The sequence below is a fragment of the Curtobacterium sp. UNCCL20 genome, assembly GCF_900101675.1.
GTDB lineage: Bacteria > Actinomycetota > Actinomycetes > Actinomycetales > Microbacteriaceae > Curtobacterium.
This window is the reverse complement of record NZ_FNKG01000001.1, coordinates 399,632-623,555: the sequence shown is the minus strand read 5'-3', so window position 1 is coordinate 623,555 and position 223,924 is coordinate 399,632. Positions and strand designations below refer to the sequence as shown.

The following is a 223,924-nucleotide window of genomic DNA, read 5'->3' as shown; positions in this document are numbered from 1 at the left end:
TGGGTCGCGCGGGCGGCGGTCGGGTCCGCACCGGTGGCGCGGGTCGGGGTCGCGCCGGTGGCGCGGGTCGGGGTCGCGCCGGTGGCGCTGCTCGCGTGCGTCGCGGTCATGCTGCTGCCAGCCCGTCGAGGACGACTGCGAGGCCGTCGCGGAGCAGCGCGTCGTCGATCGCGAGCGGCGGCAGGAACCGCAGCACGTTGCCGTACGTGCCGGCGGTGAGCGCGATGACGCCGTGCTCGTACGCGTACCGGACGACCCGACCGGTGAGCCCGGGGTCCGGGTCGCCGGTCTCGGGGTCGACCAGCTCGATCGCGATCATCGCGCCGCGCCCCCGCACGTCGCCGATGCGCGGGTCCGAGGTCTGGGCGGCGCGGAGCGTCCCGAGCAGGATCGTGCCGATCTCCTCCGCACGCTCGACGAGCCCGTCGTGCTCGAAGGCGTCGATCGCGGCGAGGGCGGCGGCGCACGCGACGGGGTTGCCGCCGTAGGTGCCGCCGAGGCCGCCGACGTGGGCGGTGTCCATGATCTCGGCACGACCGGTCACCGCCGACAGCGGGAGTCCTCCGGCCATGCCCTTCGCGGTGGTGACGACGTCGGGGACGATGCCCTCGTGCTCACTGGCGAACATCGCCCCCGTGCGCGCGAAGCCGGTCTGCACCTCGTCGGCGATGAACACGACGTCGTTGGCGGTGGTCCACTCGGACAGTGCGGCGAGGAACCCGGGGGCCGGCACGACGAAGCCGCCCTCGCCCTGGATCGGTTCGACGAGGACCGCGGCGGTGTTCTCCGCGCCGACCTGCTTCTCGATCTGGCTGATCGCACGCTTCGCCGCCTCAGGCCCGGACAGGCCGTCGCGGTACGGGTAGGACATCGGGACGCGGTACACCTCGGGCGCGAAGGGACCGAAGCCGTTCTTGTACGGCTGGTTCTTCGCGGTGAGCGCCATCGTGAGGTTGGTCCGGCCGTGGTAGGCGTGGTCGAACACCACGATCGCCTGGCGCCCGGTGTGCTTCCGCGCGATCTTCACGGCGTTCTCGACGGCCTCCGCGCCGGAGTTGAACAGGGCGGTCCGCTTCTCGTGGTCGCCGGGGGTCAGGCGGTTGAGGGCTTCCGCGACGTCGACGTAGCCGTCGTACGCGGCGATCGTGAAGCAGGTGTGGGTGAACGCGGCCACCTGCTCGGTCACGGCCGCGACGACCCCGGGGTGGGCGTTGCCGACGGACGTCACCGCGATGCCGGAGCCGAGGTCCACGAACGAGTTGCCGTCCGCGTCGACGACCACGCCGCCCCCGGCCGCCACGACGGCGATCGGGACGGCGACACCGACACCGGCTGCGACCGCGGCGGACTTCCGCTCGAACAGCGCTCGGGAGCGTGGACCCGGCACCTCGGTGACGAGCCGCCGTTCCTGGGGCAGCGAGGGGCCGCCCGCGGCGGCGCTGATCGGAGGTGCAGCGGTGGAGGACATGCGGCGATGGTAGGAGCGTCAGACCGTGCACCCCACTGTCCGCCGTGTACACCGGGAAGGACTGCGATCGACTCTGCGGATAGGCTCCGTCCATGCCCGCGACGCTGCGCACCCTGCTGCACCGAGCCGACCTGCACCTCCGGCTGCTGACCGGGTCCGAGTCGGACGCCCTCGACGCCCCGCTGTCCTGGCTGCACAGCTCCGACCTCGCCGACCCGACGCCGTTCCTGGCCGACGGGCAGGGGCTCCTGACGACGGGCACCCAGTTCGGCGCCGACGACGACGGCGACGCGTCCGCCCGGTCCTTCGCCTCCGCGTACGTCGCGCGCCTCCGGGACCGGGGCGTCGTCGCGCTCGGGTTCGGCACCGAGGTCGTCCGTGCCACCCCCGAAGCACTCGTCACCGCGTGCGCCGACCAGGGGCTCCCGCTGTTCGAGGTGCCGTACGAGACGTCCTTCATCGCCGTCGCCCAGGCGAACGCCGACGCCGTCGCCCGTGACGCCAACGCCCGCAACGCATGGGCCCTCGCCGCCCAGCGCGCCATCTCCCTCGCCGCGATGCGGCCGGACGGACTCGGGGCGACCATCGCCGAGCTGTCCCGACAGCTCGACGGCTGGGTCGGGCTGTTCGACGTGTCCGGCCGTCTCGACCGCGGCCACCCCGCAGAGGGCGTCCCCGACGACGACCTCGAGCTGCTCCGCACCGAGTCGCTCCGCCTGCTCCGGGCCGGGCAGCGCGCCAGCCTGCCCGTCACGACGCAGCACCGCACCGGCTTCACGCTGCAGACGCTCGGGAGCGGCGGTCACCTGAGCGGCGTGCTCGCCATCGCGAACGGCGGCGCCCTCGACCGCGCCGGCCGTGAGGTCGTGACGTCCGTGATCGCCCTCGCCGGACTCGCCCTGCAGCAGAACCGTGAGCTCGCCCGCGCCCGGGGGCTGCTGCGCACCGGGCTCCTCACGATGCTGTCCGTCGGCGATCCCGGCGTCGTCGACACCACCTCGCGCGAGGTCTGGGGGCCCCTCCCCGCGGAGCCGGTGCGGATCGCGGCGCTCGACGTCCCCGACCACGACGTCGACACGGTGGTGGACCTGCTCGAGCTGTGGGTGCAGGACCGCCCCGGACACCTCTTCTTCGCCGTCGACGACGCCCTCTTCCTCTGCGTCAGCGCCGATGACACCACCGTGGTCGAGGAGCTCGTCGGGCGCTTCGACCTCCGCGCCGGGCTCTCCGACGGCGCCTCCTACCGGTACTTCGGGCGTGCCAGGACGGAAGCCGTGCAGGCGCTCGACCGCCGACGCGAGGGACGGCCGGGGATCACCGAGTTCGGTGACCTCGCCCGCGAGGGGGTGCTCGCCCACCTCGCCCACGTCGACGTCGACGCCGGCGCGGTCGCACGGGCGTTCCTCGCTCCCCTGCTGGACCACGACCGCACCGCGGGCACCGAGCTCACCCGCACGGTCCGGGCCTGGCTCGAGCAGAACTGCGAGTACGACCGCACCGCCCAGGCCCTCGGCATCCACCGGCACACCGCCCGGGCACGGGTCGAGCACGCGGGTCGACTGCTCGACCGGGACCTGTCCGTGTTCGCCACCCGCGCCGACCTCTGGGCGGCGTTCGTCGTCGAGGGCGGGCCCGCAGCCGCCGAGGGCGGGCCATCCGGGCCGGGCCGCCCGGCAGCCGCCGAATAGGGTTGCCGCGTGCCCACCACTCCCCCTCGTCGACGGCTCAGCCCGGCGGAGCGCGAGGCCCAGATCGTGGCAGCCGCCGAGACGGTGGCCCGTGCCGAGGGCCTCGCCGCGGTGACGATGCGCGGCGTCGCCGCCGCCGTCGGTGTGGCACCCTCGCTCGTCGCGCACTACCGGCCGGCGATGGAGGACCTCGTCGGCGAGACCTTCCGGACGGTTGCGGGGGACGAGGTCGCCGAGGTCCGCGCACTCGTCGACGCCGAACCCGATCCGGTCGCCCGCCTCCGGACCCTCCTCGCCTGCATCGCCGACCCGCACCGGGACGACGTCGCGTCGCTGTGGGCGGACGCCTGGAGCATCGGGCGGACGAACCCCGCGCTGGCGCAGGCTGCCCGCGAGGTCATGGACGACTGGCAGGCACTCGCGACCGGCGTGGTCCGGGACGGCGTCCGCACCGGCTCGATGCACACCGACGACTCCGACGAGGTGGGTCGGCTCCTGTTCGCCCTGGTCGACGCGACGAACGGCTACGCCCTCGTCGACTACCTCGACCGGCCGACGCGCGAGGGACTCGTCCGGACGACGATCGCCCACGCCGTCGGCCTGGAACCGTCAGCGCTCGCCTGAGATCGTCCCGCTCGTCGCCCGGCGGAGCGCCACCCACTGCAGCAGCATGATCGTCTTGCCGTCGGCGATCCGACCGTCGTCGACCATCGCCAGCGCCTCGTCGAGCCCGACCTCGAGCACCTCGATGTCCTCCCCCTCGTCCTCGATCCCGCCGCCGGCGTCGACCCGGTCGGCCGGCGACCAGGACCCGACGTAGCAGTGCACGCGCTCGGTGACGGAGCCCGGGCTCATGAAGGGGTCGTACACGTGGACGAGGTCGCCCAGCCGGATGCCGAGCTCCTCGGCCGCCTCGCGCCGCACGGCCGTCTCCGGGTCGTCCTCGTCGAGCAGTCCCGCGGCCACCTCGACGAGCATCCCGTCCGGGTGCCCGTTGACGTAGGCGGGCCAGCGGAACTGCCGGGTGAGGAGGACGATGCCGCGCTCCTCGTCGTACGGGAGGACCGCCGCTCCGTTGCCGCGGTCGTACGTCTCGCGCTGCTGACGGTCCCAGCGGCCATCGCGGCGTCGGACGTCGAGCGTGGTCCGACGGAGGACGTGCCAGCCGTCCGAGACGACCTCGACGTCCCGGACGACCACGTCCGGGTTCCGGTCGAGCCCCCGGCCGACGGCGTCGAGGCCGGTCCGACCACGACCGTCCGGGACGGTGGTGCCTGGTCGTCGGTCCGGAGTTCCGTCATCGCTCATGTACCGATTGTCTCGGTTGATCCCATGACCACGACGGACGACCTCCGACGATCTCGACCGACGCGCCCCCGGGCGGTGACGGTCTCGGTGGCGCTCTGGGCGCTGTGGCTCGTCGTCGGCGTCGCATCCACCGTGGTGGTCTTCGCGCTGGGCTGGGGACTCCCGGGGTTCGGCGGGGTCGTGGCCCTGGTGGTGTCCCTCGTCGTCTGGTCCGCGGTCGTCTGGGCGGTGCTGCGGGTCCTCCGCGGATCGTCGACCGCCCGGTGGGTGCTGGTCGCCGTCGCAGCGTTCCGAGCGGCCCTGAGCATCTCGAGCGGTGGGATCTCCCTCGTGCTGTTGGCGGTGTCGGTCGCCGCCGCGGTCCTGCTGTTCCTGCCGGGCGTCCGCCCGTGGTTCCGCCGACGTGAGCCGGTGGTGCCGGACGCACACGCGCGCTGACGGCCGCGCGACGGCCCCCGGACCGGGGACGGGCACCGGGGTCCCCCTTTGTGGGGACCGAGCCGATCCGTCGGAGCCGAACCGTGCCTCCAGGCCTGTGAAACGGCGAAAGCCCCCGGATCTCTCCGGGGGCTTCCACTGTTTCTGCCTGGTGCGCGAGGGGGGACTTGAACCCCCACGCCGTTTCCAGCACACGGACCTGAACCGTGCGCGTCTACCAATTCCGCCACTCGCGCCAGCCCAAGAACACTACCATGCACAGAAGGTGCCAGACGCCAACCACTACCATGCAGAGGTCGACGACCGAGAACACTGGAGACCCATGGGCCTGTTGGACAGCTTCGAGCGAGGGCTGGAGCGCGCCGTGAACGGCGCGTTCGCGAAGACCTTCCGCTCCGGCGTGCAGCCCGTCGAGATCTCGAGCGCGCTCCGCCGAGAACTCGACACGAAGGCCGCGGTCGTCTCGCGCGAGCGGATCCTCGTGCCGAACGAGTTCACCGTGCGCCTCGCCCCGCCGGACTTCACCCGCATGAACGACGTCGGTCGACCGCTCATCGACGAGCTGTCGCAGATGGTCCAGCAGCACGCGGTCGCGCAGAACTACTCGTTCTCCGGTCCGGTGACGATCCGGCTGCAGCAGGACGGCACGCTCTCGACGGGCATCCTGCAGATCGACTCCACGACGGTGCAGCGCGACGTCGCGTGGGTGGCGGTCCTCGACATCGGCTCGCAGCGGCACAAGCTCACGCGTGGTCGCACGGTGATCGGCCGGGGGACGGACGCGGACATCACCGTCGCGGACACCGGCACGAGCCGCAAGCACGTCGAGGTGATCTGGGACGGCAAGCACGCCCAGGCCAACGACCTCGGGTCCACGAACGGCTCGAAACTGAACGGTGAGCGCTTCCAGCAGGCCATCGTGGAGCCGGATTCCACGATCGAGATCGGTCGTACCCGTATGGTGTTCCGGGTGATCCCCGAGAACGACGGAGGTACCAGGTGACCACAGGGCTGACCCTGCTCGTCCTGCGCTTCGCGTTCCTCGCGGTGCTCTGGCTGTTCGTGTTCGTGATCGTCTTCGCCCTGCGGAGCGATCTGTTCGGCCAGCGCGTGCGCACCATCCCGACCGATCCGAAGGCTGGCACGTCCGGTCCGACGACACCGGCGGTGCCGACCGCAGCGGCGCCGGCTCCGGCGTCCGGCGGCGGCTTCACGGACCTCATCAGCCAGCCCGGAGGCTCGCAGCAGTCCGCCACGCCGGTCGCGACCCGCCTCGTGATCACCGAGGGATCGCGCGAGGGCATGGAGATGCCGCTCGGCGGCGGGCCGATCACGATCGGCCGGTCCAGCGAGTCCAACGTCGTCATCCGCGACGACTACACCTCGACCAACCACGCCCGCCTCGACCTCCGCGCCGACGGCTGGCTCCTCACCGACCTCGAGTCCACGAACGGCACCTTCGTCAACGGTCAGAAGGTGACCGCCCCCGTGGTCATCGCCGAGGCGACGCCGATCACGATCGGGACGACGACGTTCGAGCTGCGGCGGTAACCCGGGATGACCGCTCGCACGCTGAGCGCCGCTGTGTCCCACGTGGGGCGCATCCGCGCGAACAACCAGGACTCCGGCTACGCCGGGGCGCACCTGTTCGCGGTGGCGGACGGCATGGGCGGGCACGCCGGCGGTGACGTCGCGTCCGCGATCGCGATCCGACGTATCAGGGAGGTCGACCGCGAGTTCCCCTCGGCCCACGACGCCGAGTTCGCCCTGCAGTCGGCACTCATCGCCGCGAACCAGCTCATCACCGAGACGGTCTTCGAGCACCAGGAACTGACGGGCATGGGCACCACGGTGTCCGCGATGATCCGCGTCGGCGACCAGATCGCCATCGCCCACATCGGTGACTCGCGCATCTACCGGCACCGTGACGGCGAGCTGCAGCAGATCACGTCGGACCACACCTTCGTGCAGCGCCTGGTCGACAGCGGCCGGATCACCCCCGAAGAAGCCGCGGTCCATCCGCGTCGGTCCGTCCTCATGCGTGTGCTCGGCGACGTCGACGCCGCGCCCGAGGTCGACACGGCGATCATGGACATCCAGCCGGGCGACCGCTGGCTGCTCTGCTCCGACGGCCTGTCGTCGTACCTGGCCGAGGAGCGCATCCGGCACGCCCTCGCGTCGAACATGGACGCGAACCAGGTCACGCAGCGCCTCGTCAAGGAGACGCTCGACCACGGCGCGCCGGACAACGTGACCGTCGTGGTGATGGACGTCACCGACGCCGAGCACGATGACGACGACGACGCGGCGACCACCGTCGGCTCTGCCGCTGCACCGCTGACCTTCGAGGCATCGACCGGTCGGAAGCCGATCCGCCTCCCCACGATCCTGCTGCACCCGCTCAAGGTCACGACGGCGCCCGAGGACTCGCACTTCGAGCCCGAGTCCGACCAGTTCTTCGCCGAGCTCATCGCCGAGGACCGACGTCGCCGGATCCGCCGCCGCATCTCGTGGACCATCGCCCTCGTCGTCGCGGTCGCCGTGCTCGTCGGTGCCGTGTTCCTCGGCTGGCGGATCATCCAGGACCACTACTACGTCGGCACCGACCGCGGCACCGTCGCCATCTACAAGGGCGTGCAGCAGTCCATCGGACCGATCGCGCTGTCGGACGTGTACGAGGACACCGACATCACGACGTCCTCGCTGCCCGACTACACGCGGGAGAACGTCCGCTCCACGATCAACGCCCAGTCGCTCGACGACGCGCGTGACATCGTCGACCGACTGCGGAAGGCCGCCGAGACGGGGCAGGACCAGGCCGGCACGGGCGGTGACGGCGGATCCTCGTCGTCGCCCACACCGACGCCGAGCGGGTCGTCGACGCCGTCCTCGTCCCCCGGGGCGAAGCGATGACGAACGCGAACGCCCAGTCCTTCACGCAGGCGATCACGATCAAGCTGCGTGAACCCGCCCGTGCCCGGAACCTCGAGCTCGTGCTGCTCGTCATCGCGTGCGGCATCTGCGCCGGAGCGATGATCCTCGTGCAGCTCGGCACCAAGGGCCGGGTGTTCGACACCTCGGTGCTCTGGACGGGTGCCGGGATCCTCGGACTGGCGCTGATCATGCACGTGGTGCTGCGGATCGTCGCGAAGAACGCCGACCCGTTCATCCTGCCGGTGGCCCTGGTCCTCAACGGGATCGGCATCGCCGAGATCTACCGGATCGACATCCACAACGACCTCACCGGCTGGTCGGCCATCGGCGTGAAGCAGATCGTCTGGACGATGCTCGCGATGGTCCTGGCGATCATCACCGTCTCCGTCGTGCGGAACCACCGGTTCCTGCAGCGGTACCGCTACATCTTCATGTTCCTGACGATCGCCCTGCTCCTCCTGCCGATGCTCCCCGGCATCGGTGAGAACGTCGGTGGCGCGCGGGTCTGGATCAAGATCGGCCCGTTCTCGTTCCAGCCGGGCGAGCTCGCGAAGATCACGATGGCGCTGTTCTTCGCCGGCTACCTGGTCACCGCCCGCGACTCACTGTCGATCGTCGGCCGGAAGTTCCTCGGCATGACGTTCCCGCGGGCACGCGACCTCGGCCCGATCCTCGTGATGTGGGGCGCGGCGATGGCCGTCCTCGTCTTCCAGCGTGACCTCGGTACCGCGCTGCTCTACTTCGGGCTCTTCCTCGTGATGCTCTACGTGGCAACCGGCCGGATCAGCTGGGTCGTCATCGGCCTCGGGCTGTTCGTCGGCGGCGCGCTCATCGCGCAGTCGGCCCTCGTCTACGTGCACGGGCGGTTCGAGCAGTGGCTCGACCCGTTCAACCAGGAGATCTTCCAGCGGCAGACCCAGGGCAGCTACCAGCTCGTGCAGGGCCTCTTCGGCTTCGCGAACGGTGGCATCACGGGCACCGGCCTCGGCCAGGGGCGCCCGTACATCACCCCGGTCGCCAACGCGGACTACATCATCGCGTCGCTCGGCGAGGAGCTCGGCCTCATCGGCGTCTTCGCGATCCTGGCGCTCTTCATCGTCCTGGCGTCCCGTGGCATGCGCGTGGCGTTCATGGCGCAGGACGACTTCGGCAAGCTGCTCGGCGTGGGCTTCGGCTTCATCATCGCGCTGCAGGTGTTCGTCGTCGTCGGCGGCATCACCCGGGTCATCCCGGTGACCGGTCTCACGACACCGTTCATGGCCGCAGGTGGTTCGTCGCTCATCGCCAACTGGATCATCGCGGCGATGCTGCTGCGGCTGACCGACTCGATCCCCGCCGAACAGCGCGTCCAGCAGGGCGCGATCCCCGCTGCCCGCGGCAAGGCCGGACGGAACACCACCGGACGCGGGCTGTCCGCGCGCGGCACGGCTGCGTCCGGCACTGCCTCGTCCGGTGCGACCAGGAAGGAGCACAGCCGGTGAACCGACAGCTCCGCGGTGTCTCGACCGTCATCGTGCTCATGTTCGTCGCACTCTTCGTGTCGACGACCTCGATCCAGTTCTTCTCGGCGGACTCGCTCCGCGCCGACTCCCGCAACTCGCGGACGATCCTCGCCAGCTACTCGACGAAGCGCGGTGCCATCCTCGTGAACGGCAGCCCGATCGCCGAGTCGACCCCGGTGGACGACCAGTACCAGTACCAGCGCAAGTACACCCAGGGCGACCTGTACTCGGCCGTCACCGGGTACTTCACGATCGGGCAGGGCAACTCGGGCATCGAGGGCGCCGAGAACACCGTGCTCTCCGGCAACTCGGACGCCTCGTTCTTCCAGAACCTCAACGCGATCCTCACCGGACAGGACGTCCAGGGCGACAACGTCAACCTGACGATCGACCCCGACGTGCAGAAGGCCGCGTACGACGCGCTCGGGGACAACACCGGCGCCGTCGTGGCCATCCAGCCGAAGACCGGCAAGATCCTCGCGATGGTGTCGAAGCAGAGCTACGACCCGAACTCGCTCACCTCGCACGACACCCAGAACGTCATCGACCAGTACAAGGCGCTCGAGAACAGCGCCGCGAAGCCCCTGCAGAACCGTGCCATCGGCGGCGACCTGTACACGCCGGGATCGGTGTTCAAGCTCGTCGTCGCCTCAGCCGCACTCGAGGGCGGCAAGTACACCCTCGACTCCGAGTTCCCGAACCCGTCGCGGCTGCAGCTGCCGGGGACGAGCACCTACATCAACAACGCCGAGGGTGGCTCCTGCGGTGGCGGCGACACGGTGAAGCTCCGGACCGCGATCCAGCACTCGTGCAACATCCCCTTCGCCGAGCTCGGGCAGAAGCTCGGGTACGACGCGATCAAGAGCATGGCCGACAAGTACGGCTTCGGTGACGCGATCGAGGTCCCGATGCGGGCGACGGCCAGCCAGTACCCCGCGGTCGACTCGACGGCGCAGCTCATGCTCAGCTCCTTCGGGCAGGCGAGCGTCCGTGTCTCCCCACTGCAGATCGCCATGGTCTCGGCCGGCATCGCGAACGGCGGCAAGGTCATGCAGCCCTCGCTCGTCGACTCGATCACCACGAGCGACCTGAAGACCGTCGAGTCCTTCGCGCCGAAGCAGTACAGCAACCCGCTGTCCGCGTCCGAATCCGCCGACCTGACCGAGGCCATGCAGAGCGTCGTCAGCTCCGGGACCGGCACCAATGCCAAGATCGACGGTGTCGACGTCGCCGGCAAGACGGGCACGGCCGAGGGCGGCACGGGCGACCCCTACACACTCTGGTTCACGGGATTCGCCCCGGCGAAGGACCCCGAGGTGGCCGTCGCGGTCGTCGTCGGGAACGGCGGCGGGCTCGGGCAGTCCGGAGTCGGCAACACGGTCGCGGCCCCGGTCGCGAAGAAAGTCATGGAGGCGGTGCTGAACAAATGAGACCCACCAGCGGACTCACCTTCGGTGGGCGGTACCAACTCTCGTCCCGGGTCGCCATCGGCGGCATGGGAGAGGTGTGGCAGGCCACCGACCTCGTCATCGGGCGGACCGTCGCACTCAAGATCCTCAAGGACGAGTACCTCGGTGATCCCGGCTTCCTCGAGCGCTTCCGCGCCGAGGCCCGGCACGCGGCACTCGTGAACCACGAGGGCATCGCCAACGTCTTCGACTACGGCGAGGAGGACGGCAGCGCCTACCTCGTCATGGAACTCGTTCCGGGCGAGGCGCTCTCGACCATGATCGAGCGGGAGCACACGCTGCCGGTCGACAAGGTCCTCGACATCGTCGCGCAGACCGCCAACGCCCTGCAGGCCGCGCACGCCGTGGGCCTCGTGCACCGCGACATCAAGCCCGGCAACCTGCTCATCACGCCGGACGGCCGCGTCAAGATCACCGACTTCGGCATCGCCCGGATCGCCGACCAGGTCCCGCTCACCGCGACCGGCCAGGTCATGGGCACCGTGCAGTACCTCTCGCCGGAGCAGGCGAGCGGGCACCCGGCGTCCCCGTCGACGGACATCTACTCGCTCGGCATCGTCGCGTACGAGTGCCTGGCGGGGCGTCGTCCCTTCACGGGCGAGTCGCAGGTCGCGATCGCGATGGCGCACATCAACGAGCAGCCCCCGGCGCTCCCGGGCGACATCCCGGAGCCCGTCGCCGCCCTGGTGATGTCCTGCATCGCGAAGAAGCCCGCCGACCGTCCCGCCACCGCGGCGAACCTGGCCCGTGCGGCACAGGCACTCCGTCGTGGTGACGTCGCAGCCGCGACCGTCGCCGTGCCCGCGATCGGCGGCGCCGGCACCGTGGCGTTCAACCCGCCGCAGGGCCAGGGGAACGACGCGGCGACCGCACTCCTCGGTACCCAGGCCGGTGCCGTCGCCGGGGGCCCCGGCACCCCGGGCTCGCCGGTGACCGGCGAGGACGACGAGCCCAAGAAGAAGCGCGCCTGGATCTGGTGGCTCGTCGGGATCATCGCCCTGCTCGTCATCGGCGGCGTGATCGCGGCGTTCGCCATCAACGGCAACAACGCGCCCGAGCCGTCGTCCTCGCGGTCCTCCACCCCGAAGCAGACCCAGACGCAGTCGCAGACGCCGAGCGCGGCCCCCACGCAGACCAGGGTCCTCGTGAACGCGTCCGACTACGTCGGTCTGTCGGTCACCGACGCCCAGGCGAAGCTGCAGCAGGCGCACCTGACCTCGCGTGTCGAGGACGGCGACCCCGCACCGAGCGCCGACAAGGCGAACACCGTGCAGTCGATCAGCCCGACGGGCAGCCTCGCCGAGGGATCCCTCGTCGTCATCCAGCAGTACACGGCGCAGCCCACGGTGAACCAGCCGAACTCGGCTTCGCCCGGGGCGGTCTCCGCCGACGGCCGGGTCACCTTCAGCTGGGCCGCGGCCACCTGCCCGACCGGGTACACCGTGGCGTCGTACGCGTACACGATCACCGGCGGCAAGGACGGCTCGAGCCAGACATCGGGAACGCTCGACGCCGATCACCGCTCGGTCGACGTCCAGATCGACGCGATCGGCAAGTCTGCCTCGCTGAGCTACACCGTCACGTGCGGCAACCTGCCCGCGTCGGCCGCGTCCGAGGCGGCGGCGAGCGACACGTGGCAGGCGACGGACGAGCCGACGGTCGACCCGACGGACGGCACCAACCCCAGTCAGGGTCCGCAGGACGGCAACTGACTGACCCTCGGACGGGGGCTCGCGACACCGTTGCGTAACGGTTCGGTCGGGGCCCCCGTCGCCAGCGTCTCACCAGGAACGGCTGCCGTACACTGGCCCGGACGGACATTCGGAGGAGTACGTGCCAGAAGGTGTGACCGCGGGGATCACCCTCCTCGCCAACCGCTACGAGATCGGTGAAGTCATCGGTCGGGGCGGCATGGCCACTGTGCATCTGGGCAACGACACGCGCCTCGGACGCAAGGTGGCGGTGAAGCTGCTGAAGCCGAGCCTCGCCAACGACCCCGCCTTCCGCACCCGTTTCCGGCAGGAAGCGCAGGCCGCGGCGCGCATGGCGCACCCGACGATCGTCCGCGTCTACGACGCCGGCGAAGAGACGGTCACCGAGACCTCGGGCGCCGAGGTGCAGGTGCCCTTCATCGTCATGGAGTACGTCGAGGGACGGCCGGTCTCCGACATCATCAGCGACGGGCCGGTGGCGCCGGACGAAGCCGTCCGCATCACCGAGGGCATCCTCACGGCGCTCGAGTACTCCCACCGTGCCGGCGTCGTCCACCGCGACATCAAGCCCGCCAACGTCATGGTCACGCACTCCGGCCAGGTCAAGGTCATGGACTTCGGCATCGCCCGGGCCATCACCGACACCTCGGCGACGGTCGCGCAGACCACCTCGATCCTCGGCACCGCGTCCTACTTCTCCCCGGAGCAGGCGCGTGGTGAGACCGTGGACGCCCGCACCGACGTCTACTCCACCGGCGTCGTGCTGTTCGAGCTCCTCACCGGTCGGGCGCCGTTCATCGGGGACTCCCCGGTCGCGGTGGCCTACCAGCACGTCAGTGAGCAGCCGGTCGCCCCGTCGACCCTCTCACCCGGGGTCTCGCCCGCGCTCGACGCCGTCACCCTGCACGCCCTGGTGAAGGACCGCACGCGTCGCTACCAGAACGCCGCCGAGTTCCGCACAGAGCTCCAGCAGGCCGCCGCGGGACACGTGCCCGCGTCGACCCGCAAGCTGCAGCAGCACGCCGCGCACGACGCCTCGACCGTCCTGTTCGGGGTCAACCCGCGCACGACGTCGAACCCGGCGGTCGCCTTCCGCGAGCTCGACGACGACACCGCCGAGCACCGTCCGCAGCGCACCCAGAACCGTCCGCCGGTCGCGTGGATCTGGGTCGGCATCCTCCTCACCGCCGCGGTCATCGTCGCGGTCGTGTTCTTCGTCGCCAACCTGCAGCCCGGCAAGCCGCCGGTGTCGTCGTCGGTCAGCGTCCCGAACGTCGCGGGTGCGACCTACGACTCGGCCGAGTCGGCGTTGCAGAAGCGCGACCTCGTTCCGGTCAAGGTGGAGGAGAACTCCGACGACGTCGACAAGGGCACGGTCATCAGGACGGAGCCGGGTGCCGGCACGAACGTGGGGCGCAGCCAGAACATCCGTGTGATCGTCTCGCTCGGTCCGCAGCAGATCGCCATCCCCGACCTCGCCAGCCAGTCGCAGGACGCAGCCGAGAAGGCGCTCAAGGCCGCCGGCTTCGCGATCGGGGCCATCAACTCCGACTACTCACCGGACGTGCCCGAGGGCACCGTGATGAGCAGCGACCCGGCCGCGGCCACCCAGCACACCAAGGGCACCGTGGTGAACCTGACCGTGTCGAACGGCAAGGTCCAGCTGCCGAACGTCACCCAGCAGCCGTTCTCGACGGCCAACACGACGCTCGCCGGTCTCGGCCTCAAGGTCACGCCCGCGCCGTCCTACTCGTGCACCGGCGGGATCGTCACGCAGCAGAGTGCACCCGAGGGCGACGTGCCCCAGGGCAGCACCATCACGCTGACGTACTGCGCGGGCTCGGACCAGCCGTCGCAGCCGCCGGCCTCCAGCGGCGGAGACGGCAACCCGGGCGGCGGCGGCGACGGCGGCGACGGCGGGAACGACGGCCAGTAGCGGTCGCTGAACCGGCCGCGTCCGGAACTGGGCGGATCGCCGAGGGCGAGTGGCACCTCCAGTCCGTCCTGCGGCGGTCTGTCGGCCTGTCGGGCGCCGTGCGTGCCTGGAGGCGCGGATCACCACCGTCGCGCCGCTCCCGGCGCGCGGATGGTGCGTCAGGCGCGGTGCGCCGCGATGAGCGGGTTCAGACCGGTCGCTCGCTCGGCCGCACCCTGGAGCCCGGTGGTCTCGAGCCAGTTGCCGACCATGCGGTAGCCACCCTCGGTGAGGACGGACTCCGGGTGGAACTGCACGCCGTAGACGGGGTGCTCGCGGTGCTGGACGCCCATGATCACGCCACCGCCCGTCCGCGCCGTGACGGTGAGCTCGTCGGGGACGGTGCCGTCCACGATCGCGAGGGAGTGGTAGCGCGTCGCCGTGAAGGGGTGCGGAACCCCGGTGAAGAGCGCGCTGTCGTCGTGGTCCACCTGCGAGGTCTTGCCGTGCATGAGCTCGTCCGCGTGGGTCACGGTCGCGCCCAGCGCCTCGGCGATCGCCTGGTGCCCGAGGCAGACACCGAGCAGCGGCTTGTCGGCGGCGATGGCCGCGTGGACCGTCGCGATCGACACACCCGCGTCCGCCGGCGTGCCGGGTCCGGGTGACAGCAGCACGCCGTCGTACTCGGCGATGCGGTCTGCGATCTCGGACTCCGGGAAGGCGTCGTTCCGCACGACGTCGGTCTCGGCGCCGAGCTGCTGGACGTAGCCGTTCAGCGTGTAGACGAAGCTGTCGTAGTTGTCGACGACGAGGATCTTGGTCATGTCGGTCCACCGTACTCGTGCGGGATGTGTGGGGGTGTCTGAGAGTCTTCCCACACACGTGGTCACGGTAGGATACCGGCCATGGCCAAGGACAAGGACCGCACCAAGCCCGCCCGGAGGACCCGAGCCGACTCGGTCGACACCGCGGGGGACCAGCCGAACCCCGTCTGGTTCAAGCCGGTCATGTTCGGCTTCATGCTCATCGGGCTCGCCTGGGTGATCGTCTTCTACATCTCGAACACGACCCTGCCGGTTCCGTCGCTCGGGTCGTGGAACATCCTGATCGGCTTCGGCATCATGTTCGTCGGCTTCCTCATGACCACCCGCTGGCGCTAGTCCACCGGTCAGCTGCTCCTCGACGCCCGTCGCACCTCCTGGTGCGGCGGGCGTCGTCGTTTTCCTCAGTTGTCCACAAGGGAAGTGGCGGGCACGAGTCGTCTGCGGCTGTTTCCTGCCTGTTGTCCACAGTTGTCCACACTCTCCACACACTCATCCACACCCGTGTCCGGGACTTATCCACAGCTTCGTCCACAGTGGGGATAATCACACGCGTGTAACTCACCGTTTTGTCCACACCTGTGGATAACTCGCTCGTGCACGCGTGGAAAAGCACAACGCGGTTCCCGACGCGGTGAACGACGAACGCCCCATCACGTGTGCGACGGGGCGTTCGAGGAACTGGTGCTGTGACTCAGAGGCCGTAGACGGTGAGTCCCCCGATGTGGACGAAGGCGGCGAAGATCCCCGCGACGAGGACTACGGCCTCAGCGACGAGCAGCCCGATCTGGAGCCCCCGCTGCCGGACGTTGCGCGTCTTCGAGAACACGAACCCGGTGATGAACCCGAGGACGATGCCACCGACGTGCGCCTGCCAGGAGATGTTCGTTCCCGGCAGGAACCCGACGACGAGGTTGAGGCCCATGATCACGAGGAGCTGCACGGCGTTGTAGCCGAGGCTCCGCTGGATCACGAAGAACGCCGCGAACAGACCGAAGATCGCACCCGAGGCGCCGACCACCTGCGTGCCCGGGCTCAACCACGACACCGCGAGGTCACCGCCCAGACCGGCCAGGAAGTAGAGCGCGACGAACCGCCACGTCCCGAGGATGTTCTCGAGCATCCGTCCGAAGATCCACACCGCCCACATGTTGAACAGGATGTGGAGGAACGACGAGTGCACGAACAACCCGGTGACGAGTCGCCACGGTTGGGTGCCGACGAGTGGGGTGTAGTAGCTCAGCCAGAGGTTGACGTAGCCGCCGGTGACCTGGTTGAGCAACCACAGCACGACCGAGATGCCGACGATGACGACCGTCGCCTTCTGGTCGAGCATGGCGAACCTCCGCCGGGCGACCGTGAAGCCACTCGGCCCGGTCGCCCGACGGTTCGCCTGGAACTGTGCACGCTGCTCACGCACGCACTCCGGGCAGTGCACCCCGACGGCCGCCGGCGTCTGGCACTCCGGGCAGATGGTCCGCCCGCACCGCTGGCAGAGCACGAAGCTCTGCCGATCGGGATGCCGGTAGCAGGTGTTGGTCGAGGTGTACGCCGGATCGCTCACGTGGTGGCTCAGACGTCCTCGACGTCGATGCTCTGGATGACGACGTCCTCGAGCGGCTTGTCACGGCCGTCGGTCGCCACGCCCTCGATCGCGTCGACCACGGCACGGGACTCGTCGTCCGCGACCTCGCCGAAGATGGTGTGCTTGCCCTGCAGCCACGGCGTCGCCACCGTGGTGATGAAGAACTGCGAGCCGTTGGTGCCGCGACCGCCCTGGATGCCGGCGTTCGCCATCGCGAAGATGTACGGGTTCTGGAAGGTGAGCTCCGGGTGGATCTCGTCGTCGAAGCGGTAGCCCGGACCACCGATGCCCTGGCCGAGCGGGTCGCCGCCCTGGATCATGAAGTCCTTGATGATGCGGTGGAAGACGACACCGTCGTAGAGCTTGTCCGTCGAGACCTTGCCGGTGCCGGGGTGGGTCCACTCCTGCTTGCCGGTCGCGAGGTCGACGAAGTTCTTGACGGTCTTGGGAGCGTGGTTGCCGAACAGGTTGACGCGGATGTCGCCCTTGTTCGTGTGGATCGTTGCGACAGCGGTGTGCAGAGACATGTTCCGATTCTCGCATGTACTGCTGACGGTCAGACCGTTCCCACAGCTGCGGTTCCGTGACCTGTCAGGTAGTCCGGTGGCAGGATGGGTGGCACGCCGTTCCGATGGAGGTACCAGATGACGACGATCGAGATCCCGCGAAAGCGCCGGAAGCAGATCAAGAAGCTCAAGGGCCAGACCGCCTCGCTCCTCGGAGAGCAGCGCAAGGTCCTCGAGCACGCGAACTCGATCCTTGCGGAGGCGCGGTCCCACGCCGCAGACGCCGCACGCAAGGACATCGCACCGCGCGTGCAGAACGCGATCGACAACGGCATCCGGCCGGCTGTCGCCACGGGCGTGCACGCCGCGACGAGTGCAGCCCAGAACGCCTCGCACCGTTTCCAGTCCGAGGTCGTCCCCGGACTGGTCGCCACGGCGGGTTCGGTCCTGAGCGTGGGCGACCTCGCGAAGGACCCGCGCGTCAAGAAGATCGTGAAGAACGCCCAGAAGAAGGGCAAGAAGGCGAAGAAGGCTGCGGAGAAGTACGTTCCGCACCAGAAGAAGGGCATCGGTTTCGGCGGTGTCGCGCTCATCGTGGTCGGCGTCGTCGCCGTCGCGGGTGCCGCGTACGCCGCGTACCAGACGCTCCGCGCCGACGACGACCTCTGGGTCGCCGACGACGCCGACACGGCGGAGAAGCCCTCCGCCTGACCTCCCGGTTCGTACGAAGGGCCCCGGCATCCCGCCGGGGCCCTTCGTCGTCCCGCTCACGTCCGCCGAGATCGCAGGAAGGAGCTCACACAACGCCAGGTTCCGCCACCTTCCGCGATCTCGCGGCCGACGGCGGTGGCGGTGGCGGTGGCGACCAGCCACGTTGCGGCCGGGAGGCGCGGGGCGGGCCCGATACGCGCCTCCCGGCCGGAATAGAATGTACGGCCGGTACGGAAGGTACGGCCGGAGCGGAATGTACTTCGGCACATCGCATCGCGGAGCGGCGCGCCGAAGGCGCAGACAAGCACGACGGAACGATCCGGTGAGGCGAGGAACGAGCCGAACAAGGGCGACCCGAGTGGCGCGTCGACCCGCGACGAACGCGCCGCAGGGGCGGCGGCGCGGGTGGAACAGAACGAGCCCCTGGGAAAGCGACGAAGTCGCTGACCAGCAGGAGCTGTGAGTGGAGCCTAGGAGAATCGAACTCCTGACATCCTGCTTGCAAAGCAGGCGCTCTACCAACTGAGCTAAGGCCCCGAGACACCCATCGTACGGGTGCCAGCGGAGGATGGTGGGGCTACAAGGACTTGAACCTTGGACCTCTTCGTTATCAGCGAAGCGCTCTAACCGCCTGAGCTATAGCCCCTCAGACCGGATGAAAGCCTACCGTACCGATGCCGCAGAGCGAAATCGAGCGGTCGGCCGCATCCGGCCGGGTGTGTCAGTTGTTCGTGAACCCGACGAGCAGGCCGCCGGTGATCCGCACACTGAGGTTGTAGAGGACGCTCACGATCGCGCCGAGCACGGTGCCGACGACCACGTTGAGGATGCCCACGACGATGGAGAACCCGAGCACCTGGCCCAGCGAGAACTGGTCCATGATCGAGTAGTTGTTCTGCCCGGTGACGTCCTTCAGCAGGGAGTCGATCTCACCGAACACCCCCGTCTGGTTGAGGATGACCCACACCAGCGCGGTGGCGACGACGATCACGATGGACCCGGCCAGGGCGATGAGGAAGCTGAGCTTCACCATCGACCAGAAGTCGACGTACACGAGACGCAGTCGCACCTGGCGGGTGCCGACGGGTCGCTTCGCCTTCTTCTGGAGCTTCTCGGCGACACTACTCATTGCTTGGCTGGTCCTCTCCGGCCTCGTCTTCGACAGGCTCGGTGTCGGCGGGGTCGGCGGGTTCCGGGGCCGCTTCGTCAGGGCTGACCGTCTCCACCGGGCCCGCGGGCTCGATCTCGGCGTCGTCCTGGTCGTCCAGGTTCCGCTCTGTGTTCCGGGCCACCGCGATGATCCGGTCGTTCTCCGCGAACCTCGCGAAGACCACACCCATCGTGTCACGGCCCTTGGCGGGCACCTCGGACACGGCAGACCTTACCACCTTGCCCGATTGCAGCACGACGAGCACCTCGTCGTCCTCACCCACGATGAGAGCACCCACAAGATCGCCTCGGTCGGCAGCCAGCTTGGCCACCTTGATGCCGAGACCACCACGGCCCTGCACGCGGTACTGGTCGACGGAGGTCCGCTTCGCGTAGCCGCCCTCGGTCATGACCCACACGTAGCCGTCGTCCGACACGACCCGGGCTGCGAGCAGCGAGTCGTCGTCGCGGAAGGACATGCCCTTCACGCCGGAGGTCGAGCGGCCCATGGGACGGAGGGTGTCGTTCGTCGCGGTGAAGCGCAGCGACATGCCGTGCTTCGACACGAGGAGCAGGTCGTCGTGCTCGTCGACGAGGAGCGCCTGCACGAGGGTGTCGCCATCGCGCAGGTTGATCGCGATGATGCCACCGGTGCGGTTCGTGTCGTACTCGGTCAGCGCCGTCTTCTTGACGAGTCCGTGCGCGGTGGCGAGCACGAGGTACTGCGCCGCCTCGTAGTCACGGATGTCGAGTACCTGCTGGATCTGCTCGTCCGGCTGCATCGCGAGGAGGTTGGCGACGTGCTGGCCCTTGGCGTCACGGCCGCCCTCCTGCAGTTCGTACGCCTTGGCGCGGTAGACCCGGCCCTGGTCGGTGAGGAACAGCAGCCAGTGGTGCGTCGTCGTGACGAAGAAGTGCTCGACGATGTCGTCGGCGCGCAGCTGCGCACCCTTCACGCCTCGGCCACCGCGGTGCTGCGACCGGTAGTTGTCGCTGCGGGTCCGCTTGACGTAGCCACCGCGGGTGATGGTGACGACCATCTCCTCTTCGGGGATGAGGTCCTCGATCGACATGTCGCCGTCGAAGCCGAGCAGGATCTCGCTGCGGCGATCGTCGCCGAAGCGGTCGACGATCTCCTCGAGCTCGTCGCCGATGATCGTGCGCTGGCGGGTCTCCGACCCCAGGATGTCCTGGAAGTCGGCGATCTTCCGCTCGAGCTCGTCTGCTTCGTCGTGGATCTTCTGCCGCTCGAGGGCGGCGAGGCGGCGGAGCTGGAGCTCGAGGATCGCGCGGGCCTGGATCTCGTCGACGGACAGCAGGTCCATCAGGCCGGTACGGGCCTCTTCCACGTCGGGCGACCGGCGGATGAGGGCGATGACCTCGTCGAGGGCGTCGAGGGCGGCGAGGTAGCCGCGCAGGATGTGCGCACGCTTCTCGGCCTCGCGCAGCCGGTACTGGGTGCGGCGGACGATGACGTCGATCTGGTGGTCCACCCACGCCGAGATGAAGCCGTCGAGCGCGAGGGTGCGCGGGACGCCGTCGACGATCGCGAGCATGTTCGCACCGAAGTTCTCCTGCAGCTGCGTGTGCTTGTACAGGTTGTTCAGCACGACCTTGGCGACCGCGTCGCGCTTCAGCACGATGACGAGGCGCTGACCGGTACGACCGGAGGTCTCGTCACGGATGTCCGCGATGCCGGAGAGCTTGCCGTCCTTGACACCCTCGGCGATGCGGATCGCCAGGTTGTCCGGGTTGACCTGGTACGGCAGCTCCGTGACGACCAGGCACGTGCGGCCCTGGATCTCCTCGACGTTGACGACCGCGCGCATGGTGATCGAGCCACGGCCGGTGCGGTACGCGTCCTGGATGCCCTTGGTACCGAGGATCTGCGCGCCGGTCGGGAAGTCCGGGCCCTTGATCCGCTGCATGAGCGCCCCGAGGAGCTCCTCACGCGTGGCATCGGGGTGCTCGAGCGCCCACTTCGCGCCGGCGGCGACCTCGCGCAGGTTGTGCGGCGGGATGTTCGTGGCCATGCCGACCGCGATGCCCACCGAACCGTTGACGAGCAGGTTCGGGAAGCGCGCCGGCAGGATCGCCGGTTCCTGGGTGCGACCGTCGTAGTTGTCCTGGAAGTCGACGGTGTCCTCGTCGATGTCCCGGACCATCTCCATGGCGAGCGGCGCCATCTTGGTCTCGGTGTACCGCGGAGCAGCGGCACCGTCGTTGCCCGGCGAGCCGAAGTTGCCCTGGCCGAGCGCGAGCGGGTAGCGCAGGGACCACGGCTGCACGAGACGGACGAGCGCGTCGTAGATCGCGCTGTCACCGTGCGGGTGGAACTGTCCCATCACGTCGCCGACGACGCGCGAGCACTTCGAGAACGCGCGGTCCGGGCGGTAGCCGCCGTCGAACATGGCGTAGATCACGCGGCGGTGCACCGGCTTCAGTCCGTCGCGGACCTCCGGCAGTGCACGACCGACGATGACCGACATCGCGTAGTCGAGGTACGACCGCTGCATCTCGAGCTGCAGGTCGACCTGGGAGATGCGGTCACCGGAGACGACGATGTCCCCGCTGTCGCCGTGGACGATCTCCGGCTGCTCGTCGGCGCCGTTCTCGTTGTCGTCAGCCATGTGGCTTGGTCACCTTTCTGGTGGCCCTCCGGGCGTCGGCCTGGAGGCACTGGTTCCGTTCGTCGCGCCGGGCGCGACGACAGGTGGTCGGGCCTGGTCGACGCGGCTCGCACCGCGCCTCCAGGCCGAGATCAGATGTCCAAGAACCGGACGTCCTTGGCGTTCTGCTGGATGAACTGGCGACGGGACTCGACGTCCTCGCCCATCAGCGTCGCGAAGACACTGTCGACCGCAGCCGCGTCCTCGAGCGTGACCTGCAGGAGCGTCCGGGTGTCCGGGTTCATCGTGGTGTCCCACAGCTCCTTGTAGTCCATCTCGCCGAGGCCCTTGTAGCGCTGGATCCCGTTGTCCTTCGGGATGCGCTTGCCGGCGGCGAGACCCGCGGCCATCAGGGCATCGCGCTCGCGGTCGCTGAACACGTACTCGTGTGCCGAGTTCGACCACTTGAGGCGGTACAGCGGCGGCTGCGCGAGGTACACGTAGCCGCGCTCGATGAGCGGCCGCATGTAGCGGAACAGCAGCGTGAGCAGCAGCGTCGTGATGTGCTGGCCGTCGACGTCGGCATCGGCCATCAGCACGATCTTGTGGTACCGGGCCTTGTCCGGGTCGAAGTCCTCACCGATGCCGGCACCGAAGGCCGTGATCATCGACTGGATCTCCTGGTTGGCCAGGGCACGGTCGAGGCGGGCCTTCTCGACGTTCAGGATCTTGCCGCGCAGCGGCAGGATCGCCTGCGTCATCGGGTTCCGACCCTGCACGGCGGAACCGCCGGCGGAGTCACCCTCGACCATGAAGATCTCGGAGACGGTCGGGTCCTTCGACTGGCAGTCCTTCAGCTTGCCCGGCATCCCGCCGGACTCGAGGAGACCCTTGCGACGGGTGGTCTCGCGCGCCTTGCGGGCGGCGAGCCGGGCCTGCGACGCCTGGATCGCCTTGCGGACGACGTCGCGCGCCTGGGTCGGGTTGCTCTCGAACCAGTGCGTGAGCTCGGTGCCGACGACGCGCTGCACGAACCCCTTCGCCTCGGTGTTGCCGAGCTTCGTCTTCGTCTGGCCCTCGAACTGCGGTTCGCCGAGCTTCACGGAGATGACGGCCGTCAGCCCTTCGCGGATGTCGTCGCCCGTGAGGTTGTCGTCCTTCTCCTTGATGATCTTCGCCTCGCGCGCGTACTTGTTCACCAGGTACGTCAGCGCGGCGCGGAAGCCCTCTTCGTGGGTGCCGCCCTCGTGCGTGTTGATCGTGTTCGCGAAGGTGTGGACGCTCTCCTGGTAGGAGGTGTTCCACTGCATCGCGACCTCGAGCGCGATCTTGCGCTCCGGGTCCTCGGCCTCGAAGCCGATGACGTCCGGGTGCACCAGGTCGGCCTTCTTCTGCGCGTTGAGGTACTCGACGTAGTCGGCGAGCCCGCGCTCGTAGAGGAAGGAGTCCTGACGGGCTTCTTCGCCCTCGTCCGGGGTGCGCTCGTCCTGCAGCGTGATCCGGAGGCCCTTGTTGAGGAAGGCCATCTGCTGGAACCGCGTGCGGAGGGTCTCGTAGTCGAAGACGACGGTCTCGAAGATCTCGGCGTTCGGCCAGAACGTGATCGTGGTGCCGTGCTCGTCGGACTCCTCGTCCTTGGAGAGCGGTGCGACCGGGACGCCGTCGGTGTAGCTCTGGCGCCAGACGTGGCCCTGCTGCCGGACCTCGACGTCGAGCTCGGAGCTCAGCGCGTTCACGACGGAGGAACCCACGCCGTGCAGCCCGCCGGACACCGCGTAGGCGCCGCCGCCGAACTTGCCGCCGGCGTGCAGCACGGTCAGGACGACCTGCACGGTCGAGACGCCTTCGGCGGCGTGGATCCCGACGGGGATGCCACGGCCGTTGTCGACCACGCGGACGCCGCCGTCTTCGCGGATGGTGACGTTGATGGTGTCGCAGTAGCCCGCGAGCGCCTCGTCGACGGAGTTGTCGACGATCTCCTGCACGAGGTGGTGCAGACCGCGCGGCCCCGTCGACCCGATGTACATGCCCGGGCGCTTCCGGACGGCTTCGAGTCCTTCGAGTACCTGGATCTGGTCTGCGCCGTACGCTGGTTCGGTCTGCGGGGTCTGCTCGCCGGACGAGTCCTGTCGGTCGTCGTCAGATCCGGATGTCATTCGAGGGTGCTCCTGCCTGCGCGCGGAACACCCGCGCACTGCACCCCCCAGTCTACCTCAGGACCCCCTGGTCCGAGGGCTGGAATCGGCCCTCCAGCGGGCGAATTTGGCACCAGAGGATGATTTCGTCTGGTCAACCGTAGGTGTCGCGAGGACCGCGCCCCTGGACCGTCCTGGGACCGCGTTTCCAGGTGGGGGCGTCGGGGCCCGAAACCCGGATCGACTCGACGCCCGCCTGGGGGTGCCGCTCGGCGATGGTCGTGGTGATGGTGCTCCGCATGAGTCGCAGCTGCGTCGCCCACGCCGTCGAGTCGCACCGGATGACGAGCGTGCCGTCGTCGATCGTCATCGGCGTCGAGTGCTTCGCGAGCTCCTCACCGACGACCGCGGGCCAGTCGACGAACAGTTCGGACCGGGCCAGCGGCTCCGCCCACCCGAGCTCCTGCGTCAGGGAACCGACGATGTCGCCGAGGCCCCGGGGCTCACGACCGCGGCCGTACGGCACGGTGTCGACGTCGAGTCCGCTCAGTCGTCGGCGGCGTGCGTCGACCCCGCGTTTCGACGGATCGCCGAACACGGCGCGGAGGTGCCGGTAGACCCGTGAGGGCTCGGTGGGCTTCCAGGGCTTCGGCATCAGGCGCCGGCTTCCGTCACCGGGGTGCTCGGGTCCGGTTCCGGACTGGAGGCACGGGTCGCCTCCGGCACGATCGTCCCGGCTTCGATCCGCACGGTGTGCGCGGCCAGCTGCGGGGGCACGTCACCGAACACCGCGGCGGTGATGAGCACCTGCTCGTAGTCGGCGACCGCTCCGGCGAGGCGCTCCCGACGCGATTCGTCGAGTTCGGCGAACACGTCGTCGAGGATGATGATCGGGTCCCCGAGGTTCGACTCCGCACGGAGGATCGACGCACTCGCCAGCTGGACGGCCAGCGCGAACGACCACGATTCCCCGTGACTGGCGTACCCGCGGGCAGGTAACCCGTTCAGCTGGAACAGGACGTCGTCGCGGTGGGGACCGACGAGGGTCAACCCGCGGTCGAGTTCGTCACGGCGGCGGCGCTCGAGTGCGGCTCGGAATGCGTCCGCTGCTGCTGCAACCGTAACCGGCTCATCCGGTGTCCCGAGGACGGGATCCGTCGCCGCCGCGTCCTCCGGATCGCCGCCCCGGACGCTCAGCACACCGGCGATGGACGCCTCGTGCCGCTCGCCGGCGACGGTCGCGTAGGCCTCGGCCACGAACGGTGCGAGCCGTCGGGTGAGGTGGTCGCGAGCGGCGATGATCTCGGCGCCGAACGAGACGAGGCGGTCGTCCCAGACGTCGAGCGTCGCGAGCGAGCCGGCCTTCGCGCCGGTCGCCCGGGCGGACTTCAGCAGGGTGTTCCGCTGCCGGAGCGTCCGGTCGTAGTCGGCGAGGACCCCCTGCATCCGTGGGGCGATCTGTCCGAGCAGTTCGTCGAGCATGCGACGACGCCCGGCCGGTTCGCCGCGGACGAGCGCGAGGTCCTCGGGAGCGAACAGCACGCTCGTGCAGTAGCGCGGGAGCTCGCGGGGCTTGATGGCCGACCGGTTCACCTGCGCCCGGTTCGACCCCGTGCGGTTGATCTGCACCTCGGCGAGGATGCTGCGGTCCTCGTGCGCGAGCCTCGCCCGGACGATCGCCGCGTCGCAGCCCTGGCGCACGAGGGCGGCATCGGTCGGCACCCGGTGGGAGCCGAGGGTCGACAGGTAGCCGATGGCCTCGACGAGGTTGGTCTTGCCCTGCCCGTTCCGCCCGACGAACAGGTTCGGCCCGCGTGCGAGGTCGACGTCCGCCTCCCGGTAGTTCCGGAAGTCGGTGAGCTGGAGATGGTCGACGTGCACGCGGGCCGATACGGGTCGAGGTGGTTACCTCGGCAGGACTACGCCTTCTTGACGGCGTGACCGCCGAACTGGTTGCGGAGGGCTGCGACGGCCTTCATCGTCGGGGACGCACTGCCCTGACGCGAGACGAAGCGGGCGAAGATCGACGCCGACAGCGCGGGCATCGGCACCGCGAGCTCGATGCCTTCCTCGAGCGTCCAGCGGCCCTCGCCGGAGTCCTCGACGTAGCCCTCGAGCGCGTCGAGCTTCGGGTCCTCGTTGAGGGCGAGCACCATCAGGTCGAGCAGCCACGAGCGCACGACCGTGCCGCGCTGCCACCCGGCGAAGACGGCGGGGACGTCGTGGATGATGTCCTTCGCCTCGAGGAGCTCGTAGCCCTCGCCGTACGCCTGCATGATCGCGTACTCGATGCCGTTGTGGACCATCTTCGCGTAGTGGCCGGCACCGATCGGGCCGGCGTGCGAGAAGCCCTCTTCACGCGGGCCCTCGGGGCGGAGCGCGTCGAAGACCGGCATCGCGAACTCGACGTCCTTGACGTCACCGCCCACCATGAGGCCGTAGCCGTTGTCCTTGCCCCAGACGCCGCCGGAGACGCCGGCGTCCATGTAGCGGATGCCCTTCGCGCCGAGCTGCTCGGCGTGCACGGTGTCGTCGAGCCACTTCGAGTTGCCGCCGTCGATGACGAGGTCGCCCTCGGCGAGGACGGTGGCGAGCTCGGTGATCACGTCGTCGGTGATCTTGCCGTGCGGGACCATGACCCACACGAGCTTCTGGCCCTCGGGCAGCGCGGCCGCGAGGTCGGCGAGGCTGGCGACGTCGGACACGGCGGGGTTGGCGTCGTACCCGGTGACCTCGATGCCTGCGTTGCGGAGACGGGCACGCATGTTGTTGCCCATGCGACCGAGGCCGACAAGACCGATGTGCATGATTTCCTCTTCTGTTCGTCGTCGCGCTGATGCAGGGATGGCGCGTCAGCGCAGTGTTCGGCTGTTGCGCTTACCGCAGCAGGAGATTGGGCTGCAGCAGGTACCGGTATCCGTCCGTGGCCGGGGCCTCTTGCGAGGTCTGACCGGTGATGAGCACCGGTCCCGGCTTGTTGGGGTTCTCCGTCTTGGTGAAGGAGATGCGGACGAATTCGGAGTGCACCGCATTCAACCCGTCCAGGAGGAAGGCGGGCTTCAGCGAGACCACCGTTTCCTCACCGGTCAGCAACGCACTGATCGACTCTGACGCCTGCGCTTGTTCGGAACCGATCGCCTCGAGCGTGAGCCCGTCGACCGTGAAGGAGAACCGGAGCGCTGCTTCGCGCTCCAGGACGAGGGAGACCCGTCGGACCGCTTCGACGAGTTCCGCGGTGTTGATCACCGCGTGGTCCTCGACGGTCTCGGGGAAGAGCCGGCGGACCGGCGGGTAGTTGCCCTTGATGAGCAGCGACGTGACGGTCTTGTCGTCGGCGTGGAACGCGATGAGCTCACGCTCGGACGACCCGCTGATCGACACCGAGACGGTGGACGCCGAGCCGAACGTGCGACCGACTTCCTGCAGGGTGCGTGCCGGGACGAGGGCGTGCAGCGGAGCGGACTCGGTGTCGCCGGTGCGGCCGGAGTCCCACTGGATCGTCCGGACCGCCACGCGGTAGCGGTCGGTCGCGATGAGCGACACGTCGTGGTCGCCGACCTCGAGCTGCACACCGGTGATGACCGGGGTGACGTCGTCGCGACTGGCGGCGACGGCGACCTGCGAGACGGCTTCGGAGAAGGCGTCGCCGGGGATGACACCGGTCTGCGCACCGATCTCCGGGAGGGTGGGGTACTCCTCGACCGGCATCGACAGCAGGGTGAAGTGCGCCGAACCGCAGCTGACCGAGATCTTCGACTCTTCGGTCGTGAAGGTGACCGGGGCGTTCGGCAGGCGGCTCGCGATGTCGTTCAGCAGCCGGCCCGAGACCAGGACGGTGCCCGGGTCGTCGATCTGCGCGGTGATCGACGTCTGCGCCGACACCTCGTAGTCGAACGACGAGAGCGTCAGACGATCGCCCTCGGCGTGGATGAGGACGCCCGAGAGGATCGGGAGGGTCGTGCGCTGTGGGAGGAGCTTCACCGCGAAGGAGACGGCTTCGGAGAAGACGTCCCGGTTGACCTCGAACTTCACAGCTGGAACCCCTGTCGATCGGTTGGCTTGTCCGGCCGCCCCATTGTGGCACAGCGCAGCGGAGGCCGGATTTCTTGTCATCCCGCCGTCCACAAGGTTGGCCCCCTGAGATCCATCGTTAACCAGGAGTAATGGTGTTAACGCCTGTGCACACTGTGGATAACCCTGTTAACACCGCTCGGCGACTGGGAACTACAACCGTGTGACTTGTTGGCGGTGTGTGAGCGGCCTCTGGATGAATGAATCTCATCTATCCACTTCCATCCCCAGTCTCCACAGGGACCCCTCCAGCTGTGAACAACCGGGCGGCGTGTCCTCCACAGTTATCCACAGGCTTTCCACACTGTGAGAAGTCCGGCGCATGGAACCGTCTCAGATGGTGGATGCGCGCGGAAGTGGGCCGATCCGACCGTCGTCAGTCGTGCCTCCAGGCCGGATCGGCCGACCACGTCGTGACGCGACGCGTCGCGGTCCATCGGCGCGGTGCGTCCGCAATCAGCGGTAGCGGCGGTCCTGCTTGATGCGGCTCGTGAGCTCGGTGACCTGGTTGTAGATCGACCGACGCTCCTTCATGAGCTCGGTGATCTTCTTGTTCGCGTACATCACGGTGGTGTGGTCGCGGTTGCCGAAGAGCTGGCCGATCTTCGGCAGCGACAGGCTCGTCAGTTCGCGGCACAGGTACATGGCGATCTGCCGTGCGGTCGCGATCGCCTGCGACCGGGAGGACCCGTAGAGGTCGTCGACCGAGAGCTTGAAGTACTCCGCGGTGTGGTTGATGATGTCCGTCGGCGCGACCACGTTGTCGTCGTCGAGGGTGATCAGGTCCTTGAGGACGGTCTGCACCAGGGCCATGTCCACGGCCGTCCGGTTGAGGCTCGCGAACGCGGTGACACGGATGAGCGTCCCCTCGAGCTCGCGGATGTTGCTCGACACCTTCGAGGCCATGAACTCGAGGATGTCGTCGGGCACCTGCAGGTGGTCGGACTGCGCCTTCTTGCGGAGGATCGCGATGCGCGTCTCGAGCTCGGGCGCCTGCACGTCGGTGATGAGGCCCCACTCGAAGCGCGACCGCATCCGGTCCTCGAACCCGGTCAGGTGCTTCGGCGCGACGTCGGACGTGATCACGACCTGCTTGTTGTGGTCGTGCAGCGTGTTGAACGTGTGGAAGAAGGCCTCTTGCGTGGAGTCCTTGCCCTGCAGGAACTGGATGTCGTCGATCAGCAGGATGTCGATGTCGCGGTAGCGCTGCTGGAACTGGTTCGAGCGGTTGTTCGCGATCGAGTTGATGAAGTCGTTGGTGAACTCCTCGCTCGAGACGTACCGGACCCGGATGCCCGGGTAGAGACTCTCGGCGTAGTGGCCGATCGCGTGCAGGAGGTGCGTCTTGCCGAGCCCGGAGTCGCCGTAGATGAAGAGCGGGTTGTAGGCCTTGGCCGGCGCCTCGGCGACCGCGACCGCTGCGGCGTGCGCGAAGCGGTTCGACGAGCCGATGACGAAGTTGTCGAAGTTGTACTTCGGGTTCAGCCGGGACTCGGGCCGACCGCTGGTGCCCGGGGAGTCGATCTGGCTCGGGACGAACGGGGCCTCGATGTACTGGCGGGGCGCCGCGCTCTGCTCGACCGGCTGCTGCACCGGCTCCGCGTACTCGGGCACGTGCGGCTGCACCGTCGGGTCGACCCGGGGCTCCGAGGCCATGTCCGGGTTCACCGTGATGGCGAAGTTCGCGACCGTGTCGTCACCGATGCGGGAGACGGCCTCGGTGATGGGGATGCGGATGCGCTGTTCGAGCATGCCGCGGGTGAGGTCGTTGGGGACCTCGAGATAGAGGGTGCCGGCGAGCACGCCCTTCGGTTCGACGAGGTGCAGGAAGCCCTGGAGCTGCGGCGTGACGCGGTCGTCGTCGGAGAGGAGCCCGAGGACGGATGACCAGAGGTCCTCGACGGGGTCGGCCGGCATCGTCATGTCGCGCTCGTCTCCTGGTCTCGTTCGTGTTCGTCGCCGCGGGGTCGTCCGCGTCCGTCGCTGCTGTCCCGTCCGGCTCGCCGTGTTCGGCGACCGCCCCTGGACAGCGTTCGACCCCCGGATCGTGCCGGCGGATCGTCAGTGCTCGGGTGGCTCCTTCGACGGCCCGAACCCGTGTCGTCCCGCGTGGTGGTCCACAGGGTTGTCCACAGTCTTGTCCACGACCGCCGCGTGGTCCAGTTCGGGGTGACTCCCCCGTGTTGCCGGGCCGCAGGCGGATCGATCACCCCACTGTAAAGGACCGCGGCGCGTCACACCGAACGCACGTTTTCCCCAGTGTGGATAATGATCGTGCGCGGGCACCCCGGAGCGGTGTCCGGGCGCCGCGTTTGACCTGCCCGCTGCTGTCACGTACCGTTAACCAGTTGACTGCGGCCATTCGGTCGCGCCCATCTGGTCGCTCGGCACCGAGCGACGACACATACGTGACGGCCCGCGCTGAGCTCCTCGCCCAGTGCAGCCGTGTGGAGATCATCATGAGCAAGCGCACCTTCCAGCCGAACAACCGTCGCCGCGCCAAGAAGCACGGCTTCCGTGCCCGCATGCGTACCCGCGCCGGCCGCGCCATCCTCGCCGCGCGTCGTTCCAAGGGCCGCACCGAGCTCAGCGCCTGATCGGGCTCCTCGCCTGATCTCGTCTCCCGGTCCCGATCGTGTTGGCCCGCGCCAACCGGATCGTCCGTGGTGACGACTACCGGTCTGTCGTGCGTCGTGGTCGCAGGAGCGCCACGGCGCACGCCGTCGTATCGGTGGTCCGTCGCACCACGGGCGATCCGTCGATTGACGCCGGGCCGACGCGTTTCGGTTTCATCGTCGCGAAGACGGTGGGCAACGCCGTGACGCGCAACCTGGTCAGGCGTCGCCTCAAGGCGATCGCGCACGGTGTGCTCGCGGACATCCCCCTCGGCTACGACGTGGTGGTCCGCGCACTGCCAGCCGCTGCGCAGGCCGGATGGCCTACCCTGCTCGAAGACGTCTCGCGCTCCTGCGCGCGTGGTGTGGAGAAGGCAGCATGAACCGCAGCATGTGGACCCGGTCGGGCGTGAACCGCTTGGCGTGGGTCGTCGCGTTGCTCCCGCGCAACGCGTGTGTCGTCGTGCTCCGCGCGTACCGCGCGGTGATCTCACCGCTCTACGGCAACGTGTGCCGCTACCACCCCTCGTGCTCCCGGTACGCGCTCGAAGCGATCCAGCAGTACGGCGTCGTCCGCGGGTCCGCGATGGGCGCCTGGCGGATCGCACGGTGCAACCCCTGGGCAGCCGGGGGCATCGACGACGTCCCTGATCGGCGCCGCCCCTACGTCGTCAACCGGTTCGGGTTCGTGCTCGCGCCGACTCCGCAGCAGCAGCCGCAGACCGCGGTCGGGACGCCCTTCCCGGCCCTGCTCCCCCAGCGCACTCGAAAGGCGTGACCGTCCCAATGGACATCATCGGTACGATCCTCTGGCCGCTCAAATGGGTGGTCTCGGCCATCCTCGTCGGCTTCCACTGGATCTTCGAGAACCTCGGCATGGACCCCAGCGCGGGCATCACCTGGGTCCTCTCCATCATCTTCCTGACGTTCGTGGTCCGCGCCGCGCTCATCCCGATCTTCGTGCGCCAGATCAAGTCGCAGCGCCGCATGCTCGAGGTGGCGCCGCAGCTGAAGAAGATCCAGGACAAGTACAAGGGCAAGAAGGACCAGTTCTCGCGTGAGGCCATGAGCCGCGAGACGATGGCGCTCTACAAGGAGACCGGGACGAACCCGCTGAGCTCCTGCCTGCCGCTGCTCATCCAGATGCCGATCTTCTTCTCGCTGTACTCGGTGCTGCACGAGGCACAGATCAACAAGTCGGGCATCGGCCTGCTCACGAACGACCTCGCGGCCTCCTTCGGCAACGCGTCGCTCTTCGGTGCTCCCCTGCACGAGACGTTCACAAACGCCTCTGGCTGGGAAGTCCGTGCCATCGCCGGCTTCATGATCGTCGTGATGACGGCGTCGCAGTTCATCACCCAGCTGCAGCTCGTCGCGAAGAACATGTCCCCGGAGACCAAGGCGTCGCCGATGTACCGCCAGCAGAAGATGATGCTGTACATCCTCCCGCTGGTCTTCGTCATCTCGGGTCTGTCGTTCCCGCTCGGCGTCATGTTCTACTGGCTCGCCTCGAACATCTGGACGATGGCGCAGCAGTACTTCGTCATCCGCAGCATGCCGACGCCCGGCTCCGAGGCCGCGCTCGCTCGTGAAGCCCGTCTCGCCAAGAAGGCCCAGCGTCGCGGTGCAGCGACCCCGGTCCTCGCCGAGGCAGGTGCCGGTGCCGGTGCCGCCGAGATCGAGGCCGTGCGGGTCACCACGCAGCGCCAGCAGCCGGTGGGCAAGAACCGCTCCAAGAAGAACGGGAAGAAGTAAGTGACCGAGCAGGACACCGCGGACGTCGTGGAGACGCCCGTCGAGACGCCGTCCGAGGCCGTCGCCGACGAGGTTGTTGACGACGAGACCCGTGACGAAGCGGACATCGCCGCCGACTACATCGAGGAACTGCTCGACATCTGCGACCTCGACGGTGACATCGAGATCGAAGAGCGCGCCGGTCGCGTCTACCTGTCGGTGACCGACGAAGGCGATGCACTGCGCGTGCTCTCCAAGCCGGACACGGTGTCGGCGCTGCAGGAGCTCACCCGCATCGCCGTCCAGGCGGAGACCGGGGAGTTCAGCCGGCTGATCCTCGACGTCGGTGGCTCGCGTGACGCCCGCGCGACGGAGCTGCAGCGGCTCGTCGACACGGCGGTCGAGCGCATCGAGGCCGGCTCGACGTCGGCAGCGCTCCCCCCGATGTCCTCGTACGAGCGCAAGCTCGTGCACGATCTGGTCGCCGAGAAGGGCTTCCACTCGGAGTCCGAGGGTGAGGGGCGAGACCGTCACACGGTCGTCACCCGATGACGGAGACCGTTCCGCCCGTCCTCGAGACGGAACCAGCGGCTGCGGCGACGCTGTTCGGGGATCGGATCGACCTCGCGCGGTCGTTCACGAACGAGCTCGCTCGACGCGGTGAGGAACTGGGCCTGATCGGCCCCCTGGAGCTTCCTCGCCTCTGGACGCGACACATCCTCAATTCTGCGGTGCTCGCTCCACTCCTGGAGGAACGGGGCCGGGTTGCCGACGTCGGGTCCGGTGCCGGCCTCCCCGGCCTCGTGCTCGCCATCGCTCGGCCCGACGTGCACCTCACGTTGATCGAGCCGATGGAACGCCGCGTGGACTGGCTCACGTCCGAGGCGAGCCGGCTCGGCCTCGACAACGTCGCCGTCGTCCGCGCTCGCGCCGAGGACGTCGCTGACGAGATCGTGGTGGACCAGGTGACGGCGCGAGCCGTCAGTGCCCTGTCGAAGCTCATCCCCCTGACCGTGCCGTTGGTCCGCTCGGGCGGCCAGCTCATCCTCATGAAGGGTGCGCGGGTCGAGGACGAGATGGAGAAGGCCCGAAAGGTCATCCTCCGGAAGCGCCTGACCGATGTCGAGGTGCTCGAGCTCGGAGTCGGTGTGGTCGACGAGACCACGCGGGTCTTCCGGGCTACAGTTGACTGACGCTGCGGCTCGGGCCGGTTCCTCCGGCCGCCAGTGGCTCCGCGTTCCACGTGAAACACCGAACCGGGGAAGAGGCACTCGTTGAGTTCATCGACCGATTACGACGCGTCGACACCGCTCGCTCGTGAGATCGCTGATCTGAACCGGCGCCGCCGTGCGATCGCGACGCAGCAGTTCCCGTTGCCGGCGAAGACACGCGTCTTCACGGTGTCGAACCAGAAGGGCGGCGTGGGCAAGACCACCACGACCGTCAACCTCGCCGCTGCCCTGGCGCACGGCGGGGCACGCGTCCTCGTGATCGACCTCGACCCGCAGGGGAACGCTTCCACCGCGCTCGGCGTGAACCACCAGGCCGAGGTGGCGAGCATCTACGACGTCATCGTCGACGAGGCGCCGATCGCCGACACCGTGCAGCGCTCTCCCGAGTCCGACACGCTCTGGTGCGTGCCCGCGACCATCCACCTGGCTGGTGCCGAGATCGAGCTCGTGTCGCTCGTCGCACGCGAGCAGCGGCTCCGCACGGCACTCGATGAGTACCTCGCGTCGCTCGACGAGCCGTACCACTACGTGTTCATCGACTGCCCGCCGTCCCTGGGGCTCCTGACGATCAACGCGTTCGTCGCGGCGCAGGAGGTCCTGATCCCGATCCAGTGCGAGTACTACGCGCTCGAGGGGCTCAGCCAGCTGCTCCGGAACATCGAGCTCATCGAACGGCACCTCAACCCGAAGCTCCGCGTGTCGACCATCCTGCTCACGATGTACGACAGCCGGACCAACCTCTCGAACCAGGTCGCCGCGGACGTGCGCGAACACTTCGGAGGACAGGTACTCGAGGCCGTGATCCCCCGCTCGGTGCGCGTCAGTGAAGCGCCGAGCTACGGCCAGAGCGTGGTCGCGTACGACGTCAACTCCACCGGGTCGCTCTCCTACCTCGAAGCGGCCGCAGAGATCGCAGCACGAGGAGCACAGCACTGATGGCACCGAAGCGAACTGGACTCGGCCGAGGCATCGGCGCGCTCATCCCGACTGCCACGGACCAGCAGGAACGTCCCGTCGACGTCTTCTTCCCCGTTGGCTCGCCGTCCTCGGCTCCGACCGCGGAGGACCTCGTGGCAGTCCCGGGTGCACGCCTGGCGAACCTCAACCCGCTCGACGTCGTCCCGAACGCGCAGCAGCCGCGCAAGGAGTTCCGTGAGGAGGAGCTCCAGGAGCTCGTGCACTCCATCCGGGAGATCGGTGTCCTGCAGCCCATCGTCGTGCGGCCGATCGCCGGTGCCGAGGGAACAGCGCCGCAGTACGAGCTCATCATGGGCGAGCGTCGTCTCCGGGCCACGAAGGAACTCGGGCTCAGCACGATCCCCGCGATCGTCAAGGACACCCCCGACGACGCGATGCTCCGAGACGCACTGCTCGAGAACCTGCACCGCGCGCAGCTCAACCCGCTCGAAGAAGCGTCGGCCTACCAGCAGCTGCTCGCCGACTTCGGGATCACGCAGGAGCAGCTCGCGCAGCGCATCGGCCGTTCGAGGCCCCAGATCACGAACACGATCCGACTCCTGCGCCTCCCCTCCCCCGTGCAACGCCGCGTCGCAGCGGGCGTCTTGTCCGCCGGTCACGCGCGAGCGATCCTGGCGGCTCCGGACGCCGAAGCGATGGAGTACCTCGCCGAGAAGATCGTGAACGAGGACCTCTCGGTGCGTGCGGCTGAGGCGATCGCTCAGCAGCTCGCGGCCAAGACTCCCGTGAAGCCGAAGGCCGAGCCGTCCAAGCGTCAGGCGCACTTCAACGACCTCGCCGAGCGGCTCGGCGACCGGCTCAACACCAGGGTGAAGATCGCGGTGGGAGCCCGGAAGAGTTCGGTGACGATCGACTTCGCGAACGGGGACGACCTCAACCGGATCCTTCGCGAACTCGGCGTGCAGGACGTGGCCGGCTGATCGAAGCCTCGGTGTTGGATTCCCGCGCCACAAAGCGGCCCTGGGCGGGCGACTGAGGCGTCCCTGAGTCCTCCGCCCAGCTCCGGGTCTCCTCGGAGATCTCCGGCCCGGAGAACGGCTCGTGCGGCCTGACACCCACACCGCGTGCGGCGATCCGTCGTCCGCGGTGGGCGAACGCGGATGCCCGGACGTTCCACGTGGAACATGCAACCCTGGGGCGATGACCAACTCCTCCCCTCCCCCGGAGCCACTCTGGCGAGATGTCGTCGGCGAGCAGCTCCGGAAACGGCGTCGACACCGTGGTGACACGCTCCAGCAGGTTGCCCGGCGGGCAGGCGTCTCGCCGCAGTATTTGTCGGAGATGGAGCGCGGTCGGAAAGAGCCGTCGTCCGAGATGCTCGCCGCCGTGGCCGGTGCGCTCGACCTATCGCTGCTGGACCTGACCCTCGGTGCTGCACGACGCCTCGGCGAGATGTGCTCTGGAGCCGATGCGCCGAAGAACGTGCAGAGCGCGTTCATGCTCGCGGCCTGAGGTCGCTCGCCCCCATGTCACCGTCGCCGACGCAGGACGTCGTCGACGAGCCCGTACTCCTTGGCCTGGGGCGCCGTGAACACACGGTCGTGGTCGGTGTCCGATCGGAGTCGGTGCACGCTCTGCCCGGTGTGCTCCGCGAGGATCTCCTCCATGTCCGAGCGGATCCGCACCATCTCGTCCGCCTGCAGGATCAGTTCGGGGATGGCGCCCTGGCCCTGCGCGGCTGGCTGGTGCAGGACGACCCGTGCGTGCGGGAGTGCCCTGCGCTTACCCGGTGCACCTGCCGCCAGCAACATGGCGCCGACGCCGACTGCCTGACCGACGCAGGTCGTGGTGATCTCCGGTCGGATGTACTGCATCGTGTCGTAGATCGCGAGCATGGCACTCGGGTCGCCCCCATCACAGTTGATCGTGACGTGGATGTCCCCATCGGGGTTGTCCGACTCGAGGAACAGCAACTGGGCAATGAGGACGTTCGCGACGCCGGCGTCGACGGGGGTACCGAGCGAGATGATCCGCTCGGTGAGGAGATGTGAGTAGACGTCCATCACCCGCTCCCCGCGGGAGTCGCGGGCGATGACGTTCGGGATCGTGTAGGTGCTCATCGCGTGGTCGCCAGCCCGGGAGCGCTGACCGCAGCGAATCCGACTGAGCCGATCCGCGGTGGTTCCGGTCGGATGACCGCGAAGTCCGCCACGATCGCGTCGATGAACCCGTAGTCGACTGCGGCTTCGGCCGAGTACCAGTGGTCGTGCAGGGAGTCCTCGAAGATCCGCGTGACCGGTTGGCCGGTGTCATCGGCGATCAGCTGCAGGACGGTGTCGCGGGTATCGCGCAGGTGGTCCGCCTGGAGGGCGATGTCGACCGTGCTGCCGCCGATTCCGGCGGACCCCTGGTGCATGAGGATCCGCGCGTGAGGCAGAGCGCGGCGCTTCCCCGGGGTCCCCGCGGAGAGGAGGAACTGTCCGGCGCTGCATGCGATGCCCAGCGCCAAGGTGCTCACGTCGTTGGGGATCGTCCGCATCAGGTCTCGGATGGCGAGCATGGCGGGAACGGAGCCGCCCGGCGAGTGGATCCAGAGTGCGATGTCAGTCTCAGAGTCGGTGGCTGCGAGCTGGACGAACTGGGACATCAGGACTGCTCCGTTGTCGTCGTCCAGTGCGCCCTCGAGGACGAGCACGCGTCGCTCGAGGAGACCCTGGCGGTGCGACGCATCGAATGCGGGGGATGAGTTCGTTTCGGTCATTGCACCAGGATCGGCGCAGCGCGGGGTCGCGTTCGGGTTCTCTGCTGAGAGCGGTGCTGCTCAGGGCAGCGAATCGATGTTCCACGTAGGACATCGGCTGACGTTCAGCCCGCTGTGCCGTGCGTCTGCGAACCGCTCCGCACGACGTGGAGCTTTCGCAGCCCGACGGCGGCGAACAGCGGCTTCATCAGGGAGTGTTCGCCCAGGCGGTAGTCGTCGGTAGCGATCACCCGCGGCGCGAGATCGGGACGTTGCCGTCCGAGGTACATCCGCGCCTTCTCCGCATGCAGACCGTTCGAAGCGAAGGCGATGGAGTCGGCGCCGTCGACCAGGGGGAGGACGTTCCGAACGTTCTCCCACGTGGACGTGCTCGCTTCGTCGAGGAGCACGGGACCATTCCACTGCAACGGTCCCACGATGACGTCCCGAAGGTGCTGCGCTTCCGACACCGGCCCATGGACCGCTCCCCCACTGCAGACGATGGAGACGCTGCATCCCGTCGATACGAGGCGTCGTGCGGTTCGAACGGCGATCGTTGCACGCCATCGGTTCACCCGGTTCGCAGTCCTGCCACCGTTGCGGAACCCGAGCACGACGACCGCAGCGCGTCCGCCGGCCACCGGCGAGGGGAGTTCTCGGGCGCGGATCGCAGCCCGAGCATGCACAACCTCACCCCAGGCGACGATGACCGCCACACTTGCCGCGGCGACCGCCAGCAGCGATGTTCCACGTGGAACACCCCGGCGCATCGGGTCAGGCCCGGTGATCGCGGATCGCCTGCTCGGCGAGTTCGGCGTACGTCCAACCGAGGTCGAACCCAGATGCCGACAGTGCCTGGGGAACCAGGGAGGTCTCGGTGAGCCCCGGGAGGACGTTCGCTTCGAGGAACCAGGGTGTCCCGGCGGCGTCGATGATGAGGTCGACGCGGGAGATGTGGCGCAGGCCGAGCGCAGCGTGCGCGGCCACAGCGGCGTCAGAGGCTGCTGCAGCGAACTCCTCCGACAGGCGAGCTGGCGTGTAGAAGGTCGTCTCCCCCGCGTTGTACCGTGCCTCGAACCCGTAGATGCCGTTGCGCGGCACGATCTCGACTGCGGACAGCGCGACGGGGCCATCGCCGGTGTCGATGATCCCAACGGCCACCTCGGTGCCGCGGATGAGCTGCTCGACGACGACGTCGTCACAGTACGTGTACGCCGTCACCATGGCGCGCGGGAGGTCGTTGACGTCGTCCACCAACGTGACTCCCTGTGCACTCCCACCCCGGGCGGGCTTCACAGCGAGCGGAACCGGGTGTTCTCCTGCGATACTCTCGAGCACGCCGACGGCGCCGAGCTCTCGGAACACGTCGTGGGACAGGGTGACGGAACGGGGAGTGCGCACACCGCTCCGTGCAACCAGCGACGATGCCGTGGGCTTGTCCCATGCCAGCCGGGCTGACGTGGAACGTGAGCCGACGAACGGGATGTCCAGCGCCTCCAGGATGCCCCGCAGGGCCCCGTCCTCTCCTGATGCGCCGTGCAGTGCCGGCCACACGACGTCTGGGCGGGTCTCCCGCAGGGTGGGGAGGAGCGACGCGTCAGCGTCGCGGAGGTCGACCTGCCAGCCGTAGCCGGTCAGGGAGTCAGCGACACGACGACCGGAACGGAGGGACACGTCGCGTTCGTGCGAGATACCCCCGGCGACGACGACGACGTGACGGCGAGTGAGCTCGGCCATCTGGAGACCTCCGGTACTGCGGTGAAACGAGGGAAATCGGTGAGGAAAGTCCTGGTCAGGAGATGTTCGGCGGCGGCGCGCTGACCGAGGACGTCGGTCGGACGACGGTGCTCGGACGTGTCGTCGGACCGAAGGTCTCGATGAGTTCGAGCTCGTCGTTCACGACGTTGGCGAGCCGCTTCACGCCGACGCGGATCTGCTCCGGCGTCGGGTAGCAGAACGACAGGCGGATGTGGCCGCCACCGCGACCGTCAGCGTAGAAGGCCGTACCCGGCGTGTACGCGACGAGCTCCTTCACGGCGCGCGGGAGCATCCCCTTGGAGTCGAGGGACTCGGGCAGGGTCAGCCACACGAAGAAGCCACCGTTGGGCTTCGTCCACGAGAGGTCCGGCAGGAACTCCCCCAGGGCGGACAGCATCGCGTCGCGACGCTCGGCGTAGATCCCGCGGAAGGTGTCGACCTGGCCCTTCCAATCGGCCGCGTCGAGGTAGGCGTTGACGACGTACTGCCCGAACGAGTTCGGTGCGAGGACCGCGGACTCGTTCGCCAGCACGAGCTTCTCGCGGATGGCGTGCGGGGCGAGCGCCCAACCGACACGGAAGCCCGGCGCGAGGGTCTTCGAGAAGGAGCCGAGGTAGACCACGCCCTCTTCGTCGATGGAACGGATCGCCTGCGGTGCCGGCTCGTCGAACCAGAGGAGTCCGTACGGGTTGTCCTCGAGCACGAGGATGTTGTTCGAGCGGCAGATGTCGAGGATCTCGATGCGCCGCTCGCGGCTCATGGTGACGCCTGCAGGGTTGTGGAAGTTCGGGATCGTGTACAGGAACTTGATGCGCTTCCCCTGCGTCCGCAGGTTCGCGATCGCCTCACGCAGCGCCTCGGGGACGAGACCGTTCTCGTCCGTCGTCACGTGCACCGTCTCGGCCTGGTACGACCGGAACACACCGATCGCGCCCACGTAGGACGGGGACTCGGCGAGGACGACGTCGCCCGGGTCGATGAACAGCCGCGTGACGAGGTCGAGCGCGTGCTGGGAGCCCGTGGTGACGACGACGTCCTCAGCGCTGGCACGGATGCCCTCGAGGCTCATGACGTCGACGATGTGCTCGCGCAGGGAGCGCAGACCCTGCCCACCGCCGTACTGCAGGGCCATCGCGGCGTCCTCGGCCATCACACGGTCGAGGGAGCCGGTCACGAGCTCGCGGGGCAGGGCGGAGACGAACGGCATGCCGCCGGCGAGCGAGACCACCTCGGGGCGCGACGCGACGGCGAACAGGGCTCGGACCTCGGAGGCGCTCAGCCCGGCGGTGCGCTGGGCGTAGGAGTCGTACCAGGGGTCGAGGCTGTTGCCGTTCGTCATCAGTGCTCCGTTTCAGTGGGACATTCCCGCCACACTACGACATCGACACCGGGAACCCGGGGTCCGCGACGGGGCCGATCGGGCGCCGGTGGCCTGCACCGTCGCCCGGGGATGCAGAACGGCCCCGCTCCCTGACGGGAGCGGAGCCGTTCGGAGGGGTGACTACGCCAGGAACTCGGCGAGGTCGGCCTCGAGTGCGGGCTTCGGCTTGGCGCCGATGACGGTCTTGACGACCTCGCCGCCCTTGAAGACCTTCATAGCCGGGATCGACGTGATCTGGTAGTTCATGGCCGACTGCGGGTTGTCGTCGACGTTGAGCTTCACGATCTCGATCTTGCCGGCGTGCTCCTCGGCGATCTGGTCGAGGATCGGCGAGACGGCGCGACACGGGCCGCACCACTCGGCCCAGAAGTCGACGAGGATCGTCTTGTCGGACTTCAGGACCTCGTCCGAGAAGGTGGCGTCGGTGACTGCCTTGGCGTTGGACATGTTTGCTCCTTCGAGAAGTCGTTCAGTGGGTAGAACGGCCGGGCCGTCGTGGTATTCCCGCCGGGTCAGGCCCGTGCTTCGATGACGTCGACCATCGCCGGCTCCGTCGGGGAGACGCCGTCGGCGTCCTCCGTCAGGGCGTCGTCGAGCTCGGCGAGGTACTTCTCGGCGTCGAGCGCGGCGATCGTGCCCGAGCCGGCAGCGGTGATCGCCTGACGGTAGGTCGGGTCGATGACGTCACCCGCGGCGAAGACGCCCGGCAGGTTGGTCTTCGACGAGCGACCCTGCACGGCGATGGTGCCCTCGGGTGCGATGTCGATCTGGCCGTGGATGAGGTGCGTGCGCGGGTCGTTGCCGATCGCGATGAACAGTCCGTCCAGTGCGAGCTCGCTCTCGGTGCCGTCGACCGTGTCGCGCAGGGTCACACCCGTGACCGCGGAGTCACCCGTGATGCCGGTGACCTCCTTGTTCCACGCGAACTCGATCTTCGGGTCGTTCATCGCACGGTCCTGCATGATCTTCGACGCACGCAAGCTGTCCTTGCGGTGGATGACCGTCACCTTGTCGGCGAAACGGGTGAGGAACGTGGCCTCTTCCATGGCGGAGTCGCCGCCGCCGACGACGGCGATGTTCTTCTGGCGGAAGAAGAAGCCGTCGCAGGTCGCGCACCAGCTGACGCCGTGGCCGGACAGGCGCTCCTCGTCTGCGAGACCGAGGTGCCGGTAGGCCGAGCCGGTGGCGTAGATGACCGCGAGGGCCTCGTACGTCTCGCCGGAGCCCACGGTGACCTTCTTCACGTCGCCGGTGAGGTCGACGGAGACGGCGTCGTCGTACAGGACCTCGGCGCCGAACTTCTCGGCCTGCTCCTGCATCTTGATCATGAGGTCCGGGCCCTGGATCCCCTCGGGGAAGCCCGGGAAGTTCTCGACCTCGGTCGTCTTCGTGAGCTCGCCGCCCGTCTCGACGCTGGACGCGACGATGAGCGGCTTGAGCTCCGCCCGCGCGGCGTAGATGCCGGCGGTGAACCCGGCCGGGCCGGAACCGATGATGATGAGCTGGCGCATGCCTTCTGCCCTTCCGTAGATCGCTGACCGGGTCAACACATGGTAGCGGCGTGGCATTCCACGCCGACGGGGAAGCGCTCAGCGGCCGGCGCGCAGCCGACCGCCCGACCGCCCGACCGCTCAGCGACCGAGGCGCGACCGCAGGATCGCGACGGCGTTCTGGATCTCGCCGTTCTTCGCGACCACGAGCGCCCCGAAGTACACCACCACCATGACCGCCCCCGTGAGGGCGAGGGTGATGAGAGCTCCGGTGACGTCGGCCATCGCGAACCCGTCGGCCGAGAACGCCCCGAAGAAGTTCGCGACGAGCAGGCCGGCGACGCCGGCGATGAGCGCGGCGATGATGAACTGCACATGCGAGCGCGTGACGATCGGTCCCTCGATGCCGCCGAGACGCTTCCGCACCAGCACGAGCGCCACAATCGTCTGCGCGGACCCGGCGATCGTCGTGCAGATCGCGATGCCGACACCGATGACCGAGCCGGGCAGCATCGCCACGGAGAGCGCGCCGATGACGAACAGCCCGGACTGGACGAGCTGCATGAGGAACGGCGTGCGGTGGTCGTGCATCGCCCAGAACACCCGCTGGATGATGAAGAGCATGCTGAACAGCACGAGGCCCGGCATGTAGGCGACGAGCACGAGCGCCATCGCCTGGGTGTGGCCGAACTCGTTCTCCCAGATCCGGGCGAACGGCATCGCGGTGACGATGAGCGCCACGGTCGCGAACACCGTGAACAGCCCGACGATCCGCAGCGAGAGCGACAGGTTCCGCCGGACGGCGCCGAGGTCGCCCCGTTCCGCGTCGTGGCTCATCCGGGTGAAGTACGCGGTCGCGATGGACACCGTGATGATCGAGTGCGGCAGCATGAACAGCAGCCAGGTGGTGCTCAGCGTCGCGTTCCCGGCGCCGGTCGCGAGGGAGGCCACGCGGGCCTGCACGACACCGGCGAGCTGGGTGACGAGGATCATCGCGAAGAGCCAGCCGGCGGCCGTCCCGGTGGACTTCAGGCCGACGCCGCGCCACCGGAAGTCCGGGCGGAAGCGCAGCCCCGCGCGTCGCCAGAAGAGCGGCAGGAAGGCGGCCTGCGCGAACACACCGACCGAGGCGCTCCCCGCCAGGACGGCGATCTTCAGCGGCGTCCAGTCATCGGTGGAGGCGTTCACGGCGCGACCGCCGAACATCGCGATGAAGACGATGAGGCCGGCGATCGCGATGACGTTGTTGAGGAGCGGGGCCCAGGTGAACGGACCGAAGACCTGCTTGGCGTTGAGCACCTCGCCGAGCAGCGAGTACATCGCGTAGAAGAGGATCTGCGGCAGGCACCAGAACGCGAACGCGACGGCGAGGTCGGTCGTGGCGGCGCTGAAGCCCTTGCCGCCGTCGCCGGCGCTCTGGCTGTAGACGCGGACCAGCACGGGTGCGAGCAGCGTCGCGACGACCGTGATGACGAGGAACGCGGACCCGCCGAGCGTCACGATCTTGTTGACGTACGCGGTGCCGCCGTCGGTGTGTTGCTGCATCGAGCGGACGATCTGCGGGATCAGCACCGCCGAGAGCAGGCCGCCCGCGATGAGGGCGTAGATGTTGTTCGGCAGCTGGTTCGAGATCGCGAAGGCGTTCGCCGCGTCGGAACCGGTGTTGCCGATCGCGAAGGCGAGCACGAAGGTCTTCGCGAACCCGAGGATGCGGGAGACCATCGTCCCCGCCGCGAGCATCGCGCTCGCCCGGCCGAGACTGCGCTCGGCGACGGGCTCCGCGTCGACGGCCGGCTGGGGCTGGGTGGCGCTGATGGTCGGCTCCTCGGGGTTCGCGGACGGTTCGTCGCGCGGTGCGGTGTCGGCCTGGAGGAGCGGTGCTCGTCCGTCGGGCGCGCTCGCGGCAGTGAGGGGGGCACCGCCGACCACCGGCTGGACCTCCAGGAGTCGGTTCGGGTCGTCGTCGTCCTCGTCGTCGAGCTCGCCGTTCCGGCGACGGATCCGCTTGCGGATGCTGCGGAAGATGCCGAAGCCGAAGATCCCGAAGAGCGCGACGGCGGCGGCCGCGGTGATCACGGTCTCCCACTGGGCCTGGACGTTGAGCTCGACGGTCGCCGGACTCGCGATCTTGATGCCCGTCGGGCTCGTGAGCGACATGGTCAGGTTGACCTTGCCGTTCGCCACGGACTGCACGGGGACGGTCGTCCGGGTGGAGGACTCCGGCTGGATCTTCACCTCGATGTCGTTCCGCACGACGCGCAGTGCGGAGTTCGACGGCTGCACCGCCAGGCGGACGGTGACCGGGTACTTGGAGCTGTTCCGGATGGAGATCGGCAGCGACGACCGGTCGCCGAGGAGCGTCAGGCTGCTCGAGTCGACGATGCCGACCTCGGAGACGGCCTTCGCCCACGAGGCGACACGGGCGTTCACCGCGGTGGCGAATCCGTCCGGGTCGGCGCGCCACGAGTTCGACGACAGCGCGAGCAGGTTGAGCCGTGCCGGGGCGGTGAGGTCGGTGGGGGTGTCGAGCGCCGAGGCGAACGCCGAGAGGTCCTGTTCGCCGCGCACGAGGCGCTCGAGCTGGTCGGTGCGGGTGTCCCCGTTCGTCCCGGCGGTCAGGGTCAGGGAGCCCGGGGTCGCAGCGGACGCGGTGGACAGGTCCGCCGGGGCGACCCACGCGGTGCTCTCGATGGCGTCGAGGGTCTGGCTGAGGCGGTCGGAGTTCGTCGGCCACTCGCGGTCGAGGGTCAGCAGGACCGGTCCCTCGGCGGTGTTCGCCCGGGCCGAGGTGGCGAGCGTCGCCGTGAGCTCGGAGATCGCCGTGTTCCACGCCTGCTGGGTGGTGGCCGTCGCCGCCGTCCGGAGGAGCGCGGACATCGACTGGTCGGACACCAGCACGTGCTGCGACCCGATCTGCTCCGACGCGGCGATCGTGGTGTCGGCGCCGGCCGAGGTGTTGCCGCTCGACAGGATCGTCGTCTTCGTGCCGGCCTTCGCCAGCGCCGGCAGGTCCGCCGCGGTGACCGTGCCGTCGGCCGGCCACGCGATGCCGTCCATCGAGTACGGGAAGTCGAGCAGCGTCTGCGTCGTCGGCAGCACGGACGGTGTCTGGTCGTCCGGGTTGCCCGGGTCCGACCCGTCGGTCTGGTCGCCCGAGCCGTCGCCGGTGGCGCCGCGGTCCGCTGCGGCCTCGTCGGACGGGGTCGCCGTGGCGGTCGCGTCCGCCGCCGGGGTCGAGGCGTCCGAGGTCGGGGTGGGCGTCGGCGTCGACGCGCCGGGGAAGTGGTCGGGGTCGACGGCCTGGTCGAGGGAGATCGGCGACAGGATGCCGTTCGCGCCGGACTGCCGGAGCCCGGTGACGTCCGCGTCCGCGTAGGGCAGGGCGAAGGTCTCGTTGCGGAGCGACTCGAGCCGGCTCAGCCAGGCGGTCGCCGATGACGGGGCGTCGGCACCGAGGATCCGGATCGACGCGATGATGCGCGGGTCGACCGCGACGGCGACGTTGTGGTCCTCGGCTGCCAGCAGCTGCTGGGTCAGGGTTCCGTCCACCGCGGTCGAGGCTGCGAGCACCCCGGCACCGAGGATGCCGTCGCCGGTGCGCGGTACGGTGATCGGCATCGCGACCGAGACGCTCACCGGCGTCTGGTCGGAGGAGTCCGGGTACCAGGTGATCGCGGACCGGGCGACGGCGTACGTGTCGCCGGCGGTGTACTCGGCTGCGATGCGTCGGGCACCGAAGGACGAGTACCCGCCGAGCGCCACGTTGCCGGAGACGATCTTCACCGAGTCGAGCGTGACCGAGCGGTGCGCGGGGACCGCCGGGACGTCCACAGAGTCCATCGGAGCGCCGAGGTAACCGGTCGTGCTGGTGTCGGCGAGCCAGTCGGACAGGACGTCGCGCGTGCTCACCGACCGGAAGATCTCGAGGTCTGCCGTGCCCGCGGGAACGTCCGAGTCGGTGTCGTTCGTGATCGTCAGCGCGAGCTCGAGGTCCTCGTCGCGACGGACGACACCGCGGTTCGCCGGGGCGATCGAGATCGTCGTCTTGCCCTGCTCGGCGGCCGCGGGGTGCGCGGTGCGTGAGGTGGTCGTGGACACCGTCGTCGCGTGCGCACCGTCGGCCTGGGCGGGCGCGACGACGAGGCCGAGGGCGACGAGAGCCGTCGCGGCGGCGGCGAGCGTGGTGCGGAAGATCTGCATACAGGAGGGCCACGGGGTCGGTTCGGGCCGTCACGAGTGTATGAGGCATGACCATGGACGCACCCGTGCGCGCGCACGTTGTGGAGAACTCGGGGGCGCGATCTGGGAGGATGAGGACCGTCATGCAGTCCGTTGCCCAGGCCGTCGAACGACTCGACGCACTCGCCGCCACCGAGCCCGTCGCCCTCCTCGCTCGGGCCTTCGCCGACGCCGGACACGAACTGGCGCTCGTCGGCGGTCCGGTCCGCGACGCCTTCCTCGGTCGCGCGGTGACCGATCTGGACTTCACCACGGACGCCCGCCCGGACGACATCCTGCGGATCGTGGAGCCGATCGCGAGCGCCACCTGGGACGTCGGCCGCCAGTTCGGCACCATCGCAGCCCGGGTCGGCGGTGAGCAGGTCGAGATCACCACCTACCGCAGCGACGTCTACGACGGCGAGACCCGCAAGCCCGAGGTCGCGTTCGGCGACACGATCGAGGACGACCTCCTCCGGCGCGACTTCACCGTCAACGCGATGGCGCTCCGGCTGCCCGCGCGGGAACTGGTGGACGTGCACGGCGGGGTCGAGGACCTCCTCGCCCAGCGGCTGCACACGCCGCAGGCCGCGCAGGTCTCCTTCCGCGACGACCCCCTCCGGATGATGCGCGCCGCTCGGTTCACGGCGCAGCTCGGCTTCACGGTGTCCGACGAGGTGCGCCAGGCGATGGCCGAGCTCGTCGACTCGATCGAGATCGTCTCCGCCGAACGCGTCCGCGACGAGCTCGTGAAGCTGCTGAACACGAGCGACCCGGTGCCGGGGCTCCGGCTCCTGGTCGACACCGGCCTCGCCGAGCGGTTCCTCCCCGAGCTGCCGGCGATGTGCCTCGAGATCGACGAGCACCACCACCACAAGGACGTGTACGAGCACTCCCTGACGGTCCTGACGCAGGCGATCGGCTACGAGGCCGAACGGCACCCCGGTGACGCCCCGGACACCGTGCTCCGACTGGCGGCGCTCCTGCACGACATCGGCAAGCCGGCGACCCGCAAGCTCGAGCCGGGCGGTGCGGTGAGCTTCCACCACCACGACCTGGTCGGTTCGAAGCTCGCGAAGAAGCGGCTCCGCGCGCTGCGGTTCGACAACGACACGATCGCGGCGGTGAGCCGTCTCATCGAGCTGCACCTCCGCTTCTTCGGGTACACCGACGGCGCCTGGACCGACTCGGCAGTGCGCCGCTACGTGCGGGACGCCGGCGACCAGCTCGAACGCCTGCACGAACTCACCCGCTCCGACGTCACCACGCGGAACCGGCGGAAGGCCGACCGGCTGGCCTTCGCGTACGACGACCTCGAGGACCGCATCCGCGTCCTGTCCGAGCAGGAGAAGCTCGACTCGATCCGTCCCGACCTGTCCGGCGACGACATCATGCGGATCCTCGACATCCCACCGGGCCGGGCCGTGGGTGAGGCGTACCGCTTCCTGCTCGAGGTGCGGATGGACGAAGGTCCCCTCGGCGAGGACGATGCCGAGGCGCTCCTGCGCGACTGGTGGGCCGCCCGCGACGCGACCGCCTGACGGGCGTGACCGGTTCTCCACAGCCGGTGGCGCGCCTCCAAGCCGTCCGCTAGGCTTGCAGGGTTGTCCGCACGCGTCTGCGTGGCGGGACACATGCATCAACCCTCCTGCCCCGGGAACTGCCCGGGGCCGCTGAGACCAGAGGAGGTGGGTTCCGCATGCACCAGTACGAACTGATGGCGATCCTCGACCCCGAGATCGATGAGCGCACCGTCGCTCCCAGCCTGGACAAGTTCCTGGCGGTCATCCGCAACGACGGTGGCACCGTCGACAACGTGGACGTCTGGGGCCGTCGCCGGCTTGCCTACGAGATCGCGAAGAAGTCCGAGGGCATCTACGCCGTCGTCGACTTCACGTCCTCCCCCGAGGCCGCCAAGGAGCTGGACCGTCAGCTCGGCCTCTCCGAGGCCGTGCTCCGCACGAAGGTCCTCCGCGCTGAGGAGGCGATCGCTCAGGTCGCCGCCCAGAAGCAGCGCGACGAGGCCCGCGCGGCCCGCAAGGCCGCCAACGCGACCGCGACCGCAACCGCGACCGCGAGCGCCGAGTAACCCGTGGCCGGCGAAACCGTCATCACGGTGGTGGGCAACCTCACCGCGGACCCGGAGCTGCGCTACACGCAGAACGGGCTCGCCGTGGCGAACTTCACCATCGCGTCCACTCCTCGCACGTTCGACCGTCAGGCGAACGAGTGGAAGGACGGCGACGCGCTGTTCCTCCGTGCGAGCGTGTGGCGCGAGTTCGCCGAGCACGTGGCGGGCTCACTGACGAAGGGCTCGCGCGTCATCGCGCAGGGTCGCCTCCGTCAGCGCTCCTACCAGGACCGTGAGGGCCAGCAGCGCACGAGCATCGAGCTCGAGGTCGACGAGATCGGCCCCTCGCTCCGCTACGCGACCGCGCAGGTCACCCGTGCTGCGGGTGGTGCCGGTGGTGGTCGTGGCCAGGTCGGTGGTGGCGCTGGCAACAGCGGCGCCGGCGGCAACGGCGGCGGCAACTGGGCCGGCAACAACAACGGCGGCGGTCAGTCGGACGCGCCCTGGTCCCCGCAGGGTGGCCAGCAGGGCGGCAACGCACAGTCGAACGACGTGTGGAGCACCCCGGGTGGCACGTACGACGACGAGACCCCGTTCTGATCCTCCGCGGTTCAACGGACACAACTTCTTCTTCTTAAGGACAAACAATGGCTGGAAAGAGCACCGGCGACCGCCGGAAGCCTCGCGGTAAGGGCGGCAAGAACGCCGCTCCCGCGAAGTCGATCAAGGTCGGCGTCATCGACTACAAGGACGTTGCGACCCTTCGCAAGTTCATCTCGGAGCGTGGAAAGATCCGCGCCCGTCGCATCACCGGCGTCTCCGTCCAGGAGCAGCGCCTCATTGCCCGTGCCGTGAAGAACGCCCGTGAGATGGCGCTCCTCCCCTACGCCGGCTCCGGCCGCTGATCGGAGGTCGACACATGTCGAAGCTCATCCTCACCCACGAGGTCTCCGGCCTCGGTTCCGCCGGTGACGTCGTCGACGTCAAGAACGGCTACGCCCGCAACTACCTCATCCCCCAGGGCTTCGCTGTCGCGTGGTCCAAGGGCGGCGAGAAGCAGGTCGAGTCGATCCGTGCGGCCCGTGCCGCTCGCGAGCTCGCCACCATCGAAGAGGCCCAGGACCTCAAGATGAAGCTCGAGAACGCGACCATCAAGCTGACCGTCAAGGCCGGCAAGGACGGTCGTCTGTTCGGCTCCGTCCGCCCGGGCGACGTCGCTGACGCCGTCCAGGCGCAGGGCGTCGGCTCGCTCGACAAGCGCAAGGTCGAGGTCCCCGCGACCATCAAGACCGTCGGTGACCACGAGGCCACCGTGCGTCTGCGCGAGGACATCACCGCAGTGATCTCGCTCCAGGTCGTCGCCGCCAAGTAAGGCAGCTGCGTTCCGCTCACGACGGGCGGGTCTCCTCCGGGAGGCCCGCCCGTCGTCGCGTTCTGCAGGTGTCCGGCACATCTCCCGGCCTGGAGGCGCGTGGTGCGCTGGGCTGAGTGGTTACGTTCCAGAAGGGGTCGCCGCTTGCTGGGAGCCGCTTGGGAAAGTTGTCCTCAGGTTCGCGTTTGTCAACTCTTTTTACACAGGGGAAACGTGTCAAATCGGAACCTTCAAGGCGTACTTGAACCCCACTTCTCCACACATGGTGTGAAACAGGAAACCCCAGGTCAAGCGGTCGAAAGTGTGTTCCCCATGCGACTTGTCCACACCCCCATCCACAGTTGTCCACACAGCATCCCGGCGTGTTCCGCAGACTCTCCACAGAGTTATCCACAGGGCCGTTTGCTGGGGATAACTCTGTCCCCGTACCTTGGCCCAGCGACTCGGCGATGTCGGTCGCCAGGGGTAGAACTACCGGAGCGGGCTCGTCCCGCGCCCGTTCCAACGCAAGGAGTCCGTGTGTCGATCGCGCACCTCGATCCGTCCCCCCGCGACATGGGCGAGCGCGGTGGGATGGAACGCACCCCGCCGCACGACCTCCTCGCCGAGCAGTCCACGATCGGCGGCATGCTGCTGTCGAAGGACGCCGTCGCGGACGTGATCGAGACCGCTCGCGGCGTGGACTTCTACATCCCCAAGCACGAGGTCATCTTCGACGCGATCCTCTCGCTGTACTCGCACGGTGAGCCGACCGACGTCATCGCCGTCACCGACGAGCTCACCAAGACCGGCCTCCTCTCCCGTGCCGGTGGCGCCGAGTACCTGCACAGCGTGACGAGCATGGTGCCGACCGCAGCGAACGCCGGCTACTACGCCGCGATCGTCGCCGAGAAGGCCGTGCTCCGCCGCCTCGTCGACGCCGGTACCCGCATCGTGCAGATGGGCTACGCGTCCGAGGGTGAGGTCACCGACCTCGTCAACAGTGCCCAGGCCGAGGTCTACAACGTCGCCGGGGGTGTGCAGACCGAGGACTACGTCCCCCTGACCGACGCCATCTCCGCCGCGCTTGACGAGATCGAGGCCGCGAAGGGCCGCGACGGGCAGATGACCGGTGTGCCGACCGGGTTCGCGCAGCTCGACGGACTCACCAACGGCTTCCACCCCGGGCAGCTCATCATCATCGCCGCCCGGCCCGCACTCGGGAAGTCGACGCTCGCGCTCGACCTCTGCCGCGCCGCCGCCGTCAAGCACAACCAGACCGCCGCGTTCTTCTCACTCGAGATGGGTCGCGCCGAGATCGCCATGCGACTGCTCTCCGCCGAGTCCAGCGTGCCGCTGCAGAACATGCGCAAGGGCACCGTCGACTCCCGCGACTGGACGACGATCGCGCAGACCCGCGGGCGCATCAACGACGCCCCGTTCTTCATCGACGACTCCCCCAACATGACCCTCGTCGAGATCCGGGCGAAGTGCCGCCGCCTCAAGCAGCAGCACAACCTCCGCATGGTCGTCATCGACTACCTGCAGCTGATGACCTCGGGCAAGAAGGTCGAGAGTCGCCAGCAAGAGGTCTCCGAGTTCTCGCGTGCGCTCAAGCTCATGGCGAAGGAACTGCAGGTCCCCGTCGTGGCGCTGTCGCAGCTGAACCGTGGCCCCGAGCAGCGGGCCGACAAGAAGCCGATGATCTCCGACCTGCGTGAGTCCGGCTCGATCGAGCAGGACGCCGACATGGTCATCCTGCTGCACCGAGAGTCGGCGTACGAGAAGGACAACCCGCGGCAGGGTGAGGCGGACCTCATCGTGGCGAAGCACCGAAACGGACCGACGGACACCATCACGGTGGCGTTCCACGGGATGTTCTCGAGGTTCGTGGACATGCCGCAGTAGCGGTCTTTTGTCGTCCGCCAGCTAACTTGTCCGACTGCCACTTAACGTGTCTGAAATACGGACGTGGACACGATGTTTGGCAGTACGGACGGGCTACCTCGACGGCGGGTCAGCAAGACCTTCGTTCGCCGCTCGGAGTTCGTGTGCCTGCGTGCAGTGCCAAAGGTCTCGGACGACCAAGGTGCGACAGAGGTACGCCTCAGACCAGGGCGACTCGAGTCGGGCGCCTGCGATCGGGGTGACGTCGACGTCGGGGGTCGCGGCTAGTTTGTCCGCACTGCTAGTCAGCCCTGAGGGAGAACCAGATGACGCTCTACTACTTTGACTCGCACGGTCGCTGGATCGCCTTCCGGACGAGCGAGTCCGACATTCATTTGTGGAGCCCTGAAGCAGAGTGGCTCGGCTGGCTGGCGTGGGACAACGACGACGTCTGCGGAGTCGCGGCGATGAACTACCTCGGCACGCTCGTTGGAGACCGACTTCTGAAGAGGACGACTCCACCGTCGTACTACACCCCTTACACCCCCTACACGCCGTACACGCCGTACACGCCCTACTCGCCTTACTCAAAGGCGGAAATGAGCATCCCGTCTGGGTATACGGACGTTGATCTCGGCTGACTCGCCCCCGAGGTCCCCTACCGGCCGCGCTTCGCGTTCGGGAGTGCGAGGGGCCAACAACCAGGTGCCGGCGCAGAGCGGAAAGGTGCCGAGTGCGGTGTTCAAGATCACCTCGAGCACGTCAGATTCGGTCGGTGCGGCAAGCGGCACCGACGGCCGGGCCTTCGCTCACGTTAGGAGAGGTTCAAGCCGTCACGAGGCCAGTGCTCCCGGGGGTAATGATGCGGCGCTCACCGTGCTGACGATATCTCCCGGTGTGGGTAGCTTCGCTTGTCCCGTAGCTGACCTGCCACCGCCGGATCGCCCGGCGACGTGTCCTGATCAGTGCGGACGCACGCGCCTATCGGAAGACGTGACCCGTGTGAAGGATGTAGCGAAACTCGACCAAATAGGGGTCGGAGCGGACGCAGATTTCGGAACTGAGTTTCGCTACGAGACAGGCGGTTCTGAACGGCAGCTCACTGTGGGCAGCTTCGCTCCGTGTCGTCGGAATCGCTTCCTTCGGTGTCGGGACGTCGCGGGTGCGCGAGACGGCCCGCGTGACTTGGGGTTCGGGTGCATACTGGTGGTGTCTTCGGACCCGGTAGTGGGGCTTGCCGGACCCAACCTCGACAGTTGTCGACAACAGTCCCTATCTCAGCTGGGCGCGCTTCTGCGCGCCTGAGGTAGGGAGTGTCATGACAGCACCAATCGGTTCCGGACCGGTCGTCGTCGGCGTCCTGCCCGGCCTCGCTCCGGGGGTCATCGAGGTTGCGTCGTCTATAGCGCGGCGCTTCGGTACGACGCTGGTGTGCGTCAGCGTGGATGCATCGCTCTTCGATGCCGGTACGCGCTCGGACGGGTCGGTGATGGTGGAACCGATCGACCCTGACACCGCTGACACGACACCGCAGGGCTTGTCGGACAGTGACAAGGCGGCAGTACGTGCTGCCGCAACGACCTACGGCGTCGACGTCACGTTCGTCCCGGGTGTCGGGGATCCGAGCCGGGCACTGTCGCAGGTGGCCGAAGACCGCGACGCGGCGATGCTGGTCGTCGGGGCCAGGACGGGAGCGGGTCGAATCGCGGAGTTCTTCACGGGGTCGGTCGCGGTACGGCTGACCCATCAACAGCACCGTCCGGTGCTCGTGGTGCCGGTTGATCCGGTCGGGTTCGACGCCCCATTGCCCTGGGCCACCCCGTGACCGGCCAGCTTGTTCTGCTCCGCCACGGGCAGAGCACCGCAAACGCTGCCGGCACCTTCACCGGGTTGCGGGACGTCGCGCTGACCGAACGAGGTGTCGCCGAAGCGACCCGGGCAGGGTCGCTGCTGCTCCGCGCCGGCTTCAGTCCGGACCTCGTGCTCACGTCGACGCTCGAGCGGGCGTTCCACACGGCGGAGCTCGTCACCGACGTCGTCGGACGTGATGCGCCGATCGAGTCGACGTGGCGGTTGAACGAGCGGAACTACGGCGCCCTCACCGGCATGTCCAAGCAGAATGCGCAAGCGGCGTTGGGGGCGGAGCAGTTCTTCGCTGTTCGCCGGACCCGCACGGGTCGGCCGCCACGCATGTCGATCCGCGCGTGGCTGGCGCTCCGGCGGACGCCGGCGCTTCGTGGACTGCCGTGGGCGGCAGTTCGTCGAACCGAAACACTCTCCGACGTCATCCGCCGGGTCCAACCCGTCCTGTCGGACCGCATCACCCCGGCACTCCGCGACGGGCAGACAGTGCTCGTCGTCGCGCACGGCAACTCGCTGCGGGCACTGTGTGCCTGCATGGACGGCCTGACTGACGGTGAGCTCGCGGACCTGAACCTCCCCACGGGCGAACCCCTGATCTACCGGTTCGACGGCGACGGTGGGTTCTGTCCGCGGGGTGGGGAGTACCTGCATCCGGCAGCACGAGCAGCAGCGGCAGCGGTCGCTGCGGAAGGTGGAACATGACCTCCCGAACGGACACGGACCTGCCCGATGGGCAGCTCCCGCCAGACCCGGACATTGACGCCAATGACCCGGAACGTATCGCCCGGCCAGTGCATCTGCGGTGGCGGTACCTCGGTGTCGTCGCACTCGGCGGCGCCATCGGTACCGCCGCACGCGACGGACTCAGCACCGCGTTCCCCGCTCAGCACGGAGTGTCCTGGGCGATCTTCTGGATCAACATCGCCGGCGCGCTCCTCCTCGGTGTGCTGCTGGAACACCTCGCGCATCGCGGACCTGACGAGGGTCGCCGCCGGACACTGCGCCTGCTTCTGGGAACCGGTGTCCTCGGCGGGTTCACCACCTACAGCACCCTCGCGACCAGCACCGCGGTGTTGTTCCTCACCGGCCGCGGGTTGGCCGGCACCGGGTACGGGCTCCTGACGGTCCTCGCCGGCGCGATCGCCACCGGTAGCGGCCTCGCGATCGCGGGCTTGGTCCGACCGAACGGAGCCACATCATGAGCGCCCTGGCCTTCCTCAGCGTCGCTGTCGCTGGCGGTGTCGGCGCGGCCGCACGGTTCTTCGTGGATGGTGCGATCAACCGGGGTCGGCAGTTCCGGCTCCCGGTCGGGACGCTGACGATCAACATCACCGGCTCGTTCCTGCTGGGCTTGATCACCGGCGCCGCCGGTCACCTCGGCGCTACCCCCGTCGCGGTGCTCGGAACAGGGCTCATGGGTGGCTACACCACGTTCAGCACCGCCAGCTTCGAGACCGTCCGCCTCGCACGCACCGGCCGCACCACCGCGGCTGCCGTGAACGGGCTCGGGATGCTCGTCGTCTCCGTCGCCGCAGCCGCCGGGGGCGTCACCCTCGGCACCCTCACTTGACCATCCGACTGGGAGAAGAACAGCTCATGCACTTCGACATCACGATCGAGATCCCCCGCGGCAGCGGCAACAAGTACGAGGTCGACCACACCACCGAACGGATCCGCCTGGACCGGGCGGTGTTCACCAGCATGGTGTTCCCGCAGGACTACGGCTCGATCGACGACACTCTCGGCGATGACGGCGACCCCCTCGACGCGCTCGTGCTGCTGCCCCGGCCCACGTTCCCCGGCGTCGTCATCGACGTCCGCCCGGTCGGGATGCTCCGCATGGTCGACGAGAACGGCGGCGATGACAAGATCCTCACCGTCCCCGCCGGAGACGTCCGCTTCGACCACGTCCAGGACATCACCGACGTCGCCGAGCCGGTCCTGGCGGAGATCGAGCACTTCTTCGCCCACTACAAGGAGATCGAGCACGGCAAGCACGTCACCACCAACGGGTGGGCGAACCGTGTCGACGCCGAAGCCATCATCCGCTCCGCACAGGAACGGTTCACCCCGCACCCCTGACCGGCACCCGCGCACCCGCGCACCATCCAGTGCGCGCCCTGAACCGCCGTGGGGAGGCAACTGGCGCCCAGTGATCGCCAGGAGGTCGTCCCTCCGCCTCCCCGCGGCCCACACCCGCACGACCAACCCGAAAGGCGACAACCGCCATGAACGACTACATCAGCAACGTCCACCACACCATTCACCATCAGGGCGAGTACGTGACCCACACCAGCCGCCCCGTCACCATCAGCAGTCTGCACGGCTCCCGGATCCTCGACTCCCGCGGCTACCCAACGATCCAGGTGCGTCTCGAGCTCGAGGACGGCACCGTCGTCACCGGTGACGCCCCCGCAGGCGCATCCACTGGCGCGCATGAGGCCGTCGAGCTCCGCGACGGCGGCAGCAGCTACGGCGGCCGCGACGTGAGCCAGGCACTGCACCTCATCACGACGGACGTCGCACCGATGATCACCGGCCAGTCGTGGACCTCGATCGGGCAAGTCGACGCCGCCCTCGCCGCCCTCGACGGCACCCCGAATTACCGCCGGCTCGGCGCGAACAGTGTCGTCGCGACCTCGATCGCGATGGCACGCGCTCTCGCCGCCGCAGCGGAGCTGCCGCTCTGGCGGTGGATCGCAGACGTCACCGGCAGCACGCCCCGCCTGCCCGTCCCGCACTTCAACGTGCTCAACGGCGGAGCACACGCAGCGAACGCGCTCGACTTCCAGGAGTTCATGATCGCCCCGGTGAACGCCGAGACCATGACCGACGCGGTTCGGATCGGGTCGGACGTCTACCACGCACTGGCGGCACTGGTCCGGGAACGGTTCGGCAGTCTCGGTCTCGGTGACGAAGGCGGCTTCGCCCCATCGATCGCCGCGCCCGAGGAGGCCCTCGACCTCCTCGTCGCCGCGATCAGTGCCGCTGGCTACGAGCCCGGAGTCGACACCGTCGCGATCGCACTCGACCCGGCGGCGAACGAGTTCGCGCTCGGTGACGGTAGCTACCGGGTCGTGGACCGCCGGCTCGACCGCGCAGGCATGGTTGACTACTACCGCGGCCTCATCAGCCGGTATCCGATCCGGAGCATCGAAGACGGCTTCTCCGAAGATGACCACGGCGGCTGGAAGGCGATGTCGTTCGCGCTCGGCGACAAGCTTCAGATCGTCGGCGATGATCTCTACGTCACCGATCCGCAGCGCATCCGCGACGGCGGCAAGGACGGGCTCTCGAACGCGGCGCTCATCAAGCCGAACCAGATCGGCACCGTCTCCCAGACCCTCGACGCGATCGGCGTCGCACGCTCGCTCGGGATGCGGAGCATGGTGTCGCACCGGTCCGGGGAGACCAGCGACACGTTCATCGCGGACCTCGTCGTCGGCACCGGAACCGGACAGATCAAGTCCGGCGCATCCGCCCGCGGAGAACGCGTCGCGAAGTACAACCGGCTCACCGAGATCGCGGAGAACAATCCGGAGCTGTCCTACGGGCTGCGCTGACCCCGACCGGCCACCTCGTGGGCGACGCGCAGGAAAGCAGAACCAGCTGGCTGGGGCTCTCCCGACCAGATCGCCCGCAACGGCCGGGCAAGTGGCGGCCCAGAGAGCGGGACCCGCACCAGCGTCCCATCGTTGATGTCGGCGGCGACCGTGCGAAGGCTCATCACCGCCGGTGCAATTCCAGCCTGCGCGTTCGCCCGGATGATGCTCGTGGTCTCCAGCACCGCGGCCGGAACCGACATGTCCAAACCAGCTGCCCTGAGCCATGCGGCGAGGGTCGCGCGAGTCCCGGAACCTTCTTCTCGCAGGAGCAGAGCCGTCGCCGCCAGGACCTCCGCAGTGATCCCGGTCGACCGAGCCCAGGGATGGTCCGGCGCAACGACGACCGCGAGCTCATCGTCCGCGATCACCTGCGCGGACACACCGGCCGCCGTCACCGGGGTTTCCGTGAACCCGAGGTTCGCGCCACCCGACTGCACGAGGTCCGTCACCGATGCGGAGTTGCCCGCGATAAGACGCACCTCTACGTCTGGTTCACGGCGTCGGAATTCGAGCAGCCAGCCCGGCAGCAGCAGCTCCGCGATCGTCTGTGACGCTGCGACGACGAGCGAACCCGTGGGAGCCCGCAGCGCAGCCACTCCTGCCTCGAGGTGGCGAGACGCGTCGAGGACCGGTCCGGCCAGCCCGACGACCAGACGACCGGTCTCGGTCAGCACCGACCCCGTGGTCAAGCGGTGCACTAACAAGTGACCGACCATGCGCTCGGCGACCCGGATCCGAGCAGACACCGCCTGTTGCGTGACGCCGAGCGCTCCAGCGGCAGCGGAGAGGGAGCCGGTCTCGGCGACGCGCGCGAGCACGTCGAGTGTGTCGAGGTCGAGCGTTCGGTCCGTGAGTCGCCGTAGTGCCACAACCAACGATTGTGCCCCGCCAAGAGGTTCCCGGTACTGCCAGAGGCAGGATTCGCGCAGGCTTGGCCCATGACAACGCTCCGCACCGATCCTGCACCCGCGAACGGTAGCCAGCTGCCCCAACGGCCGCAGACGGCGTTGTTCCGCGATCTGGAGCGGCCAGGCCTGATCGTGTCGAACCTCACACCGAACTGGTTCGCGTCGATCATGGGCACGGGGATCGTCGCCGTCGCAGCTGCGTCACTGCCGCTGCAGTTCCCCGGTCTGCGCATCGCGGCGACGCTCGTGTGGGCGATCGCCGCGGTGCTCCTCGTCGCCCTCACGGTCGCGACGGTGCTGCACTGGATCCGCTACCGGAGCACCGCAGCCGGGCACCACCTCAACCCGGTGATCTCGCACTTCTACGGCGCACCACCGATGGCGTTCCTCACCGTCGGCGCCGGGACGCTCCTGCTCGGCAAGGACTGGGTCGGCCTGCCCGCCGCCGTAACCATCGACTGGGTCCTGTGGACCATCGGCACCATCGGCGGACTGCTCACGGCAGTCCTGGTGCCGTACCTGGCGTTCACCCGCCACGAGAACAAGCCCGACTCCGCGTTCGGCGGTTGGCTGATGCCCATCGTCCCGCCGATGGTGTCCGCCTCCACCGGCGCCCTGCTGCTGCCGTACGCTCCCGCCGGACAGGCGCGGGAGACGCTGCTGTGGTCGTGCTACGGCTTCTTCGGGCTCAGTCTCGTGACGTCGCTGGTCGTGATCACGCTGATCTGGAACCGTCTCGCGCAACACAAGGTCGGGGCCGCCGGCATGGTGCCGACCCTGTGGATCGTGCTCGGACCCGTCGGACAGTCGATCACGGCGGTGAACCTCCTCGCCTCGAACGCACCCACCGTCGTCGATGCCTCCACCGCTCAAGCGCTCCTGGTAGTGGCGTTGGTGTACGGGTTCGCGATGCTCGGCTTCGCGCTGCTGTGGACCGTCATCGCCCTCGCCGTCACCGTCCGGACCGCCCGCGAACACCTGCCGTTCAGCCTGACCTGGTGGTCGTTCACGTTCCCCGTCGGCACCTGCGTCACCGGACTCAACGGGCTCGCCCTGCACTCAGGCCTGACCGTCGTTGCCGTCCTCGCCGTCATCTACTACGCCGGCCTCGTCGCCGCATGGATCACCGTCGCGATCCGCACCTTCCAGGGCTCCGTCATTCGTGGCACCCTGTTGGCACCGCCACACCCGGCATGAGCACCCCCGAGAAACTCGCTGACGTTCGATCGCTGAACGGTCTCGCGGAGACGTGGCGGACCGCGCCCAACGGCAGCCGACGGTTCGTCCCGAGCTTCGACCCACGATCCGGCGGCAGATCCAGCCGTGTCCTGGTCCTGATGCAGTCGCCCGGCCCCCAGACCATCGCCGCAGCGCACGCAGCTATCTGCAGCGAGGACAACCCGGGCCCGACCGCGGCCGCGTTCCGAGCAGCCCGAATCGAGTCCGGACTCGCACGCGGCGAGTACGTCCGCTGGAACCTCATCCCATGGGAACTGCCCGACCGCGTGCGACTCGCGGACATCGACGAGGGGCGGCATGCCCTCGCCACACTGCTCGCGGCCCTCCCCGCTCTCACCGCGATCGTCACGTACGGGGCCGTCGCCCTCGACGGCGTCATGCGACACCTCACCCTGGACGAGCAGCCCCGACTCCTTCCGGTCATCGCAGCACCACATCCGTCTCCCGCCAACGGCCGCCACCGCTCGGAACAACACTTCCGTTCCGTGCAAGCACTCCGGCTCGCCGCGCGAGCGCAACAGACGTAACGAATACGAAGGTATATGTGACAAGTTCAGAGCAGGGACCCGAGGTCGGAGCCGAGGGAGGGGTAGGTGGCGGTGGCGGATCTGAGTTGCCGTGTCGTGAGCCCGAGTTTGATGGCGAGGCCGAAAGTGTTGATCAGTTCCGAGTAGCCGGGGCCGAGGAGGTGTGCGCCGAGGATTTGGTCGGTGCGGGTGTCGATAATGACCTTGGCCGCGGCAGTGGTTTCGGCCGCCCGGTAGGTGGAGTACCAGCCGCTGGTGTCGGTGAAGCGGATGGCGATGTCGTGGCTCGGGGCCGCTTCTTCTTCGAGGAGGCCGACGCGGTTGAGTTCCGGGATGGTGAATATGGTCGTGGGGACCCCGATGTAGTCAGGTGCCGTGGTGGTGCCCTTGAGCATGTTCGACGCGGCGACTTTCCCTTCGAACACGGCCACCGGGGTCAGGGGGCGCCCGGCCGTGTCGGCGGCGTCTCCGGCGGCGTACACGGCGGTGTTGGTGGTGCTTTGCAGGTGGCCAGCTACCGTGACCCCACGCGGACCGCTGGCGATGCCGGCAGCGTCCAGGCGCAGGCTCTCGACATTCGGGACGCGGCCGGCGCCGTGGACGACGAGGTCCGCATGGATGCGCTTTGCTATGCCGTCACTGTCGACGCCGATCTGCAGTCCGGTGGAAGTGGCGTCCACCGTGGAGACGCGGGTATCGCGCAGGATGCGGATGCCCGCCTGCTCGCTCCGTGACACCAGCAGCCCCACCAAGTCGGGATCGAATTCGCGCAGCGGCCGAGGACCGTGGTCGACGATCGTGCACTGCGCACCAGCTCGGGCGGCGATGTGGGCGAACTCAAACGAGATGAACCCGCCGCCAATGAACACGATCCGCTTGGGCAGTTCCTCCAGATCGAGGAACTGGGTGCTGTCGATCAGGTGCTCCGCCCCGGGGAACGTCAACGGCTTTGGTGTGGCGCCGGAGGCGATGAGGAACCTTTCCGCCTGATGGGTCGTGCCGTCGATGCTCAGGGTGTTCGGACCGGTGAACTCAGCGTGGCCGTGGAAGGTGGTGGCGCCGTTGCCGGTGAGCTCGTCTTCCATGCCCTTCGGTACCCCATCCGTGAAGCCGCGTTTTCTCTGCATCAAGGCTGCCCAGTCGACACTGAGGCCGTTTTCCTGAATACCGGTGCCGTTCATCAGTCGGGCGGCATCGATGACTTCCGCTCCGCGGCGGAGGATCTTCTTCGGGTCGCATCCGCGAAGAGCGCACGTGCCCCCGTAGGGCAGAGCATCGACGATGCCGACCCGCCACCCTTGTGCCGCGCACTTGTTAGCTGCGGACGTGCCGGCCATTCCGGCGCCGATGACCAGCAGGTCGAACACGTCGCTCATCGGGTGCCTGCTTCGATGTCCGCGATCGCATCCCGGAGTTGCTCTGTCGTCGGGGACCCGGCAAGGCCTTCGGGCGTCAGATACACCCGGCACGACAGGCCAGGAGGAGCGTCTGGTGCAGGGAACAGTGCTGCCCCGTCAGCCAGAAGAGTAGGAGACCCGCGGAAGTCGACCGATTCCGCTTCCTCCTGCGTTTCGATGCGGTGCCGCTTTACCGTGACCTCGGGTCGTTCCGCGGTGATCGCGGCGAGGCGCTCCGCGACCGTTCCCCAATTCGGGCATCCATCGAAATACTGCAACGTGATCTCCATACGCCGACCGTAAACGTTGCAGCGAGGTACAAGGTCAAGTGGTGTGATGGAAGCATGCGCATCGGAGACCTCGCTGCCGCCACCGGCGTCAGCACGCAAACCATCCGCTTCTACGAACGCGAGGGGCTGCTTCCGGTGCCGAGTCGAGGGAGCAACGGATACCGGGTCTACACGGATGAGGTCACTACACGGGTCGGGTTCATCCGTGCCGCTCAAGCAGCTGGGCTAACACTGTCTGACATCGCCGGCGTTCTCGCCCTCCGACAGGAAGGGCAGGCACCGTGCTCGCACGTGCTTTCGCTTCTCACCAGCAAGCTTGGAGCGGTCAGAGCCCGCCAACAGGAACTCGCTCGTCTCGAAACGGAACTCGTCGCCATGATCACAACGAGTTCGACCTTAGATCCGACCACATGCACGGAGCGCAGCGTCTGCGACATCATCCCGCAGTAACGTCATCTGCAACCGTGGAGAGACTCAGCGTCGAAGGCCTCAATGCCAATGGGAACCGGCCAAGTCACAACTGCAAGAGGGCTGGACTGCTGGCGACGGCGACGATGATCAGTGCACCGATCGTTACGGCGGTGACCGCTTGCAGCGGAACTGCGGCGGGGCGAGATCGGGGTTCCTCCGGTGCCTGGAAGGCCGTTGACACCCAGCGGAGTGCGTAGAACAGCGATGCGACTGAGACGGCTGCGGCGATGACCACCAGCCACGGCATCCCGCCCTGCCAGGTGGCCGTGAACACGGCGAGCTTGCCGACGAAGACGGCGGTTGGTGGTGTCCCGACAAGGCTCAGCAGGCCGACCAGGATGACACTGGTGATGACGGGATGTTCCCGTGCCGCTCCGCGCCAGGAGGGAATTGTCCTGCGGTCTGGGAGCGCGGCGATCGCGGCGAAGAGGGCCAGGTTGGTCACGGCGTAGAACACCAGGTACATGAGCAGGGCGGCGCGCGCCGACGGTTCGACACTGATCACAGCGACGGGCATCAGTAGGAACCCAACCTGGCCAACCGTGGACCAGCCGAGCAGCCGCGGGGCGCTGCGTTGCCAGAATGCCGCGAGGGTGCCGAGGATCATGCTTGCGGCGGCGAGCACACCGACCAGCAGCGACGCGTTCACGGTGCTCGGTATGACGTCGACGAGGCGCGCCAAGGCGATCAGAGCCCCGATCTTGGGGACGGTGGTGATGAACGCGGCGATGCCGAGCCCGGCGCCCTCTGCTGCATCCGGAACCCAGAAATGTCCGGGGACCGCTCCGGCTTTGAACAGCAGGCCGGCGAGGACACCGATGAATCCGAGCGCGATCGCCGTCACCGGCACGTGTGGCAGCGCCTGTTGAAGCTCGGGGTAGGTGCTGCCGCCGGCGACACCGACGAGGACGGCGATGCCGAAGAGCATCACGACGCCGAAGATCGCGCCCAGCAGGTACGTCTTCATTGTCGCCTCAGCCGCCCTCGGGGATCGGGACAGTCCGATCAACGCGTAGAGCGGCACGGTCGCTAGGAGGAACCCGGTGGCGACGATGAGCAGGTCGTTGGCGCCGGCGAGGACGACCGTGCCGAGTGCCGCCAGGAGCAGCAGCGACGCGGTCTCGCTCTCCCGAGCGGAACCTCGGGACTCCTGACGTCCGATGAGCATCACGACCGCGGTCGCCAACGGTACGAGGATCCTGATCGTCGTTGTCGCGTTGTCGAGTGCGTAGCTGTCACTGAAGACGGTCGATGGCCCCGTGCTCAGAGCAGCGGTGACGGCGCTGCCGCACGCCACGATGATCGCGAACCAGGTTACGAGCGCCTGCCGGCGTCGGGGCAGGAAGCTGCCACTGAGGAGCGCGACGATGGCGCCGCCCATCAGGATGATCTCCGGCAGGAGCGCGCCGTAGTCCATGTTCAAGCGGGACCTCCGACCAGCGCGGCGAGCTGTCGGGCGGCGGGAGCGATGAGCTGCAGCAACGGTCCGGGTATCACGCCGACCGCCAGGGAGAGCAGCAGGAGCGCCCCGACCGTCACGGTCTCCCGAGCGGTGACGTCGGTGAAACCATCGGCGAGGCGTTCCGTGGGTCCGGTGAGCAGCTTCTGCACGGTGCGGAGGAACAGCGCTGCGGTGATGAGGATCCCCGGCAGCGCGATCGCGGCGATCGCTGTCGCACCGATGCTGCCGGCGAAGATCTGGAACTCAGCGATGAATCCGCTGAAGCCGGGGATCCCGAGCGACGCGAACGCGGCGGCGGCGAACAGTCCGGAGAACCGTGGGGCCGGCTTCGCGAGGCCGCTGTAGTCGCTGATCTCGTAGCTGCCCCGCCGGTCGTGGAGGACACCCGCGAGGAGGAACAGTGCACCGGTGATGAGCCCGTGCGACACCATCTGCACGGTCGCGCCGGTGATCGCCAACTGCTGCGCCTGCGCAGAGGATGACCCGGTCAGACCCGCGGCCCCGACGGCGAGCACGACATAGCCCATGTGGTTCACCGAGGTGTACGCGATCAACCGCTTCACGTTCGTCTGTGCGAGCGCGACGAGCGCTCCGTACAGCACGGACACGAGGCCGACAATGACAATCACCCAAGACCAGGACCGCCACGCGTCCGGGAGCATCGGCATCGCGATGCGGAGGAACCCGTACGTGCCCATCTTCAGCAGGACGCTCGCGAGGACGACAGAGCCAATCGCGGGCGCGTCGGTATGTGCTGGTGGCAGCCAGGAGTGGAACGGGACTGTGGGGGTCTTGACGGCGAAACCCACGACGAGCGCGGCGAGAACGGCGCCGGCGGCCAGGGGTGTGCCGGTGAAGCCGTTCCGGGTGAGCTCGACCATGTCGAACGTGTGCGGTGAGGAGCCGAGGTAGAGGCCGATGAAGCCGAGCAGCAGCGCCAGGGATCCGAGGAACGTGTAGAGGAAGAACCGCAGCGCGGACCGCTGATGGTCGCCATGTCCCCACCCGGCGATCACGAAGTACATACCGACAATCGACAGGTCGAAGAACACGAAGAACACCAGCAGGTCCTGCGCGGCGAACACCCCAAGACACGTGGTCTGAAGGAACAGGAAGAGTGCAGCCTGCGGGCGTGGCCGGTCGGTGTCCCGCATGGCCCAGACCGCGCAGACGAGGAACACGACGTCGGTCAGGAGCAGCAACGGCGCGGAGAAACCGTCAACGCCGAGGTGGTAGCTGGTGCCGACGCTCGGCATCCACTCCATTCGCTCGTCCCAGCGCAGCCCCGACGCGTTGGGTCCGGGGATGGACACGAGGATCCCGAGGGCGAGCTCCACGATGCTCGTCATCAGCCACACCCACGCGGCTGCCCGTCCGGACATTGCTCGCGTCAGGGCGAGGACCGCCGCGACGACAACGGGAAGGAACACGATCAGACTGAGCACGATCACCTCACGACCAAGAGCAGGACAGCTGCGGCAGCGACGGTCACGGTCGCGCCGATGTAGTAGTGGTGCACCTGGCCGGTCTGCGGTCGCCGAGCCAGTCGGCCGAGGACCGCGATGGCGGAACCGATCCACCCCGTCACGGCGGCGGGGCCACGCTCATCAAGAGCGCGCACGGCTCGGGCGGTCTGCTCGAGCGCAGGTCCCGACCGATCAACGGCCGCGCCGTAGCGGTCGTCGAGACGCGCGAGGACGGCGGCGAGTCGCAGTGTCGGCGTGGCGATGACTGCAACGGCTGTCCGCTCCAGCCCGAACCAGTGCATCCCAATTCGGACTGTGGGGGTGCGCCACAGGGTCAACAGGACCACGACCACCGCGATTGCCGCAGACGCCGCGAGCTCCGGCCACGACACCGCCGTCCCGGAAAGCGGAGCGATCATCGGATGCAGCAGCGGTGTGCCGAGAAGCGCAAGTCCGGCTGCCGCGACAGCGAGTACCACCATCGGGACGACCGCGAGGCGTGGCACCCGCCGGGTGCCGTGTTCCTCGTCGTCCCAGGACGCTTCCGGGGTTCCGGCACGCCGCCACAGCAGCGCGATGATCCGGGCGGAGTAGGCCGCTGCCAGTGCCGCTCCGGCCAGGCCCGCCGCGTACAACCAGGGTTGTTCCTCCAGCGCTGCGGCGAGGACGACGTCCTTGGCGTACCAGAGCGACAGCGGCGGCAGGCCGGCCAGCGACAGCGCACCGACCGTGGCGAGGACGCCGACCGCGGGCCAGCGGGCGGCGATGCCGCGGAGACCGGTGAACTGTTTCGTCCCGGTAGCCGTCAGCCATGCGCCCGCGGTGAGGAACAGCAGTGCTTTGGTGGCAGCGTGTGCGACGAGCTGCGCGGTGCCGCCGCTGAACGAGCCGACGCCAGCGGCGAGGACGACGAATCCCAGCTGGGATGCCGTCGACGCGGCGAGCACCTGCTTCAGGTCCCGCTGCGACAGTGCGATGACGCCGAGGACGATCGCGGTCGTGACGCCCACCCACGCCGCCGTCGGACCTGCCCAGCCGGTCACGTTCAGGAGCGGTTCGACGCGGAGGAGCAGGTACCCGCCCATGGCGACCATCGCTGCGGAGTGCAGCAGCGCACTCACCGCGCTCGGGCCCTCCATGGCGCGGGAGATCCAGAAGGAGAACGGCAGCTGCGCCGCCTTCCCGAAGCCGGCAGCGAGCAATCCTGCGGCAGCAACGTGCACCCAGGGGCCCGGCAGCGACTGCAGTGCGGTGAGTGACCAGGCGCCGCCGCCGGCGACGACTGCGCCCGCGGCAAGGTAGATGCCGAGGTCCCCGGCGCGGGTGACGGTGAACGCGGTGAATCCACCGGCGACGCGGTTCCGGTCCTGCCAGTGGAATCCGATGAGCGCGTAGGAGGTGGCGCCCATCACCTCCCATGCGGCGAGGAGCAATGGCAGGCCGGTTGCGGTCACGGTAACGACGACGGCGGCGAGGAAGAGCAGCATTAGCCCGTGGAACCGCGCCGCCGGTCGGGTCCGGTCCGCAGTCGCGAACACGAGGACGAGGAATCCGATCCATGCCACGGTCGGCAGGACGACCGCGGCCAGCGCGTCGACGCGGAGATCCGAGCCGAAGGCCCCAAGCATCGTCGGCACTCCGCCGGTCACTTCCGCACCCGTGATGGCCGCGATGGTCGCTGCAATCGCCATGACCGCTGCCGTGGCGAGGCTGACGGGAACGGCGATCCGTTCGGCGAAGCGTCCAGCAGTCGCCAGTGCTGCCCCGACGAGGGCGGGCAGGATGATGGCGGTGATCAGCGCGGCGCTCACTGGCTGAGGTCCGTCGCGGAGTCGGTCATGTCGGAGTTCCGGGAACGGTGCAGGATCGTGGCGACGGCGAAACCCATCGCCATCTCGATCGTCATCGCCGCGATGATCACCAGCAGTAGCACCTGCCCGTCGACGGTCGGTGCGAGGTACCACCAGAACGCGGCGGCGGCGAGGATGACGGCGTTGATCATCACCTCGATGCCCATCATCACCATCACCACCACCTGCTGCGAGATCGCGCCGTACAGTCCGATGGCGAACAGCGCAGCAACGACGAGCAGAACGAGTTGCAGCGTCATCGTCCGACACCTCCCGGCTCCGGGTCAGCGGGGGCATTCTGGAGGTCGTCCCCGAGCCGGTCGTACCGGCCACGCGGGTTCGCCAGGACGAGGGCGGCGATGATCGTGGCGAACAGGATCGGGCTGATCGTCAGCATCACCAGCATCTTCGAGCCCATGATCGCCTCGCCAAGGGCACGGGTGGTGTCCGCCGCCGCGGTCCCGGCACGGGCTGGCCACGGGATGAGGAGCGCCGCTGCGGCGAGGCCGACGAACACGGCGGCCGCGATCACTGCCGCGGGGCGTTTGCTGTGGGTCATGTCCATCGGCATCAACGCCGGATTCATGCCCATATAGGAGACCATGAACACCGCCATCACGGCCATCTCCATCACCATCATCAGGATCGTGATGACCCCGATGAAGTCCAGGTGCAGCATCAGCACGGCGACACCGACGGCGATGAACGACACCGCCAGCGCGTACGTCGCTCGAGCCATCGAGTTCACCCGGAACACTGCGGCCGCGGCGAGCACCGCGACGACCGCAGCGACCCAGAACATGATCGTCGCCATCACGGTCATCCCTTTCCCATCACGGTCAGCACCGACGTGACCAGCAGCTGCAGCAGGACCAACGGCAACACAAGGACCCAGCCCAGCTCCGCGAGCCGCTGCGGCCGGATCGCGGGCATCGCACGTCCGAGCAGCAGGAACACGGCGAGCAGCGCACACGTCTTCACCAGCACCCACAGCGCCGACGGAAGCAACGGACCGGCCCCGCCGCCGAGGAACATCGGCACGGCGAACGCGGCGCCCGCGACGAGCAGACACCATCTGCCGGCGAGAACGAGCAGCCGGTCGACGCCGGAGAGTTCCCCGACGACACCACCGGCGATGTCTGTACCGGCGGGAAGAGCGAACGGACCCCACGCGGAGAACGCAGTCACCGAGGCGCAGTAGACGATGAACGCCACCGGCATCGTCAGGGCGAACCAGATCGGTTGCTGCGCCGTGACTACGTCCGTCAGCCGGAGACTTTGCGCACCGATGGCGGGGGCGGTCAGGGCGAACATCAGCGGGATCTCGTACGCCAGAGCCTGCGCCAGGAACCGATACCCGCCGATCAGCGGGTGCACGCTGTTGCCGCCCCACCCGAGCAGCCACCACAAGGCCCACAGGGACACGTCGACGGCGTTGAACCACACCACACCAACTGGGATGTCCAGCGGTACGAGTGCGCCGACGGGGACGGCGAGGGCGGCGAGGAACGCAGCGACAATCAGCCCCGACCCACCGATCCGCCACAGGAGGGAGTCCGCACCAAGCACGGATCGACGTTGCTGACGGAGGAGCCGGCCGGTTTCCCGGAACGGCGAGAGGACCGCAGCCTGCAACGGTGTCCCGCGGTCCCGTGCGGCCAGGACGGCGTTGCTGCTGGCTGTCGCTATGGCGAGGACGAGGACGACGCCGGGCAGGATGAGCGCCCAGACGGCGTTTCCGACATCAACCATGCTGGTGCCGTTTCGTCGTGCCGGCCTGATCGGTGGTGTCCGTGCGACGGCTGGGGTGCACGCTGAGCGCGGCGACGACCAGGCGGGCGCTGCCAATGTCGCGTCCTTTGACCAGGGCCGGGATCTCATCTACCGACGTGACCGGCTCCGGCTCGAAGTAACGTCCGTTGAGCGCGGCGTCTGCGCGCTCGAGGCGAGCGAGGAGGACCGTGCGGACGTCAACGTCAGGTCTAACCTGGAGACCGCGCAGAGACCAGCGGAGCAGCACGGATCGCTCGATCCGGCGGATCAGCGGCCGAATGCGCTCCCGCGCCTGCTTGAGACGGCCGGTCACGGCAAGATCCCGCACGCGGAGCGTCCTGGCTGCAGCGGTACCCCATCCGGCGAGAGTGAGCACCTGGGCGGCCTGGTCGAGCGCGAAGACCGCCCCGTTCTGTGATTCCGCCCGCCCGTGATCGTCGACGTCGACGTCGACGATCGAAGCAGAGGCGTCGGTGATGGTGTCGCCGGCGAGCGTCACGTCCAGGACGACGCCAGCTGCCCACACCGGCAGGATCGGACCGAGTCGCCGGTGCAGCACGTCCATCTCCAGCCCGTCCCGGTCATCCGCACCGTCGGCGAGTGGGTAGCCGCCCGGACCGCTCATCGACATGTGATCCATCGACATGTGGTCGTGACCGCCCATGGTCATGTTGTGGTCCTGCATCAACTCATCGGCGTCGCCGGCGTCGTCGGTGTTCCCCGAGTGCTCATGGTTCGGGTGTTCGTCTTCCTCGGAGTCCCGGCCATCGGTGTGGCCGATCGCGTCCTCGCGGGCCGAGGAGCGCTGTACACGTCGGTCCGCGAGTGCTTCCTGCGAAGTCGTGAAAACCGTGCCGATCTCCTCGAGGCTGGTGAGCATTGCCCGGTGCTTCGGGTAGGGCATCTGGTCCCACACACGGTCGATGACGGCATGCAGCTCTGGTCCGGGTGTTCCGCACACGAGCAAGACGTCGCTCTCGGCCGGGTGGACGGCAAGGACGTGCCCGGCAGCCGCAATCGCTGCTTCCACTCCCATTCGAACCGCGCTGTTCCCGGGGACCTCGACGAGGAGCACATGCATGAGAATTCGGTTCTGACCGGTGGTCACACCCATCGGAACGCGCCCTCCCGCCAGGCCCAGACGACACCTGCCAGGAGCACCCCGAGGAAGACGAACATTTCGATGACCGCTTCTGCACCCATCTGCGCGACGACCACAGCCCACGGGTACATGAACAGCATCTCCACGTCGAACGCGAGGAACACCAACGTCATCGGGTACCAGCGGGTGTGGAAGCGCGAGAGCGCATGTTCCTGAAGATCCCACCCGGACCCGAACGGCAGCACGTCCTTACGGACCGGAGCGACCGCCGTCGCTCGAGACAGCAGCACCAGACCGGCGATGCCGAGGAGCGCGATGCCGAGCACGATGCCGATGGTGATGTACCCAGACATTCGATCCCCTTTCCAGCTTTGCATACCCCGGAGGGGTACTTCGGGCGAGTGTAGGCGGGCGGCGGCCCGGTGTCCGCCGGTCAGCTGGGCTAGAACCTGCGCAGCCGCAGGCTGTTGCTGACAACGAACACGGAGGACAGTGCCATCGCGGCGCCGGCGATCATCGGGTTCAGCAGGCCGACCATCGCGAGCGGGATGGCGGCGACGTTGTAGGCGAAGGCCCAAAACAGGTTCACCTTGATCGTGCCGAGGGTGCGGCGGGCGAGCGCGATCGCGTCCGCGGCGGCGCTCAGGTCGGCGCGGATGAGGGTGATGTCGGCGGCTTCCATGGCCGCGTCGGTGCCGCTGCCCATCGCGATCCCGAGGTCCGCGGCGGCGAGAGCGGCGGCGTCGTTGACGCCGTCGCCGATCATCGCCACGGACCGGCCCTGCTCCTGCAGCCGGATGACGGTCCGGTACTTGTCTTCGGGTCGCACCTCAGCTTCGACGTCGTCGATGCCAACCTGGGCTGCGACCGTCCGAGCGACGTCTTCGGCGTCACCGGTGAGCATGATCGTGCGCAGCCCCATGTCGTGCAGGCGTCGGATCGCGTCCGGGCTGGTCGGCGCGATGGTATCCGCGACGCTGATGACGCCGCGGGCTGCGCCGTCCCACGCAACAACGACCGCGGTCGCGCCGCCACGTTCCGCAGTCCGGACCGCGTCCGTGACCGCCTCCGGGATGGTGACGGCCCACTGGTTGGTCAACCAGGCGGGACGGCCAACCAGCACGAGGGTGCCGTCGACGACGGCTTGGACGCCAAGCCCGGCGGTGGACTGGAACGTGTCCACGGTCGGATGGTCGGTGGCAGCGGCGGTGATGGCGCGGGCGATCGGGTGTTCTGATCCTGCTTCCGCGGCGGCGGCGAGGGCGAGCACCCGGGTGTCGGTTTCCCCGCCGACGGCGGTGACCCGGTGGACGCTCATCCTGCCGGTGGTGACGGTCCCGGTCTTGTCGAGTACGACGGTGTCGATCCGGCGGGTGGCCTCGAGGACCTGGGGTCCGCGGATGAGGATCCCGAGCTGGGAGCCCCGTCCGGTGCCCACGAGCAGCGCGGTCGGAGTTGCCAGCCCCAGGGCGCAGGGGCAGGCGATCACCAGGGTCGCAACAGCGGCGGTGAACGCGGCTTGCACGTCGCCGGTGAGTAGCAGCCACCCGATGAGAGTCAGCACCGCCAGGCCCATGACGATCGGGACGAACACGGCGGAGACCTGGTCGGCGAGGCGCTGCACCTCGGCCTTGCCGGTCTGCGCGGACACGACAAGCCGGCCGATGCGGGCAAGCTCCGTGTCCTGGCCGACGCGGGTGGCTTCGACGATGAGTCGGCCGCCAACGTTCACGGTCGCGCCGGTGACGGTGTCGCCGGGTCCAACCTCGACGGGGACCGCTTCACCGGTCATCACGCTGGTGTCGATCGCGCTCGTGCCATCGACGATGGTCCCGTCGGTGGCGATGCGTCCACCGGGACGGACCACGAACCGGTCCCCAACCTGCAGTGCCGCGGTCGGCACCTCGGTCTCGACACCGTCCCGGAGCACCCGGGCCGTCGGTGCGCCCAACGCCAGGAGTGCTTGCAGAGCGGCGCCGGAGCGGTCCTTTGCGCGGGCCTCGAAGTACCGGCCTGCGAGAAGGAACACCGTCACCGCGGCAGCGACTTCGAAGTACGGCTCCGGAGCCGCGCCCGGGTGCGGGAACCAGGAGAACGCCATCCGCATCCCGAGGTGCCCGGCGCCGCCGAACACGAGCGCCCACACGGACCACACGGTCGCGGCGGCGACGCCGACGCTGACGAGGGTGTCCATCGTCGCGGCCCCGTGCCGGGCGTTGATCGCGGCGGCACGGTGGAACGGCCACGCACCCCACCCGGCGACCGGCAGCGCCAACACCAGGACGGCCCACTGCCACCCCGGGAACTGCAACACCGGGATCATCGACAGCGCCACCACCGGCACGGCGAGCACCGTGGACACGATCAGGCGCCGCCGCAGCGGCGCGAGCTCGTCGGTGTCCCCACCAGCCGGTTCGGGCAGGTGCGCGCCGTACCCGGCAGTTTCAACGGTGCGGATCGCGTCATCGACGGCGAGGTCCGCAGGCAACGTGACGGAGGCGCTTTCCGTGGCGTAGTTCACGCTCGCGGTCACGCCGGGCAGCTTGTTCAGCTTCCGCTCGATGCGGTTCGCGCACGACGCGCACGTCATGCCCTCGATCGTCAGCTCAACCGGCGGTGTGCTGGTCGTTGTCATGATGCGACCAACGTGTAGCCGGCCTCCTCCACAGCGGCGGAGACTTCCTCCTGCGGCAGGTCGCGGGTGCTGGTCACCCGGGCGGTGGAGACACCGCCGACATTGAGGTCGATCGTCACGTCCATGACGCCCGGCACGGCGGCGAGCTCCTCGTTGACGCTCATCACGCAGTGCCCGCACGTCATGCCCGTGATGCCGTACGTGTTCGTCAGCTGCTCGCTCATCGTGGTGATCCCTTCGTCGTTCACGTTCATCAGGTACCCTAGGGGGGTACTGTAGCGAGTGTAACGCCGGTCGGGCGGATGTGTTCCCAATCCGCCGAACCGGCACCCGGAAAGAGGACGTGATGGCGAGTAGAACTGATCGGCGCGAAGAGGCGCGGCGGAAAGCCGCTGACCGCAGAGCGGAACAGCAGCGCAGTCGCACCCGCCGGTGGTGGCTGCTGGGCGCCGCCGTGGTCGTCGTCCTCGCCGCGGTCACCACGATCACGGTCACCGCCCTGACCCGTGGCGACGACACGGCACCGACAGCGTCCGGGGTGACGGCGGCCCCGCCGTGGCTGGCCCCCGCGGATGCGGCGGCGCGGGCAAAGGCTGCCGGGCTCGAGGTGGCCGGGATGGAAGGCGCGGCGCTGCACACCCATCAGCACCTGTCCGTGTCGGTGGACGGGAAGCCGGTGGCGGTGCCGGCGAACATCGGCGTCGACGTGCAGCAGGGCGGCATGTCCGCACTGCACACCCACGACACCTCCGGCATCGTGCACGTCGAATCCGCGAAGGTGCAGCCATTCACCCTCGGACAGCTCTTCACCGAGTGGAACGTCGCCCTCCGCGACGGGCAGGTCGGCGGGTACGTCGACGGGAAGAACGACCGGCAAGTCGCAGTGTTCGTCGACGGTGAGCGGACGTCGACACCGTTGCCAAAACTGCGACTCGAGGATCAGCAGGACATCGCGATCGTCATCACCCGCGGGTCCGGCACCCCGATCGCGCCGGCCCCGTTCGATTGGTCCACGGCGTCATGAGCGCCGCTACCGTAAACGGTGAACCCCGAGGAGCGTCCATGACCGACACCACCGCGCCCGCAGCAGAGCACCACCACGGGTACATCACCGCGAAGGACGACTACCTCAAACGGTTGCGTCGCATCGAGGGGCAGGCCCGCGGCCTGCAGCGGATGGTCGATGAGGAGCAGTACTGCATCGACATCCTCACCCAGGTGTCCGCGATGACGAAGGCGCTGCAATCCGTCGCGCTCGGCCTGCTGGATGACCACCTCGCGCACTGCGTCACCGACGCCGTCGCCGAAGGCGGCAACGCGGCCGCGGTGAAGCTTAAGGAAGCCTCCGACGCGATCGCCCGCCTCGTGCGCGCCTAACCAGCTCCCCGCCCACCAGACGGGGCGGTTGTCCTCTCAGCGCTCGTCCTGCACCATAGAACCCGCACCCCGACCAGCCATCAGTACGGATCCGCATGCTCACCACCGCGAACACCACGCGCCGCCGCCTGCTGCTGCAGGCCACGGCGGTGCTGGCGTTGCTGCTGCTGGTCGGGTTCACGGTCCTGATGCACAGCATGCTCGGCCACGCGACCACCGGCGAGCACGCCATGACCGCCACGTCGAGCATGACGGCCGAACACGCCCACAGCGACGCAGCCGGACACGATGGCCACGCTGCCGCGCCGGCTGGCGCGGTGATGAGCGTACTCAGTGACGCCGGCTGCGATGGCGGCCTGTGCGCGCTCATGTGCTCCCTGATGGGAATGGCCTGCGCGCTGACGATCGCCCTGTTCGCGTGGGCGCTGCTGCGCGCCCGGAACGACGGAGTCCTCTACATCCTCGCACGCCTCCTCGCCCTCGGGGAGCGTGTCGCACGACGCGTCGCGGCACCCAAGCCGCCATCACTGACGGCGCTGCAGATCATCCGTATCTGATCCATCCCCGGCGGGAGCGCTCCCTTCGGAAGCTCCCGCCTGCCCAGAACACGGGCAGGTATTCGCCTGCCCGGAACACCTGACGCATTCACGGGAACGGATCCATGAACACCACCATCACGCGCACCCTCGCGGCCGCCGCCGCCCTCACCATCGGCCTCACCCTCGCCGGCTGCTCCACCAACAACGCCGGCTCCTCGGACAACTCCTCCTCGTCGTCCTCGTCGGCGGCGTCGGCGCACAACGACCAAGACGTCATGTTCGCGCAGCAGATGCTGCCGCACCACAAGCAGGCCGTCGAGATGAGCGACATGCTCCTCGCCAAGGGCTCCGACGTGGACGCTGACGTCGTCACTCTCGCCAAGCAGATCAAGGCGGAACAGGGCCCGGAGATCACGTCGTTGACCAGCTGGCTAAAGCAGTGGGATGAGCCCACCGAGGCCTCCGGCATGTCGGGGATGGACCACTCCTCGATGTCGGGGATGATGTCCGACTCCGACATGGACGCCCTCGACAGCGCCTCCCCGGCGGACGCCGGGAAACTGTTCCTGCAGCAGATGGTCGAGCACCACACCAGCGCCGTCGACATGGCGGGGACCGAAGTCGACAAGGGCAAGAACACCGACGCGGTCGCGATGGCGAAGTCGATCGTGTCGAGCCAGACCGAGCAGATCAACCAGATGAAGGACATGCTCGCGTCGATGTGACCCCGGCCGCGGGTCACGGCGGTGTCCCCCCTCCCTGCCGCGACCCGCGACCGGCCTTCTCCCTCTCCCGCTCGAGCACCCCGCCGAGCGGCCCCGACTCTTCTTACGGGATCACCCCGTCCGCCGTCTTTCTTGGAGCCTGCCTGTGCCCCAGCAGTACCCCCACACCCCCACTGCAACGCCGCTGACGCGCCGCGAAGCCCTCGCCGCCGAGCGCGCCATGCCCGCCCCGCGGCCGCCCCGCGGCCGCCACAACCCCACTATTGTGAGTCAGCCGCCGCTGCCCGCCGTGACGGTGGCCGCACCCGCACCCGCTCCGACGCGGACGCTCCGATCCCGGGCGTTGGCGGCGATCCCGCTGACCGGTGCTGCTGCGGCGATGGCGCTGTTCACCGCCGCGGCGCTTCCCGCGCAAGCATCCACCGGCCCCGCCGTCGCCGTGCCCGGCGGCACCCCCGCCGCCGCTGGGCAGAGCTTCACTGCGACCGGGCTGACGGTGATCGTCGACCGGGACGGCTACACCGTCACCAAGCCCGCCGTGAAGCCGGTGATCACCAAGACGACCACCAGCACCACGAACAGCTCCACGGCAGCGGCGAGCAGCACGGCTGCGGTCGCGCCCACCGGGACGATCGTGAACACCGGCGCCGGCGATATCCGCTGGCCTATCGCCGGCAGCATCCGGGTCAGCTCCCCGTTCGGCCCCCGCCTCGCCCCGTGCGGGGCGTGCTCGTCGATCCACCAGGGCGCCGACATCCCCCCCGGCGCCGGCACCCCAATCGGCGCCGTCGCCGCTGGCACCGTCCGGATCTCGGGCACCCACTCGGAGTACGGCCAGTACGTCATCATCGACCACCAAATCGACGGGCAGACCATCTCCACCCTCTACGCGCACATGATCTTCGGCTCCTCACCGCTGCACGCCGGGCAGAGCGTCGCCGTGGGGCAGCTCGTCGGCCTCGTCGGCAACACCGGCGCCAGCACCGGCGCGCACCTGCACCTGCAGGTCATGCTCGGCGGCACCACCCCGATCGACCCCATCGGCTGGCTCACCACCAACGCCGGACGCACCCTGTGAGCGGTGCCCACCGAGCCCGCTCCGCGGCGACAATGTAATCGCGCGCCGGCGATCGCCTCCGGGCCGGCGGTTGGCGAAGAGCGATCACCACAAACGCCGCAGCGAAACCGGCGATATAAACGGAGGGCTCGGTGTCGTCGTTTTCGCGGCGGGCTATCGCTTGCGTCCTGCAGTGAGGTGGAGGCACGGCAGGTTGCACGTCGCCCTTCATCGGTCCAAGCCGATATGATCGGCGTATGGCGATTACTTGTCGGATGGTGGCTCCCGGGTCTCGGCCGCCGCTTGCTGAGTCGAACCGATGATCGGCACGATTGCGGCGGCGGTGGGGCTCTTTGCTGCCACCAACATCGATGACGTCGTGGTCCTGACGGTCCTGTTCCTCGCATCGACGCGTGGAACGTTGCCGGGGTGGAAGGTCGTCGTCGGTCAGTACGCCGGCTTCATTGCCCTCGTCGCGATCAGTGTCCTCGCTGCCGCGGGACTCACCATCGTTCCGGACAAGTGGGTGGGACTGCTGGGGCTCATCCCCCTGGGTATTGGTCTGGTGGGGTTGATCCGTGCTCTGCGACGACGCGGTGATGACGACGACGACGACTCGGCGGTGCGCGCGGGTGGGGTCCTCGGGGTCGCGGGGATCACCATCGCCAACGGCGCCGACAACATCTCCCTCTACACGCCGGTGTTCCGGACGACCCCGATCCCGGACACCGTGGTCACGATTGCGGTGTTCCTCGTGCTCGTCGCGGTGTGGTGCCTCGTGGCTCGCTTCGTGGGGACGAACAAGACCGTCACGGAAGCCCTCGAGAAGATCGAGCACTGGCTCGTGCCCGCCGTGTTCACGGGCCTGGGCCTCTACATCCTGATCGAGTCCGGTGTGATCATGCGCCTCATCGACGTGCTCTCGTGAGAGCGGGTATCCGAGTGGTCGTGGTGCTGCTGATCGCCGGGGCCGCGCTCACCATCGACCAGCTCACGAAAGCGTGGGCACTGTCCGACCTCGGCCCGTCGCGCACAATTGAGCTGGCTCCGGGTGCGACCCTCCAGCTCGTGTTCAACCCCGGCGTCGCTTTCAGCCTCGGCAACGAGATGGGGCCGCCGCTCGCACTCGGCATCATCGCCCTGACGTTGTGCCTGGCAACGTGGGCAGTCGTGCGCGCCGTGCGCGGCGCCGACATGCTCGCCACTGGGCTGATGAGCGTCGCCGTCGGCGGGGCCGCAGGCAACCTCTGGGACCGCATCACCCGCGCCGAGTCCGGACCGCTCACTGGCGAAGTCGTCGACTTCATCAACATCGACTGGTTCGCCATCTTCAACGTCGCCGACATCTTCGCCACCCTGGGGATCGCCGGATTCGCGATCCGCTTCCTGATGCCGGGCAGGCACAAGGACGAGCCCGCGCCCACGGAGCGATCAGCGTGACCGGGAACCCCTTCGCGGAAGCGATCCTCAGCGGACAGCTCCTGATCGCCGTGCCGGTCGCACTCCTGGCCGGGCTGGTGTCCTTCCTCTCACCATGCGTCCTCCCACTCGTCCCCGGGTACCTCGGCTTCATCGGCGGTGTCGCAGAACAACGCCGCCGCAGCACGCTCACCCTGGGCGTGCTCCTGTTCATCCTCGGCTTCACCGTCATCTTCGTCGCCTACGCCGCCGCATTCGGCGCCGCCGGCTTCTGGCTGATCCGCTGGCGCGACCTGCTCACGCAGATCCTCGGCGGCTTCGTCATCATCATGGGACTCGTGTTCATCGGCCGCTTCGGGATCCTGCAGCGCACCCTCAAACCACGATGGAAACCGGCCACCGGCATCGCCGGCGCACCCCTGCTCGGGATCGTGTTCGGGCTCGGATGGACCCCCTGCCTTGGCCCGACCCTCACCGCGATCAATTTGCTGAGCCTGCAAGCCGCGAGCACCTGGAACGGCGTCCTGCTCGGCGTCGCCTACTGCCTCGGACTCGGCATCCCCTTCCTCCTCCTCGCCCTCGGTACCACCTGGGCCACCACCGCGATCAGCCGCGTCAAACGGCACCTACGGACCGTTAACCTGATCGGTGGTGGCACGCTGATCCTCATCGGTGTCCTCATGGTCACCGGACTGTGGTCATCGCTGATGTACACGGTCGGCGCACACATCGGCCAGTACGTCACGCTCCTCTAACGCCCACGTGCAGCCCGCTACAACGCATGGTCGTCGGTGGCATCCCCATGAGCACGATCGAGCAAGCACCGACCAGAACCGGTAGCCCACCTTGAACGCACGAACCGCGCTACGCCGATATCATCGGCATATGCCGATCGTAGAAGCGCGGGGCGATCTTGCCGCGGTATCGCTGTTCCACTCTCTCGCAGACCCGACCCGTCTGCGCATCCTGCGCCGACTCCGCCAAGGGGAAGCTCGCGTAAGCGACCTCGTCGCGGAGCTCCGTCTTGCTCAATCGACCCTCTCCGAGCACGTCGCATGCCTGCGCGACTGCGCGCTCGTGGAGGGGCGGGCGCAGGGCCGGCAAGTGTTCTACAGCCTCTCCCGTCCCGAGTTGATGGACCTCCTCGAGTCCGCGGAGGCACTGCTGCAGGCCACCGGCTACCAAGTCGATCTCTGCGGCACCTACGGCTCGGACGCGAGGGCTAGCGAATGAGCACGCTCACCGAAACCGAAGCGGAGCAGCTCACCCGACGAGGGCTCCGCCTCGCGCAGTTCACCGTCGCATACAACGTCCTCGAAGGAATCGTTGCCATCACCGCGGGGATCGCCGCGGGGCTCGTGTCCGTCATCGGGTTCGGTATCGACTCCGGAATCGAATCAATCGTCGCCGTGCTGGTGGGCATCCGCCTCGCCGCCAGGCTCCGTCACGGCGAAGCGGATGAGACCAAGGAGCGACGCACGTTGAAGTTCGTCGCCGTGACGTTCTTCCTCCTCGCCGCCTACGTCGTGATCGATGGCATCCGCAGCCTGATCACCCACGAAGCCCCCGAGACCTCCCCGGTCAGCGTCGTGCTTCTCATCCTCTCGATCATCGTCATGCCAGTCCTCGCCGCACTCAAGACCCGAGTCGGAAAGAAGCTCGGCGACCCGCTCATCCTCGCCGACGCGGCAGAAACCCGCATCTGCGTCCTCCTCAGCGTCTCGACCCTCATCGGACTCATCCTCTACACCCTCACCGGCGCAGCCTGGCTCGACCCCGTCGCAGGATTCGTCATCGCCCTCTTCGCCATCCACGAAGGACGCGAAGCATGGGAAGGCGAACTCGTGGAACACGAGGATGACGATGACGACTAGAACGAACATCGCCGAGCGACGCGGAGCGCAGTGCCCGACGTTTCAGATACAGATCCGCTAACGAGACAGTCAGACCCATTACTCTGCGCCGGTCCAATCGACCGGAGCCGGCGCGGTCGGAGCGGCACTGATGGTGGTCACAACGATCGCGATGTCATCGTGGCACTGCAGTCGGAGCTTCAAGAGCGGACAACGTGCGCCGACCGTTTACAAACCCTCCAACTCGGCTTGCTCTGGCCCGTTGACGTACCCGCCTGCTGGCGGTCTTTGAGCGTGGCGCCCCATTTCGGTGAAGAGTTGCCCGAGTTCAAAGGGCTCCACCTCTGATCGATGCTCGACCGGAACGGCTTGATTGCCTACTTCGTCGGTGCGGTGATGAGGCCGGCGAGGGTGTCGAGGGCCCCAGAGACGAGGGAGAAGTACGCCCACGTGCCGCGCTTCTCACGGTGCAGGATCCCGGCGTCGACGAGGACCTTGAGGTGGTGCGACACGGTCGGCTGGGACAGGCCGAGCGGTTCCTGCAGGTCACAGACGCACGCCTCGGCGCCGTCGTGCGCGGCGACCATCGAGATGAGCCGGAGCCGTGCCGGGTCGGCGATCGCTTTGAGTGACTTCGCGAGGACCTCCGCGGATGCCTGGTCCATCGCCTCGGTCGTGACGGGTGAGCAGCACGCGGTGACGTCCTGAATGGGGAGCAGCTCGATCGTCATGGGCTCATCCTCCCACGGACTTCGACACGCGTCTATATTTGCGTTCGTCGATATCGACGTGCTTCGATGTACGCGCCGGCTCTCGGCGCCCGCTCGATCCGTGAAGGACCAGCCTGATGACTCACCTCCTTGCCGTCGGTGGCAGTGACGCCGGCATCGCTGCGGCGCTCCGCGCCCGTGAACTCGACCCGTCGACGGATGTGACGGTGGTGCTCGCGGACGAGTTCCCGAACTTCTCCATCTGCGGCATCCCGTACTGGGTCTCCGGCGACGTCGCCACGGAAGCGTCCCTCGCGCACCGCACCCGCGCCGACCTCGAAGCCGCCGGCATGACCGTCCGCTCCTCCACCTGGGCTTCCGCGGTCGACGTCGACCGCCGCCGCCTCGCCGTCACCGGCCCCGCCGGGGACGAGGAGATTGCCTACGACGAGCTGCTGATCGGCACCGGCGCCGAGCCGGTCCGCCCGGCAGGGGTCCCGTTCGGGGAACCGGGCATCCACCTGCTGCACTCGATGACCGATGCCGAGCAGGTCGTCGCTGCCCTCGAGCTGCTGCCGGCGGGGAGCCGGGTCGCGGTGGTCGGCGCCGGCTACATCGGCCTGGAGATGACCGAAGGGCTCGTCGCCCGTGGCTTCGACACGACCCTGATCCAGCGCGGCCCGGAAGTCCTCTCCACCCTTGACCCGGAACTCGGTTCCCTCGTCACCGCGGAAGTCCGCCGCCACGGCGCAACCGTCCTGACCGGGTCGACCGTCACCGGCATTACCCCGGCAGGCGGCAGCCAGTGGCGCGTCGCCACCACCTCGACGTCCGGTGACGCGGAGGGCACGTTCGCGCTCGTCGTGGTCTGTGTCGGCGTCCGCCCGGTGACGGACCTCGCCGTCGCCGCCGGGGCACGCCTCGGTCAGACTGGCGCGATCGTCGTCGACGCCAGCATGCGGACCGGGGTGCCGCACGTGTGGGCTGCCGGTGATTGCGTCGTGACGCACCATCGCCTCCTCGGCACAACCTGGTTGCCGCTCGGGACGACGGCGCACAAGCAGGGTCGTGTCGCCGGGGAGAACATGCTCGGCGGCAGCAAGGTCTTCGCAGGTTCGGTGGGGACGCAGGTGGTGAAGGTGTTCGACCTCGTCGCTGCCCGCACCGGCCTCCGCCAGCACGAGACCGGCCCACTGGAGGTGTCGCCGTTGACGCGGCTGACGGTGGCGGATGACCACAAGCGGTACTACCCAGGCGCAGTCCCGCTGACGATCAGCGTCACCGGCGACCAGGCCACCGGCCGGCTCCTCGGTGCGCAGATCGTCGGGCAGCGCACGGCGGAGATCAGCAAGCGCATCGACACGTTCGCCACCGCCCTCCACGCGGAGCTCACCGTGGATGACGTGATCGACCTCGACCTCAGCTACACGCCGCCGCTCGGCTCCCCGTGGGACGCCGTGCAGGTCGCCGCGCAGGGCTGGGAGCGCGCCGCCGCCGCGAACCAGGCTGCAGTGAATCAGGCCGGAGTGACCGGCTGATGGTGATGGCTGTGGTGGCTGCGGCGATCTTCGTCGCGACGCTCGTGGTGGTGATCTGGCAGCCCAAGGGCTTCCCGATCGGGTACACCGCCCTCATCGGCGCCGTCATCGCCCTCGCCACCACCGTCGTCGGCCTCGGAGATGTCCCGACAGTGGTCGGGATCGTCTGGAACGCGACGCTGACGTTCGTCGCGGTGGTGCTGATCTCGTTGATCCTCGACGAGGCCGGGTTCTTCGAGTGGGCGGCCCTTCACGTTGCCCGCTGGGGCCGCGGTAACGGACGGCTGCTGTTCGTGCTGATCGTGGGCCTCGGCGCCGTCATCGCGGCGGTGTTCGCCAACGACGGTGCCGCGCTGATCCTCACCCCGATCGTCGTCGGGATGCTCCGGGCCCTGAAGATGCCGCAGAAGGCGGCGCTCGGGTTCATCCTCGCCACCGGGTTCATCGCGGACACCGGCAGCTTGCCGCTGGTGGTGTCGAACCTGGTCAACATCGTCTCCGCCGACTACTTCCACCTCGGCTTCGCCGAGCACGCCGCCGTCATGATCCCCGTCGGCATCGTCTCCGTCTTGGCCTCCCTCGGCATGCTGCTGCTCTACTTCGGTAGGAGCATCCCGAAGCGGTACGACGTCCTCGCCCTCACCAGCCCCGCCGCGGCTGTGAAGGATCGGGCGACGTTCCGTGCAGGCTGGGTCGTCCTCGCGCTGCTGCTCGTCGGCTACTTCGCCGCCGACCCGCTCGGTGTGCCCCTCGCGGCCGTCGCTGGCGTCGGGGCGGTCGTGATCGTCGCCGTGGCGGCCCGGCAGCCCGCGTTCCTCTTCGCCCGCGCCCAGGCCGCACCGGTCCTGGTCACCACCGGCGGCACCGCCACCGTCCGTGACGCCGGTGGCGGTGCAGGGGCGCCGTTGGGGCGGGTGATTCCGGTGTGGAAGACGATCCGGGAGGCGCCGTGGCAGATCGTGCTGTTCTCCATCGGCATGTACCTCGTCGTCTACGGCCTGCAGAACCAGGGCCTCACCGATCAACTCGCGACGCTGTTCGACGTGTTCGGTGACCACGGGGTCCTCGTCACGGCGCTCGGCGTCGGGTTCACCATCGCGATCCTCGCGTCCCTGATGAACAACATGCCCACCGTCCTCATCGCCGCCCTCGCCATCGGCGGTGCCGGCGCGACCGGGCTGACGCACGAGGTGATGGTCTATGCCAACGTCATCGGCTCCGACCTCGGTCCGAAGATCACCCCCATCGGTTCCCTCGCGACGCTGCTGTGGTTGCACGTGCTGGAGAAGAAGGGCATCCACATCGGGTGGGGGCAGTACTTCCGCACCGGCATCGTCCTCACCATCCCCGTCCTCGCCATCACCCTCGCCGCCCTCGCCGGCTGGCTCACCCTCATCCACTGAACCCGGAAAGACACACACCCATGAGTGACAAGCCCACGATCTTGTTCGTCTGCGTCCACAACGCCGGACGCTCCCAGATGGCCGCCGGCTACGCCCAGGCCCTCGGCGGCGACCGCGTCGAGGTCCTCTCCGCCGGCTCCGAGCCGAAGGACCAGATCAACCCGATTGCGATTCAGGCGATGGCCGAAGACGGCATCGACATCGCCGGCAACCAGCCGAAGATCCTCACCACCGACGCCGTCCGCGACTCCGACGCCGTCATCACGATGGGCTGCGGCGACGCATGCCCGATCTTCCCCGGCAAGCGGTACGAGGACTGGGAACTCACCGACCCCGCCGGCCGCGGCATCGAGGACGTCCGCCCCATCCGCGACGACATCAAGCACCGCGTCCAGACGCTCCTGGCCGAGCTGCTCCCAGCCGAAGCAACCGCGTAACGACCAGGAAGCCGCAGACCATGACGCTCACCCTCACCGTCCCACCACGCACCACCGCGGACCGCCTCACCGGACTCCCCGTCGCCGTCATCGGCGCCGGCCCCGTTGGACTCGCCGCAGCCGCGCACCTCCTCGAGCAGGGTCTCGAGGTCGTCGTCTACGAAGCCGGGCCCACCGCCGGGACCAGCGTTCGCGCGTGGGGGCACACGCGCCTGTTCTCTCCGTGGCAGTACGTCATCGACCCTGCCGCACAGCGCCTCCTGGGAGCCACCGGCTGGGAAGCACCGCGGGCATCATCGCTGCCCACCGGCCAGGACCTTGTCGACACGTACCTGGCACCCCTGGCAGCGACCCCGCAGCTCGCACCGGTGATCCAGTACGGCAGCCGCGTGGAGGCGGTGTCACGGCAGGGCATGGACCGCACCCGCTCCACCGGCCGCGCAGACACCCCGTTCCTGCTCCGCACGCGCACCGGCGACACCACCAACACCGTCACCGCACGAGCCGTCATCGACACCTCCGGCACCCACACCTCCCCGAACCCGCTCACCTCCGCAGGGCTCGAGCCCACCGGCATGCTGGGGACCCGGATCACCTCCGCGCTGCCGGACGTGCTGGGCGCCGACCGCGCACGGTTCGCCGGAAAGCGGGTCCTCGTCGTCGGCGCCGGGCACTCCGCCGCGAACACCCTCATCAAGCTCGCCGCCCTCGCGAAGGACGCACCCGGCACCGACGTGCTTTGGGCGATCCGCAACCCGGGTACAGCACGCCTCGGCACGGATGCCGCCGACGGGCTCGCCGCCCGCGGTCAGCTCGGCTCCACCGTCCACGGCCTCGTGGAATCCGGTCAGGTGCAGCAGATCGCCTCGTACGAGATCGACGACGTCCGACCCGACGGCGACCAGGTCACCGTCACCGGCCGTCGCGCCGGAGAGCCCTTCGCGGTGACCGTCGACGTCATCGTGAACGCGACCGGGTTCCGGCCCGACCTCGACATGCTCCGCGAGATCCGCCTCGGCCTCGACGACATCGTCGAAGCACCCCGAGCCCTCGCACCGCTCATCGACCCGAACCTGCACTCCTGCGGCTCCGTCCCGCCGCACGGCGTCGCCGAGCTCGCCCATCCGGAACCGAACTTCTTCATCGCCGGGATGAAGTCCTACGGCCGAGCACCCACCTTCCTGCTCCTCACCGGCTACGAGCAGGTCCGCTCCATCGCCGCTGAGCTGGCCGGCGACCACCAGGCCGCCCGCGACGTGCAGCTCATCCTCCCCGAGACCGGCGTCTGCTCCACCGACATCGGCGGGACCTCCTGCTGCACCACCCCAGCCGCTACCGCCACGCCTGCCGCTGAGGATGCGGCCTGCTGCGCTACGCCCGAGCCGACCGCAGACAGCACCTCGTGCTGCACCAACTGACTGGACTCGCACCCGTGATCACGAAGCCGACCGTCCTGTTCATCTGCAAGCACAACGCCGGACGCTCCCAGCTCGGTGCCGCCCTCCTCGAAATCGCAGCCCCCGACCGGTACACGGCCATCTCCGCCGGCATCACCCCGGCCGACGAGGTGAACCCCTCGATCGCCGCGACCGTGGGCGAGCTCGTCCTCGACATCACGGGACGCGTGCCCCGGCGAGTGACGGCCGACCTGCTCGAACAGGCGGACATCGTCGTCCTCATGAAGCCCGACCTCGAACTCCCCGCAGAACCGCGCGGCACGGTCCTCGAGTGGTCGTTCCCCGACCCCACCTCCTGGTCACCAGAAGACGTGCGGCCGATGCGGGACGCCGTCGCGGTACGCATCGAGCGAGAGCTCCTGCAGCCGTAGCGACCAGCCCTCCCCAATAGGGAGCGAAAGTCAGAAGCATGACTCAGGGCGAAGCTGCCTACTGTTGTACATCGCGAAGCCCATGCATCGTGCTGTGGCTGGAGGGGGATGTCATGCCAAAGGATCCAGAACGGCAGCCGTTCGAGGATGCGAGGGCGCAGGTGCGCTGGATGATAGAGCAGCAGAACCGGCAGCCCAGGGTCTTCATGGCAGTCAAAGATCGGGATCTGATCACGCTGATGGATCGGTTCGCGGGACCGCTCGAGTTCCACTCGATGTTGGTCGCCGGGCAGCTGATGGCCGAGGTGAGCCGTCGCCAGCTGTGGGACGCGGTCCTGGAGCGACGGACCGCGATGCTGTTTCGTATGCACCCCGCTGAGGATGTTTCTGCACTGCGGGACAAGGCTCGGGAGTCGCTCGATCACTTCCGGAACGAGCACTTCCCGATCGATCCCGACATTTTCGGGGAGGACGGGTCAGACGCGGAGCGGGGCTGGAACGGGTACATCCAGTTCTGATCTCGACATTCGTGAGGTCCTGCCGCCCCCTCCAGCGCACGGCCTCAGGGCCCAGTGAGGTGCACGTGCCGCGTGCACGGGTGAGGGGTAAGTCGGAAGAGTTGAGGAGCACTTCGGCGCGGAAGCTAAATCAGGCGCCGCGTCTCGAGTAGTTCCAGCAAAGGCTGCACGTGTCGGCCCGCAGTAAGCCACTCGACGGGTGTAGCCGGCTCTCCTTCGATCTGCGTGTACGAGTGCGGCGTCGTCATGAACCCGAGGATCGACGTCGGGTGCATGTCGTCATCGAAGGCTCCGACCAGCGACGACATGTAGTGCAGCGATGGCTGGTCCGGGTCGTCGGTGAACTGCCATGCGGGAAACAGAAGCTCGTCATCGCACACGAACGCGAACAGGTCGCCGAACGCGAGGTCGGTGAGGACCCGTCCCGTTCCGACGTCCAGCCAGTCGGCCGCTTCCTCCAGGGTGAGGGAGGCGCTCATTGAGCGCTGCCAAGAGCGGCGTGCGGCTGCGTCGAGCTCTCCTCGCGCGACGGCAGCCTTCGCGGCTTCGTACCGCTCCCGTGTACCGAACGCGGACTCGATGAGGGCGTCTTCCTCGTCGGGTGTGAGATCTCGGCCGGTTCGAGGACGCGGCGGATTGTGGCGCGGCCCAAAATCTCGACCGCCAGCGTGAACACCGATCAGTCGCGTAAAGGCGCCGTCTTGCCGCGGCCGGTCAAGAACGCGGTCCCGGGTGACCAGGACAGCGTCGTCCGCATCCGCGAAGTCCATGGTGGCGGTGCTGCGGACGCTGTCGGGCAGGTCTTCACCCGTCAGGGCGGCGAGAGCAACACGTGCGCGTGCGCGTGCGATCTGTACCCGTGACGTCATCGGGCACTCCCCTCTTGTTCGACTTCTTGGTCCCCCGCAGGACGCCGCCTGTAGGGGTGGGTAGGTGGAGGGCGATTGCGAGACGCGAGATGGCGGACCCGTGTGCATCCGAGTGGTTCCTACGGCCAACTCGCGGCTTCGAGATGGTCGAGGACGACCTGGACATCGCCGCCGATGCTCAACCGCTCGACGGGCGTGAAGGACTCATCGGTCCCCTCTATCTCGAGGTCCGCGTTGTACATGAAGCCGAGGATCGTGGACGGGTGCTTTTGCTCGCCCCACGCCGGCGTGAGTCGAGCGAGGCCGGGAAGGACAGGCATCGCTGGGTCATCGGTGAACTGCCACGCCGGGTACCGCAACTGACCGTGGCAGACGAAGGCGGTCACTTCTCCCGCGGCGAGGAGCGCATGCAGTTCCGCGTCGCTGATGCTCAACCACTCTGCGGCTTCCTCCCCGGTCAGCGAAGCGACGAGCCCCTCGAGTTCCGTGCGGCGTTCGATCTCGTCGAGCTCGCCACGGGCGACTTCCGCGTTCGACTCCGCGTACTCCTCGCGCGTGCAACTCCCGGAACGGATGAGGAACTCCTCCTCCTCGGGTGTCGCTTGGCGTCCGCGCGGACCGCGCTGCGGCTCGTCGACCCGACCGTAGTCGCGGCCATGAGCGATGACGCCGACAAGCCTGCCGAAGGCCAAATCAAGATCGTTCATAGTCCCCGTACCCTCGGATCTGTCGATTCGCCTCGTAGACGAGGGAGAATAGAGGAGTCCGGCGGGCTAAGAGCCGGCCCGGCGAGACGACGGGACGCGGGAGCTACGATGGCTTGGAGGCACGACTGGCAAGGGTCGTCATTGACCCTTCGACACACGACCTGGAAACCGTGTGCAGTGCCCACCGAGGTCGAGAGTTCCACTTCCGATCCGAGCGAGTTTCGCGTCGGATCATTCCACGCGCCCGTGGGCCGTGCAAGCGCCGTTCCGACGTTCGTTGATCTCATCGGAACAGACACATGACCGAACCACTCTCCCCCCGCCGCTCGCGCCGTCCCCAGAAGGTTGCAACTGACCCGGTCCGTGCTGAGGAGGTGCTGGCTGAGCTTCGGGAGTCCGAGCTGGAAATCCGACGAATCGAGCAGCAACGTCGACGGCTCGTGGTCGAGGCAAGCAACCTGGGATTGACGACGACGAAGATCGGCGAAGCAGCAGGAGCCAGCCAGACGGCGGTGTCGCGTTGGGTACGTGAAGCTCGGGAACAAGTGGAGTCCGATCGATAGCTTCTGAGCACCGTAGCCTAGTCTCAATAACTAGGCTACGGTGCTCGGCATGAGTCTCAGTGATCTGTCTCTGGCGACGACGAGCGACGGGGGCCTCGACCGTCCCAATCAGCCGTTGCAGGTGCGACTCCCCAGCGTTCCTCCTGCATGGGCTGGAGCCCTCGGTATCGCGCTCCTTCGCGACAGTGAACGGTTGGCTCATCGCGGCCGGACACGCGTCGGTGAGTGGGATGTCGATCCCATGGCGGTTCTGAACGCCTGGGCGGCGAATCTCCGGCACACGCCGAATCGCGTCGGGGCCCTGATCGAGGGGCTGCGAGTGAGGGTTCATCGGCCGTGGTCGACGTACCGCTTGAAGCCGGCGCGGCCGGCGTCCGGCGTTGTTGCCGGGTACTCGACGGACGGGCGCACGGTCCGCAGTGTGCAAGTGGCTGACCTGACGGCGAAGCTGCTCTCGACCGCTCATCCGATGCGGGAGTTCTCTCGTCGGTTGACGCAGGAACATAAGCCGGTCGCCGTTTGGACGCACACGACCGGTTCGCTCGTTGGGGCGGAGTCGCATCTGGAGCGCGACTTCATCACTCTCGCCGACTTCCACCCGGCGGTGCGCTACATCGGTGGTCAGCCGTTCACGTTGGCGTTCGAGCGAGGAGCGCCGTGCAAGCTCCACACACCGGACCTAGTCCTTCTCGGGGACGGGCTGCCGCCGCTGGTCGTCGACGTGAAGAACCCGGAACAGGCGGCAAAACGGAAGTGGCAGGCTCGCGCGGCGCTCATCCGGGACGTCCTCGCCGAAGCAGGTATGGGGTACGAGGTCTGGACGGGGATGCCGCGACTGATGCAGGCGAATCTCGAGAACTTTACCGAAGCGCGGGTCCCGGGACCGTCCTACTGCCGCTGGGCGCCAATCGCGGCTGAGTTGTGCTCGCGCCCCATGCCCGTAGTCGAACTTGTGGCACGCATTGCCGCGCGAGGTTACGAGCCCGGGTTCGCGATGATGCTGATCCGCAGGATGCTGTGGCGTCGCGACCTTCGCACCGACATGCGGTTGCCGTTCCGGCCGACCTCGATCGTGTGGACGGTGAACCCGTGACGAAGGACTCGGAGTGGGTCGCGAAGCTGCGGGTGGGTATGCCGGTGGTGCTCGACGGCGAACAGGTTTACGTGCAGTCATGGGCTGACGGGTGGGTGCAATTCGTCGACGCTGCGAACCGGCCCGTGACTCCCCGGCCGCTACGCGCGGTCGTCAAAGCGATTGCAAGTCCGGAGAACCCGCCGCCGGCGTCGATGCTGCTGCATGACCTCGATGACCGGCTGAGCGACCACGCGATCGGCAAGCTCAACGATCACCGCGCGCTGATTCGCTACATCGACACCGGCATTGCGCCCTGGCAAGGGGACGACGACCAGCCCTCCCGAGACGTTGACCCGGAGGTCATCCATAACGAGCGCAAACGCATCGCCGCGATCGCGAGACGCATCGCGGAGCACGACGAGATTCCCTACGAGACGGCGCGCAAGCGCGTCAGCCGCGCCATCAAGCGAGAAGGGGCCGGCCCCACAGCGACTGTCGACGGTCGCTACACCCGGGAACGTCGTACGAACCGCTACGCCGACATCCCCGTCCTCGTGGAGGAGTTCCTACTCAACCGCGTGTTCGACCCGGCTCTGCACACGCAGACGCAGTACCTCGAGTTCCGCCTTTGGCTTCTCGGCACGGCTCCCGACATCACGAAGCCGCCGTCGGAGCGGACGTTCTACCGTCTCGTCGATCGCGTGCACAAGCGGATGCCGCATCTGAGGACCAAGTCAAAGACGAAGCACGGCACCGAACAAGCACCCAAGCAGTCCTTCGCCCCGCGCCATCTGGAGCGACCCGGTTCGCTCTGGCAGATCGACGCCACCACCTCGAACGTCATGCTCTGGGATCCGAAGGACCGAAGCGGAAAGACCCGTACCTACCGGGTCACGCTGGTGAAGATCATCGACTCGGCCACCCGGATGATCGTCGGACGCTCCATCAGCGAGCACTCCTCTGGCGTCGGTGTCGTCCTTGCCCTCGCCGACGCGTTCGCGTCGATGGTCGACGACCGTGAGACGGTGACTGTCGATGGACGCGTCTATCCGCGACCCTTCGTCGGGATGCCGCGCGCCCTGACACGTTGGCCCATCCCGCCTCGCCGTCTGATCACTGACAACGGCAAGGATTTCCTCTCCAACTTCCACGTCAACCAGCTGGCGCGCCTGGGCTGCGAGGTTGAGTTCGCTCGTGTCCGCGACCCGCGCGCCAAGGCCTTCATCGAGCGCAGCTTTCTGAGCTACAAGACCGAGTTCGAGGAACTCTGCGCCGGCTACGTCGGCGGCTCGATCGACGAACGCGGCCTCAACACCGAGGCGCTACTCACCTGGGACCAGCTCTGGGAACGCGACCAGCAGTGGACGGACTTCTACAACTTCCGCGAGCACCGAGGCCTCCGCGCTGAGCTCGGACGACGCCTCAGTCCCTACCAGCGATGGGCGGAACTCGTCGGCGAGACCGGGTACGTCGAGATGCCCAAGTGGGAAAACGAGTGGATCCGTTTCCTTCCGACCTTCCGCGCGAAGCTCCGCAAATACGGCATCACCCGCCGCTACGAGCTCTTCAACGCGCCCATCATCGAGACATTACTGCGCACCCCGGGTGCTTCCCGAGACGGCTACTGGACGTTCCACTACAACCCGTCCGACCTGCGCCAGGTGTACTGCTTCGACCCGGACGGAACTGCGTGGGAAGTGCCCTGGGTACTCCGCACCGAAGACACGCCCCAGTTCTCGGACCACTCCCTCACCGTCCTCGGCGGACAGGTCGGCGACCTGACACTCCGGCGGACGGAGTACCAGGACCGGATGCTGCAGCTGCTCGTTCAGTGGCGCACTGATGACGAGTTGATTCGCAGAAGCCGGTCGGAGCTATCCCGGACCGACGAGATGAACGCGGTCGCCTACGAGCGGCTGCGAGCGCTTGATTCCGGCACCGTGATCCCGAGCGACATGGACTACGACCTCGAGACGATCATCGACGAGGCCGACGGCGACATCGACGAAGATCTCGATGAACTCGACGACCTGTTTGGACGATTCGCATGACGCTCATTCATCAGGACGTCCTCCCGACGTCGGTCAGGCGGCTATTTGGCGAGGACCCCGATCCGGAGCAGAGCTGGGGGATGATGGCCGAGCAAGACCGTTCCTTCGTTCTCGGTGTTGCCGGCGCAGATGTTCCCGATCCTGGACAGTTGCAGGTCGGTGCGGGGCTTGACGAGCGACGGCGTTACCGGGCCGCGCTCGAAGATTGGCATCACTCCTGGCCGTACCTTCGTACCCGCCATACTGCGGGAGCCGAGATGCAGTACCGCACCGTCCGAAGCCCGCAGCCTCGCCGCACTGCCGATCTGATCCCGATCACCCTCGTCACCGGTCCTCCAGGGACCGGGAAGACGAAGCTCCTTCGTCGTATCGCGGCAGAGACGATGTGCCAAGCGGCCTGGGATGCCCGCATCGGCATCAGCGCGCCGCTTCTCGACGGCGGCCTGTTCACCGCACCCCGTAGAGACGTCGTCGTAGTGGATCTGCCGAAGAAACAAGCAGAGCAGCAACTCTTCGCGCTCCTCTGCCAACAGGTCGGAGCACCGTTCGACAAAGACGCCCGCGCCGCGTTCGGCCGAGCCGTGGAGCGGCACCGCATTCGGTGGGTCTTCGTCGACGAGATTCAGTTCATCAACTTCGACGGTCAGACCGGCAAGTACGTCCACGACGGTTTTAAGTCCCTGCAGAACATGGGCGTCAGAGTCGTGCTGGCTGGTCATGACATGCGGCAGCAGCTCGCGGCGCAGCGCAGCGGCGCCCGGGAGGCAGCACGGGTGCAGTCCGAAGCGCGCTGGATGCTCATCGAGTTGGAGCCGTACCGGCGCAGCACCAAAACCGACATAGCCGAGTGGAGGAAGTTGCTGCAACGCATCGAGCAGCGAATCCGGCTTAGGGGTCACAAGCCGGGAGAAGCGGTGCTCAGCGAGGAGTTCGAGGAGTACCTGTGGGTCGCGACGCTCGGGTACATGAGTCACGTGTCGACGCTGGTGTCAGGCGCCGCGAACGTTGCGGCGGCGACTGCTGATCAGCGCATCACCCGGAAGATTCTCGACATGGTCGCTGTGGAAAAGCGGGCCCAGGACGGCCGTGCACAGCGCCTACAGCTGTGGGACGCCGGCCGGTTCTCCTTCCGCCAGAGTTGGCGTTGAGGTGAGGGCGTCGTACCCGGGGCCGGACGCGTTGAACCGTGTCCACACGGTCCCGTTCGGGTTCCGGACGACCGTCGTGCCCGGCGAGTACCTGCCGAGCTTGCTACTGCGGATTGCTGCATACGTCGGCGAGCCCCCGGTCGCGATCAGCCGTTGGTGCGGTCTTGGCACGCTTCGGTGGGAAGACCGGCGGCGGCTCGACATGATTCTCCCGGGCGACGTCGCACGCTCCATCGGAATCGCCATCGGCTGCAGCACCAACGAGCTCATCGACGGGATGATGCGGTCGTTCATAAATGACGCGCTCGCACCGGGCGTCGACGGTCTCCCAGCGCATGCGAAGAACTGGACCAGAGGATCCGGGACCCGATACTGCCCACAGTGCCTCGCCGCCCGGCCAGCTGTCTTCCTCGCGCATTGGCGCTTGTGGTGGTCATTCCTTTGCGAGACGCACCTTGTGCCGCTGCACGACACCTGCCCTGCCTGCGGGCAGGGGATTCCAGACCCCGCGCTCATGGAGGCACATCCTGTCGACCCTTCAAGCTGCCGCGCACGCCTCAACGACGGCAGTCGGTGCGGTCATGACTTGCGGGCCACCTGGCACGAAGCACCGTTCGACAACTCTGCTCCCGTCGTCCGGGCACAAGTCGCGATTTCAGCCGCTTGGAAACGCGACCGAGAGACGCTGGACGTCTTCATCCCAGACGTGCAGCACCTCTTCCTCACGTTGCGCGGCGTCGGCATCGCACTCCTCGCCGCGGACGACATCGCCCTCATCGCCGAGCTCGCCGAGCTCGACCCGTCACAGCTGCACGGTCTCTTCGACGAGACCGCACGAGTCGGAACGGCGCCTCCGAAGAACGCGTTGGCGATGGGGGCGCTGATGGCAGCTGCGTTCACGCTCATGTTCGCCCCGGAGGAAAAGGTCCGGCACCTCATCCGCCGGCTCACGTTCGCGCGGCCATCCGAGCAGGGGCAGACCGAACGCGGCCCCGGCAGCGCCGCGACCCTCCTCGGCTACTGGCCGGGCGTCGGACCGCGCTTTCGAGGCCGTGTCCTCCGAGCCATCGATCAGGACCTCCCCGCGATGCAACGCCTCGTGACCGGTAGCGCGGTGCGAGCAGAGTTCGACGAACCAGCCGTCGCCGCCTACGTCGACTTCCTCATGCCACGCGACTCCCTACGCAATCCAGAGTGGACCGCGGACCACATCCCACCATTGCTCTGGACGAACTGGGCGGTACCGCTGAGCGTGGCAGGCGGCACCGACCCCGAAACCCTCCAACGATCACTCGCCTTAGGACTTACCGCTGCTCTCACCGGCACCCACCGAGACGCACCCGAACCGGAGGTGATCGCCGGCATCGGAAGAAGACTCCGACCAACCATGCTCGGCGCACCCGCGCAGACCACCGCGATCCTGCGCCAACTCGGCGAGCTCGCCCGCTACCTCGCAGCGTCCACACCGCACATCAACTACGCAACCCGGCGCCAACACCTGCCGTGGTGGCAACTCCTCGACCAGACGCACTGGGACATGATCTGCGCCAGCGTCAGCACCTTCACCGGCGGACCCCGACGGCTCCTCAACGTACGCCGATACCTCTACCTCCGAGCCACAGCACAACCCATCAGCGCCCTCCCCGCTCCTTGGGCGGTCGTCGCGAACGGACGAGATGCCGCGGAATACACCGAATTCCAGATCCGCATGACCGCACAACTCCAACTCGCCCTCGACGCATACCTAGAGGCCTGGCTCGCGGTCACGATCGACGCCGTGAACGCATACGACCGAGGCAAAGGCACATGCCCCGCCGCTGTCTGGGAACCCCCGCGCTGAGCCGGTCGAGAGGCGATGCACCTCGGCCCCGAGATCGACGACCTCGACGTGCCGGCACTCCACGAACTCGTCGGCTCCGGCGTCACGACTGTCAGAGCCCTCGCCGCAGCAGTGCACCGCACTCCGCAGCACGTCCGCTGGGCCCTCCGAAGGCACCCGGTCCCGTCCGATCAGCCGGTCTCCCCTATCGACTGGAGCTCGCATCTACGCGAGGTCTCGTGGCGGCCGTACCTCCCGGTCAAGTGGCTGACACAGCGGGTTGAGAACGACGTCGAGCAAGAGGTGACCGTGCTCGTGCCATTCGGATGGCACGGCGCTCGTGTACGCAGCGGAGTGCGCGGCAACCAGTACGTCGACTGGCAGTAACCACGCGGCACCCGTGGCGGACGTCAATCGATCACCAAGGAGAACAACGATGGCAAGACGTACCGTTCAGCAGCGGGCCGCACGCATCCTGCAACGCTCGGACCCAGACCGTTGGAAGTACAGCGCCGCGCTCCGCGAGATTCAACGTGAGGAAGAAGAAGACCCCGGGTACGCGTGGCGCATGGTCCGCGCGGAGATGCGGGAGCGAGTTCAGCAGCGAGACGAACAAGGCTGATCACGGGCGAGCAGGGACGTTTGCGCAAGGCACGTTCATCAGGCATGTGCAGTCGACGGCGCGCTCTCGCTTTGTGCCCCGCTCGGGGTTCTCCTCTTCGCGTTCTCCCGTAGATATGGTTCACAAGTGACCCCTGCCCTCTGGATCCAACTCGGATCAGTGCTGCTCGCAGTTTGTTCCGTCGCAGCCGCCTGGTACACGATCCGCAATTCGGCTCAGAGGGAGGCGGCCCGAGATGCCAGGGCATGGGAAGAGCGTCGGCGGGTCCTCGTGGGGCAGGTCATTGGGCGGCTCGAGCGGATCACCCGGACTCAAGTTCGTCCAGTCTTCGCGCGACTGTGGGTCAACTATCAGCTGGAGTTCTCGCTCGCCGTGCCCCAGATGGCGCTGCTCGTCAATGCCGATGAGGAGATACTACTTCGTTGGTTCTCCGCGAGAGTTGGGCGCATGAAGGGTGCGCCGTCAGATGCAGCGGCCGCAACAATCGCCATCGAAACCACCGGGGCTCTCGCGGATTGGTCACGCGGCAAAAAGACACTGCAGTGGTTTGCGGAGGATCTTTCGCAGCCGGTCCAGCGACAGCGGTGGTCGCACCTGCGTCCAGTCCGACCGACCCTCGAAGCTGGAGCGACCATCCTCCTCACTGCAGCTGTGGCTGGGGGTACGTTAGGGGTCCTCGTCCGGGCTGAGCGCGCCGTCGGAGGACTGCGAGCGCGCGGCTCTCTTCGTGCGCCAAGCGACAGGTGATCGCATGACGGCGATATCGCTTGGCCATGGCTAGGCGACGATCAGCGACAGCCCGCCAGGCACGCTCTACGCATGGGTTCGAGATTGAGCACACAACGGCTCGATTAGCGGGCTGACTCATGAGGCGCTGTCGGTCGAGTCTGCAAGTATCGATCATCATCTCAACCGAAGGAGCAGGCGCCTGTGAGCGAGCAACCCGAACTGATCCGTGACGCGGAGATCCAAGATCCGACGCAGGACCGCCTCGGGCACGTTGAGCTCACCGCCGGCCTGCTCACACTCATTGCCCAAACTGGGACGCCAGCGAACATTGCACTCTTCGGCTCCTGGGGATCGGGCAAGAGTGGCATCGGCCGCCTTCTGCGTGCCGAAATCGAAAACGGCTACTCAAAGAAGATGCGATTCGCGCGTTTCGACGCATTCAAATATGCGCAAAATCCGCTTCGTCGCAACTTCATCTCCGTCATCGCGAGCGAGATCGGGAGCAACGATCGCGCGTACGGGCCGGATCTCTACCGAAGTACAACATCCTCGAACGTGACATTCCCCGCGCTTCAGTTGCTCCGCCTGGTCGGCGTACTAATTGCCGTTGTGCTTGCGATTCTCCTCGCGGTCTCGCTTATCGTCGCCTTCTGGGCATGGTTGTCTAACGAGCCCGTGTGGCCACAGCTGGTACGTGCGGCATCGCTAGCCGTTCCGAGCTCACTCGTTCCCGCCGGTGTCATCACCGCGATCGTTGGCTTAGCGAGCAAGGCTTTCACTTCGACCCACACTAGCGAACGCGCTGAGAGTGATGAGGAGTTCGAGGCATTATTCAGTGCTCTTGTTGGTGAGGTCTGGCCGAAGCGCAAGCTCGTCATATTTGTTGACGAACTTGATCGATGCACTCCCTCGGACGTCGTCGAGACGCTCGATACAATCCGCACCTTCTTTGGCGTACCTGGGTGCGTCTTCATCGTCGCAGCCGATCAGCAGGTCCTGGAGCAGGCGATGACCGGAAAGCTACGACAAGCAACGCCGCTAGATGACATCAATCCTTACTACAGTGCGGGAAGCTCCTACCTCGACAAGGTTTTCCAATATCAGATCGCTGTACCGCCGCTCCAGACGAAGAGCATCACACGTTACGCCGCGGAACTCATCGAGGAGCGGGAGGGTCTATGGCAGCGCGTCAACGCCCGCGCTGTCGCCTCGATCCTTGTGCCGGCGCACGTTCGGAGCCCTCGTCGAGTGAAGCACCTGCTCAATTCATTCGTCCTGGCATTCCGGCTTGCGGAAGCACGTGCCGCCGCGGGGCAGCTCGACTTAGACGTTGCAGCGAACGCCGAGGCTCTCGCCCGCGTGGTGTGTCTTCAGGTTGAATTTCCACTGTTTGCGCGTGACATGGTCGCGGATCCCGATCTCCCATCGCACGTACTAGGGGTTCGTTCAAAAAAAGAGGAGTACTGGACCGATCGCCCTGGCGTGTCCGAGCTGGTCAGGAAGATCGCGACGTCCTACGCGATGAACGAGCGCGCCGCCGCGGCCGTTGTAGCAGCCGAGGACGATCAGTCGGACGAGGTTGAACAGGTCGAGAAGTCCCATACGGATCAACTCCTCGGTTACCTGGAGCGAACCAACAACGTTCAGGGGCCCTACCGCGATTTGCTCTTCCTCGAGAGCTCTGGGGCAAGAACGACGCTGCCGACGGCTTCAGCCATGGAACTTGAAACTGCGGCACAGAATGGCTCCCTGATGGCGGTTCGACGTGTGCTCGCTACCTTCAACGAGGATCAGAAGGTCCAGGGTCTCGACTTCCTCGCCGCAGGGATCCGAGACGCGGTCGGGGTTGAGGTGCCGAACTTCGCGCGCGCGATCCTCGCATCGGCCGAGTTCACCGAACTCACGCCGGACCGGGCAGAAGCAGTCCTGCTGGAGGTTGAGCCCATTCTCGTCAGAGACGACGCAGTCATCGATGCAGAGACAACGACCGGCGCTTGGCGTCTTGCGGCAACTGCTGCGTCAGAACGCGGACGAATGGTTGCAAAACGAATCGTGGAACAAGACTTCGTCCACGCGTCGGACGAGCAGGCAGTAAGCGCCCTTAAGCACTATGCGCTTCTCGACGAGGAGTCCCAATTGGTCGCTTCTCTGATTTCTGACCGTATTCTTGACGGCAACGTCCGGATGTTCCTCGATCAGTTCCTTGAAATCGAAGAGGCGCAGCGTGTCATGATGCTGCGAACGACCGAGGAAGACCTTGCCCAAGCAATCGTCGCGGCGATCCAGGCGCATTCATCGTGGAGGAAGGCATCCGAGCCGCCTGCGCCGCCGGCTGGTGCGAGAAGGTCGCCGACGGTTGAAGAGACAGAGATCGGTCCGGAGCCGTTTGATCCAGCTGCAAGTCTTGAAGCCCTGTCAGCCTTCGGCCAGAAGCTCGACGACTCTGAAACGGCGATGCGGGAGCAACTCGTTTCAGTACTTGTTCGTATCGACGAGCAGGAGGCCCGAAATACGGTTGAGATCCTCCTCGATGGGCTGAAAGCCATCCAAAACCCGCTCGCTGCGCGCGTTCTCGAAGCGATGCAGCGACGGCAGACGTCCGAATGGAGCCGCTGGACGCGGCCCGTGGTGGTCGAAGGGCTAACTGCAGATCCCGCGGCGAAGAGGGCGGTGACCGACGCCGCGCGTCTGCTCTGGACGCGTTTGTTCCGAGTCGACTCTGCGGATACGTTTGAAGAATATGAGCGGGGGGTGTCCGTGGTTGCGCACCTACTCGACGATCTGTCCGACGCCGACCGTCGAGCGTTCGGCGCTGCGGCGCTTCCGAGTGCCAGGACCGCGAATGATGCAGCATCCGCGAGTGACTTGCGAAAGCTGCTGGCAGCGCTCCGCCTGTATTCGAGCGCGGGCCTCGCGGCGGCGGGTCACCTGCGGAAGCTTCACCTTTCTGCGATCCTCGGCTCACTCGAGGAGGACGTTGCGGCTGTAGACATTCAGGAGGTTGACGACGCGGTTCGCGAGGCGCTTGACGACTTCGCTCGTTACTCGGAAGGAGTTGCCGGCGAGGGGCTGACAGAGGATCTTGGACGGATCAGTGAGGCTGTGAAGGACAGCACGTGGCTTGATTCGGATTCCGGTATAGATCTGATCGCGCAGATCCTTGCGCTGTCCCCGGAGTTTGCTATTGCTCATCCCGTGCTGCACCTCGGCGCTGAAGAGGTCTCAAGCATCATCGCAGAGCGCACACCAGTACCAAGTCAGCTCCTGCAGCGGTGGCTTGGATATACACTTCTCGACGCGAGTGCAGTGCTCGGAGTGCTCAAGCCGGTTCTCAGCCAAAATCCCCCTGCCCTCATTATTGCTGCGTTCTCCGCCTGGGTGCAAAAGCAGCCTTCAACCGGACGACTCGCGATCTCTGAGCAATTCCTTGGGGCCACCGAGGAACGCAGGTGGGAGGATTCAGTGCTTCACGCACTGAGGCTTTCCGATCTAGAGTCGCAGGATCTCATTGGTCTCCTCGAGCAACGGTACGAAGCTGAGACGACTAATGAGGGCCGAACGTACCTTCTTCGCGTCTGGGCTAGCGCCAGTCCGCTAGGAGATGCCACGCGCCGGACCCTTATCGAAGGACTCCTCGTGCCCATGCTCCGGCTGAACCAGGGCGCCGCCGACAACGCACTCTCGTGGGCAGGCCGCGTCGCGAAGCCGGTTCCGAGTGGTTCGAAGCAGGCGCTTCGGGGTGCAGTCATTCAGGCGTCTGAGCGCTCCGGTCTGACTGGGAAGGCTGACCGCCTGTTGAGTGAGCTAGGGCTCGCTCCGCGACCAAAGCCAAGACTCTTCAGCCACCGCAAGTAGATGTGAGACGGGACAGGTTGTTTGGCAGCGAAGGCGGACAGATGGCTTGCAGGAGGGGCGTTTGTGCCCGAACTATGGACAAGTTGCTTGGCGGCCGACATCTTTGTCTGTGACTGTTCACGGAAACGGTCGCCTGCCCGCCGAAAGTGTCGCTGGACCGTCTGAGCGACAACTTTATTGAGCAAACTTCGACGCTCACGGGATCCAACTCCCCGGTCCCCCGCCTACAACTCGCCGCTATCGCTGTACAAACGCGAGCTCCGACGACACGCTGTCCTGCAAATCGCCTCTAATGATGGACCTGCGCGGTTCATGGGAGCAGCGCGGCCGCACAGATGATTCGGCAGGTGGCTGTCATTGCCGGTGGTCTCGGCGTACGGGCGGCAGAACATTCGTGATCAGCGCGATCGCCCCGACCCCACCTACTACGGGCAGTCCCGCCGAGACCCCTTCCAGCAGTCCCCAGGTCGTGGCGACCACGCCGAGGCTGAGAGCGACTGCCACCTGGATGACGCAGCCGACCAGATATGCCGTCGAGAGGCTTGTCGCCCGGAACGACTCCGGGATCGACGATGCGAGTGCCGCGATACCCGACGCGAACAACAGGCTGTAGGCGATGCCGCCGAGGAGCGCGAAGCCGACGAACAGCAGAAGCGAGGAAGCCTGTGCGGCTCCGATGAGCGTCGCAGTAGCGGCTACAGAGGCGAAGCCGCCGAACACACCGGAGATTCGGGCGGACAACCGCCTCGCTGCGAGTGCCACGACGCCGATGACCAGGCTCGTGAGGGAGATGACAGAGCCGATCACGAACGCGTTGGACGTCCCTACGAGGGTCTTGCCGATGTCCGCGCCCAGGGACAGCTCCAGCGCCCCGAGCGAGTACGCGGCTGCGATCGAGATCGAGGCCCGGACGAGGACGCCGCGGGACTCGGCCGGGAGTCGGCCGTCCTTCTTCTGCTCGCTGAGGATCCGGGCCGGCCGGTCGGGAGGGAGTCGGAGCAGCATGAGCAGGACTACGACCGCGACCGCGAAAAGGACCCAGTACGAAAAGTGAAGTGGCGCCGGCGCGTACTCGACGAGCGCTCCGCCGATGAAGGTGGCGAACGCCAAACCGATCGCAGTCGATGCGGTTGCGATCGAACTCGACCGGCCAGGAGGAGCATGCGACGCAGAAGCGACCATGACCGCCGTCGCCGGACTCAAGCCCAACCCGACGCCAACACCCATCAGGGCTCTGCCAACGATGACCAACCCGAGGTCAGGCGCGACGCCGAAGACCAGTGCTCCGGCAGCGATGGAAACGACTCCGGCGAGCATCGCCGCCCGCCGCCCGACGCGGTCCGACACGCCCCCGAAACACGCGAGTACCAGCGCCAGGGCGAACGGGTAGACGGCGAAGACCGTCGTTGCCTCGACCTGGCTCAGGCCCCAATCGGTCCGGTAGATCGGGTAGACCGGCGTTGACGCTCCACTCCCCCACAAGGCGAGAGCCGGCACACTGGCCGCTGTCCAAAAGGACCTGCTCTGAAGCCCTGACGCGGTCCGGTCACGGTCCGCGGCAACCAGATCGTTGATGTCAGGACTCCTCTGACGCGACCAGCACCGCCGAGGCGCCGTACCAAACCGGACTGGGGTTCAACCGCTCGGGCCAGCGTCGGAGGATCTCGTCGAAGAAGCCGATACGGTCGACGCCGGAGGCAGACACCTCCATAACGTCAAACAAATATCGCCGCGTCTCCCCGATGGCTTCAGGCCAGTCGGCTCGTCGCGGGTCTTTGTGCCCGGCGACCACGGACGTCGCGTGCAACTCGTCGACCTGGTCGAGGGCCTCCTGCCAGCGTTCAAAGCCACCGTGGGCGCCCTCGGCGAGGAACTGGTGGACGCCGTTGTAGACGACGTCTCCGGCCACCACCAGTCCGATCGAGGGAACCCAGAGCACGGTGGTCGCGTCCGTGTCGGAGTGCCCGACCTCAACGGGAACGAGCTCGGCGCCCTCGAGCCAGAGCCCGTCCTCGGGGACGGGCTGAGCCACGACCGGCGTCGCAGGGAGCAGGCCCGGAAAGATCCGATCCCAGAGCACTTCTCGTGCGGTGGTCGCCTGGAGGCGCATGAGCTCGATGGTCCCGGGAGTTGCCCACGCTCGCGCGCCGGGGAAGCGCTCCTGGATTCGTGCCGTGCCGAACCAGTGATCGCCGTGGCCATGCGTAGCGTAGATCCCTACGAGGCGTTTCCCGCTCCGCGCCACCCAGTCGATCACCTCGTCGATCTGATCGACGAGGAACGGTGGATCGACGAGGAACGCGTCGCGATCCCCTTCGATCAGGACAGTCGCGAGTGGGCTCCACATCAGCGGCGAACCGTCCGGCATTCTGTCGTCGCCAGCGCGTTCGCGTCCGTGCGAGACGTGGACCGAGTATTCGATGACCATCAGGTCCCCTGTCAGCCGAGCCACTCGATGACCATCGCATTTGCCAACCCGCCCGCTTCGCAAATGACCTGGAGGCCGTAGCGGCCCCCTGTCGCGTCGAGCACTCCGAGCAGTGTGGCGGTAAGACGTGCGCCGCTGGCACCGAGCGGATGTCCGATCGCGAGGGCACCGCCGTGCACGTTGACCTTGGCAGGGTCAGCGTCGGTCGCCTTGAGCCACGCGAGTACGACGGACGCGAACGCTTCGTTCACCTCGAACGCATCGATGTCGTCGAGCGACAACCCGGCGCGGCGCAGAGCTTGCTCCGTGGCCGGGACGATGCCCGTGAGCATCATGATGGGATCGTCGCCGACGACCGCGGTCGCGACGACGCGGGCCCGGGGCCGCAGTCCGAACCGCTCCACCGCTTCCGATCCGGCGACCAGCACCGCGGCGGCACCGTCGTTGACCGGACTCGCGTTCCCGGCTGTGACGCTCCAGGAGATCTCGGGGAACCGTTCGGACCAGCGAGGGTCTTCGAAGGCCGGACGCAGCGCTGCCAGTGCCTCCGGCGTCGTGTTCGGGCGGATCGACTGGTCGACGTCGCCCGCGGACAGGGGGACCGTCTCGCGCTCGAACAGCCCTGTTCGCTGCGCCCGGGTCGCTCGACGATGGCTCTCGAGCGCGAAGGCGTCTGATTCCTCCCGCGAGATGGCCCAGCGCGCCGAGATGAGCTCGGCGCTGATGCCCTGGGGAACGAGTCCGGGGGCGAAACGCCGCTGCACGGCCTCACCGAACGGGTCCCTGCCGGCCATCTGGCTGCCGATCGGGATCCGGCTCATGGACTCGGCGCCCGATGCAACGACGACCTCGTACGCGCCTGCCTGGATGCCCTGCGCCGCGAAGTGCAGCGCCTGCTGGCTGCTGCCGCACTGCCGATCGATGGTGACGGCAGGCACACTCACGGGCAACCCGGCGGCCAGCGCCGCCCAGCGAGCGGTGTTCGCACTCTGCTCGCCGACCTGTCCGACGGCGCCAGCGATCACGTCGCTCACGGCTGCACCGGGCATGCCCGCCCGTCGGACAACTTCTCGGATCGCGTGGGCGTGGAGATCGACGGGATGCGTGCCCGCGTACTGTCCGTCGGGCTTGCCCTTGCCGAACGGGGTCCTGATTGCGTCGATGATGAAGGCTTCTGCCACGACTGCCCCTCCCTCACGGGTGGTGACGGTCACGCGACCATCACTGCTGACTGGTTTATCACAAGTCAGTAGTCTGACCTAGACCCGGCTGAACTCCACGGCCTCAGGCGGGAGGCTGTCGTCGTCGTGGCGGACGAATCCCACGCGGACAGGCGCGTCGCTGCTCTGCTCGTGTCGCGTCATCGTCGGGCCGTCAGCTCGCGGCACGTTGTCGTCACCCCATTGCTGGAGCGCACCGAGCACAACGAGGAGCTGTCGCCCCTCAGCGGTCGGGCGGTATGCAGAACGTGCTCGGCGACCGGGCTCCTGGTAGTCGACTCGCTCGAGCACTCCGCCGTCGACGAGCCGCTTCAGTCGATCCGTCAACACGTTGGTCGCGATCCCCAGTCGCTCCTGGAAGTCAGCGAAGCGCTCGACTTGGTACAGCAGGGACTCGCGGAGGACGAGGAACGCCCACCGGTCACCAAGGATGGTCAGCGTCCGTTCGATCGAACAGAACGGCTGAACGGGTCCGAGTTCGGGAGTTCGGGCGCGCGACATCCCTGCATCGTACTGCGCAAGTCAGCTGCGCGGCTGTGCGTCATCTACGGATCGATGCCGCTGTTCGTGCGGCCCGGATGAATGTGCGATGAGCAGCTGATCGGTCGTCGAGGTAGCTCCCGACCAGTACAGCATCGCGGAGCATGACGAGTTCGTCGGCTCGGTCCCCGGCGTTGACCCGGCCTGCGGCGTCGAGGTACCGCTCCAGCTGTCCCCGGAACCAGCGCCGATGGGACGAGACGACGGCCCGTACCGGACTCTGGGCGTCGGCGTACTCGGCGGTGGCGTTGATGAAGGGGCAGCCCCGCGTGTGGTGCCGGTTCGCGTCCTCGGCGATCCCCTCGATCGCGAGCTCGAGGAGGTGTTCTGGGTCCGTCGCCACGGACTCCGCGGCATCGAAGGCGGCTTTGAGCATCGCGTCCTCACGCTCCAGGTAGGCCACCACCAGTGCCTCCTTGCCGGCGAAGTGCCGGTAGAGGGTCGCGCGGGTGGTGTGCGCCTCGGCGACGATCCGCTCGATGCCGACACCCGTGATGCCTTCTTGGTAGAACAGCTCGCCCGCGACCGAGAGCAGGTGCTCACGAGGGGAGGTCATCGGGAGTGTGTCGGTGGCGGTCATCGGCGGATCATAACATAGAAAGAACGTTCGTTCTTTTTGGCTAAGTTGCTTGACGCAAGCTAGAAGCCATGCCATGCTCTCCAGCAGAAAGAACGATCGTTCTTTCTCCCGCTGATCGGAGCCCCCATGACCACCTCGTCCCATCGCCTCACCACTCGCCTCGCCATCGGCGCCGCCGCGGCTGCGCTCATCGCAGTGCCGACCGCAGCGCACGCCGCCGGCACCCCGTCCACGTCTTCGACCGCGTCCGCAACCTCCACGACCAAGGCCGCGAAGCCGACAATTGTGCTCGTGCACGGCGCATGGGCCGACGCTTCCAGCTTCGCGCCAGTCACCAAGCGTCTGCAGTCGGACGGGTACACCGTCGTCAGCGCACCGAACCCGTTGCGCGGCCTCTCGACCGACGCCGCGTCCCTCAAGGCGTTCGTCGAACAGGCAACGACCGGGCCGGTCGTCCTCGTCGGGCACTCCTACGGCGGCGCCGTGATCACCAACGCCGCGAAGGGCCTTTCCCGCGTGACCGACCTGGTCTACGTCGACGCATTCGCACCCGACAAGGGCGAGACCGTCGTGCAGCTCTCCGGCTCGGTCCCCGGCTCGGCGCTGGCGGCAGACCCGAAGACCGTCTTCGACGCCGTGCAGGACCCGAACCTGCCGGCGGGCGACCCGGACCTCTACATCAAGGAGACCCTGTTCAAGTCCGCGTTCGCGGCACACCTGAGCGGCAGCAAGGCCGCCGTGCTGGCAGCGTCACAGTCTCCGGTGGCGGGTGGCGCGCTCCAGGAGCCTTCGGGTGACCCGGCGTGGAAGACGATCCCGAGCTGGTTCGTGATCGGCTCCTCGGACAAGGTCATCCCGGCAGCCGGTCAGGAGGCCATGGCGAAGCGGGCGCACGGCGACGTGACGAAGGTCAAGGCCGACCACCTGTCCATGCTCGAGCAGCCGTCGGCGATCACTCGCGTGATCGAGACCGCGGCCAAGACGAAGTAGGCGCGGCCATGACTCCGGTGCTCTTCATCCACGGCCTGTGGATCCACTCGTCGGCTTGGCGTCCGTGGCAGGACCTCTTCGAGGAGGCCGGCTACGACGCGCAGGCGCCCGGATGGCCCGGCGACGGCGCCACGGTCGAGGAGACCCGCGCACACCCCGAACGTCTCGCCGGCATCGGCGTGCGTGCGATCACCGACCACTACGCGGGCATCGCAGCACGCCTGCCGGAGAAGCCGATCGTGATCGGTCACTCCTTCGGCGGTCTCGTCGCGCAGAAGCTGCTCGCGGCTGGGGTGGCGAGGGCAGCGGTGGCGATCGACCCGGCCCCCATCAAGGGCGTCCGCGCCCTTCCGTTCGCGCAGATCCGTTCGGCACTCCCCGTCGTCAGCAAGAAGGCGAACGCCGACCGCTCGGTGTCGCTGACGCCGCGACAGTTCCGGTACGGATTCGGCAACGCGATCAGCCGGACCGAGTCCGACCGTCTGCACCGGCAGTACGCGATCCCCGGTCCCGGTCGACCCGTGTTCGAGCTCACCGCGGCGAAGAAGGACGCGTCCTCACCGACCGAGGTCGACCTCGACGACCTGCGACGCGGCCCCCTGCTCGTCATGGGCGGCAGCCGGGACCACACCATCCCGGAGATCGTGGCCCGCCAGGCAGCCCTGCTGTACGAACCGGGGCTGAACACTTCCTACCGACGCATCGACGGGCGAGGCCACTCCCTGGTCTTCGACAGCGGCTGGGAGACGGTGGCGAAGACGGCACTCGACTGGGTCCGTCAGAACGAGCCGAGCGTCGCCCGCTGAGCCCATGCGGCGCGCCGGACCACGACCGACAAGGAGAGACCATGCCCTGGATCAACCTGACGATGCGCAAAGGCGCACTCGACCAGCAGCAGCAGGCTGCGGCGATGGCGCGCCTTACCGACGCGCTCATGCACTGGGAACACGTACCGGATACTCCGGTCGCGCGCAGAGTGATGAAGGGGTGGGTGTACGAGGTGGAGTCCGGCGCCGACTACGTCGGTGGCTCCCCGGAGCACACCCGGCCCTCGTACTTCGTGGAGGTGCGGATCCCCGCCGGCCGGCTGACACGTCTGGACAAGTCCGGCATCATGCGCGACTTCGCGCAGATCCTCATCGAGGCCGAGGAACGTGTGCCCCTGCCCGAGGAGCTCCGCCGCGTCTGGGTGACGATCGTCGAGCTCGAGGCGGAGGACTGGGGCATCGGCGGTCACACCGATTGGTTGCGCGCGTACGAGAGCGCCCTCCCCAACCCCGTCGGGCAGGTCTGAGGTGTCGGGCACACGTGCCATCAGACGGAGCGTGCTCCGCCGGATCTCGACCCGGTACGGTCGCGTCGCCGCACACGACCACGACGGGCACGGTGCCCCCGTCGTGCTGCTGCACGGCTTCCCCGACGACAGCCGGATCCACGACCGCATCGTCCCGCTCCTGTACCGGCACCGGGTAGTGACCATCGACTTCGTTGGCTACGGCGCATCCGAGCGCACGCAGAGCTCGCTCGTCCGCCCAGGGCAACGGGTCGACGAGGTCGTGGCCGTCCTGGAGGCGCTCGACCTCAGCGACGCCGTCGTCGTCGGCCACGACAGCGGCGGGCCGGTGGCCGTCGAGACGGCACTGGCGTCCGAACGGGTCACGAGCCTCTTCCTCCTGAACAGCTACTACGGCCGTGAGCCAGCGCTCCGTCTGCCGGAGATGATCCAGATGTTCGGCGACCCCCGTCTGGCGCCGCTCTCCGATGCCGTCATCGCCGATCCGGCGCAGCGTGCCTGGTTGTTAGGGCACACCGCGAGGCGCTTCGGGTACGCCCCGGACGCCCCGGACAGTGTCCGTTCGCGGGCCGTCATCCCCCAGTTCTTCGGGGATGCGTCGCAGCCGGACGCGCTGCGCGCCGTCCGGGCGTGGACGCGCGCGCTGCCGCGGGACCTCGGTGAGCAGACCCGTCGTGCGGCCGCTGGCGAACTCCGCGAGCTGAGCAAGCCGGTGACGTTGGCGTTCGGTGCGGAGGACCGGTACCTCAGTCCAGCGCTGGCGCGGCAGATGGCGGACCGGTTCACCGGTGCCGTGGTGCACGAGGTACCCGGCGCATCGCACTGGCCACAGTGGGACCAGCCCGAGGTCGTCGCCGGTCTGATCGCCGACCGCCGCTGACCCGGTGTCGCCCGACCCGACCCGACCCGAACGGGCCGGGCCGGGTCGACGCCGTCAGCGGACTTTGTCGACTCCGGGGAAGACCGCCCTCGTCATCACGCCGGCGCTGCGCACGAGCTCGTCGGTGTCGATGTCGGCCGCTCCGGAGACGGCGTCCGTCGCTGCTCCGCAGTACCCGTGGTAGAGCGCCCGGGCCAGGAGTTCCGGACCGTCCGCGGTGATCACTCCCGCGCGTACGCCTGCTGTGGCGGCGGCGGCGATCATCGAGATGAGCCGTTCGTTCACGTCGTTCTTCACCGCGTCTGCACCAGACGTCCCGTACAGGGCCCGGTGGACGTCGCCGTGATCGATTGCGAACCTGGTCAACTCCTCGAGCACGGTCACGAGCCGTCCCGCGACGGTCCTGGTCTCGTCGGACAGGATCTGGGCTCCCACGTCGAGGAACGACTCCATGTGACGCGCCCACGCTGCCGAAGCCAGGTCTTCCTTCGTGGCGAAGTGCAGGTAAAACGACCCCTTCGACATGCCCGCGGTCCGAGCGATTTCTTCGACGGTGGTGTCGGCGACGCCGCGCTCCGTGAACACCAGGACTGCTGCGTCGAGCAGGTCGCGACGGCGCTCCTCGGCGGGCTTGACCCGGCGTGGTGGCCGCGTCGATCGGGTTGCCGTTGTCATGCGTCCTCCTGGTCCGCCATCTTATGCACCTACTTTCCGCACCGATCGGTCTCGATCTGCGCTACGCTCTGTCCGTGGCACGAAGCAAGGAGTTCGACCCGGTGACCGCCCTCGATCGCGCGATGGGGCGGTTCTGGGCCGCCGGGTACGAGGGCACCTCGACCCAGGAGCTCATGGCGGTGATGCGCGTCGGGAAGCGGAGCATGTACGACACGTTCGGCAACAAGCGCGCGCTGTACCTCAGCGCGCTCGACGAGTACGTCCGGCGTGCGGAACTCGTGCACCAGACCGTGCTCGACGCAGACGGGCCAGTGGCAGACCGGATCGAAGCGCTGTTGAGCTCCGGCCTCCGACTGCCGGACGCGACACCGCCGGGGTGTTTCGCCGTCAACGCGGGGACGGACCGTGGTGGCGACCCGGATGTCCGCGCGATCGTCGATGGACACTTCGAGCGCAGCACCGACCGAATCGCGGCGGTGCTGCGTCAGGCGGGCGGTGCGCGGGTGGCAGCGCTCGCGCCGCTCGTCCACACCGCCTGGATCGGGCTGCGCGCGCGATCCGCCGCGGGCCTCTCCGAGGACGGACAGCAAGCGGTCATCCGGCAGATCGCCGCACTGGTGTCCTGAGCCGCCTGCGAGTCCATCGCTCGACTCCGCTTCCGCCACTATCCACACAACTGACTGGGTCCACGGGGTCGTTCCCAACCCCGTCTCGATCCGACTCTTCATTCCGCACCGATCAGTCTCAACAGGAGAAGCATGTCTCAGAACCACCTCGCCCCGCGCGGTCGCCGGCCCCTGGCGGCCGTCTTCGCCATCGCCCTTGGGTCCTTCTCGGTCGTCGTCGCCGAGTTCGTCCCGGTTGGCGCCCTCTCCGCCATCGCCCGCGGGCTCCGCGTGTCCGAGGGGGAGGCCGGCTTGCTGGTCACGCTGCCGGCGGTCGTCGGCGCGGTGGCTGCGCCGGTCGCCACCGTCCTCATGCGGCGTCTCGACCGTCGTGTCGCAGTCCAGGTGCTCACTGCGCTCATCGCAGTGTCCTGTGTCCTCAGCGCGATCGCGCCGACCTTCGGAGTGATGCTGCTGGGACGTCTGTTGCTCGGTGTCAGCGTCGGTGGTGTCTGGGCGACCGCCGTGTCCGCAGCGGCACGGCTCGTCCCTGAGCGGATCGTGCACACCGCCAGCTCGATGGTGTTCGGCGCCATCGCCGTGGGATCGGTGATCACCGTTCCGTCCGCGACCCTCGCTGTGGCCCACGTCGACTGGCGCTGGACCTTCGCCGGTGCTGCGGTCGTCGCCGTGTTCGCCGTCGTCATGCAGCTCGTCCTCGTACCGCGCATCCCCGCGGCAGACCGTGTGACGGGGGCGGACTTCCGGACGATCCTCACGTCTGCCCCAGCGGTTGCGCTGCTCGCGATCGTCCTGTTCGTCGTGTTCGGCCAGTTCAGCGCGTTCACGTTCGTCGTCCCCTACCTCGTCTCGGTCGCCGGCCTGTCGGCTGCCACGGCATCGCTGCTCTTGTTCGTCTACGGGGTCCTCACGATCGTCGGGAACTTCGGTGGAGGTGCACTCCTCGGACGGAGCATCCGAGGAACCGTGATCGCCACGCTGGTCGCGGGAGGGGCCGGGCTCCTGCTGCTCGCGCTCGGTGCCTCTGCGGTCGTGGCGGTCGTCGTCGCGCTCGTGCTGTGGGGCCTGTCGTGGGGCAACGCACCGGTCGCGCTCCAGCACTGGCTCTTCACGTTCGACGGCAAGCGGTTCTCGGCAGAGGCCGTGAACGCCTCCTTCACTGCTGTCGTGCAGGTCGGTGTGGCTGCTGGTTCGTTCCTCGCGGGCCTCGCGGTGGATGCGGTCGGGACCAGCAGCAGTGTGCAGCTCGGTGCGGCGTCGGCCCTCGTCGCTCTCGTGATCGGGCTCGTGCTCATGGCTGCCACGGCCCGGCGGTACCGCGTCTTGGTCGAGACGCGCTGACTGCTCCTGTCAGTCGAGGGCGGGGCGCGCACCACGGTGTGCGCCCCGCCCTCCGTCCGTCACGCGGTGAGGAACCGCAGTGCGGTGGCGCCGAACTCCTCCGGGTGCTGGAAGAGGAAGCCGTGGCCGGCATCGCTGTAGATCACCGTCGTGGCATCAGCCAGCCGCTGCGCCATCTTGAACGAGTGCTCGGCGTGCACCATCACGTCGTGCGCTCCGTTCGCGACGAGCACCGGGATGTCGAGCTCCTCGAGACGCTCCCACGCCGAGCCCTCGTCCTCTCCCCAGGCGCCGATGGCGTGCAGCTGCGCCTGGATGGTCTCGGGGCCGACCTGCGGGGCATCCGGCGTCAGACGCGACTCGAGTCGACGGAGCGACTCGCTGCCGCGGCGTCGCCCGTCCTCGTGCTGACCGAAGAACAGGTAGAGGAAGTCCTCGTCGTCGTTCTCCGGCTTGACCATGACCTCGATGGACTTCGGCTCGGGACCGGGAGCGCCGTTCTGGCCGCCGGGGCCGGAGCCGAGGACGAGGAGGCGGCGGACGAAGCCCGGCTCGTCGAGTGCCACGAGCTGCGCGACGAAGCCGCCGATGGACCAGCCGACCGCGTCGATCTGCTCGATCCCGAGCGCGCGGAGGAAGTCGACCGCCGTGCTGGCCATGCCACCGAAGGTGTCGGGCGAGACGCCCCCGCTCCGGCCGACGCCGATGTTGTCGAAGAGGATCACGTCGTGCTCGGCGGCGATGACGTCGACGAAGGCCGGGTCCCAGTGGTCCATCGTTCCGCGGAAGCGCTGGAAGAACACGACCGGGGTGCCCCCGGTCGGGCCGAACCGGCGGTAGGCGACAGGTCCGGAGGATGTGACGACGGTGTGCGTCGGCGCGGTCTCGGTGCGGTTGGTCATGGCGGGATCCGTTCTCGTTGTCGGTGCGCAGGGTGCGCACCGGGCGCGCCCATCATCTCACTTGTTTCGCAAAAGTCAGTTGTGACCGACGGTCAGTCAGTGTTACGTTCCCCCCGTGCCGGTCGACCGATCGGCACTGCACTCGCACTGGAGGAACGATGACCCGCAACACCACGCCCCCGCCGTTCGACGCTGAACTCGAGCCCGTCCTCGCCCAGGCCGGGATCTCCCCGACGCTCCTGCCCGAGCACCTAGAGGTCCTGCGCGGCCCGGGCTTCACCCCGTCCCTGGAGCAGCTCCTCGAGGGGCGTCCGATCGTCCACGAGGAGCACCTCGTCCCCGGGCCCGCTGGCGACCTCGTCGTCTCGGTCTTCCGCCGCACGGACCACACCGAGCCCGGTGCCGCGTTCTTCTTCACGCACGTCGGCGGGATGATCTTCGGCGACCGGTTCGTCGGGGTCGCCCCGGTCGTCGACTACGTCGTCGAGTTCGACGCCGTCGTCGTCACCGTCGAGTACCGCCTCGCGCCGGAGAACCCGGCACCGGCCGCGCTCGAGGACTCGTACGCTGCGCTGGTCTGGACGGCGGAGCACGCCGACGAGCTCGGCTTCGACCCTTCGAAACTCATCACGATCGGTGGCAGTGCCGGAGGGGGCCTCGCCGCGGGGATCACCCTGATGGCCCGAGACCGCGGAGTGCCCGCCCTTGCCGGCCAGGTCGTCATGTACGGCATGCTCGACGAGCACAACGACAGCAACTCGGCGCAGCAGATCGACGGCATCGGCATCTGGGACCGAACCAGCAACGAGACCGGCTGGAACTTCTACCTGGGCGACCGCCGGGGCACCGAGGACATCACGTCGTACGAGTCCGCGAGCCGTGAGCAGGACCTGAGTGGTCTCCCGCCGACGTACGTCGAGGTCGGCTCGGCCGAGGTGTTCCGAGACGAGGACGTCGCCTTCGCGAGCCGGATCTGGGCCGCTGGCGGCGAGGCCGAGCTGCACGTGTGGCCTGGCGGGTACCACCTCTTCGAACTGCTGGCACCCGACGCCGAGCTCTCGAAGGCAGCACGCCGCACCCGTGGCGAGTGGGTCCGGCGTCTGCTCGCGCGCTGACCGCGCGCCGGCGTGCGTGCAGACGGACGGGAGGCGCGGTGCCAGCCCGCTCCGCGCCTCCCGTCCGTCACGACCGCGGGTCCCGACCCGCCGCTCCGGTCATTCCGGCCACGTGTTGCCGCGGATGACCTCGACGAAGTCGGTCCGCCGGAAGCCAGGCAGGAAGTGCGCCAGCACGTCCGCGTTGACGTTCCCGAACACCGTCTCAGGCCGGTGCCGGTTGCCCTCCGCGAAGCGCTCGAGGATGCGTCGCTTGAAGTCTGGCCGCGGGTGCGCCGCGATGACCGCTCCGAGGGTGTCCTCCGGGAGGTCGTCCCGGCCGATACCGAGGACGTCCGTCTCGACACCTGCGGTCACCAGCGCGATCTCCGGCTCGAGGAACTCCGGCACGCCGGGTGTGGTGTGCAGCGCGATGCCGAGCCACACATCTCGGGCCGCCTGGGTGTCCACGCCGTGCTCGAGGAGGAAGGTGCGGGCGTCGTCCGCACCGTCGACCTCGAACCGCTGCCCTGAGTCGCGGTGTCGATCGGTCAGGCCGAGGTCGTGGAACATCGCGCCGACGTAGAGCAACTCCAGGTCGGGGCGGAGCCCGCGCCGGTGACCTTGCAGGGCTCCGAAGAAGAACACCCGGCGCGAGTGGTGGAACAGCAGGTCGTCCTCAGCGGCACGGACGTGGTCGGTCGCCGCGCGGACGAGGGCAGTGTCCGGCACAGTGATGCCGGCGATGGTGTCGATCATGGATCGCGTCCTCTCTCGTGGATCGTGTACTCCAGGGTGGGTGGACGGCGCGACCGACGACGAGCGACATCAGGACGGAGATGAGGCACCGATGGACATGCAGGGGACGACCGTCGCGATCGTCTTGTTCGATGGGGTCAAGTTCCTGGACGTGACCGGGCCGGCCGAGGTGTTCGCCGAAGCCAACCGGTCCGGAGCCCACTACGTCCTCCGGTTCGTCTCCCCCGATGGACGGCCCGTCCGCACGTCGGTGGGACTGACCGTCCCCGTGGACGCCTCCCTGGGGGACCTCGACGCGCCTGACGTGCTGCTGGTCGCTGGTGGCGACGACCTCGTCGATCGATCGGCACCCGACGGACTCGTCGATGGTGTCCGAGCGGTTGCCCGCTCCGCCCGCACCGTCGCATCAGTGTGCACAGGCGCGTTCGTCCTGGCCCAGGCCGGACTGCTCGCGGGTAGGCGCGCGACCACGCACTGGCGACATGCGGAACTGCTGGCTCGGGTCGCGCCGGACACCGAGGTCACGCCAGACTCGATCTGGGTCCAGGACGGGGACGTCGTCACCTCCGCAGGGGTGACAGCCGGGATCGACCTCGCCCTGGCGCTCGTCGAACGCGACCATGGAGGTGACCTGGCCCGCGACGTCGCTCGAGCTCTCGTGGTGCACATGCAGCGTCCTGGCGGTCAAGCCCAGTTCTCGGCGGGGTTGCGTGGGCCTGCCCCGCGCTCCTCGCCGGTGCGGTCCGTCGTGGACGTGGTCCTCGCGGATCCAGCGTCGCCGTTCAGCACCCGGGACTCGGCCCGAGCCGTGGGCCTCAGCGCCCGACACCTCGCGCGGCTCTTCGTCGAGGAGCTCGGCACCACTCCGGTCCGCTTCGTCGAGCGCGCGCGGGTGGACCTCGGTCGGCAGCTGCTCGAGCAGGGGTCGACCGTGACGGAGGCCGCCCACGGAGCGGGTTTCACCGACCCGGCCGCGTTCCGCCGAGCGTTCCGGCGCTCCTCCGGCACGACGCCGAGCGCGTACCGCCACCGGTTCGGAACCACCGGGATACGCCCACCTGACTCTTGTTGAGAAAGTAAGCTAGGTGGATGCTGCCCACAGCCACAGAGCTCATCCGCATCGCGGAACACGCCGAAGCCGATGCCCTCGCTGACCTCGTCGGTCGGACGCCTGCGCAAGCCCAAGCAGCGCTCGGACTGACTGCGGAAGCCTTCGCCGACGGCATACTCGTCTCGATGCCCCACGATCCGACCGACCAGTGGAGTCGCGTCGTCGGCGTCACGCGGTGGACGGGGACCGCTGATGACCTCGTCGCGCTGGCACGGGAGCGGTTCACGCGGAGCGGAGTGCGTCGAGCGTCGCTGCATATCGCTCCGGCGTTCGAGCCTGACGGGTGGCGGGAGACGTGCGAGCGACTGGGACTGTCGGCGGGGCCGACGCTCGTGAAGTTGGGCGCGGAACTCGAGGAGCTCGCCGTGTCCGCCGCGCCCACCGGGCCGATGATGGTCCGCGCGGTCCGGCCCAAGGAAGCACTGTCGTGGTCCGCGACGATGTTCGAGGCCTTCGGAGATCCGGCTGACCCGCACCTCGCGGCTATGGGAGCCGGCTCCGTGGATGCCGACGGCTGGGTCGCGCTCGGGGCGTGGGACGGCATGGAGCTCGTCGGTGTCGGCGCGGTCTCGGTCCGCGGACCCGCTGCGGAGCTGTTCGGAGGCGCGACGCTGCCCCGCGCCCGACGCCGCGGTGTCCAGGGTGTCCTCATCCGCGCTCGCATCGAGGCGGCGAGGCGCGCCGGCTGTAGGTGGGTGTTCGCCGAGGCTGCCCTCGGCTCCGTGGACCGGCCGGGGCAGTCGTTGCGGAACCTGCGCCGGGCGGGCCTCCGGGACCTGGGCCTCCGGACGGGCTGGACGCTGACGGTCTGAGCGGTGCGTCCGGCCGAGGAGGACCCGAGCCGGACGCACCAGACCATTCCAGCTCGGCGTCAGCGCAGGAAGAGGTCCACGGTCGCAGCGAAGTGCTCCGCGTGCTGGAACAGGAACGCGTGCCCGGCGTCGCCGTAGAGCAGAGCGGTCCCGCGGGGCGCGTGCGTCGCACCGAAGACCGAGGCCGAGGCCGGGATGCCCACGTCCTGCACTCCGTTCGCGAACAGGACCGGCTGCGTGGTCCTCGCGAGTCGGGCGACCAGGTCGGGCACCGGCACTTGGTACGCGACGGACGCCGCGACCAGCTGAGCACCGGCGGCACGGTCGGACACCACGACGGCGTCCGCCGGACGCGCCGCCGCGATCCGGGCCTCGGACGCGGCGGCGGCTGCTCGGCCGTCGTCGGTGTCCGGGTAGAAGAGGTACGCCATGTCCGCAGCAGTGGCGTCGGGCTTCATCTGGATCTCAGTGACACGGGCGTCGGGCGCCGGGGTGTCGGGTACCAGCCCCGGCGTGCTCGCCGCCACGACGACGCGTCGGATCAGGTCCGGACGGGCGTCGACGACGTACTGAGCGACGACCCCGCCGAGCGACCAACCGAGTAGGTCGACCTGTGTGAGCTCGAGGGCTTCGACGAAGTCGATGATGCCCGCGGCTGCGCCCTCCATCGAGTCGCGAGGCTCTCCGGTGGAGCGCCCGGTGCCGACGTTGTCGACCAGGATGACGTCGCGGTTCCGGCTGAGGGGCTCGATGAGGGCCGGGTCCCAGTCATCGATGGTCCCGCGGAAGCGCATCAGGAGGACGAGTGGTACCGCGCCGACCGGACCGGTCCGTCGGTAGGTGTGGGTTGCGGACGCCGTCTGGACGGTCGTCGTCGAGGGTGTCGTGGACATGGTGTTCCTCTTTCTGTTCGAGCTCGAACGGACCGCCGCGGTGCGGAAGTCCCGGAGTGTTTCGGGCGGTCAGAGTGCGGCGGAGAAGCCGGTCAGTGCCGATGCGCGCTCCCACAGGGCGAGCGCAGTGGGGTGGTCGTCCTCGTGGCGCGCACGGCGCTGCTCGCGGACGACCGACGGACGGCTCGGTGGTGCGAGGTACGAGCCACCGGCGACGTCCGCGGTGAGGGCCTGCAGCACCGATCGGGCACCGATCTCGGGAGGCACACCGCGCCAGCGAGCGGCAACACGGAGGACGACGCCGAACGCACCCGTGGCGTTCCCGTTCCCGTAGAGGCCGGTCCGCGCGACTCCGGGGTGAGCCGTCACCGCGCGGACGCGGCTGCCCTCGAGGTCGAGGCGGCGCTGCAGCTCATCGGTGATCAGGAGGTCAGCGAGCTTCGACTGCCCGTACGCCCGCCACGGGCCGTACCGGCGTCGCTGCCAGTTGAGGTCGTCGAGATCGATCCTGGCGAAGGACGCGAGCACGGACGAGACGTTCACGATGCGGTCGGTGACGAACGGCAGAAGGAGGCGGGTCAACACGAAGTGGCCGAGGAAGTTCGTCGCGAGCTGGGACTCGAAGCCGTCCGGCGTCCGGGCGAACGGTGTCGCCATCACGCCGGCGTTGTTGAGCAGCCCGTCGAGTCGACCGGACCAATCTCGACCGAACGCGCGGACGGAGTCGAGGCGGGAGACGTCGAGCGCGAGCACCTCGGTCGGGCCCGGGAAGGTCGCGGCGACCGCCGCACCGCGGTCGAGGTCGCGGACCGCCAGCACGACCTCAGCGCCGGCCGCGCTCAGCGCACGACCGGCAGCGGCGCCGATGCCGCCGGTCGCCCCCGTCACGACATAGCGGCGACCACGTTGGTCGGGGATGTCATCGCTCATGGTGTCCTCTCGTTAGATGTCTGTCGACATCTTTCGACCAGACGATAGATTGCGATCAGCATCTACGGAAGGGGCAAACATGGGACGCGTCTCACGGGACCAGGCAGACCGGCACCGTCAGCAGATCGTGGAAGCCGCTTCACACGTGTTCCGGGAGCGGGGTGCGGCGTCCGTGAGCATCGGCGACGTGATGCGCGAGGTCGGGCTGACCAACGGCGGGTTCTACCGACACTTTCCGTCGAAGGACGCGCTCGTCGCCGAGGCCGCAGCGAACGCGTACGAGCAGATGAACGCGGGCCTCACAGGCCTTGAGGAGACCTCGGTGGACCACCGAGCCGCGCTCGCCGAGCTCGTCCGGGGGTACCTGTCGGAGCACAACCGGGACGACTGGGCCGGGGGGTGCGTGACGACCGGCTTCGGCTCGGACGTGGCGCGGTCGGACGACCGAGCGGTGCGGACGGCATTCGCCCAGGGGGTGCAGGACTTCGCAGCGTGGCTGTCCGACGAGGGTGATGCCGTCACACCGGCTGCCCTGGTCCGGATGTCGACGATGGTCGGCGCGCTGTTCCTCGCGCGCGCCACCTCGACCACCGACTTCAGCGCCGACGTCCTCGGCGCGGCACGGTCACATCTCCTCCGTGAGCTCGGCGAGGCCGGTCCGGAGGGCGCCGGGCCGGGGGGTACCGGGCTGGAGGGTGCCGGGTCGCCCGCGGCCTGAGACCCGGCTCCTCCGCTCGCGTCACACCACCGCGACGTCGGCGAGCCGGATGGACACCAGGTGCTGGTCGGCGAAGATCCCACCCGCGGGGTCCCGGGGGAACACGTCGCGCTCCGTGGCGATGACGATCCCGTCCACCTCGACGTGGCCGGCGACGAGCTGCGCGCTCGGGACCCCGCCCATGACGTCGGCCTCGTAGTCGCGCCGTCGCACGAGGTCGTCCCCGTCGACGTAGAGGGTCTGCACCCGACTGTGGGTCGTGATGCTCGACGGGTAGGTGACTCGCATGCGACGCAGGCTCCTGCCCGCTTCCGTCCACGTGCCGTCCTCCTCGGTCTCGACCCCCGGGAGCTGGAGCGACCACGCTTCGGTGCTGTACGTCCACATCGTGTACCCGACGAAGTACGCGACGTGTGCTGGTGTCCAGGGGGTTTCGACGCCGTGCCCGACGAACGACTCCCTCGGGTGGTCGAACAACTCGGACTCCCCGGTCGCCCCGTCGGTGATCGTCACTCGGTCGGGCGTGTACTCCGCGGAGCCGCCCGTGGGACCGAAGGAGTCCATGCGGGTCCGCTGACGCTGGACGTCGACGTGGGTCAGCCCGTGCTCGACGGTGCCGGATGCGTGCTTCAGCCCCCACACGGCCCCGCCGAGCGTCCGACTGAAGTCGATGCGTTCGACCTCTGACCAGCGGGACCCGCCGGCGGCTGCTGTCACGGCGGTGGCGAGCGAGATGGGCATGGGGACCTCCGGGTCGGTGTCGGCGCTAAGGCCGGTCCGACCTCGCTAACTTGTACTCTACAAGTCAGGTGAACGAAGTGAGGAGCACGATGGACGACGGATCGATACAGCCCCTCTCCCGGCGGCTGGTCACACTCGGCTCGTTCGGCGTTCCGCTCGGCCTCGCAGGCCTGGCCGGGTGCTGGACGACCGCGACGGCAGAACTGCACGCCGTCCGATGGCCGTCCGAAATGCTCTTCGCGGTCGCAGGCGTCCTGTGGGTCCTGCTCGCCGTCCTGTACGTCGTGCCCGGCCTGCGACGTTCCGGGGCGTTCCGCGCCGACCTCGAGCACCCGGGCTCCGGGCCCTTCGCGGCGTACATCCCGCTGGTCGGCCTACTGCTGGCCTCGCACTACCGCACCGTCCTCCCCGGAGCGCTCCTGGACTGGGTCTGCTTCGCGTTCGTCGTCCTGCTCGGCTCCGTTGCAGCGCAACTGGTGGCGCACTGGATCGCAGGGGGTGTCGAGCTTGCCGCGGTCCACCCGGGGTACTTCGTCCCGGTCGTCGCGGGGGCGAACGTCGCCAGCATCTCCCTGTCGAGCGCCGGACTCCACCAGGCGGCTCTCGGCGCGTTCGGCGCCGGCCTGTTCTTCTGGCTGATGATCGGGACGGTCGTCCTCATCCGCTTGATGACCGGATCCGCGCTGCCCGACACCCTGAAGCCGGCGATGACCGCGTTCCTCGCCGCCGCAGCCACCTCCAACCTCGCGTGGATCGTCGCGCACCCGGGACCCATCGGCGAAGTGCAGTCGATCCTCATCGGCATGCTCGTCTTCATGCTCGCCGTCCAGGCTGTGCTCGTCGGGACCTACCGGTCGCTGCCGTTCGGCGTCTCATGGTGGACGTTCACCTTCCCGCTCGCGTCCACCACGAACTTCGCCATCCGCTGGGCGGTCACCGTGCAGGTACCCGGATGGGAGGCGGCCGCATGGTCGGTCCTGGGCGTCGCCTCAGCATTCGTGCTGCTGGTCGCCGCAGGTTCGGTGGTGCGACGACCCCGGCGACGAGGGGCACACCGGGGCCGGCAGCACTCGGCCGGCGGGCGCGGAGCGGTCGCGCAGGGTGGGTGACTCCATCGACGGTGCACCCCACCTCGTCGCGCTGGTGACGGAACCGGACAGTGACCCGTTGGAGACAGCGGTGGTGTCGCAGGTGTTCGCGACGGCAGGACCCGTGCCCGGGCTCACGCCCCCCGGACCGGGCTACCGGCTCCGGTCCGTCGACGCCACCGACGAGGGGGCACTGCGGACCCTCGGGAGCGCGGGCACGGTCGTGGTCCCCGGATCAGCGGAGCCGTTCCGGCCTCGGCCGTCGGCGCTGTTGGAGGCGCTCCGGAGCGCGGCAGCCTCCGGGGCACGGGTGGTCGGACTGTGCGCCGGTGCCGTCATCCTCGCGCAGGCGGGCCTCCTCGATGGGCGGACCGCGACAACGCACTGGGTGCACGCCGAGGAGTTCTCCGTGCGTTTCCCAGCGGTGCGGTTGCGGGCGGGCCGCCTCTTCGTGGCCGACGGTGCGTTCTTCACTTCGGGCGGAGGCCTCGCTGCGGTCGACCTCGCGCTCCACCTGACTGCTCGCGACCTCGGCCGGGCCTATGCGAACGACGTCGCCAGGTACCTCGTGGCCGCCCCGCACCGAGCTGGAGGGCAGGCACAGTTCGTGAAGGACGCCCTCCGTGCTCCGACGGCAACCCCGCGCCTCCTCGAGTGGATGCGCGAGCACCTCGACGAACCACTGCCTCTGGAGCGGCTGGCTCGTGTCGAGCACGTCAGCGAGCGCACGCTCGTCCGCTGGTTCCGACGCGAAGTGGGCACCAGTGTCGCGGCCTGGGTTACGCACGAGCGGATCGAGCGGGCGAAGGTGCTGCTCGAGACGACGCGGCTGCCCCTGGCGCAGATCGCAGCCGCAACGGGGTTCGGGACGGCGGAGACCCTCAGACGGAACTTCCGGGCCCACGTCGGCGTCCCGGCATCCGCGTACCGGACGACGTTCGCCCACCGGGACGGGACGGTCTCAGGAGGACTTGGCGGAGACCGCGGTGCTGGTGGCCGGATGCGTGGGGTCTCCGGCCCGTTGTCGATCTAGCGTCGGAGCGAGGCCGGATCGGCCGGACAGGAGGAACGACAGATGGTGCAGAACGGATTCGTCGTGGAGTTCACGGCAGCAGCAGGACGCGAGGACGAGGTGGCAGCATTCCTTGTCTCGGCACGCGAGATGGTCGAACGGGAGCCGGAGACGATCACCTGGTTCGCGTTCCGGAAGGACAAACGGACGTTCGGTATCTTCGACGCCTTCGAAACCGAAGAGGGGCGAGCGTTCCACCTGCAGGGCGAGGTGCGGCGCGCGATCGATGCAAACGGCGAGCTCTTCGCTGTGCAACCGACGATCACACCGGTCGACCTGATCGCTGCCAAGCTTCCGCACTGACGAAAACACTGCCCGCGGGTCCGTCGGACACGGACCCGCGGGTCCCCGCAGGGCGTGCAATGTCGGACGGTTTAGGGGCGGTCGCTTCGTGCTGGGTCGAGGCGACGTCGGAGGCGGTCCGCGTCGACGAACCACGTGCTGTGGACTCGGCCGTCCACCATCACGACCGGGACGTCCTCGGCAAACTCCTCTCGGTGGTCGCGGTCTTCTTCGATCGACCGCTCGGTCAGGAAGACCCCCGGGAAGGTGGCGAGGACTTGTTCAACGACCATCCGCGCGTCGTCGCACAGGTGGCAGTCGACCGTCGTGACGAGCGTCACCTGTGTCACCGGACCATCTCCAGGGCCGCCTCGTGGACACGGAGCCGCACAGCTGCGCTTGCCAACAACGGTGTGTCGACGCCATGGATGCGCGCCTCGTTGAGCAATGCCCCGAGGATCGGCTCGACCTCGGTTGACCGGCCGGTTGCGAAGTCTCGGTACATCGATGTCGTGAACGGAGACCCAGGCTGCGTGATTGTCATCCGAATGCGATCGACCGCCGCCGCCCGCAGCGGGTGGCCAGCGCCCTCTGCCACCGCGCAGGCCTCCGCAATGATGGCTTCGATCGTCCCGAGACCGTCAGTGGCGGCGACGACCTCGCCGACGGGGCCGCCCAACAGGACCGTGACAGCGCCGGCCGCCGCCATGAAAACCCACTTCTCCCACATGTCCTGCGTGATCGTTGGCGAGAGCACTGTGCGGAATGCAGCTGGTTTGAACAGAGCCGCAATGTCGTTGGTTCGGACCGATGATCGGCCGTCGAGCTCACCGAACGTAATGCTCGCCTCGTTGCCGAGCCGACGGATGATGTGATCCGCGTCCAGCACCGTTCCGGTGACCGCGAGCCCGCCGAGCACGCGGTTGCCGAACCGTTCGGTGAGCGACGCGAGGTGCCGCATTCCATTGAGGAGCGGGAGCACGGTCGTCGTTGGACCGACTGAGGCCTGGGAATCCTCGATGGCTGCGCCGAGCTCCGGTGATCGCACCGCGAAGACCACTACGTCCGAGGAGGAGACCTCGTCCCGTGTGACCGACCGGACGGCGAGCCTGCGGACCGGTCCGTCCGGGACGGACGCGATGGCGAGCCCGGCCTGTTGTAGCTGTGTCCGGCGGTTCGGACGCACAAGGAATGAGACGTCGACGCCAGCGTCAAGGAGGAGAGATCCGAACAGGCCCCCTACGGAGCCGGCACCGATGAAGAGCACACGCATCACGCCATGATGCCCATCTGCATTGCGAATAACAAGTCAGAGGGTGGATGCGTCGGTGCCGAGCGCCTGGATCGCGACAGCGCGGATTCCCGCTTGCGTTCGCATCACCGTGAAGTGCACTGCGAGTCGCTCAATCTCGGTGCCGTCGTGTCGAACCCTGGACCAGAGGACCTCAACCGTCCCGCCGTTGGTGGTGTGGGCAACAACCCGGCGGTCGAGGACTTCGGTCCGCGCGTAGCCCGAGTCACGGAGGCGCGCAAAGGTGCCAGCGGCCCACTGCCGGACGGCGTTGTCGTCGGGCATAAGTGTCGCAGCACCATGGTCGTCGCCGACCCAGAGCGGTGACGCCCAGTATGCGCCGATGAACGCGGGGTCGTCCCGAAGAGCAGCTCCGGTCCACGCTGGGAGGTAGTCGTCGAAGAACCACTCGGTCAGTTCGGCGGTGGGCCGTGTGGTGTGGCTGATGTCGTGCATTCGGATCCTTTGTGCTCGTCGGTAGGCGGTCGTAGGTGCGTTGTTGATCCGCTCAGCTCGACCGGCGGTGCACAACGTGCACGCGGGCAGCCGCATCGCGGTCGGGTTCGGCGCCAGCCATGTCCACGCCCGCCGCAGTAGCCACGCGCAGCGCGATGTAGTGACCGATGCGGGCGTTGTCGAGCGAAACAGTGGTGAGTGGGGGTGCGGCGAAAGCCCCGACCGGTAGGTCATCCGCCCCGATCACCGCCACCTCATCGGGTACCGAGCGTCCGGCGGCCCGGAGTCGCGCCATGATGACGAGTGCGACGTCGTCGTTGAAGCAGCACACCCCATCGAAGCCGCCGTCGAGGATCTGGCGTACGGAAGATTCCACGAGCCCGGTTGTGAAGTCGAAGTCGAGCCGCGCGAGGTTTACACCGAGCCCCGCCGCGGCCGCGGCCTCGGCACCGGCGGCGCGCGCCGTCGACTGCTCGCGGGCTCGTTCGTCCACCAAATCGAGGTACGCGAGCTTGCTCCGCCCCACGTCGACGAGGTGCTCAACCTGCGCTCGGCCGATGTGTTCGTCCAGTTCGAGGTGATCGCCACCCCGGCCACCGTTTCCGACGTCGAGGCGGAGCAGCGGGACAGATTGGGCTGCAAGGAGTTCTGCATCGTCATCCGAGATCGGCACGAACGAGAGGACCAGCCGCGGTACGAACGTGGTCAGCACTTGCCGGAGCGAGGTCGCCGCGCCCGCCGTGCGCGAGAAGACGCAGACGAGGCCGGCCTGAGCGAGCGATGTGCTCATCGAAGACCACAAGAGCGCCGACGTCGACGACGGCATCCAGTCCGGCTCGAGCACGAGGATCGTCTCTCCCAGGCCCTGACGGAGCGCTCTGCCGTGTGCTGAGGGGATGTACCCGAGTCGGTCGGCAGCCTCCTGCACGCGATTGCGGGTAGCGGCCGGGATCGACTGATTGGGTGTCGCGTTCAGCACGTAGCTCACCGTCGCGCGGGACACACCAGCGGCGCGCGCAACGTCCGTACTCGTCACGCGGCGTTGGGAGGTCCTCCTTGACGTGGTCACGCGGTCAGTCTACTGTGCTGACACGTGTCAGCACTGACACGCGTCAGCGATTCGAGGAGGAACCGTGACTGAACAAATCCGGACGAGCCGAGTGGCTCCGCGGACAATCGGGACTCCACGAGTCCTGTCGACGCTCTTCCCCGGCGTCATCGGCCTCTACGGGGTCTACCAGGGCATCCAGCAAGCGTTGCTCCCCGCGCAGGTCGCTTCGATCGACCCGGCCAACAAGGTGGCCGTGGTCGCGCTCACCGCGCTGGTGTCGTCTGTGGCAGGGACGATCGCTCTGCCGCTCGGCGGTGCGCTTTCTGATCGCACCAGGGGTCGGTTCGGTCGACGGACGCCGTGGTTGCTCGTCAGTGCGGTGCTGACCGCTCTGGCGTGCGTATTGATGGCGCGGGCGACGACCGTTCCGCTGCTCGCGATCAGCATCGGCTTCGTCTGGTTCTTCGCGAACATCTACCAGAGCACCATCTACGCGGTCATCCCTGACCGTGTGCCGGTGCGACTCCGAGGCACGGCTTCGTCCGTTGTCGGACTCGGGCTTCCGCTCGGGATTCTTGCGTCCGTCAACGTCGTGACGCGTACGGGCCAGTTCTGGGGCTACGCCGTTCTCGGTCTCTTTCTCGTCCTGGCGACCGTGGTCTTCGTCTTGGTCGCGCCTGAGTCACCGGTGTCGACGTCCGAGGCCCGGGTACGCGCCCCGCGACTAAGTGCGGCGGCGCGAGCCGCCGCGTTCTTCGCAGGCTTCCGCCACCGGGACTTCACGCTGGTCTTCCTGTCACGGCTGTTTTTCTTCCTCGGCTTCTTCGCCGTGATCGACTACGTGTTCTACATCGTGAGCGATTACGTGGGACCGGAGAACACACCGTTCGGCGACGTGAATGGAGCCGTTGCCGCCGTTGCGTCGATCAACACCATCAGCCAGGTGGTCGCCATCGTGGCCTTCGGGTGGCTAGCGGACCGTCTCGACCGCAGGAAGATCGTCGTCGCGCTGAGCGCGGTGGCCATGGCCGCTGCGTTCCTGGCCCCGATCGTCGCACGAGACTGGACGGGCCTTCTCGTCTACGCCGTCGTCGGAGGCGCCGCGACCGGTGTGTACTTTGCAGTCGACATCGCGATCATGTCGCTGGTCCTCCCGAGCCGCGCGGACGAAGGCCGCGATCTCGCCCTCCTGGCATTAGCGACATCGGTGCCGGCGGCGACAGCACCGCTCGTCGCGGCGGGCGTCTTCGGCCTCACTGGTTCTTACACTTGGGTGCTCGTTTTGGGTGCTGCAGCAGCTGCGGTCGGAGCGACCTTCATGTTCGGCGTCAGGGGAGTGAAGTGACGAAGCAGCGAGCGGAAGTCCCGACTCTGTCGCCGGACTTCTCATCCATCCGAATCACCGCTCGCGTCACCCGAATCTACGACCGACTCGATGCCCAGATGTACCTCGTCGAGGGAGAACAGCGCGCGCTGCTCGTGGACACTGGGTTCGGGGTGGGTGACCTCGCGTCGTTCGTCAAGGGGCTGACCGTCAAGCCGATCACGGTCGTCATCACGCATGGCCATCTCGACCACGCATTCGGTGCCGGTTGGTTCGACGACGTGCATATGGCCTCCGCGGACTTCCCCGTGCACGCCATCCACAAGGAATGGGTCGAGGAAGTTCACGACGAAGCGCGTCGGGAAGGTCGGGCCGTCGCGCCAGCTGCATCACCGGAGCGCTTCCACGATCTCGGCGGCGGCAAGGTCTTCGACCTCGGCGGCATCACGATCCGCACGATCCCCATGCCGGGCCACACCCCCGGCTCACACGGCGTCCTGCTCTGCGAGGAGCGAACCCTCATCACCGGCGATGCAGCAAACCAGCGCACATTCCTCTTCGCCGACGACTCGTCAACGGTGATGGCGTACTCCGCGATGCTGCAACGTGTGTTGGAGGAGACGAGCGGGCTGTACGACCGAGTGTTCATCTCGCACGCGACTGGTGATGCCCCGGTGACGGTCCTACAGGACCTCATCGAGTTGAGTGGCCGTGTCGTCGCCGGCACAGATGACAAGATCCCCTTCTCGTTCCGCGAATTCTCAGCGTTGCTGGCCAGGCAGGTGCTGGAAGGTATCGAGGATCCGCGGGCGAATCTCGTGTACCGCCCGGATCGAGTGTGAGCCGGGCACCGAGCAGGAGGCCACGAGCGGCGTCGCCACCGCGTGCCGGCACCTCCGAGCCGTCGCAACCGACGGTTCAGAGGTGGCGGTGACGGCCTCAGCGAGCCAGGTCGGGGAACTGTTCCTCAAGGGGCGCGGACAGGAGGCGACGAACTTCGTCCGTCATCTCGTCGGCGATGACCTCGTACTGGTTGTCGCGAAGGCCGTCGAGCGCGGCATGCACTACGTGTGCGGGCGAGTTCTTCTGTACGTCGAAGTCCGCGATCATCGGTGTGTCCGTGTATCCGAGGTGGAGCCCGGTGACGAGCACACCACGAGGTGCGAGTTCGAGGCGTAGAGCATTTGTCAGTGCCCAGAAAGCAGCCTTGGTAGCCGCGTACGCTCCCCCGCCGGGGAACACCGTCCAGCTCAGAACCGAATGGACGTTCAAGAGCGCGCCTCCGCCATTCCGCTCGAGCGCCGGTGCGAATGCGCGGGCGAGGTCGAGGGCCCCTATCACGTTCGTTGCGAACATGTCGCGGACCTCGCTGATCGGCTGTGTCAGCAATGGTCCGCCTGCGAAGGTTCCCGCGTTGTTCACGACTACGGTCGTGTCTGCGGCGGAAGCTGCGGCAAGGGCGATCGCCTCACCGTCCTGCACGTCGAGATTCACCGGGACGACTCGGTCGTCGCTCCAGTCGAACGGGCGGCGGGTCGCCGCGTAGACGCGGCGCGCCCCGCGATCGAGTGACTGCTGTACGAACTCCTTGCCGAGCCCCCCGCTCGCCCCGGTGACGAACACTACTGCACTGTCGAGATTCATATCTCCTCCAGGAATACCTCTGACTTGCGATACGCAAGCGAGATTAGCGTGTCTTGCTGACCTCCCGCGCCTACCGGTCGCCGCTCCTTGCGGCGTGGCTGGTGTTCGTCACCGCCGCGTGGTTGGGGTTCGTCGAGGGCATCAGCTACATCGTCGGGGTGGTGACCCCGTTCCTCGACGGGGCAACGGTCCCCTCTGATCCGCCCTTCGACATGATGGTGGACGTCATCGTCCGGACGATCGCGGAGGTGTCACATCCCTTGATCACGGTCGGCGCGGCCGTCATCATCTGGATTGCCGCCAGGTCACTCCCGAAGGGCCGCGCCGTCGGCGTCGGGAGCCTGGCCTACCTCGGTGCCGCAGCGATCCACGGCCTCAACGACGCCGTGCTCGACGGCCCCGTGCGCGACTGGAACGTGGCGATCAGCATCGTGCTCACCGCCGTCTACGTCGTGGCGATCTTCCTGTTCTGGTTCCGTCCACAGGTCCGTCGCTTGCGACTGCTCGAAACCGACCACGCAGCCAACCGCGTCGAGGACGGGTCCTCGGTGGACGGTGCGTCCGGCAACGTCCACGACTGACTTGAGGACCTCCCGTCCGCTGGTCGGCGTGATCAGCGCGCATCCGGCCGTACCCGCCAGAGCCTCAGGGCGACCACCGCACCGAGCGACCACGAGCAGCCGGAGTCCCCAAAGCTGGCGGCAGCAAGAACCGCCTCCCAGCCGTCCGGCAGGGGATCCCGCATCGGACGGGTCGCGTCCGATGTTTCGCGATGCAAGCGTGGCGGTCAAACGATGAGCCGGAGGATCATCACGGTGCCGGAGGTGTGTTCCCGCACGGTCTCGAAACCGAACCGTTCGTACATCCCCCGGGCTCGGTGGTTCCGGCGCGCAACGTGAAGGCTGACCGCTTCGACGCCCTGCAGACGGCACGCCTCGATCATCGCCTCGAGGAGGCGACACCCCAGACCAAGTCCACGTCGCTCCTCGACCACGCCAATCACCAGCTCCGGGAACGCGTCATCAACATGACCCGATCTGGCCGCCTCCGCCGTAAGGAGAAGACACCAAGCCGCCCCAACGGCCTCGCCGTCTACTTCCGCCACAGCTCCGACATCACCGGCGTCGGTACCGAAGCCATCGATGTAGGTGTCCGGTTCATTGCGGAAACGGTGTTGCGCGTAGGCGGCCTCGTCCCAGGCGCGATCCCATCGCCATGCGATGAACACCATCCTGCGGAGGAACGCCTCGTCCGACGACACCGCCGGCCGAACGATTGTGTTGGTCAAATCTTCACCGCCGTCCCGCACGTTATCGGACGGGTCCCACCCCGAGGCCGTACCGGAGTCCGGGCGACCGGTAGCCGATCCACTACCGGTCGCCGCAGCCGGACTATGCCAACAGTGCGACGCTCAGCCCTCGGACGCGAGGTCGGTGATCATGGCGACCTCATAAGAAGTGAGGGTGATTTCGGCCGCAGCAAGGTTTGTTCGGAGGTGCTCGAGGCTGGTGGTTCCGGGGATGGGCAGCGTGTTCGGCGCACGGTGCAGGTGCCAGGCGAGGGCGACCTGCTGGACGGTGGCGTCGTGGTTCTGCGCAATCGGCTCCAGGGCCGCGGTGATCCGTTCCGGCTCGCCGCCATCGGCGATGCTCATGGGGTGCCACGGCGAGAAGACCGCACCGGTCTTCTCGGTCGCACGGAGCAGGTCCACACCCCGGCGGATACCCGGGTTGTAGAGCGCCGTCGCGGCAGCGATCGGGGTGATCGTCTGCGCGAGCTCGAACTGCTCGAGAGTGACGTTCGACAGGCCGATGTGCCGGATCAGGCCCTCTTCCTTGAGGGCGGCGAGAGTGGCGACCTGTTCCTCGAACGGGACGTCCGTGGCTTGCCCGCTGTGCAGGTAGTACAGGTCGATGCTGTCGACTCCAAGTCGCCGCGCGCTCATGTTGGCCGACTGGCGGAGGTAGTTCGGGTTGCCGACCGCGTCGAGGGTGGAGTAGTCGTAGCCGCCGCGGACGAAGCCGCCCTTGGTCGCGATGACCAGGTTCTCGGGGTAAGGGTGCAGGGCCTCTCGGACGAGGAGTTCGTTCGAGTGCGGTCCGTAGACGTCTGCGGTGTCGATGAACGTGACGCCGGCGTCGACGACTGCTCGGAGCAGGGCGATGCCGCCGTTGTGGTCGGGGTATTCGCCCCAGACCTGCTTGCCGGTGAGCTGCATGGCGCCGAAGCCGATGCGGCCGACAGTGAGGTCTCCGCCGATGGTGAGGGTCGAGGTGGTGAGTGTGGTCATGGCTGTGCCTCCCAGCCGTTAGCCGGCCAAGTTCAGAACCGAGAGGCTGTCTCTCGGTTAAATGGTAGCAGGTCTATCACATGTAGGGCATGATGAGGACTGTGACTTTGGCGGCGATGTTGGAAGCTCGGCGTCCTCGACGCCTTGATGCGCGGCGCAACTTCGACGCGGTCATCGCCGCGGCCACGGAAGCCTTCGGTGAAGCTGGTGCGGACGTGGGGACGGAAGAGATCGCGCTTCGAGCAGGCGTGGGCGTCGCGACGCTGTACCGGAACTTCCCAACTCGGATCGCCCTGATGGAAGCGGTCTATCTGGCTTCCGTGGACGAGCTCGTGAGCTCCAGCTCGGGCAGCGGCGACGTCGATTCCTGGACGGCGTTGCGTCGGTGGCTTGAGAAGTTCGTTGACTTCATGCGGACCAAGCACCCGGTGGTCTCGGTCCTGACCGAGCAGTCCGAGGTGTACGAGCCCACCCGTGACGCGATCTACGGCATTGCCGAGCCGCTGTTCGAGCGCGCTCGGGAGGATGGGCAGATCCGCGGGGGAATCGATGCTGATGACGTGATGCGGGTCATCTTCGCGGTCACTGGTGGACTCTACCGCGACGCTGCACAGCGGGGCCGTGCACTCCAGATCGTCCTCGACGGAATTCGGGCGCCTGCGTCCGACTGCGATTTCACGGGGTGATGCAGTCCAGGTATCACCGGTCACGGAAGAGGTCTTGGACGCGAGCGGCGGCCAAGCGACACGGTGAGTGGGACACGAAGGGACTTCCATGCGCTCCCCGCACACTCCGTACCCGCTGCTTGATCCGACCGCCGTGCTTTGGTCGTCCCGCCTCTTGGCCGGATCTGATCTGCTGATCATGATGCACGGGTGGAGCTACGACGAACGGCACCTGTTCACGCTTCGCGACGAGCTCCCCGAGGACCTGGTCATCGCGTCCGTGCGGGCACCGATCCCCGAGGCGGGCGGATACGCCTGGTTCCCCAGCGCCGGGAACCCGATCGGTGACCCGCAGCCGGCAGTGGCCAACGCTGCTGCGGACGCCGTCCTGGACTGGTACGACTCGTTGCCCACACCCCGATCGGTGGGGCTGTTGGGCTTCTCGCAGGGAGGCGCGATGGTGCTACAGATGATGCGCCGGCGTCCCGGCGTATTCGCGTACGGGGTGCAGCTCGGCGGGTTCGTCGTCAACGACACCCAGCCAGGCGACGGTGCCCTCCGATCGGGACGCCCACCGGTGTTCTGGGGTCGAGGCGTCCACGACGGGGTGATCCCCGCTGCCGCGGTGCGACGTACCGCCATGTTCAGCACGCAGCATTTGTCCATCACGGAGCGGGTGTACCCGGATCTCGGGCACGATGTTGCTGGCCGGGAAGTCCCCGACCTGGCAGCGTTCGTCACCGATCAGATCGCTCGTCGCTGACCGCAAGCGAGTGCCTCGCGTCGCGGGGGTTCGCGACGCGAGGCAGCCGGGGCGCCTGATCGTTCAGACGAGGAGCGCTCCGCCGTCGACGGGGATCGAGGTCGCCGTGATGAAGGGCTGCGTCATCGCGTACAGGAACGCCTGCGCGACGTCGCTCACCTCGCCGACGCGGCCGACCGGGAGCATCTGGGCCTGCTGGTCGAACATGGCCTGCTGGTCTTCGGCAGTCATTCCCGCCCAGAGGGGGCTGCGGATGATGCCGGGCTCGACGACGTTGACACGGGTCGGCGCCAGCTCGACGGCGAGAGCGCCGGCGAGACTCGTCGTCGCGCCGCACAGGCTCGATGCGACCGCCCAGCCGGCACCCGGTCGGGTGCGCGCTGACCCGGAGGTCAGGGTGATCGAGCCTCCCGGCCGGATGTGCTGCGCGGCCTTGCTGACCGCGTTGAGCGCGCCGAAGTAGCGCACTTGGAAGAACCCGCGGGCCTGGTCGAGGTCCAGGCCGTCGACGGGCAGCAGCGTGAGGGGGTCGCCGGCGGTGTAGACGAGGTGGTCGAACCCGCCGATCTCTTCGAAGAACGACGCGACGTGGTCGGCGTCGAGCACGTCGAGTGCCCGGCCCGTGGCGGAAGCGGTGAGTTCGCCCAGTGCGGCATCGACGCTGGACTGGCGGCGCGAGGCGATGACGACCTCCGCGCCGGCATCCACGGCTGCATGTGCCGTTGCGAGACCGATTCCGGAGGTGCCGCCGATGATCACGACGCGCTGATTGGTGAGGGACAAAGTGTTCCTTTCGATCGAACAGGATCGAGTGTGTGCGCTCGATCGCCAGCCCGTCCAAGACCTCTTCATCACGTGGTGAGACCCAACGGGTATGAGCCATGATGAGGGTGTGAACGCCGATCTCGACCTCCGGAAGCTGCGGTACTTCGCTGCTGTCGCGGACACGTTGAGCTTCGGTCGCGCCGCGGATCAGCTCCACATCGCTCAGCCGGTGCTGTCTCGCCAGATCCGTGCGCTCGAGCAGGAACTCGGCATGCAGCTCTTCGTCCGCGATACCCGCGGGACCGAACTCACCGACAGCGGACGCCTCCTTCTCACCGAGGCGCGCTCGCTGCTCGCTTCTGCCGCCGCGGTGCGTCGACGCGTCGCGATCGCCGCGCGCGGCGAAGACGTCTTCAAGGTGGGCTTCATGCCCGGGCTAACCGTCACCGACGCAGTGCGGACGTTCCGACGCGGTGCGCCGTCCGTCGACGTCCGGGTGATGCGTACCGGGTGGGAGGAACAGGTCGCGGTTCTGCATGACGGTCGTGCAGACGTCAGCTACCTCCGGGAACCCTTCGACAGTGCGGGCATCCAGACCGTGTTCCTCCACGAGGAACCCAGGGTCCTGATGCTCCCGACGGGGCATCCCCTCATCAGTGCCGACCAGGTGACGATGGAGGACCTGAGCGCTGAGGTGCTCCTGCAGGACCCGGCAGCCGTGCCCGAATGGTCCACCGCTGCGCCCGTTCGGCGTGCGCTCGAAGGCGCTACCCAGCGTAAATCACGAACCGTTGAGGAGAAGCTTGAACTCGTCGCCGGCGGTACCGGTATCGCGATCCTGCCGCTATCGACTGCCCGGTTCTACCGCCGCCCGGATGTGGCTTTCTGTGTCATCGCCGACCTGGCACCCACCGCGGTGCACATCGCCTGGGAGGCTAGCCGCTTCTCGGAGCGCATCACGGCATTCGTCGACGCCGCACAGGCCATCGCGGCTCAACGCTGACGGTTGAGGATCGGTCACCTGACACCTCACTCGTAGGCCGCTTCGACCCGTAGTCTCGGCACGTGACAGACCGGTTCTGGCAGCAACGCGATCCGATGGAGGTGCGCAGCCATGATGGGTCGGGGCGAGCGTCTGCCGGGTGGGTGGCCCTCGTGCTCGTAGCGCTCTACTCGGCGCTGCTGGCGCTCGTGCTCTCGGTCGCGAATAGTGTCACGGCGGCGGATCTCGCCAGCGCAGGCGCAACACGGCACCCGTTCGATGACCCTCCGGTCCTGGTTGCTCGGGCGGAGTTCGTGGTCGGGCTCGTCGGTGTCGCCGCGCTCCCCATCGCCCTCGCCGTGATCGCGCTCGGGTACCGCGGCGTGGTCCGAGGCTGGGTCGCCGGTCGACGAGTTGGCTGGGTGGCGCTCATCGTCGGCGGGGTTGGTCTGCTCCCCGCCCTCTTCGCCTGCTTATTCGGGATGCTGATCTGCGTACTCGACGGAGGAGTGGTCGCCGGTAGCTGACCATCGAAGCGCGAGAGTCTGTCTCGACAGCCGATCGCTTACCGGACAGCGTTCGCCACGCGTCGACGACCGGACCAAACATCAGTCCTGAAGGCGATCCCATCCAGCAAGCATGGGTACCGGATTGGTCGGCGAGCACGGAAGCCAGTCGTCCACCTCGCCCGCCCTGATGCGTTCATCGACACCCTCGAGCACTTCATCGAACGGTCTTCGGCCCAGACCGGCAGGAACACCCTCGACCCGACGAACTCGGAGCGCTGAGCGGACGATCCTCCACGACGAGGCTCGATCCCTGCAGGGTTCGAGCCTCGTCATGTCTGGTCAACCGGCTCATACGGATGCACCCGGGAACGCCAACCCGAGTGCCGACATCAGAACTGCGCGCTTGCAGCGCCTCGACGGAGGATCCGGTCTGCTCACATGGGTGCAGACGTTGTTGATAGCTCGGCGACGACGAGCAGCCCGTTGATGAGCGTCTTCGTAGCGTCCGCCCCCGGTGCCCGTCCCGAGGACGTGAAAGCCTCCGATCATGCAATACGAGATGGAACTGGACGCGGCCGAACTGATCGAAGAGCGTCGTCAGCAGTGGCATGTGCTTGGCATCACGGACGCCATCATGGATTCCGTCGGTGCACGAGTCACCGACATGTGGAACAGCGGGTCGGGGTGCTGGGCAACGGAATGGAGCCGTGAAGCGCAGCGAGCTGCGGACGAGGGCAATCATGCTCTTGCGGTCGCGCTCTACGGTGCAGCGAAGTTCCCCGTACTCGGCAGCCCGGCCCATGCAGAGGCGTACCGAGCTCAAGTCGCAGAGTTCTTGGAACACGCGCCGCAGACGCAGGACACGGTGGTCTTCGAACGCATCACGTTGCTCGCCGACATCGGCGGCATGGCTGTCGAAGTCGCAGCACACGCCTACGGTGAACCAGGCCTGAACGCGGACGCACCGATCGTCCTGGTCTTCAGCGGCGTCGACACCTGGAAGATCGAGATCGACGACGTCGCACGCTCGGCCGCACGGATCATCGGCGCGCGAGTTCTGACCATCGACATGCCTGGTACGGGCGAGGCCCTCGTGGCGAACTCCATGCACGGCGAACGGTACGTCGAAGCCGTCCTCGCCGCTTACCGCGAGTACTGGCCCGCGGCTCGGAAGGTCGCCGCCTTCGGGTTCAGCTTTGCCGGGCATTGGACGATCAAGCTCGCCCTCATGCAGCGTGTTGACGCTGCAGTCTCGATTGGAGGGATGATCGACGACGCGCTGCAGGAGCCGAACGTACGGGCGCTGCGATTCGGCATGAAGGGAATCTGGGGAAACTCACTTCGACCCGAGGCCCCACTCGACGACGAGACCCTGGTCAAGGAGATGGCGAAGTTCTCGCTGCGCTCGCAAGGGCTGCTCGAGGACGGTGCCAGAAGCGCGCCGCTACTGTTCATCAACGGGGATAGAGATCAACACTCAACGCCGACGGACGTGGATCCACTCCGGTCCATCCCAGGCGCAACCGTGCGACTGATCCCTGAAGCCACGCACTGCGCAGCTGAACACCTCGGCACGGTGATACCGGAGGCGCTGCTCTGGCTGCGCAGGACACTGGCCGGAGAGTGAGCTTCGCCGCAGAACTTCGTCGGCATCTGCACGACGGCCGGCGTCAGCAGCCGTTCGTGGTTGACCGGTCCATCCCTGATGGAGTTGACCGATGAGGGGCGGTGGGTGCTGGCAACGGATGCGCACTCTGCTAATTACTGCTCGCTGACGCCTTTGGGCCACGGATCAGGTGGATCCCGCCCGTGATCGCCATCCTGCCGAGGCCTATCACGGCGACGATGAGCAGGGCCGCTGTCGGCACGAGCGAGCGCTAGCTGCAGTTCCCCTGAGGTTGTGAACGCGGCGCCGAGGGTCGAACAGTTCGGCCACGGCGCCGCGGCTGGACACTGCAAAGCGCCACACCCCGCTGCAGCACCCCCTCAGCCGCTTACTCAGCGGCATCAACGAACCGAATCCGGATCACGCGGCTCCGAGATACCGGTGACCGGCACTCCTACTCCTTCCCAGACCCAGCAGGAGGCGAGTCCTACTTCCGCGTGCCGAGCGCGGCCTGTTCCGGCAGTACTTCCCCAAGTCAACCGACCTCACCGTCCACAGCCCGGACCGTCTCCTCGACGTCGCTGCTGAACTCAACGGCCGACCCCGCAAAACGCTCCGCTACCGCACCCCGGCAGAAGCATTCGAGCAGCTCCTGTCAGACCCGAAACAACCACCCGTTGCACCGACCCCTTGAAACCGCCATCGGCTATCGAGACGGGTGAGCGTGGTGTCATACTCAGTCCGTGGTCCTCGGCGGCGGTGCTCAGTTCCCGGATGTCGATGCGCGATTCGACGTGCAACCTCGACACCTCTTTGGCCCGTTCTGGCAGTTGACAGTCACCGATACCGTGCTGGGGTGCAACGTGGGCGTCGATGGGGGCGGGCTCCTCACCGGCTACGGATCGGTTCGGAGGGCAGCGCGGTATTCGACGCGCTTCTATCTCGCGAAGCTTGCGCGCAGAGAACGGCACGGGAGCTGGTAGCGGATCGGTTATCGGGACGGGTCGACCTCACGGAGGAGTAGCGGCGACCAGTTCGATTTCGACGCGAGCGCCGAGGGGAAAGCCTGCGACGGTATGAGCTCTGCGCAGCTTCGGTTGCGCGCTACCCTCTGCGGGGGTCTCGATCTGCACGAAGGTCGCGTGGGACTGCTCGATCTCACGGTCGAGTACGACACCAACCACTACCGGCACAACCCAGCTCCGACTACCGTCGAAGCGGCACCACTGAGCCTCCAGTAAATCCGGGGCGGAACACAAGCGGTCTGCCGGTCATCGCCAATTCGTCCTGACCTGTCCCGGGTTTTCCGGACACGTTCTTTGTGTTGATCATGCCGCGGTTTCGGCGGCGTTGTAGAGATTCTCGAACTCGATGGGTGAGTAGTAGGCCAGGGCGGAGTGGCGGCGAGTGGGGTTGTAGAACGCTTCGATCCACTCGAACATCGCCGACGCCAGGTCCGCACGGGTTGGCCAGTCGCATCGGTCGAGGAGCTCGATCTGCATCGATCCGAAGAACGACTCCATCAGCGCGTTGTCATACGCGGACGCGACCTGCCCCATCGATCCCAGGAGCCCGGCTTCGCGGAGCCGGCTGCCGAACAGCCAGGACGTGAACTGCGCTCCACGATCCGAGTGGACGATGGTTCCCGTGGGCTGATGACGCCAGGTGGCCATCTGGACCGCGTCGACGACGAGCTCGGTGCGGAGGTGATCCGCAATCGACCAGCCCACGCAGCGGCGGGAGAACACGTCGATCACGGCCGCGCAATACACCCACCCCTCGCCGGTGCGGTGCTGGGTGATGTCAGTGACCCAGAGCTTGTCGGGAGCGTCCGCGACGAACACCCGCTTCACCCGGTCCTGGAACACCGCCGGCAACCGACCCGCCCCGCCAGTGCGCCACTTCCGGTGGTGCACGCCCTGCAAGCCGGCGATCCGCATCAGCCTCTCGACACGACCGTGACCGATCCGGCACCGCTGTCCGAGGACCAGTTCCGCATGCACACGCCGGACGCCGTAGGTGCCGCGGGAGCGGGCATGGACGACCCGGATACGGTCGACCAAAAGCGCGTCGTCGACATCACGCTCACACGGGCGACGGGAGCGCCACTCGTAATAGCCCGATGGTGAGGCCTGCAGGACCCGGCACGTCACCGCGACGGGCACCCCGTCATCGGCGAGCTCGCGAACGAGCCGGAACCCTATTTTGGGAGCACGTTCTCCCGCGCGAAGTACGCGCTCGCGCGTTTGAGGATCTCGATCTCCATCGCCTGGACCCGGTTCTCCCGACGCAATCGGACCAGCTCGGCCCGCTCATCACGGGTCATGCCCTCGGCGCGGCCCTCCTCGATGTCGGCCTCGCTCATCCAGCGGCGCAGACCGGACTCGCTGATCCCGAGATCCTTCGCGATCTCCCGGACCGGTTTCTCACCCTGCCGGGCAAGAGCCACAGCGCGGCGGCGGAACTCCTCAGGCTCGCAGCAGGCATCACGGACTCCTTCTCCGGGACGATCATCGCCCCAACTCAGGTGTCCGGGAAACCCGGGACAGGTCATCCACCGTCTGCGTATCCATTGGTAGGTGCGTTGTTGCTGCGTCGTGAGCCGATACGCTCCCGAGCCCCACCGTCCCGTCCTTCCGATGTTGATGCGCCGGTTCGGCCCCTAGTGACATGACGATCGGCCTCGGCGGGTTCGGCCTGCCCCCTGGTCGCCACTGACCACGGGCGGCTTCACTCAGATCGGGGTTCAGCGTTCGATCGGCGGCGCGGGTACGGAGCGCACGGAGCTGCGGTCGAGCGCAATCGGGTTCGCCGTGACCATCACGCGGCGAAGCGCCTGCCGGAGGTCCGCCGCGGCATCGGGCGTGAAGTCTGCGAGCAGCTGTTTGTTGGCAATGTCGAGCAACTCGGTCGCTTGATCCGCGACGTCGGTGCCGTCAGGGGTGAGGAAAACGCCGATGACCTTTCTGTTCACTGGATGGGGGCGGCGCTCCAGTAGCCCGCGTTCTACCAGGGGCTTCACAGCGGTGTGCACCGACTGCGGTGTGATGAACAGCCGCCGGGCGAGTTCCGCCGAGGAGATACCGGGTTCCTGGGCGGTGTACGACAGTACGCCGAGTTGCGCGACCGTCAACTCGACAGGCTGCAGTGCCTCGACCATCACGCGCCCCACAAGGTGCGCCGCCTGCCACAGCAGGTAGCCGAAACGGCCGGTCGGGTCGGGAAGCTCATGGTACATTTTTATCAGTCACCTGACATGATCACAGATTGAGGATGATTTGAGCAGCGTACCCGACTCGTCCGCCACAACGGGCGAGCAGACACCACCCGAGCGCCACCATGGCCGCCACGTCCCGCAGCGACCACCCCGTCGGGGGCACCGGCGTCATCTCCCCGGGGCCGTCATTCCGCTGGTGGTCGGTCTGGTCATCGGTCCGGTCTTTGTCGCGCTGTACCTCGCTGCGTTCCATGCACCGGTTCCGCACCATTTGCCGATCGGCGTGGTCGCGCCTGAGCAGGTGGTCACTTCAATCGAGCAGCACTCCGCTGAACACGGCGACGCATTCGCGGTCACGACGTTCCCCACCGAGCGCGATGCACGCGACGGGGTCACCGATCACACCGTCGACGGTGCACTCATCGTCGACGACGGACGGGCGCACCTGTTCGTCGCCGGTGCGAACGGACCCGCGGTAACGCAGACCTTGGTCGGCGCGCTCACCCCCGTGGCGACCGCGCTGCACATCGAACTCTCAACGACAGACCTGAAACCGCTACCCGCCGGCGACACCCGGGGCCTGTCGGTCTTCTACGCTGCTTTCGGTATCGTGCTCGGTGCGTTCCTCTTCGGGTTGACGATCATGGGCGTCGGCCGCTCGCTGCCCCACGTCTGGCGCGCAGCGAGCGCGGTGGTGTTCGCGGTCCTCGCCGGGCTCGTCGTGGCGTGGCTGGTGGACACCGTTTTCGGCGCGCTTCCCGCCCCGTTCCTGCTGGCGGCCAGCATCATCGCCATGCTCGGACTCGCGATCGCGGTGTCGACCGCCACACTGTTGCGGGTGTTCGGCGGCGCCGGAACATTCGTGGCGTCGATCGTCCTGCTGGCTTTGGGTAACGCGACGAGCACAGGTGTCCTGCCCGCACAGTTCTTGCCCGATTGGCTCGAGCCGTTCACCCATGTGCTGCCCGTTGGCATCGCGGTGCGAGCACTGCGCGGTGGTGCCTATTTCCAGAACGATGGCGTCGCAAGTGCGTTCGTCGGCTTGGCGTTGTGGATCATCATCCCGGCCGCTGTCTTCGTGCTGGTGCATGAGTTTCAGATCAGGTCTGACCGCGCGCCTGGAGCGAGCTCGGATGCTGGCGGAATTCCTGCATCATGACTCCGCAATGACGGACCGGACGTGGACACGGGCGAGGCGGCCGGAAGGCCACCTGTCATAGCCGTCACGACGGCGCGGAAGGCGCTGCCCAGTTGCTGACGCGCGGACAAGCCTTCGAGCCGGAACGCCGACTTTGTGCGGCAACTTCGTTCGACACGGCGATCGAGCTACCGAGAGAAGGTCTGCGATTCGCGAGAGGCACAAGGGTCGACTCTGAGCCCGCCCGCCAGCGGCCTGCACGAGCGAGAAGGAGAGCGTGCGATCGGGCCCCTGTTCTTGGAGCAGCACACCAGGCAGCCAGGCGGCCTGATGACGGTTGCTGCCGCTGCAGGACGAGCTGGCGACGCCTCGTGCGACATCGACGAGCTGTCGACGTGGCTCATTCTCGCTCCGTTCCGATTGGGAGTTCCGGTTCCACCGTGGTTCCGCTCCGCTCGCGTTCCTCGCGGACCCCGTCTGAGCGAGCCGAGCGCCCGGTCGAGCATCGCCTACCGGGCGTGGAGTTCGAGGTAGTCAAGGGCCTGGCGGATCGCTTCTTCGAGGGGGCGGGTACTGTCGATGACGAGCCGATCGTCCGTGCGGGGCTCGTACTCTTCGGCCGTGCGCTGGACTTCGTCCCACGTCGGCAAGGTGAACCCGGGCAGGTCGTTCGCACGCTGTTCCACGCGGCGACGGAGTTCGTCGACGTCCGCACACACGACCTCGATCACGCGCAGCGGTACCCCAGCGGCACCCGCGGTTGACACCCACCCCGCCCGAGCGGGTTCAACGCCACTCACCGCGTCCGCGATGACCACCTGACCTCGCTGCAGATTCGGCACTGCGATGGCGTGCATGATCGAGTACGCGGCGATCCCGGACTGCTCGCGCGGGATCTGGTACTCCCACATTGCGCCTTCGATCGCATCAACGCGAAGGGTCAGCGCGGGCGTCAACCCCGCGATCGCAGCAGAGAGCGTTGACTTCCCTGCGCCGGGAAGACCACAAACCTGAACCAGCATCGACAACTCCTTCGTTGGCCAGGGCTCTTTGTCTATCGGTCATCGACGCGCGGCACCAGCGAAGTGGATACGTTCACCGAAGCGCCGATGACGTGTCCGAAAGCCGATCTTCCACCGGGCAGACCACCGGGACCGAGCCGCGGTGATCGAGTCGGCGACGACCCGACGATGCGCTCACCGGCCGGACTGGTGACGAACAGATGAAGAAGGATCGCGGATGTGCCAGCGCCCCCGTGACGGCACTGCACGGATCCTGTCCGGTCCGCGCTGAGGCGGTCGCCGCGGTGGTGACCGCCGGTCCACGGAACCGCGTATGGGCGCCTCGTGTCCCGGACAGACCTGATCCCGCGCCGACGCCGCCCGTCGCAGCCTGAACTCGCGGGTCCGGACCGTGCGCGTGCCGTGGCCCTCGACTCGTTGATCAGCATCGATGCGACTCAGGGAGGCCGCGATGAAGACGTCAGTTCCCAGGCGACCGGATCGGTTCCGGCTCGCCGTCCGGGTCCCGCGTGGGGGAGGTCCGCGATGAGGGCCAAGGTGTTCGGAGCCGCGGTGGCGGCCTCCGCGATCGCCGCAGTGGTGGTCGCACGACGACGGTCCGGGGCGTCTTCCGGTGCCGGCACACCATCGGCACCGCGATCCGGATGGCTCAGTGTGACGGTGTACCGCGACGCAGGCGACGTGATGCCCGGTGGACGCGTCCCGCCGCCGCTCACCGGCTTCGGCGACGGCCTCGAGGTCGAGGTCCGTCCCGCCCCCGGCGACAAGGGGACCGAGCTGCGCGCCCGGTTCCGGCCGGACGGGCAGAGCGGCTCACACGGGGGCGCACACGACGGACGGGGTCGGCTGCGCGCCGCACTCCGCGAAGCGAAACAACGCATCGAGGTCGGCGAGGTGCTCCGGGTGGACCCGGTGCCCCACGGCCGGAGGACCGCGACACCGACGGGTCTGCTCGTCGACCTCGCATCCGCACGCAGCAACGAGGGAGGCACACTGTGAAGGCGCTCTGTTGGACCGGGGTCAACGAGACCGCGGTCGAGACGGTGGACGACCCGAAGCTCCTCAACGACCACGACGTGATCCTGAAGGTCCGGCTCACGACGACGTGTGGGTCCGATCTGCACCTGCTCGGCGGGTACATCCCGACGATGCGTGCCGGGGACGTCCTCGGACACGAGTTCATGGGCGAGGTGGTCGAGACCGGGTCGGCGGTCACGAAGCACCGCGTCGGCGACCGGGTCGTCGTCTGTTCCTTCATCGCCTGCGGGAAGTGCTGGTACTGCGCGCACGGCCAGTTCTCGCTCTGCGACAACGGGAACCCCAACCCCGGCCTGACCGAGGCGATGTGGGGATCACCCATCGGCGGCTGCTTCGCGTACAGCCACGCACTCGGCGGGTTCGCCGGTAGCCACGCCGAGTACGTCCGGGTGCCGTATGCCGACCAGGGCGCCTTCCCGGTCCCCGACGGCGTCTCCGACACCGCGGCCTTGTTCGCCTCCGACGCGGCCCCGACCGGTTGGACCGGCGCCGACCTCGCCGGGATCACGCCCGGCGACACCGTGGCGGTCTGGGGTGCCGGCGGTGTCGGTCAGATGGCCGCGCGAGCCGCGATGCTGCTCGGTGCCGAACAGGTGGTCGTCATCGACCGGCTGCCCGAGCGCCTCCGCCAGGTCCGCGAACACATCGGTGCGGAGACGATCGACTACACGCGGGACAGCGTGCCCGCGGAACTCAAGGAGCGGACGGGCGGCCGCGGACCCGACGTGTGCATCGAAGCCGTCGGCATGGAGGCGCACAGCACCGGCCCGCAGTACCTGTACGACCAGGTCAAGCAACAGCTCCGGCTGCAGTCCGACCGTCCAACCGCACTCCGTGAGGCGATCTACGCGTGCCGGAAGGGCGGGAGTCTCTTCTCCCTCGGGGTGTTCGGCGGCCTCGTCGACAAGTTCCCCTTCGGCGCGATCATGAACAAGGGGATGACCGTCCGCGGTGCGCAGCAGCACGGACACCGGTACATCCCGATGATCCTCGACCGCATCGCCGCCGGTGAGATCAGCACCGAGCACCTCGCGACGCACGTCCTCCCGCTCGAAGAGGGTCCGCGTGGCTACGACATGTTCAAGAAGAAGGAGGACGGGTGCGTCCGCGCCGTCTTCCGCCCCGGCGCGTGACGGCGTTGGCCGACGGAGAGAGCAGGAACGACGATGAAAGCAGTCGTGTACGACGGCCCGCGCAGGGTCAGCGTCAAGGACGTCCCCGACGCCCGCATCGAGCGCCCGACGGACGCTCTGGTCCGGATCACCACCACGAACATCTGCGGCTCGGACCTGCACATGTACGAGGGCCGCACCGACTTCGAGACCGGACGGTGGTTCGGCCACGAGAACCTCGGGCAGGTGATCGAGGTCGGCGACGGTGTGGACAAGGTGCAGGTCGGCGACTGGGTCGTCCTGCCGTTCAACGTCGCGTGTGGACACTGCAAGAACTGCGAACGCGGGCTGACGAACTACTGCCTCACGGCGCAACCCGAACCGGCACTCGCCGGCGCAGCGTACGGCTTCGCCGACATGGGTCCCTGGGCCGGCGGACAGGCCGAACTCCTCCGCGTGCCGTGGGCGGACTTCAACTGCCTCCGGTTGGGTGAGGACGCCGAGGAGAAGCAGACGGACTACGTGATGCTGGCCGACATCTTCCCGACCGGGTACCACGCGACCGAACTCGCCCACGTCGGCCCGGGCGACCAGACCGTGGTCTACGGCGCTGGTCCGGTCGGCTGCATGGCCGCGTACTCCGCGATCCTCAAGGGTGCGAGCAAGGTCATGGTCGTCGACCGGCAGCCCGACCGACTCCGGAAGGTCGAGGAGATCGGAGCGATCCCGATCGACGATTCCGCGGTCGATCCCGTCCAGGCCGTGAACGACCTGACGATGGGGCTCGGGGCGGACAACGGGTGCGAGTGCGTCGGTTACCAGGCTCACGATCCCGACGGACGGGAACGCCCGAACTCGACCCTGAACCAACTGGTGCGGTCCGTTCGGTTCACCGGGTCGATCGGCGTCGTCGGTGTCTACGTCCCACAGGACCCCGGCTCCCCCGACGAGCTGGCGAAGCAGGGTGCCGTCGCCTTCGACTTCGGCGAGTTCTGGTTCCGCGGCCAGACGATGGGGACCGGGCAGTGTCCCGTCAAGCGGTACAACCGGGCACTCCGCGACCTCATCGCGAGCGGACGCGCGACCCCGTCCTGGATCGTCAGCCACGAGCTCCCGCTCGAGCAGGCACCGGAGGCTTACGCCCACTTCGACGCCCGCGACGACGGCTGGACGAAGGTGGTCCTCCACCCCGAGTCCGTTCCGGCGCCGGCCTGACCGACGCCCCGGGTGAACGATGAACGATGAACGACCGGACACTGTCCCCGCGCCGAGTCACGGTGTCCGTGGCGATCGGGACTCATCTCGTTGACGCAGGTGTGGCGCAAGTGCGCGCGGCAGGACCCCGCCTCCATCGCGGCGGTGGCTCGTTCGCGGCACCGGAGGTCGAGCCGGACGACAGCGAGACCCGGCGGAAGGCGTTGCCGCACGCGCTGCTGTCGTACTTCTTCGGCACGGTGCCGATCGCGGTGGCCATCAACCTCGTGACCAACCTCAGGCAGAGCTGACGTCGCAGGTGGTCCCGTCCGGACGGCCACCTGCTCTGGACGGCTGACGAGACGGACTGGAGGCGCGGTGCGGGCTGGCACCGCGCCTCCAGTCCGTCAGTCGATCCGCCCGCGCCGTCCGGCGCCGGGCACTCCACCAGACCCGAAACTGGTGAAGTCCTCAGGGGCTGTAGAGGGTGTCGCGTGCCAGGACGGCGAAGTCGCGCAGGAGGTCGAGCTCCACGGTGCCCGCATCGCGTGGAGCGGGGTCGAACACGCAGACCGCGCCGACGCGGGTGCCGTCCAGGTCCTCCAACGGATGCCCCGCGTAGAAGCGGATCCGTCCCCGCCGTACGACCTGCGGACGGCTCCTGTCCCATGCGTCCTCGATGACCATCGGTCCCGAGCGCAGCACGGTCGAACGGCAGAAGGAGTCCTGCAGCGCTCCCGTCCCGCGTGGGAACCACGCACTCGCAGCGGACCACTGCCGTCCCAGCGGCAGGAACGTGATCGCAGCACCCCTCGTGTGGAAGAGTTCCGTCATCTGCTGCACCATCCGGTCGAGCGCGGCGTCGGCCGGCGCGTCGACGACGCCCAGGCGACGGATGGCGTCGTACCGGTCCTCCACCCGCTGCGGCCTCGAGCGGAGCCACTGCGGGCTGCCGGCTCGGGCACGTTGCTGCTCGAGCAACAGGTGAACGACCTCGACGAACAGCGGCGGGGCGCACTCGGTCACGTCGGTGTCGACGCCGAGCACGACCAGGTCTCGCCGCGCCTGCTGCAGTGCGGTCACCAACGCGGACTGGTCTTCCTTGTGCGCCAACGCGAGCACGATCTCGGTGGTCGGCGCCAGCCGTGGTCGGAGCTGATCGACCAGGACGAGGGCTTCCTCGGCGGCGCCGACGACCGCGGTGTTCGTCGTGCGGCTCGCGGTGCAGACACTCGTGATGGCTGCCCTCGGCTGCGTCATGGTCGCGTACGACGGATGGGTGGAGAGCGGCGGATCCGAACGCCTCAGCGCCCTGGCTGAGGACGCTTTCGCAGCGCTCGCCCCGGGAACGGTTCACTGACGAACCTCGACCACGGACGGCAGCGTGCGGTGGACCGTCAATCCCAGGGTCAGGGCACAGCCACTTCACCCGTCGCCGACCCGAGTGGTGCTCGCTCCGGCATCGAACGGCCGCTGCTCAGTGGCCGTCGAGAGCGTGGCACCCACCGTCGAGGACCCACCCCGCGGTGGTGACCTCTGCGGTGCCGTCCTGCTGGACCGCACCGATGAGGCACCCGGTCATCCCCACCTGGGCCTCGAACAGCACCTCCTCGTCGGACGTCGTCGTCACGATCCACGGGTCTGGTGCGCCGACGCCGTCGAGGATCTCCTCGACGGCCGGCTGGAGCACTGGACGCTGCAGAGCAGCGAGCTCCCGTTCGACGTCCGCGCGCGCGACGTCCAACGCTGCGGCGGCGTCCGCAGACAGCACGGTGCGGTCGTGGTGTCGTTTGTTCAGCCGGTACTGCGGCGGACTGTCCGCGCCCGGTCCGGCGCCGTCACCCGACGCCGCGTACGTCCCGGCGGCACCGGTGGGCGCATCCGGGATGGTGCTGCCCTGTGCGATCCCGGTCCCGGTCGACGGGTCAGTGGATGCTGCACCACCGGCGGACGCGCAGCCCGTCAGCAGCGTCAGCGTGACCATCAGTGCCCCGGTCGCCGAGGCCATCGTCCTGCGTTCCCCCATGGTCGCATCCTGTCATCGCCCCGGCCGCTCCGGGTGCCCTGTCACCGGATCGTGACGCGAGCGGGCGCGCGGGGAGTCGGTCCCGCTGACCAGCGAGCGGGTCTGACCTCGGACGAGGTGAGGACCACCCGCGCGTGGACGAGGATGTCGTGGAGGTCCCGATCGCCGGGCCCGAGTCGTTCATCCGCTGTTGGTGACGGTCGCGACCGAACCGTCCGCGGCGTCCGTGTCGCGGGACCCGGCAAGCGGCACGAGCGGAACGAGCGGAACGCGCGCCCACGCTCGGCATCGGTGACCACGAGCGCCCCTCGGGGTAGCGTGTCGTGCAGTCGTAGGGCACGAAGCGTCGTGGCGTCGGTGGCAGCCGGGTCGGTGTGGATCCCGGTCCTGATCGGCGTCGCGCTGATCGCGATGCTCACGTCGGCTCGACGCCAGCGATCACCCCGCCGCCAGGACGCGTCGAAGCGCTGACGGGTCAGGCTCCGGGCACGCCGACCCGGACGGCGCTGATCCGCCCGGCCCGGGTCGTGGCCGTCGTGGCGGGGTCGTAGCTGTCCGCGGTCGCCAGGTAGAGCGTCCGCCCGTCCGGCCCACCGAGTGCGCAGTCGATCGCGCACCGACCGGGGACGTCGATCCGGTCGGTGACCTCGCCGCCCTCGACCACGCGGAGGAACTCCCCCGTGTCGACGGAGCAGACCCAGATCGCGCCCTCTGCGTCGACCGTGCTGCCGTCCGGCGTCACGCCCTCGGGGAGTGCCGCCCATTCGCGCCGTCCGGTGAGCGACCCGTCCGCCTCGATGTCGAACGCGGTCAACCTGCCGCCCCAGGTCTCGCTGACCACCAGGGTCCGGGTGCCGGGGAGCACGTTCGCACTGTTCGGGAAGACCAGTCCATCGGCCGCGAGCCGGAAGGACCCGTCGGACTCGATGACGTACAGCGGCCCGGGTCGGAGTTCCTCACCGCCGTACAGGTCGTAGCCGAAGGCGCCGATGTAGGTCCGGCCGGTCTCCGGGTCGACGACGAGGTCGTTGACGAGCGACGGTTCGGAGGCGGAGAGGTCGGCGAAGACCTCGGTGGAGCCGTCCTCCTGCACGGCGACGACCGTGCGGGACTCCATCGCGCTGATGATCAGCCGGCCGTCGGGGAGCCAGCCGAGCCCCGAGGACTGCCCGTCGACCGTGGCCTCGAGGCGGGGTTCGGCGGCGCCGTCCGGGTCGATCGAGAAGACCTGGCCGGTGTGCATGTCCGAGTACCAGAGCCGCCCGCCGTGCCAGCGGTTGCCCTCGGGGAAGCGGATGCCGGTGACGACGTCGGTCGCGGAGTCGAAGCTGATCTGCACCCGTCCACCCTGCCACGCAGCCGAAGCGCACCTGCAGGGAGACAGACCGAACGTCACTTCCGACGACGGGACGCGGACCGAGGCGGCGCCGCCCGCAGGTGCTCGCTCACCCGGCCGAGGATCCGCGCGAGGTCGCTCGCGTCCTCGTCCGTGATCGCCGAGAAGAGGAGCCCGTACACCGTCGCGATGTGCCCCGGGAACACCGCGGCCAACACGTCGCGCCCCGCATCGGTGAGGGTCACGACGGTGCTGCGCTCGTCGTCCGGTGATGGCCCTCGGCTGATGAGTCCCCGCTGTTCGAGCAGCTGCGCCTGGTAGGTCAGCCCGCTCCGGCTGTAGACGACACCGTCCGCGAGGTCCGTCATCCGCTGCTGCCCCTCCGCACTGTCGCCGAGGCGTGCCAGCAGCTGGAACTGCACGGAGCTCAGTCCGCCGGCGTCCCGGAGCTGCTGCTCGACCGCGGGCCGGAGCAGGCTGCCGACCTCGGTGAAGGCGAAGTACGCGCCGAGCTGGGTCGGGGTGAGGGCGGAGGGCGTCGCGGACATGAGCCCATCCTAGGGTTGCTTCACATTCGAAGCAGTGCTAGGTTCCTCGGTATCGCTTCGAATTCGAAGCAACCGCCGCGATCGCGACGGCCGGAACACCCAGCACGAGGACACGATCATGAAGGCAGTGCAGTTCCACGAAGTCGGCGGACCCGAGGTCCTCCGGTACGAAGACGTCGAGCAGCCCGTCCCGGCAGCCGGGCAGGTCCGGCTGCGGGTCGCGGCGTCGGCGTTCAACGCGGCCGACAACGGCATGCGTGCGGGCTTCCTCCCGATCCCCGTCGAGCTCCCGCACGTCCCGGGCTACGACGTGTCCGGCACCGTCGACGCGCTCGGTGACGGCGTCACGGGCGTCGAGGTCGGGGACGCGGTGATCGCGTTCCTCCCGATGGAGCGGAACGGTGGCGCCGCGGAGTACGTCGTCGCCCCCGCGGAGTCGGTCGTCGCAGCGCCCACGACCATCCCGCTGGCGGACGCGGCAGCGCTGCCCTCGGTGGCTCTGACCGCCTGGCAGGCCCTCTTCGACGACGGCCAGCTCCGGGCGGGGCAGCGGGTGCTCATCGTGGGTGCGGGCGGCGTGGTGGGCGGGTACGCGATCCAGCTCGCGAAGCGTGCCGGCGTGCACGTCATCGCGACGGCGAGCCCGCGCAGCATCGACGCGGTGCGGGCGGCCGGTGCGGACCAGGTCATCGACCACACGGACACGGACCTGCTCGGAGCGCTCGACGGCCAGGTCGACGTGCTGCTCAACCTCGCGCCGATCGAGCCCGAGCAGTTCGCGGCCGACGTGGCTGCGGTGCGTGACGGGGGCGCGGTCGTCAGCACGACCGCGTTCATGGCGACACCGGGCGACGACGCGCGCGGTGTGCGTGCCGCGACGGTCTTCGTCCTGCCGAACCGCGAACGGCTCACGGAACTGGTGTCCCTCGTCGACGCCGGTGCGCTCACCGTCGAGGTGACCCGACGGGTCCCGCTGACCGAACTGCCCGCGATTCACGCCGAGGCGGCAGCCGGACGTATCGCCGGCAAGGTCGTCGTCCTCGCCTAGGTGCGGGCAGGACGCCGAGGTCGGGACCGGGTAGCAGTCGTCAGCGCGACTCCGGCCGGTACGCCGCCGCGACGCGCCCTGCGCGCGTCGGACAGGACTGACTGCCTGGAGGCGCGTGGCGGACTCGCCCCGCGCCTCCCGGCCGTCAACTGGTCGCGTCGTCGCGCAGGGTGCGGCTGGGTGACCGGCCGTAGGCCTCGCGGTACGCCGCGGAGAACCGGGTCGCGTTGCTGAAGCCCCAGCGCAGCGCGACCGAGGCGACGGTCGCGCCACGCGACGGGTCTGCCCGGACCAGGTCGTGGTGGGCCTCCGTGAGACGGGCGCGCCTGACGTACGCCATCGGACTCGTCCCGAGCTCCCGCTGGAACGCGAACTGCAGGCCGCGCGGCGAGACCCGCGCGGCCACGGCGATGTCCGCGAGGGTGATCGGTTCGGCGAGGTGGTCCTCGACGTACTGCGCGGCACGCCGGACGACGCCGCCGGCCGCTGCGGCCGTGGGGACGGTGGCCTGCTCGTCGATGTGCAGGGGGAAGACCGCGAACGCGGCGGACGCCAGGTAGCGGAAGGCCTCGGCGCGGACGATGTCGTTCCGGAAGGCGGTTTCGTCGTTCGTCACCGCGTGCACGTGGTCGATCACATCCGCCCAGTACCCGGCGAGCTCGGGTCGCGGTGCCCGGTCGGTGACGACGAGGCGCCCGCGCTCGGCGCCCTCGAGCTGCAGTCCGGCCCGGAGGAGGACCTGGGACGGCAGGCTCACCACGGTGAACTCGGCCTCGACGGTCTCGTTGAACACCATCCCGAACCCGTGCAGGGAGCCGTTCGGCACCCGGCCCCGGTCGCGTGTGGTGAACGACCCGCTGTGCACCTGCACGGACACGAGGGCGTCCGGGATCTCGGCGGTCGTCTCGACCGCACCGCCGAAGTGGTAGCGCTCGATCGTCATCTCACCGTCGCCGCGCACGTGCTGCTCGTACCGGAAGCCCGGGCCGACGTCGTGGAGGTCCGGCCGGTCGTACAGCGAGGAGAGCGAGGCCGACGCCCGTTCGGCGTCGCGCGTCGTGAAGTCGATCGACAGCAACCAGACCACCTCTCCCCGAGTCCCATGGTCCACCCTGCACCCTGTCGGGCTGAACATCGGCTCAGCGCCGCAGGCCACGCGTGCAGCACCCGACCCTATGGTGACGCCATGAACCAGGACCCCTTCGAGTCGTCGAACCCGATCGAGCCCGAGCAGGCCGCCGACACGGCGGGTGGACGGAAGCGTCCCGCGGTCCGCCACGGCCGTCAGCGCCGGACCGGCCGCGTCGTCCTGCCGGCGATCGGCGGGGTGCTGGCGATGGCGCTCGTGCTGACGGGCGGGTACGCGGCCTGGTCGTACGCGCAGCTCGACGACAGCCTGACGAAGGTGCACGTGGCGCTGCCGCACTCCTCGAAGTCGCCGGACGCCGACGGCGCCGCGGAGAACATCCTGCTGGTCGGCGACGACCACCGCCCGGCGGACGCCACCCCGCAGGAGCTCGCCGAGCTCGGCACGCAGCTCGACGGCGGCGCGACGAACACCGACTCGATGATCGTGCTGCACATCCCGGCGGGCGGTGGGAGCGCGACGATGATCTCGTTCCCGCGCGACTCGTGGGTGCCGATCCCGGGCCACGGCACGTTCAAGCTCAACAGCGCGTTCTCGGACGGCGCGGCGAACGGCGGTGGCGACGCGGGAGGCATGCGCCTGCTGATCCAGACGATCGAGAACATGAGCGGCCTCTCGATCGACCACTTCGTCCGGGTGTCCCTGCTCGGCTTCTACCAGCTGGTGAAGGCGCTCGGGCCGATCGACGTCTGCCTGAACGAAGCGGTGCACGACACGAACTCGAACGTCGACCTGCCGAAGGGCGAGTCCACGCTGAACGCCTCGCAGGCGCTCTCCTTCGTCCGGCAGCGGGACGGTCTGCCCCGCGGCGACCTCGACCGTGAGGTCCGGCAGCAGTACTTCCTGTCGCAGGAGGCACGCAAGGCGCTGTCGGCCGACACGCTCCTCAACCCGGTGAAGGTCTCGTCCCTGCTGCAGGGCGTCGGGCAGTCGATCCAGATCGACGACGGGCTGAGCATCCCGAGCCTGGTGAACACGTTCCGGAGCATCGACCTGTCGAACATCCGGTCGACCGCGATCCCGACCTCCGGGACGCCGATGGTCGACGGCTACTCGACGGTGGCGGTCGACTTCCAGGCGATGCCGGGGTTCATCCAGAGCATCGTCGGGCCCCCGGCGGCGTACACGGCAGCGCGGGCGGCGGCGCCGTCGAGCGTGCACGTCGCCGTGCAGAACGGCGGGTCGACCCCGGGCGGGGCGACCGCTGCCTCGACGGCGCTGACCGCGAAGGGCTTCGTCGTCGCTCCCCCGTCGGACACCACGACGACCACGACGACCACGGTCGAGTACCCGAAGGGCGCCGAGGCGCAGGCGAAGGCCGTGGCCGACGTCGTCCCCGGGGCCACGGCTGTCCTCTCCGCCTCGGTGAGCACCGTGACGCTGGTGCTCGGCACCGACGGCCACACGGTCGCGACGACCGCGAGCGGCGGGACCACCGGGACGGGCGGTGCCGGAAGCGGTGCCAGCGCCGCTGCCCCGTCGAAGGCCCCCGCGAAGGCGCCGGCAGCCAAGCCGTCCGCCACCCCGGTCGGGAACGCCTACGGCAAGCAGGGCACCTGCATCAACTGACGGGTCCCACGGCCGGAGCGCCCGGAGCGCCCGGAGCGTGCTCCGCAGCACCCGGAGTGCGACCGCCGGCTCGTCGTCGGTCATCCCGCTCGTCATCCGCACCTCGACGGCGCCTACGGCGGCCGACGCCTCCGCGAGCTGCCGCCGCCCGCGGTCGGTCAGCCGCGTCAGGAGTGCTTTCCCGCACCGCGCCTCCCGGTCCGGCACGGTCCACGGCCCGTCACCGGACCGCGCACCGGTACCGTGTCCGAGGGCGGCAGCGGAGCCGCCCGGAGGGCAGGTCATCGATGACGGAACGTGCCGTCACCGCGCAGCACGCGTTCGTCCTGGCGAACGACGGACGGTTGCGCACGCTCGTCGACCGGGTGGTCCCGGCCGACGACCACCCGTCCGCCGCCGAGGCCGGTGCCCTCGACTTCCTGACGACGGCCCTCCACGAGCGGCCGGACTGGCTCGATCGCCTGCAGACGCTGGTGGACGCGGACGACGCCGACCTCGACGACGACCACCCGGACTGGACCTGGTTCGCCGAACTCGCGTCGGCGGGGTACTACGCCGACGCCGCGAACGGCGGGAACGCGGGTGAGCGGTCCTGGGAGATGGTCGGTTGGCAGCCCGGTCCCCCGGACGGCTGGAGCGTTGCGGTCCCCGTCCCGACCGCGCCGCCGACCGTGGTGCACCCGGCGGACCTGGCGCCCCGGTACGACGCGGTCGTCATCGGCTCCGGGGCCGGCGGGGGCGTCGCCGCGTGCGGGCTCGCCGAGTCCGGTCGACGCGTCCTAGTGGTCGAGGCCGGACAGTGGCCCGGCACCGCCGAGCTCAGCCGCGACCACATCCGGAACCCGCGCTCGAGCTGGGGCCTCGCGGCGCGCTCCGGGCCGGCGGACGACGGCCACCCCCGCACGGTCTCGGAGGGGCGCGAGCGACTGCTCCTCCGCCCCTCGTCGCCGGGCTGGCACAGCAACGCGGCGACGGCGGGCGGCGGCACCCGGGTCTACGGCGCGCAGGCGTGGCGGTTCGGTCCGCGCGACTTCACGATGGCGTCGACGTACGGGGTGCCGGCGGGCAGCAGCCTGGCGGACTGGCCGTTCGGGTACGACGAGCTCGAGCGCTGGTACGAGCGCGCCGAGTGGGAGGTCGGCGTCAGCGGCGGCGACACCGACGGGCCGTGGTCCGGACCGCGGAACCGCCCGTTCCCGATGCCACCCGTCCGTTCCGGAGCCGCACGCCAGCGACTGGCGGACGCCGCCGGGGTGCTCGGGATCTCGACCGTGCACGTGCCGCTGCTGGTGAACTCGACCCCGTACCTCGGACGCCGGGCGTGCGAGCAGTGCGGCATGTGCGTCGGCTTCGCCTGCCCGGTGGACGCGAAGAACGGCAGTCAGAACACGATGCTCACCCGGGCCTTCGCGACCGGGAACGCGTCGATCCTGCTCGGCAGCCGGGTGGCACGCCTCCGGACCGACTCCTCCGGGAAGGTCGTCGGGGTGACGATCGTCGGCACCGTCGACGGTGCGGACTGGCGGACGGAGATCGACGCCGCCGAGGTCGTCCTGGCGGCGGGCGCGGTCGAGTCGGCACGGCTGCTCCTCAACAGCCGGAGCGACCAGGAGCCGGACGGCATCGGGAACGGCACCGACCAGGTCGGACGCCACCTGCAGGGCCACGTGTACGGCGGTGCGATGGGCGTCTTCGACGACGTGGTCGACGACGGCCTCGGCCCCGGCCCGTCGATCGCCACGACCGACTTCCGGCACGGCGTGGACGGTCAGGTCGGCGGCGGGATCCTGGCGAACGAGTTCATCGCCACCCCGTCGAACACCTACCAGTACCTGGTCGGCGCCGGACTGATCCCCCGGTCCGGCCTCACGAGCAAGCACGGCATGCGCGACCTCGCCCGCCGCAGCATGCGGATCATGGGGCCGATCCAGGAGGTCACGACCGCGGACGCACGGGTCCGCGTCGACCCGTCCGTCACCGACCGGTACGGCACACCGGTGGCGTGGTTCAGCGGCGGCGTGCACCCCGAGGACGTCCGCGCCCGCGACCACACCAGCGCCCGGAGTGCCGACTGGCTCCGCGCCGCAGGGGCCACCCGCGTCGCCGAGCTGCGCGGGCCGGTGCACGGCACGAGCGGTGGGCAGCACCAGGCGGGGACGCTCCGGATGGGCACCGACCCGGCGACGTCGGTCGTCGACCCGTCCGGCAGGGTCTGGGGCCACGACGAGCTCCGCGTCGCCGACGGGTCCGTGCACGTCACGAACGCCGGGGTGAACCCGGTCCTGACGATCTTCGCCACCGCGATGCGGACCATCGACGCGATGGTCCGTGCGGGCTAGCCTGGTGCCATGAGCAACGACGCCGAGACCACGAGCATCGGGCGAGCCCTCGTCGGCCGCCCGCGGATCTGGCAGGGCGCCGGGTTCCTCGTGCTCGGCATCATCTGGCTCGCTCTGGCGGGTCCGGAACCGTGGCGCTGGGTCGTCGGCGGCGCCTGGATCGCGGTGGGTGGGCTGCAGCTGGTGGTCGCCCTCGTCGACCACCGGAACGGCCGCGGGCGGTACGCCCCGGTCAGTCGGGCGACCCCGCCCGACGCCGGGTGAGCAGCAGCGTCACGACGAGTGCCGCGGCGGCGAGGGCCGCGATCCCACCGAGGACCCAGGGCGCCGCACCGGTGCCGCTCGGTGCGGCCGCGGCAGCCGGACTCGGGGACGCGTCCGTGGTCGTGCTCGGAGCCGGCGAGGCCGGGGACTCCGTGCTCTGAGACGGTGTGGAACGGGCCGGTGTGGTCGGAGCCGTCGTCGCCACGACCAGACCGGCCGACGTGAACCGGTGGCCGCCGGAGATCGGGTGGCCGTCGACCGAGACACTCCGCCACGCGAGCGTGTAGTCGCCGCGCTCGGTCAGGTCGACGGACTTGCGGAGCGTGCTGCCGTCGACGCGCACGCGCCCGCTGCTGACCTCGGAGCCGTCGGGCCCGAGGACGCTCACCACGATGCCGGACTCCAACCCGGCGAGCGGCGGTTCCGTGAAGGTCAGGGCGACCTCGTCGAGGTCCCCGGAGACGGAGCTGTCGGCGGCCGGGACCGCTGAGGAGAGCACGTCGTGGGCGGCCGCCGGGGTGGCGGCGCCGAGCACGACGACGAGGAGGGCTGCCGGCAGGGCGGCAGCGAGGAGGGCGCGGAGCGACACGACGGCCTTTCGTCACGGACGGGACGGGTCCGCATCAATTGTGCGGGATGCTGTCAAGCCGTTCAGTCGCAGCCTGGAGGCACGGTGCCAGGCCGCCACGCGCCTCCAGGCCCGTGAGCACCGCGTCCGGAACCGCGCCTGCAGCGTACGGAGTCCGTCAGGACCACACGCGGTCGCGCCCGTGGGGCGCACCGTGAGGAGGTGACCCTCACGACCATCCTGCCGACGCTCCGCGCCACCCTGCCGGACCCCGTGGACCCGTTCCTCTGGCCCGCCCACACCGAGACGACCACGGAGGACGTGGTCGTCGCGGCCGTGTCGATGCTGCGACTCGCCGCACTGACCGGCACGCCCTGCGTGCACACCGCCGACCAGGCCCCGCCGCGGTACCGACCCCGCGGCTGGACCCCGCGTGCGGTCAGCGTCGCCGTCGCCTCGGTCGTCCGCGTGAGTCGGCCCCGGCCCGGCGTGGTCCTCCTCGAACTCGACGCCGCACTCCCGTCGTGCGCCGTGCTCGACCAGGTGCGGCTCATCGGTCGTGTCAGCACCGCACCGGCGACGCGCACCCACGTCGTCAACCCGCTCGCGACCGGCGTCGACGGACCCTTCCACCGCCTGCCGGCACCCCTGCCGTCGGACGTCCGTGAGGGTGATCTGCTGTGCTTCCCGTGCGTCGCGGCGATCCGTCACCGCGACGTCGTCGAGGCCGTGCGCGCCGCCCTGGACTGAACGCCGCGCTCCGCCCAGCCGGAAGTCTGCTCGGTCCTCTCCCGGTCGTGCGACTTCGTGCGCTACGGTCCGAGCATGATCGTGTGGCTCAACGGCACCCACGGCGTCGGGAAGACGACCACGAGCCGGCTCCTGCAGCCGCTCCTCCCGGGCGCCCGGGTCCTCGATCCCGAGAAGGTCGGCGAGACCCTGATGGACGTCCGGCCCACGCTGCGGACGACCGACGACTTCCAGCACTGGGACCCGTGGCGGCCCCTGGTGGTCGAGACCGCCAGGCAGGTCCTGGCGTACGTCGGCGGCATCCTCGTGATGCCGCAGACCGTCCTGGTCGAGCGGTACTGGCGGGAGATCTCCGGCGGACTCGCCGGACACGGCATCCCCGTCCGGCACTTCGTGCTGCACACCGACCAGGCCACCCTGCGGCACCGCATCGAGCACGACGAGGACCTCGGCCCGTCCACGTTCCGGTTCAGCCGGATGGAGCCCTACGCCGAGGCCGCGCGCACCTGGCTGCACGCCGACGCCGAGGTGGTCGACACGACCCACATCTCCCCCGAGCAGACCGCTCGCACGATCGCGGACGCCGTGCTGGGTGCTGCGCCGGTCTCCGGTTCCGGCGCTGGTCCGGTCTCCGCCGTCCGCACCGTCGGGGAGGGCTGAGCCGTGGAGGGCACGCTGCAACGCGCACAGTGGTCCGGTACCGCTTCGGACCCGAAGACCGCGGCCGAACTGGTCACCAGGCTCCCGGACGTCCGGAGCGCCCACGTCGAGGGCGGCCGGTCGGAGCTCGTCCTCGAGGAGCGCCGCCGCGGCACCGACCTGCTCTCCCTGGTGTCGCTCGCGTGCAGCGGCGTGGTGTCCGCAGATCTCCAGGCCGAGTCGGCGATGGTCGTCTTCTGGATGAAGTCCGGGGTCGGCCGCGTCGACGGCGAGCAGGTGACGACCGGCCGACCCGTCCTGTTCCGCCACGACCGGCAGCACGTCCAGTGGGACCGGTTCCAGCTCGACCTCATCCGCATCGACCGCACCGTGGTCGAGCAGGTCGCAGCCGAACGCGGCGCCTGGCACCCCGGGCCGCTGGAGTTCCGCCCGCACCACATCCCCGAGGGGCCGGCGCTCGCCGCCTGGTGGCTGATGGTCCGCGCCGTCGCGTCCGAGGTGCTGGGCGGCCCGACCGAGGTCACCGTCGAACGGGAGCGCGAGCTCACCCGGTTCGCCGCGGCCGGACTCCTCACGGCGATCCCGCACTGGCCGGTGGGGCAGCACGAGCCCCGGACGGCAGCGGCGGCGCGGTTCGCGCGTGCCGAGGGCTTCCTGCTCGACCACGCCACCGAACCGATCACCGTCGACGACGTCGCGGCGGCGGCCGGGCTGAGCGTCCGGGGGCTGCAGGAGGCGTTCCGCCGGCACCACGGCATCTCGCCGACGACGTACCTTCGGCGCATCCGGCTCCTGCTCGCCCGTGAGCAGCTCGAGTCCGGGGACGACCGGAGCGTGGGCGACGTGGCCCGGGCCTCGGGGTTCGCGCACCTCGGCCGGTTCGCGGGCAGCTACCGCGACGAGTTCGGCGTGCTGCCGCGGGAGACCTGGCAGGCCGCACGGCGGAGGTGACCTGCGGGCGCCGAGCGATGGTGCGAGGCTCCGTACTCGGTGTGGGGACGGGCGTGCGGTAGGTTCCTGCGGACAGCAGTCGTACCGTCCGGAGGTGAGTGCCGCATGGCCCAGGGCCACCGCTCGCCGCCGACGATGAGCGACGTCGCCGCCCTCGCCGGGGTCTCCAAGAAGACGGTGTCGAACGTCCTCGCCGGGTACGAGCACGTCTCCGCGCGGACCCACGACCGGGTGATGGCCGCGGTGGACGAGCTCGGGTACGAGATCAACGTCTCGGCCCGGAACTTCCGTGCCGGGCGCTCCCGGGTCCTCGGGCTGGCGGTCCCCGAGCTGCGGCAGGCGTACTTCGCCGAGCTCGCCGACGCCGTGATCCGCGCTGCCGGTGCGGTCGGCTACACGGTCCTCATCGAGCAGACGGCGAGCGGCGTGCGCGAGGCGGACGCGATCACCCGGATGCGGGAGCACTCGATCGACGGGATCATCTACAGCCCGCTCGCCGTGCGGCCGAGCGATGCCGCCGCGCTCGAGGCGAAGTTCCCGCTCGTGGTCCTCGGTGAGCCGATCCCCGGCAGTGCCGCCACCTTCATCACCATGTCGAACGCCGACGCGCTCCGGGACGCCACCGGGCACCTCCTCGACGAGGGCCGTCGTGCCATCGCGTTCATCGGGTCCGAGCCGGCCGGCCCGGTGCGGACGGCCGAGGAGCGCCTGCGTGGCTATCGCGAGGCGCTGGCCGAGCACGGGATCCCGTACCGGGCGGAACGGATCGTCCCGACGGCCCTCTGGCACCGTGCCGAAGGGGCGGCGGCCGCACGGCAGCTGCTCGAAGCGGGGACCGAGGTCGACGCGATCGTGTGCTGCAACGACGCCCTGGCGCTCGGGGCGATGAGCGCGCTGCAGCTCGCGGGCCGCACGGTCCCGGACGACGTCGCCGTGGTCGGGTTCGACGACATCGAGGAGTCCGCGTACGCGACGCCGGCCCTGACCACGGTGTCCGCCGACCTCGACCGTGTCGCGTCGACCGCCGTCGGGATGCTCGTGGCGCAACTCGAGGACGACGAGCAGCCGGCACCCGGGGTCGTCCGGTCACCGCACCGGCTCGTGGTGCGTGCCTCGTCGGCACCCGCGGCACCGATGCGCGCCGTGTCGGCGTAGCGACCCTTGACGCCGTCTCCGAGTGGGGCTACTGTCCAGATTTACACCGGTGTAAATCTGGTGCAGACGAGGTCCCCACACCGACGTGCGGGACGGATGGCAGGTGTTCAATGAAGAAGCACATCGCGGTCGTCGCGCTCGCAGCAGCAGCGGCGATCTCCCTCGCCGGATGCGCCGGCTCGCCCGGTTCGTCCTCGAACGCGCACGTCGACCTGACGTTCTGGCACGGGTACACCGAGGCGGACGGCAAGGTCCTCGACAAGATCGTCAAGGACTTCAACGCGTCGCAGAGCAAGGTCACGATCACCACCCAGACCAAGACGTGGGCGGTCATCGACGACACGATGCTCCCCGCGCTGTCGGCGAAGAAGGGGCCGGACATCGTCGCGATGACCTCCGACCGGCTGCCCGTCTACGCCGAGAAGAAGGCGCTCGTCGACCTCAGCGACTTCTACGCGAAGGACTCCAGCAACACGGGGAAGCTCAAGGAGCAGGCCGTCGCGATGGAGACCGTCGACGGCAAGGAGTACGGCGTCCCCAGCGGCTTCGTCCCCCTCTCCGTGATCTACAACAAGAAGCTGTTCGCCGACGCCGGCATCAGCTCGTTCCCGACCACGTGGGACGAGTGGGTCGCGGACGCGAAGAAGCTGACGAAGGACACCAACGGCGACGGCACCCCGGAGCAGTACGGCCTCGTCCTGCCCGACCACCAGACCGTCGGCAACGGCATCTGGCCGAGCCTGTTCGCGGGCAACGGCGGCTCGATCACGAACGCCGCCGGCACGAAGTCGACGATCGACTCCGCGGCCAACAAGGAGACGCTCGAGTACTGGTCGAAGGCGGTGCGGGACGACAAGATCTCGCCCACCGGGGTCGACGGCATCGCCGCGGACAAGCTCTTCACCGCCGGCAAGACCGCGATGGAGATCGGCGGCCCGTGGATGGCCGGCGTCGCCCAGGCATCGAAGATCGACTACGGCATCGCGGCGATCCCCGCCGGCCCGAAGGCGCAGGTCGCCTCCGCGATCGGGATCTCCCTCGGCGTCACCGCCCAGACGGACGACCCGAAGCGCGCCGCCGCCGAGCAGTTCCTCAGCTACTTCAACGAGAAGACCGTCGCCGCGAAGTGGGCGCTCGGTTCCGGGTGGCCGCCGCTGCGGACCGACGTCACGGCCGCCGACGTGGACGCGAACCCGACCGTGGCGACCCTGACCGGACTGCCCGGCAAGACCGTCCCGCTCCTGCCCGGCGTCGTGGACAGCGGGGACGTGCTCACCGCGATCGACACCGCCACGCAGAAGTCCATGGCCGGTGGTGACCCGGCAGCGCTGCTCGCCACCGCCGACTCGACCATCCAGTCGGCACTGAAGTGACCACGCAGCAACTCGGCCGACGACGTCGGTACCGGCCACCGGGACAGCTCGGCGGCCGGACCCCGATCGGCGGCAGTTTCAAGCGCCGAGCCACCATCGTCGGCTTCCTCGCCCCCGCGATCGTCATCCTCGGCGCGTTCGTGCTCTGGCCGATGATCTCGGCGCTCCGGCTGTCATTCACCGATGCGAGCGGTTTCGGCGACCCGTCGTTCGTCGGCCTGGCGAACTACGTCCGGGTCTTCACCGACCCGGACGTGCTCCGCTCGATCGGGAACACGGCGCTCTACGCGGTCCTGTTCACCCCGGTCGCGATCGCCGTCGCACTGGCGCTCGCCCTCGCGCTGAACCATCCGGCGCTGCCCTTCCGCGGCTTCTTCCGGTCGGCGCTCTTCCTGCCGTTCATCGTGTCCCTGGCCGTCGCGGCGTTCGCGTGGTCGTACCTGCTCGACCCGCAGATCGGCCTGCTCAACCACTGGCTGCAGGTCGTGGGCATCCGCCTCGGCAACGTGCTGCAGGACCCGACGCTGGCGATGCCGACCGTGGTGCTCGTCGCGGTGTGGAAGAGCTTCGGCTTCTACATGGTGATCTTCCTGGCCGGCCTGCAGGAGATCCCGACCAGCCTGTACGAGGCCGCGCAGCTCGACGGCGCGAACGGTCGCCAACGGTTCACGAACGTGACGTTCCCGATGCTCAGCAACACGATGGCGTTCGTCGTCATCGTCGCCCTCATCGCGGCCCTGCAGGCGTTCGACCAGATCTACGTGCTCACCGGCGGTGGGCCCTACCGCTCGACGGAGACCATCGTCATGCAGGTGTACCAGTCCGGGTTCAAGGACCTCGACCTCGGGTTCGCGTCGGCGCTCGCGTACGTGCTGCTCATCGCGACCCTGCTGCTCAGCCTCGTGCAGTTCCTGTTCTTCGGGAAGCGCGGAGAGGACACCGCGTCATGACCGCTCTCGCCCGCCCCGTCACCGCAGCACGGCGGCGCACCGTGACGCGGAAGCAGCCGTCCCTCCGGTGGATCGGCTTCGCTGCCGTCCTCGTCGTCACCGTCGCCGTGCTGCTGCCCGTGGCGATCATCGTCCTCACCGCCTTCAAGCCGGCGAGCGAGGTGAACGCCTACCCGCCGACGCTCTTCCCGCACGCGTGGACGCTCGACAACTTCCGCGCGATCTTCACCCAGCTGCCCTTCGGGCGGCTCATCCTCAACAGCTTCGCCTTCGCCGGCGGGGTCACCGTGTTCGCGCTGGCGTTCGACGCGCTCGCCGCGTACGCCCTGGCCCGGCTCGACTTCCGGGGCAGCAAGGTGCTGCTCATCGTGATCATCGCGAGCCTGATGATCCCGTTCCAGGCGACCCTGATCCCGATCTACCAGCTGGTCTCCGACCTCGGGTGGGTGAACACCTTCGCGGGCCTCATCGCACCGCGCGCCGCCGACGCCTTCGGGATCTTCTTCCTCCGACAGTTCTTCACGGGCCTCCCCCGAGACCTCGACAACGCGGCGCGCATCGACGGTGCCTCGGAGTGGCGGATCTTCCGGAGCGTCATCCTGCCGAACGCCGTCCCCGCGCTCCTCACCCTCGGGATCTTCACGTTCGTCAACAACTGGAACGACCTGCTCTGGCCGCTGGTCTTCACCACCGACCAGGACATGGGGACGATCACCTCGGGGCTGACCCTGCTGACCGGGCCCGGCGGGATCATCCCGCAGGGCGTGATGATGGCCGGCGCCCTGATCGCCGTGCTGCCCCTGGCCGTGATGTTCCTGCTCGTGCAGCGGCGCTTCATCGAGAGCGTCGCCAGCACCGGACTCAAGTGACGACCGCAGCGGACCCCGCCGGTACCGGCACCACGACGAAACGAGACACCATGCACTGGTCCGCCGACGGCCGCCTGCACTTCGCCCTGGGCATCGAGGACACCTTCGTCCCGCAGGCCCGGCCGGGAGAACGGCCCATCGACGAGTACGAGCTGACCGACCACTACCGGCAGTACGCCGCCGACCTCGGTCTCGCCGTCGACGTCGGTGCCGAGCTGCTGCGCTGGGGCGTCCCGTGGCACCGCGTCGCCCCGGAGCCGGGAGTCTGGGACTGGTCCTGGGTCGACGGCGTCATGCGGCGGTTCCGCGAGACGGGCCTCCGACCGGTGGTGGACCTGCTGCACTACGGCACACCGCTCTGGCTCGACGGGCAGTTCGCGAACCCCGACTACCCCGCGCACGTCACCGAGTACGCCGCCCGGTTCGCCGCCCGGTACGGAGACGTCGCCACGGACTACACGCCCGTCAACGAGCCCGTGATCCACGCGCTGTTCTCCGGCGAGTACGGCTACTGGCCCCCGTACATGACGGGCGCCGAGGGATCCGCCCGGATCGCCGCGGCCCTGGCGAAGGGCTTCGTGACGACCCAGCACGCGATCACCCGGGAGCTCGGCGACGCGGCGACGTTCGTGCACGTCGACGCCGGCATCCGGTACGTCGGGGCCGTCGACGCGCCCGAGCACCGGGAGACGGTGGCGAGGCTCCGCGCGCAGACGTTCCTCGTCGAGGACCTCGTCACCGGGGGCGTCGACGACGACCACCCGCTCGTCGGACGGCTCCGGTCCGGTGGGGTCACCGACGCCGACCTGGCCTGGTTCCGGGAGCACGCGGTCCGGCCGGACGTGATGGGCGTCAACTACTACCCGCTGCACTCCACCGAGGTCTTCGAACGCGGCGTCCACCACGGCGGCGGGTTCGCCGACCCGCGGCCCTACGAGGACACCGGGACCGAGGGACTCCGCGACGTCCTCACCACCTACGCCGAACGGTACGGCGCCCCGGTGATGCTGACCGAGACGTGCGTGACCGGCTCCGTGGCGGAGCGGATCGCCTGGCTCGACGACTCCGTCGCCGCAGTGCACGAGCTCCGCTCCGAGGGGGTACCCGTCGTCGGGTACACCTGGTGGCCGCTGTTCGACATGTACGAGTGGACCTGGCGGCACAGCGACGCCCCCCGGCAGGACCACCTGCTCACGATGGGCCTCTTCGACCTCGTCGAGGACGGCGACGGCGGCCTGGACCGTCGCCGCAACCCGGTCGCCGACGCCTTCGCCGCGCACGCGCGGCAGGCACGAGCCGAGGTAGCGGCCCTGACGGCGACCAGCTGAGGGTCTGGAGGCGCGGGTCGGGTCGGTCCCACGCCTCCAGTCCGTCTCCGCGCACCACCACCGCACCACCACCGCACCACCACCGCACCACCTGACCGAACGGAGCACCATGTCCCTCCGCCTCGGCGCCGCTCCGGCGCCTCGTCGACGCCGAACGCTCGCGCTCGTCGTCACCGCTGCCGCCGCCGCGGCAGCCCTCGTCGCCGGCGTCGCCAGCCCCCTCCCCGCCCAGGCGGTCACGACCGGCAACGGAGCCCTCGTGTACTCGCCGGCAGCGGGCTCCTCGTTCAACCCCGAGGGCGGCCGCGCTGCGGGCACGACCTACGCGAAGATGATCGTCCTGAAGAACAGCGGGTCGGCGAACGGCCAGCAGTTCGTCACGTTCGATCAACTCGTGCTCGAGAACGGCGTGCAGGTCTACCCGATCTACCGGAGCACCGACAACGGCACCTCGTGGAGCCGCGTCGCCACGGTCAAGCCGAGCACCCAGTTCCCGACGCTCACTCGCACCGCGCAGCCGTCGCTCTACGAGACCCCGATCCAGCTCGGCAGCATGCCCGCCGGCACACTGCTGCTCAGCGGCATGATCATGCCGAGCGACCGTTCCAGCAGCCGGCTCGTCACGTACAAGAGCCTCGACCACGGACTGACCTGGTCGTACCTCAGCACGGTCGACACCGGCGGCCCCGCGACCTACGACCCGAGCCCGACGTCGACGACCTCCACGGTGTGGGAGCCGTCGGTCGCCGTGGACGCGAACGGCGGACTGGTGACCTACTTCTCGGACGAGCGGCAGAAGGCGAACGGTGTGCTGCAGGCCGTCAGCTACCGACGGTCGACGGACGGCGGCCTGACCTGGGGTCCCCTGGTCAACGTGTCGGCGCCGACGAACAAGAGTGACCGACCCGGCATGATCACGGTTACCCGGATCCCGAACGGCAACTACGTCGCCACCTTCGAGGTCGTCAACCGCCCGAGCCAGACGAACAACACCGCTCCCGTGTACTTCAAGGTCTCGCCTGACGGCCTGAACTGGAGCCCGGAGACGAGCATCGGTACGAAGATCGCGCTGCCCGACGGCCGCGGTGTGGGCTCGTCGCCCGAGGTCCGGTGGATCCCCACCGCCGGCAACGCGAACGGCATGATCGTCGTCTCGTCGAAGTGGTCCCTCGACAGCGCCGGCAACATCGACGGTGGGCAGAACTTCGTCGTCAACCGGAACCAGGGCTCGGGGTCGTGGGAGCAGCTGCCCTACGCCGTGACGTACGACGCCCGGGACGCTGAGGGCGGCACGTTCAGCGGGTTCGCACAGAGCTTCGACTCCAGTGCCGACGGGAAGACGCTCTACCAGGCAACCAACGTCGAGAACCTCACCACCACGTACAACGACGTGCGGGTCGGGTCGATCCCGATCAACGCCGCACGGTACGAGGCCGAGTCCGCCACCCGCACCGACACCAGCACCGTCACGCAAGCCGACGCCGTCGGTGGCGCCAAGGTCGGCAACATCAACAACCCGACGAGTTCCGTGCAGTTCACGGTTCAGGCGGCGACCGCGGGGACCTACACGGTGAACGTGCGGTACGACAACGGCACCGGCGCGACGAGCACGCACGCGCTCGCGGTCAACGGCACCTCGGCCGGTTCGGTCAGCTACCCGCCGACCGTCAACTGGGGTCGCTTCGGCTGGGCGCAGAAGACCGTCACCCTGAAGGCCGGCGCGAACACGCTGACGTTCACGAAGGGGACCGGGTTCGCCGAGCTCGACCAGATCCAGGTGTTCCAGCCCTGACGCGGTGGCGTGGTGCGAGGTCGTGGACCCGGTGAGGCCTTCGCACCTCGCACCACGTCCGGATCCTCGCACCGTGCCCCTCCCCCCGACGATCGCCTGCAGTAGGGTCGCCGCGTGACCATCGCAGCCCTCGTCCTCGCAGCGCTCGCCGCCCTGCTGCACGTCTACATCTTCGTGTTGGAGTCCGTGCTCTGGACGACCCCGCGGGCGCAGGGGGTCTTCGGCACCACCGACGACGAGGCCCGGGCCACCCGCCAGCTCGCGTTCAACCAGGGCTTCTACAACCTGTTCCTGGCGCTGCTGGCGTTCATCGGGATCATCGTCGTCGCGGCCGGTGCGGCTGCGGCGGGCATCGCCCTCGTCGTCGCCGGCACCGGCAGCATGCTGGGCGCCGCGGTCGTGCTGTTCGCCAGTGACGCCACGAAGCGCCGTGCTGCGATCACGCAGGGCACGCTGCCCGCGCTGGCGCTCCTCGCGCTGCTCATCGCCGCGCTCGTCTGACCTCGCACCGCGCGGAGCACCTCGCACCGCGCGAGGCACCTCGCACCACGAAGCAGCGGGACGCAGTCAGGCCGCAGCGGCCTCCGGCTCGCGGAGCGCCGGGCAGTGCTCGGCCGTCGGGTGCTCGGTGATCGCGATGACCTCGTCGAGGCGGTCCCGGGCGGCCTCGAGCTCCGCGAGCTGCGCCGTGATGCGGTCGCGCTCCGACACGAGCAGCGCGAACGACTCCGGGGTCGACACCCCGGCGTCGACGCAGGGCAGCAGCTGGACGATGGTGCGGCTGGGCAGACCGGCGCCGAACAGCTGCTGGACGAGCCGCACCCGGTCGAGTGCCGACGCGCCGTACACGCGCTGTCCACTCGGCGTGCGGTCGGCCGCGAGCAGTCCCTGTTCCTCGTAGTACCGGAGCGAGCGGACGCTCACCCCGGTCTCGGCGGCGAGGTCTCCGATGCGCATGGTTCCTCCGGGTCCGAGATCAGGGCTTGCCCCTGACATCCATGTGAGGTCTTAGCGTAACCGAGCCGGAGCGGGAAGCGCCCGCGCGGCAGGAGGAACACCATGGACATCGCTGGATCCGTCGCACTCGTCACCGGCTCGAACCGGGGCATCGGACGACGCTTCGCCGTGCAGCTGCTCGAGCGCGGCGCGGCCAAGGTCTACGCCACCGCACGGCGCCCCGAGCTCGTCGACATCCCGGGCGTCGAGGTGCTGCCGCTCGACATCACGGACGATGCGTCCATCACCGCCGCGGCAGCAGCGGCGTCCGACGTCACGCTGCTGGTCAACAACGCCGGGATCGCGACGACGGGGTCCCTGGTGAGCGACCCCCTCGACGACGTCCGTCGCGAGATGGACACGCACTTCTGGGGGAACCTCGCGATGGTCAGGGCGTTCGCACCGGTCATCGAGCACAACGGCGGCGGCGCGATCGTCAACGTGCTGTCGGCGCTGTCGTGGTTCGTCTACCCGGGCTCCGGCGGCTACGCAGCCGCCAAGGCAGCGGAGTGGAACATGACGAACGCGGTGCGGCTCGAACTGGCGAGCAAGGGCATCGCCGTGCAGGGGCTGCACCTCGGCGCGGCCGACACCGACATCATGGCCGGCTACGAGGGCCCGATGGTCGACCCGGCCGAGGTCGCGAAGGCGTCGCTGGACGGAGTCGAGCAGGGTGCGGCCGAGGTCATCGTCGACGAGTGGAGCGCACTGGTGAAGGCCTCCCTCGCGCGCGAGCCCGAGGCCTTCTACGCGCAGTTCGCCTGATCGGCCGAGCACGCCGGAGTCGGATGCAGCCACCTCGTCGAGCGCTCGCCGGAGCGCCGCCGCGTCGTCCCGGAGGTCGCCCCGGTCGGCGTCGGCGTCGCCATGGCGTCAGCCGCGCAGGAAGTCGGCGATCGGCGTGGAACCGGTGTTGAAGCGGATGGTCTTCCCGACCGTGCCGTTGTCCTCCAGCGCGTCGGCGACCACGTGCGCGACGTCGCCGCGCGGCACCTGCGTCGACGAGCCGTCCCAGTCGATCGATCCGGTCGGCTCGTCGTCGGTGAGGGTGCTCGGGGCGACGACGGTCCAGCGGAGTCCGGAGTCGCGGACGACCGCGTCGGCGATCATCTTCGACTGCGCGTACGCGAAGAAGTCGTTGTCCTGCGGCACCCCGTGGTCGAGGACCGATCCGGACCAGGAGACCATCACGTAGCGGTCGACACCGGCCTTCGCGGCACCCTGCACGGAGAGCACGGCAGCGTCGCGGTCGATGGCCCAGGTGCGGTCGGCGGACCCGCCACCGGCGCCGGCGGACCAGACCACGGCGTCGTGTCCGTGGATCAGCTCGGCGAAGTCCGTGAGGGACTGCTGCTGGATGTCGGCGACGTGCGGCTGTCCGCCGTGGGCGCGGACCTCGTCGGCCTGGTCGGGGTTGCGGATGACGGAGGTGACCGTGTGGCCGCGGTCGCTGAGGATGCGCGTCGCGAGGAGCGCGACCTTGCCGTGGCCACCGAACAGGATGATGTCGCTCATGTGGCGGACGCTACTCGTGGCGGCTCCGTGGACCGGGTGACGCCCTGCGGGTGACCGGCGGACGGACTGGAGGCGCGGTGCCCGCTGGCACCGCGCCTCCAGTCCGTTGATGGCCGCGTCACCGGATGCGGCGTCGCTGGATGAGGGTGGCGGCGCCGAAGGCGACGAGCAGGATCCCGACGCACCAGGCGAGCGCGACCCACAGGTCGGCGTCGAGCGGTTGCCCGACGAAGAGCGCCCGGATCGAGTTCACGATCGACGTCACCGGCTGGTGCTCCGCGAACCAGCGGACCGGAGCCGGCATCGTGTCGGTCGGGACGAACGCCGAGCTGATGAACGGCAGGAACACGAGCGGGTACGAGAATGCGCTCGCACCGTCCACCGACTTCGCCGACAGGCCCGCGACCACCGCGATCCAGGTCAGCGCGAGCGTGAACAGCACCAGGATGCCGAGGACGGACAGCCACGCGCCGATGCCGGCACTGCTCCGGAACCCCATGAGCAGCGCGACGCCGACCACCACCGTCACCGACACGGTGTTGGCGACGAGGGACGTCAGCACGTGCGCCCAGAGCGACGCTGCGCGGACGATCGGCATCGAACGGAAGCGTTCGTCGATGCCGGCCTGCAGGTCGAGGAACAGGCGGTACGAGGTGTACGCGACGCCGGACGCGACCGTGATGAGGAGGATGCCGGGCAGCAGGTAGTCGACGTACGACGTGGTGCCGGTGTCGATCGCGCCGCCGAAGACGTACACGAAGAGCAGCAGGAAGGCGATGGGCATCACGGCGGTCGTGATGATCGTGTCGGGGCTCCGCAGGACGTGCTTCAGGGAGCGACCGGTCAGGACGACGGTGTCGTGGACGGGGTGAGCGGACATCACGCGACCTCCTTCTGGTGCGCAGCGGTGTCGGTGTCACCGGAGCCGTGTCCGATGACGGCGAGGAAGACGTCCTCGAGTGTGGGTTGCTTCTCGACGTACTCGACCTCCGCGGGCGGGAGCAGTCGCTGCAGTTCGGCGAGGGTGCCGTCGGCGATGATGCGGCCCTCGTGCAGGATCGCGATCCGGTCGGCGAGCTGTTCGGCCTCGTCGAGGTACTGCGTGGTGAGCAGGACGGTGGTGCCGCTCGCGGCGAGGGAGCGGACGGCGTCCCAGACCTCCAGGCGGGCCTCGGGGTCGAGGCCGGTCGTCGGTTCGTCGAGGAACACCACGGACGGGTCACCGATCAGGCTCATCGCGATGTCGAGCCGTCGTCGCATGCCGCCCGAGTAGGTGCCGGCGCGACGTCCACCGGCGTCGGTGAGCGAGAACCGGGCGAGCAGGTCGTCGGCGATGCGGCCGGCGTTCGGGAGGTGCCGGAGCCGGGCGACGAGGACGAGGTTCTCGCGGCCGGTGAGGACCTCGTCGACCGCGGCGAACTGGCCGGTGAGACTGATCGCCTCGCGGACCGCACCGGGGTCGGTCGCGACGTCGTGGCCGGCGACGGTCGCGGAGCCCGCAGTGGCCTTCGCGAGGGTGGCGAGGATCCGGATCGTCGTGGTCTTGCCCGCGCCGTTGGAGCCGAGCAGGGCGTACACGGTGCCGCCCTCGACGTCGAGGTCGACGCCACGGAGGACGTGCAGGTCGCCGAAGGACTTCTCGAGCCCTCGGACCCGGATCGCTATGGTCATGCGGGGTCGCCTCCCGTCGGGGTCTCGTGGCCGTCGGCCTTGTCGGCCTCGTCGGCCTCGTCCGCCTCGTCGATCGCGGCGACGAGCCGCTGCTGCTCCTTGCTGAGCCACGAGCCGAGGCCGTAGTTGGCCTTGAACTCCTCGGCGAAGGCGATCGGGTCGTCGCCCACCACCGTGCGGACGCTCGTGCCGTCCGTCGCGCTCTGCTCGAACAGGTCCGCGAGGTCGTCGAGCATGCGCATCAACTGCTCGCCGTCGCTCGGGCCGGTGTACATGAGGTACCGCTCGATGCCGTCGACGGCGGTGCGGTGACTCGTCGGCAGCGATGCCGTGCGGGCCTTGTACTGCTTCCAGCGCCTCTTGTCGCCGATGAGCTTGGTCGTGATGTCCGAGAGCGAGATGCCCATGATCAGTCCTGTCCGTTGGTGTGGTCGGTGTGGTTCCGGAGCTGCTCGAGTCGGGTGGAGAGGAACGTCCACGCCGCCCAGAAGCCGTCGAGCTGTTCCTGGCCGCGGGCGTTCAGGCTGAACACCTTGCGCGGCGGGCCCTTCTCCGACGGGACCTTCTCGACGTCGACGAAGCCGCGCTGCTCGATGCGGACGAGCAGCGCGTAGACGGTGCCTTCGGCGATGTCGCTGAAGCCCTGCTCCCGGAGCGAGGCGGTGATCTCGTACCCGTGGGCCGGTCGGCCGACGAGCACGGCGAGGACGATCCCCTCGAGGATGCCCTTGAGCATCTCGGTCTCCTGCTTGGGCATCCGTGCCTCCTGAGTGGTGGTGGGTGTGAGCAGTAGTCAGTGACACTGGTATTCAGTGACGTTGACTACCAGTACATAGTAACGCTGAGTACCAGGAGCGCAAGAGTACTTTCCGAACGGACACGACAAGGAGTGACGATGAGCAAGAAGAACGAGCAGCACACCCTGGTCCGCACCCTGGTGCTGGGCATCATGAGCGGTGGCCGGAGTGCCACCCCGTTGGCCGTGATGGCGCTGAACCACGACCGGTCCTCGCTGAAGGGCTCGTGGCAGGAGTGGAACGTGTTCAGCACCCCGCTCGGCCGCGGACTGCTCGTGGCCTCGGCCGTCGGCGAGCTCATCGGTGACAAGCTCCCGAAGACCCCGAGCCGCATCGCCCCCGGAGCACTGCTGGGCCGCGTTGCCTCGGGTGCGCTCGCCGGCGCAGCGCTCGGCACCACCGGCAAGCGTGACCTCCGCATCGAGGGCGCGATCCTCGGCGGCGTCGGAGCCGTCGTCGGCTCGTTCGTCGGCTGGGGGCTCCGCAAGGCCATCGGTGGCGCGACGAAGCTGCCCGACCCGATGGTGGCGCTCGCCGAGGACGCCGCGACCATCGCCGGCTCCGTGAAGGTGATCACCGCCGACTGACCGGTGTCGGGTCAGCTCTGGGGGCCACTCCCCAGAGCGACCACGAGCCCGATCCACGCCGCGACCCCGAGCAGCCACAGTCCGTTCAGGACGATCCCCCAGACCGCTGCGGTGCGTGGGCGGTGTCGGACGGCGACGATGCCCAGGACGAAGCCGACGAGTGCACCGACGCCGAAGCCACCGAACGCGACCATCGAGATGATGCCGAGGACGAGCGCGGCGGTCCCCAGGCTGTTCGAACGACGTGGAGACGTGCCGTAGGTGCCGCAGTGGGCGGGCGCAGCGGGTGTGCCCGCGAGACCGGCGGGCCGCATCGGGAACAGCGGTGCGGGACTGGGTGGAGCCACCGGAGTCGGTGGGGTCGCCGCGGCCGCAGTCGGCGTCGGTCGGGGTGCGGGCGGCACGGTCCGGACACGCTCGTGGTACTGGGCAGCGAGGAGTCGCCGCAGCTCGGCGCCCGCCAGACTCGGCGTGGGCAGGCTCGCGTCGGCGACTTCGTCGGAGCGGGTCGAGTCCGACGTATGTCCCAGGGCGGTCACGACGGGGAGGATCGACATGCGGATGGCGTCGACCACGGCCGGGTCGTCGAAGATGCTGAGGTCGCCGCCACCGCGAGTGATCACGACGATCGCGTGGTCACGTGCGGGGAGCCCTGATACCAGAGCGGCGAGCAGCGGTGCCGAGGCCGGCGACTCCAGCGCCACACGATGATGCTCGACAAGCGCGCGGTGCGGGCGCAGGAGTGGCGCGGTGAAGTCGAGTCGTGCTTGCGACTGCGGGCCGGTCACGAGGTGGATCCGACGGATGTCCGACGGCAGGACTTCCCTGAGGTGGTGCTGCGTCGCGTACACGTGTCATCCCCCCGGAGTGCCGAACACGACGACCCTAGCGGACGGGTAGTCCTCGGTCAGGCGCGGCGGCCGAGTTCGTCGCGCAGCCGCTGCAGCACCGGCAGTGCTCTGTCGATCCGGGCGCGTTCGTCGGCGGAGAGTCGGTCGAACACCTCGTCGAGCAGCGTCGCGCTCGCGCGGTCGTACCGGTCCAGCAGGGCGAGGGCGGCCGGGGACGGCGACAGGACCGTGCTCCGGCCGTCACTGTCGCTGAGGCTGCGGTCGACGAGACCGCTCGCCGCCATGGTCTTGACGAGGTTGCTCACCGTCGACCGCGCCAGGCCAAGTTCGGTAGCCAGGGCGCCGGGGGTCGCACCGCCGGACTGCGCCAGGGTCCGCAGCAGCTCGATCTGTGCGTCCGGGATGTCCGGCAGGTCACCGGCTCCCTGGGCGGCGCGGAGGAGACTCCGGCGCAGCGGGCCGAGGAGGTGGCTCAGACTCGCGGCACGCTCACTCATGCGGCCAGTATCGCATGTGTTTGCACTAAAATCAGTTTGGTGACAAAATCAAAGGATGACTGAGGACATCGACCCACCACAGGACCTCTCCGGCATCGTCGGACACCGGTTCATCTACACGTACGCCAACGGTTGGCAGTACGAGATGTACGTCAAGAACGCGACAACGATCGACTACCGGATCCACACCGGCATGGTCGGCGGCCGCTGGGTCAAGGACCAGACCGTCGACCTCGTCCAGCTCGACGACGACGTCTACAAGGTGTCGTGGAACGAACCGACCGGCACGAGCGTCGTGGTGAACGTCCTGCCGGGCAAGCGTCGCCTGCACGGGACGATCTTCTTCCCGCAGTGGATCGAGCAGGACGGCTCGAAGACCGTGCTGTTCCAGAACGAGCACCTCGACGAGATGCGGGCGTACCGTGACGCCGGCCCGACCTACCCGATCTACGTCGTCCCCGAGTTCGCGCGCATCACCCTCTTCGAGTACGTCGGCGCCGACGACGAGGCGGTCGTCTCGGTCGCGCCGAGCGAGCTGCCGGACGGGTTCGCCGACCGCACGAACTGAGCGCTCTGCGAGGGAGGCATCGCCGCGGCCTCCCTCGCACAGCACCCCGGGCCTAACGTGACGGCATGCGCATCGTCGTCATCGGAGCCACCGGCCACATCGGCACCTTCCTCGTCCCCCGCCTCGTCCGCGCCGGCCACGAGGTCGTGACCATCACCCGCGGCACCCGCTCGGCGTACGCCGACGCACCGGAGTGGCAGCAGGTGGAGCGGGTCACCGCCGACCGCGAGCAGGAGGACCGCGACGGCACGTTCGGGGACCGCATCGTCGGGCTCCACGCCGACGCTGTCATCGACCTGGTCTGCTTCACCCTGTCGTCGGCCGAAGCGCTCGTCACCGCACTGCGCGGAACGGACTCGCACCTGGTGCACTGCGGCTCGATCTGGCGCGCGGGCGTCTCCCACGTGCTGCCGATCACCGAGGACACCGCCACGCCTCCGTTCGGCGAGTACGGCACGCAGAAGGACGCCATCGCCCGGATGCTCCGGCAGGAAACCGCCTCAGGTGGTCTCGCCACGACCTCGATCCACCCGGGACACATCAGCGGGCCTGGCTGGATGCCGATCGGCCCGCTCGGCAACCTCGACCCGACGGTGCTGACGAAGCTGTCCGCCGGCGAGAAGCTCGAGGTCCCCGGCCTCGGCGCCGAGACCATGGCGCACGTCCATGCCGACGACGTCGCGCAGGCGTTCCAGCTCGCGGTCGAGCACCGCGGTGCAGCCACCGGCGAGGACTTCTTCATCACGGCTCCGACGGCGCTCACCGCGCGCGGGTACGCCCACCTGGCAGCGTCGTGGTTCGGCCAGGAGGCGCGGCTCGAGTCCGTCTCGTGGGACCGGTTCCGAGCGACCACGGCTCCGGAGCACGCCGGTGCGAGCTGGGAGCACCTGTCCCGCAGCCAGGTGTTCAGCATCGAGAAGCCCGAGCGGCTGCTCGGGTACGCCCCGGCGTTCACGGCCGAGGAGACCGTCCTCGACGCCGTCCGCTGGCTGGTCGGCCACGGCGAGCTCGACGTGGCCGGCCCTCTCGTCGTCTGACGCCCGGTCGTCGAGTCAGACAGCCGGCGCGCCCTCGTTCACCGCGGCCAGGCCGTTGAGCGTCCGCGGGTAGCCGATCCAGGGCACGAGCACGGTGAGGACGCCCAGCAGGTCAGCGCGGGTGTTCCCGACCCGCAGGTTGGCGGCGACGTGGCTGCGCGCCTGGCTGTCCGCGCCGCCGAGTGCGACGAGCATCGCGAAGGTCAGGAGCTCCCGCGTCCGCAGGTCGAGTCCGCTCCGCCCGACGGTGTCGCCGAAGCAGTTGCCGGACAGGAACCGTTGGAAGTGCAGTGTGTCCTCGGACGCGTTCTCGTACAGCGAGTCGACGACGTCCGACCCGACGACGGCGCCCTGGACCGACCGGCCCCGGTCGAGCCGGTTCTCCGGCGTGGTCGTCGACTGCCCCGGGAGCGGCAGGGCCACCCCGCGCGCCGTCAGGACCTCGTTGGCGATGCCGACGAACTCCGACGCGCGGGCGAACCCGACGTAGGCGACCGCCTGGTAGACGACCTCCTTCGCCGCCACCGGTGCCACCGACTCGTCGAGCGCGGCACCCAGCAGGTCACGGAACGCTCCGTGCGCCCGGACCGCGACGACGGCGCCGAGCTGTACGACAAACCGGTCGTGCACGCTGAGCGCGGCGTGCTGCAGCGTCTCCTCGACGAAGGCGGCGGAGTACCGGGCGAACTCGGGATCGGTCTCGGTGATGCTCATGCCGTCGACGCTACGACCGGCACCGCGCAGGAGGGAGGTGTTGTCCGCACCCCTGAGCGGGGCGACCGGACGACGAGGGCCCGACGACGGTGCACGGCCCACACGGTGACCGCGAAGCCGATCAGGACCGCGCCGCCGACGGTGACCGCGGTCCACCCGCCGACGTTCCAGAGCACCGACGCCACGGCCGAGCCGATCGCGCCGCCGATGAAGTTGCCGGTGACGAACGCCGTGTTGAGGCGGCTCCGGGCGGCCGGGTCGACGGCGAAGAGCCGGGTCTGGTTGAGGACGTTGGCGGCCTGCACCCCGACGTCGAGCAGGACGACGGCCACCAGGACCACCACGATCGACCGCGCACCGATGCCGGCGATCACGAGGGAGACGAGCACGAGCACGAGTGCCGCCCCGGTGACCGGCACCGACAGCCCCCGGTCGTGCAGGCGTCCCACCCGTTGCGCGGCGACCGCCCCGGCGAGCCCGGCCAACCCGACCAGGCCGATGCCGGTGGTGGAGTACTCGTAGGGTGCGGCGCTGAGCAGGAAGGTCAGCGCGGTCCAGAACATCGTGAACACCGCGAACACGGTCGCGCTGATCACCAGGGTGACCTGCACGGACCGGTGTGCGGCGACGGCACGGAACACCGAGGCGATGAGCGTCGGGTACGGCACCCGGTCACGCCGCTCGAGTTCGGGGATCGCCCGCCGGAGCAGCACCGCGAACACCAGGGCGGCGACCGCCGCGACGACGTAGATCGCCCGCCACCCGAACGCGTCCGCGACGAGTCCGCTGACGGTCCGCGAGACCAGGATCCCGGTCAGGACGCCGGACGCGATCGTGCCGACCACCCGGCCGCGCGCAGCCGGGTCGGCGAGGTCGCCGGCGAGCGGGATGAGGAGCTGCCCGGCGACGGTGGTCAGCCCGACGAGGGCCAGGGCGACGAGCATCGTTGCGAACGTCGGGGCGAGCGAGGCACCGAGGAGCGCCACGGCCGAAGCGACGAGGACCGCGGGCACGAGCTTCCGGCGGTCGAGCACGTCGCCGAGGGGCACGACGAGCAGGATGCCGAGCGCGTACCCGACCTGGGTCAGGGTGACCAGCAGCCCGGCGACGGCGGCCGACGTGTCGAGCGAGGACGAGATGTCGTCGAGGAGCGGCTGCGACCAGTACAGGTTGCCGACGGCCGCTCCCCCGGCGATCGCGAAGAGCAGTGTCCGGCCGCGGGTCATCCCGGCGCCCGCGGTCACCGGCGCCGCCGGAACAGCTGGGCGATCTGCCACGGCCCGGGCGCGAGGTGCACCGCGGCCGCGTCGTACACCCGGTCCTCGCGCTCGCGGTCGCGGGTGAGTTCGTGGATCTCCCGCTCGGCCCGCAGCCAGAACCGGAGCCGTCCGACCAACGAGCGATTGGCAGCGCGGGCGGTGGTCTCGATCGACTCGGTCTCGCTCATGCTTCCTCCGGTTCCGGGACGACTGGGCGCCCCGGGACGGTCACGGCCGTGGTGGCCACCAGGTTCGCGAGCAGCTGCAGGCGCTCCTCGGACGGTGAGCCGGGTTCGGTGCTGTAGACGACGAGGGTCAGACCGGTGTCGGTGACCAGCTCCATCGCCTCGTAGGTGAGGTCGAGGTCGCCGACCTCCGGGTGGTGCACCCGCTTCTGCCCGGTGCGGTGCCGCGTCACGTCGTGCGCGGCCCACCGCTGCCGGAACTCCTCGCTGCGGGTCGAGAGCTCCCCGATGAGGTCGGTGAGTCCCTTGTCGTACGGGGTGCGGGCGGCCTCGGCGCGGAGCACGGCGACCATGTCGCTCGCGACGACGTCCCAGTCGCGCCAGAACTCCCGTCCGCGGGGGTCGAGGAAGGCGAAGCGGGCGGAGTTCGGGGTGCCGGACGGCTCGAGGAACAGCGGCGAGTAGAGCGCGCGGGCGAGGGCGTTGCCGGCGAGGAAGTCCGACCGGCCGTTCCGGACCCAGGCCGGAGCGGTCATCGAGTCGAGCACCCGCTGGACGTTCGGCCGCACCTTCGACGTCGGGGTGCGGCGACGGGTGGTGGCCGAGGCGTTCTGCGTGCGGGCGAGGTCGAACAGGTGTGCGTGCTCGGCGTCGTCCAGGCGGAGCGCGCGCGAGAGCGACTCGAGGACGCTCTCCGAGACGCCGGTGAGGTTCCCGCGCTCGAGCCGGATGTAGTAGTCGACGCTCATGCCCGCGATGAGGGCGAGTTCCTCGCGGCGCAGCCCCTTGACGCGTCGGGCGCCGCCGAAGTCGGGCAGGCCGACCTGCTGCGGCGTCAGGCGCTCGCGGCGGGTGCGGAGGAAGTCCCGCACTTCGGTGGTCGTGTCCATGCCTCCACGGTAGGTCCGTTCGGCTGCGCGGAGCAGGGGTTGCTGGTACCCGTCACCCGCGCACGGCAACGAGCGCGAGGTCGGCGACGGCATCCGCGCCTCCGGCGTCGACCGCGACGACATCGTCGTCGAGACCAAGATCTGGGTCTCCGACTTCGGCTACGACGAGACGCTGCACGCCTTCGACAAGGCCACCGGCAAGCTCGGTTTCGACACGATCGACGTGCTGATCCTCCACCAGCCCGCTCCGGACCGGTTCGACCGCACCGTGCAGGCGTACGAGGCCCTCGAGACCCTGTACGCCGACGGGCGCGTCCGCTCGATCGGCGTGAGCAACTTCATGCCGCACCACCTCCGCTCGCTGCTCGAGCAGACCGAGGTCGTCCCGGCGCTCAACCAGATCGAGCTGCACCCGTACTTCACCCAGCCGGACGTGCAACGCGCGGACGCCGAGCACGGCATCCTCGACCAGGCCTGGTCGCCCATCGGCGGGATCACCTTCTACCCGGGCTGGGGCGACGAGCGGGTCAGCGTCATGGACGACCCCACGATCCGGGCCGTCGCCGAGGCGCACGGCAAGACGCCGGCGCAGGTCATGCTGCGGTGGCACGTCCAGCAGGGCCGGAACGCGATCCCGAAGTCGACGAACCCGGGCCGCATCGCCGAGAACTTCGACCTCTTCGACTTCGTCCTGTCGGACGAGGAGCTCGCGTCGCTGGACGGTCTCGACACGGGCCGTCGGAACGGTCCCGATCCCGACGGGGCGGACGCGAGCCGCTTCGAGCGGGTGATCCCGGAGGCCTGACGCGACCAGGTGACGGCCGGGAGGCGCGGGTCGGGCCCGCCCCGCGCCTCCAGGCCGCCGTGGTCGCGACCACCCCGTCAGGCGAGTTCGCGCGCGCGTTCCGCGATCCGTTCCGTCGCTGCCCACGAGGCGAGCACCCGCAGCGCGTCCGCTGTCGGCGACGACGGCGTCGCCGGGTAGATCGTCAGCGAGAGACCCGGGTCCTCGGCGAGCTCGAGCGTCTGGAAGTGCAGCTCGAGGTCGCCGACGACGGGGTGCCGGAAGGACTTCACGCCCGCGTAGTGCCGGCGGACGTCGTGCGATGCCCACAGCTCCCGGAAGTCGTCGCTCCGCATCGACAGCTCGCCGATCAGCGCCGCGAGCTCGGGGTCGTTCGGCGTCCGACCCGCCTCGCGGCGCAGGATCGCGACGTTCGTGTGCGCCGCTCGCTGCCAGTCGAGGTAGAAGTTCCGGGCCTGCGGGTCGAGGAAGATGAACCGTCCGAAGTTGATCGGCCGAGCCGACGCCGTCACGAGGTCGGAGTGCATCGCCCAGCCGAGCGCGTTCGCGGCGACGATGTCCTGCCGGTTGTTGATGATCATCGCCGGGGCGTCGGTCACCGCGTCGAGCAGGTACTGCAGCTCCGGACGGACCGCGGCGACCGGTGTCACCCGTCCGGCACGGCGGGGTGTCGCGTTCTGGTGCCGCGCGAGGTCCCGCAGGTGCTCGTGCTCGGCGGAGTCGAGCTGCAGTGCGCCGGCGATGGCGTCGAGGACGCTGTCCGAGACGCCCTGCAGGTTCCCCCGCTCGAGCCGCGTGTAGTAGTCGATGCTGACGCCGGCGAGCCGAGCCACTTCCTCACGGCGGAGTCCGGTGACACGGCGACGGGTGCCGAAGGTCTCGACGCCGGCCTGCTCCGGGGTGATGCGGGCGCGACGGCTGGAGAGGAAGTCGCGGGCTTCGTCGCGGTGGTCCATGCCGTCACGGTAGCCGTCCCGTCGGGGCGGGAGCGAGGTGCTGCCGGAACCCCCGTCCGGTGCCGCCGGCCCGGGTCGCCCGGCTCGCCCGGTCAGCTCGTGGCGAGGGGGACGGACACGATCCGGTCGTCGCCCGCCGTGGGGTCGCCGCGGCCGTCGGTGTTGTTCGTGACGAACCAGAGTGCCCCCTCCGGCCCGGCCAGGACCGTCCGGATCCGACCGAAGTCACCCGCGAAGAACTCCGTCGACGTCGTCGGCGCCGAAGCCGGGACCGCGCGCACCACCTCGCCGCGGAGGTTCGCGATGAACACGGTGTCGTCGATCACCGTGATGCCGCTCGGCGAGGCATCGTCGGTCGACCACTGCTGCACCGGGTCCACGAAGCCCTGGTCCTCGCCGCCCTTCCCCTCGACCTCCGGCCAGCCGTAGTCCTGTCCCTTCTCGATGACGTTGAGCTCGTCCCAGGTGTCCTGCCCGAACTCCGAGGCGAACATCGTGCCGTCGGCCGTCCACGCCATGCCCTGCACGTTCCGGTGCCCGAGGCTCCACACCGGCGAGCCCCGGAACGGGTTGCCGCCGGGGACCTGGCCGTCCGGCGTGAACCGGAGGATCTTGCCCGCCAGGGAGTCGCGGTCCTGCGCGTCCTCGCCGTCGCCGGCGTCCCCGACGCTCGCGTAGAGCATCCCGTCCGGGCCGAACGCGATGCGCCCGCCGTTGTGGAAGCTGTTCGACGGGAGGCCGTCCACCACCGTCGTCGCCGCACCGAGCCCGTACGAGCCGGTGGTCCCGGTGAGCTCGTACCGCTGGATCCGGTTGCCGCCCTCGGCGGTCGAGTAGACGAACAGGTCACCCTCGTGCAGCGCGAGTCCGAGCAGACCGCCCTCCCCGCCGTGGCTGACACCCTCGACGGTGCCGACCGTGCGCGTCTTCCCCGCGGCGGTCAACTCGAGCACCTTCGCCGAGTCGCGCTCGCTGATCAGGGCGTCGTCGCCGTCCCCGGTGCGGACCACCGACCACGGCGCGTCCAGGCCGGTGACGATGTCGCTCGTCTCGCCGCCCGGCTGGGGCCCTCCCGCGGTCGGGTTCGTCGGGGCGGCGCTCGCCGATGCCGTGCCCTCGAGCGTCCGCGCCGAGTCGTCGGTGCAGCCGGCCAGAGCGAGCGCTGCGACCGCGGCGAGCCCCGCGACGGGCCAGATGCGTCGGATCCGCCTACGGTGCGGCGTGGTGTCCACGGTGAGCCTCCCTGGTCGTCCGTCGATCACACACGCTGCGCTCGGGAATCGCCTGAGGGGTTCCGTCCGCCCCTCCCTCGGGTGCGCCAGGCGGCCTACCGTCGGCGACATGGAGATCCAACCGAAGCAGCCGACGGTCAAGAACCCGCCCGAGCAGTTCACCGGGGACGTGTACCTCGACGCCATCGCCTCGCCGCGTGAGGACGGTCAGACGATGACCGTCGCCAGGGTCCGCTTTCTGCCCGGTGCCCGGACCGCGTGGCACTCGCACGCCAAGGGCCAGACACTGCACGTGACCGAGGGTGTCGCGCGCATGGGGACCCGGGACGGCGACGTCATCGAGGTCCAGGCTGGACAGACCGTCTACACCCCCGCCGGCGAGGAGCACTGGCACGGTGCCACCCCCACCGATCCCATGGAGCACCTGGCCATGCTCGACTCGGCGGACGACCCCACGACCACCACCACCTGGCTCGAGCACGTCACGGACGAGCAGTACACCGGAGGTACCACCGCATGACCACCATCGCAATCGTCGGCGCCGGCAAGGGCCTCGGGCTCGCCGTCGCGGGGCGCTTCGCCCGCGAAGGGTTCGCCGTCGCCCTGATCTCCCGCAACCAGGCGCGACTCGACGAGCTCGCCGCCTCGCTCCGCGCGCAGGGCCACCAGGCGGCCGGCTTCGCGGCGAACGTCCGCGACGGTGACTCCCTCCGCCACGCGCTCGAGCAGGCCACGGAGCAGCTCGGCCCGATCGAGGTGCTGCAGTACAGCCCGCTCCCCGCGAAGGAGTACATGCGGCCCGTGCTCGAGACCACCGCCGAGGACCTGGTCGGTCCGATCGAGTTCTCGGTCTACGGATCGGTGAACGCGGTCCGCCAGGTCCTGCCCGGGATGCGTGCGATCGGCCACGGCACGATCCTGTTCGTGAACGGCGGGAGCGCCGTGCGTCCCGGCGCTCGGGTCACCGGCACGTCGGTCGCCTTCGCGGGTGAGAGCGCGTACGCCCAGCTCCTCCACGACGCCGTCCGCGAGGAGCAGGTCCACGTCGGCCAGCTCATCATCCCGTTCGGCATCGACGACGGGAAGCCGGAGCACTCCGGGGAGTCGATCGCCGAGCGCCTGTGGGCGATCCACACCGAGCGCGGCGACTTCCGCACGTACGCGGAGCCGCTGCCGGCCTGACCGGGACGGGTCCCAGACGGACTGGAGGCGCGTGGTGACCCGGCCACGCGCCTCCAGTCTGTCCTGGACCGTCTCGCTACCGAAGTCGCTCACGAGCGCTCCATATCAATATCACTTGCGATTTGCACAGCGCGCGAACGCGGATACGGTCTGTGCCCATCGGGTACCGCCACGCCGTTGTGGTGGACCCGCGAGCGATGGAGCTGCACGATGGTGTTCACACGGCATGTACCGACTTGGGCTGTGATCGCGGCGCTGGTCCCCGCAGGGTTGATCGCTGCCACTGCGGTACCGGGCGCGGCGGCGGCCGCCGTACCCGGGTGCGGGACACCCGCTGCTCTCACCGTCAACGGAGCGGGGAACCAGCTCGACACCTACAGCGTCAGTGGCACGCTCCTCTCGACGGCCACGACCGTGGACGTGCTCGGGGACATCGCCTACGGTGCAGACGGCACGCTGTACGGAGCACCGCTCTACGGCACGCCACGGATCGAGGAGCTCGACCCCGCGACCGGGGCGGCCTCGGACGTGGTCGCGATCTCCGGACCGGTACCCGGCGGCCCCAACGGTCTGTCCTCGCTCCCGAGCGGTCTGCTTCTCGCAGGCATCCAGGGCTCGTCCGTGTTGTACGAGATCGACCCCGTCACCGGCGCGAGCACGACCTACGAACGCGCACTGCCAGCTGGCTACACCTCAGCAGGTGACTTCTTCGTCCTCGGCGACGGCGACCTCCTCGCAGTCGCTGCGAACGTCTCGAGCTCGGACGACTTCCTCGTCCGGCTCCTTCCGGACGGTACGTCGACGGTCATCGGCTCAGTGCCCGTGTCCTACGGCGCTGCCTTCTCCGGGGGCACCGTGTACCTCGCCGGGGCGGACGGCACCCTCCGACGTGTGGAGACGCTCCCCACCTCGCCGTCGACCGACCCCCTCGGCACGACGGACGTGGTCACCGCCGGGTTCTCCATGTACGGCGCAGCGTCCACGCAGGATGCCGCGGCCTGCCCGACTCCCACACTCGCCGTCGGCGCTCCGGAAGCGTCGGTCGGTACGTCCGTCGCGGTCACGATCGGTGGGTTCCCGCCCGACACGGACGTCTCGGTGACGATCACCGACCAGAGCGGCAGCCCGGTGGGCTCCGTGACGCTGCACACCGACGCGGACGGATCGATCGGAGGATCGCTCCCGATCGCAGCGAACGCGGTGGCCGGGGACGCCGCGGTCACCGCGGCGACGGTCGACGGGATCACCGCCGTCAGCCAGGTCCACCTCGTGGCCGCGCCCGGCGTCCCGAGCATCACCTCGCCCGGCGAGGGCACCGTCACGAACGACCCTCGTCCCGTCGTCGCTGGCCAGGGGAGTCCGGGGGACGCGGTCACGGTGCAGGACGACGAGGGCAGGACGGTCTGCACCTCGACGGTCGCGCCAGACGGACGATGGTCCTGCGAACCCGACGGAGCGCTCCCGGACGGCGACAACACGCTTCGGGCGATCGCGTCGAACGCACTCGGAGCGACGGCATCGAGCGCCCCGGTGGCGCTGCGCGTCGACACCGCCCCACCAGCCGCACCGTCGGTGACGACGACGGCACTACCGTCCGCCACCGGACCCCTCTCGGGGACCGCTGAAGCAGGATCGACCGTCATGGTCACGGCTGCCGACGGGAGTGAGCTGTGCCGTGTGGCAGCCGACGACACCGGTACCTGGACCTGTTCGACGACCGATCCTCTCCCGGAAGGGCCGAACAGCATCGCAGTGGCGGCGACCGATGACGCCGGGAACGTCTCTCCCTCCGTGGTTGCGGAGGTGGTCTCTCCGGATCGCACTGCGCCGGCCGTGCCCAGCATCACCGGACCCTCGAACGGTTCTCAGGTCAACGATCGATCACCGACGGTGACCGGAACGGCCGAACCCGGCTCGAGCATCACGGTGACGCTGGCCGGCGCCGGTGTCGTGTGCATCGCGAAGGCCGATTCACGTGGCGAGTGGACCTGCACGCTGTCGGCGCTCGAGGACGGTCGGTACACGATCGAGGCAACCGCGAGCGACGGCGCAGGCAACGAGAGCGAGCCCGCACGGACGACGTTCGTGCTCGACACCGTCGCGCCTGCGCGGCCGATCATCACCTCTCCTTCCCTGCTCCCGTCCGGTGCAGGACCGATCTCCGGCACGGGCGAGCCTGGGAGCACCACGACGGTCTCCGGCGACGACGGTTCGCACTGCACCGCCACCGTGCGAGGCGACGGCCGCTGGGAGTGTTCGCTCAGGCCCGCGCTCGAGTCGGGATCGGCAGGTCTCACCGCATGGTCGGTCGACGCCGCCGGGAACCGTTCGCCCCTGACGGTCTTCCGGGTCCGGGTCGCCTCCACCGCTGTGGGCGGCGTTCTCCCGGCCGCACCGATGACCGACGCGAGCACACTCCGCGAGCTCGCCTTCACCGGTGTCCCGGGTGCTCGACTCGCGGGGCTCCTCCTGCTCGCGAGCGCGTGCATCGGCACCGGCGCACTCCTGGTCCTCCGTCGATCCCGGAAGGATCCGGAAGCAAGAACGGAGGGGGAGGTAGGTCGATGAACGCTCCACGCACGGAATGGATCCTGTTGCCGACCTCGCACGACGACCCGCTGTACGAGCAGATCCTGAGCTTGATCGTCGCAGGCCGTCTCCCGTCCGGTCAGCAGCTCGACAGCCGCGACATCTGCCAGTCGTTCGACGTGACGGAACCGATGGTGGCGAAGGCGCTGCACCGGTTGTCGGACGAACACCTCGTCACCATCGCGCCCGACGGGCGGGCAACAGTCGCCCAGCCGAGCGCCGAGGAGTTCGACCAAGCCCTCCAACTGCTCTTCGCGTACGCGGAACTCGCTGCCCGGTGGAGTGTCCCCGACATGCGGGACGACGAGGTCGCCGCGCTCTGCGACGTGCTCGAGGACCTCCGGGAAGCCGCGGAACGTGGCGATCCGGTCGGTCTCAACTTCGCGGTCGACGACTTCATCGGCCAGTTGCTCACGGCGACCCCGAACGCGCTGTTCGAAGAGGCGGCGGTCCAACTGCTCACGCGGTGCCGCTTCCTCTTCCTGACCGCTGCGGGATTCCACTACTGGGACGTCCGAGATCAGCTCGAGGCATTCCGTGCGGCGTTGCTCGCCCGGGACGGTGCGGCCCTCGCGGGAGGGCTCCGCCTGCTGGGGCGTGCGACCCAGGCACACGTCAGGACCATGCGAGCAGCGCATGCTCGTCGTGCGGGCGATGACGGTTGAGGAGCGGGCGCAGCTCCCGTCGCATGGGAGTGTGTCGTCGCTCGGAGGCACCTCGGCGCTTCGCACGGCTGTCACCGGAATCGGTCTGGATCCGGCCTCCACCGAGGTGATCGAACTTGTCGCCAGCACGATCGCGGCGCTGCCGGTGCATCGACGGGGCCTCCGGAGGAAGCCTGGCAAGGGCGCGGGATCCGACCAGCACGTCACTGCCGCCATCGTCGTCTTCCACGCGATCCTCGAGGGGGTCGACGGTCCGGAGGGGGCGGTGAGTCTCGATGACCTGCTGCAGGGGGCGTCCCTGTCGACCCGACCGCTCCTGCTTCGCGAAGTGCACCGCGTGGTGCTGGAGACGGACGCAGTCGCTCGGCTCGTCGCCCAGTGGTGGTCGGCTCGGGGATGAACGTGTCGTTCCGGTCCGACACGCTCAGCGACGACCCCGATCTCCGTGCAGCGGAGGCCTGGCACGCAGTCGGACTCCGGAGCCCTGCCGAGATCCGGGACCTCGTCGAGACGCGCGCACAGATGCACAGCCTCCTCCCGAGCGATCCGACCTACTCGGACTTCTTCCGCCCCCGGTGCCCGCCGGCACCGTGAGAGGTCGTCGTCGCGACCATCCGTGAGGTCGCCGGATCAGCGAAGACGGGGCGCGGCGGAGGCGAGCTCGTCCCAGTGCCGGTGGCGTGCCTCCAGTGCGGTGCGCTGCTCGAAGGCGAGCCGAGCCGTCGTCCGGTCGCGCACTGCGGCGGGGCTCGTGGGGGTGCTGGTGCGGGCGGCGCGCGACTCGCTCCAGTGGAGCAGCGCGAGGCCGATGCGGTGCGCGGTCCGTTCGACCGGGCCGACGTGTTCGAGGTGGAGTGCTGCGCTCATGATCCCTGCGGTTCGTGGTCGAAGATCGGTACCGCCGCGAGGCGGACGAAGACGCGTTTCGTGTCCGCGTCGGAGTCGTCGTCGAGCACATGCCGCTGGCGGAATGTCTCGACGACGGCGTGGAGACCGTCCATCAGTTCGACCAGTTCCTCGGGTCGGAGCCGCATGATCGCGACCGAGAGGTCGCTCGCGTCACGCCACCGGGCATCCATCGTCTCCTGGTCGCGGGCGATGAACTCACGCACGATCTGCTCGGCGAAGTCGTTCGATCCGGTGGCGACGAGCCGTGCTGCGGCGACGCCCGCGGGCGTGTCCGAGTAGTTGGTCTGGACGGCGACGGGCACCCGGCGCCACCACCGTTCACGGCCGTTCCCGCGGCCCTCGACCTCTTCGATGAAGCCGTGCTTCTCGAGCTGGCGAAGGTGGTAACTGGTCGAGCCGGTTGACTCTCCCACGCGATCGGCCAGGGTCGTGGCCGTCGCGGGGCCGTGTGCGGCGAGCTCGTTGAAGAGCTGGGTGCGCAGGGGGTGGTTCAGGGCCTTCATCGACGGGAGGTCGAGGAGGCGTGCTTCGGGGGCCATGCTCCGAGACTACGACTGCAAAGAAACCTTTGCAAGCATTTCTTTGCAGTGACTTCTTTGTGGATGTCCGACCGTCACTCCGCGGCCGTCACTCCACGGCGGTCACTCCGCAGCGGTCGTGATCGCCGCTGCCATCACCCGGGCCACGACGACGTTGGTCGCGGCCGTGCCGTGGATGCCGTCCGGCGATGACCCTCGCACCCACGCTCCGTCGGTCGCACGGAACTCCACGAACGGGTCGACGGAGGACCAGCCGTGCTCCGTGGCGTCGTGTTCCAGTGCACGGCTCAGCACGATCTGCCCGGTCCGGCGGTCGGCGCCCCAGCGGCTGGAGGTCCAGTCCGACGGCGGTCCGGCGACGACGAGGACGCGCTTCGCCCCGACCTTCCGGACGAGGGCGTTGATGTTCGCGATCGTGGTGGCGTTCGGGACCGCCTGGTTCACGTCGTTCGTGCCGAGCTCCACGACCAGCACGTCTGCGCTCGGCACCGGACCGATCTCGTGGAGCACCTGGTCGGCGCGGTACCCGCTGTGGGCGTACCCGCCGACGGCATGGAGACGAACGTCGGACTCGAGGACGTGCAACCACGAGTCCGGTCGTGCGGTGATCGAGTCGCCGGCGTAGGCGAAGGTGACCGCGTCGGGCCGCGCTCCGGAGCCGAGGGGGCCGCGGATGACCTGGTCACGGACCGGGATACGGCCGCCCGCTCGGGTGTCCGCGGGTTCCACGGAGGTGCGGCCGGCGGCCGCCCCTGGACCGGCGGCCGCTGGACCGTGCACGGCGGCCGCCGCTGCGCCGGTGCTCTCGGCCGAGGCGGTCCTGGCGGAGACGACGACGAACGTGCCGGCGGCGACGAGGCAGGCGGAGGTGACGATGCTCGCGGCGAGCGCGAGCCGACGGGTGCGGGACACGACTCCATGTATCCCGCGGATCGGGGTCCGGTACCAGTCCCCAGACCTGGGGAACCGGGCGGCTGGCTGTGGGTCCTCGCGGCCGTTCCCAGGTGTCCCGGGTGCTCCGGTCACAGCGTGCGGCGGACGGCGACCCGCCGGCTCCGGCCCGCGGTCAGCCACGTGCCCACCGTCACCAGGAGCGGGAGTCCGAGTGCGAGGAGCGCGAGCACCGGCCAGTCCGCCACGAACGGCAGGTGCGAGGTGCCGACCGGGCCGGCCGTGAACCGCAGCGTCAGCGCCCGGATGGGCAACAGCCCGAGGAGCGTGCCGATCACCGCGCCGACCGTGGTGAGGATCGCGGCCTGCCACGCCGACACCCGTCGCCGGAGCACCGGGGCGGCTCCGACGGCGTCGAGGACCTCGTCGTCCCGCCGGCCGTCCGATCGTGCCAGGCCGATCGCGACCGCGGTGGCCCCGATCGTCACCGCGGCCGCCAGTGCGAGCACGAGCGCCTTCACGATGCCCTGCGCGTCCACGGGACCGGTCTCGTACGTGAAGTTCGGCCCGCCCCAGCGGTCACGGTCGGCCCCGCCGGAGCCCTGCCACGCCGATGACAGCTCGTCCCACTGCGTCGGCGTCAGCGCGGCGGGCAGTTCGGTGACGAGCATGCCGTCCACCGCGGGGACCCGGTACTGCACCGCCGTCTCGCGGGTCATGAACACGCCGACCTGGATCCGGGGTGTCTGCACGTCGAGGACGGCGGGGATCGTCGTCGAGGCGTCCGGCTTCGTCGAGCGGGTGATCACCGGGCTGTCCCAGGTCTGCCCGCGGAAGGTGTCGAGCCGCACTGCGCCGTCGTGCGCGTACTCGGGCCAGAGCGACACCGCCTTCCCCTGTGCGAGCGCGTCCCGCACGGCGGCGGACGGCCGGTGTCCGGTGAGCAGCCCGTAGTCGTCGATCGTGCCCGTCCAGATGTGCGGTGACGTGGTGCCGGTCGACTGCAGGTACCGCGCGCACGTCGTGGTGTTGTTCACCGGGCACGACGTGGTGGCCCAGTCGTGCGGGAGCACCACCGTCGACGGACGGTCCCCGGCCTGCTCCGGCACGGCACCGAGCACGCGGACGGCGTCGTGGGTCAGGACCCCGGAGACGACCTTGGCTGCGTGCTCGGTCACGGCCGGGTCGAAGCCGAGGGAGTTCCCGTCGTCGTCCGACAGTGACACGTCCGCCGTCGCCACGCCGACCGCGGTGTTGTACTCGTAGTCGCGGAGGAACTGCGCGTGGGAGGACGCGCTCCAGGTGATCGCGACCGACGCCACGAACACCACGCTCATCACGCTCGCCAGGACCGGCACCGTGCGCACCGGGTTGCGGCGGGCGTCCCGCGCTGCGAGCCGGGCGGACAGCCCGAGTCGCGTCGAGAGCCGCGCGACGAGTGCGAGGAGCCACGGGGAGCACATGGCGACACCGCCCTGCACGAGGCACGGTCCGATGGCGACCCCGGCGCCGACCAGGAGCGCCCACTGGTCGTGCTGGACGGGTCGGTCGTTGAGCACGAGCACCCCGACGCCGCAGGCGAGCGTCATCACGGTCCCGACGCCGATGAGGAGCGGCGCCCAGACGCGGCGGCGGCGTTCGGCCCGGGGGTTCGCCGATGCCGGACGGAGCGAGCCGCGGAGGGCTGCGAGGACGTTGATCCGCGTCGCGGCCCGGGCGGCGACCAGGGCGGACACGAGCCCCGCGAGCACCCCGGCGGCACCGATCGAGAGGAGCAGGAGCCCCGGCACGTGCAGCCCGGGCCACGTCGCGACGTTGCCGTTGTCCATCAGCCGGAACGCGACGATCCCGATCACGGTCCCGAGCCCGACCCCGAGTACCGCCCCGGTGACGCCGAGCACCAGTCCGGACCCGGCGACGATCGTCCGGACGAACCGCCGGTCCCCGCCGACGCTCGTCACGATCGCGTACGAACGGGTGTCTGCGCGCGTGCCGACCAGGAACGCGGCACCGGCGAGCAGGGCGACCTCGAACATCGCGAAGACGCCGAGGAGCCCGAGCGCGCCCAGGTACCACCCGAGTGACGAGCCGACCTGCCCGCTCGACAGCCGTGCGTCCGGCGGGTCGAGCACGACCGGTCGCGACTCCACGGCGATCCCGCGGGCGTTCAGCCGCTGGATCTCCGACCAGGTCGGCGCGTCGGAAGCCAGGTAGACGGTGACGTCGGTGGCGCCGGTGCGGTCCTCACCCGTGGCCGGTGCGAGCGTCGTCCCCCACGGCAGGAACACGCCCTGGGCGTCGGCGTCACTGGCGAGGTCGCGCATCGTCCCGGTGATGGTGAACCGCTTCGTCACCGGGTCCGTGAGGTCGACGGTGTCGCCGATCGACGCTCCGAGGCGTCGGAGCGTGGCCGGGGTGACCATCAGCTCGTCCCGCCGGCTCGGTGCGGCGCCGTCGAGCACGTGCCAGTGCCCGTCGAGCACCGTCGACCACACCGCGCCCTCGACGGCCTGGATCCCGACCGGGCCCTTCGGCCCGGCCAGCACGACCGCGGTGGAGGCCACCGGGATCGACACCGCGCCACCGGGCACGTGGTCGAGGACGTTCACCGACCGGGCGCTGCCGTCGTCCTTCGACGCCGGACTGCCCTTCACGGTGTCGGTGCTCTGCCAGCTCACCGGGTCCTGCCGCATACCGGGCAGATCCGGACCCATCACGGTCATCTGCGCCGCAGCGTGCCCGAGGTCGTAGCGGAGGTGCTCGGCGGTCGTGGGCTGCGTCGACTGGACCACGACGGAGACCGCGGCGAACCCGGCCACCGGGATCCCGATCAGCGCGACGATGAGCGCCGCCCGTCCGGCCTTGGCGAACGCCAGCCGCCGCCCGAGCCGCAGGGCGGGCCGGAATGCGAACGGCGTCCGGTCCCGACCACGGTCCGTCCGGGCGGGACGGTCCCGGCCGGTCGGCTCGGCGTCGGCAGCGCGCCGACGCCCGCTCACGAGGCGGTCCGGTCCGTGAGCGCCATCTCGACGCCCGAGTACACGGTCTCGTCCACCACGCGACCGTCGCGGAGGAAGACGATCCGGTCCGCCCACGCCGCGTGCCGGGCGTCGTGCGTCACCAGCAGGGCGCCGGCCCCGGCGTCCACGTGCCGCCGCAGCATCCGCAGGACGACCTCGCCGGTCTGCGAGTCGAGCGCACCGGTCGGCTCGTCGGCGAGCACCAGGCGGCGCTCGCCGACGACACCGCGGGCGATCGCCACCCGCTGCTGCTGCCCGCCGGACAGGTCGTCCGGGAAGGCGTCGGCGCGGTGGCCGAGTTCGACGTTCTCGAGTGCCAGTTCCGCGGCTCGGCGTGCGCGTGAGGCCTTCCAACCGTCGAGTTCGAGCGGCAGTGCCACGTTCTCGACCGCGGTGAGCGAGGGGATGAGGTTGAGGTCCTGGAAGACGAACCCGACGAGCCGTCGCCGCAGTGCAGCGAGGTCCTTCGCCGGTCGGTCGGAGACCCAGGCGCCGTCGATGACGACCTCGCCGCTGGTGGGTGGGAGCAGCGTGCCGGCGCAGGCGAGCAGGGTCGACTTGCCCGACCCGGACGTCCCCATCACCGCGACCATCTCACCGCGACGGATCTGCAGGTCGATGCCGGCCAGCGCGGTGACCGCCTTCGCTCCGGGTGCCGTACTGCACGCTGACGGCGTCGAGCTCGAGGAGCGGAGCCGCCGCGTTCACCGTGCGCTCCGCGCGGTCGCATCGGACGACGTCGGGCGCGCGGAGGACGTCCGCTGCGCGGGTGCCGGGTGCTCGTCCGGACGGTACCGGGCGACGCTCGACTCGACGTGGTCGAGCCAGCGGACGTCGGCTTCGGCCTGGAGGAGCATCGACTCGAGGACGAGTGACCACGCGAGGTCCTCGGACGGGTCCGCCGTCCGCTTCAGCCGCGTGAGGTCCTGCAGGTTCCGCACCGCCGCCGTCCGCTGCACCTGCACGAGGTGCGTCACGTCGACACCCGGGACGGTGACGGCCAGCGCGAACTTGATCGCGAGCTCGTCGCGACCGCGCTTCGGCGGGACCGGCTCGCTGAACCAGCGGGCGACTTCGTCGCGCCCGGCGTCGGTCGCGGTGTAGACCACGTGGCCGTCGTCGTCCGTGTCGCCGCGGGCGACGAGACCGTCCCGCTCGAGGCGGTCGAGGGTCGTGTACACCTGCCCGATGTTCAGCGGCCAGCTGCCGCCGGTCCGGTGCTCGAACTCCCCCCGGAGCTGGTACCCGTAGCCGGGTCCCCGCACCAGCAGTGCCAGGACGCCCATCCGTACGCTCACGTCTTCCCCCAGTCGTGTCCACTATGGACATACGCAGTATGCCCATACTGAGTATGCAAGCGCAAGCGCCAGACGGACTGGAGGCCCGTGGCGGTGTCGCCACGGGCCTCCAGTCCGTCACCTGGTCACGTCGACGACGTGCGGTCAGCTCCCCAGCTTCGACAGCTCCTCGAACTCCTCGTCCGTCAGCTCGACCGTCGCTCCCTGGAGGTTGTCCTCCAGGTGGGCGACACTCGACGTTCCCGGGATCGGCAGCATCACCGGCGAGCGCTTGAGCAGCCACGCGAGCGCGAGCTGTGCGGGCGTCGCACCCTTCCGCTCGGCGAGCTCGGTGAGCGGCGAGTGCTCGCCGGTCAGGCCGCCGGTCGCGAGCGGGAACCACGGGATGAAGCCGATGCCCTGCTCCTCGGACCAGTCCAGGAGCTCCTCGGCGTCACGCTTCTGCAGGTTGTAGAGGTTCTGCACGGTCACGATCGTCGCGATCTCCTGCGCCGCCTTGACCTCGTCGACGGAGACCTCGGACAGCCCGATGTGCCGGATCTTGCCCTCGTCCTGCAGCTTCTTCAGCTCACCGACCTGGTCCTCGAGCGGAACCTTCGGGTCGATGCGGTGCAGCTGGAACAGGTCGATGCGCTCGAGGCCGAGGCGGCGGAGGCTCATCTCGGCCTCCTGCCGGAGGTACTCCGGGCGGCCGACCGGCGGCCACTTGTTCGGGCCGGTGCGGGTCAGCCCGGCCTTGGTGGCGATGACGATGTCGTCGCCGTACGGGTGCAGGGCCTCCTTGAGGAGTTCCTCGGCGACGTACGGGCCGTAGCTGTCGGCGGTGTCGAAGAAGTCGACGCCGAGGTCGACGGCGCGCTGCAGCACGCGGACGGCCTCGTCGTGGTCCTTCGGCGGACCCCAGACGCCGGGACCCGTGAGTTGCATGGTGCCGTAGCCGAGACGGTGGACTTCGAGGTCCCCGCCGATGCGGAATGTGCCGGACGCTGCGGCCGGACGGTTCGTGGTGTCGGTCCCTGTGGTCATGTCACCGGTGTACGCCGCGCCGTCGAACGGTCCCTGGAACGGTGTCCCCCGCGCGCTGTCAGGACCGGTTCGTATGCTCCTCGGGTGCCCTTCCGTTCCCCACGACGGAGTCCCGGCCGCTCGCTCGTCATCGGTGTCGTCGGGATCGTGCTGCTCGCCGGGATCGTCGTCCTCGTCCTCCCCGCCGTGCTCGGTGTCCTCGGCACCGCCGGCTCCGTCATCGGGTCGCTGCTCCCCTGGCTCGCACTCCTGCTCGTCCCCGTCGCGGTCCTCGCCCTCGGCACCCGGTCGAAGCGGATCGCCGTGCTGTCGCTGGCGTTCGCAGCGGCATGGGCGCTCGCGATCCTGCCCGGCGTGCTCCGGCCGGACGCCGCGGGGTCCCCTCGTCTGACGGTCGTCACCCAGAACGTCGAGGCCGCGAACGCGGACCCAGCCGCCACCGCACGGTCGATCGCGTCGAACCGGCCGGACGTCATCGCGCTCGAGGAGCTGACAGCCGACTCGGGCGACGCGGTCGCCGGCGTGCTCGACGAGCGCTACCCGCACCACTACCGGGTCGGGTCGATCGGCGTGTGGAGTCGGACGGCCCTGAGCCACGGCGAACCCCTGACGCTCGGCCTCGGCTGGGCCCGGGCGCTCCGCGTCACGGTCGACACCGGCCTCGGTGACGTGCGGCTCTACGTCGTGCACATGGACTCGCTGCGACTCGGCGGCGAGGACGGCCGACCGACGATGCTGTCGTCCCTGGCGACCGCGGTCCGGGGCGACGACGCCCGGCGGCTCGTCGTCGCCGGGGACTTCAACGGCGGGGCGACGGACCCGAAGATGCTGCCCCTGACCAGGATGCTCGACGAGGGAGGCGGGTTCCGGTTCACCTGGCCGGCACAGCTGCCCGTTGTCCGGATCGACCACGTGTTCGTCCGCGGGCTCGAGACGACGTCGACCGAGGTCCTCCCCGCGAACGGCAGCGACCACCGGGGGTTGCGGGTCGGGTTGCGGTAGCGGTTGGGCCCGGGCTCAGGCGTTCCGCGGGTACGGAGTCTCGCCGCGCTCGAGGCCGCCGACGAGCTTCGTCAGCCGGTTCGTCCGGGCGGTGGCGCTCGGTGCCGTCGTGATCCGGTGCAGCACGGCGTACCGGTTCGTCCGGTCGAGCTCGGCGAACAGCGCCGCAGCAGCCGGGGACGCGTCGAGCGCTGCCTGCAGGTCCGCCGGCACCTCGGCCGTGGCGGCACCGGCGTAGGCACGGTCCCACCGGCCGTCGTCCTTCGCCCGGTCGATCTCCGCCTGACCCCGGTCGCGCATGCGTCCCTCGGCGATCAGGGTGGCGACGAGGCCGATGTTCCGCTGCGACCAGAGTGACGCCTTCCGCCGCGGCGTGAACCGCTGCCGGAACGTGGTCTCGTCGCGGCCGCGCTTCTGCCCGTCGATCCACCCGGAGCACAGGGCCTCGTCGAGCGCCTGGTCGTAGGTGATCGACGTCGGGTCCGTGGTGCCCTTCTTCGCGAGGACGAGCCACACACCGTCGGGGTCCTCCTCGTGGGTGTCGAGCCAGGCGCGCCACGCTGCGGCGTCCGGCAGCACCAGGTCGACGATGTCCATGCGGTCATCGTAGGGGTGCGCCGCGCGCTCGGCGGGGCCGTGCGCCGCCCGCCGCGAGCCGGCCCGAGTCTCGGCCCCAGCGACACATCACGTGCCCGGGAGCCCGAGAACTGTCGGCCTGCCCGAGACTCGGCCTCGGCCGTCCGCGCCCACGGCAACCGCAACGGCCGTCCGCGCGGGGAGGCGGAGCGTCACACCCAGTGCGGCTGCGCCAGCACCCCCGTGGGATCCGCCTGCTCGGCGATCCGGTGCAGGCGCGAGGTGTTCACGTCGAAGTAGTCCGCCGGGTCGGTGATCGCCGCATCGCAGTAGTTCGCGTACGCCGCGTCGCCCCACGCGGGGCGCATCGCCTTCCGGAACCCCCGCACGTAGGCGTCGAACGGCGCCGGGTCGGCCCCGTCCGCGAACACCGCGGTGTACTGCACGGTCATCAGCGCGGAGCGCCACGGGAACGCGGAGTCGGTCCGCCCGACGTCGGCGACGACGCCGCCCAGGGCGTCGAGTGCGACGCCGCCCTCGCGGTTGCCCGACACGTCGCCGGCCGCGGCCGCGTGCTGCACCAGCGTCGCGATCTGCGCGTCGGTCAGCTTCGCGTTCCCGATCGACGACGTCGCCGCCTCCGACACGCGCTGCGCCTTGCCGGCGAGGGTCGACATCGCAGCGCCGTAGGTGAGCTGCTGCGCGGTGTGCGCGAGCGGCGTCGCACCGGTGGCGCGGATGAAGCCGTCGACGGTCGCGTCCGCGCCGGTCTTCGCACCGGTCCACACGCCGGTCACGGTGACGGTCGGGGACGTGTGCCGCGAGCCGTTCAGCAGCTTGAGCGTCGACCAGAGCTGCGGGTCGGCGGCGGGCGCCCAGTCCTGCCAGGCGCGGACGACCGCAGCAGCGGCCGACCAGGGGAAGGAGATGGTGAAGAGCAGGACGGGAGGCGCGGCCTGCGTCCGGTAGGTCAGTGCGGTGACGACGCCGACGGTCCCACCCCCGCCGCCCCGGCACGCCCAGAACAGGTCCGGCTCGGCGGTCGCGGACACCTGGTGCACGGCGCCGTCCGGTGTGACGAGGGTCACACCGGTGAGCTGGTCGCACGTCAGGCCGAAGGACCGGACGAGCACGCCGACGCCGCCGCCGAGGGTCAGGCCGCCGATGCCGACGGTCGGGCAGGAGCCGGCGCCGATCGCCCGGCCGGCCTTCGCCAGCGTGGCGTACACGTCGCCGAGCTGCGCTCCGGGACCGATCGTCACGGCGTCGTCGTCGTGGAGCTCGATGCCGTCGAGGTCCTGCGTGCTGATCACGAGCGACCGTGGGACGTCGGTGCCGCTCGCACCCCCGGCGGACCACCCTGTGTACGAGTGCCCGCCGGCACGCAGCGCGACCGGGGTCCGGGTGTTCCGGGCGAAGGCGAGGCCGGCCTGCACGTCGGCGGTGCCGGAGGCGCGGAGGATGCCCTGCGGGTCGGCGTCGTCGTACCGGGGGTTCTCGACGAGCCGCGCCGTGTCCCACCCGTCCGCCCCGGAGCGGAGCAGCCGGCCGGAGACCGCGGCGGCGAGCGCGTCCCACGAGTCCGGGCCGCCGGGTGTCGGGCTGGCGGTGGGTGTCCGGGTCGGACCGCTCGTCGCACTCGCACTTCCCGACGGTGAGGTCGAGGGGGACGGCGACGGTCGGCTGCAGGCAGCCAGCACCCCCGCGATCCCGAGTCCGACGCCGCCCGCGAGGAGCACCCGCCGGGTCGTCGCAGGGGTCCGGCGGTCGTGGTCTGGTTCGGTCACGCGGACCTGTCTACCCTGCTGTGCTGCTGATCCGGGTGGCCCCCGCCCAGTCGTGCACCCACTCGGGGAGCTCGAGGTCGTGCGGAGCACCCCCGGCGGCCTCCAGCAGTTCGCTCGGCGGCACGGTCCCACCGGACTTCCGGAGGAACCGGCCCTGCACGACGGCCCGGGCGATGACGGTCCCACGGCGGACGAACGTCTGCTCGAGGTACACGGCCCGGTCGTCGACGCCGAGCACCCGCGTCACGAGCTCGAACCGCTGCCCGAGCGTCAGGGAGCGCTTGTACGTGATGGTCTGCGCGGACACCACCGGGTACCAGCCCTGCGCGGCGATCGCCGCCCAGAACCCCGAGCGGATCATGAGGTCGAGCCGACCGAGGTCGAGCATCGACAGGTACTTGCCGTTGTTCACGTGGCGCAGCGGGTCGAGGTCCGTCAGGGTCACGCGGAACGGTGTGCGCGCCTCGTCCCACAGCGACGGGCGACGACCGCGGACGGTCGGACGGAGTCGGATGCGCAGCTGGAGCAGGAACAACCGGAAGTACAGGTTCACCGGTCGATCACACCAGCACTGGACGGCAGCCGTGGAACACCTTGGAGGATCTGCACCAAACGGTGCCGCTGCCTGACCGGCCCGGTCAGTGCCTCCCTCCAACCGAGGCACCCGGAGTAGACCTGCAGCATGCAGACACGCAAGCTCGCAGACCTCGAGGTCGGACCCGTCGGCCTCGGAACCATGGGCATGAGCGCCTTCTACACGGGCGCCGGCACCGACGACGACGAGTCGATCCGCACCATCCACCGCGCGATCGACCTCGGCGTCACCCTGTTCGACACCGCCGAGGCGTACGGCCCGTACACGAACGAGGACCTCCTCCGTCGTGCCCTCGGGGACCGCCGAGACGACGTCGTGATCGCGACGAAGTTCGGCCTCATCACCCACCAGCCCGGCGAGGCCGAGCCGAGCACCCAGCGCGGCATCTCGAGCGCCCCCGAGTCCGTCCGCGAGGCGCTCGAGGGCTCCCTCCGCCGCCTCGGCACTGACCACATCGACCTCTACTACCAGCACCGCGTGGACCCGGCCGTCCCGATCGAGGACGTCATCGGCCAGCTGGCCGGCTTCGTGCAGGAGGGCAAGATCCGGCACATCGGGCTCTCCGAGGCGAGCGCGGCGACGATCCGGAAGGCGAACGCCGTCCACCCGATCACGGCGCTCCAGAGCGAGTACTCGCTGTGGACCCGCGACCCCGAGGGCGACGTGCTCGACACCCTCCGCGAGCTCGGCATCGGTCTCGTGCCGTACTCCCCGCTCGGCCGCGGCTTCCTGACGGGTGCCATCACGAAGCCGTCCGACCTCGACTCCGACGACTTCCGCCGGGCGAACCCGCGCTTCCAGGAGGAGGCGTTCGCCGAGAACATGCGGATCGTCGACGCCGTCAAGGACGTCGCGACCGAGGCCGGCGGGACCCCGGCGCAGGTGGCCCTGGCGTGGCTGCTCGCCCAGGGCGACGACGTCGTCCCGATCCCCGGCACGAAGCGGGTCTCGCGGCTCGAGGAGAACGTCGGCGCAGCCGACCTGACCCTCACCGACGACCAGATCACGCGCCTGTCGTCGCTGCCGGTCCCGACCGGCGACCGCTACCCCGACATGTCGACCATCGGCCGCTGACGCGACCAGCGGAACGCCGGGAGGCGCGGTGCCAGCTGGCACCGCGCCTCCCGGCCGTTGGCGCCACCGTTTCGGGCGTGGGCCGCGTGATCGACGCGACCCACGCCCGTCATCCCGGGGAAACAGGGGCTGCATAGCGTCCGGAGCACAGGGAAACCACCGCTCGAAGGGGACGCCATGACGACCACGAAGCCAGCGCGCACCACACCGACCGAGGACGGCGTCGACACCGTCCCACCGCTCGCCAAGCTCCTGCCGCTCGGACTGCAGCACGTCCTCGCGATGTACGCCGGAGCGATCGCCGTGCCGCTCATCGTCGGCGGGGCGCTCGGCTTCAGCAGTGCCGACCTGGCGTTCCTCATCAGCGCCGACCTCTTCGTCGCCGGACTCGCCACCATCGTGCAGTCCGTCGGCTTCTGGCGCTTCGGCGTCCGGCTGCCGCTCGTGCAGGGCGTCACGTTCGCCGCCGTCGGCCCGATGATCGCGATCGGCACCGAGCACGGGATCACCGCCGTCTACGGGGCGACCATCGCGTGCGGCGTGTTCATGGTCGTGATCGCGCCGTGGTTCGCGCAGCTCGTCCGGTTGTTCCCGCCGATCGTCACCGGCACCGTGATCCTCATCATCGGGCTCTCCCTGATGAGCGTCGCGGCGGGGTGGGTCACCGACGGCGGGAAGGACGGTGCCGCGAAGCCGCTCGACGTGGCCTTCGCTGCCGGGGTGCTCCTCGCGATCGTCCTCGTGGAGCGGTTCGCGCCCCGGGGGCTCGCTCGCGTCTCCGTCCTGTCCGGGCTGCTGCTCGGCACCGTGGCGGCACTGTTCGTCCCCGGCATGGTCGACGGCTCGGGCATCGCCGACGCCTCCTGGTTCGCCTTCGTCACGCCGTTCCACTTCGGCCTGCCGACGTTCGACGTCGCGTCGATCGTGTCGATGCTCGTCGTCGGCCTCGTGATCATGACCGAGACCACCGGCGACATGATCGCCGTCGGCGAGGTCACCGGCCGTCCCGTCTCGAAGCGGACGCTCGCGGACGGGCTCCGCGCGGACGGTCTCGGCACCGTGGTCGGTGGTGTCTTCAACACGTTCCCGTACACGGCGTTCGCGCAGAACGTCGGGCTCGTCGCACTGACCGGCGTGCGCTCCCGGTACGTGGCCACGGCGGCCGGCGGGATCCTCGTGGTGCTCGGCCTGGTACCGAAGGTCGCCGCGGTCGTCGAGGCGATCCCGCACGCGGTCCTCGGCGGCGCCGGTGTCGCGCTGTTCGGCATGGTCGCGGCGAGCGGCATCCGGACGCTCTCGAAGGTGCGGTTCGACAACCGGAACGTGCTCGTCGTGGCGCTGCCGCTGGGGATCGCGCTGCTGCCGACCGTCGCGCCCTCGATCTACGCCGCGTTCCCGACCTGGTTCACGCTGGTCTTCGACTCGGGCATCTCGGCCGGGGCGGTCGCGGCGATCCTGCTGAACCTGCTGCTCGGGTCGCGCTCGGTCGCTGCGCGGTACGGCGAGGACCCGGCCGTCGGCTCGTACGACGGGGTGCGCTCCACCGCGCCGATCGCCCTGCCCCGGTCGGCGGAGGAGGCGCGGGCGGCCGACCCGGCCTGAGCGCGCCGCGGCCGGCGCGGCGTGCGGGGCCGCGCGGCGGCGCTCGCACGGTGCGAGGTTGCGGACGTCCTGCGGCCCTGGAGGCCCGCACGGAGTGCACAACATCGCGCGGGGCGACGAGACGCGCACCGTGCGGGGTGCCCCGACTGCGGCCTGGAGGCACGGTGCCAGGCCGTCACGGGCCTCCAGGCCACGGTCCGGTCGCTTCTGCACGGTGCGAGGTTGCGTCCCTGGTGCGGTGCTGTATCCCCGCACGGGGTGCGCGATCTCGCACCACGTGGCGGACCTCGCACCGTGCGACTGGGCGGCGGGGTGCGCGACCTCGCACCACGTGGCAGACCTCGCACCGTGCGACTGGGCGGCGGGTGCGTCGGACGCCGGCCCTGCGCTCAGACGAAGGCGGGCAGGTGCTCCCACGCCTCGGGCGCCTCGACGATCCCGTCCCGCACGACGGTCCCCTCGATGAGCCCGTACGGACGATCGGCCGCGATGAACACCTCGTTCTCGTTCGTCATGCCGAACGGCGACAGGTCCACGACGAAGTGGTGCTTGTTCGGCATCGCGAACCGCACCTCGGCGAGCTCCGGACGCAGCGAGATCGCCACCCGGCCCATCTCCCACAGCGTCTGCTGGAGCGCGAGTGAGTGCACCGTCGCGAACTGCTCGAGCATCACCCGCACGACGTCCTCGTACAGGGCGTCGTAGTCGATCCCGGCGGCCACCGCGTCGGGCAGGTACCGCCACCGCGCCGTGACCTCGGTCGCCATGATCCGGTCGGTGGTCTCGGGCAGTGTGGTGAACCGGGAGCGCGGGAACCCGTGGAACTCGGACCCGGTCGACTTCAGGACGACGAGGTCCTTGACGCCGCCGGTGACGTGCCGAGCCCCACCCTCGACGTGGACGGTCGCCAGGCGTGTGCCCGACCCGGTCCGCCGGAAGGAGTGGTCGTGCGGCTGCCCGTCGACCTCGATGCGCTCCCACGGGTGCACCTCCGCCTGCCACAGCCCGCCCTCGACCCAGTCGAACTCGTCCGTGAAGTGGTCGGCGAGCAGCGCGAGGAAGTCCTCGGGAGCGCCGATGCCGTGCTCCTTCGCGAGCGCGAACACCGTGTTCTTCTGGGTGTCGGTCGCGACGATGCGGGAGTTGTCGCCGGCGGTGAAGGACCCGGCGAACGCTTCGCCGATGAGCTGCGAGGTCACGGTGAGGTCGGCGATCTCGTGCCGGGCGCCGTGGCGGGTGACCCGCACGAGACGGTTCTCGGCCTTGCCGTACTTGTTCGGTCCCAGGTGGACGGAGACGTCTGGCATCGGTCAACTCCCTCGGTAGGTGCTGTGTGCGAACGGGCTGAGCAGCAGTGGCACGTGCAGGTGCTCGGTGCCGCTGACGGTGAAGGCCACGACCACGAAGGGGTGGAACGTCGGCACGCCCCGGCTCCGGTGGTATGCGCCGGTCTCGAAGCGGAGCACGAGGTCGCCCCGCGGCAGGACGTCCGGCCCGAGCGCGGCCCGGCCGTCGGCGTCGGTGGTGGCGGTCGCGAGGACCTCGCCGTCGACGGTGCCGAGGACGAGGTCGACCCCGGCTGCGGGAGCGCCGACGGTGGCGTCGAGCACGTGCGTCGTGAGGTGCGGGACCCCGAACGTCGCGCGGATCCGGTGCACGGCGATGTCGAGCAGCGCGGCGACCGCCTCGGTCACCTCGGTGTCGGGGTCGTTCCCGAGTCGGCGGTCGAGTTCGGCGAGGAGCTCGTCGGGGGTGCGTCCGGCCGCCCGCACCAGGAACACCCGGCCGAACCGGCGTTCGTACGCCGCGTTGCCCTCGGCGATGGCGACCGTGACGTCCTCCGCAGCGGTCCGCATCGCCGACTGCTCCCTCGACGAGGACGCGTCCGAGGCGCGGTCACCGATCCGCGGGTGCTGCGCCAGCGCGGCGTCGAGTTCCCGCGCGCCCCAGTCGACGGCGAGCGCGCGGGCTCGCTCGATGAGGGCCGGGACGGAGCCGTGGGGGCGTGCGGCGACGAGCTCGTCGACCCACGGGTCGACGTCGGCCCAGCGCCGCACGACGGCTGCGGCGTCCGTGGCGGTCGCGTGGTCGAGCGCACCGAGGTCCATGTCGCCACGCTATGGAACGCTCGTTTCACCCGCGTTTCGCGGTGGTTTCCCCCGCGACGCGGCCGGTCGGCCTGAAACGGCCGGGCCGGTGGCCCGGGAACGGCCGGGCCGGTGGCCCGGGAACGGCCGGGTCCGTGGGCCTGGAGGCGCGTGGCGGGCCCGCACCGCGCCTTCAGGCCGTCAGCTGGTCACGCTGGGACGGCGACCTGCCGGGACTAGACCTCAGCGGCGAATGACGCCGCACGCAGCTGCAGGTCCTCGATCCGTCGCAGGCGGGCGGCCTCGACGTCGTAGCCCTCGTACGCGGGCGGCGGCAGCTTCCGCACGTTCCGCGAGCACTGGAAGTCCTGGCAGACGAGCGTGCCGACGGTGTTGCCGTTCCGCCCCGCCTTGCCGGACCGCTTGGCGCTGTAGAACACGACGTCGTTCGGCAGCTTCACGTCCTGGCACCACGAGCACTGCGCCCGGGACCGCGACGATGCCTCGGCCTGCCGGAACAGGATGCCGACGAGCTCCCCGTCGAGCGTCGGCACGACCGCGTACGCGCGCCGTCCGATCTTCGGGTCGCGCCAGCCGAGGTAGTCGAGCGCGTCCCAGTCGATCGTGTCGAAGCCGGCGGGGAGGGTGAGGTCACCCACCTCTTTCCGGGAGGCGTTGACGAAGGTGGTGCGGATGGTCTTCTCGCTGATGGGCAGCATGGTGGATCACTTTCGGGAGGACCCGGGGCACGCGGACGCGCGCCGCACCGGGCAGGGGTTCAGGGTTCGATGACGGCGGCCGCGCCGAACGGCACGACCGGGGGCATCACGCCCTGATGTCGGCGAGGGGAGCGCCGACCACCTCCTGGAAGATCACCGGACCACCCTACGTCGGAGCGACGACGAGCACCAGTGAGCCCGGGTACGACGGCTGCACGCGGAGCGCACCGTGCCGGCTGTCCCACTCCCCCGACTCGATCGCGTTCCGGAGCGCCGCGACCGAGCGCCTGGCGGTCATCTCGTCGACGAGGTCCCACACCGGATCGGCGCGGCGGGCTCCGGCGTCGAGGAGCCGTTCCGGTCGGGCGTAGTACGCCTCGGTGAAGCCGTCGACGCAGGTGAACGGGATCGGCAGCGCGGAGGTCACCGTGTCGGGGCCGAGCGCGTCGCGGATCCGGGCGAGCGCGGGGTGGCGTCGGGCCTCGGCAGCGAGGAGATCGGGGGCGTACTCGGCGAGCCAGAACTGTTCGACGCGGTCGGGGTCGCGGGCGAGGAGCACGATCGGGCCCCGGGTGACCCGTCGCACCTCGGCCAGCCCGTGCTCGAGGTCACTCCACTCGTGCACGGCGAGGACGGCGAGAGCTGCGTCGAACGAGTCGTCCGCGAACGGCAGGGGCTCGTCGGACGCTGCCACCGTGGTGACCTGCCGATCCGCGGGCGCGTACGAGGGGGGTGCCGCTGCCGTCCGAGCGGGTCGCACCTCGAGCACGGTGCGCGGGTCGCCGAGGGCCTTCGCGATCGCGCGGGCGAAGACCGGTTCCGGGCGGCGGTACTTCCGGTGCTCCGGCCCCTCGTCGGCTGGAACACCGGTCTCCCCCGTCGCCCTGGTCACCGTCCCAGCCTACGGACGGTCGCTGGTCACCGGCAGGGGTTGCTCGCGATCGGCCTCAGTCGACGGACTCGCGGACGGACACGTCGCGCTCGGCCCGCTCGGTCGCCGCCCACGAGCCGAGCAGGGCCAGGGACCGTTCGGACTCGCTGCCCGGTTCGGCCGAGTACGAGAACATCACGAGGCCCGGGTCGGCCACGAGCTCGAGTGCCTCGTAGTCCAGCCGCAGCTCGCCGACGATCGGGTGCATGATCCGCTTCTTGCCGGTGCGGTGCATCCGGACGTCGTGCGCGGCCCACCAGGTGCGGAACTCCTCGCTCCGGGTCGACAGCTCGCCGACGAGCGTCACGAGGCCGGGCTCGCACGGGTTCGACACCGCAGCGGCTCGGAGGATCGCCACCGAGTCCCGGGCGGTCTGCGCCCAGTCCGGGAAGAACTCCTTCGCAGCCGGGTCGAGGAACGTGAAGCGCGCGGTGTTCACCGGGCGTCCGGGGCCGGCGAACATCGGCGAGTAGAGCGCGTGCCCGAGCTCGTTCGTCGCGACGACGTCCCCGCGCTCGTTCCGCACCCACGCCGGCGCACCGGTGATGGAGTCGAGTAGCCGCTGCACACCGGGACGGACGCGCGTCGGGACGTTGCGGTGCATCACCTTCACGCCGGAGTTCGCCAGCCGCGCGAGGTCCCACAGGTGCACGCGCTCGTCCTCGTCGAGCTGCAGCGCGCCGGCGAGCCCTTCGAGCACGCTGTCCGAGACGCCCTTGAGCGAGCCCCGTTCGAGCCGCGTGTAGTAGTCGACGCTGACGCCCGCGAGCATGGCGACCTCGTGGCGACGCAGCCCCGGGACCCGCCGGACCCCACCACCGAACGAGGGCATGCCGACCTGCTCGGGGGTGAGCCGCGCCCGCCGTGAGGACAGGAAGTCGCGGATCTCGTTGCGCACGTCGATACCCATGCCACGAGGGTACGTCGCGTGACCGGTACCAAGCAGGCACTGGCTGTACCCGGCACCAGTACCTGGCACGGGGCGGTGTGCGCGGGTGGGCGGCCTCCAGGCCGCTACGCGGTGACGACCGCCGTGATCCGCACGCGCGCCACGCGGTGACCGTCCATGGCGGTCACCTCCAGTCGGTGCCCCCCGGCGTCCACGACGTCCCCGACCTCGGGGACCCGGTCGAGGAACACCTGCACGAGGCCGCCCACGGTCTCGTAGTCGCCGTCGGGCAGGAGCGGGCCGCCGTCGGCCGCGAGGTCCTCGAGCACCGTCGCACCGTCCACCCCGTCGGACTCCGCCGTGGGCTCGTCGTACTCGTCGCGGATGCGGCCGACGAGGTCCTCGAGGAGCGCCTCGAGCGTCACCATGCCCGCGCTCCCGCCGTACTCGTCGACGACCAACGCGATCTGGTGCCCCTCGGTGCGCATGTCCGCGATCGCGCTGGACAGGGACTTCGTCTCGGGCAGCGCGAGCACCGGGCGGACCAGGGTCGTGATGGGCGCGGTGGGGTCGGCGGGGCGGAGCAGGTCACGCAGGTGCACGAAGCCGTCGACGTGGTCCCGGGAGCCGTCGGTGACGAGGTACCGGGTGTGGCCCTGGTCGATGGCGTGCTCGGTCGCCTCGGCGATGGTCGCGGAGGAGTCGATCGTCGACACGTCGTACCAGGGGCGCATCGATTCGCGGAGGATCCGGTCGCCGGCGTCGAGCGCGCTCCGGGCGATGCGGCGTCCCTGCGGGTCGATCGCCTCGTGCTCGTCGACCAGCCCACGGAGTTCCTCGGTGCTCATCGACTCGCTGCGGGCGTCCGGGTCGCCGCCGAGCAACCGCACCACGGCGTCGGTCGACTTCGAGAGGAGCCAGATCGCCGGACGCATCACCGTGGCGAACCGGTCGAGCGTCGGTGCGACGGCCATCGCGAACCCCTCGGCGCGCTGCAGGGCGAGCCGCTTCGGGACGAGCTCGCCGAACACCAGCGAGAGGTAGGCGATGACGAGGGTCATGCACACGAGCGCCACCGTCTCCGCAGCAGCCTGGTCGAGCCCGAGGCCGGTGAAGAGCGGCGCGACGTCCGGCGCGATCGACGACGCCCCGTACGCGGCGGAGAAGAACCCGGCGACGGTCACGCCGATCTGCACGGCGGAGAGGAAGCGGTTCGGGTCACGTCCCAATTCGGCGACCCGCATGCCCCGCGAGCCGCGGCGTTCCAACTGCTGCAGCTGGGATTCGCGCAGGGAGACGAGGGCGATCTCGGCGGCGGCGAACACGCCACCGACGAGCACGAACAGGACCACGAGCCCGAAGGCGATCCAGGTGTCGGCGCCCATCAGCGGGCAGTCCCCGCGGATCGACGGCGGGCGGGCGGTCTGTGGTGATCGTCCATGCCTGTGATCCTGCACAGGCTGGCTGGGATCAGGCGGTGAGGGACCTGCCGATACGCGCCACGAGCCAGGCTTCGGGGTCGATCGGGGTGACGCCGTCCATCAGGACCTCGAGGTGCAGGTGCGCTCCCGTCGAGACGCCGGAGGAACCGACCTTCCCGATGAACTCACCCGCCTCGACGGTGTCGCCGACCTTCAGCGGGGACGAGCCCGGGATCATGTGGCCGTAGAGGGTGGAGACCTCACGCCCGTCGATCACGTGGTCGATGATGACCGCGGTGCCGTACGAGAAGTACGTGCCCGAGACGCGGACGGTGCCCGCGGCGACGGCACCGATCGGGGCGCCCATGCCGGGGTTGAAGTCGAGGCCCTGGTGGAGGGACGAGCACGCACCGCACGGAGCGGAGCGGTAGCCGAAGCCCGAGCTCATCCGGACGGGACCGGGGAACGGCGACCGGACGTCGCCGCCGTAGGACACCGCGGTGCCGGGTGCACCGGCGGTGCCGCCGCCGACCGTGAACTCGTCGCGGTCGAGCCCGCTGGCCGAGATGGCCTGGGTCACGGCGTAGTCCTGCGTGCGCACGGTGGGCGCGAGGGTCGAGGTGGCCATCGAGGTGCCGGCACTGGCGTGCGCGGGCATCGCCGAGGCGGCGAACATCGCGAGGGCGGCGAGCGCGCTGGTCAGGGTGATGCGCGTGGCGCGCTGCGGCCTGGAGGCGCGGGGTGCGATCGCCGTGCTGCTCACGAGTGCGCTGGTCGCGCGGGGACCGGGGCGGCGGACGACGCGCTGGACACGGGCGTCGGGGGTGTTCCGGACGCCGTGTTCGGTCGTCGCGCGGGCGACGGCTGCCGTCCGGCCCGCGACGGGCTTCGCCGCGCGGCCCACGACGGCCTTCGCCGGGCGGTCGGCCCTCGCGGGGCGGTCGGCCTTCGCCGGGCGGTCGCGTCGGGCGGGCTTCCGGGCCGCGGCGCGCTCCGCTTCGAGCGCGGCGCGACGGGACAGGTGCACCACCGGGGTCGCCGGGTGCTGGTCGGGTTCGGGTGCAGTCGTCATGGCCGCCCACCATTCTGCACGACTCTGTTGCTTTGTACAGCGTTCTCCGTGATCTTCTCGTTACCTCCGCTGCTGGGAGGGTCCTGATCCACCCGGCCCGCCCCGCTCACGCAGACGCCGTCCTCGGTAGTGTCCGCAGTGAGCGAGCGGAAAGGACCCTGGACATGGCCCGAACGCCACGCGAGCGGCACGAACCCATCGACCTGCGGACGGCCGAGGTCGTGCTCGCCGGCACGCAGGACCTCCTGCCGGTGATGCGCGCCTCCGCCGTGCGAGCCGGCGTCGACGTCGCGCGGATGCGGGTCGTGGGGGTCGACGACCTGCCGGACCCCGGGGAGACCGGGCACGCGGAACTGGCCGTCATCGCCATCCGACGACCGGGAGACGACCCCGCGTTCCACCGGGCGCACGAGGCGGCCGAGATGATCGCGCCGCTCCTCGCCCCGAACGCCGTCCGCATCGTCGTGACGGTCTCCGGTGTGACCCGGCTCGCGCCGAAGCTCGAACGGACGCTGACCTCCGAGGTGCTGCACCAGATCGGCGAGGCCTCGGCGCCGTCCGGGAACGCGCGGCCGTTCCGGAGCTTCCGGATGCGCCTCGGGCTCGCCGGGCTGCGAGCGGCCGGGGTCCGGGTGTTCCGCATCACGATCGGGCACTGACCTCCGTCCGCACTCGCGTCGTCAGCGGGTCGGTGCACCGCGGAGTTCGAGCGCGAGCTGTTCGGCGTCGATGTTCTGCAGCATCGACTCGAGCACCTCGGCGTCGAAGGTGCCGTCGTCGCGCGCGTCGAGGATCGCGGAGCGCTGCGCCTCGAGCACCGCGAGCCGCCGGGCCTTCTCACGCCCCATCCAGGCTCTGAGCTCGACCGGGTCCGCTGCCTCGAGGTCCTCGCGCGTCGCCGGGGGCTCCTCATGCGTGCCCGGGACCTGCTCGGCAGCGGTGCGCATGAGTTCGAGCAGTCGACGGCGTTCGGCGACGTCCTTCTCGGCGGTGTCGGGCGCGGGAGCCGCGATCCGTCGGACGATCGGGCCGATCGTGCTCCCCTGCACCACGAGCGAGAGCAGTGCGACCGCGAACGCGATGAACACGAGCAGGGAGCGCTCGGGTGTGCCCGGTGGCAGGGTCTGGGCCGCCGCGACGGTCACGGCGCCCCGCATCCCCGCCCAGACCACGGTGGTGCCCTCACGCCAGCCGAGCGGCGCCTTCGTGTAGTACGCGATGTCCGCCAGGGTCCGGCGCACCCGCACCGCGAACCGGTCGAGCTCCCGGTCGGACGGCGCACGGTTGCCCGGCCGGTGCTCGCGGATGACGTCGCTCATCGCGTCGCGGTCGCCGGCGTGCATCTCCGCGAAGCGTTCCTGCATGCGTTCTCCGCGCTTGGCGCTCGCGGACAGGGCGAACAGCAGCGGGACGACGTACGCGGCCCGGATGACGACGGTCAGCACGAGTGCGCCGACCGCGATGAGGAGCGCCGGGCCGATGCCGGTGTGGTCGTCCTGCACGTCCCCGAGGATCGCGGAGAGTTCGAGCCCCATCGTCAGGAAGACCGCGCCCTCGAGCACGAGCTCGATCGTCCGCCAGTTCTGCGCGTCCGACAGTCGGTGCCCGGGTGGGAGCCTCCGTGGTCCGACGATGCCCGTGAAGAGCCCCGCGACGACGGCCGCGACGAGCCCGGACCCGCCGAAGTGCTCGGTCGGGATCGCGGCGACGAACGGCACGGCGAACGACAGCGCCGTGTTCACCGCGGCGCTGGGCACGCGCGACCGGACGAAGACGTTCAGCCACCCGACGAACCAGCCGACGACCACGGCGATGGCGACGGCCTTCGCGAAGTCGCCGAGCGCGCCCCAGAACGAGAACGACGCGGCGGCCGCGGCGATCGCCGTCCGCAGGAGCACGAGGGCCGTGGCGTCGTTGAGGAGCGACTCGCCGTCGAGGATCGAGATCGCCCGCCGGGACACCGAGGTCTGCTTCACGATCGAGGTCGCGACGGCGTCGGTCGGGCTGACGATCGCGCCGAGGGCGAAGCCCCACCAGAACCCGAGGTCCGGCACCACCCACGCGAAGAAGAGTCCGAGCACCAGGCTCGACGCGATGACGAGCAAGACGGACAGGCCGCTGATGGCGCCGAACTCCCGCCGGAAGTTCATCGAGGGCATCGACACCGCCGACGAGTACAGCAGCGGCGGCAGCACCCCGGCGAGGATCCACTCCGGCTCGACGTGGGCGTCCGGGATCCACGGCAGCAGGCTCGCGACGATGCCCACGGCGACGAGGACGAGGGGCGCCGCGACGCCGATGCGCGGGCCGAGCACGGCGGCACCCGCGATGGCGATGACGGCGATGACGCCGACCACGAGGAGTTCGGTCACGCGTCCAGGGTGGCACCCCGGGTCGGGTCAGGTCCGATCCGGCTCCGGGCTGTGGACCGCGGATGCCTCGACCCCGTGGTGTGGAGGGACGACGTGCGCGACGACGGCGACGCTGCCCGCTGCGAGGACGAGGGCGAGCGCGCCTCCGGTGACGGCGGTCCCGATCCGCCGGAGCCGCGACGCCGGTCCCCGCTCACGCGGCGCGAACCGGGCGAACCCGCGGCGGGGTGACGGGCCGACGAGCCAGGGCCCCGAGCCGTCCGCGTCGTACGAGAACGGCCCGGAGCCGTCGGGTGCGTAGCGGTACGGCCCGCTGCCGTCCACGGCGTAGGCGGAGCGCAGGTCCTCCGGCGACCAGCCGAAGTCCGATGGGGTCTGCCGTGCGGTCATGGCGCGCGCTCCTTCCGGGTCGTCCGCGGCGGTGGGGCCGCGGAAGACCATTGCAGGCGACGTTCCTATGAGTTGACGGTGTGCCTCCAGGGCGGACACCGGAAGTCTGCTCCACGCAGGTCCGACGATGTATCTTGATGTCGAGACATCCTGCGCCACGAGTACCGTGGACGTACCGACGGTCGAACAAGGGAGTACCCGCCAGCATGGCCAAGATCATCTACACCCTCACGGACGAGGCGCCGTTCCTCGCCACCCACTCCTTCCTCCCGGTCATCCAGGCCTTCGCCGGCACCGCGGGTGTCGACGTCGAGACCCGCGACATCTCGCTCTCCGGCCGGATCATCGCCCAGTTCCCCGAGCGGCTCACCGCCGAGCAGCGCCTCGACGACGCCCTCGCCGAGCTCGGCGACCTCGCGAAGACCCCCGAGGCGAACATCATCAAGCTGCCGAACATCTCGGCGTCGATCCCGCAGCTGAAGGCCGCGATCAAGGAACTCCAGTCGCAGGGCTACGACCTGCCGGACTACCCCGACGAGCCGGGGACGGACGAGGAGCGCGACACCCGCGCCCGGTACTCGCGCACGATGGGCAGCGCTGTGAACCCGGTCCTCCGCGAGGGCAACTCCGACCGTCGCGCGCCGCTCTCGGTGAAGAACTACGCCCGGAACCACCCGCACCGCATGGGCTCCTGGAGCCACGACTCGAAGACGAACGTCGCGACCATGGGCGTCGACGACTTCCGCTCGAACGAGCGGTCGTGGATCGCCCCGGCCGACGACGTCCTGACGATCGAGTTCGTCGGCACCGACGGCGAGACGACCGTCCTGAAGCAGTCGATCCCCGTCCTGGCCGGCGAGGTCATCGACGGCACCGTGCTGCACGTCGCCGCGCTCGAGGCGTTCCTGAAGGACCAGATCAAGCGCGCCCAGGACGAGGACGTCCTGTTCTCGGTGCACCTCAAGGCGACGATGATGAAGGTCTCCGACCCGATCATCTTCGGCCACGTCATCCGTGCCTTCTTCCCCACCGTCTTCGAGCGCTTCGGTGCGGACCTCGCCGCCGCCGGGCTCACCCCGAACGACGGCCTCGGCTCGATCCTCGACGGGCTCGACTCGGTGCCGAACGGCGCGGCGATCAAGCAGGCGTTCATGGACGGCATCGACGCCGGCCCCGAGCTCGCGATGGTCGACTCCGACAAGGGCATCACCAACCTGCACGTCCCGAGCGACGTCATCGTCGACGCGTCGATGCCGGCGATGATCCGCACCTCCGGCCACATGTGGGGCCCGGACGGCGACGAGCACGACACCCTCGCGGTCATCCCGGACTCCAGCTACGCCGGCATCTACCAGACCGTCATCGACGACTGCCGCGCGAACGGCGCGTTCGACCCGGCGACGATGGGCTCCGTGCCGAACGTCGGCCTGATGGCGCAGAAGGCCGAGGAGTACGGATCGCACGACAAGACCTTCGAGGTCCCCGGCGCCGGGACGGTGCGCGTGGTCACGAGCGGCGGTGAGACCGTCATCGAGCACGACGTCGAGGCCGGTGACATCTGGCGCGCCTGCCAGACGAAGGACGTCGCCATCCGTGACTGGGTGAAGCTCGCGGTGACCCGTGCCCGCGCATCGTCGACCCCGGCGGTGTTCTGGCTCGACGAGACGCGCGCCCACGACGCCAACCTCATCGGCCTCGTCCGCACGTACCTCGGGGAGCACGACACCGAGGGCCTGCAGATCGAGATCATGTCCCCGGAAGACGCGATGGCGTTCTCGCTCGAGCGCATCCGCCGCGGCGAGGACACCATCTCGGTCACGGGCAACGTCCTCCGTGACTACCTCACCGACCTGTTCCCGATCATGGAGCTCGGCACCTCGGCGAAGATGCTCTCCGTCGTCCCGCTGCTCGGCGGTGGCGGCCTGTTCGAGACCGGGGCCGGTGGTTCGGCGCCGAAGCACGTGCAGCAGCTCGTGCAGCAGAACTACCTGCGCTGGGACAGCCTCGGCGAGTTCCTCGCGCTGGCGGTCAGTCTCGAGCACCTCGCCGGCGTCACCGGGAACGCCCGGGCCCGGATCCTCGGCGAGACGCTCGACCGCGCGACCGGCACCTTCCTCGAGCAGGACAAGTCCCCGGGCCGCAAGCTCGGCACGATCGACAACCGCGGCAGCCACTTCTTCCTGGCGAAGTACTGGGCCGAGGAGCTCGCGTCGCAGACCGAGGACGCCGAGCTCGCAGCGGCGTTCGCGGAGATCGCGGGTTCGCTCAGTGCGCAGGAGCAGAAGATCGTCGACGAGCTCGTCGCGGTGCAGGGGCACCCGGCGGACATCGGCGGCTACTACCGTCCCGACGACGCCAAGACGAGCGCCGTGATGCGCCCGTCCGCGACGCTGAACGGGATCCTCGCGGCCCTGTAGGCGACTGACGAACGACCGGAGGCGCGGTGCCGGCTGGCACCGCGCCTCCAGTCCGTCGGTGGTCCCGTCCCCGAGCCGTCAGCCGCGGGACGGGACCGGCGGCCCGACCACGAGCAGCGCGGAGAACACGAGGACGACGGCCACGACGCCGATCCCCGCGGACACCGCCGGCCGGCGCACCACGAAGAAGAGCAGGCGATCCCAGAACCCGGGCTGCACGCCGATGTCCGGCGAGCGACGCCACGGCCCCTCGAGCATCCCCCGTCGGGCCACCGCGACCTCGAAGGGCACCGTCGCGTACGGCACGATCGCGCTCGCCCAGCCGAGCAGCAGTGCACCCACGGACCACCGCTGGTTCACCGCGACGACCGTCGTGACGACGAGGTACGCCAGGAACACGAAGCCGTGCACCCCGCCGCCGATCCGCACGCCCCAATCGCCGGCGTGGAGGCCGTACTTCAGCACCATCCCGGCGATCAGCAGGGTCCAGGTCACGAGTTCGGCGACCGCGGCGGCACGGAAGAGCGAGCGGGGAGTCATCCGGACATGGTGACGGATCCGTCCCGGGAGAAGGCCGACAGGCCGGCTCACGACGCGGCCGGGTCCGTGGTTCGACACACACCGCGGGTCGTATCGATTCGACGCCGGTGGCGAGTAGCGTCGTGGACATGTCGACGTCGACCGATCCCCGTCCCCTGAACATCGTCGTCTGGAACGAGAACGTGCACGAGACCCGCGGCGACGCGGTGGTCGTCGGGCACTACCCGGACGGCATGCACACCGTGATCGCCGCAGCGCTCCGCGAGCTCCAGCCCGGCGCCGAGGTCTCCACCGCGACCTTGCAGGAGCCCGAGCACGGCCTCACCGCGGGGCGCCTGGCCACCACCGACGTCCTCTTCTGGTGGGGGCACGCCGCCCACGACGAGGTGTCCGACGAGGTCGTCACCCGCGTCGTGGACGCCGTGCACGCCGGGATGGGCCTGGTGGTGCTGCACTCCGGGCACTACTCGAAGCCGTTCAAGCGCCTGATGGGCACCACGTGCTCGCTGAAGTGGCGGAACGACGGCGAGCGCGAACTCGTCTGGACGGTCGCGCCCGAGCACCCGATCGCCGCCGGGGTGCCGCACCCCATCGTCATCGAACGTCAGGAGATGTACGGCGAGTACTTCGACATCCCGCGCCCCGACGAAGAAGTGTTCCTCTCGACGTTCGCCGGCGGCGAGGTGTTCCGTTCGGGCGTCGCCTACCGCCGTGGACTCGGCCGGGTGTTCTACTTCTCGCCCGGCGACCAGGAGTACCCGGTGTACCACCACCCGGACATCCAGCGGGTGCTCTCGAACGCCGCACAGTGGGCCGCGCCCGTGTCCGCACGACGCGAGCTGACCGCTGACCCCCACCCGCGGGACTGGTTCCTGGCGGACGGGACGGGTAGACAGGTCGGGTGACCCAGCTCCACGACGCACTCCACCGGACGGCCGTGGTCGAGGCGCTCGACGTCCTCGGCAACGGCCCGGAGGAGCGGTTCGACCGCATCACCCGCATGACCCAGGAGGCGTTCGGCGTCCCGCTGACCTTCCTCAACCTGCTGCACGACGGCCTCGCGACGGCGCAGTCCGCGCAGGGGTGGCATCAGGGAGCGAGTGCGCCGGCCGAGCAGGTCATGTGCTCGACGACGGTGCTGTCCGACGAGCCGCTCGTCGTCCCGGACGTGCGGCTCGACCCGCGGTTCGCGAACATGCCCGCCGTGATCGAGCAGGGCATCCGCTTCTACGCGGGCGCACCGTTGTCGATGCACGACGGCACCCGGGTGGGCACGCTCTGCATCCTCGACGCCGCGCCGCGGGAGATGTCCGCCGCGGACGTCGGCCTGCTGCAGGACCTGGCGCACTGGGCGGAGCGCGAACTCGGGTACTCGCTCGAGCGTGACCGGGTCCGTCGGGTGGTCGACGGGCTCGTCCCGGCGCCCGTCGACGTACCGGGCTACGACCTCGACACCCTGTCGGTGCCGCGCGACGACACCGGTGACCTGGCCGACTGGCGCGTCGCCGCCGACGGTCGGCTGCACGTCACGGTGGGATCCGTCGCGGCCTCCGGCGGCGCCGCGGCGCTCCTCGCCGCAGCGGTCCGGTCCGCGGTCATCGCGCGGACCGACGTCCCGATGGACACCGCGATCGTCGGCCTGGAGGCGCAGGTCGCCGCCGACCTGTCGGCTGCGGACACCGTCGGCTCGCTCTTCCACCTGCGGCTCGATCCCGCGTCGGGTCACGTCGTGTGGGGAGACGCCGGCCACGGACTCGCCGTCGTCGTCCGTGCCGACGGCGGTGCCGCGGTCCTGCGGTCGGCCGACCTGCCGATCGGGCTCCAGCCCGCGACCACGCCGCGGACCCCGGGCTCCCTCGAGCTCGCGCCGGGTGACGTTGTCGTGCTCTGCACCGACGGGGTGCTGGCCGGTGTCGGCGGCCTCGACGCCCTGGTCGAACTCGCCCGCACGACCCGCGGCGGTCGCGCGCTCGTCGACCACGTCCGGCCCTCGACCACGGGCGGCACGCTCGTGGTCCTGACCCGGCGCTGACGGCACCGGCCCGTCTGCCCGTCTGCCCGTCTGCCCGTCTGCCCGTCTCGCCAGCTTCAGCCGCGGGCGGGGCGCGAGGTGAGGGAGACGACGAGCAGGGTGGCGAGCATCCCGACCCCGGCCAGTTCGACGCCGAGTCCGGCGAGCTGCCAGTAGGCGCTGCCGACGACCTGCGGCTGCGTGATGGAGTCCGGCCACCAGGGGTCGATGAGCGGGAACGAGCCCGGGAACGGGTCGAGCCCGAACACGACGAGGCCACCGAGCAGCAGCACGATGCCGAGTCCTGCCATGGCTCCGCGGGAGCGCCGGAGCATGTGCGCGACGAGGGCAGCTGCGATGCCGGCGAGCCCGAGCACGGCGATGAGGAACGCCAGCACGACGATCGTCTGCGGTGCCAGCGCCACCCAGTCGAGCACGGCGATCGGCAGCAGCAGCCGCCGCCCCGTCCGGGCCCAGCGTGCGGGGTTCCGCCATACGTCCATGCCCGGAACGGTACGACAGCCCAGCAGGGAGGACGCCGCATCGCTACGATCGTCAGATCATGGCGCAGGACGGTGGCACGCGACAGCAGCGGGCGGTCGCCACGCGAGCCGCGATCATCGACGCGGCAGCGGGCGAGTTCGACCTGCGCGGCTACCTCGGGACGTCGATGGACGCCGTGGCCGAGCGGGCCGGCCTGACCAAGGGCGCGCTGTACTTCCACTTCACGTCGAAGGCGGACCTCGCCGCCGCGGTGATCGCCCGGCAGCACGAGGTCTCCCGGCAGTACGGCGAGGCCGCGGCTGCCCGTGCATCGTCGCCGCTCGAGGCGATGATGTGGATGTCACAGGGCCTCGCGTCCCAGATGATCCACGAGGTCGTGGTGAGTGCGGGCATCCGGCTGTCGACCGAGGCGGCCACCGCGGACGTCGCCCGGCAGGACCCCTACACCGACTGGATGCACGTCACGGCGGACATCATGCGTCGAGCCGTGGACGCCGGCGAGGTCGACCCGGAGTGGGACCCGGAGCTGATCGGGCGGGTCGTGATCCCGGCCTACACGGGCGTGCAGACGGTGTCCGACGTCCTTACCGGCCGGGTCGACCTCTACGAGCGGCTGCGCGAGCTCTGGACGGTGCTGCTCGCGGCGATCGTCACGGAGCGGATGCGTCCGGAGATCCCACGGCTGGTGGGGGTCATCGCGCCGCTCCCGAGCGACGCGGGTCCCCCCATCGGCACCCACGTCACTGCTCATCCACAGGATACCGGGCAGTCGGTTTCACCATCGGCCCCAGTTCACGGTACGTCCTCGGCGGCCTGACCTGATGGCCACCCCCGCCGCCGAGGTCCACGTCGACGTGCCGCTCGTCCGCGCCCTGCTCGAGGACCAGCACCCCGACCTGGCGGGCCTCCCGCTCGAGGTCGTCGCGAACGGATGGGACAACGTCATCCTCCGGCTCGGAGACCTGCTGGCCGTCCGGCTCCCCCGACGTGCAGCGGCGGCGACGCTCATCGAGCACGAGCAGCGGTGGTTGCCGGAGATCGCTCGCCGCGTCGCACCGATCGTGCCCGTCCCCGATCCGATCCGCATCGGGCGACCTGCCGGGGACTACCCGTGGTCCTGGAGCGTCGTGCGCTGGCTGCCCGGCACGCCCGCAGGGGAACGGGTCGGCGGCGTGCACGTGGGCGAGGCGCTCGCCGCGTTCGTCGGCCTGCTGCACGTCCCGGCCCCGGCGGACGCCCCGGTGAACCCCGTGCGGGCCGTGCCGCTCGCGACCCGCAGCGACGCGGTGCTCGCACGGCTGGACTCGCCGGACGTGCCCCGGGCCCGAGAACTGGCGGCAGTCTGGCGGGCCGCAGCCGCCGTGCCCGCGTACACCGGGCCTCCCGTCTGGGTGCACGGCGACCTGCACCCCTTCAACGTCCTCTTCGACACCGGACCCGACGGTGGTCCGCGACTGGCGGCGGTCGTCGACTTCGGCGACGTGACGGCGGGCGACCCGGCCGTCGACCTCGCGACCGCCTGGCTGACGCTCGACCACGACGGACGGCGCGTCTTCCGGACGCGGGTCGCGCCCGACGACGACACGTGGGAGCGTGCGCGCGGCTGGGCGGTCTCGATCGCGTCGGCCCTGTCCCTGTCCGACGACCGCACGTTCCGTGCGGCGGCGAGCAGGGCGGTACAACAAGTGCTGGACGGCTGACTCCGGCCGGGGCTATCGTGACCGCACCAATCCGTGCACGTGAAGATCGGAGGGGCCGTCATGACCCTCGAGTTCCGCGTCCAGCACGACGTCGCCACCGACGCCTCTCCCGTCCCGTCCGCCCCGACCCGCACCGGCATCCGCGGGCTCCTCGACCGGATCGGCGCGCGCCGCGAAGCCGCACGCGTCCGCCGGGTCGATGCCCGCCTCCAGGAGCTGAGCGACCTGGAACGCCTGCTCTCCGGCGCCCGCAGCGTCATCGAACGGGGGTGGATCCAGCACGCCTGGTTCGCGTACATCGACGAGCACGGCCGGATGCGGAAGGCGTCCAGCGCCGCGGCGATGGACGTACAGGGCCGACCGCTCGTCGCAGCCTGCCTGGTCGGCTCGGTCGTCTCCGCCGCCGGTGGCCCGCACGCCGTGCACTCCCAGCAGGTGCAGCGGGCCCTCGACCTGGTGTGGCACGCGCTCGCGGTCGACGAGGGCCAGCCGGTCCTCTGGTGCCCGGCACCGGACATCCGGATGGGCCGGGTCCGTGACCTGACGAGCTGGAACGACGCGCCGACCCGGAACTCGGGCGAGGTCGCCGGGCTCCTCCTCACGGCGGAACGCGTCGCCGTGCACGAGGCGGAGCGCGTCCGTGAGCGAGCGGTGGCACGATCGAGGGCATGAGCACCGCAGACCCGGTCCCCGAGGTCCACCCCGCACCGGCCTCCCCGTCCCTCGCTGCCGTCGGCGGATCCCTGCTGTCCGACGAGGGAGCGGTGCCGACTACGGACAGCGCCCTCGTCAAGCAGACGCTGCACCGGTACCTGCAGAAGACCCGGGCGGCGCTGCTCGGCAAGCTCGACGGGTTGGCGGAGCGACAGGCCCGGTGGCCGGTGACGCCCACCGGGACGAACGTGCTCGGGCTCGTGAAGCACGTCGCCGGCGTGCAGGTGACGTACTTCGGCGACGTCTTCGGGCGTCCGCTGCCGGACCCGCCCGGGTGGCTCGAGGCCGACGACGGCGAGGACATGTACGCGACCGCCGACGAGACCCTGGACGACGTCGTCGCGTTCCACCACCGCAGCGCCGCGCACAGCGACGCCACGATCGAGGCGCTCGACCTCGACGCCCGCGGCGTCGTGCCGTGGTGGCCGGAGGGGCACCGTGACGTGACGCTCCACCGGATCCTCGTGCACATGGCGTACGAGACCGCGCGGCACGCGGGCCACGCCGACATCGTGCGCGAGATGCTCGACGGGCTCGCCGGTGACGGCGACGGCAACCTCGCCGAGAAGACCCCCGAGGAGTGGATCGAGTGGCGTGAGCAGCTCGTGGACATCGCCGAGCGGTCGGGACTCCGCGACCTGCAGTCATAGCCGAAGGTCGCTCGGGATCGTTACCGATCTCCCAGGCAGCGGGGTTCACCACCCTCCTGACCAGGGGTTCCGCGTTCCGCGGACACAGCTGAGCGGGGTGTGCACGGGGCTCGGCCGACGAGCGGGAACGCTCGACCTGCGTAGGTTCGAAGGCACTTGTGCCCCGATCCGTGGGTACTTCGGCCGACCGGAGGGAAGCGCTCACCCGTGTTCCAGTACGTCGTGGAGCGATGGGACCAGATCTGGTTCTCGTCGTGGCAGCACTTCTCACTGGTCGTCCAGTGCGTCGTCCTCGCCACCGTCATCGCCGTGGTGCTCGCCACACTCGTCTACCGCAGTCCGCGGCTGACCTCGGTCGCGAACGGGGTGTCGGCCATCGGCCTGACGCTGCCGTCCTTCGCGGTCATCGGTCTGCTCATCGTCCCGCTCGGGTTCGGCGTCGTGCCGTCCGTCGTGACCGTCGTGTTCTTCGCGACGCTGCCGATCCTCCGGAACGCGGTCGTCGGCCTCGCCGAGATCTCACCGACGGTGGTCGAGTCGGCGCGGGGCATCGGCATGAGCCGCCTCCGCACGCTCGTGCAGATCGAGCTGCCGATGGCGTGGCCGATCATCCTCAGCGGGGTCCGGGTGTCCGCGCAGATGGTGATGGGCATCGCCGCGATCGCCGCCTACGCGCTCGGCCCCGGGCTCGGCGGCTTCATCTTCTCCGGGCTCTCCCGCCTCGGCGGCGCGAACGCCCTCTCCTCCGTCCTGGTCGGGGTGATCGGAGTCGTCCTCCTCGCCCTCGTCCTCGACCTGCTCCTCATCGGCCTCGGCCGCCTGACCATCTCGAGAGGTATCCGTGTCCAGCACTGACTCCGCCACCACCACCGCCCCCGACGGGGACGTCACCGGCCGCAGCATCCTGCTCGACGAGGTCACCAAGCGGTACCCCGGGCAGACGAAGCCCGCGGTGGACGGCATCACGCTCGAGATCCCGGCCGGCAAGATCGTCATGCTCGTCGGCCCCTCGGGCTGCGGCAAGACGACCACGCTGAAGATGATCAACCGCCTGATCGAGCCCACCCAGGGGCGCATCGTGGTCGGTGACGACGACGTGACCGGCATCGACGGCGACGAGCTGCGCCGCCGGATGGGCTACGTCATCCAGGCCGGCGGGCTCTTCCCGCACATGACCGTCGCGGCGAACATCGCGATCGTCCCGAAGATGCTCGGCTGGTCGAAGGACAAGATCGCCGCGCGCGTCGACGAACTGCTCGACCTGGTCTCGCTCGACCCGGACACCTACCGCGACCGCTTCCCCCGCGAGCTCTCCGGCGGCCAGCAGCAGCGCGTCGGCGTCGCCCGGGCGCTCGCCGCGGACCCGCCCGTCCTGCTCATGGACGAGCCCTTCGGCGCGGTCGACCCGATCACCCGGCAGCGGCTGCAGGACGAGCTCCTCCGGATCCAGGAGGAGCTGCACAAGACGATCGTCATCGTCACGCACGACTTCGACGAGGCCGTCAAGCTCGGCGACTGGATCGTGATCTTCACCGAGGGTGCGCACATCGTGCAGTACGACACCCCGGAGCGGATCCTGGCCGAGCCGGCGAACGAGTTCGTCGAGAACTTCATCGGGTCCGGCGCGGGCCTCAAGCAGCTCACGCTGAACCGGGTGCGCGACGTCGAGGTCGTCTCCGCGGTGACCTGCTCTCCCGGCGAGGAGGTCACGGCCGTCCTGCAGCGGATGAACGAGGCCGGTGGGCACCAGCACGCCGTCGTCGTCGACCAGCGGCAGCGCCCCACCGGCTGGCCGTCGCGCCGGCAGCTCGAGCGTCTCACCCGCATCCCGGACGGTGTCGACCCCGACCTGCCCGTCGTCGGTGAGGCCGCGACCCTGAACGACGCGCTCGACACGATGCTCGTGTCGAGTGCCGGTGCCGCGCTGGTCACGGGTCGCCGTGACGCGTTCCGCGGGGTCATCACGGTCGAGACGGTGATGGAGGCGATCACGCGGTCGCGTGCCGAGGCCGCGTCCGACCAGGCGTACACGCCGGTCGGCACGAACACGAACCCGATCGAGACGCTGCCGTCGTCGCCGGTGTCGATGCCCACCGGGGAGGAACTGTGAGCGCAGTCGCCGCCGGTCCCGCCACCGGTGCCAGCACCTCCTGGAAGGGACTGCTGATCCAACCGATCGCCATCCTCGTGGTGCTCGCCGGGTTCGCGATCTGGCTGGCGACCGCGGACCTCACCCCGACCGAACGGACGACGCTCAACCCGAGCGACATCCTCGCGCTCACCGGGCAGCACCTGGTCCTGACGCTCGAGGCGACGGTCCTGGTGCTCGTGATCGGCATCCCGCTCGGCATCCTGCTCACCCGCGGGCCGCTCCGGCGGGCGAGCGTCTACGTCCTCGCCGTGGCGAACTTCGGGCAGGCCGCCCCGGCGGTCGGCCTCATCGTGCTGCTGGCGGCGTGGCTCGGCCTCAACTCGTGGTCGGCCGTCGTCGCCCTGGTGCTGTACGCGATCCTGCCGGTGCTCCGGAACACGATGATCGGCGTGCAGAGCGTCGACTCGCGGCTCGTGGAGGCCGGTCGGGGCATGGGCATGAGCGCGTTCAGCGTCCTGATGCGGGTGGAGCTGCCACTGGCCGTGCCGGTGATGCTCTCGGGCATCCGGACCGCGCTCGTGCTGCTCGTCGGCACCGCCAGCCTGGCGACGTTCGTCGGGGCGGGTGGCCTCGGCCTCCTCATCACCACCGGCGTGAACCTGTTCCTGCCGAAGGTGCTCGTCGCCGGGGCGCTGCTCGTGGCGCTCCTCGCCCTGTCCATCGACTGGATCGGCCGCGTGGTCGAGACCGTCGCACGACCGAAGGGACTCCGATGACCCGCCGCAGCACCCGCAGCGCCAGCCGCACCCGTACCACCGGCAGCGCCCGCCGCGCTCGTGCCGTCCGTCGCGGTGCCGCCGTCGTCGTCGCCGGGGCCACCGCCCTCGTGCTCGCCGGCTGCGGTCTGCAGCCCGCGACGTCGTTCGTCCCCGCCGCCGGCCCCGGATCGATCCGCACGATCGACGACCTGCCCGACGGCGCGCACATCACCGTCACCTCGAAGAACTTCACCGAGCAGCTCGTCCTCGGCAAGATCGCGGTGCTCGCAGCGAAGGCCGCCGGGTTCGACGTCACGGACGAGACGAACGTGCCGGGCAGTGTCGCCGTCCGCGAGCTCATGACGAGCCACGACGCGGACATGACGTACGAGTACACCGGCACCGCGTGGCTCACCTACATGGGCCACACCGAGGGCATCCCGGACAAGACCGAGCAGTGGCAGGCGGTGCGCAAGGAGGACGCCGGCAACGGGCTCACCTGGCTCCGGCCCGCGCCGATGAACAACACCTACGCGTTCGCCGTCCGCAACGAGGCCGTCAAGGAACTCGGGGACGTCAAGACACTCTCCGACATCACCAAGCTGCCGGTCGACCAGCGCACGTTCTGCGTGGAGTCGGAGTTCAACTCGCGTGCCGACGGCTTCAAGCCGATGCTCAAGAAGTACGGCCTCGAGCTCGGCAGTTCGGGTCCGAACGGCGTCCCGAGCGGCAACGTCAGCATCCTCGACACCGGAACGGTCTACACGGCCACCGACCGCGGCAAGTGCAACTTCGGTGAGGTGTTCACCACGGACGGCCGCATCAAGTCGCTCGGCCTGACCGTGCTGGACGACGACAAGGGCTTCTTCCCGGCCTACAACGTCGCGCCCGTGCTCGACTCGGCGACCCTGCGGGAGTACCCGCAGCTCAAGGGGATCTACGACCAGATCTCGCCGAAGCTCACCGATCCGGTGCTGCAGGAGCTGAACAAGCAGGTGGACGTCGAGGGCCGGGAGCCGGCGGACGTCGCCTTCGACTGGATGGTCAAGGAGGGCTTCATCACGAAGCCCTGACGGTCATCACGAGCCGCGACGGTCCGCAGGATCCGTGTCGGCTCTCGACGTGGGGACACGTCGGACTGGAGGCGCGGTGTCGGCTGGCACCGCGCCTCCAGTCCGTCACCGGGCCGTGATCCGGGCCGCGGTGTCGCGGATCGTCGCGACCACCTGCGCGCGGAGGGCCTCCGGGTCGGTCCCGTCCTGCCGGGCCGAACTGCGGAGTCCGGTCATGCACATGCCGAGCAGCATCTCCGCCGCCTGCGGCGTCGCCGCCTCCGGCCCCCAGGCCGGGTCCCGCTCGAGGATCGTGCGCACCGCGCCGGTCATCGCCTCGGCGACCGTCGTCATCCGGGACACCTGCCGCCGCATCAGCTGCGGGAAGCGCACGATGACCTCCTTCCGGGCGAGCCGCTCGTGCTCGTCGCCGAACGAGGCACCGAACACCAGGAACGACAGGTCGACCACGGCCTGCGCTGCCGGCTCCCCCGCGACGGCCGCCAGGTGCGCGTCGAGCGCCTCCGGGGTGAGGTCGAGCTCCGTGTGCCCGAGGACCGCGTCCTCCTTGCTCTCGAAGTAGTTGAAGAACGTCCGCGGGGACACCTCGGCACGCGCGGCGATCTGCTCGATCGTGGTGTGGTCGATGTCCTGTTCGAGCGCGAGTGACCGTGCAGCCTCGGCGATGCGGTGCCGGGTCTCGATGCGCTTGCGGTCGCGGAGGCCCATCTCGGAGGCGGGCGCGGTGTCGTGCATGGGCTGACTGTAACCCGAACGTCACAGCTCTTACAGCAAACGCAAACTTGCAGTCGTGCAGCGGACAGTACGGTTGGCGCATGACCACTCCCGTGCTCGAGGCTCGTGGCCTCGCGAGGACCTACGGCCGCGGCGCAACGCGGTTCGACGCGCTCAAGGGGGTGTCCCTGCAGGTGAACCAGGGCGAGAGCCTCGCGATCGTCGGCAAGTCCGGCTCCGGCAAGTCCACCCTGATGCACCTGCTCGCCCTGCTCGACAAGCCGTCGTCGGGGCAGATCCTCCTCGACGGCACCGACGCGGCGACGCTCAGCGCGAAGCAGGTGAACCGCACGCGGAACAGCACCTTCGGCTTCGTGTTCCAGCAGTTCTTCCTCACGCCGAAGACGTCCGTGCTCGACAACGTCGTGCTGCCGCTGAAGATCGCCGGCGTCACCGGTGCCGAGCGGAAGCGCCGGGGCATGGCTGCCCTCGACGCCCTCGGCTTGGCCGACAAGGCGAAGAACGACGCGAACGACCTGTCCGGCGGGCAGAAGCAGCGCGTGGTCATCGCCCGCGCGCTCGTCGGGGAGCCCAGCGTCATCTTCGCCGACGAGCCCACCGGCAACCTCGACACGAACACCGGTGAGGTGGTCGAGGACCTGCTGTTCGGGCTGCAGCGCGAGCGCGGGATCACGCTCGTCGTGGTCACCCACGACGAGGAACTCGCCGAGCGGTGCGACCGGCGCGTGAACGTCCGCGACGGGCTCATCGTCGACACGTCCGCGGAAGCCCCCGGCGACGCTGCCGCACACGGAAGGCACTCCGCATGAACTTCGTCGACCTGCTCCGGACCGCGGTGGCGAACACCTTCCGGTCGAAGCTCCGCACCACCCTCACCGTCATCGCGATCTTCATCGGCGCGTTCACGATCACGCTGACCTCGGCCATCGGCACGGGCGTCTCGAACTACATCGACACCCAGGTCGCCTCCATCGGCGACACCGGATCCCTGACGATCACGAAGACCGTCGAGTCCTCGACCGACAGCGGTCCGGCGAAGTACGACCCCGACGAGTCCAGCCAGAGCGTCAACCGCGGCCCGGCGTCCTTCGCCTACCTGTCCCAGTCCGACGTCGACAAGATCAAGGACGTCTCCGGGATCAAGGACGTCCGACCGGCCGTGGCCCTCAGCACGAAGTGGGTCGAGTACGGCAGCGAGGGCAAGTACGTCGTCGACGTCGCCGCGAACGCCGGTGAACTCGACGCCGACCTGGCCGCGGGCAAGCAGCTGGACGACTCGTCCTCCGCCGGCAACCAGGTGCTGCTGCCGACGAACTACCTGAAGAACCTCGGGCTCGGCAGTGCGAAGTCGGCCGTCGGCAAGGAGCTCACGCTCGCCGTCGACGACTACCAGGGCAAGGAGCACACCCTGACCGCCACGGTGGCCGGCGTGCAGAACGAGTCCCTGTTCGGCGGGGGTGCGGGCGCGAACGCGGCGCTCACCGACGCCATGCAGACGGCGCAGGAGACCGGCAAGCCCGCCTCGATCGCCACCTCGTACGCCAGCGCCACGGGCACGCTCAGCGACGGCGCCTCGGCCTCGACCGTCAAGAGCGCCCTGTCGAAGGACGGCTACACGGGCCAGACGATCCAGGACCAGCTCGGCCAGTTCCAGACCGTCATCAGCGGCATCGTCGGCGTCCTCAACGCCTTCGCGGTGATCGCGCTCATCGCCGCCGGGTTCGGCATCATCAACACCCTGCTCATGAGCGTGCAGGAGCGCACCCGCGAGATCGGTCTGATGAAGGCGATGGGCATGGGCGGCGGCAAGGTCTACACGCTGTTCTCGCTCGAGGCCGTGTTCATCGGCTTCCTCGGCAGTGCGATCGGCGCCGGGGTGGCGATCCTGCTCGGCACCGGGATCTCGAACGTCCTGGCCGGCACCGTGCTGAAGGACCTGCCGGGCCTGCAGATCATGCAGTTCGCGCCGTCCTCGGTCATCACGATCATCCTCGTGGTGATGTTCATCGCGTTCCTCGCCGGGACGCTGCCCGCACGTCGGGCGGCCCGGCAGAACCCGATCGAGGCGCTGCGGTACGAGTAGCCGGACCGGTCGCGCTGCCGGCCGTGATCCCGTTCGCGCGAACGCCCCCGTCCACAGCGGACGGGGGCGTTCGGCGTGCATAGGGTCGGGTCCGTGGCGGCGTTCGGGCGGGACCTCGGGGACGGGTACACGCTGACGCTGCGGGACCTGTCCACCGTCCGGCCCCTGCACGAGCTGGTGCTGGCGAACCTCGACCGGCTGCGGGCCGCCGAACCCTGGGCCTGGCGACCACAGACCCTGGAGGACGCGGTCCTGCACACCGAGCACCTGCTCGGCCAGTACGCGATGGACCGTGCGCTCCCCTGCGTCATCCGCTTGGACGACCGCATCGTCGGCGCCGCCTCACTCGCCTTCGACCCCTACCTCGGGCAGGCATCACTCGGCTACTGGGTGGACGCGGGCCTGGAGGGACGTGGAGCCGTCCGCCGCGCAGCCACCGTCCTCATCGGGGCCGCCCGGGCGCGGGGCGCGGCACGGGTCGAGCTCCGGACGGCGGTGGACAACGCGCGGAGTCGTGGACTCGCCGAACGGCTCGGCTTCACGGACGAGGGGACCCTGCGGAGCGCGATGCCGCTCGGGCCGGTGCGGGTCGACGTCGCCGTCTACGGTCTGGTCTTCTGAAGCGGGCGGTCAGGACCCCTGCGTGGCCCCCTGCCAGACCGCGAAGGCACCGCCCACGACCAGCAGCACGAGCAGCAGGACCCACACCGCCAGCGCGACGAGGTTGAGGAAGATCCCCCATCCGGCGCGGCCCCGGGCGAGCGGCTCCCGGCTCCGCGAGGCGATGCCGAGGCAGAGGCCGACCACGGGCGCGACGAACGTCCACCCGGCGAGCAGGGAGCAGATCCCGAGGACGAGGCTCGCCGTCCCGAGTCCGGTGCGGGGGGATTCCGAGTACGTGACCATGTACACGACGGTACGGACCCGTCGGGGGTGCGTCGTCCCTCCAGGGCGTGATCCGCGTCCTCCTGTCGACGGACGCGCGGTGCCGACGGACCCGGGCTCGGCCGCTCCGGTGGGCGCGTGGTCACCGGACGCCGGTACCCTCGTGGCATGGCCTTGTTCGGACGACGCAGCAAGCAGGACGTGCGCGACCGACCCGTCAGCCAGGTCGAACTGAAGCGCGCTGTCGACGAGGGGTTCCTCATCGCGAAGGCCGCCGTCACCATCGCCGTGGCGAACCGCATCATCACCAACGCCCTGCGTGACCAGGGGTACTTCGACCACGCCCTCGTCGCTGAGGCCGCTCGCGAGGAACTCCACCGCATGGCCGAAGAGCAGCGTGGCGACGCCGAACGGATGCGCGACATCCGGTCGAAGTCGAGCAAGCAGAAGGGGCGTTCGCGGCACCAGCACGACTACCGGCGTGGCGACGACCTCAAGCTCCGCACGCGTGAGGCCACGTACGAGCAGCTCGCCACCATGCTCGACAAGCGGCGGGAGGACCAGGGGTTCGTGGACGGGATCGTCCTCCAGGCCCGCGCACGCGCCTGGGACGACATCGGCACCACCGTCGTCGGACGGCTCGGCTGGGCGCAGCGTCCGGCCGAGGACTACGAGGTCGGACGTGACGACCGGGTGCAGCAGATGCTCGACGAGGACTTCGCGGCGCTGCTGGCCGAGCACCCAGTCGGGTCCCCCATGCCGGCCGACGCGGACGAGCCGGACGCTGCGGACGCCGGGGACGACGGGTCGGACCCGGCGGATCCGGACGCGTCGCGGGCTTGACGCTGGTACTTGAGATACCAGTGCCAGCTCGGTAGGCTGATCATGTAACGCCCCAGGACCATTCGGCTCAGCCGGACTCCTGGGGCAACTGTTTTTCCGGCGTGCGTGCTCTGGGGGTGTTCATGATCGACCCAGCCACGCTGCCGTCGCTTCCCCGCCTCGTCAGCGCCCCTCGGTTCGAGCGCTACCAGCAGCGGTACGCGGGCCGGAGTGACCTCGCCGTGCGCCTGTACGCATGGAACATCGAACTCACGACGGCGTTCTGGGGGCCCGTCGGGTGCCTCGAGGTCTTCCTGCGGAACGCCGTGCACGATGCGCTCAGGCACGGGCGCCGTGACGACTGGTGGAACGAACCCGCAGTCCGCCTGCTCGTCCGTGAACGCCGGGCCATCGACGCCGCCATCCGAACCCTCCGAGACCGGGGTGACCCATATCCTGCTCCCGACCGGGTCGTCGCGGCGACGAGCCTCGGACTGTGGGTCGGGCTGACCGACGCTGGCGTCCCGCGCGATCCGCTGTGGAGCTACGAAACGTCGATCTGGCAGCCGCGCGTCGTCCATGCCTTCCCCGGACTCGGGCATGTCCGGCGGAAGCAGCTCCACCGGAGGCTCGACGACGTTCGGCGCGTCCGGAATCGACTTGCGCACCACGAGCCGATCCACACGGCGCCGCTCGAACTGATCCGCGATGACATCATCGCGATCGCAGGGTTCATCGATCCCCAGGCGGCGGCGCTCATCGACGGTGCACATCGCATCGACCAGGTGCTCCTCCGGAAGCGCGCTGCTGTCGAGACCGGGGCTTCGGTCATCTGACCGAGACCACGCGCAGTCGTGGATCCCTAGGCTCGGGGGCATGGTGGATGCGGTGGTCGTCGGGGCCGGACCGAACGGACTCGCCGCAGCGGTGACGCTCGCACGCGCCGGGCTGTCGGTCGAGGTCGTCGAACGCGGCGAGACGATCGGCGGCGGTGCACGCACGTCGCCCCTCACCCTGCCCGGCTTCCTGCACGACGTCTGCTCCGCCGTGCACCCGATGGCGCTGCAGTCCGAGTTCTTCCGACGCTTCCGGATGGAGGACCGCATCGAGCTCCGGCTGCCCGAGGTGCAGTACGGCCACCCGCTCGACGGCGGGCGCGCGGGCATCGCCTACCGCGACCTC

Annotated in this window: 235 protein-coding genes, 3 tRNA genes and 4 pseudogenes (2 of these 242 cut by a window edge); 134 read left to right on the top strand and 108 right to left on the bottom strand. The window is 69.2% G+C overall.

What is annotated here, in order from left to right:
* Together BLT36_RS03125 and gabT are read right to left on the bottom strand one after the other, a co-directional pair.
* Nucleotides 1-110, bottom strand: partial view of an NAD-dependent succinate-semialdehyde dehydrogenase gene (locus BLT36_RS03125; protein WP_139166338.1) — the 5' portion only. Its footprint begins 1,564 nt before the window's first position; only the first 110 of its 1,674 coding nucleotides appear in the window; the start codon lies at nt 108-110; the stop codon falls past the left edge of the window.
* Nucleotides 107-1,468, bottom strand: a complete 1,362-nt coding sequence (gabT, locus tag BLT36_RS03115) for a 4-aminobutyrate--2-oxoglutarate transaminase (RefSeq protein WP_092091840.1) — start codon at nt 1,466-1,468, stop codon at nt 107-109. Before gabT ends, BLT36_RS03125 begins: the two co-directional genes overlap by 4 nt.
* Nucleotides 1,469-1,560: 92 nt before the next feature.
* Here gabT and BLT36_RS03110 point away from each other — a divergent pair, with 92 nt between their 5' ends.
* Nucleotides 1,561-3,156, top strand: coding sequence for a PucR family transcriptional regulator (locus BLT36_RS03110; protein ID WP_092091839.1), 1,596 nt, complete (start codon nt 1,561-1,563; stop codon nt 3,154-3,156).
* Between the two features lie 9 nt (nt 3,157-3,165).
* A complete protein-coding gene (locus BLT36_RS03105; RefSeq protein ID WP_092091837.1) occupies nt 3,166-3,780 on the top strand; it encodes a TetR/AcrR family transcriptional regulator in 615 nt (204 codons plus the stop codon).
* Here BLT36_RS03105 and BLT36_RS03100 read toward each other — a convergent pair.
* Complete coding sequence (locus tag BLT36_RS03100) at nt 3,766-4,464, bottom strand: NUDIX domain-containing protein (RefSeq protein WP_092091835.1); 699 nt, start codon at nt 4,462-4,464, stop codon at nt 3,766-3,768. The two genes, BLT36_RS03105 and BLT36_RS03100, sit on opposite strands and share 15 nt — an antisense overlap.
* A gap of 24 nt (nt 4,465-4,488) precedes the next feature.
* Here BLT36_RS03100 and BLT36_RS03095 point away from each other — a divergent pair, with 24 nt between their 5' ends.
* Entirely contained in the window at nt 4,489-4,902 is a 414-nt protein-coding gene (locus BLT36_RS03095) for a hypothetical protein (RefSeq protein ID WP_092091834.1), read from the top strand.
* Between the two features lie 149 nt (nt 4,903-5,051).
* Here the strand turns inward: BLT36_RS03095 and BLT36_RS03090 are convergent.
* Nucleotides 5,052-5,138, bottom strand: a tRNA-Leu gene (locus BLT36_RS03090).
* 86 nt (nt 5,139-5,224) lie between these two features.
* On the opposite strand from BLT36_RS03090, the gene BLT36_RS03085 reads away from it, so the two are divergent.
* The 7 genes from BLT36_RS03085 to pknB all read left to right on the top strand — a co-directional run bounded on the left by BLT36_RS03085 (nt 5,225) and on the right by pknB (nt 14,455).
* Entirely contained in the window at nt 5,225-5,905 is a 681-nt protein-coding gene (locus BLT36_RS03085; RefSeq protein ID WP_092091832.1) for an FhaA domain-containing protein, read from the top strand.
* The gene (locus BLT36_RS03080; protein WP_092091830.1) at nt 5,902-6,453 is read left to right on the top strand and encodes an FHA domain-containing protein FhaB/FipA; all 552 of its coding nucleotides are present in this window, start codon (nt 5,902-5,904) and stop codon (nt 6,451-6,453) included. The genes BLT36_RS03085 and BLT36_RS03080 overlap by 4 nt, the downstream gene beginning before the upstream one ends.
* 6 nt (nt 6,454-6,459) lie before the next feature.
* Nucleotides 6,460-7,815, top strand: a complete 1,356-nt coding sequence (locus BLT36_RS03075; protein WP_092091828.1) for a Stp1/IreP family PP2C-type Ser/Thr phosphatase — start codon at nt 6,460-6,462, stop codon at nt 7,813-7,815.
* Complete coding sequence (locus tag BLT36_RS03070; protein WP_254787298.1) at nt 7,812-9,317, top strand: FtsW/RodA/SpoVE family cell cycle protein; 1,506 nt, start codon at nt 7,812-7,814, stop codon at nt 9,315-9,317. Before BLT36_RS03075 ends, BLT36_RS03070 begins: the two co-directional genes overlap by 4 nt.
* Nucleotides 9,314-10,768, top strand: a complete 1,455-nt coding sequence (locus BLT36_RS03065; RefSeq protein ID WP_092091826.1) for a peptidoglycan D,D-transpeptidase FtsI family protein — start codon at nt 9,314-9,316, stop codon at nt 10,766-10,768. The genes BLT36_RS03070 and BLT36_RS03065 overlap by 4 nt, the downstream gene beginning before the upstream one ends.
* Nucleotides 10,765-12,519, top strand: a complete 1,755-nt coding sequence (locus BLT36_RS03060; RefSeq protein ID WP_092091824.1) for a protein kinase domain-containing protein — start codon at nt 10,765-10,767, stop codon at nt 12,517-12,519. Before BLT36_RS03065 ends, BLT36_RS03060 begins: the two co-directional genes overlap by 4 nt.
* 121 nt (nt 12,520-12,640) lie before the next feature.
* The gene (gene pknB, locus BLT36_RS03055; protein ID WP_302847102.1) at nt 12,641-14,455 is read left to right on the top strand and encodes a Stk1 family PASTA domain-containing Ser/Thr kinase; all 1,815 of its coding nucleotides are present in this window, start codon (nt 12,641-12,643) and stop codon (nt 14,453-14,455) included.
* Nucleotides 14,456-14,613: 158 nt separating this feature from the next.
* Here pknB and BLT36_RS03050 read toward each other — a convergent pair whose 3' ends face one another.
* Nucleotides 14,614-15,258 (bottom strand): anthranilate synthase component II, encoded by a 645-nt coding sequence (locus BLT36_RS03050; protein ID WP_092091822.1) that lies wholly within the window; start codon nt 15,256-15,258, stop codon nt 14,614-14,616.
* Between the two features lie 81 nt (nt 15,259-15,339).
* Between BLT36_RS03050 and BLT36_RS03045 the strand changes: the two genes are divergently transcribed.
* Nucleotides 15,340-15,594, top strand: a complete 255-nt coding sequence (locus tag BLT36_RS03045) for a cell division protein CrgA (RefSeq protein ID WP_079237606.1) — start codon at nt 15,340-15,342, stop codon at nt 15,592-15,594.
* A 355-nt stretch (nt 15,595-15,949) separates the two neighbouring features.
* Here the strand turns inward: BLT36_RS03045 and BLT36_RS03040 are convergent, their stop codons facing one another.
* Nucleotides 15,950-16,819, bottom strand: coding sequence for a rhomboid family intramembrane serine protease (locus tag BLT36_RS03040; RefSeq protein WP_092091820.1), 870 nt, complete (start codon nt 16,817-16,819; stop codon nt 15,950-15,952).
* 8 nt (nt 16,820-16,827) lie between these two features.
* Nucleotides 16,828-17,367, bottom strand: a complete 540-nt coding sequence (locus BLT36_RS03035; RefSeq protein ID WP_070417461.1) for a peptidylprolyl isomerase — start codon at nt 17,365-17,367, stop codon at nt 16,828-16,830.
* A gap of 117 nt (nt 17,368-17,484) precedes the next feature.
* On the opposite strand from BLT36_RS03035, the gene BLT36_RS03030 reads away from it, so the two are divergent.
* Nucleotides 17,485-18,057 (top strand): hypothetical protein, encoded by a 573-nt coding sequence (locus BLT36_RS03030; RefSeq protein WP_092091818.1) that lies wholly within the window; start codon nt 17,485-17,487, stop codon nt 18,055-18,057.
* Between the two features lie 464 nt (nt 18,058-18,521).
* Here BLT36_RS03030 and BLT36_RS03025 read toward each other — a convergent pair.
* The 10 genes from BLT36_RS03025 to dnaA all read right to left on the bottom strand — a co-directional run bounded on the left by BLT36_RS03025 (nt 18,522) and on the right by dnaA (nt 29,944).
* Nucleotides 18,522-18,594, bottom strand: a tRNA-Ala gene (locus BLT36_RS03025).
* Nucleotides 18,595-18,626: 32 nt separating this feature from the next.
* A tRNA-Ile gene (locus BLT36_RS03020) sits at nt 18,627-18,703 on the bottom strand.
* 75 nt (nt 18,704-18,778) lie between these two features.
* Complete coding sequence (locus BLT36_RS03015) at nt 18,779-19,186, bottom strand: DUF3566 domain-containing protein (protein ID WP_071291657.1); 408 nt, start codon at nt 19,184-19,186, stop codon at nt 18,779-18,781.
* On the bottom strand, nt 19,179-21,836 hold the full coding sequence (gyrA, locus tag BLT36_RS03010; RefSeq protein WP_092091816.1) for a DNA gyrase subunit A: 2,658 nt from the start codon (nt 21,834-21,836) through the stop codon (nt 19,179-19,181). Before gyrA ends, BLT36_RS03015 begins: the two co-directional genes overlap by 8 nt.
* Nucleotides 21,837-21,967: 131 nt before the next feature.
* The gene (gene gyrB, locus BLT36_RS03005; protein ID WP_092091814.1) at nt 21,968-23,971 is read right to left on the bottom strand and encodes a DNA topoisomerase (ATP-hydrolyzing) subunit B; all 2,004 of its coding nucleotides are present in this window, start codon (nt 23,969-23,971) and stop codon (nt 21,968-21,970) included.
* A gap of 133 nt (nt 23,972-24,104) precedes the next feature.
* Nucleotides 24,105-24,605 (bottom strand): DciA family protein, encoded by a 501-nt coding sequence (locus BLT36_RS03000; protein ID WP_092091812.1) that lies wholly within the window; start codon nt 24,603-24,605, stop codon nt 24,105-24,107.
* Nucleotides 24,605-25,831 (bottom strand): DNA replication/repair protein RecF, encoded by a 1,227-nt coding sequence (recF, locus tag BLT36_RS02995; protein WP_092091810.1) that lies wholly within the window; start codon nt 25,829-25,831, stop codon nt 24,605-24,607. Before recF ends, BLT36_RS03000 begins: the two co-directional genes overlap by 1 nt.
* A 38-nt stretch (nt 25,832-25,869) precedes the next feature.
* The gene (gene gnd, locus BLT36_RS02990) at nt 25,870-26,757 is read right to left on the bottom strand and encodes a phosphogluconate dehydrogenase (NAD(+)-dependent, decarboxylating) (protein WP_092091808.1); all 888 of its coding nucleotides are present in this window, start codon (nt 26,755-26,757) and stop codon (nt 25,870-25,872) included.
* Between the two features lie 70 nt (nt 26,758-26,827).
* Nucleotides 26,828-27,982 (bottom strand): DNA polymerase III subunit beta, encoded by a 1,155-nt coding sequence (gene dnaN, locus BLT36_RS02985; protein WP_092091806.1) that lies wholly within the window; start codon nt 27,980-27,982, stop codon nt 26,828-26,830.
* Between the two features lie 495 nt (nt 27,983-28,477).
* On the bottom strand, nt 28,478-29,944 hold the full coding sequence (gene dnaA / locus BLT36_RS02980) for a chromosomal replication initiator protein DnaA (protein ID WP_092091804.1): 1,467 nt from the start codon (nt 29,942-29,944) through the stop codon (nt 28,478-28,480).
* Nucleotides 29,945-30,480: 536 nt separating this feature from the next.
* Between dnaA and rpmH the strand changes: the two genes are divergently transcribed.
* From rpmH to BLT36_RS02935, 9 genes are all read left to right on the top strand, one after another.
* Complete coding sequence (gene rpmH / locus BLT36_RS02975; protein ID WP_019181680.1) at nt 30,481-30,618, top strand: 50S ribosomal protein L34; 138 nt, start codon at nt 30,481-30,483, stop codon at nt 30,616-30,618.
* Between the two features lie 38 nt (nt 30,619-30,656).
* Nucleotides 30,657-31,019 carry a ribonuclease P protein component gene (gene rnpA, locus BLT36_RS02970; protein ID WP_092091802.1) on the top strand — a complete coding sequence of 121 codons (363 nt, stop codon included), beginning with the start codon at nt 30,657-30,659 and terminating at the stop codon, nt 31,017-31,019.
* On the top strand, nt 31,016-31,414 hold the full coding sequence (yidD, locus tag BLT36_RS02965) for a membrane protein insertion efficiency factor YidD (protein WP_368086362.1): 399 nt from the start codon (nt 31,016-31,018) through the stop codon (nt 31,412-31,414). Before rnpA ends, yidD begins: the two co-directional genes overlap by 4 nt.
* Nucleotides 31,415-31,422: 8 nt before the next feature.
* A complete protein-coding gene (gene yidC, locus BLT36_RS02960) occupies nt 31,423-32,391 on the top strand; it encodes a membrane protein insertase YidC (RefSeq protein ID WP_092091800.1) in 969 nt (322 codons plus the stop codon).
* Nucleotides 32,392-32,922, top strand: coding sequence for a Jag family protein (locus tag BLT36_RS02955; protein ID WP_092091798.1), 531 nt, complete (start codon nt 32,392-32,394; stop codon nt 32,920-32,922).
* On the top strand, nt 32,919-33,563 hold the full coding sequence (gene rsmG / locus BLT36_RS02950) for a 16S rRNA (guanine(527)-N(7))-methyltransferase RsmG (protein WP_092091796.1): 645 nt from the start codon (nt 32,919-32,921) through the stop codon (nt 33,561-33,563). The genes BLT36_RS02955 and rsmG overlap by 4 nt, the downstream gene beginning before the upstream one ends.
* Nucleotides 33,564-33,644: 81 nt before the next feature.
* Complete coding sequence (locus BLT36_RS02945; protein ID WP_092091794.1) at nt 33,645-34,538, top strand: ParA family protein; 894 nt, start codon at nt 33,645-33,647, stop codon at nt 34,536-34,538.
* The gene (locus BLT36_RS02940) at nt 34,538-35,500 is read left to right on the top strand and encodes a ParB/RepB/Spo0J family partition protein (protein ID WP_092091792.1); all 963 of its coding nucleotides are present in this window, start codon (nt 34,538-34,540) and stop codon (nt 35,498-35,500) included. Before BLT36_RS02945 ends, BLT36_RS02940 begins: the two co-directional genes overlap by 1 nt.
* 220 nt (nt 35,501-35,720) lie before the next feature.
* A complete protein-coding gene (locus tag BLT36_RS02935) occupies nt 35,721-36,032 on the top strand; it encodes a helix-turn-helix domain-containing protein (protein ID WP_092091790.1) in 312 nt (103 codons plus the stop codon).
* A 17-nt stretch (nt 36,033-36,049) separates the two neighbouring features.
* Here BLT36_RS02935 and BLT36_RS02930 read toward each other — a convergent pair whose 3' ends face one another.
* The 8 genes from BLT36_RS02930 to BLT36_RS18975 form a co-directional block, all read right to left on the bottom strand.
* Complete coding sequence (locus tag BLT36_RS02930; protein WP_092091788.1) at nt 36,050-36,640, bottom strand: ClpP family protease; 591 nt, start codon at nt 36,638-36,640, stop codon at nt 36,050-36,052.
* Nucleotides 36,637-37,281, bottom strand: a complete 645-nt coding sequence (locus BLT36_RS02925; RefSeq protein WP_092091786.1) for a ClpP family protease — start codon at nt 37,279-37,281, stop codon at nt 36,637-36,639. The genes BLT36_RS02930 and BLT36_RS02925 overlap by 4 nt, the downstream gene beginning before the upstream one ends.
* A 104-nt stretch (nt 37,282-37,385) precedes the next feature.
* Nucleotides 37,386-38,030, bottom strand: coding sequence for a YdcF family protein (locus tag BLT36_RS02920; RefSeq protein WP_092091784.1), 645 nt, complete (start codon nt 38,028-38,030; stop codon nt 37,386-37,388).
* A 4-nt stretch (nt 38,031-38,034) separates the two neighbouring features.
* Nucleotides 38,035-38,997 (bottom strand): D-alanine--D-alanine ligase family protein, encoded by a 963-nt coding sequence (locus BLT36_RS02915; RefSeq protein ID WP_092091782.1) that lies wholly within the window; start codon nt 38,995-38,997, stop codon nt 38,035-38,037.
* 55 nt (nt 38,998-39,052) lie between these two features.
* Nucleotides 39,053-40,357, bottom strand: coding sequence for an aminotransferase-like domain-containing protein (locus BLT36_RS02910; RefSeq protein WP_092091780.1), 1,305 nt, complete (start codon nt 40,355-40,357; stop codon nt 39,053-39,055).
* 162 nt (nt 40,358-40,519) lie between these two features.
* On the bottom strand, nt 40,520-40,846 hold the full coding sequence (trxA, locus tag BLT36_RS02905) for a thioredoxin (RefSeq protein ID WP_017887828.1): 327 nt from the start codon (nt 40,844-40,846) through the stop codon (nt 40,520-40,522).
* A 65-nt stretch (nt 40,847-40,911) separates the two neighbouring features.
* Nucleotides 40,912-41,910 carry a thioredoxin-disulfide reductase gene (gene trxB / locus BLT36_RS02900; protein ID WP_092091778.1) on the bottom strand — a complete coding sequence of 333 codons (999 nt, stop codon included), beginning with the start codon at nt 41,908-41,910 and terminating at the stop codon, nt 40,912-40,914.
* Nucleotides 41,911-42,030: 120 nt separating this feature from the next.
* Nucleotides 42,031-46,089: a murein biosynthesis integral membrane protein MurJ gene (locus BLT36_RS18975; protein ID WP_254787297.1), complete on the bottom strand. Its 4,059-nt coding sequence runs from the start codon at nt 46,087-46,089 to the stop codon at nt 42,031-42,033.
* A gap of 122 nt (nt 46,090-46,211) precedes the next feature.
* On the opposite strand from BLT36_RS18975, the gene BLT36_RS02890 reads away from it, so the two are divergent.
* The 13 genes from BLT36_RS02890 to eno all read left to right on the top strand — a co-directional run bounded on the left by BLT36_RS02890 (nt 46,212) and on the right by eno (nt 56,842).
* Entirely contained in the window at nt 46,212-47,648 is a 1,437-nt protein-coding gene (locus BLT36_RS02890) for a CCA tRNA nucleotidyltransferase (protein WP_092091776.1), read from the top strand.
* A 158-nt stretch (nt 47,649-47,806) separates the two neighbouring features.
* Nucleotides 47,807-48,196, top strand: coding sequence for a 30S ribosomal protein S6 (gene rpsF / locus BLT36_RS02885; RefSeq protein WP_092091774.1), 390 nt, complete (start codon nt 47,807-47,809; stop codon nt 48,194-48,196).
* 3 nt (nt 48,197-48,199) lie between these two features.
* Entirely contained in the window at nt 48,200-48,778 is a 579-nt protein-coding gene (locus tag BLT36_RS02880; protein ID WP_092091772.1) for a single-stranded DNA-binding protein, read from the top strand.
* A gap of 47 nt (nt 48,779-48,825) precedes the next feature.
* The gene (gene rpsR, locus BLT36_RS02875) at nt 48,826-49,083 is read left to right on the top strand and encodes a 30S ribosomal protein S18 (RefSeq protein ID WP_017887834.1); all 258 of its coding nucleotides are present in this window, start codon (nt 48,826-48,828) and stop codon (nt 49,081-49,083) included.
* Between the two features lie 14 nt (nt 49,084-49,097).
* On the top strand, nt 49,098-49,550 hold the full coding sequence (gene rplI / locus BLT36_RS02870; protein WP_069712629.1) for a 50S ribosomal protein L9: 453 nt from the start codon (nt 49,098-49,100) through the stop codon (nt 49,548-49,550).
* Nucleotides 49,551-50,069: 519 nt separating this feature from the next.
* Nucleotides 50,070-51,437, top strand: a complete 1,368-nt coding sequence (gene dnaB / locus BLT36_RS02865) for a replicative DNA helicase (protein WP_092091770.1) — start codon at nt 50,070-50,072, stop codon at nt 51,435-51,437.
* A 305-nt stretch (nt 51,438-51,742) separates the two neighbouring features.
* Nucleotides 51,743-52,057, top strand: a complete 315-nt coding sequence (locus tag BLT36_RS02860) for a hypothetical protein (RefSeq protein WP_092091768.1) — start codon at nt 51,743-51,745, stop codon at nt 52,055-52,057.
* Nucleotides 52,058-52,650: 593 nt separating this feature from the next.
* Nucleotides 52,651-53,241 carry a universal stress protein gene (locus BLT36_RS02855; RefSeq protein WP_254787296.1) on the top strand — a complete coding sequence of 197 codons (591 nt, stop codon included), beginning with the start codon at nt 52,651-52,653 and terminating at the stop codon, nt 53,239-53,241.
* Complete coding sequence (locus BLT36_RS02850) at nt 53,238-53,981, top strand: 2,3-bisphosphoglycerate-dependent phosphoglycerate mutase (protein ID WP_092091764.1); 744 nt, start codon at nt 53,238-53,240, stop codon at nt 53,979-53,981. Before BLT36_RS02855 ends, BLT36_RS02850 begins: the two co-directional genes overlap by 4 nt.
* 89 nt (nt 53,982-54,070) lie before the next feature.
* Entirely contained in the window at nt 54,071-54,481 is a 411-nt protein-coding gene (locus BLT36_RS02845) for a CrcB family protein (RefSeq protein ID WP_092091762.1), read from the top strand.
* A complete protein-coding gene (locus tag BLT36_RS02840) occupies nt 54,478-54,849 on the top strand; it encodes a fluoride efflux transporter FluC (protein ID WP_055960823.1) in 372 nt (123 codons plus the stop codon). The genes BLT36_RS02845 and BLT36_RS02840 overlap by 4 nt, the downstream gene beginning before the upstream one ends.
* A gap of 26 nt (nt 54,850-54,875) precedes the next feature.
* Complete coding sequence (locus BLT36_RS02835; protein ID WP_092091760.1) at nt 54,876-55,361, top strand: inorganic diphosphatase; 486 nt, start codon at nt 54,876-54,878, stop codon at nt 55,359-55,361.
* A gap of 146 nt (nt 55,362-55,507) precedes the next feature.
* A complete protein-coding gene (gene eno / locus BLT36_RS02830) occupies nt 55,508-56,842 on the top strand; it encodes a phosphopyruvate hydratase (protein WP_092091758.1) in 1,335 nt (444 codons plus the stop codon).
* Here eno and BLT36_RS02825 read toward each other — a convergent pair.
* Complete coding sequence (locus BLT36_RS02825) at nt 56,827-57,753, bottom strand: LysR family transcriptional regulator (RefSeq protein ID WP_092091756.1); 927 nt, start codon at nt 57,751-57,753, stop codon at nt 56,827-56,829. The two genes, eno and BLT36_RS02825, sit on opposite strands and share 16 nt — an antisense overlap.
* Nucleotides 57,754-57,822: 69 nt before the next feature.
* On the opposite strand from BLT36_RS02825, the gene BLT36_RS02820 reads away from it, so the two are divergent.
* Both BLT36_RS02820 and BLT36_RS02815 read left to right on the top strand, forming a co-directional pair.
* Nucleotides 57,823-58,989: a TDT family transporter gene (locus BLT36_RS02820; RefSeq protein WP_254787293.1), complete on the top strand. Its 1,167-nt coding sequence runs from the start codon at nt 57,823-57,825 to the stop codon at nt 58,987-58,989.
* Between the two features lie 140 nt (nt 58,990-59,129).
* Nucleotides 59,130-59,558 carry a uracil-DNA glycosylase family protein gene (locus tag BLT36_RS02815; protein ID WP_254787291.1) on the top strand — a complete coding sequence of 143 codons (429 nt, stop codon included), beginning with the start codon at nt 59,130-59,132 and terminating at the stop codon, nt 59,556-59,558.
* A gap of 26 nt (nt 59,559-59,584) precedes the next feature.
* Here BLT36_RS02815 and BLT36_RS02810 read toward each other — a convergent pair whose 3' ends face one another.
* Both BLT36_RS02810 and BLT36_RS02805 read right to left on the bottom strand, forming a co-directional pair.
* Nucleotides 59,585-60,934: a dihydrolipoyl dehydrogenase family protein gene (locus BLT36_RS02810; protein WP_092091752.1), complete on the bottom strand. Its 1,350-nt coding sequence runs from the start codon at nt 60,932-60,934 to the stop codon at nt 59,585-59,587.
* The gene (locus BLT36_RS02805; protein WP_092091750.1) at nt 60,931-61,245 is read right to left on the bottom strand and encodes a thioredoxin family protein; all 315 of its coding nucleotides are present in this window, start codon (nt 61,243-61,245) and stop codon (nt 60,931-60,933) included. The genes BLT36_RS02810 and BLT36_RS02805 overlap by 4 nt, the downstream gene beginning before the upstream one ends.
* A 54-nt stretch (nt 61,246-61,299) precedes the next feature.
* Between BLT36_RS02805 and BLT36_RS02800 the strand changes: the two genes are divergently transcribed.
* Nucleotides 61,300-61,695, top strand: a complete 396-nt coding sequence (locus BLT36_RS02800; protein ID WP_092091748.1) for a heavy metal-responsive transcriptional regulator — start codon at nt 61,300-61,302, stop codon at nt 61,693-61,695.
* Between the two features lie 64 nt (nt 61,696-61,759).
* On the opposite strand, the gene BLT36_RS02795 is transcribed toward BLT36_RS02800, so the two are convergent.
* The 10 genes from BLT36_RS02795 to BLT36_RS02750 form a co-directional block, all read right to left on the bottom strand.
* The gene (locus BLT36_RS02795) at nt 61,760-63,133 is read right to left on the bottom strand and encodes an NADH-quinone oxidoreductase subunit N (RefSeq protein WP_092091746.1); all 1,374 of its coding nucleotides are present in this window, start codon (nt 63,131-63,133) and stop codon (nt 61,760-61,762) included.
* Nucleotides 63,134-63,135: 2 nt separating this feature from the next.
* Complete coding sequence (locus BLT36_RS02790) at nt 63,136-64,608, bottom strand: complex I subunit 4 family protein (RefSeq protein ID WP_254787492.1); 1,473 nt, start codon at nt 64,606-64,608, stop codon at nt 63,136-63,138.
* A gap of 17 nt (nt 64,609-64,625) precedes the next feature.
* Nucleotides 64,626-66,455: a proton-conducting transporter transmembrane domain-containing protein gene (locus BLT36_RS02785; protein ID WP_092091744.1), complete on the bottom strand. Its 1,830-nt coding sequence runs from the start codon at nt 66,453-66,455 to the stop codon at nt 64,626-64,628.
* Nucleotides 66,452-66,754 carry an NADH-quinone oxidoreductase subunit NuoK gene (nuoK, locus tag BLT36_RS02780; RefSeq protein ID WP_092091742.1) on the bottom strand — a complete coding sequence of 101 codons (303 nt, stop codon included), beginning with the start codon at nt 66,752-66,754 and terminating at the stop codon, nt 66,452-66,454. The genes BLT36_RS02785 and nuoK overlap by 4 nt, the downstream gene beginning before the upstream one ends.
* On the bottom strand, nt 66,751-67,308 hold the full coding sequence (locus BLT36_RS02775) for an NADH-quinone oxidoreductase subunit J (RefSeq protein WP_254787290.1): 558 nt from the start codon (nt 67,306-67,308) through the stop codon (nt 66,751-66,753). Before BLT36_RS02775 ends, nuoK begins: the two co-directional genes overlap by 4 nt.
* A gap of 5 nt (nt 67,309-67,313) precedes the next feature.
* The gene (locus BLT36_RS02770; protein ID WP_092091740.1) at nt 67,314-68,246 is read right to left on the bottom strand and encodes an NADH-quinone oxidoreductase subunit H; all 933 of its coding nucleotides are present in this window, start codon (nt 68,244-68,246) and stop codon (nt 67,314-67,316) included.
* The gene (locus BLT36_RS02765; protein WP_139166337.1) at nt 68,239-69,381 is read right to left on the bottom strand and encodes a hypothetical protein; all 1,143 of its coding nucleotides are present in this window, start codon (nt 69,379-69,381) and stop codon (nt 68,239-68,241) included. Before BLT36_RS02765 ends, BLT36_RS02770 begins: the two co-directional genes overlap by 8 nt.
* On the bottom strand, nt 69,372-69,722 hold the full coding sequence (locus BLT36_RS02760; RefSeq protein WP_092091736.1) for an NADH-quinone oxidoreductase subunit A: 351 nt from the start codon (nt 69,720-69,722) through the stop codon (nt 69,372-69,374). The genes BLT36_RS02765 and BLT36_RS02760 overlap by 10 nt, the downstream gene beginning before the upstream one ends.
* Before the next feature lie 89 nt (nt 69,723-69,811).
* Nucleotides 69,812-72,004, bottom strand: a complete 2,193-nt coding sequence (locus tag BLT36_RS02755) for a heavy metal translocating P-type ATPase (RefSeq protein WP_092091734.1) — start codon at nt 72,002-72,004, stop codon at nt 69,812-69,814.
* Nucleotides 72,001-72,258, bottom strand: a complete 258-nt coding sequence (locus BLT36_RS02750; RefSeq protein ID WP_254787289.1) for a heavy-metal-associated domain-containing protein — start codon at nt 72,256-72,258, stop codon at nt 72,001-72,003. Before BLT36_RS02750 ends, BLT36_RS02755 begins: the two co-directional genes overlap by 4 nt.
* Before the next feature lie 92 nt (nt 72,259-72,350).
* Between BLT36_RS02750 and BLT36_RS02745 the strand changes: the two genes are divergently transcribed.
* The 10 genes from BLT36_RS02745 to BLT36_RS02700 all read left to right on the top strand — a co-directional run bounded on the left by BLT36_RS02745 (nt 72,351) and on the right by BLT36_RS02700 (nt 78,995).
* Nucleotides 72,351-73,028, top strand: coding sequence for a hypothetical protein (locus BLT36_RS02745; RefSeq protein WP_139166336.1), 678 nt, complete (start codon nt 72,351-72,353; stop codon nt 73,026-73,028).
* Between the two features lie 38 nt (nt 73,029-73,066).
* Nucleotides 73,067-73,381 carry a metal-sensitive transcriptional regulator gene (locus BLT36_RS02740; RefSeq protein ID WP_092091730.1) on the top strand — a complete coding sequence of 105 codons (315 nt, stop codon included), beginning with the start codon at nt 73,067-73,069 and terminating at the stop codon, nt 73,379-73,381.
* A 95-nt stretch (nt 73,382-73,476) separates the two neighbouring features.
* On the top strand, nt 73,477-73,938 hold the full coding sequence (locus tag BLT36_RS02735; RefSeq protein WP_092091728.1) for a hypothetical protein: 462 nt from the start codon (nt 73,477-73,479) through the stop codon (nt 73,936-73,938).
* Nucleotides 73,939-74,042: 104 nt separating this feature from the next.
* Nucleotides 74,043-74,645, top strand: coding sequence for a DUF305 domain-containing protein (locus BLT36_RS02730; protein ID WP_092091726.1), 603 nt, complete (start codon nt 74,043-74,045; stop codon nt 74,643-74,645).
* A 265-nt stretch (nt 74,646-74,910) separates the two neighbouring features.
* Nucleotides 74,911-75,723, top strand: coding sequence for a M23 family metallopeptidase (locus BLT36_RS02725; protein ID WP_175529456.1), 813 nt, complete (start codon nt 74,911-74,913; stop codon nt 75,721-75,723).
* Nucleotides 75,724-76,021: 298 nt separating this feature from the next.
* Entirely contained in the window at nt 76,022-76,630 is a 609-nt protein-coding gene (locus BLT36_RS02720) for a cadmium resistance transporter (protein ID WP_092091722.1), read from the top strand.
* Between the two features lie 20 nt (nt 76,631-76,650).
* Nucleotides 76,651-77,142 (top strand): signal peptidase II, encoded by a 492-nt coding sequence (locus BLT36_RS02715; protein WP_175529455.1) that lies wholly within the window; start codon nt 76,651-76,653, stop codon nt 77,140-77,142.
* On the top strand, nt 77,139-77,876 hold the full coding sequence (locus tag BLT36_RS02710) for a cytochrome c biogenesis CcdA family protein (RefSeq protein WP_092091718.1): 738 nt from the start codon (nt 77,139-77,141) through the stop codon (nt 77,874-77,876). Before BLT36_RS02715 ends, BLT36_RS02710 begins: the two co-directional genes overlap by 4 nt.
* 130 nt (nt 77,877-78,006) lie before the next feature.
* The gene (locus tag BLT36_RS02705) at nt 78,007-78,354 is read left to right on the top strand and encodes an ArsR/SmtB family transcription factor (RefSeq protein ID WP_092091716.1); all 348 of its coding nucleotides are present in this window, start codon (nt 78,007-78,009) and stop codon (nt 78,352-78,354) included.
* On the top strand, nt 78,351-78,995 hold the full coding sequence (locus BLT36_RS02700) for a cation diffusion facilitator family transporter (RefSeq protein ID WP_092091714.1): 645 nt from the start codon (nt 78,351-78,353) through the stop codon (nt 78,993-78,995). The genes BLT36_RS02705 and BLT36_RS02700 overlap by 4 nt, the downstream gene beginning before the upstream one ends.
* Nucleotides 78,996-79,351: 356 nt before the next feature.
* Here BLT36_RS02700 and BLT36_RS02695 read toward each other — a convergent pair whose 3' ends face one another.
* Entirely contained in the window at nt 79,352-79,705 is a 354-nt protein-coding gene (locus tag BLT36_RS02695; RefSeq protein ID WP_092091712.1) for an ArsR/SmtB family transcription factor, read from the bottom strand.
* A gap of 116 nt (nt 79,706-79,821) precedes the next feature.
* Here BLT36_RS02695 and BLT36_RS02690 point away from each other — a divergent pair, with 116 nt between their 5' ends.
* The 6 genes from BLT36_RS02690 (at nt 79,822) to BLT36_RS02665 (ending at nt 85,408) form a co-directional block, all read left to right on the top strand.
* Nucleotides 79,822-81,222, top strand: a complete 1,401-nt coding sequence (locus tag BLT36_RS02690) for an FAD-dependent oxidoreductase (protein ID WP_092091710.1) — start codon at nt 79,822-79,824, stop codon at nt 81,220-81,222.
* Between the two features lie 5 nt (nt 81,223-81,227).
* Nucleotides 81,228-82,625, top strand: coding sequence for an arsenic transporter (locus BLT36_RS02685; RefSeq protein ID WP_092094247.1), 1,398 nt, complete (start codon nt 81,228-81,230; stop codon nt 82,623-82,625).
* Between the two features lie 20 nt (nt 82,626-82,645).
* Nucleotides 82,646-83,062, top strand: coding sequence for an arsenate reductase ArsC (locus tag BLT36_RS02680; RefSeq protein ID WP_092091708.1), 417 nt, complete (start codon nt 82,646-82,648; stop codon nt 83,060-83,062).
* A gap of 20 nt (nt 83,063-83,082) precedes the next feature.
* A complete protein-coding gene (locus BLT36_RS02675; RefSeq protein WP_092091706.1) occupies nt 83,083-84,480 on the top strand; it encodes an FAD-dependent oxidoreductase in 1,398 nt (465 codons plus the stop codon).
* 14 nt (nt 84,481-84,494) lie between these two features.
* The gene (locus tag BLT36_RS02670) at nt 84,495-84,890 is read left to right on the top strand and encodes an arsenate-mycothiol transferase ArsC (RefSeq protein WP_092091704.1); all 396 of its coding nucleotides are present in this window, start codon (nt 84,495-84,497) and stop codon (nt 84,888-84,890) included.
* Between the two features lie 113 nt (nt 84,891-85,003).
* Nucleotides 85,004-85,408 carry a hypothetical protein gene (locus BLT36_RS02665; RefSeq protein ID WP_133519797.1) on the top strand — a complete coding sequence of 135 codons (405 nt, stop codon included), beginning with the start codon at nt 85,004-85,006 and terminating at the stop codon, nt 85,406-85,408.
* 125 nt (nt 85,409-85,533) lie between these two features.
* Here BLT36_RS02665 and BLT36_RS18265 read toward each other — a convergent pair whose 3' ends face one another.
* A complete protein-coding gene (locus BLT36_RS18265; protein ID WP_139166333.1) occupies nt 85,534-86,277 on the bottom strand; it encodes a hypothetical protein in 744 nt (247 codons plus the stop codon).
* 119 nt (nt 86,278-86,396) lie between these two features.
* Nucleotides 86,397-86,984, bottom strand: coding sequence for a hypothetical protein (locus tag BLT36_RS02655; protein WP_092091698.1), 588 nt, complete (start codon nt 86,982-86,984; stop codon nt 86,397-86,399).
* A 299-nt stretch (nt 86,985-87,283) separates the two neighbouring features.
* Here BLT36_RS02655 and BLT36_RS18260 point away from each other — a divergent pair, with 299 nt between their 5' ends.
* The 7 genes from BLT36_RS18260 to BLT36_RS02625 all read left to right on the top strand — a co-directional run bounded on the left by BLT36_RS18260 (nt 87,284) and on the right by BLT36_RS02625 (nt 98,846).
* Entirely contained in the window at nt 87,284-87,547 is a 264-nt protein-coding gene (locus BLT36_RS18260; RefSeq protein WP_139166332.1) for a hypothetical protein, read from the top strand.
* Between the two features lie 49 nt (nt 87,548-87,596).
* Nucleotides 87,597-88,640: a TnsA-like heteromeric transposase endonuclease subunit gene (locus BLT36_RS02650; RefSeq protein WP_139166331.1), complete on the top strand. Its 1,044-nt coding sequence runs from the start codon at nt 87,597-87,599 to the stop codon at nt 88,638-88,640.
* Nucleotides 88,637-90,673, top strand: coding sequence for a DDE-type integrase/transposase/recombinase (locus tag BLT36_RS02645; protein WP_092091695.1), 2,037 nt, complete (start codon nt 88,637-88,639; stop codon nt 90,671-90,673). Before BLT36_RS02650 ends, BLT36_RS02645 begins: the two co-directional genes overlap by 4 nt.
* Complete coding sequence (locus tag BLT36_RS02640) at nt 90,670-91,821, top strand: ATP-binding protein (protein WP_092091693.1); 1,152 nt, start codon at nt 90,670-90,672, stop codon at nt 91,819-91,821. The genes BLT36_RS02645 and BLT36_RS02640 overlap by 4 nt, the downstream gene beginning before the upstream one ends.
* A 76-nt stretch (nt 91,822-91,897) precedes the next feature.
* Entirely contained in the window at nt 91,898-93,661 is a 1,764-nt protein-coding gene (locus BLT36_RS02635; RefSeq protein WP_175529454.1) for a TniQ family protein, read from the top strand.
* 15 nt (nt 93,662-93,676) lie between these two features.
* Nucleotides 93,677-94,027: a hypothetical protein gene (locus tag BLT36_RS02630; RefSeq protein ID WP_092091689.1), complete on the top strand. Its 351-nt coding sequence runs from the start codon at nt 93,677-93,679 to the stop codon at nt 94,025-94,027.
* Nucleotides 94,028-95,192: 1,165 nt separating this feature from the next.
* Nucleotides 95,193-98,846, top strand: a complete 3,654-nt coding sequence (locus BLT36_RS02625; RefSeq protein ID WP_092091687.1) for a KAP family P-loop NTPase fold protein — start codon at nt 95,193-95,195, stop codon at nt 98,844-98,846.
* A 354-nt stretch (nt 98,847-99,200) separates the two neighbouring features.
* On the opposite strand, the gene BLT36_RS02620 is transcribed toward BLT36_RS02625, so the two are convergent.
* The 5 genes from BLT36_RS02620 to BLT36_RS02600 all read right to left on the bottom strand — a co-directional run bounded on the left by BLT36_RS02620 (nt 99,201) and on the right by BLT36_RS02600 (nt 103,614).
* Nucleotides 99,201-100,412, bottom strand: coding sequence for an MFS transporter (locus tag BLT36_RS02620; protein WP_302847111.1), 1,212 nt, complete (start codon nt 100,410-100,412; stop codon nt 99,201-99,203).
* Nucleotides 100,413-100,422: 10 nt separating this feature from the next.
* Nucleotides 100,423-101,274, bottom strand: a complete 852-nt coding sequence (locus BLT36_RS02615; RefSeq protein WP_092094245.1) for an MBL fold metallo-hydrolase — start codon at nt 101,272-101,274, stop codon at nt 100,423-100,425.
* An 11-nt stretch (nt 101,275-101,285) separates the two neighbouring features.
* Nucleotides 101,286-102,455 (bottom strand): thiolase family protein, encoded by a 1,170-nt coding sequence (locus BLT36_RS02610; protein ID WP_092094243.1) that lies wholly within the window; start codon nt 102,453-102,455, stop codon nt 101,286-101,288.
* A 78-nt stretch (nt 102,456-102,533) separates the two neighbouring features.
* Complete coding sequence (locus tag BLT36_RS02605) at nt 102,534-102,995, bottom strand: winged helix-turn-helix transcriptional regulator (protein ID WP_092091683.1); 462 nt, start codon at nt 102,993-102,995, stop codon at nt 102,534-102,536.
* 40 nt (nt 102,996-103,035) lie between these two features.
* Nucleotides 103,036-103,614 carry a TetR/AcrR family transcriptional regulator gene (locus BLT36_RS02600; protein ID WP_092091681.1) on the bottom strand — a complete coding sequence of 193 codons (579 nt, stop codon included), beginning with the start codon at nt 103,612-103,614 and terminating at the stop codon, nt 103,036-103,038.
* 126 nt (nt 103,615-103,740) lie between these two features.
* On the opposite strand from BLT36_RS02600, the gene BLT36_RS02595 reads away from it, so the two are divergent.
* The 4 genes from BLT36_RS02595 to BLT36_RS02580 are packed head-to-tail and all read left to right on the top strand — an operon-like array spanning nt 103,741 to nt 106,778.
* On the top strand, nt 103,741-104,604 hold the full coding sequence (locus tag BLT36_RS02595) for an alpha/beta fold hydrolase (protein ID WP_092091679.1): 864 nt from the start codon (nt 103,741-103,743) through the stop codon (nt 104,602-104,604).
* An 8-nt stretch (nt 104,605-104,612) separates the two neighbouring features.
* Nucleotides 104,613-105,410 carry an alpha/beta hydrolase gene (locus BLT36_RS02590; RefSeq protein WP_092091677.1) on the top strand — a complete coding sequence of 266 codons (798 nt, stop codon included), beginning with the start codon at nt 104,613-104,615 and terminating at the stop codon, nt 105,408-105,410.
* Between the two features lie 41 nt (nt 105,411-105,451).
* Complete coding sequence (locus BLT36_RS02585) at nt 105,452-105,898, top strand: tautomerase family protein (RefSeq protein WP_092091675.1); 447 nt, start codon at nt 105,452-105,454, stop codon at nt 105,896-105,898.
* 31 nt (nt 105,899-105,929) lie between these two features.
* Nucleotides 105,930-106,778, top strand: coding sequence for an alpha/beta fold hydrolase (locus BLT36_RS02580; protein ID WP_175529452.1), 849 nt, complete (start codon nt 105,930-105,932; stop codon nt 106,776-106,778).
* A 54-nt stretch (nt 106,779-106,832) separates the two neighbouring features.
* Here BLT36_RS02580 and BLT36_RS02575 read toward each other — a convergent pair whose 3' ends face one another.
* Nucleotides 106,833-107,453, bottom strand: coding sequence for a TetR/AcrR family transcriptional regulator (locus BLT36_RS02575; protein WP_092091671.1), 621 nt, complete (start codon nt 107,451-107,453; stop codon nt 106,833-106,835).
* Between the two features lie 74 nt (nt 107,454-107,527).
* Here BLT36_RS02575 and BLT36_RS02570 point away from each other — a divergent pair, with 74 nt between their 5' ends.
* Together BLT36_RS02570 and BLT36_RS02565 are read left to right on the top strand one after the other, a co-directional pair.
* Nucleotides 107,528-108,079, top strand: coding sequence for a TetR/AcrR family transcriptional regulator (locus BLT36_RS02570; protein WP_175529451.1), 552 nt, complete (start codon nt 107,528-107,530; stop codon nt 108,077-108,079).
* Between the two features lie 132 nt (nt 108,080-108,211).
* The gene (locus BLT36_RS02565) at nt 108,212-109,420 is read left to right on the top strand and encodes an MFS transporter (RefSeq protein ID WP_092091667.1); all 1,209 of its coding nucleotides are present in this window, start codon (nt 108,212-108,214) and stop codon (nt 109,418-109,420) included.
* A gap of 59 nt (nt 109,421-109,479) precedes the next feature.
* Here BLT36_RS02565 and BLT36_RS02560 read toward each other — a convergent pair whose 3' ends face one another.
* A complete protein-coding gene (locus BLT36_RS02560; protein ID WP_092091665.1) occupies nt 109,480-110,322 on the bottom strand; it encodes an alpha/beta fold hydrolase in 843 nt (280 codons plus the stop codon).
* 158 nt (nt 110,323-110,480) lie between these two features.
* Here BLT36_RS02560 and BLT36_RS02555 point away from each other — a divergent pair, with 158 nt between their 5' ends.
* Nucleotides 110,481-111,437 carry an alpha/beta hydrolase gene (locus BLT36_RS02555; RefSeq protein WP_092091663.1) on the top strand — a complete coding sequence of 319 codons (957 nt, stop codon included), beginning with the start codon at nt 110,481-110,483 and terminating at the stop codon, nt 111,435-111,437.
* A 99-nt stretch (nt 111,438-111,536) separates the two neighbouring features.
* Here BLT36_RS02555 and BLT36_RS02550 read toward each other — a convergent pair whose 3' ends face one another.
* Nucleotides 111,537-112,175 (bottom strand): HD domain-containing protein, encoded by a 639-nt coding sequence (locus BLT36_RS02550; protein ID WP_092091662.1) that lies wholly within the window; start codon nt 112,173-112,175, stop codon nt 111,537-111,539.
* Between the two features lie 91 nt (nt 112,176-112,266).
* On the opposite strand from BLT36_RS02550, the gene BLT36_RS02545 reads away from it, so the two are divergent.
* The gene (locus tag BLT36_RS02545; RefSeq protein ID WP_092094241.1) at nt 112,267-113,247 is read left to right on the top strand and encodes a GlxA family transcriptional regulator; all 981 of its coding nucleotides are present in this window, start codon (nt 112,267-112,269) and stop codon (nt 113,245-113,247) included.
* Between the two features lie 377 nt (nt 113,248-113,624).
* A complete protein-coding gene (locus tag BLT36_RS18255; RefSeq protein WP_139166329.1) occupies nt 113,625-114,098 on the top strand; it encodes a GNAT family N-acetyltransferase in 474 nt (157 codons plus the stop codon).
* 59 nt (nt 114,099-114,157) lie between these two features.
* Here BLT36_RS18255 and BLT36_RS02535 read toward each other — a convergent pair whose 3' ends face one another.
* Entirely contained in the window at nt 114,158-114,991 is an 834-nt protein-coding gene (locus tag BLT36_RS02535; protein WP_092091658.1) for an alpha/beta fold hydrolase, read from the bottom strand.
* A 69-nt stretch (nt 114,992-115,060) separates the two neighbouring features.
* Nucleotides 115,061-115,921 carry an SDR family NAD(P)-dependent oxidoreductase gene (locus BLT36_RS02530; RefSeq protein WP_092091656.1) on the bottom strand — a complete coding sequence of 287 codons (861 nt, stop codon included), beginning with the start codon at nt 115,919-115,921 and terminating at the stop codon, nt 115,061-115,063.
* Nucleotides 115,922-116,000: 79 nt separating this feature from the next.
* On the opposite strand from BLT36_RS02530, the gene BLT36_RS02525 reads away from it, so the two are divergent.
* Nucleotides 116,001-116,639: a TetR/AcrR family transcriptional regulator gene (locus tag BLT36_RS02525; RefSeq protein WP_092091654.1), complete on the top strand. Its 639-nt coding sequence runs from the start codon at nt 116,001-116,003 to the stop codon at nt 116,637-116,639.
* Nucleotides 116,640-116,660: 21 nt separating this feature from the next.
* Here the strand turns inward: BLT36_RS02525 and BLT36_RS02520 are convergent, their stop codons facing one another.
* Nucleotides 116,661-117,380: a hypothetical protein gene (locus tag BLT36_RS02520; protein WP_092091652.1), complete on the bottom strand. Its 720-nt coding sequence runs from the start codon at nt 117,378-117,380 to the stop codon at nt 116,661-116,663.
* Between the two features lie 89 nt (nt 117,381-117,469).
* Here BLT36_RS02520 and BLT36_RS02515 point away from each other — a divergent pair, with 89 nt between their 5' ends.
* The 3 genes from BLT36_RS02515 to BLT36_RS02505 are packed head-to-tail and all read left to right on the top strand — an operon-like array spanning nt 117,470 to nt 119,843.
* Nucleotides 117,470-118,489 carry an SLAC1 family transporter gene (locus BLT36_RS02515; RefSeq protein ID WP_092091650.1) on the top strand — a complete coding sequence of 340 codons (1,020 nt, stop codon included), beginning with the start codon at nt 117,470-117,472 and terminating at the stop codon, nt 118,487-118,489.
* 58 nt (nt 118,490-118,547) lie between these two features.
* A complete protein-coding gene (locus BLT36_RS02510; RefSeq protein WP_175529450.1) occupies nt 118,548-119,501 on the top strand; it encodes a GlxA family transcriptional regulator in 954 nt (317 codons plus the stop codon).
* A 42-nt stretch (nt 119,502-119,543) separates the two neighbouring features.
* Nucleotides 119,544-119,843 carry a putative quinol monooxygenase gene (locus BLT36_RS02505; RefSeq protein WP_092091646.1) on the top strand — a complete coding sequence of 100 codons (300 nt, stop codon included), beginning with the start codon at nt 119,544-119,546 and terminating at the stop codon, nt 119,841-119,843.
* Between the two features lie 71 nt (nt 119,844-119,914).
* On the opposite strand, the gene BLT36_RS02500 is transcribed toward BLT36_RS02505, so the two are convergent.
* From BLT36_RS02500 to BLT36_RS02485, 4 genes are read right to left on the bottom strand one after another with little or no spacing between them, the layout of a single operon-like run.
* On the bottom strand, nt 119,915-120,172 hold the full coding sequence (locus BLT36_RS02500; RefSeq protein WP_092091644.1) for a glutaredoxin family protein: 258 nt from the start codon (nt 120,170-120,172) through the stop codon (nt 119,915-119,917).
* Nucleotides 120,169-121,095, bottom strand: a complete 927-nt coding sequence (locus BLT36_RS02495) for a ketopantoate reductase family protein (protein ID WP_139166328.1) — start codon at nt 121,093-121,095, stop codon at nt 120,169-120,171. The genes BLT36_RS02500 and BLT36_RS02495 overlap by 4 nt, the downstream gene beginning before the upstream one ends.
* A 36-nt stretch (nt 121,096-121,131) precedes the next feature.
* Nucleotides 121,132-121,569 (bottom strand): DUF6841 family protein, encoded by a 438-nt coding sequence (locus tag BLT36_RS02490; RefSeq protein WP_092091639.1) that lies wholly within the window; start codon nt 121,567-121,569, stop codon nt 121,132-121,134.
* A gap of 52 nt (nt 121,570-121,621) precedes the next feature.
* On the bottom strand, nt 121,622-122,638 hold the full coding sequence (locus tag BLT36_RS02485) for a LacI family DNA-binding transcriptional regulator (RefSeq protein WP_092091638.1): 1,017 nt from the start codon (nt 122,636-122,638) through the stop codon (nt 121,622-121,624).
* A 64-nt stretch (nt 122,639-122,702) separates the two neighbouring features.
* Between BLT36_RS02485 and BLT36_RS02480 the strand changes: the two genes are divergently transcribed.
* Together BLT36_RS02480 and BLT36_RS02475 are read left to right on the top strand one after the other, a co-directional pair.
* Nucleotides 122,703-123,965 carry an MFS transporter gene (locus BLT36_RS02480; RefSeq protein WP_175529449.1) on the top strand — a complete coding sequence of 421 codons (1,263 nt, stop codon included), beginning with the start codon at nt 122,703-122,705 and terminating at the stop codon, nt 123,963-123,965.
* Complete coding sequence (locus BLT36_RS02475; RefSeq protein WP_092091634.1) at nt 123,962-124,786, top strand: MBL fold metallo-hydrolase; 825 nt, start codon at nt 123,962-123,964, stop codon at nt 124,784-124,786. Before BLT36_RS02480 ends, BLT36_RS02475 begins: the two co-directional genes overlap by 4 nt.
* Before the next feature lie 97 nt (nt 124,787-124,883).
* Here BLT36_RS02475 and BLT36_RS02470 read toward each other — a convergent pair whose 3' ends face one another.
* Nucleotides 124,884-125,588: an SDR family oxidoreductase gene (locus BLT36_RS02470; protein WP_092091632.1), complete on the bottom strand. Its 705-nt coding sequence runs from the start codon at nt 125,586-125,588 to the stop codon at nt 124,884-124,886.
* Nucleotides 125,589-125,641: 53 nt separating this feature from the next.
* Between BLT36_RS02470 and BLT36_RS02465 the strand changes: the two genes are divergently transcribed.
* Nucleotides 125,642-126,169, top strand: coding sequence for a PrsW family glutamic-type intramembrane protease (locus BLT36_RS02465; protein ID WP_092091630.1), 528 nt, complete (start codon nt 125,642-125,644; stop codon nt 126,167-126,169).
* A 206-nt stretch (nt 126,170-126,375) separates the two neighbouring features.
* Here the strand turns inward: BLT36_RS02465 and BLT36_RS02460 are convergent, their stop codons facing one another.
* A complete protein-coding gene (locus tag BLT36_RS02460; RefSeq protein ID WP_139166327.1) occupies nt 126,376-126,876 on the bottom strand; it encodes a GNAT family N-acetyltransferase in 501 nt (166 codons plus the stop codon).
* Nucleotides 126,877-126,999: 123 nt separating this feature from the next.
* A complete protein-coding gene (locus tag BLT36_RS02455) occupies nt 127,000-127,878 on the bottom strand; it encodes an aldo/keto reductase (protein WP_092091626.1) in 879 nt (292 codons plus the stop codon).
* Between the two features lie 101 nt (nt 127,879-127,979).
* On the opposite strand from BLT36_RS02455, the gene BLT36_RS02450 reads away from it, so the two are divergent.
* Nucleotides 127,980-128,564 (top strand): TetR/AcrR family transcriptional regulator, encoded by a 585-nt coding sequence (locus BLT36_RS02450; protein WP_175529448.1) that lies wholly within the window; start codon nt 127,980-127,982, stop codon nt 128,562-128,564.
* 178 nt (nt 128,565-128,742) lie between these two features.
* Entirely contained in the window at nt 128,743-129,306 is a 564-nt protein-coding gene (locus tag BLT36_RS02445) for an alpha/beta hydrolase (RefSeq protein ID WP_254787286.1), read from the top strand.
* A gap of 63 nt (nt 129,307-129,369) precedes the next feature.
* On the opposite strand, the gene BLT36_RS02440 is transcribed toward BLT36_RS02445, so the two are convergent.
* Complete coding sequence (locus tag BLT36_RS02440; RefSeq protein WP_092091623.1) at nt 129,370-130,089, bottom strand: SDR family oxidoreductase; 720 nt, start codon at nt 130,087-130,089, stop codon at nt 129,370-129,372.
* A 109-nt stretch (nt 130,090-130,198) separates the two neighbouring features.
* Here BLT36_RS02440 and BLT36_RS02435 point away from each other — a divergent pair, with 109 nt between their 5' ends.
* The 4 genes and pseudogenes from BLT36_RS02435 to BLT36_RS18970 form a co-directional block, all read left to right on the top strand.
* On the top strand, nt 130,199-131,074 hold the full coding sequence (locus BLT36_RS02435) for a LysR family transcriptional regulator (RefSeq protein WP_092094239.1): 876 nt from the start codon (nt 130,199-130,201) through the stop codon (nt 131,072-131,074).
* A 152-nt stretch (nt 131,075-131,226) separates the two neighbouring features.
* Nucleotides 131,227-131,580: a hypothetical protein gene (locus tag BLT36_RS02430; protein WP_139166326.1), complete on the top strand. Its 354-nt coding sequence runs from the start codon at nt 131,227-131,229 to the stop codon at nt 131,578-131,580.
* Between the two features lie 529 nt (nt 131,581-132,109).
* Nucleotides 132,110-133,189, top strand: coding sequence for an alpha/beta hydrolase (locus BLT36_RS02425; protein ID WP_092091620.1), 1,080 nt, complete (start codon nt 132,110-132,112; stop codon nt 133,187-133,189).
* A 487-nt stretch (nt 133,190-133,676) separates the two neighbouring features.
* Nucleotides 133,677-133,862, top strand: a pseudogene (locus tag BLT36_RS18970) (IS30 family transposase); the annotation flags it as partial.
* 634 nt (nt 133,863-134,496) lie between these two features.
* Here BLT36_RS18970 and BLT36_RS02415 read toward each other — a convergent pair.
* From BLT36_RS02415 to BLT36_RS02405, 3 genes are all read right to left on the bottom strand, one after another.
* The gene (locus tag BLT36_RS02415; protein ID WP_254787490.1) at nt 134,497-135,372 is read right to left on the bottom strand and encodes an IS3 family transposase; all 876 of its coding nucleotides are present in this window, start codon (nt 135,370-135,372) and stop codon (nt 134,497-134,499) included.
* Nucleotides 135,369-135,722 (bottom strand): transposase, encoded by a 354-nt coding sequence (locus tag BLT36_RS02410; protein WP_092091616.1) that lies wholly within the window; start codon nt 135,720-135,722, stop codon nt 135,369-135,371. The genes BLT36_RS02415 and BLT36_RS02410 overlap by 4 nt, the downstream gene beginning before the upstream one ends.
* 192 nt (nt 135,723-135,914) lie before the next feature.
* Nucleotides 135,915-136,406: a MarR family winged helix-turn-helix transcriptional regulator gene (locus tag BLT36_RS02405; protein ID WP_092091614.1), complete on the bottom strand. Its 492-nt coding sequence runs from the start codon at nt 136,404-136,406 to the stop codon at nt 135,915-135,917.
* A gap of 175 nt (nt 136,407-136,581) precedes the next feature.
* Here BLT36_RS02405 and BLT36_RS02395 point away from each other — a divergent pair, with 175 nt between their 5' ends.
* Nucleotides 136,582-137,544: a YhgE/Pip domain-containing protein gene (locus BLT36_RS02395; RefSeq protein WP_139166324.1), complete on the top strand. Its 963-nt coding sequence runs from the start codon at nt 136,582-136,584 to the stop codon at nt 137,542-137,544.
* A gap of 488 nt (nt 137,545-138,032) precedes the next feature.
* On the opposite strand, the gene BLT36_RS02390 is transcribed toward BLT36_RS02395, so the two are convergent.
* On the bottom strand, nt 138,033-138,545 hold the full coding sequence (locus BLT36_RS02390) for a P-loop nucleotide/nucleoside kinase family protein (protein WP_092091608.1): 513 nt from the start codon (nt 138,543-138,545) through the stop codon (nt 138,033-138,035).
* 660 nt (nt 138,546-139,205) lie between these two features.
* Here BLT36_RS02390 and BLT36_RS02385 point away from each other — a divergent pair.
* From BLT36_RS02385 to BLT36_RS18565, 4 genes are read left to right on the top strand one after another with little or no spacing between them, the layout of a single operon-like run.
* Nucleotides 139,206-139,544 carry a hypothetical protein gene (locus BLT36_RS02385; RefSeq protein ID WP_139166323.1) on the top strand — a complete coding sequence of 113 codons (339 nt, stop codon included), beginning with the start codon at nt 139,206-139,208 and terminating at the stop codon, nt 139,542-139,544.
* On the top strand, nt 139,541-140,716 hold the full coding sequence (locus tag BLT36_RS02380; RefSeq protein WP_092091604.1) for a zinc-dependent alcohol dehydrogenase: 1,176 nt from the start codon (nt 139,541-139,543) through the stop codon (nt 140,714-140,716). The genes BLT36_RS02385 and BLT36_RS02380 overlap by 4 nt, the downstream gene beginning before the upstream one ends.
* A gap of 33 nt (nt 140,717-140,749) precedes the next feature.
* Nucleotides 140,750-141,910 (top strand): glutathione-independent formaldehyde dehydrogenase, encoded by a 1,161-nt coding sequence (locus BLT36_RS02375; RefSeq protein ID WP_092091602.1) that lies wholly within the window; start codon nt 140,750-140,752, stop codon nt 141,908-141,910.
* A gap of 26 nt (nt 141,911-141,936) precedes the next feature.
* Entirely contained in the window at nt 141,937-142,200 is a 264-nt protein-coding gene (locus BLT36_RS18565) for a hypothetical protein (RefSeq protein WP_175529447.1), read from the top strand.
* Nucleotides 142,201-142,360: 160 nt separating this feature from the next.
* Here BLT36_RS18565 and BLT36_RS02365 read toward each other — a convergent pair whose 3' ends face one another.
* Nucleotides 142,361-143,149, bottom strand: a complete 789-nt coding sequence (locus tag BLT36_RS02365; RefSeq protein WP_092091598.1) for a hypothetical protein — start codon at nt 143,147-143,149, stop codon at nt 142,361-142,363.
* On the opposite strand from BLT36_RS02365, the gene BLT36_RS19155 reads away from it, so the two are divergent.
* Complete coding sequence (locus BLT36_RS19155; RefSeq protein WP_175529446.1) at nt 143,127-143,249, top strand: hypothetical protein; 123 nt, start codon at nt 143,127-143,129, stop codon at nt 143,247-143,249. The two genes, BLT36_RS02365 and BLT36_RS19155, sit on opposite strands and share 23 nt — an antisense overlap.
* Before the next feature lie 117 nt (nt 143,250-143,366).
* Here BLT36_RS19155 and BLT36_RS02360 read toward each other — a convergent pair whose 3' ends face one another.
* Nucleotides 143,367-143,915 (bottom strand): hypothetical protein, encoded by a 549-nt coding sequence (locus BLT36_RS02360; protein ID WP_139166322.1) that lies wholly within the window; start codon nt 143,913-143,915, stop codon nt 143,367-143,369.
* Between the two features lie 348 nt (nt 143,916-144,263).
* Here BLT36_RS02360 and BLT36_RS19105 point away from each other — a divergent pair, with 348 nt between their 5' ends.
* Nucleotides 144,264-144,386 carry a hypothetical protein gene (locus tag BLT36_RS19105; protein ID WP_302847100.1) on the top strand — a complete coding sequence of 41 codons (123 nt, stop codon included), beginning with the start codon at nt 144,264-144,266 and terminating at the stop codon, nt 144,384-144,386.
* 4 nt (nt 144,387-144,390) lie between these two features.
* Here the strand turns inward: BLT36_RS19105 and BLT36_RS02355 are convergent, their stop codons facing one another.
* Both BLT36_RS02355 and BLT36_RS02350 read right to left on the bottom strand, forming a co-directional pair.
* Nucleotides 144,391-145,254: an SMP-30/gluconolactonase/LRE family protein gene (locus BLT36_RS02355; protein ID WP_175529445.1), complete on the bottom strand. Its 864-nt coding sequence runs from the start codon at nt 145,252-145,254 to the stop codon at nt 144,391-144,393.
* 53 nt (nt 145,255-145,307) lie between these two features.
* Nucleotides 145,308-145,799, bottom strand: a complete 492-nt coding sequence (locus tag BLT36_RS02350) for a MarR family winged helix-turn-helix transcriptional regulator (RefSeq protein WP_092091592.1) — start codon at nt 145,797-145,799, stop codon at nt 145,308-145,310.
* Between the two features lie 118 nt (nt 145,800-145,917).
* On the opposite strand from BLT36_RS02350, the gene BLT36_RS02345 reads away from it, so the two are divergent.
* Nucleotides 145,918-146,847 (top strand): NADP-dependent oxidoreductase, encoded by a 930-nt coding sequence (locus BLT36_RS02345; RefSeq protein WP_092091590.1) that lies wholly within the window; start codon nt 145,918-145,920, stop codon nt 146,845-146,847.
* A 145-nt stretch (nt 146,848-146,992) separates the two neighbouring features.
* Here BLT36_RS02345 and BLT36_RS02340 read toward each other — a convergent pair whose 3' ends face one another.
* Nucleotides 146,993-147,958: a helix-turn-helix transcriptional regulator gene (locus tag BLT36_RS02340; protein WP_175529444.1), complete on the bottom strand. Its 966-nt coding sequence runs from the start codon at nt 147,956-147,958 to the stop codon at nt 146,993-146,995.
* 75 nt (nt 147,959-148,033) lie between these two features.
* Between BLT36_RS02340 and BLT36_RS02335 the strand changes: the two genes are divergently transcribed.
* From BLT36_RS02335 to BLT36_RS02325, 3 genes are all read left to right on the top strand, one after another.
* Nucleotides 148,034-149,563, top strand: coding sequence for an LCP family protein (locus BLT36_RS02335; protein WP_092091587.1), 1,530 nt, complete (start codon nt 148,034-148,036; stop codon nt 149,561-149,563).
* 287 nt (nt 149,564-149,850) lie between these two features.
* The gene (locus BLT36_RS02330; protein WP_092091586.1) at nt 149,851-151,902 is read left to right on the top strand and encodes a GMC oxidoreductase; all 2,052 of its coding nucleotides are present in this window, start codon (nt 149,851-149,853) and stop codon (nt 151,900-151,902) included.
* 9 nt (nt 151,903-151,911) lie between these two features.
* Nucleotides 151,912-152,166 carry a hypothetical protein gene (locus BLT36_RS02325; RefSeq protein WP_092091584.1) on the top strand — a complete coding sequence of 85 codons (255 nt, stop codon included), beginning with the start codon at nt 151,912-151,914 and terminating at the stop codon, nt 152,164-152,166.
* Here the strand turns inward: BLT36_RS02325 and BLT36_RS02320 are convergent.
* Nucleotides 152,135-152,755 carry a copper resistance CopC family protein gene (locus BLT36_RS02320; protein ID WP_092091582.1) on the bottom strand — a complete coding sequence of 207 codons (621 nt, stop codon included), beginning with the start codon at nt 152,753-152,755 and terminating at the stop codon, nt 152,135-152,137. The genes BLT36_RS02325 and BLT36_RS02320 overlap by 32 nt on opposite strands.
* Before the next feature lie 201 nt (nt 152,756-152,956).
* Between BLT36_RS02320 and BLT36_RS02315 the strand changes: the two genes are divergently transcribed.
* The 10 genes from BLT36_RS02315 to BLT36_RS02270 all read left to right on the top strand — a co-directional run bounded on the left by BLT36_RS02315 (nt 152,957) and on the right by BLT36_RS02270 (nt 163,063).
* Complete coding sequence (locus BLT36_RS02315) at nt 152,957-153,484, top strand: hypothetical protein (protein ID WP_092091580.1); 528 nt, start codon at nt 152,957-152,959, stop codon at nt 153,482-153,484.
* 75 nt (nt 153,485-153,559) lie between these two features.
* On the top strand, nt 153,560-154,144 hold the full coding sequence (locus BLT36_RS02310; RefSeq protein WP_092094237.1) for an AAA family ATPase: 585 nt from the start codon (nt 153,560-153,562) through the stop codon (nt 154,142-154,144).
* 3 nt (nt 154,145-154,147) lie between these two features.
* Nucleotides 154,148-155,095, top strand: a complete 948-nt coding sequence (locus tag BLT36_RS02305) for a helix-turn-helix transcriptional regulator (protein ID WP_092091578.1) — start codon at nt 154,148-154,150, stop codon at nt 155,093-155,095.
* Between the two features lie 105 nt (nt 155,096-155,200).
* Nucleotides 155,201-156,250 (top strand): LacI family DNA-binding transcriptional regulator, encoded by a 1,050-nt coding sequence (locus tag BLT36_RS02300; RefSeq protein ID WP_092091576.1) that lies wholly within the window; start codon nt 155,201-155,203, stop codon nt 156,248-156,250.
* 110 nt (nt 156,251-156,360) lie between these two features.
* Nucleotides 156,361-157,623, top strand: a complete 1,263-nt coding sequence (locus tag BLT36_RS02295) for an ABC transporter substrate-binding protein (protein ID WP_092091574.1) — start codon at nt 156,361-156,363, stop codon at nt 157,621-157,623.
* A complete protein-coding gene (locus BLT36_RS02290; protein WP_092091572.1) occupies nt 157,620-158,573 on the top strand; it encodes a carbohydrate ABC transporter permease in 954 nt (317 codons plus the stop codon). The genes BLT36_RS02295 and BLT36_RS02290 overlap by 4 nt, the downstream gene beginning before the upstream one ends.
* The gene (locus BLT36_RS02285) at nt 158,570-159,442 is read left to right on the top strand and encodes a carbohydrate ABC transporter permease (protein WP_092091570.1); all 873 of its coding nucleotides are present in this window, start codon (nt 158,570-158,572) and stop codon (nt 159,440-159,442) included. The genes BLT36_RS02290 and BLT36_RS02285 overlap by 4 nt, the downstream gene beginning before the upstream one ends.
* Before the next feature lie 50 nt (nt 159,443-159,492).
* Nucleotides 159,493-160,770, top strand: a complete 1,278-nt coding sequence (locus BLT36_RS02280) for a family 1 glycosylhydrolase (RefSeq protein ID WP_092094235.1) — start codon at nt 159,493-159,495, stop codon at nt 160,768-160,770.
* A gap of 109 nt (nt 160,771-160,879) precedes the next feature.
* Nucleotides 160,880-162,562, top strand: coding sequence for a CBM35 domain-containing protein (locus BLT36_RS02275; RefSeq protein ID WP_092091568.1), 1,683 nt, complete (start codon nt 160,880-160,882; stop codon nt 162,560-162,562).
* A 114-nt stretch (nt 162,563-162,676) separates the two neighbouring features.
* A complete protein-coding gene (locus BLT36_RS02270; RefSeq protein ID WP_092091566.1) occupies nt 162,677-163,063 on the top strand; it encodes a DUF1304 domain-containing protein in 387 nt (128 codons plus the stop codon).
* A 66-nt stretch (nt 163,064-163,129) separates the two neighbouring features.
* On the opposite strand, the gene BLT36_RS02265 is transcribed toward BLT36_RS02270, so the two are convergent.
* Nucleotides 163,130-163,519: a MerR family transcriptional regulator gene (locus BLT36_RS02265; protein WP_092091564.1), complete on the bottom strand. Its 390-nt coding sequence runs from the start codon at nt 163,517-163,519 to the stop codon at nt 163,130-163,132.
* A 102-nt stretch (nt 163,520-163,621) separates the two neighbouring features.
* On the opposite strand from BLT36_RS02265, the gene BLT36_RS02260 reads away from it, so the two are divergent.
* Nucleotides 163,622-164,323 carry an SDR family oxidoreductase gene (locus tag BLT36_RS02260; protein ID WP_092091562.1) on the top strand — a complete coding sequence of 234 codons (702 nt, stop codon included), beginning with the start codon at nt 163,622-163,624 and terminating at the stop codon, nt 164,321-164,323.
* Nucleotides 164,324-164,431: 108 nt separating this feature from the next.
* Here the strand turns inward: BLT36_RS02260 and BLT36_RS02255 are convergent, their stop codons facing one another.
* The 5 genes from BLT36_RS02255 to BLT36_RS02235 form a co-directional block, all read right to left on the bottom strand.
* Nucleotides 164,432-165,073, bottom strand: coding sequence for an SDR family oxidoreductase (locus BLT36_RS02255; protein WP_092091560.1), 642 nt, complete (start codon nt 165,071-165,073; stop codon nt 164,432-164,434).
* Between the two features lie 118 nt (nt 165,074-165,191).
* The gene (locus tag BLT36_RS02250) at nt 165,192-165,953 is read right to left on the bottom strand and encodes an ABC transporter permease (protein WP_092091558.1); all 762 of its coding nucleotides are present in this window, start codon (nt 165,951-165,953) and stop codon (nt 165,192-165,194) included.
* Nucleotides 165,953-166,744 carry an ABC transporter ATP-binding protein gene (locus tag BLT36_RS02245; protein WP_092091556.1) on the bottom strand — a complete coding sequence of 264 codons (792 nt, stop codon included), beginning with the start codon at nt 166,742-166,744 and terminating at the stop codon, nt 165,953-165,955. Before BLT36_RS02245 ends, BLT36_RS02250 begins: the two co-directional genes overlap by 1 nt.
* A complete protein-coding gene (locus BLT36_RS02240; protein ID WP_092091554.1) occupies nt 166,741-167,151 on the bottom strand; it encodes a DUF1048 domain-containing protein in 411 nt (136 codons plus the stop codon). The genes BLT36_RS02245 and BLT36_RS02240 overlap by 4 nt, the downstream gene beginning before the upstream one ends.
* A gap of 2 nt (nt 167,152-167,153) precedes the next feature.
* Entirely contained in the window at nt 167,154-167,501 is a 348-nt protein-coding gene (locus BLT36_RS02235; RefSeq protein ID WP_092091552.1) for a PadR family transcriptional regulator, read from the bottom strand.
* Between the two features lie 138 nt (nt 167,502-167,639).
* Here BLT36_RS02235 and BLT36_RS02230 point away from each other — a divergent pair, with 138 nt between their 5' ends.
* Nucleotides 167,640-168,128 (top strand): DUF4126 family protein, encoded by a 489-nt coding sequence (locus BLT36_RS02230; protein WP_092091550.1) that lies wholly within the window; start codon nt 167,640-167,642, stop codon nt 168,126-168,128.
* 11 nt (nt 168,129-168,139) lie between these two features.
* Here BLT36_RS02230 and BLT36_RS02225 read toward each other — a convergent pair whose 3' ends face one another.
* Together BLT36_RS02225 and BLT36_RS02220 are read right to left on the bottom strand one after the other, a co-directional pair.
* Complete coding sequence (locus BLT36_RS02225) at nt 168,140-168,979, bottom strand: exodeoxyribonuclease VII large subunit (protein ID WP_092091549.1); 840 nt, start codon at nt 168,977-168,979, stop codon at nt 168,140-168,142.
* 56 nt (nt 168,980-169,035) lie between these two features.
* Entirely contained in the window at nt 169,036-169,476 is a 441-nt protein-coding gene (locus BLT36_RS02220) for a MarR family winged helix-turn-helix transcriptional regulator (protein WP_092091547.1), read from the bottom strand.
* A 55-nt stretch (nt 169,477-169,531) separates the two neighbouring features.
* Between BLT36_RS02220 and BLT36_RS02215 the strand changes: the two genes are divergently transcribed.
* Both BLT36_RS02215 and BLT36_RS02210 read left to right on the top strand, forming a co-directional pair.
* Nucleotides 169,532-170,044 carry a phenolic acid decarboxylase gene (locus BLT36_RS02215; RefSeq protein ID WP_092091545.1) on the top strand — a complete coding sequence of 171 codons (513 nt, stop codon included), beginning with the start codon at nt 169,532-169,534 and terminating at the stop codon, nt 170,042-170,044.
* A 65-nt stretch (nt 170,045-170,109) separates the two neighbouring features.
* Nucleotides 170,110-171,081 (top strand): NAD-dependent epimerase/dehydratase family protein, encoded by a 972-nt coding sequence (locus tag BLT36_RS02210; protein ID WP_092091543.1) that lies wholly within the window; start codon nt 170,110-170,112, stop codon nt 171,079-171,081.
* Nucleotides 171,082-171,096: 15 nt separating this feature from the next.
* On the opposite strand, the gene BLT36_RS02205 is transcribed toward BLT36_RS02210, so the two are convergent.
* From BLT36_RS02205 to BLT36_RS02190, 4 genes are read right to left on the bottom strand one after another with little or no spacing between them, the layout of a single operon-like run.
* Nucleotides 171,097-171,795 carry a carboxymuconolactone decarboxylase family protein gene (locus BLT36_RS02205; protein ID WP_092091541.1) on the bottom strand — a complete coding sequence of 233 codons (699 nt, stop codon included), beginning with the start codon at nt 171,793-171,795 and terminating at the stop codon, nt 171,097-171,099.
* On the bottom strand, nt 171,792-173,039 hold the full coding sequence (locus BLT36_RS02200; protein ID WP_254787284.1) for an MFS transporter: 1,248 nt from the start codon (nt 173,037-173,039) through the stop codon (nt 171,792-171,794). Before BLT36_RS02200 ends, BLT36_RS02205 begins: the two co-directional genes overlap by 4 nt.
* The gene (locus BLT36_RS02195; RefSeq protein WP_092091539.1) at nt 173,036-173,242 is read right to left on the bottom strand and encodes a hypothetical protein; all 207 of its coding nucleotides are present in this window, start codon (nt 173,240-173,242) and stop codon (nt 173,036-173,038) included. Before BLT36_RS02195 ends, BLT36_RS02200 begins: the two co-directional genes overlap by 4 nt.
* Nucleotides 173,239-174,129 (bottom strand): helix-turn-helix domain-containing protein, encoded by an 891-nt coding sequence (locus tag BLT36_RS02190; protein ID WP_092094231.1) that lies wholly within the window; start codon nt 174,127-174,129, stop codon nt 173,239-173,241. Before BLT36_RS02190 ends, BLT36_RS02195 begins: the two co-directional genes overlap by 4 nt.
* Before the next feature lie 58 nt (nt 174,130-174,187).
* Here BLT36_RS02190 and BLT36_RS02185 point away from each other — a divergent pair.
* Nucleotides 174,188-174,934 (top strand): annotated as a pseudogene (locus tag BLT36_RS02185) (aldo/keto reductase); the annotation flags it as partial.
* Nucleotides 174,935-175,011: 77 nt separating this feature from the next.
* On the opposite strand, the gene BLT36_RS02180 reads toward BLT36_RS02185, so the two are convergent.
* Both BLT36_RS02180 and BLT36_RS02175 read right to left on the bottom strand, forming a co-directional pair.
* Entirely contained in the window at nt 175,012-175,890 is an 879-nt protein-coding gene (locus BLT36_RS02180; protein WP_092091535.1) for a helix-turn-helix transcriptional regulator, read from the bottom strand.
* A gap of 92 nt (nt 175,891-175,982) precedes the next feature.
* On the bottom strand, nt 175,983-177,122 hold the full coding sequence (locus tag BLT36_RS02175) for a PQQ-dependent sugar dehydrogenase (RefSeq protein ID WP_254787282.1): 1,140 nt from the start codon (nt 177,120-177,122) through the stop codon (nt 175,983-175,985).
* A gap of 109 nt (nt 177,123-177,231) precedes the next feature.
* On the opposite strand from BLT36_RS02175, the gene BLT36_RS02170 reads away from it, so the two are divergent.
* From BLT36_RS02170 to BLT36_RS02155, 5 genes are all read left to right on the top strand, one after another.
* A complete protein-coding gene (locus BLT36_RS02170) occupies nt 177,232-177,642 on the top strand; it encodes a (R)-mandelonitrile lyase (RefSeq protein ID WP_092091531.1) in 411 nt (136 codons plus the stop codon).
* Nucleotides 177,639-178,304: an SDR family NAD(P)-dependent oxidoreductase gene (locus BLT36_RS02165; protein ID WP_092091529.1), complete on the top strand. Its 666-nt coding sequence runs from the start codon at nt 177,639-177,641 to the stop codon at nt 178,302-178,304. The genes BLT36_RS02170 and BLT36_RS02165 overlap by 4 nt, the downstream gene beginning before the upstream one ends.
* Before the next feature lie 243 nt (nt 178,305-178,547).
* Nucleotides 178,548-180,872, top strand: coding sequence for an Ig-like domain-containing protein (locus BLT36_RS18250; protein WP_139166320.1), 2,325 nt, complete (start codon nt 178,548-178,550; stop codon nt 180,870-180,872).
* Nucleotides 180,869-181,558, top strand: a complete 690-nt coding sequence (locus tag BLT36_RS02160; RefSeq protein ID WP_175529443.1) for a GntR family transcriptional regulator — start codon at nt 180,869-180,871, stop codon at nt 181,556-181,558. The genes BLT36_RS18250 and BLT36_RS02160 overlap by 4 nt, the downstream gene beginning before the upstream one ends.
* Nucleotides 181,530-181,958, top strand: a complete 429-nt coding sequence (locus BLT36_RS02155; RefSeq protein ID WP_092091525.1) for a hypothetical protein — start codon at nt 181,530-181,532, stop codon at nt 181,956-181,958. Before BLT36_RS02160 ends, BLT36_RS02155 begins: the two co-directional genes overlap by 29 nt.
* Before the next feature lie 230 nt (nt 181,959-182,188).
* On the opposite strand, the gene BLT36_RS02145 is transcribed toward BLT36_RS02155, so the two are convergent.
* The 7 genes and pseudogenes from BLT36_RS02145 to BLT36_RS02115 form a co-directional block, all read right to left on the bottom strand.
* On the bottom strand, nt 182,189-182,425 hold the full coding sequence (locus tag BLT36_RS02145) for a hypothetical protein (RefSeq protein WP_092091521.1): 237 nt from the start codon (nt 182,423-182,425) through the stop codon (nt 182,189-182,191).
* A complete protein-coding gene (locus BLT36_RS02140; protein WP_092091519.1) occupies nt 182,422-183,006 on the bottom strand; it encodes a helix-turn-helix domain-containing protein in 585 nt (194 codons plus the stop codon). The genes BLT36_RS02145 and BLT36_RS02140 overlap by 4 nt, the downstream gene beginning before the upstream one ends.
* A gap of 102 nt (nt 183,007-183,108) precedes the next feature.
* Nucleotides 183,109-183,918, bottom strand: coding sequence for an SGNH/GDSL hydrolase family protein (locus tag BLT36_RS02135; protein ID WP_139166319.1), 810 nt, complete (start codon nt 183,916-183,918; stop codon nt 183,109-183,111).
* Nucleotides 183,919-184,028: 110 nt separating this feature from the next.
* Complete coding sequence (locus tag BLT36_RS02130; RefSeq protein WP_092091515.1) at nt 184,029-186,896, bottom strand: ABC transporter permease; 2,868 nt, start codon at nt 186,894-186,896, stop codon at nt 184,029-184,031.
* A pseudogene (locus tag BLT36_RS02125) lies at nt 186,893-187,583 on the bottom strand (ABC transporter ATP-binding protein). The gene BLT36_RS02130 and the pseudogene BLT36_RS02125 overlap by 4 nt, the downstream one beginning before the upstream one ends.
* Nucleotides 187,584-187,621: 38 nt before the next feature.
* Nucleotides 187,622-188,215, bottom strand: a complete 594-nt coding sequence (locus tag BLT36_RS02120) for a PadR family transcriptional regulator (protein ID WP_092091513.1) — start codon at nt 188,213-188,215, stop codon at nt 187,622-187,624.
* Nucleotides 188,216-188,359: 144 nt separating this feature from the next.
* The gene (locus BLT36_RS02115) at nt 188,360-189,241 is read right to left on the bottom strand and encodes an aldo/keto reductase (protein ID WP_092094229.1); all 882 of its coding nucleotides are present in this window, start codon (nt 189,239-189,241) and stop codon (nt 188,360-188,362) included.
* Between the two features lie 84 nt (nt 189,242-189,325).
* Between BLT36_RS02115 and BLT36_RS02110 the strand changes: the two genes are divergently transcribed.
* Complete coding sequence (locus BLT36_RS02110) at nt 189,326-190,243, top strand: endonuclease/exonuclease/phosphatase family protein (protein ID WP_175529442.1); 918 nt, start codon at nt 189,326-189,328, stop codon at nt 190,241-190,243.
* A 15-nt stretch (nt 190,244-190,258) separates the two neighbouring features.
* Here the strand turns inward: BLT36_RS02110 and BLT36_RS02105 are convergent, their stop codons facing one another.
* From BLT36_RS02105 to BLT36_RS02095, 3 genes are all read right to left on the bottom strand, one after another.
* A complete protein-coding gene (locus BLT36_RS02105) occupies nt 190,259-190,840 on the bottom strand; it encodes a YdeI/OmpD-associated family protein (RefSeq protein WP_092091511.1) in 582 nt (193 codons plus the stop codon).
* A gap of 191 nt (nt 190,841-191,031) precedes the next feature.
* A complete protein-coding gene (locus BLT36_RS02100) occupies nt 191,032-192,606 on the bottom strand; it encodes an FAD-binding oxidoreductase (RefSeq protein ID WP_175529441.1) in 1,575 nt (524 codons plus the stop codon).
* Nucleotides 192,607-192,616: 10 nt separating this feature from the next.
* A complete protein-coding gene (locus tag BLT36_RS02095) occupies nt 192,617-193,159 on the bottom strand; it encodes an acyl-CoA thioesterase (protein WP_092091507.1) in 543 nt (180 codons plus the stop codon).
* Between the two features lie 129 nt (nt 193,160-193,288).
* Between BLT36_RS02095 and BLT36_RS02090 the strand changes: the two genes are divergently transcribed.
* Nucleotides 193,289-194,275 (top strand): aldo/keto reductase, encoded by a 987-nt coding sequence (locus tag BLT36_RS02090; RefSeq protein ID WP_092091505.1) that lies wholly within the window; start codon nt 193,289-193,291, stop codon nt 194,273-194,275.
* 177 nt (nt 194,276-194,452) lie between these two features.
* Nucleotides 194,453-195,877 (top strand): nucleobase:cation symporter-2 family protein, encoded by a 1,425-nt coding sequence (locus BLT36_RS02085; protein ID WP_254787280.1) that lies wholly within the window; start codon nt 194,453-194,455, stop codon nt 195,875-195,877.
* Between the two features lie 389 nt (nt 195,878-196,266).
* Here the strand turns inward: BLT36_RS02085 and pucL are convergent, their stop codons facing one another.
* The 8 genes and pseudogenes from pucL to BLT36_RS02050 all read right to left on the bottom strand — a co-directional run bounded on the left by pucL (nt 196,267) and on the right by BLT36_RS02050 (nt 202,996).
* Complete coding sequence (pucL, locus tag BLT36_RS02080) at nt 196,267-197,184, bottom strand: factor-independent urate hydroxylase (protein ID WP_092091503.1); 918 nt, start codon at nt 197,182-197,184, stop codon at nt 196,267-196,269.
* Nucleotides 197,185-197,187: 3 nt separating this feature from the next.
* Nucleotides 197,188-197,526, bottom strand: a complete 339-nt coding sequence (gene uraH / locus BLT36_RS18555; RefSeq protein WP_175529561.1) for a hydroxyisourate hydrolase — start codon at nt 197,524-197,526, stop codon at nt 197,188-197,190.
* Nucleotides 197,527-197,985, bottom strand: a pseudogene (gene uraD, locus BLT36_RS02075) (2-oxo-4-hydroxy-4-carboxy-5-ureidoimidazoline decarboxylase); the annotation flags it as partial. It lies immediately after the preceding gene.
* A 215-nt stretch (nt 197,986-198,200) separates the two neighbouring features.
* Nucleotides 198,201-198,683 (bottom strand): FBP domain-containing protein, encoded by a 483-nt coding sequence (locus BLT36_RS02070; RefSeq protein ID WP_092091501.1) that lies wholly within the window; start codon nt 198,681-198,683, stop codon nt 198,201-198,203.
* Nucleotides 198,684-198,849: 166 nt separating this feature from the next.
* A complete protein-coding gene (locus BLT36_RS02065) occupies nt 198,850-199,575 on the bottom strand; it encodes a class I SAM-dependent methyltransferase (RefSeq protein ID WP_092091499.1) in 726 nt (241 codons plus the stop codon).
* A 55-nt stretch (nt 199,576-199,630) separates the two neighbouring features.
* The gene (locus BLT36_RS02060; protein WP_092091497.1) at nt 199,631-200,524 is read right to left on the bottom strand and encodes a helix-turn-helix transcriptional regulator; all 894 of its coding nucleotides are present in this window, start codon (nt 200,522-200,524) and stop codon (nt 199,631-199,633) included.
* A 104-nt stretch (nt 200,525-200,628) separates the two neighbouring features.
* Nucleotides 200,629-201,888: a hemolysin family protein gene (locus BLT36_RS02055; RefSeq protein WP_092091495.1), complete on the bottom strand. Its 1,260-nt coding sequence runs from the start codon at nt 201,886-201,888 to the stop codon at nt 200,629-200,631.
* 85 nt (nt 201,889-201,973) lie between these two features.
* Entirely contained in the window at nt 201,974-202,996 is a 1,023-nt protein-coding gene (locus tag BLT36_RS02050) for a M23 family metallopeptidase (RefSeq protein WP_092091493.1), read from the bottom strand.
* A 164-nt stretch (nt 202,997-203,160) separates the two neighbouring features.
* Between BLT36_RS02050 and BLT36_RS02045 the strand changes: the two genes are divergently transcribed.
* Nucleotides 203,161-203,655: a hypothetical protein gene (locus BLT36_RS02045; protein WP_092091491.1), complete on the top strand. Its 495-nt coding sequence runs from the start codon at nt 203,161-203,163 to the stop codon at nt 203,653-203,655.
* 21 nt (nt 203,656-203,676) lie between these two features.
* On the opposite strand, the gene BLT36_RS02040 is transcribed toward BLT36_RS02045, so the two are convergent.
* Both BLT36_RS02040 and BLT36_RS02035 read right to left on the bottom strand, forming a co-directional pair.
* Nucleotides 203,677-205,368: a cation:proton antiporter gene (locus BLT36_RS02040; protein WP_092091489.1), complete on the bottom strand. Its 1,692-nt coding sequence runs from the start codon at nt 205,366-205,368 to the stop codon at nt 203,677-203,679.
* 27 nt (nt 205,369-205,395) lie between these two features.
* A complete protein-coding gene (locus BLT36_RS02035; RefSeq protein ID WP_139166317.1) occupies nt 205,396-205,758 on the bottom strand; it encodes a hypothetical protein in 363 nt (120 codons plus the stop codon).
* 206 nt (nt 205,759-205,964) lie between these two features.
* Here BLT36_RS02035 and BLT36_RS02030 point away from each other — a divergent pair, with 206 nt between their 5' ends.
* A complete protein-coding gene (locus tag BLT36_RS02030; RefSeq protein WP_092091485.1) occupies nt 205,965-208,175 on the top strand; it encodes an NADP-dependent isocitrate dehydrogenase in 2,211 nt (736 codons plus the stop codon).
* Between the two features lie 78 nt (nt 208,176-208,253).
* Here the strand turns inward: BLT36_RS02030 and BLT36_RS02025 are convergent, their stop codons facing one another.
* Entirely contained in the window at nt 208,254-208,715 is a 462-nt protein-coding gene (locus tag BLT36_RS02025) for a DUF3817 domain-containing protein (protein ID WP_092091483.1), read from the bottom strand.
* Nucleotides 208,716-208,843: 128 nt separating this feature from the next.
* On the opposite strand from BLT36_RS02025, the gene BLT36_RS02020 reads away from it, so the two are divergent.
* Both BLT36_RS02020 and BLT36_RS02015 read left to right on the top strand, forming a co-directional pair.
* On the top strand, nt 208,844-209,620 hold the full coding sequence (locus BLT36_RS02020; protein WP_254787279.1) for a ThuA domain-containing protein: 777 nt from the start codon (nt 208,844-208,846) through the stop codon (nt 209,618-209,620).
* Entirely contained in the window at nt 209,617-210,747 is a 1,131-nt protein-coding gene (locus BLT36_RS02015) for a PP2C family protein-serine/threonine phosphatase (protein ID WP_092091481.1), read from the top strand. Before BLT36_RS02020 ends, BLT36_RS02015 begins: the two co-directional genes overlap by 4 nt.
* A gap of 56 nt (nt 210,748-210,803) precedes the next feature.
* Here BLT36_RS02015 and BLT36_RS02010 read toward each other — a convergent pair whose 3' ends face one another.
* Complete coding sequence (locus BLT36_RS02010; RefSeq protein WP_092091479.1) at nt 210,804-211,229, bottom strand: hypothetical protein; 426 nt, start codon at nt 211,227-211,229, stop codon at nt 210,804-210,806.
* 59 nt (nt 211,230-211,288) lie between these two features.
* Here BLT36_RS02010 and BLT36_RS02005 point away from each other — a divergent pair, with 59 nt between their 5' ends.
* The 8 genes from BLT36_RS02005 (at nt 211,289) to BLT36_RS01970 (ending at nt 218,217) form a co-directional block, all read left to right on the top strand.
* Nucleotides 211,289-212,047 carry a ScbR family autoregulator-binding transcription factor gene (locus BLT36_RS02005; protein ID WP_092091477.1) on the top strand — a complete coding sequence of 253 codons (759 nt, stop codon included), beginning with the start codon at nt 211,289-211,291 and terminating at the stop codon, nt 212,045-212,047.
* A gap of 4 nt (nt 212,048-212,051) precedes the next feature.
* Nucleotides 212,052-212,930, top strand: a complete 879-nt coding sequence (locus tag BLT36_RS02000; RefSeq protein WP_175529440.1) for an aminoglycoside phosphotransferase family protein — start codon at nt 212,052-212,054, stop codon at nt 212,928-212,930.
* Nucleotides 212,931-212,990: 60 nt separating this feature from the next.
* A complete protein-coding gene (locus tag BLT36_RS01995) occupies nt 212,991-213,602 on the top strand; it encodes a DUF6197 family protein (protein WP_139166316.1) in 612 nt (203 codons plus the stop codon).
* Nucleotides 213,599-214,294: a DinB family protein gene (locus BLT36_RS01990; protein ID WP_092091470.1), complete on the top strand. Its 696-nt coding sequence runs from the start codon at nt 213,599-213,601 to the stop codon at nt 214,292-214,294. Before BLT36_RS01995 ends, BLT36_RS01990 begins: the two co-directional genes overlap by 4 nt.
* Nucleotides 214,295-214,501: 207 nt before the next feature.
* Nucleotides 214,502-215,149 carry an ABC transporter permease gene (locus tag BLT36_RS01985; protein WP_092091468.1) on the top strand — a complete coding sequence of 216 codons (648 nt, stop codon included), beginning with the start codon at nt 214,502-214,504 and terminating at the stop codon, nt 215,147-215,149.
* Nucleotides 215,136-216,404, top strand: a complete 1,269-nt coding sequence (locus BLT36_RS01980) for an ABC transporter ATP-binding protein (RefSeq protein ID WP_092091466.1) — start codon at nt 215,136-215,138, stop codon at nt 216,402-216,404. The genes BLT36_RS01985 and BLT36_RS01980 overlap by 14 nt, the downstream gene beginning before the upstream one ends.
* Nucleotides 216,401-217,162: an ABC transporter permease gene (locus tag BLT36_RS01975; RefSeq protein ID WP_092091464.1), complete on the top strand. Its 762-nt coding sequence runs from the start codon at nt 216,401-216,403 to the stop codon at nt 217,160-217,162. The genes BLT36_RS01980 and BLT36_RS01975 overlap by 4 nt, the downstream gene beginning before the upstream one ends.
* Nucleotides 217,159-218,217, top strand: coding sequence for a glycine betaine ABC transporter substrate-binding protein (locus BLT36_RS01970; RefSeq protein ID WP_092091462.1), 1,059 nt, complete (start codon nt 217,159-217,161; stop codon nt 218,215-218,217). Before BLT36_RS01975 ends, BLT36_RS01970 begins: the two co-directional genes overlap by 4 nt.
* A 105-nt stretch (nt 218,218-218,322) precedes the next feature.
* Here BLT36_RS01970 and BLT36_RS19100 read toward each other — a convergent pair whose 3' ends face one another.
* Nucleotides 218,323-218,952, bottom strand: coding sequence for a TetR/AcrR family transcriptional regulator (locus BLT36_RS19100; protein ID WP_092091461.1), 630 nt, complete (start codon nt 218,950-218,952; stop codon nt 218,323-218,325).
* Between the two features lie 80 nt (nt 218,953-219,032).
* On the opposite strand from BLT36_RS19100, the gene BLT36_RS01960 reads away from it, so the two are divergent.
* From BLT36_RS01960 to BLT36_RS01950, 3 genes are all read left to right on the top strand, one after another.
* Nucleotides 219,033-219,761: an ABC transporter ATP-binding protein gene (locus BLT36_RS01960; RefSeq protein ID WP_092091459.1), complete on the top strand. Its 729-nt coding sequence runs from the start codon at nt 219,033-219,035 to the stop codon at nt 219,759-219,761.
* The gene (locus tag BLT36_RS01955) at nt 219,758-221,035 is read left to right on the top strand and encodes an ABC transporter permease (RefSeq protein ID WP_092091457.1); all 1,278 of its coding nucleotides are present in this window, start codon (nt 219,758-219,760) and stop codon (nt 221,033-221,035) included. The genes BLT36_RS01960 and BLT36_RS01955 overlap by 4 nt, the downstream gene beginning before the upstream one ends.
* A gap of 93 nt (nt 221,036-221,128) precedes the next feature.
* Nucleotides 221,129-221,656 carry a GNAT family N-acetyltransferase gene (locus BLT36_RS01950; protein ID WP_175529439.1) on the top strand — a complete coding sequence of 176 codons (528 nt, stop codon included), beginning with the start codon at nt 221,129-221,131 and terminating at the stop codon, nt 221,654-221,656.
* 9 nt (nt 221,657-221,665) lie between these two features.
* On the opposite strand, the gene BLT36_RS01945 is transcribed toward BLT36_RS01950, so the two are convergent.
* Nucleotides 221,666-221,941 (bottom strand): hypothetical protein, encoded by a 276-nt coding sequence (locus tag BLT36_RS01945; RefSeq protein ID WP_092094224.1) that lies wholly within the window; start codon nt 221,939-221,941, stop codon nt 221,666-221,668.
* A gap of 147 nt (nt 221,942-222,088) precedes the next feature.
* Between BLT36_RS01945 and BLT36_RS01940 the strand changes: the two genes are divergently transcribed.
* The 3 genes from BLT36_RS01940 to BLT36_RS01930 all read left to right on the top strand — a co-directional run.
* A complete protein-coding gene (locus BLT36_RS01940) occupies nt 222,089-222,763 on the top strand; it encodes a hypothetical protein (protein WP_092091454.1) in 675 nt (224 codons plus the stop codon).
* A gap of 122 nt (nt 222,764-222,885) precedes the next feature.
* Nucleotides 222,886-223,578, top strand: coding sequence for a hypothetical protein (locus BLT36_RS01935; protein ID WP_092094222.1), 693 nt, complete (start codon nt 222,886-222,888; stop codon nt 223,576-223,578).
* 40 nt (nt 223,579-223,618) lie between these two features.
* Nucleotides 223,619-223,924: the start of a phytoene desaturase family protein gene (locus BLT36_RS01930; RefSeq protein WP_092091452.1), read on the top strand. It continues 1,140 nt past the right edge of the window; 306 of the gene's 1,446 nt are visible here — the first part of the coding sequence; it begins with the start codon at nt 223,619-223,621; its stop codon lies off the right edge, out of view.

Coding starts and splice junctions, on each gene's coding strand:
- BLT36_RS02930 (WP_092091788.1), bottom strand. CDS start 36,640: ATGAGCACCTACACGATCCCGAACGTCATCGCCCGCGACTCCCGCGGG.
- BLT36_RS02515 (WP_092091650.1), top strand. CDS start 117,470: ATGGACGACGGATCGATACAGCCCCTCTCCCGGCGGCTGGTCACACTC.
- BLT36_RS02495 (WP_139166328.1), bottom strand. CDS start 121,095: ATGCGTGTGCTCTTCATCGGTGCCGGCTCCGTAGGGGGCCTGTTCGGA.
- BLT36_RS02565 (WP_092091667.1), top strand. CDS start 108,212: ATGTCTCAGAACCACCTCGCCCCGCGCGGTCGCCGGCCCCTGGCGGCC.
- BLT36_RS02235 (WP_092091552.1), bottom strand. CDS start 167,501: ATGCCCAAGCAGGAGACCGAGATGCTCAAGGGCATCCTCGAGGGGATC.
- BLT36_RS02915 (WP_092091782.1), bottom strand. CDS start 38,997: ATGGCCGAGCTCACTCGCCGTCACGTCGTCGTCGTCGCCGGGGGTATC.
- BLT36_RS01935 (WP_092094222.1), top strand. CDS start 222,886: ATGATCGACCCAGCCACGCTGCCGTCGCTTCCCCGCCTCGTCAGCGCC.
- BLT36_RS03095 (WP_092091834.1), top strand. CDS start 4,489: ATGACCACGACGGACGACCTCCGACGATCTCGACCGACGCGCCCCCGG.
- BLT36_RS02770 (WP_092091740.1), bottom strand. CDS start 68,246: ATGGTTGATGTCGGAAACGCCGTCTGGGCGCTCATCCTGCCCGGCGTC.
- BLT36_RS03050 (WP_092091822.1), bottom strand. CDS start 15,258: ATGACCAAGATCCTCGTCGTCGACAACTACGACAGCTTCGTCTACACG.
- BLT36_RS03045 (WP_079237606.1), top strand. CDS start 15,340: ATGGCCAAGGACAAGGACCGCACCAAGCCCGCCCGGAGGACCCGAGCC.
- BLT36_RS02025 (WP_092091483.1), bottom strand. CDS start 208,715: ATGACTCCCCGCTCGCTCTTCCGTGCCGCCGCGGTCGCCGAACTCGTG.
- BLT36_RS19155 (WP_175529446.1), top strand. CDS start 143,127: ATGGCTGCCCTCGGCTGCGTCATGGTCGCGTACGACGGATGGGTGGAG.
- BLT36_RS02300 (WP_092091576.1), top strand. CDS start 155,201: ATGGCCCAGGGCCACCGCTCGCCGCCGACGATGAGCGACGTCGCCGCC.
- BLT36_RS02705 (WP_092091716.1), top strand. CDS start 78,007: ATGCCGATCGTAGAAGCGCGGGGCGATCTTGCCGCGGTATCGCTGTTC.
- BLT36_RS02920 (WP_092091784.1), bottom strand. CDS start 38,030: ATGCGCCGGGGTGTTCCACGTGGAACATCGCTGCTGGCGGTCGCCGCG.
- BLT36_RS19100 (WP_092091461.1), bottom strand. CDS start 218,952: ATGCACGACACCGCGCCCGCCTCCGAGATGGGCCTCCGCGACCGCAAG.
- BLT36_RS02800 (WP_092091748.1), top strand. CDS start 61,300: ATGCGCATCGGAGACCTCGCTGCCGCCACCGGCGTCAGCACGCAAACC.
- BLT36_RS02745 (WP_139166336.1), top strand. CDS start 72,351: ATGGCGAGTAGAACTGATCGGCGCGAAGAGGCGCGGCGGAAAGCCGCT.
- BLT36_RS02545 (WP_092094241.1), top strand. CDS start 112,267: ATGGACATGCAGGGGACGACCGTCGCGATCGTCTTGTTCGATGGGGTC.
- gyrA (WP_092091816.1), bottom strand. CDS start 21,836: ATGGCTGACGACAACGAGAACGGCGCCGACGAGCAGCCGGAGATCGTC.
- BLT36_RS02585 (WP_092091675.1), top strand. CDS start 105,452: ATGCCCTGGATCAACCTGACGATGCGCAAAGGCGCACTCGACCAGCAG.
- BLT36_RS02365 (WP_092091598.1), bottom strand. CDS start 143,149: ATGACGCAGCCGAGGGCAGCCATCACGAGTGTCTGCACCGCGAGCCGC.
- BLT36_RS02530 (WP_092091656.1), bottom strand. CDS start 115,921: ATGAGCGATGACATCCCCGACCAACGTGGTCGCCGCTATGTCGTGACG.
- BLT36_RS02050 (WP_092091493.1), bottom strand. CDS start 202,996: ATGACGACTGCACCCGAACCCGACCAGCACCCGGCGACCCCGGTGGTG.
- BLT36_RS02360 (WP_139166322.1), bottom strand. CDS start 143,915: ATGGGGGAACGCAGGACGATGGCCTCGGCGACCGGGGCACTGATGGTC.
- BLT36_RS02735 (WP_092091728.1), top strand. CDS start 73,477: ATGCTCACCACCGCGAACACCACGCGCCGCCGCCTGCTGCTGCAGGCC.
- BLT36_RS02245 (WP_092091556.1), bottom strand. CDS start 166,744: ATGACCATAGCGATCCGGGTCCGAGGGCTCGAGAAGTCCTTCGGCGAC.
- BLT36_RS02730 (WP_092091726.1), top strand. CDS start 74,043: ATGAACACCACCATCACGCGCACCCTCGCGGCCGCCGCCGCCCTCACC.
- BLT36_RS02455 (WP_092091626.1), bottom strand. CDS start 127,878: ATGACCACACTCACCACCTCGACCCTCACCATCGGCGGAGACCTCACT.
- BLT36_RS02275 (WP_092091568.1), top strand. CDS start 160,880: ATGTCCCTCCGCCTCGGCGCCGCTCCGGCGCCTCGTCGACGCCGAACG.
- BLT36_RS02860 (WP_092091768.1), top strand. CDS start 51,743: ATGACGCTCTACTACTTTGACTCGCACGGTCGCTGGATCGCCTTCCGG.
- BLT36_RS02700 (WP_092091714.1), top strand. CDS start 78,351: ATGAGCACGCTCACCGAAACCGAAGCGGAGCAGCTCACCCGACGAGGG.
- BLT36_RS03030 (WP_092091818.1), top strand. CDS start 17,485: ATGACGACGATCGAGATCCCGCGAAAGCGCCGGAAGCAGATCAAGAAG.
- BLT36_RS02165 (WP_092091529.1), top strand. CDS start 177,639: ATGACCACCATCGCAATCGTCGGCGCCGGCAAGGGCCTCGGGCTCGCC.
- BLT36_RS02925 (WP_092091786.1), bottom strand. CDS start 37,281: ATGACCGAAACGAACTCATCCCCCGCATTCGATGCGTCGCACCGCCAG.
- BLT36_RS02390 (WP_092091608.1), bottom strand. CDS start 138,545: ATGCTGGTTCAGGTTTGTGGTCTTCCCGGCGCAGGGAAGTCAACGCTC.
- BLT36_RS02070 (WP_092091501.1), bottom strand. CDS start 198,683: ATGCTGCCCATCAGCGAGAAGACCATCCGCACCACCTTCGTCAACGCC.
- BLT36_RS02630 (WP_092091689.1), top strand. CDS start 93,677: ATGCACCTCGGCCCCGAGATCGACGACCTCGACGTGCCGGCACTCCAC.
- BLT36_RS02550 (WP_092091662.1), bottom strand. CDS start 112,175: ATGATCGACACCATCGCCGGCATCACTGTGCCGGACACTGCCCTCGTC.
- BLT36_RS02190 (WP_092094231.1), bottom strand. CDS start 174,129: ATGGACACGACCACCGAAGTGCGGGACTTCCTCCGCACCCGCCGCGAG.
- gnd (WP_092091808.1), bottom strand. CDS start 26,757: ATGCACATCGGTCTTGTCGGCCTCGGTCGCATGGGCAACAACATGCGT.
- BLT36_RS02055 (WP_092091495.1), bottom strand. CDS start 201,888: ATGGGCGCCGACACCTGGATCGCCTTCGGGCTCGTGGTCCTGTTCGTG.
- BLT36_RS02525 (WP_092091654.1), top strand. CDS start 116,001: ATGGGACGCGTCTCACGGGACCAGGCAGACCGGCACCGTCAGCAGATC.
- BLT36_RS02720 (WP_092091722.1), top strand. CDS start 76,022: ATGATCGGCACGATTGCGGCGGCGGTGGGGCTCTTTGCTGCCACCAAC.
- BLT36_RS02760 (WP_092091736.1), bottom strand. CDS start 69,722: ATGTCTGGGTACATCACCATCGGCATCGTGCTCGGCATCGCGCTCCTC.
- BLT36_RS02815 (WP_254787291.1), top strand. CDS start 59,130: ATGCAGTCGCCCGGCCCCCAGACCATCGCCGCAGCGCACGCAGCTATC.
- BLT36_RS18260 (WP_139166332.1), top strand. CDS start 87,284: ATGACCGAACCACTCTCCCCCCGCCGCTCGCGCCGTCCCCAGAAGGTT.
- BLT36_RS02230 (WP_092091550.1), top strand. CDS start 167,640: ATGAGCAAGAAGAACGAGCAGCACACCCTGGTCCGCACCCTGGTGCTG.
- BLT36_RS02595 (WP_092091679.1), top strand. CDS start 103,741: ATGACCACCTCGTCCCATCGCCTCACCACTCGCCTCGCCATCGGCGCC.
- BLT36_RS02935 (WP_092091790.1), top strand. CDS start 35,721: ATGACCAACTCCTCCCCTCCCCCGGAGCCACTCTGGCGAGATGTCGTC.
- BLT36_RS03100 (WP_092091835.1), bottom strand. CDS start 4,464: ATGAGCGATGACGGAACTCCGGACCGACGACCAGGCACCACCGTCCCG.
- BLT36_RS18565 (WP_175529447.1), top strand. CDS start 141,937: ATGAACGACCGGACACTGTCCCCGCGCCGAGTCACGGTGTCCGTGGCG.
- BLT36_RS02600 (WP_092091681.1), bottom strand. CDS start 103,614: ATGACCGCCACCGACACACTCCCGATGACCTCCCCTCGTGAGCACCTG.
- BLT36_RS03070 (WP_254787298.1), top strand. CDS start 7,812: ATGACGAACGCGAACGCCCAGTCCTTCACGCAGGCGATCACGATCAAG.
- BLT36_RS02555 (WP_092091663.1), top strand. CDS start 110,481: ATGACCCGCAACACCACGCCCCCGCCGTTCGACGCTGAACTCGAGCCC.
- BLT36_RS02345 (WP_092091590.1), top strand. CDS start 145,918: ATGAAGGCAGTGCAGTTCCACGAAGTCGGCGGACCCGAGGTCCTCCGG.
- dnaA (WP_092091804.1), bottom strand. CDS start 29,944: ATGACGATGCCGGCCGACCCCGTCGAGGACCTCTGGTCATCCGTCCTC.
- BLT36_RS02260 (WP_092091562.1), top strand. CDS start 163,622: ATGGACATCGCTGGATCCGTCGCACTCGTCACCGGCTCGAACCGGGGC.
- BLT36_RS02750 (WP_254787289.1), bottom strand. CDS start 72,258: ATGAACGTGAACGACGAAGGGATCACCACGATGAGCGAGCAGCTGACG.
- BLT36_RS02535 (WP_092091658.1), bottom strand. CDS start 114,991: ATGTCCACGACACCCTCGACGACGACCGTCCAGACGGCGTCCGCAACC.
- BLT36_RS03000 (WP_092091812.1), bottom strand. CDS start 24,605: ATGCCGAAGCCCTGGAAGCCCACCGAGCCCTCACGGGTCTACCGGCAC.
- BLT36_RS02445 (WP_254787286.1), top strand. CDS start 128,743: ATGATGCACGGGTGGAGCTACGACGAACGGCACCTGTTCACGCTTCGC.
- BLT36_RS02890 (WP_092091776.1), top strand. CDS start 46,212: ATGCAGTCCGTTGCCCAGGCCGTCGAACGACTCGACGCACTCGCCGCC.
- BLT36_RS02755 (WP_092091734.1), bottom strand. CDS start 72,004: ATGACAACGACCAGCACACCGCCGGTTGAGCTGACGATCGAGGGCATG.
- BLT36_RS02240 (WP_092091554.1), bottom strand. CDS start 167,151: ATGGGCATCTCGCTCTCGGACATCACGACCAAGCTCATCGGCGACAAG.
- BLT36_RS02840 (WP_055960823.1), top strand. CDS start 54,478: ATGAGCGCCCTGGCCTTCCTCAGCGTCGCTGTCGCTGGCGGTGTCGGC.
- BLT36_RS02575 (WP_092091671.1), bottom strand. CDS start 107,453: ATGACAACGGCAACCCGATCGACGCGGCCACCACGCCGGGTCAAGCCC.
- BLT36_RS02650 (WP_139166331.1), top strand. CDS start 87,597: ATGAGTCTCAGTGATCTGTCTCTGGCGACGACGAGCGACGGGGGCCTC.
- BLT36_RS02590 (WP_092091677.1), top strand. CDS start 104,613: ATGACTCCGGTGCTCTTCATCCACGGCCTGTGGATCCACTCGTCGGCT.
- rpmH (WP_019181680.1), top strand. CDS start 30,481: ATGAGCAAGCGCACCTTCCAGCCGAACAACCGTCGCCGCGCCAAGAAG.
- BLT36_RS02835 (WP_092091760.1), top strand. CDS start 54,876: ATGCACTTCGACATCACGATCGAGATCCCCCGCGGCAGCGGCAACAAG.
- gabT (WP_092091840.1), bottom strand. CDS start 1,468: ATGTCCTCCACCGCTGCACCTCCGATCAGCGCCGCCGCGGGCGGCCCC.
- BLT36_RS01970 (WP_092091462.1), top strand. CDS start 217,159: ATGACCCGCCGCAGCACCCGCAGCGCCAGCCGCACCCGTACCACCGGC.
- BLT36_RS02505 (WP_092091646.1), top strand. CDS start 119,544: ATGGTGCAGAACGGATTCGTCGTGGAGTTCACGGCAGCAGCAGGACGC.
- BLT36_RS02605 (WP_092091683.1), bottom strand. CDS start 102,995: ATGTCGCGCGCCCGAACTCCCGAACTCGGACCCGTTCAGCCGTTCTGT.
- nuoK (WP_092091742.1), bottom strand. CDS start 66,754: ATGACGCTGCAACTCGTTCTGCTCGTCGTTGCTGCGCTGTTCGCCATC.
- BLT36_RS02560 (WP_092091665.1), bottom strand. CDS start 110,322: ATGACCAACCGCACCGAGACCGCGCCGACGCACACCGTCGTCACATCC.
- BLT36_RS02910 (WP_092091780.1), bottom strand. CDS start 40,357: ATGACGAACGGCAACAGCCTCGACCCCTGGTACGACTCCTACGCCCAG.
- trxA (WP_017887828.1), bottom strand. CDS start 40,846: ATGTCCAACGCCAAGGCAGTCACCGACGCCACCTTCTCGGACGAGGTC.
- BLT36_RS03075 (WP_092091828.1), top strand. CDS start 6,460: ATGACCGCTCGCACGCTGAGCGCCGCTGTGTCCCACGTGGGGCGCATC.
- BLT36_RS18265 (WP_139166333.1), bottom strand. CDS start 86,277: ATGACGTCACGGGTACAGATCGCACGCGCACGCGCACGTGTTGCTCTC.
- BLT36_RS02330 (WP_092091586.1), top strand. CDS start 149,851: ATGACGGAACGTGCCGTCACCGCGCAGCACGCGTTCGTCCTGGCGAAC.
- BLT36_RS02740 (WP_092091730.1), top strand. CDS start 73,067: ATGACCGACACCACCGCGCCCGCAGCAGAGCACCACCACGGGTACATC.
- BLT36_RS03060 (WP_092091824.1), top strand. CDS start 10,765: ATGAGACCCACCAGCGGACTCACCTTCGGTGGGCGGTACCAACTCTCG.
- eno (WP_092091758.1), top strand. CDS start 55,508: ATGAACGACTACATCAGCAACGTCCACCACACCATTCACCATCAGGGC.
- BLT36_RS02155 (WP_092091525.1), top strand. CDS start 181,530: ATGCTCGTCGTGCGGGCGATGACGGTTGAGGAGCGGGCGCAGCTCCCG.
- BLT36_RS02250 (WP_092091558.1), bottom strand. CDS start 165,953: ATGTCCGCTCACCCCGTCCACGACACCGTCGTCCTGACCGGTCGCTCC.
- pucL (WP_092091503.1), bottom strand. CDS start 197,184: ATGCCAGACGTCTCCGTCCACCTGGGACCGAACAAGTACGGCAAGGCC.
- BLT36_RS02490 (WP_092091639.1), bottom strand. CDS start 121,569: ATGCACGACATCAGCCACACCACACGGCCCACCGCCGAACTGACCGAG.
- BLT36_RS02030 (WP_092091485.1), top strand. CDS start 205,965: ATGGCCAAGATCATCTACACCCTCACGGACGAGGCGCCGTTCCTCGCC.
- BLT36_RS02020 (WP_254787279.1), top strand. CDS start 208,844: ATGTCGACGTCGACCGATCCCCGTCCCCTGAACATCGTCGTCTGGAAC.
- BLT36_RS02520 (WP_092091652.1), bottom strand. CDS start 117,380: ATGCCCATCTCGCTCGCCACCGCCGTGACAGCAGCCGCCGGCGGGTCC.
- BLT36_RS02325 (WP_092091584.1), top strand. CDS start 151,912: ATGAGCAACGACGCCGAGACCACGAGCATCGGGCGAGCCCTCGTCGGC.
- BLT36_RS02310 (WP_092094237.1), top strand. CDS start 153,560: ATGATCGTGTGGCTCAACGGCACCCACGGCGTCGGGAAGACGACCACG.
- BLT36_RS02765 (WP_139166337.1), bottom strand. CDS start 69,381: ATGGGTGTGACCACCGGTCAGAACCGAATTCTCATGCATGTGCTCCTC.
- BLT36_RS02045 (WP_092091491.1), top strand. CDS start 203,161: ATGGCCCGAACGCCACGCGAGCGGCACGAACCCATCGACCTGCGGACG.
- BLT36_RS01990 (WP_092091470.1), top strand. CDS start 213,599: ATGAGCACCGCAGACCCGGTCCCCGAGGTCCACCCCGCACCGGCCTCC.
- BLT36_RS02115 (WP_092094229.1), bottom strand. CDS start 189,241: ATGACCACAGGGACCGACACCACGAACCGTCCGGCCGCAGCGTCCGGC.
- BLT36_RS02665 (WP_133519797.1), top strand. CDS start 85,004: ATGCCAAAGGATCCAGAACGGCAGCCGTTCGAGGATGCGAGGGCGCAG.
- BLT36_RS03035 (WP_070417461.1), bottom strand. CDS start 17,367: ATGTCTCTGCACACCGCTGTCGCAACGATCCACACGAACAAGGGCGAC.
- BLT36_RS02425 (WP_092091620.1), top strand. CDS start 132,110: ATGCAATACGAGATGGAACTGGACGCGGCCGAACTGATCGAAGAGCGT.
- BLT36_RS02000 (WP_175529440.1), top strand. CDS start 212,052: ATGGCCACCCCCGCCGCCGAGGTCCACGTCGACGTGCCGCTCGTCCGC.
- BLT36_RS02615 (WP_092094245.1), bottom strand. CDS start 101,274: ATGGTCATCGAATACTCGGTCCACGTCTCGCACGGACGCGAACGCGCT.
- BLT36_RS02805 (WP_092091750.1), bottom strand. CDS start 61,245: ATGGAGATCACGTTGCAGTATTTCGATGGATGCCCGAATTGGGGAACG.
- BLT36_RS03015 (WP_071291657.1), bottom strand. CDS start 19,186: ATGAGTAGTGTCGCCGAGAAGCTCCAGAAGAAGGCGAAGCGACCCGTC.
- BLT36_RS02640 (WP_092091693.1), top strand. CDS start 90,670: ATGACGCTCATTCATCAGGACGTCCTCCCGACGTCGGTCAGGCGGCTA.
- BLT36_RS02410 (WP_092091616.1), bottom strand. CDS start 135,722: ATGACCTGTCCCGGGTTTCCCGGACACCTGAGTTGGGGCGATGATCGT.
- BLT36_RS02810 (WP_092091752.1), bottom strand. CDS start 60,934: ATGAGCGACGTGTTCGACCTGCTGGTCATCGGCGCCGGAATGGCCGGC.
- BLT36_RS02210 (WP_092091543.1), top strand. CDS start 170,110: ATGCGCATCGTCGTCATCGGAGCCACCGGCCACATCGGCACCTTCCTC.
- BLT36_RS02350 (WP_092091592.1), bottom strand. CDS start 145,799: ATGTCCGCGACGCCCTCCGCCCTCACCCCGACCCAGCTCGGCGCGTAC.
- BLT36_RS02695 (WP_092091712.1), bottom strand. CDS start 79,705: ATGACGATCGAGCTGCTCCCCATTCAGGACGTCACCGCGTGCTGCTCA.
- rpsR (WP_017887834.1), top strand. CDS start 48,826: ATGGCTGGAAAGAGCACCGGCGACCGCCGGAAGCCTCGCGGTAAGGGC.
- BLT36_RS02405 (WP_092091614.1), bottom strand. CDS start 136,406: ATGTACCATGAGCTTCCCGACCCGACCGGCCGTTTCGGCTACCTGCTG.
- BLT36_RS02205 (WP_092091541.1), bottom strand. CDS start 171,795: ATGAGCATCACCGAGACCGATCCCGAGTTCGCCCGGTACTCCGCCGCC.
- BLT36_RS03110 (WP_092091839.1), top strand. CDS start 1,561: ATGCCCGCGACGCTGCGCACCCTGCTGCACCGAGCCGACCTGCACCTC.
- BLT36_RS01940 (WP_092091454.1), top strand. CDS start 222,089: ATGGCCTTGTTCGGACGACGCAGCAAGCAGGACGTGCGCGACCGACCC.
- BLT36_RS02820 (WP_254787293.1), top strand. CDS start 57,823: ATGACAACGCTCCGCACCGATCCTGCACCCGCGAACGGTAGCCAGCTG.
- BLT36_RS02285 (WP_092091570.1), top strand. CDS start 158,570: ATGACCGCTCTCGCCCGCCCCGTCACCGCAGCACGGCGGCGCACCGTG.
- BLT36_RS02170 (WP_092091531.1), top strand. CDS start 177,232: ATGGAGATCCAACCGAAGCAGCCGACGGTCAAGAACCCGCCCGAGCAG.
- BLT36_RS02180 (WP_092091535.1), bottom strand. CDS start 175,890: ATGGACCACCGCGACGAAGCCCGCGACTTCCTCTCCAGCCGTCGCGCC.
- BLT36_RS01995 (WP_139166316.1), top strand. CDS start 212,991: ATGACCCTCGAGTTCCGCGTCCAGCACGACGTCGCCACCGACGCCTCT.
- BLT36_RS02105 (WP_092091511.1), bottom strand. CDS start 190,840: ATGGACATCGTCGACCTGGTGCTGCCGGACGCCGCAGCGTGGCGCGCC.
- BLT36_RS02470 (WP_092091632.1), bottom strand. CDS start 125,588: ATGAATCTCGACAGTGCAGTAGTGTTCGTCACCGGGGCGAGCGGGGGG.
- BLT36_RS02690 (WP_092091710.1), top strand. CDS start 79,822: ATGACTCACCTCCTTGCCGTCGGTGGCAGTGACGCCGGCATCGCTGCG.
- BLT36_RS02035 (WP_139166317.1), bottom strand. CDS start 205,758: ATGACCGCACGGCAGACCCCATCGGACTTCGGCTGGTCGCCGGAGGAC.
- yidC (WP_092091800.1), top strand. CDS start 31,423: ATGGACATCATCGGTACGATCCTCTGGCCGCTCAAATGGGTGGTCTCG.
- BLT36_RS02265 (WP_092091564.1), bottom strand. CDS start 163,519: ATGCGCATCGGAGACCTCGCCGCCGAGACCGGGGTGAGCGTCCGCTCG.
- BLT36_RS03085 (WP_092091832.1), top strand. CDS start 5,225: ATGGGCCTGTTGGACAGCTTCGAGCGAGGGCTGGAGCGCGCCGTGAAC.
- gyrB (WP_092091814.1), bottom strand. CDS start 23,971: ATGACATCCGGATCTGACGACGACCGACAGGACTCGTCCGGCGAGCAG.
- BLT36_RS02675 (WP_092091706.1), top strand. CDS start 83,083: ATGACGCTCACCCTCACCGTCCCACCACGCACCACCGCGGACCGCCTC.
- BLT36_RS01945 (WP_092094224.1), bottom strand. CDS start 221,941: ATGGTCACGTACTCGGAATCCCCCCGCACCGGACTCGGGACGGCGAGC.
- BLT36_RS02280 (WP_092094235.1), top strand. CDS start 159,493: ATGCACTGGTCCGCCGACGGCCGCCTGCACTTCGCCCTGGGCATCGAG.
- BLT36_RS02255 (WP_092091560.1), bottom strand. CDS start 165,073: ATGAGCGACATCATCCTGTTCGGTGGCCACGGCAAGGTCGCGCTCCTC.
- BLT36_RS02160 (WP_175529443.1), top strand. CDS start 180,869: ATGAACGCTCCACGCACGGAATGGATCCTGTTGCCGACCTCGCACGAC.
- BLT36_RS02145 (WP_092091521.1), bottom strand. CDS start 182,425: ATGAGCGCAGCACTCCACCTCGAACACGTCGGCCCGGTCGAACGGACC.
- BLT36_RS02090 (WP_092091505.1), top strand. CDS start 193,289: ATGCAGACACGCAAGCTCGCAGACCTCGAGGTCGGACCCGTCGGCCTC.
- BLT36_RS02680 (WP_092091708.1), top strand. CDS start 82,646: ATGAGTGACAAGCCCACGATCTTGTTCGTCTGCGTCCACAACGCCGGA.
- BLT36_RS02375 (WP_092091602.1), top strand. CDS start 140,750: ATGAAAGCAGTCGTGTACGACGGCCCGCGCAGGGTCAGCGTCAAGGAC.
- rplI (WP_069712629.1), top strand. CDS start 49,098: ATGTCGAAGCTCATCCTCACCCACGAGGTCTCCGGCCTCGGTTCCGCC.
- BLT36_RS02795 (WP_092091746.1), bottom strand. CDS start 63,133: ATGGACTACGGCGCGCTCCTGCCGGAGATCATCCTGATGGGCGGCGCC.
- BLT36_RS02215 (WP_092091545.1), top strand. CDS start 169,532: ATGACTGAGGACATCGACCCACCACAGGACCTCTCCGGCATCGTCGGA.
- BLT36_RS02085 (WP_254787280.1), top strand. CDS start 194,453: ATGACGACCACGAAGCCAGCGCGCACCACACCGACCGAGGACGGCGTC.
- yidD (WP_368086362.1), top strand. CDS start 31,016: ATGAACCGCAGCATGTGGACCCGGTCGGGCGTGAACCGCTTGGCGTGG.
- BLT36_RS02940 (WP_092091792.1), top strand. CDS start 34,538: ATGGCACCGAAGCGAACTGGACTCGGCCGAGGCATCGGCGCGCTCATC.
- rpsF (WP_092091774.1), top strand. CDS start 47,807: ATGCACCAGTACGAACTGATGGCGATCCTCGACCCCGAGATCGATGAG.
- BLT36_RS02195 (WP_092091539.1), bottom strand. CDS start 173,242: ATGAGCGAGACCGAGTCGATCGAGACCACCGCCCGCGCTGCCAATCGC.
- BLT36_RS01960 (WP_092091459.1), top strand. CDS start 219,033: ATGACCACTCCCGTGCTCGAGGCTCGTGGCCTCGCGAGGACCTACGGC.
- BLT36_RS18975 (WP_254787297.1), bottom strand. CDS start 46,089: ATGCAGATCTTCCGCACCACGCTCGCCGCCGCCGCGACGGCTCTCGTC.
- BLT36_RS02335 (WP_092091587.1), top strand. CDS start 148,034: ATGAACCAGGACCCCTTCGAGTCGTCGAACCCGATCGAGCCCGAGCAG.
- BLT36_RS02775 (WP_254787290.1), bottom strand. CDS start 67,308: ATGGCGACGATCATGTTCTGGGTCGCTGCGGTCGTCGCGGTGCTCGCC.
- BLT36_RS02295 (WP_092091574.1), top strand. CDS start 156,361: ATGAAGAAGCACATCGCGGTCGTCGCGCTCGCAGCAGCAGCGGCGATC.
- BLT36_RS02655 (WP_092091698.1), bottom strand. CDS start 86,984: ATGAACGATCTTGATTTGGCCTTCGGCAGGCTTGTCGGCGTCATCGCT.
- rsmG (WP_092091796.1), top strand. CDS start 32,919: ATGACGGAGACCGTTCCGCCCGTCCTCGAGACGGAACCAGCGGCTGCG.
- BLT36_RS02010 (WP_092091479.1), bottom strand. CDS start 211,229: ATGGACGTATGGCGGAACCCCGCACGCTGGGCCCGGACGGGGCGGCGG.
- BLT36_RS02220 (WP_092091547.1), bottom strand. CDS start 169,476: ATGAGTGAGCGTGCCGCGAGTCTGAGCCACCTCCTCGGCCCGCTGCGC.
- BLT36_RS02685 (WP_092094247.1), top strand. CDS start 81,228: ATGGCTGTGGTGGCTGCGGCGATCTTCGTCGCGACGCTCGTGGTGGTG.
- BLT36_RS02005 (WP_092091477.1), top strand. CDS start 211,289: ATGGCGCAGGACGGTGGCACGCGACAGCAGCGGGCGGTCGCCACGCGA.
- BLT36_RS02140 (WP_092091519.1), bottom strand. CDS start 183,006: ATGGCCCCCGAAGCACGCCTCCTCGACCTCCCGTCGATGAAGGCCCTG.
- BLT36_RS01955 (WP_092091457.1), top strand. CDS start 219,758: ATGAACTTCGTCGACCTGCTCCGGACCGCGGTGGCGAACACCTTCCGG.
- BLT36_RS02060 (WP_092091497.1), bottom strand. CDS start 200,524: ATGGGTATCGACGTGCGCAACGAGATCCGCGACTTCCTGTCCTCACGG.
- trxB (WP_092091778.1), bottom strand. CDS start 41,910: ATGCGCCAGCTCATCATCATCGGTTCCGGCCCGGCCGGGTTCACCGCC.